We start from the raw sequence: 205592 nt of genomic DNA on the forward strand, positions 1-205592 counted from the left end.
CGCTTACGCGACGAGGCGGAGACCTCTGTAGATCTCCGCCTCGCTGCGTTTAGGGTTTTAGCGCTGTGTTGGAACTTCGCGCTGAGCTTCACCGTGGTATGCACTCAGCGGACGGATCAGCGCGTTGTTTGCGTGCTGTTCCATGATGTGTGCGGTCCAACCGGTGATACGGCTCATCACGAAGATGGGCGTGAACTGTGGAGTGTCGAAGCCCATGAGGTGGTAAGCAGGACCCGATGGGTAGTCGAGGTTCGGGTAGATACCCTTGCGTCCCACGAAGTCCTCTTCGAACGTGTTGTACAGGTCCAGAAGGTCGTTTGCGCCCTTGACCTTGACCATGTCTTCGAAGGCTGCGCGCATGGTTGGAACGCGCGAGTCACCGTTCTTGTAGACGCGGTGTCCGAAGCCCATGATCTTTTCTTTGTTAGCAAGAGCGTTGTCGATCCAGGCGGACGCCTTGTCTGCGGTTCCGACTTCTTCGAGCATCGCCATAACTGCTTCGTTGGCACCACCGTGCAGGGGTCCCTTGAGGGCGCCCACGGCGCCGGCAACTGCAGAGTGCAGGTCCGAGGTGGTGGAAGCGATCACGCGAGCAGTAAAGGTGGATGCGTTGAAGGAGTGCTCTGCGTACAGGATCATCGAGATGTCAAAGCAGCGCACAACTTCGTCAGCTGGAACTTCGTCAAACACCATCTTGAAGAAGTTAGCCGCGTAGCTCAGGTCGCTGGTAGGTGCAACTGGGTCCAGGCCGTGACGACGACGGTGGTCGATTGCCACGATGGTTGGCAGCTGAGCGTACAGGCGCTCTGCCTTTGCCTGGTTAGCTTCTGGCGAGTTGTCTTCAGCCTGTTCGTCAACGGCACCCAGGTATGACACGGCCGTCTGAACAACGTGCATTGGGTGGGTGTCCTTGGGCAGGCCCAAGATGATGTCAACGAGCTTCTGGTCGATTGCGCGCTGGCCGCGTTCACGGGCAACGAACTCTTCGAGCTGCTCAGCGTTAGGAAGTTCACCGTTCCAGATCAGGTAGGCAACTTCTTCAAACGAGCAGTTCGCTGCGAGTTCCTGAACCGGGTAGCCACGGTAGGTCAGCGAGTTGGTTTCCTGAACAACTTTCGAAACAGCGGTGCTGTCGACGACAACGCCGGCGAGCCCCTTCTTAATGTCTTCTGTCATGAGTGGTTCTCCTGTGAAAAGTTGAATACGGCGGCGTCAAATTCGTTGTAAGCAGCGTAGTCAATCGTGTCGTAGAGGTCGGCACGTGTCTGCATGCCGTCGACCAACGACTCCTGTGTGCCTTCACGACGGATCACTTCGAGGCCACGTTTAATGGCGCCCATAGCGATACGCAACGTGGTCACCGGGTAGATCACCAGCTTCACGCCAGCGTTTGCGAGCTGTTCGGTGGTGAACAGTTCGCTCTTCCCGAATTCAGTCATGTTCGCAAGGATCGGAACGTCCAAAGCGTTTGCCATGGCTTCAAACTCGCCGAGGTCCTTCATCGCTTCAGGGAAGATGAGGTCAGCGCCAGCGTCGACGTAGGCCTTCGCACGGTCAATTGCCGCGTCCAAACCTTCCTTTGCGCGCGAATCGGTGCGCGCGCAAAGGACGAAGTTGGAGTCACGGCGACCCTTGACCGCAGCGGAGATACGCTTGACCATCTCGGCGGTGGAAACAACTTCCTTACCGTCTAAGTGGCCACAACGCTTGGGGTTGACCTGGTCTTCCAAGTGCATTCCTGCAACGCCTGCATCTTCAAATTCCTGAACGGTGCGAGCGACGTTCATCGCTTCGCCCCATCCGGTGTCAGCGTCGATGAAGGTGGGCAGGTTGGTCACCCGCGAGATGTTACGCCCGTGGTCAACGACCTCGGTCAGCGTAGTCAACCCAATGTCAGGCAGACCCTGGGCTGCCGAGAACGCGCCACCGGAAATGTAGACGCCTTCAAAGCCAGCCTGCTCAATGAGCTGCGCGTTGATGGGGTTGATTGCGCCGGGGAACTGGACCAGTTTGTCACCGGCCAGCAGCTCCCGGAACTTCTCACGACGAACGTGAGCGGGAGTCTGTGCACCTAGCATTAGAAAATACCCTTCGATGTAATTTCTTCTGCACCGTCAACCACGAAGTTGAGCTGGCGAACTTCGTCGGCACTGAGGTTTGGCAGGTTTTCGGCGAGTTCGATGAAGCGGTTCTGCTCTGCTTCCGAAACGATGCCTTCTGCAAGCGTGCGGAACTTCTGAACGTAGTTTTCGCGGACGAACGGACGTGCACCGTGCGGGTGAGCGTCAGCCACAGCGATTTCGTCTACCTTGGTAGAGCCGTCCTTGAACAGGATTTCTACGCGGCCACCGAATGCCAGTTCGTCTGGGTCGGTGGAGTGGTAGCGGCGAGTCCACTCTGGGTCTTCGCGGGTTTCGATCTTGTGCCACAGTTCCACGGTTTCTGGGCGTCCAGCACGTTCAGGTGCGTAGGACTTTTCGTGGTGCCAGCCCTGGTCTTCCATGGCCACAGCGAAGATGTACATGATCGAGTGGTCAAGGGTTTCACGCGATGCCTTGGGGTCCATCTTCTGCGGGTCGTTCGCACCGGTACCAATCACGTTGTGCGTGTGGTGTGAGGTGTGGATGGTGATCTTTTCGATCTGGGACAGGTCGTCGATTTCACGGCCCATCTTGCGAGCCAAGTCGATGAGTGCCTGAGCCTGGTATTCCGCGGAGTGTTCCTTGGTGTAGGTATCCAGGATTGCGCGCTTTGCTTCGCCTGCGCCTGGCAGCGGAACGGTGTAGCGGGCTTCAGGACCAGAAAGGATCCATGCGATGAAGCCGTCTTCACCTTCGTAGATTGGGCTTGGAGCGCCTTCGCCACGCATAGCGCGGTCAACAGCTTCAACAGCCATCTTGCCGGCGAACGCAGGAGCGTGAGCCTTCCAGGAGGAAATTTCACCCTTACGCGACTGGCGGGTTGCGGTGGTGACGTGCAGAGCCTGACCAACTGCCTGGTAGATGACATCAGTTGGGAGGTGGAGCAGTGCACCGATTCCAGCTGCTGCAGATGGGCCCAAGTGAGCGACGTGGTCAATCTTGTGCTCGTGCAGGCAGATGCCCTTCACCAGGTCAACCTGGATTTCGTAACCGGTGGCAATACCGTTGACCAGGTCCTTACCGCCGATTCCCTTGTGCTGAGCAACAGCCAAGATGGCAGGAATGTTGTCACCTGGGTGGGAGTAGTCCTTAGCCAGGAACGTGTCGTGGAAGTCGAGTTCGCGAACGGCAACACCGTTTGCCCATGCTGCCCATTCAGGTGAAATGTGGGTGTCGTTGGAAACACCGAACACGGTGGCGCCTGGTTCCAGCTTGTGAGCCAGGGACTGTTCACGTGCGTGCTTAGGGGCCGAACGGAACACGGATGCGGCGGCAACAGCAGCGTTGTCGATAACGCGGTTGATCACCATGTCAGTGACATCGGCGTCAACTTCTACCGGGTCAGCAGCAACCTGAGCGATTTTGTATGCCAGCTGCTCTTCACGTGGCAGGTTTTCTGAGGATTTGTACGTACGAACTTCGTGATTGATCATGCGAGGTCTCCTTCGCGCGGGGTTTGTCCGCATTCGTATGTGGTGTCTACCACTCTATTACCTATGAGAAGCGCCTGAGCACTCGGCCCCGGATTGCGACCCCGAAGCCAGTGAGACACTTCACAAGTATCTCGATATCAAGATAAACGACGTGATCGGCGTTTCCCAAATGCAGGTTGAAGGTGGGGTACTACTTGCAGCCCCGGTTGGATGGGTCAGTGAGCGTGAAGCTGTCGAGCGTTCCGCGCTTCCCCGTCGTTGCCACTTCATACGCAGTCACGCGCAATGAGCAACGCTGAGCCTTCACGCCCACATAGCCAGGCACTTTGTTGCCTTTGGCCACAGCAGCCCAGTCAGCACTTTCCTTGTTGTTGTAGAACTTAGAACCGCTGGACGACGTCGCGGTCACGTAGATCGTTTCGCCCTTCTTCTTCACCTGCTTGCTACCACCGCGGGCACCAGCGACCTTTTGGCCGTCCCCGTTTGTCAAGTAGCTCCGGGTGTACACGTGATCGTGTCCGTTCATCACCAAGTCGACATCGGCCTCGGCGATGTACTTCGGAAGCTCTTTGCGCAACCGCTTCACGTCAGCGTCGTCACGGTGAGGTCCAGACGAATACGGCGCGTGGTGGAAGGCGAGCACTGTCCAGTTTGCGTCGCGTCCTTGGTCAGCTTTGACGTCCTTGATGAACTGGCCGTGTTTCTTCCAGTTGGGGTTGTTGCTGTCCAGGACAATAAACAGCACACCTGCGTCCTTGTACCAGTAGTTGCCTGTGCCCTTTTGGTTGGGCTGACGGAAATGCTGATTGTGGCTGACGGGGTTCAGCATTTCGTGGTTGCCCTTGATCGTCATGTGCGGGAGTGTGCGCATGACCTCTGCGGCGAAGAAAGCGTCGTATTGCTTGCCCGCGCCAGTGTCGATCTGGTCGCCTAGGCTCAAGAGGAAGCGCGCGTTCGGGTGTGCCTTTGCGGCCGAGGTGACGGTCCGGTTCCAGCCTTCTGCATCGTTGGGTTCACCGTTGCCTGATCCGATCTGAGGGTCGCCCACGGCTAGGAACTCACCGCTGTTCGTGGAGAAAGACTTGGGGGTTGAGAACGTGTACACGTCCGACCAGCCGTTTTTATCGGAACCCACTTGATATGCGTACGTGGTGTTTTCTTTCAGTCCGGTCACGTGCGCTTGGTGGAAGAGGCGGGCACGGTCAATCGACACACCCGATTTTTCTTCATTGACCCGGCGCGCGTCTTCCGGAAGCTTGCCACGCACGAGGTCTTTTGCCGGCGCGATCTTGACGCTCTGCTTACCGACCTTCTTGGTGTACCACGTGAATGCGCGGTCGGTATTGCGGTCGCCTACCTGCAGGCCGAGATTGTAGATGTCAGCCTTTTTCGTCACCTCGGCGTCCGTACCCAGGGCGGGGCTCAGACCACCGGCAGACAGTAGTGCAACGAGTCCGAGCGTGGTGGCAAGCGACGTGATCTTCATTCGACAACTCCTCTGGGCAGGCGTATGTACGACGGCAAACATGGTGACTTTTCTGGGTTAACTGCGTTTAGCCTGCGGGTTACCCTCGCATGGACTTCTTCGGTTAAGGCCACGTGAGGCCATTACGCTGTGAGCGAAATCTGTGCGAAAATCGCTTTATGACGCGCACCGCTTTGGACTACGACGAAAACTGGCTCGAACCCGAAGAGCTCAACAACCTCCGGCGCAAATTGCCGCTTACATATGTGCACGGAGTGCCCGTTCAAGTGAGCGACAGTGGCGAGGTTGAACGGATTGGGCTCCTCCTGCGCACCCTTCCAGACCAGACCTTAGGGCGAGAAATCGTTGGTGGCCGAGTCCGCTTCCACGAAACCTTGCGGAACGCGCTCGCCCGTCACTGCGAACAGGACTTAGGTCCCCTCGCACTTCCGGTTTTTCCCACCTCGCTCACCCCGTTCCACGTGGCCGAATACTTCCCCACGCAAGGCGTGAGCAAGTACTACGACCCCCGCCAGCACGCAGTGGCCCTGTGCTACATCCTGCAGGTGCGCGGTGAATGCACGCCCCGTCAAGACGCGTTGAGCTTTGACTGGTTCGCACCCCAAGAGCTTCTGCGCGACGACATCATCGCCGATATGTGCCACGGCCAGCACCACATCGTGAAGGCAGCCCTTGCGCACCTGGGGATCCTGCCGTAGAAAGCCGAGGCACACCTCGGGCGGTTCTGTAGCCGGTTTCTTCTCAGGGTTTCTTCCCTCCTCTTTTATGTGTAATGTGTGATCCGCGACAGGGGAGCGCCAGAAGGGGCGCTGAGAGTGCTGATGCAGACCCTCGAACCTGATGCGGTTAGGACCGCCGAAGGGAGTCGAGTTTCTCTTTACCCCTCCTGAATCCTTGGGAGGATACATGTCATCGACGACAGAAGCAGTAAAGACTCACACAAACACGTGGCGAGTTGTTGACATTGTTGTGTGCGCCGTAATCGCGGTTGCGGTTGGCCTTTTGTTTGCCTTGTGGGCAGCTCTGTGGAGTGGCTTTGAGTTGCTGTTTGCCACGACTTTCCCGCCTGCCGTGGCGCTGTTTGGTGGCGTGTGGGTGCTCGCGGGCCCGCTGGCCGCAATGATCATCCGCAAGCCGGGTGCCGCGCTGTTCTGTGAGCTGCTGGCCGCGATTTTCGAGGCTGTTTTGGGCTCCCACTTTGGTGTGGTTGCGGTGTTCTCTGGGTTCCTGCAGGGACTGGGTGCGGAGCTCGTGTTTGCCGCGTTCAGGTACCGCAAGTTCACGCTCCCCGTGAGCATTCTGGCAGCCATGCTTGCGGGACTGTTCATGGGTGTTCACGAATCGATCATTTACCTTGCGGAATGGTCGTTGGGCTTCCGGGTTGCTTACACCGGTCTTGCCGTGCTGTCATCAGCCGTTTTAGCTGGGGTGATCCCATGGTTGCTCACACGCATGCTCGCTTCAGCTGGGGCGCTCAACGCGTTTGCTTCTGGTAACACCGGGCACGAGGTGTGAGCCACCTCCGCGCGACCGATTTTGGGTGGAAGCATGCCGGCCGTAAGCGACCTGCCCTCACCGGAATTTCGCTGGACATTGCGGCTGGCGAGCGCGTCCTGATTGCGGGCGCGTCTGGGGCTGGCAAGTCCACGTTCTTGCACGCTGTGGCCGGGGTTTTGCCCAGTGAGTCGGGGACTCAATTTGGGCAGTTGCTCATCGACGGCACGGCCCCGGACCCTACCCGAGGTCGTACCGGCTTGGTTTTGCAGGACCCGGATTCGCAGGCGGTGTTGTCACGAATTGGCCCTGACATTGCGTTTGGGGCTGAGAATCTGCGGGTGCCAGTTGAGGAGATCGCTGAGCGTGTCCAGTGGGCTATGGAGACGGTGGGGTTACCATTTCCGCCAGAGTGGCCCACAGCCAAGCTGTCGGGTGGGCAGAAGCAGCGGGTTGCTCTTGCTGGGGTTTTAGCGATGCGTCCGTCGATTATTTTGCTGGACGAACCCACGGCAAACATTGACCCACAGTCGGCTCCTGGGTTGCGGGATGCTGTGATCCGGTCTGCGGATGAGACCGGTGCGACGTTGCTGGTTGTTGAGCACCGTTTGGATCTGTGGGCCCAACATGTGGACCGCATGGTGGTCCTCTCCCCCACCGGGGTCATTGCGGACGGCCCGCCACACCACATCATGGAGACGCACCGGCAGGAGTTGGAAGACGCCGGCTTGTGGTTGAGCCACGTACGGCCCAAGCGTCGGGAGCTGCGTGGGGCCACTGGCCCGCAGCTGCTCCAGGTCGACGCCACAGTGGGTCGCCAGGCAGACGTCAACCACGTGGCGTTTTCCCTGGCACAAGGTCAAGCGTTGGCAATCACGGGAGCCAACGGGGCCGGAAAGTCCACGGCGGCGCTGACGGCAGCGGGGCTTTTACGACCTCGGGCGGGGCAGGTCACAGCCAGCCCGGAACTACAAGCCTGGGCGCCGGAGTTTCCTGTGCGTAGCGCCAGCCCGCATAAGTGGAAGGCCCGGGCGTTGGCGCGCAGGATTGGGAAGGTGTTTCAGACTCCTGAGCACCAGTTCGTCACTCGCACGGTGCGTGACGAGCTGGTTTTGGGCGGGGTGGATCCGGACTCGGTTTTGGAGCGGTTGCGGCTTGACCATGTGGCGTTGGCGCACCCGTCCACGCTCAGCGGTGGCGAAAAGCGGCGGTTGAGTGTCGCGTGCATGCTGGCCGCGCCAGTTCTCATTGTGGACGAGCCCACGTTTGGTCAAGATGCGCACAGCTGGCGAGAGCTGGCACGGTTACTCAACGAGGCGGTTGATAGCGGGGCGGCACTGCTCACAGTGACGCACGACCAAGATTTTATTCACGCAGTGGGGGCTGACGAGTATGGGATTTGAGGTTCGTTCTACTCCGCTCACCCGCACTAACCCACTCACCAAGATCGCCATTATGTTGCTGATTACGGTGGGGGTTGTCCTGTCGATTGACGTGGTCAGCGCGTCACTCATGATGGTTTTTGTGATTGTGTTTTTCCCGCTGACTGGGTTTCCTGTGAAGCGGTTGTTTACCCACTTGTGGTTTATTCCGCTGGCCGCGTTTGCTACGGGGTGGGCGACTGTTCTGTTGGCGGAAGGGGCTGGCCCGGTCTTGTTCACCTTTGGTCCGTATGAGGTGACGGCCAGGTCGGTTGAGGTGGGGTTTGCACTGTTTTTGCGCTCGCTCGCGATGTCTCTGCCGTGCGTGGTTTTGGCGTTTTCGATCGATTCGACTGAGCTGGCTGATTCTCTGGTCCAGCTTTTGAAGATGCCCGAACGGTTCGTTTTGGGGGCTTTGGGGGCCGCGCGTTTGGCGGGGCTCTTGTCAGAACAGTTGGAGACGATCCGGTTTGCCCGCCGCGCACGAGGTGTTGCCCACGAAGGTTTCTTTGGGGGCCTTCTCGACTTTTTTCCTATCGCGTTCGCGTTGCTGACCGAGGCGATCCGGCGAGCTGTGCGCTTAGCGATGGCGATGGAGGGGCGCGCGTTTGGCACCAAGGGCCGCACGTGGACTCGTCGGGTGAGCCTGGGCGCTGGTGACTGGGTGGCGATGGGGTGTGCAGGCGCGCTGGCCGCAACCTGCATCACCGCATCGGTGGCCACCGGGAATTGGAACTTTATTTTGAGTTAGATCTGGTGACAGCCCGGTCAGGGTGTCGTTAGATCTTCAGTTCGCCCATATCTTCGAACCCGTTGCCTTCGACCTGGCGGGAAACGATCTGCGGGGTCGAAAGTAGGTGCGGGCGCATAGCTTCGAGACCCTTGGCAAAGTGGTCACTGGTGACGTGAGGTTCAGCACCTTCGTCGGTGAACCCTTCAACCAGCACGTACTGGTTGTCTTTTTCGAGGCTCTTGGACCATTCGAAGAACAAGTTTCCTTCTTCAGCACGGGTGGCTTCGGTGAATTCGCGAACGATTTCAGGCCACTGGTCGACGGATTCTGGTTTGACGTCATATTTCACAACAATGAAGTACATGGTCCCAGTGTAGGTGTCATGGGAACATAGATCTATGGCGTACACGTGTAGCGAATGTGGATCTTCAACCCCTAAGTGGATGGGCAAGTGCCCCAAGTGCCAGTCGTGGGGAACCCTTGAAGAAAGCGCCGGCCCAGGCGTGTCCGTCAAAACTCAAGCTACTTTTTCTGGCAAACGCGCCACCCCGGTCACACAGGTGGACGCAACCACCGCCTCGGCGACGTCCACCGGAGTCAGCGAACTTGACCGCGTGCTGGGAGGCGGGCTGGTGCCAGGTGCCGTGATCCTGCTGGCCGGCGAACCGGGGGTGGGTAAGTCTACGTTGTTGCTCGATGTGTCTGCGAAAGCCGCGAAGGCTGGCAGGCGTGTTTTGTATGTCACGGGTGAGGAATCGCAGGGGCAGGTGCGCCTGCGAGCTGAACGGACGGGGGCGCTGTCGGACAATCTGTTCTTGGCAAACGAAACTGACTTGGCGGCGGTGCTGGGGCTCATCGAGGTGGAGGACCCGGAGCTGCTCATTGTGGATTCGGTGCAGACCTTGGCGTCTGACCGGGTGGAAGGTGTGCCAGGTGGGGTCACACAGGTGCGGGAAGTTGCGTCCGCGGTGATCCGGGCAGCAAAAGCGCGCAATCTGCCCACCGTGCTGGTGGGGCACATTACCAAGGACGGGACGGTCGCGGGGCCCAGGTTGCTGGAGCACTTGGTCGATGTGGTGTGTTCGTTCGAAGGCGATAAGCACACACGTTTGCGCATGTTGCGGGCGATTAAGAACCGTTTTGGTCCCACAGATGAGGTGGGGTGCTTCGCGATGACGGAAGAAGGGATCACTAGTGAATCCGACCCGTCTGGGTTGTTCTTGTCGCGGTCGCAAATTAACGCTCCGGGCACGTGTTTGACGGTGACGCTGGACGGGAAGCGCCCGTTGGTCATTGAGGTGCAGGCGCTCACCATGGAGGCGGCCGGTGGGAATCCTCGGCGAACCGTGAGTGGAATGGATTCTAACCGTGTGGCCATGCTCATTGCGGTGGCCTCGAAGAGCATGAACCTGGCACGGTCTGATGTTTTTGTGTCGACTGTGGGCGGGGCAAAGATTCAAGAACCGGCAGCTGACCTGGCGGTGGCGTTGGCGTTGGCGTCGGCTGCGGCGGACAAGCCTCAGTATTCGCGGTTGGTGGCGATTGGCGAGTTGAGCTTGTCTGGTGAGATTAGGCGCGTGCCAAATGTGGGGCAACGGCTAGCAGAGGCTGCGCGGATGGGGATCGACACTGCCGTGGTTGCCAGCGGGTCGCTGGCAGATGTGACTTTGCCTCAGGGTATTCGGGTGAAAGAAGTGAGCAATCTGGCTCAAGCAATTGAGCTGACGCTGAAACGGTAGGCGGGCAGGCTCAAACGGCGCCAAGCGAGCGGGACGGCGCGTTATATTGCTCAGTTTTGCTCGCTTTGGGTGGTTTCGTCTGGTTGGGGCTGTTTCTTGTCCGGGCGCCCAGCTTGCCTAGCCGCCAAGCGCAATCTCGCGCCAATTAAGTGACGCCAATTAAGTGACGCCGCCAAGGCCTACGTTGGCGCGTGAAGTAGAACTCCGTGCTGCACCACTTAAGCACCGTCACCTCTGCGTAGGAGCGGACCGCAGTCTTTATAACTAGACACCTTTACCCTCACTCGTCCGTCCTGATCGTGCGTGCGAAACAGCCCGGTCCTACCCTCTCACTGGAAGCCCATTCTTTGCGTGTGCGACTGAACGCTCGTTCGAAAATAAATAGAAAAAGATCAGGCCAAAGCCTTGACTAACGTAATCGAACGCAAATAGAATAGGAGTACACGAGGAGGTGACCCCACATGACCACGACCCACACGCGCAACGACTTATATGACGGGCCGGCTGTGGAACTGTTTGAAACAGTCAAAGACACCACGCGCATCATGGATGAAGCACAGGTGAAACAAGCCGAAGCCGTCGCAGCAGTCGTCAGCGCCCACATTGTGCCGTTGGATGACTTCACTCATGGTCTACACGCAGTGTTTACTTCCAACTCAGGCGCTGGCCCACTCGTCACAGGCGGTGCAACGAACGAGGCTGTGGGGGCATGCTCAAACGTGGGAGCAGTTGCTGGCTCTTCCTTTGATGCGGCTTCTTCTCATACGGCTTCTTTTTCCACGGCTCGTGTTTCGGGGTCTGTGGGTGTGGATGATGTGGTGGCGTGTGTGGTGTTGCCTACGGGGGAGGTGGCCACAGTGGCCAGTGTTGAACGCGTGGTTGATGAGTTGCCGACGCCGACTGAGGGAGTGTTGGCGAAGCTTTTAGATTGCACACGGTCACAACTTATAACCCGGTTACGCAAGATCATGACAGCGGTCGTGCTTATGCCCAAGTTGTGGTCGTTGGCTAAGCAGGGTGTGATCAGCTTCGACCGGGTCTTGTATACGGCTGGCAGGGTTGTTCGTGCTGGGGTGTGTATCCCGGTGTTTGATGACATGCTCACCAACAAACCCGTGAACGTGCCCTGGAAAACCTACAGACGCCACGTCAACGAAATCCTCGCCATGCTCACCACCCCAGAAACCCAGGTCGAGAACGCGAAACGTAACCGGGGAGTGTCGTATTGGGTCAACGATGACGGGACAGCCACACTGTCGCTGACTGGTCCTGTGTTGGAGATGGAAGCGTTTTACCAACGTGTGCGTGGAACTGCCAGGGCAATCCTCGCGAACCACATAGAACCGTTTACTGCCACGTTGACGGATGAACAACAATCCCTGTTCATCACTGAGAAGAATGGGGACACGACTGAAGTGCGTGTAGGGGACCTGGGTCGGGTTGAGGTTGATGATGACCGGCTCATGGACCAACTCACCCTGGATCTGATCACCGGGGCAAAACCCTCAACCACACTACGTATCCGAGTGACCCCGACGGGTAAACAAGCACCCATCAAAGTCACCTACACCAAACCAGATAGCCCGAGCACGGAAGATGCCAGTGGTGTTGGTGGTTCTGTGTGGGCTGAGAAGTGTGAAGCCAGGCAAGCTGAAGACGTGTACGAGCTTGAGTTGTGCGTATCCATGCCTGAAAAAGACGAATGGTTAAAAGCCCAAGCCAGCATCACCGTCACAGTCCCAGTCCTGCACTTCCTCACGCACCTACCACCACCAGGCACGGAGAGAAGACCCGAGGAACAAAGACCTGAGAGACAACGCCCTGGAAAAGACCCCGGGCCAAACAAACACAGACCCGGATCAGATCAAGACTTCAGAAGAAACCAAACCGACGAACGAATATACGAGGACCAAGGGAGAACTGGGTCATCTCCACCGCGGACTGATGCGCCGCCTGGGACTGATGCGCCACAGGGTAGTGGGCTTGATTTTGGGTTGCCGATCACGGTGGATCCAGGTGCGCGGGTTCCGGTGATGATGAATGGCCGGGTGCCGTTAGACGCTAAGACTGCTGATGAGCTGATTGCTCAGGCGAAGTGGGTGTATCGGATGTTCACCGACCCCGAAACCGGGGTAGTCCTGGAATCCACACCGACGAAGTATTACATCCCAGCAGCGTTGAAACGCATGGTTGAAGCCAGGCATCCTGATTGCAGTGTCCCGTGGTGTGCCACACCTGCCAGGGTGTGCGAAAAAGACCATATCGAACCGTTTAACCATCAGGATCCTGAAAATGGTGGGTTGACGGTGATGGAGAATCTGCACCCGTTGTGTAAGCGGCATCATCAAGAGAAAACCCAGAAACGGCTCCGCGTCGACAAGATGGATGATGGTTCTCTTGCGTGGATGTTGCCCAGGATTGGTGCCATGCTGGTCTACCCGCCAGAATCACGGATTAACCAACTCCAGTACGAACGGTTACTCGAGTACTTCGACACTGGTGATCAAGACATCAGCGGCACCATTAATGAGTACCTAGCAACAGAACACGAAACCACGCACCGCTCTCAATCCGGGACTGGTCATGGTGCAGAACCCACGGAGGCAGGCAGCCCTGAGTCCACGGCCGCGAACCGCCTTGAACCAGGGACTGCTGATAATCCTGGGAGGACCCACGAGTATCTCTGCGAGTACCCTCGCGCGGTCGCTGACGAGTACGCAATCGCAGGGGAGGTGTTCAACGGGGACACCCGCCCCTGGGAACCAAGCGAAGAACCACCACCGTTCTGATCTGCTACGACCATTCTGATGTGAGCGGTGGCAGTTAGTTAACCTGAAAGCGGACGGTCTGATAGGGAGTTCTAACCAAAACTGTTCGATCCATCGCCCCCTCTGACTACGGGTAGCGCGAAACAGAGCCACCCTAACCAGAACTGCTCTGACCAGGTTCGCCTTTCCCAAGACCGAGCAAACCAAATCCGTACTGACGACCCTTACAAACAACCCCTACAAACAGTCGCACTGATATACCGTTGAAACCATTCACCCAGGCCATACCTACGGCAGGAGCGCAATGACACTTAACTACTGCACCCACCCAACACCTCTGGGCGAGCTACTACTTGTCACGCGCAACGGTGCGCTCGTCAACGTCGGGCTGCCAGGGCAAAACATCGAACCGCCCCGCCACGCAATCGTCGGAAAGCAAGACACAGGGGAACACCTCGGCGCCATCACCCAGCAACTCGACGAATACTTTAGCGGCAAGCGCACCACATTCAACGTCAACACAGACCTCAGCGCCACAACCGAATTCAGGCGGACCGTTCTGGAACACCTGCTGACAATCCCATACGGGCACACACAAACCTACGCCCAAGTTGCCCAAGCAATAGGCCGACCCCGTGCCGTGCGCGCAGTAGGCTCGGCATGCGCCACCAACCCGATACCCATCGTCATTCCGTGCCACCGGGTACTCCGATCCGACGGGTCACTCGGCGGCTACGCCGGTGGTCTGGACATGAAACGCGCACTCTTGGAACTCGAGCAGTGACCGCTCGAACAGTGACCGAACGAACCACGCCACTAAGCCACGCAGAGGCCACCGCCCGCGGGCTAGTCCTCGGCGAAGACGGTCTAGCCCGTCCAGAGTGGGCGTCCCACGATCCGCTCCTCCGTAACTACTACGACCACGAATGGGGCGTACCCGTCACCGACGAAACCGGCCTCTTCGAACGGCTATCACTGGAAGCATTCCAATCGGGACTCTCGTGGGCAACGATCCTCAAAAAGAGGCCCGCATTCCGAGAAGCATTCGCAAACTTCAACCCCGAAGTCGTCGCCAACTTCGACGACACCGACCGGCACCGCCTCCTGGCAGACACCCGCATCGTGCGCAACCGAGCAAAAATCAACGCCTCCATCAACAACGCACAAGCAACACTGCAACTGCGCGACAGTGGGGGACTCGCCACACTTGTGTGGTCATTCCAACCAGGCTCGTGGACACCTCCGAAGTCAGTAAGCGAAATCCCAACCACATCGCCGGAATCCCACGCACTAGCCAAAGCCCTGCAGAAAAAAGGCTTCAAGTTCGTAGGACCCACAACCATGTTCGCGCTCATGGAAGCCGTCGGAATCGTGGACACACGCGTGGAAGGAGCGCACCGGCCAGACAACACTTAGAAACAGAAACACTAAGGGCCACACCCATGGCAGGTGTGGCCCTTGTTCGTGTATCTGGCTTATCCGAAACGACCAGAAATGTAGTTCTGAGTTTCTTCGTGAGTCGGGTTCGAGAAGATGACCGAGGTGTCATCGTACTCGATCAGGTGACCCGGCTTACCGGTTCCAGCAATGTTGAAGAACGCGGTCTTGTCAGCTACACGCGCAGCCTGCTGCATGTTGTGCGTAACAATCACAACCGTGTACTGCTCCTTAAGGTCGTTGATCAGGTCCTCAACAGCCAAGGTCGAAATCGGGTCAAGAGCTGAACACGGCTCGTCCATGAGGATCACATCTGGCTCAACAGCAATCGTGCGAGCAATGCACAGACGCTGCTGCTGACCACCAGACAAACCTGAACCTGGACGGTCCAAACGGTCCTTCACTTCGTTCCACAGGTTCGCACCCGTGAGCGAACGCTCAACAATCTCATTCGCACGCTTCGTGCTCAGGCGAGTTCCGTTGAGTTTGTAACCTGCCAGAACGTTTTCGCGAATCGACATCGTTGGGAACGGGTTAGGGCGCTGGAACACCATACCCACCATGGTGCGAACCACAACAGGGTCTACGCCAGGTCCGTAAATGTCTTCGTTATCCAGCAGAATCTGACCCTCAGCACGAGCACCCGGAAGCACTTCGTGCATACGGTTGATAGTGCGGAGGAACGTGGTCTTACCGCAACCGGAAGGACCGATGAATGCGGTGACGCTACGAGGTGCAATGTCGATGTTGACCTTCTCTACCGCAAGGAAGTTGCCGTAGTAGACGTCTAGGTCAATGGCTTGGATGCGCTTTGACATAAGTGTTTCCTTCTTCTTTGCGGCCTTAGCGACCGGTCTTCTTAGGTGCGAACGCTTTAGCGATAATACGAGCGACGAGGTTCAGAAGCATCACGATGACGATCAGAACCAGAGCCGCTGCCCACGCACGTGCGATCGATGGGTCCGGTGCTGCCGGCGCAGTTGGGTTGACGAGTTGACGGTAAATGTACACCGGCAGAGCAGTCATCCATCCGTTGAACACATTCCAGTTGGTCGTTGCAATGTAACCGGCGGTCACCAGGATCGGTGCGGTTTCACCGGTGACACGTGCAATAGCCAGCGTCACACCAGAAGCGATACCGGAGATCGAGGTAGGAAGAACAACCTTCATAATGGTGCGCCACTTACGAACACCCAGCGCGTAGGACGCTTCGCGCAGTTCGTTCGGAACAACACGCAACATTTCTTCAGTCGAACGCACCACAACCGGAATCATCAGAATGGACAGAGCAATCGCAGCAGTGAAACCCATCTTGACCAGCTGCAACTTAGCCGGGCTCGTGCCAATGAACGTCGTGATGAACAGCTGGAACACGGCAAACGCGAACAGACCCGCAACAATTGACGGAATACCGGTCATAACGTCCACGAAGAACGTGATCGCACGCGAGAAAAACTTTCCTTTACCGTACTCAACCAGGTAGATAGAGGTCATCAGTCCCACAGGGACCGAAATGATCGTCGCCAGCAGGGTAATCATGAGCGTACCTACCAGACCGTGTGCAAAACCACCCATGAGTGGTCCGCCTTGTGCAGTCTTCTGGTCGGTCGCACCAGTGACGCCAGCCATGTCTTGGAAGAGCATCGCTGGGTTTCGGATCAAGCTAGGAAGGCCGTTCCCGACCACTGTCCAAATGACAGAGATCAGCGGGAGGAGGGCGATGATGAACGTCGCCCACACAAGGTTCTTCCAGAGTCCGTCTGCTGCGCGACGACGATTCTCCAGAGCGAACGTTGCGACATACATACCGATGATGTACGCAATCGCAGTGATGATAGCGAAGCCCACAAGCGAGAACGTGTGCTGAACCAAGAACGTCCATGCAAGCCCTACAACAATGGCTCCAGCCAGAACGGCAATCCAGATCCATGACGGCTTCTGACCAGCGGTCAAGGAGTTCTTCTGCTTGCCCTTACGCGCAAGCGTCTTTGGTGCTTCAGCTTTGGTGTCAGTGTTTGTCTCAGCGTTTTTCGACATTAGTTAGCCCCCGAGAATTCTTTGTGGCGGCTGACAATCCAGCGCGCAAGCATGTTGACGACCAGAGTGATGATGAACAGCATCAAACCTGCCGCAATCAGTTCGTTCTGGCGCATTCCGAATGCTTCTGGGAAGTTCAGTGCAATTTCTGACGGAATGGTTGCGTTGTGTCCGGACGAAATGAGGCTGAGCGAGAAAATACCGGGCGAAAGCACCAGGGTCACAGCCATGGTCTCACCGAGAGCGCGCCCCAGCCCAAGCATGATGGACGAAATGATACCCGCGCGAGCAAATGGGAAAACTGTCATACGGATCATTTCCCAACGTGTTGCACCAAGCGCAAGCGCTGCTTCTTCATGCAACTTCGGTGTCTGGACGAAGATCTCACGACACAGAGACGTAATGATGGGCAGAATCATGACGGAAAGAACGATTCCGGACGTGAGGATCGTACGGCCCGTGTTCGAAGCTTCGCCACTAAAGAATGGGATCCAGCCCAAGTTCTTGTTGAGCCACGCATACGCAGGGACCAGCGATGAGGCGAGAAATGTCATACCCCACGCACCGTAGACAACAGAAGGAATCGCAGCGAGGAGGTCGATGACGTACCCAACCGGAGTTGCGATTTGACGAGGAGCATAGTGCGAAATGAAGAGAGCAACTCCCACCGCGATCGGGGTGGCAATGAGCAGTGCAATAGCCGATGCAATGAGCGTTCCAGCCATAAGTGGCCAGACGTACTGGAAGAAGCTGTCCGCACTAACGATGCTGTCTTGATTTGAAAAGACCTTTGGCCACAGTGCTGGAAGGGACTCGACTACCAGGAAGATAGCAACAAACGCGAGGACCAGAAGAATAATGGCACCGGCAGCCAGTGCAAGACCAGAGAACACCTTGTCTCCAGCCGCGCCGCCACGTGCCGCCTTGGCGACCGAAGGAGCCTTCTTGTCCTGTGGCTCCGCAGTAGTATGGCTCACAATAAATCCCTAAATTGAACGGAAAGCGGGTGTGTCCCGCTAGCGGATATGTGTGAAAGTCATGTGCACAGAACAGCCACCAGACCCAGACTGCGGGTCCGGTGGCTGCCCTTTCAGCACAAGCTATCTATGTTCAAGCAATTAGCCCTGAGCAGTGATAGCGTCGATTTCCTTCATCGCAGCGTCGCGAGTGGTCTGCGAGATAGGAGCGTTACCAGCTGCAGCTTCTGCGTCCTTCTGACCCTTTTCGGATACTACGTAGGAAGCGAATGCCTTTGCGAGGTCAGCGGTTTCCTGGTCCTGGTACTGCTTGCAGTAGATGTGGTAGGAAACCAGAACGATTGGGTAAACGCCCGATTCTTCGCTCTTACGGTCAAGTTCGATAGCACCAGCTTCACCAGGCTTGGAAGCGTCGACCATCTTTGCAGCAGCTTCTGCTGAGTAAGGAACGTATTCTTCACCGACCTTGACGGAAACGGTTCCGAGTTCACCAACCTGGGAAGCGTCAGCGTAGGTGATCGCACCTTCCTTCTGCTGGGTCAGCGAAACAACACCGGAGGTCTGCTGAGCAGATTCGCCACCGAGTTCCTTTGGCCAGGTTTCGATTTCGCCTGGCTTCCAAGCGTCACCAGCAGCTTCAGCGAGGTAAGCGGTGAAGTTTTCGGTGGTACCGGAGTCGTCTGCACGGTGGACAGGAACGATGTCCATGTCAGGCAGTTCGGTGCCTTCGTTCTGCTTTGCGATTGCGTCGTCGTTCCACTTCTTGATTTCGCCAGCGAAGATCTTAGCGATGGTTTCTGCATCGAGCTTGACTTCGTCTACGCCAGGAAGGTTGTAAGCAACTGCGATTGGGGAGATGTATGCAGGAACGTGGAAAGCGCCACCGTCGCCACAAACCTTCTTTGCTTCTTCGAGCTCTTCGTCCTTCAGAGCTGCGTCGGAACCAGCGAAGGAGTACTGGCTACCCAGGAAACCTTTACGTCCGGAACCGGAGCCTACTGGGTCGTAGTTGACGGAGAGTGCAGGGTTGTCAGCCTTAACGCCTTCGGCCCATGCGGTCATAGCAGCTTCCTGCGAGGAAGCGCCACCGCCAATCAGGGTGCCGGATACGGCCTTGTCGCCGCCGTTTTCGCCGCCCTTGTCGCCACCTTCGGAGGAGCCACCACAAGCGGACAGGGTCAGAGCACCAGCAGCCAGAATTGCTGCGGCAGGAGCGAAACGCTTGAGCTTCACGAGGATACCTTTCGGTCTGTTCTGTCTGGGGAAGTTCCCCACGTGCATCTCAACGTTAAAAGTCGATGGTTTACGCAAGTGTCTGAACAGGTTAACGGGGGGTTAAATCGCTTGGAAAAAGTTGAGATTTTGGTTACTTTTTCATCACAGTGAGGCCCGCCTAGTAGGTAACCGTGACGCTGATCACTCGTTAAGTATCAATCGGCCGGTACCGCTCAACCTCAACAATCCGCGGTACTGGTCCCGGCCGGAAATAGGCGATCAAGATCTCGCCGGGGTTCATATACGGGTCTTCGCTGGGAAGCTTTTCCGCCAAGCCTGTAGGTGCAAAAGACGCGAGAGTACGGAACACCGTCGGAAGAACAGGTCGGTGCGTACACACGGCAACCGCTTGCTCTTTCGCGATGAGTTTTTCCAGCGCCTGGACGGTCTTTTCAGGCTTGTTTGCGTTGTTCTTTTCGCTCAGCCACTTAATCGTCTTGATGTTTTTGCCCGTGGAAGCGGAGTACGGCTTGAGCGTGGCAACGCAACGTTTCCAGGGACTCGAAACCAACCGCTTAGGCTCCCACGCGTCAAGCAGTCCGATCAGCGCCAATGACTGCCGCGTTCCCAAGCCCAATAACGGTCGGACCTGCTCTGTTTCGTGCCATTTAGAACGCGGAAACGCCTTACCGTGGCGCACGATGATGACGGGAAATCCATACAAACTCCCCGTCTGGTGCGCCTGCTCCAACCGGTCTAACTGTTCACGGTCAGAAAAGCGGGTGAGCTTGTTGCGCGCGTCTTCGATTGGTAACCACACAGCCTTGTCAATCTCTTTGGGATTAGAAGGCCGAGGTGGTGCTTCGGTTGCGACGCGTGCCGCCCAGTATTCGACGTGCTTGGAAAGTTTTTTCCCAACCGTGTACCGCGCCGATGGCAGGGGGAGGCCCAAAACCACGCGGTATCCGGTTTCTTCTTCAATCTCCCGAATTGCACATTCGGGGAGCGTTTCGCCTTTCTCGACTTTTCCTTTGGGCCACGCCCAGTCGTCGTATTTGGGTCGGTGGACAAGAAGGACTTCGAGGCGTCCGCCAGCCTTGCGCCACAGTACGGCACCAGCCGCGAGGACATCGGCGTTGAGTCGGGCGGATTCGCCAGCGTTGGAAACGGGGGTGGGGCTCACGTGTGGTCCTGCGGTGCATAGCTGATGTGGCGAATTTCGTTCACAAATCCGAGCTTCTTATACACATGCAATGCTGCGTCATTGTCAGATTCGACGTACAGCTCAATCGCGTCCACACCACTGTCGATGAGGTGCCGCATACCAGCGTTCATGAGCACCGTGCCTAGGCCCCGGGAGTGGACGTGCGGGTCAACTCCAATGACGTACACCTCGCCCATGGTGAGCCCGCTGGGGTGGTCTGTGTGAATCTTGGTGTGGTGGAATCCCACAATGTCACCGTTGTGGACCGCAAAGAAAACAGATGCAGGGTCAAAGCTGTGATCTTCCACGATGCGCGCATAGTCTTGCGCGCTCTGGTTGCCCTGTTCCGGGTGCCAGCTAAAAGCTGCGTTGTTGATTTCGCGCCACCGGACTTCGTCGCCAGGCTGATACGTGTGAATTTCGACCCCTTCGGGGGCGTTCACCTCCGGAACAGCAAGCTCCTCTTCCACCGTCTTCGTTGACAGCTGCAAAAGAACTCGCTCACGCGCAAACCCGAACGATTCAGCTAGTGCACTGGCTGCAGGATGATCTCCGTGAGACCACGCCCACGTGCGTGAAGCAACCCCCGCCTCACGGGCGCGCACAAGGAGGTTTTCAGCCAAAAGGCGACCACCACCTCGGCCGCGGAATTCCGGTACCACGCACATTTCCAAGGCACCACGTTCACCTTGGTCCACAACAGCGCCAAAACCCGCCAATTGGTCATCAACCACCAGCCCAAGCGAAATAGGCTCGTGCGATGCAGATTCGGCCCCTTGCGCAAGTGCGTCAAGCACGCCGTCAGACAAGGGTGCGACGTGGTCGTGAGCGGTCACGTGGCGCAGGAGTTCACGGACGTTGTCGTCCACGTTCAGCTGGCAGGTGTGTGACACGCAGGTCCTTCCTCAGTCGACTTCTGGCCGTTGAGCTGTTGGCTCGTCTGAGCTAAACATATAGCCCACGTTTCTTACTGTACTAATTGTGTGTGCGAACTCTGGTCCGAGCTTGGCTCGTAACCTCCGCACGTGCACGTCGACGGTGCGGGTCCCACCCAAGTACGCGTCGCCCCACACGTGTGTGACCAATTGAGCGCGCGTAAAGGCGCGGTTGGGGTGGGTGACCAGGTGGTAGAGCAGTTCGAACTCTCGGTAAGTGAGGTTGATGTTCCGGCCGCCCACGGTCACGGTGAAGCTTTCGTGGTTGACCGTCAGTCTCCCGTACCGCGTGATGGGTTCCGTCGCCGAGGTGGCCGCCACCGGGTCTGTTTCGTCGAGTGCGGAGGGTGTGGCTGCCCGCGCGTGAGCCAAGCGGAGGCGGGCCTCGATTTCAGCGGGTTGCGCGTTCGTGCTCACGATGTCGGTCACGTTCCACGATTCTTGGGCAGCGGTAAAACCGCCATCGGTAAGCACAACAATCGTGGGGCCGTTAAAACCCACATTTTCTAAGCGGGTGGAAATAATGGGAGCGATCTGCAGTTCGGTAGTCGCGTCGACGACAGCAATGTCGAAGGAGCTGGGGTCGATTGCGATGAGGTCAGACATTGAGGGTGTAACCGTCGTGATGGTGTGCGGTAGTACGTGCAGGGCCGGAAGGGCCGTGCTGTCTGAGGCCGCAATCACGAGGATTCGCACTTTTCCCCTTTGCTCGTGTGGATAGTGAAAAGTATATGTGTGCACAGCGGTTGTGATTTGCCGGTTGCCATTCGCGCGCCTGGTCATGGCAACATGGGGCGTATGGAACGGTGGATCAGCGTGCTTGTTGCTCTGGGACTGGGCGTGACCTTAGCGGTGACGTCGTCCTTGGGTTACGGTCCTATCGCTTTTGCCTCCGGCCTGTTGGTTTTTGCTTTTGCATTCGGGTGGCCCAGGCTCACGGACTCGCCTCAACCGTGGGTCACAAGTTTCACGCTGGGCGGCTTTGGTTTCGCTGGCATGTTGGCGACGTGGTTGGCGGTCGCGCCCCCGTATTTGGAGTGGCTGCCGGTTCTAGCTGGGCTTGGTTTGCTGTGGTCGTTTGTTCAGCATTTGGCCCGGGGGATTGAGGCATCGCACGCTGTTGCGAACGTCTCAGCGCAGGTGGCCGGGATTGTGATCACGCTGTCGGCGTGTACATGGATTGCGAGTTTGCGTCTGCCGGGGAACCATTCGGCGATTTACATTGGGCTCGCCGCGATCTTCTTCGCCCAGTGCGCAACCGCGTTGCCGTGGCCAGCCCGCTACACCTCGCCCTTGGCAGTGGTCGCTGGGGTTGTGGGAGCTGGAATCGCGCACGTGTTTCACCCTCTGCCTACCGTGAGTCTTGTTGTCGCCTTGGTGTTCGGAATGGTGCTGGGTGGGATTGTGGCCGCAACTGACCGGATTTTAGGGTTGATTGCGCGCGCTCGCTTCCAAGCGACCTCGCTCAATGAAGCCCGAGGTGTCACAAAGGCACGCACGTGGGGCGTCCAGTTGGCGCTGGGAGCGGCTCCGATTGCGCTTTCTGGGGTTGCGGTTTATGCCTTGCACCGCTTGCCCGCGTGGGCGTTCATTTGGTTCGGGTGAGAACCAGTATCTGGAGGGGCTGAGAGTCGCCAGATGCAAAGCGGTACACTATAACCATGGATAACTTTGTCGTTCTTGAAACTGTCTTCACTGTTCTGGTCGCACTGGCCGGGCTTGGCACTTTGGGCATTGCCGCTAAGGTCATCGCGAACCTGTTCAAGTCGCGTCGTTAAGCCTCTGTATGCCAGTCGAAATTCCAACTGATCTCAAACCCGAACTTGTGCCACTCGCGTGGCTCATCGGTTCGTGGGAAGGAGTGGGCGTCGTCGGTTATGGCGACACCCCAGACACGCAGTTCGGGCAACGTATCGACTTTGTTGCCCCCACCTCGGCGCCGTACTTGCTGTACACAGCCCAGTCATGGCTTCTGGGCGAGGACGGAAAGATCGCTGACACCCTCAGCGTAGAAACCGGAATCTGGCAGCTGGTACGTGAACGGGACAACGCCGATGTGGGTCCGGGGCTCATCCCTCCCAGTGAAGAGTCAAAGTACACCAGCGCAGAAGCTGTTGACACGTTGCGCAACAGCGACGGCGACTTTGATCTTGAGGTTTCGCTTGTCCACCCACACGGTCTGACCGAACTGTATGCGGGGCGCATCAACGGGCCACGTATCGATCTGTCCACTGACGTGGTTGCACGTACCCGCACGTCCAAGGACTACAAGGCTTCTACCCGCATGTACGGTCTGGTAGAAGGCGACCTGTTGTGGGCGTGGGACATGGCGGCGAACGGGCACGAACTCGCTTCGCACGCATCTGCACGGTTGAAAAAAGTCACCTGAACCGCGTGACAGCCCAGACCAAGGTCTACCAACCTCAAAAGAAATCAGGCCCCCAGAAAAAATCGGGCCTGCGAGGTTTCGCGTTTGTTATTGTCGTCATTCTGTTGGCGATCATCGCGTTCGTCGTCTTACTCACGGCCCGCGTCAACGCCGTCACACGCCATGCCGACGCCGCCTCGGAAGCGGGCAACGCGTTCCTTGAATCACTGTCCAACGACCCACAGAATGCACAGGGACACTTAGACAAAGCGCGCGACGAACTGGGGCAGGCACAATCCAATCTGCACAGTATCCCGCTTGCGCAGATGTACTCGATCCCGTGGGTGAAGCGCAATGTGGACGCCTCCGACACGCTCATCACGCACATGGAAAACGTGCTCAACGAGGCCGGTCCGGTGATGATTTCGCTGTCCGGGGTGGTGGACTTCAACTCCGGTTCGCTCAAAAGCAACCCGGACCTGTCTAGTTTGAATCCGTCGATGTGGGACGACGCGCAGGACGCCGCAAAAGTGATCAAGGAAGCACGGGAAGCTATCCACGGTATTGACACGGCGGGACTGTTGCCGGATGTGCATAACGCAGTCAAAGACGCGCGCGAAATGTTGGATGAGGTGTACCGAAAAATTGCACCTCTCGAATCAGTCGCAGAAGATGTCAAGAAATACCTGCCGCCTGGAATTGCCAAGCGACTGGAAGAACTCGGCAATCTACTTGGAGGATAGGCTCAATGAGTGCGGTATACGGCACCGGCTACCGATCGTCTGAAATTGCACACCTGGGTTCACCGTTACGTGAACAGCGCGCGCTCGCTGACGGCAAAGCGGTTGCGGATCTCTCATCCATGTCGATCCTGACGCTCACTGGCCCGGACTCTTTGACATGGCTCAATTCGCTGACCACCCAGAAACTCGATGCGGCACAGCCAGGAACTTCCACGGAAACGCTGGTTCTTTCGCCCACCGGTCACATTGAACACTGGGCGTACGTGTATGTGGCAGATGACTGCGTGTGGTTGCTCGTAGACGGCGACGGCAAACCGCTACGGGAGTTTCTCGAATCCATGAAATTCATGATGCGGGTCGACATTCGCGACGTCAGCGACGAATACACGGTTGTGGGTTCAAACGGTCCAGTGGAAAACCTTGAACCAGTTGTCCAATGGGTTGACCCGTGGCCCAATATCACCCCTGGTGGTGCCAGCTACGCAGCGGTTGAGGACCACCCAGGTAGTGCGTTCGACTTCCGCCTCAACGTGTGCCGTGACCGTGAAGGCCTCAACGTTGTGGGGCGTGACGCGTGGGAGGCTCTGCGCATCGAAGCGTGGCGTCCGGCAATGGCCGACTGCGACCACAAGACTCTTGTGGGCGAAATTGATGTCCTGCGCACCGGCGTCCACCTGGCCAAAGGCTGCTACCGGGGGCAAGAAGCCGTGGCCCGCGTGCACAACCTGGGCCAAGTGCCGCGGCGCATAGTCTTCTTGTACCTGGACGGTTCGGACCACGCTGTCGTGTCCCCAGGGGACCCCATCCTGGGGCCCGCCCGAGGTGCCGAACGGCAAGTGGGGACCGTCACCTCGGCCGCGATCCACTACGAACTGGGTCCCATTGCGCTGGGACTGGTCAAACGGACGGTCGATCCGGAAGCAGAACTGGCCGTTTTGACCGACGATGGGAACACGCGCGTGAGCGCCACACAGGAACTCATCGTGGGCACCCAGAAGGAAACAGTTACGGTTCAGAGAAATCCTCAGCTCAGGCGATAAATTTTCCTCAACATGTGGTGTGTTCGTGCGTTATCTTTGACGTATGACTTCATTGGAAAAGGGCGGCCCATCGTTGCCGCAAGAACGCAAGATTGTCACCGAAATTCCTGGGCCAAAATCAAAGGAGATTGAAGCCAGGCGCAACAAGGCCGTTGCGCAGGGTGTCGCTTCTGGTTACCCCGCATACATCGTCGCTGCGGGTGGCGGAATCCTCAAGGACATCGACGGCAACCAGATCATCGACCTGGCTGCAGGAATCGCGGTTACCAACGTAGGTAACGCGAACGAAAACGTTGTCAAGCGTGTGACCGAACAGGTGGAAGCTTTCACCCACACATGCTTCATGGTCAACCCATACGAAAACTATGTTGAACTTGCTGAAAAGCTCAACCAGCTGACCCCAGGGTCCTTCGACAAGCGCACGGTACTTCTTAACTCGGGTGCTGAAGCAGTTGAAAATGCGGTCAAGATCGCTCGCACCTACACCAAGCGCAACGCCGTGGTTGTGTTTGACCACGCGTACCACGGCCGCACCAACCTGACTATGGCTATGACCGCCAAGGTTGCGCCGTACAAACACGGCTTTGGGCCGTTTGCTGGCGAGGTATACCGCGCGCCCATGTCGTACCCGTTCCGCGACAACGACGCCGCTGGCACCAAGCTCTCAGGTGAAGACGCTGCAAAGCGTGTCATCACCATGATCGAAAAGCAGGTGGGGGCCGACCAGGTTGCCGCGATCGTGATCGAACCCATTCAGGGTGAAGGTGGTTTCATCGTTCCTGCAGAAGGTTTCTTGCCAACCTTGGTGGACTACGCGCGTGAAAATGGCATTGTTTTTGTTGCAGATGAAGTGCAGGCAGGCTTTGGTCGTACCGGAAAGATGTTCGCATCTGAATGGGAAGGCATTGAGCCTGACCTGGTCACCACCGCAAAGGGTATTGCCGGTGGTCTGCCTCTGTCCGCAGTCACCGGGCGTGCAGAAATCATGGACGCTGTAGGTGCCGGTGGACTGGGTGGAACCTATGGAGGTAACCCATCCGCTGTTGCGGCCGCTCTGGGTGCGATCGAATCATACGAAAACGAAGGTCTGCTGGAACGCGCCAGCGCGCTTGGCGACATCATGCGCTCCCGTATGGAAGCGCTCCAGTCCAAGTTCCCAGAAGTTGCCGACGTCCGTGGACGCGGTGCGATGCAGGCGTGCGAACTGGTGCAGCGTGACTCGATCGAGCCTAACCCTGACCTGGCTAAAGCAGTTGCAAAGCACTGCGCAGACAACGCGGTTCTGGTTTTGGTGACCGGTACGTTCGGAAACGTTCTGCGCTTCCTGCCACCACTGACCATGTCAGATGAACTGCTCAACGAAGCATTCGATGTTCTCGAAGAAGCGTTTGAAAAAGCGCTGAGCTAAGCGTTTTCTGAAACGAGCGAAGGCCCTGCGGTAGTGATACCGCAGGGCCTTCGTTGCGTCTAGCACAGAATCACGGTTATTAACAACATAAGGTCATATTGTAATTAGGTTAGGTATGCCTTAATCTGTCTGTTGTGTTGAAGACGCTGAACAAAACGAGAGCATCTGGGCTTACGGCGGTAGGTATATGCGCTGGCTACTCGAACGACATGGTCGTCCATGGCGTCGATTTGCGTTTGAATGCCGGTGAAGTAACTGCGCTCGTAGGGCCTAACGGGTCGGGGAAGTCAACTCTGTTGCGGACCCTCTCGGGCCTCCTGCCAGCGAGTTCTGGACACGTACGCTTTGATGACGGCGCAACAGTAGGCGGTTTGTCACGTAAGCAATTAGCGCGACGGTTGACAATGCTCACGCAGATGCGAGCGACTCCACATGGTATGCGTGTCCGTTCTGCTGTAGCGTTGGGCCGCCACCCGTTCACTGGGTTGTGGGGCAAAGGAGATGCAGTAGGCGCCCAAAAGATTCAAGAAGCTATGAGGCTCGCGGACGTTGAAGACCTTGCAGACACACCGCTCGAACAGCTTTCAGGCGGGCAGTTACAACGTGTGTGATTGGCCAGCTGTTTGGCCCAAGATACCGAAGTTCTTCTGCTTGACGAGCCTACTAACCACCTTGACCTGAAGTATCAAGTTGAACTGCTTGAACTTCTCTTCGATCTAGCGCATAAGCACGGTGTGTGCGTGGGCGTAGTTCTGCACGACCTCAACCACGCAGCAGCGATCGCTGACACGGTCGCAGTGCTGTCAAAGGGCCACGTTGTTGGTATTGGAGCGCCGCATGACGTGTTGCGCTCTGATCTCCTCAGCGACGTGTACGGGACGGAGATCACGTGTGAACACGACAGTGACGGAGTTCGGGTGACTACTCGAAGCCCCCGGATTCGCGCTTCTCGCAGTACGGATTAATCTCATCGACGCCTGAGTACTAAGTGGCGTCACCTCAAACGAAAGGAACCCTATGGGTCTACGTAAAATGCTCGCGATCGCGGTGGTCGGTCTTCTCTCGCTTAGTGGTTGTGGCACAAAATATGAAGCGCAAGATACGAAGGCTGATAAAGGCGGTTCCTCAGTCTCGATTACAGACAGCCGCGGAAAGACCGTAACTCTTGACGGTCCTGCCGAAAAGGTTGTGACCTTGGAATGGTCGGTCACCGAATATGCTGTGGCGCTTGGTGTCAATCCGGTTGGTGTCGCCGACCCCAAGGGGTATGCCGAATGGGACACAGCTGTTCCACTGCAAAATGACCCCAAGGACGTGGGCATCCGAACTGAGCCGAGCGTTGACGCTATTGCCGCGTTAGAACCTGATCTCATTCTGGCTGACAAATCTTCAATTCCCGATAAGCAGATGGCGACCATTGAAAAGATCGCGCCGGTCGCCGTATTTAACAGTGCAACTACCGACGGACTCATCGACCTTCTCAAAGAGAACCAGAAGAAAGTCGGGACGCTTACTGGAAAAGACGCTGAAGCAAAGAAGCTTGCTGAGGACTACGATGCCACCGTTGAGGAGTGTAAGCGCAAAATCGCTGATGCCAACAAAGAAGGTACCCCCGTCGTCTACACATACCCCACACAAACTGCTAACACGATTGACTTCCGCATGCATGGTCCTGGATCTGGTCCGGGCGTTGTAGCCAAAGACGTGGGATTGTCCAACGCGTGGAGTGACAATGGTGACAAGGACTACGGCATTAGCAATAGCGATGTGGAAGGGTTGACGTCTCTGACTGAGGACGCCCATGTGTTCTACTACGCGGAAAAAGGGGGAGAGGACCCGATCGCGGCGTTGAACTCCAATGGCATCTGGAAAGGCCTTGGAATCGTTAAAAACAATCGAGTTCACAAGATTTCTGACAGCGTATGGCTATACGGCGGCACCAAGTCGCTCGAACAAATGGCCAAGCTCTACGTTGACACAGTGACTGGTTGATTCTTCCAACCATTACGTCGCAAAACCCATGACACATTCACTCAAAGCAACTCGCACGCGTAACGATGTGCCTACCGACTCGCACGAGGCTAGACGCTGGACACGCACACTTCCGTCCTTTGCGCCCCTGCTCGTTGCGGTATTGAGCCTGGTGCTGGTTCTGTCGGTGATACACCTTACGCAGGGGACATCAAACGTCACTCCCGGCGCTGTCCTTCAGTGGGCAACGGGGCGCGGATCAGACTTTGACACAACTGTCATTTTGAATTCTCGACTCCCGAGGTTGCTTGCAGGCATCGTAGTGGGAGTTGCCCTGGGTGGAGCTGGTGCGCTTATGCAGTTACTCACCCGAAATGCTTTGGCATCACCTGACACTCTCGCGGTCAATGCTGGAGCGTACTTGTCTTTGACCGTGGTCGCCGTTAGCGGCGTGACGCTGTCATTTGTTTCAGGAACAGCAGTCGCGTTCATAGGTGGGCTCATCGCCGCAGGCGTAGTAGTCGCGCTTTCGCGAGGATCTTCGCCCGTTCGTTTGGTACTGGCAGGCAGCGTGATAGCAATGGGCTTGTCGGCGCTCACGACGGTGTTCCTGTTGTTCTATTCGTTCGAGACGCAGAGCCTGGTGGCGTGGGGTTCAGGATCGCTGGGACAAATTGGTATGGGAGGTGTCCTTCAGCTTGCCGTAGTCGTTGGTGCGGTGCTTGTTGCGGTCTTTATGACAGGCCACAAACTCGACGTGATGCATCTAGGCGATGATGCGGCGTCGAGCCTAGGTATCAACGTTGTAGTTTGGCGAACAACCTTCGTTGTCCTGTCAGTACTCCTTGCGGCAAGCGCTGTTACAGTGGCCGGGCCGATTGCCTTTGTTGGGCTGTGTGCTCCCGCGCTCACACGTATTGCTGCGCGCTGGGTCGCGGAGCTGAGCCACGCTCGCAGTATGTTCCTCATGTCCATGATTGTTGGTGTCATCCTGGTGGTTGGCTCCGACGTGATACTCAGAGCGGTGATCCCCGGAAGCGACTCTGTATCGATTCCCACTGGCATTGTGACATCGATTATTGGGGCGATTTTCCTCATCGTGTTGGCGCAAGGAGTCAAGTCTGGATTTGATTCCGACTCCCTGGTGACAATGAAGAACGGCACAAAGCTGGGGTTCGATCGACCGCGTGTCATTATCGGCGCTTCTGCCATTGTGTTAGCCCTGTGTGTGGGTGGTGCGATCCTCGTAGGCGACACCGTTCTGTTCACCGGCGACGTGGTGAACTACCTCAACAACATCGCCCCTCCACAGGTGGAGATCGTGTTGGAATCACGCATTCCACGGGTTTTCGTCGCATGTCTCGCCGGTGCATGCCTTGCTCTTGCGGGTGTCGTTTTGCAGGGGACGACACGAAATCCGCTTGCCGATCCGGGCGTTTTGGGCGTTTCCGGTGGAGCAGGTTTGGGTGCTGTATTCGCACTGACAGTGCTCCACAAGAGCGACTTTGCGACCTTATTAGTCTGGGCGGGGCTGAGTGCGCTGGTGGTGGGGTTACTGCTTTTCGGTTTAGCGGGCCGAGGTGGTTTCGACCAGGCGCGCATGGTTGTTACAGGTATTGGAATCGCTACAGCGACCCAGGCGCTCACCACCTGTCTGATCGTCGTCTCCGATCCGTGGAACCGCACAATGGCGATGACATGGTTGTCCGGATCCACGTCAGGGGTCACTCTGGCGCAGGTCCTGCCTATGGTGGTGTGCCTGGTGCTAGGAAGCGCGGCGTGTATGTATGTGGTTCGCGATCTAGATGTTATTCAGATCGACGACAGTACTCCTCGAATCCTGGGGGTAAACGTCGTTCGGCACCGTGTCATTCTTGTACTCATTGCGCTGATACTCGTCACCGTGACCACCGTAACGATCGGAGTGATCGCTTTTGTTGGTCTGGTGGCTCCACATGTTGCCCGTCTCATTGTGGGCGCTCGCCATGCTGTTCTGCTGCCTCTTGCATCGCTGACTGGCGCTGTTCTCGTTGTGTGTGCCGATGCCCTGGGGCGAACAATTGTGGCTCCCGGTCAGATTCCTGCAGGTCTGGCCACAGCGATCATCGGTTGCCCGTACTTCTTGTGGCTACTTGTTCGAATGCGAAAGGAATCCTAGTTATGCCTCAGTCTTATACGCCGTTTCTCGTTCATCTGTCCGCTCGTACTCAGGTGTCAGAGAATCTTGTACGGCTGACATTCACAGGCCCCAAACTCGACCAGTTCGGAACAACGTGCCTGGACCAACGCATCAAGCTTGTTTTGGGTTCGCGTGAGTGCGTTGAGGAGCTGGTGGAACGCGATGATTGGCTCGCCTGGGCACGTTCGCTACCCGAAGACGTGCGGCCTCGCTTGCGCACGTACACCGTCAAAGCAGTACGTCCGATGTCCAAAGAGCTTGACGTTGACTTCGTGGTTCACGGAACTGAGGGGCCCGCGAGTGCATTCGCAGTGGAAGCTCCTATAGGAACGCACATTGCAATTGTGGGGCCTGTCGAAGGCGCCCCTGGTTCTTCTTCAGAGGGGGTTGCATGGGCGCCTGGCAGTGCGTCACAGGTACTCATCGCCGGAGATGAAACTGCGGTTCCCGCTATTAGCAACATCGTTGAAAGCCTAGACCCTGAGATGCGTGGAGCGGTTTTCCTGGAAGTGCCTTCGTCTGGAGACATTCAGGGCTTCACCGCGCCGCATGGTGTCACCGTGAGCTGGCTACCGCGGGAGTCGCACACCGGTACGACGCGTGGTGATTTGCTCTACCGCGCCGTTCAAGAATGGTGTGACCAAAACGGTATCGCATCTTCCGAAAAACAGGTTGATCCTGACGACTCATATGACAGCTCCGTACTTTTGTGGGACGAAGCTAGGCGCGGTAACACGGACGCGTTATATACGTGGGTTGCTGCCGACGCCGACACCGTTGCGCGACTCCGTCACGAGATGCGTAAGAAGCGGGGGCTACCCAAAGACAGCTCCTCGTTTATGGGGTATTGGCGAATGGGTGTGAGCCTCTAGGCCTCAGGCGCCGTTTCTGCTGTTTTCTTTTCACATGGAGCGTTGTCTATTGGCTGGCGGGCGAAGATCGCTGCCAGGATCGCACCAGACACGTTGTGCCATACGCTAAACACTGCGCCGGGCAGAGCGGCCAAAGGCGAGATGTAGGTCGTAGCCAAGGTCGCCGCCAACCCGGAGTTCTGGAGCCCCACCTCAAACGTGAGCGCTCGACGCTGAGCCGCGGACAGGCCAACCGCCAGACCAGTCGCGAAACCTAGCGCCAAACCGATCGAATTGTGCAATACGACAGCCAGCAAGACGGTCGCGCCCGCAGACACCAGTTTGTCCGCAGAACCGCCCACAACGATCGCCACAATGAGCGCAATCGTCAAGGCCGAAAGCCACGGCAGAACAGGGCTGATTTTCTGGATGAACTTGTCCGCAAAAATACGAATAACAACACCTGCAATGACTGGAACCAGCACGGTTTTCACGATCGACATCATCATCGTCGAAAAACTCACGTCCATGTACTGACCAGCAAACATGAGCGTAAGAGCTGGAGTGGCCAACGGTGCAATCAGAGTAGACAGAGTGGTCACCGACACCGAAAGTGCAACGTCACCACGAGCCAAATACGTGACCACATTTGAGGCCGTTCCACCCGGAGCACACCCCACCAAGATGACACCCGCAGCAAGCTCAGGAGGCAAGCCCAAAAGAACCGCAACAAGCCATCCAGCCAAAGGCATGAACAAGTACTGAGCCACAACACCCACAATCGCAATCCACGGTTTCTTCGCGATCTGCGTGAAGTCCGGCACGGTGAGCGTCAGGCCCATAAAGAACATGACCCCACCCAGGAGCCAGGTGACGGAAGGAGCCATGGGCGTGACGACCTCGGGCATCAAAAACCCGAAGACGCCAGCCGCAACAACCATGGCCGGAAAAATCGTGACAGCAACGCGGGCACTACGCTGCTCTTGAGGATTCATGCTTGAGGTGCTCATGACAGCTTAGTTAAGCGTAGTGTCGCGTATGTCACAGAAGCGTCCGCACTGTGGGCGCTCTGAGTTCAAAATGTCACAGAGACGCTTGGGCTCTCTGCACTCGGACTGCGCGGTGCGTGTCATCGCCTAATTCGGTCACGAGCCGGCGCAAAGCCGCAGGAGCAGTGCCGTGCTCGCGCAGCCACGCGTCAGTCCGCTGGGCAACATACTCACGGCGGGTCGACCACGACGGGTACAGTCCCAACACCAAACGTTTCGCGATCTCGTTTGACCGGGTAGTCCAGAACGATTCGAGCTGCGCAAAGTATGCGTCCACAAACGGCTCAAGAATCGGGGTGGCAACAGGCGCCGTAAACCCAGCGATCGTCGCGGATAGCGAATTGTTTGACAGCGATGTATCGGTAGTGACTGCTTCAAACGCCCGCATCTTAGCTACCGGAAGCGACCGGGCCGCACGCGCCGTCCGAGCCTGCATGACTCCCGAATCCGTGCGGTCGCGGGACTCCTGGGCGGCAATATCTTCTTCATCAGCCCAGCCCAGAACAACCAGCGAAATGAGCGCCTTCCACTTCAGCGCGTTGTCTACCTTGAGACCGTATCCCTCAAACGTGGGCCCGGACGCCAGAATACGCGAGGCGAAATCGCGGGCCGCAACGACCTCGGGACCGGGAACCACAACAGTTGCCGAATGTGCGACAAAAATGAGCACGATTTCTGCCAAATTGAGCTGCGTGTCAGAGCCAGGCTCAGCGGTTTCAAACGCGTCCAGCGCCGAACCTAAGATCGTGCCCAGCGTCTCTTCGACATCCGTGGTCCACAACTTGATCGCCGTGAGCGCCTGCATGCGCAGACCCGCGTTGATGCCAGCGTGCCGTTCACGACCCAGCGAACGAGCGTACGCGTCAACGAAGGAACTTACACTCAACGAACCGTCGCGCATTGCGTTCGTCAGGGCAGACCACACGACCGCCCGGTCCAGGGAATCCTGGAGCTTAGTCACACTGAGCAAAGCGTGCGACGTTGAGGTCTCATCCAGGCGCATTTTGGCAAAGTCGTCGTCGCCGTGGCCCGGCAGAAGGAGGTCCGGCCGCTGGGTGCCCACCAGCTGGGGAAGAGGGGCCGAGGCGGCATCAAAGTCGATCTTCCACGTTCCGGTTGGGTGCATGGCGCTGCGTTGGCGGTTGAATCCGGCCAGCGTAAACGTGTGGGGCCGATCCACATGGGGCCCGGTGTTGTTCTGTGACACGGTGGCCGCGGTGATGATTCCCGCGTCATCGGTTTCAACGTCGACACTGATTTCGCTCACGCCCGTGGTGGTGAGCCATGCGTCGGCCCAGGCGCGCACGTCACGGCCCTCAGTGCGTGCTTCGAGAGCGTCGAGGAAGTCCACCAGAGTGGTGTTGCCAAACGCGTGCTTGGCGAAGTAGTCCCGGGACCCGGCCATGAACGCGTCCAGTCCCACAAACGCGACCAGTTGCTTGAGGACGGAGGCTCCCTTGGCGTAGGTGATCCCGTCGAAGTTCAAACGAGCGGCTTCGACGTCAGGGATGTCGGCCACGATGGGGTGGGTGGTGGGGTACTGGTCTTGGCGGTACGCCCAGTCTTTGCGGCGCAGAGCGAACGTCACCCAACCGTCGGTGAACTCGGTTGCCGTGGTCAGGGCGAGCGACGCCATGTAGTCGGCGAACGACTCCTTCAACCACAGGTCGTCCCACCACTTCATGGTGACCAGGTCGCCGAACCACATGTGCGCCATTTCGTGCAGGATCACGTTTGCGCGCGATTCGTACTCAGTGCGCGTGACGGCATCACGGTAGATGAACGAGTCGACGAACGTTACCAGCCCCGGGTTCTCCATGGCACCCAAGTTGTATTCGGGAACAAAAATCTGGTCGTACTTGCCCCATGGGTACGGGAATTCGAAGTTGTCGTGGTAGAAGTCCAGGCCCTGTTTGGTGACCGTGAAGATGTTGTCGGCGTCCATGCTTTCGGCCAGGGAAGCGCGGACGTACACGCTCATTGGGATGGTGAGGTCGCCTCGGGTGTAGGTGTCGTGCGCGCCCACGTAGTGCCCTGCGCACACGCATGTGATGTATGTGGACATGCGTTCCGTGGTGGCAAATTCGTGGGTGACCGCCGAGGTCGTGGCAGCTTCCGAGGTGGAAGTCTGGGACTCCGTGGGGGCGGTGTTGTTGAGGACGAGGAAATCGTGAGGAGCGGTTACTGAGAACGTGAACGTCGCTTTGAGGTCAGGCTGGTCGAAGTTCGCGAACACTCGCCGTGCGTCAGTGGGCTCGTACTGCGTGTATAGGTAAATCTTGTCGTCAGCCGGGTCCACGAACCGGTGCATACCTTCACCACTGGTGGAGTAGACGGCTTGCCCTGTGACAGTGAGGGTGTTGGAGCCTGCTGTGGCAGGGAAGATGACGCGTGCTCCGTCGAAGTGGTCTGCCGGGTCCAGCGACTGCCCGTTGATGGTGATATCGCTGACGGAGTCTGCGATGAAGTCGATGAATGTTTCTGCTTCGTGGTGCGCATCAAAAACGACTGTCGACGTTGATGTGAACGTTTTTTGCGCAAGGTCCGGTGCCGAGGTGATATCGAGGTGCACCGTATAACTGTGGGTCGTAAGAAGTTCCGAACGCGTGGCGGCTTCACTTCGTTTGAGATTTGTGGTCATATGTCCTCCGTTATCAGCTTTCCTCACCTTGTCATATTTTTCCTAGCGTGTGTTGAGGGCTCGATTAAACTTGAGTGAGGAAGGGGTGAAAATGACGCAGGCCAGTAAGAAGAAACCCCTTTATAGGCGTCTCAGCAGTGCTCTTGGAGTGCGCGTCCGGTTGGGTGGGCGTCGCGCAATTGAGAATTCCAGCCAGATCCTGCAGGTGGTGATTGGCGCCACCAGTGGCTACGCGTTCTGTCACTACGTTCTTGGCCACCCTGCACCGTTCCTCGCCGCGGTTGCTGCTGTTATTGGGACCGGTGTTACGGCTGATAAGCGTTTGCGCCGGTCAATTGAGATCGGTTTGGGGGCCACCCTGGGCGTTCTCGTGGGCGAAATCCTGGTTCACGTGTTCGGCATTGGGATCTGGCAGATCGCGGTCGTCATTTTCGCGGGCTTGGTTGTGGGGAACATCCTGAACTCCGGTGCCCTGTTCGTGAACCAAATTGCGATCCAAGCGGTGTATGTGGTGGCCGTCCCCATGTCGATTGCCACGAAACCGTTCGACCGCACGATTGACGCGATTGTAGGGGCCGTGATCGCGATCCTCATGGCGCTGATCGTGCCATCAGATGCGCGAAAACGGCCGCGTAACCGGGCGGCGAATCTTCTGTACGAAATTTCGGTTCTGCTTAAAGGGACAGCAAAAGCCCTGCGCACAGCCGACACCGATTTAGCTGAACGAGTTCTTGAACGGGCACGCGAAAGCCAAGAGTTCGTCGACTCGTGGCGGTCATCGATCAGCGTGTCCCAAGAAGCGACCCGAATCAACGCACGTTCACGCAGGTACGCTGCTGAAGTCACCCGTTTGGCCAGAGCATGCGAATACGCGGACCGTGCGATGCGTCTGGTACGGGTGATTGCCCGCCGAGTGGTCGCGATGGCCGCGACCGGTGTTGAACGGCCAGGGGTAGCACATCCCATTGAACAGTTGGGTGAAGGCGCTGCCATGTTGCGGATTGCTCTGCGACGCGGGACATCGCGCGTGCCTGCTGAAATGTTCCTCGCCCAGGTCGCCCGCACGTTGAGTCCAAAAGCTGACTTTGTGACCGACCGGCACGATGAGACTCTCGTTTTGTTGTTGCGTCCTCTTTCGAACGATCTCATGTCTGCAGCAGGTATGACCGAAGACGCGGCCAATGATGTACTGCCCGAGCTCGACGAGTAAAAGGGTAAACTGGCAAGCATGCTTGAGGCATTCGGCAATCTTCAGTCGTTCATTTTTATGCTCCTGAACGTCGCAGCGTTCGTTTTTCAGCTGTTCGCGTTCATTGACTCTTTGCGGTACTCCCAAGAGGTCTACGACGCTGCCGGTAAGCGCTCCCGCGTGTTCTGGTCAGCAATTCTGGGGGTTGCGTCAGCCTTGGCTTTTGTTGCTCTGCCACCCATGCACTTTCGCGTCCCCTTTGTCACTCTTTTGGGGATCGTGGCCGCCGGTGTGTACTTTGCCGATGTCCGTAAAGCTCTACGTGCAGTGGACCCTCGATACCGAGGACGCTGACACCCGGCCAGATACACTTCAAGCGTGCGCGTTGCTATCCTCTCTCTTCACACGTCCCCACTTGCTCAGCCCGGCCAGGGTGATGCAGGGGGTCTCAACGTCTACGTGACGAACACCGCCCGAGTCTTAAACGACCTCGGCCACCAGGTGACAATCTTCACCGCCGACCCCGCATGGGCCGGACCAGACAGCGTCACGCAGGACAACATTGAGGTGCGTCACTTGCGCGTGAATGCAACAGGTAAGGACGATCTTCCGCAATACATGGATGAGCTGGCGTCACGACTGGTGCATATCCCGGAGTACCGCGACGCTGACGTTGTGTGGGCTCACTACTGGATTTCAGTAAAAACGGCTCTGATCAGCAATGATAATGACAGTTTGCGTAGGCCGGTCGTGGTGAGCTTTCACACGATAGGGGCTGTGAAAGACCGTGACACAGGGACGTCCCTTGAACCTGTTGAGCGTTTGGAAGCTGAAAAACAGATCGCTCGTGATGCGCACCTGCTGGTGGCAAACACGCCGCTTGAAGCTGTTGCTATGCGTGAACTGTTGGACCCGCGTGCGCGCGTTGTCGTGGCGCAGCCTGGGGTGAACCACCGGATTTTCACGCAGGGCGACGCCAGCGACCCCGGGGCGGGGGAGCCGGCTACCCCCTACACCTTGGTGTGTGTGGGCCGCATGCAGTACATCAAAGGCACTGACGTCATGATGCGCGCGCTCGCCGAGTTGCGGAGGGCCGGCATGAATGTGCGCGTGGAGTTCCTGGGCGGCGGCTCCGGGGGACCAGACACCCAAGACTTTGAGCACCTCGCCACCCAGCTGGGCGTGGCTGAATGTGTCGACATCACCCCACCGGTCCCACCGCATGAACTCGTCGAGTGGTACCGCCGGGCTGATCTGGTGATCGTGCCGTCGCGTTCGGAGTCGTTTGGATTCGTAGCGGCCGAGGCGGCAGCCAGTGGGGCGTGCGTGGTGGCCTCCCGGGTGGGCGGGTTACCTAGTGTGGTGATCGACGGGGAAACCGGAGCCCTCTGCGAACCTGGCGATCACGTTGGGTTGGCACACACAATCACTGAACTGCTCAAGGACCCGGCTCAACGCAAACGCATGGGCCACGCAGGGGTTGCACACGCTCAGAACTTTACGTGGGATACGTGCGTGCGTAACGTGTTAAACCAGCTGTGAGAGGAGACCAATGACAGCCCTAGACATACTTCACACGTGGGCCACAAACAGTGACGTTGAGATCGACGTGGTGAACGACCACCACTCTGTTGTGGTCCTGCCGGGCGAAAAGAAACTCAAAACAGCGGTGTCGGTCAAAGAAAGCCACCACAGCCTCGACTGCCAAGCCTTCATCATTCGCCGCCCCGACGAAAACCACCTCACCTTCGCCACGTACCTCCTGCGGAAGAACCTGGAACTGTCCATGACAGCGTTCGCCGTCGACCACCTCGGCGACGTCTACCTGCGCGCAGCCATTCCCCGCGAAGCGGTCACCGAAGACCTCATTGACCGGCTCATGGGGGAGTTTCTCACTGTCGCAGACTCCTCTTTTAACGAGCTGCTGGTCCGCGGGTTCATCACGTCCATGAAGAAGGAGTGGGAATGGCGGGTATCACGTGGCGAATCCACCCGCAACCTCGAAGCGTTTAGGAAAATCCTGGATCCAGACTCTCAGAAGAGCGACACCCACATGTCAGAATGACGTCTGCATGACAGAATAGAAGCATGACGTACAATCTTGTGCTCCTGCGCCACGGCCAGAGCGAATGGAACCAGAAAAACCTCTTCACCGGATGGGTCGACGTCCCTCTCACCGAACAAGGACGCACTGAAGCGGCACGGGCGGGAGAACTGCTCACAGAAGCCGGTCTTCTCCCAGACGTCCTCCACACCTCGCGCCTGCGCAGGGCGATCGTCACCGCTAACCTCGCACTCAACGCGGCTGACCGCCACTGGATTGACGTGAAGCGTTCATGGCGCCTCAACGAACGCCATTACGGCGCGCTGCAGGGCAAGAACAAAAAAGAAATCCGCGACGAATACGGCGAAGAACAGTTCATGACGTGGCGTCGTTCCTTTGACACGCCACCACCTGAGCTAGATGACGCCAGCGAATGGTCGCAGGCAGGCGACGCCCGTTACGCCAACCTAGGTGACTCGATTCCACGCACCGAATGCCTCAAAGACGTGATCGCGCGTCTGTTGCCGTACTGGTATGACTCCGTAATCCCTGACCTGCGTGACGGCAAGACTGTTCTGATCACAGCGCACGGCAACTCGCTGCGCGCGCTGGTGAAGCACCTCGACGGAATCAGCGACGAAGACATTGCCGGGTTGAACATTCCAACAGGAATCCCACTGCACTACGAACTGGACGAACACTTCGCGCCAGTCAAGCGCGGCGGCACATACCTTGACCCGGAAGCTGCACAGGAAGCGGCTGCAGCGGTCGCGAACCAAGGGAAGTAAACCGAAAGCAAGCCGAAAACAACGATGGCCCGCCAGTTTCATCATGGCGGGCCATCGTTGTTTTCAGTGCACGTTTTCAGTGCAGCTACGGAGTGTTGTTACTCCGCTGAAGTAGCGTCAGAGTCCAGGTTTCCAGACAGCATGTAGTCAACGCGCTGAGCAACGTTGACAGCCTGGTCACCGAAGCGCTCGTAGTAGCGGGCCAGCAGAGTCACGTCAGCGATCTGGCTGGGGGTGATCTGGTCGGCGCTCAGTGAAGCGATCACGGTGAATACTTCCAGGTGCAGTGTGTCAAGCTCTTCGTCCAAGGCTGAAATCATTGGAACGGCTGCAAGACCTGGTGTTGAAAGAAGCTCGACCATTCCTTCACCAATGCGCTCAGCAACCGATCCCATGCGGGTGAAAATGCGTTCAAAAGCTTCTGGAACAGCGTGTTCTGGGTAGCGGATGCGAACCAGCGCGGAAATGTGGCGAGCCAGGTCACCCATGCGTTCAAGCGCGACGCTCATCTTCAGGGCTGCAACAACAATGCGGAGGTCGGCGGCAACAGGTGCCTGGAGTGCCAGAATCTCGACTGCGCGACGGTCGATCTCGACCTGGTTTGCGTTGACCTGCGCGTCGTCAGTGATGACCTGTTCAGCGAGCTGGAGGTCATTGGTAGTAAGGGCCTTGTTGGACTGTTTGATAGCTTCAACAGCCAGGTTTCCGAGGTCAACTAGACCATCAGCAAGTGCTTCAAGTTCTTTGGTAAAGACTTCGCGCATTGCGGTCCTTTCAGAGTAAGTCGCGGGCATGCCAGAGGGCATGGACTGTTTTACGTTCCCACCTGTCAGTAAACGACCACTGACACCGAGGTGAATTCATGCTGACAAGTGTGCACAATTTCGGTGCCGGTGCGATACCAAGGTAAACGTACTACTAGGCTAACAACGTGGACGTGTTGATTATTTCCCTTTTGACCGGTGTTGTGGGTCTGGGGCTAGGTATTTCCGGGATTTTGGCGTTCCGCCTGTCGGAAAAAAGCCGCAATAGTGCTGATCTTCACTCCGATGAAGAGCTTCCTGAAGGTATTGCAGAAGTACTTGCGGTTCTGCCTTCTGCGGCCATCGTTGTTGACGCTGGTGACGATGTTGTCAAGGCGTCTCCTGCCGCGTACACGTATGGTCTTGTGCGCGGTCACTCCTTGTCTTCGCCTGAGCTTCTCGAAGTCGTTGTTCGAGTGCGTGCTCGCGGGCTGATCGAAGAAGTGAACTTCAAGAAGGAGCGTGGGGGCGATCGCGCTTTTGTGCGTCATCTTCACGCGAGAGTGGCACCGTTGGGGTCTGCGTATGTTTTAGTGCTGGCAGATGACCAGACTGAAGCTAAGCGGGTTCACGAGGTGCGCCGTGATTTCGTTGCGAATGTGTCCCACGAATTGAAAACTCCCGTGGGTGCCTTGTCGTTGCTGGCTGAGGCGGTTACGGACTGTGCGGATGACCCCGAGGCGGTTGCCCGATTTGGGGGTCGCATTCAGAAGGAGTCCAAGCGGCTCACTCAGTTGGTTCAGGAAATCATTGACCTTTCACGCGTCCAAGATCACGAAGCCCCAGGTGCTACCGAAGACGTGAGTATTGCCAAGGTGATCGAGGAGGCTGTTGACCGGGCAAAGACTCGCGCTGAAGCCAAAAACATTTCGATTGACATGGTCCCAATTGGCGACTGGACTGTTTTGGGAAGCCACGACTTGCTAGTCAACGCTGTGCGCAACCTCATCGACAACGCCATTAGCTACTCCAACGACGGCACGAAAGTGGGTGTGGGGGCAAAAGAAGACGGTGGAAATGTCACGATATCGGTGACCGACCAGGGGATAGGGCTGTCAACCGAAGACACTCAGCGTGTTTTTGAGCGTTTCTATCGGGTGGACCCGGCGCGTTCACGTATGACCGGTGGAACAGGGCTGGGCTTGAGCATTGTGAAGCACATCGTGGCTACGCACGGCGGTGAAGTTCGCGTATGGTCGAAATTGGATCAAGGTTCCACGTTTACTATTGTTTTACCTCTTGCTCACCCTGAGGTCGATTTATCTCAGGCACAGCAGGAAGGGATCTTGCTGAGCGACTCCAGCGGTCAGCCGTTGACGGTCGCTCAGGCACAAACGGAGACACAGAAGGAGAAGTCGTGACGCGGATTCTGCTCGTCGAAGACGAAGAGTCAATTTCGGACCCACTTGCGTACCTGTTGGGTAAAGAGGGTTATGACGTGACAGTCGCCGCGGACGGTCTGCAGGCTCTTGCGGAGTTTGATTCTCACGGTGCTGATCTGGTTCTTCTGGATCTCATGTTGCCTGGGGCCTCCGGGACCGAGGTGTGCCGCCTGTTGCGCGCTAAGTCCAAGGTTCCGATCATCATGTTGACGGCAAAGGACTCAGAGATCGACAAGGTTGTGGGTCTGGAGCTCGGGGCAGATGACTATGTGACTAAGCCGTACTCGTCACGTGAGTTGCTTGCTCGTATTCGGGCTGTCATGCGTCGCAATACTGAGTCTTCCGATATTGACGACGGCGTTCTTGAAGCTGGGGGAGTGCGGATTGACGTTGAGCGTCACGTGGCAAGTGTTCGTGGTAAGGAACTTGCGTTGCCACTCAAAGAATTTGAGCTCCTTGAAATGCTGGTACGGAACGCTGGGCGTGTGATGACGCGTGGTCAGCTTATTGACCGTATCTGGGGCCAAGACTACGTGGGTGACACCAAGACTTTGGATGTTCACGTCAAGCGTCTGCGCGCCAAGATCGAAGAGACACCCTCTGAGCCTAAGCTTCTGGTGACAGTGCGTGGCTTGGGGTATAAGTTCGAGGCATAAAACACTGGTGGCCTAGGTGAGGCAATTATTGCCTCGGCCTAGGCCATCTGTAGTGTAAGTCTTTTATACTCCGTTGGAGCGGAACTTACTGTCGCTTACTGCCCTTCGGTTTCTTCAGGTGAAGGGGTTGCTTCGTCTTCGGTAGCGTCCTCAGTAGGTGCTTCACTTGCGCTTTCGGTAGGTGCACCGGTTGAGCTTCCCTTAGGCTGTGCGTCTTCGTAGTACCAGTGGTCTGCGTTGAGCAACTGTGCACGCACGGTCTTGTCCATGTCGTTTGCGGTCACTTCAACGTCGACCTGTTCGCCAACCTGTGCGTTGAGGCCTTTGACGAGAGCTTCTTCACCGTCGAAGTCGGGCGACTGTGGGTTCTGAACGATCTTCTCGCCTTTCGCGAGCTTGATCTGCTTCTGGTAGTCGCCAACCTTGAGCGTGACCGTTGCTGGGCCCTGGGAGTTGTTAACGATTGTGTAGAACAGCTGGGCTTCCGTGTTGTCCTCGTTGGCAATCAGCAGAATGCCACGGAAGTCGACTCCGCCAAGGGACGCCCATGCGCCGTCTCCGCCGTGGTAAACGTAATTGTGAGTCTGCTGGTTCGACAACAGAGCCGCGCAACCGCTGACAGGGACAATAAGGGCAATCGCTGCGACTGCGACAGCTGCGCGGGTTAGCCGTTTCACGTTCACATACTCCTCAAAGTGGTACGCAACAAAATCTTAAGGAACACCGTGTATGTTACCTGCTTTTCTTCGCGCGTAGAAACTGTGGTCCTACTTTTGAACCGCTGCAGGGCTCAGTTGCCTGCGAAGCACATATCACAGGAGTGGGTCTTTGTCGCGTATTTCGGACGCTGCTTCACGGTTGTGTTGCGGAGCATGCTAGACTGGGAGTCCGCGAAAGGGGAAAAAATAAGATGAGTTTTCAGGTCGGCGACACTGTTGTTTATCCGCACCACGGAGCGGCGACAATCCAAGAAATTAAAACTCGCACGATCAAGGGCGAAGACAAACTTTACTTGAAACTGCAGGTCTCACACGGCGACCTAACGATTGAAGTCCCCGCTGAAAATTGTGACCTTGTGGGTGTCCGCGATGTTGTGGGCGAAGAAGGTTTGGAAAAGGTTTTCCAGGTTTTGCGCGCTGAAGTGACAGAAGAGCCAACCAACTGGTCGCGTCGCTACAAGGCGAACCTGGAGAAGTTCCAGTCCGGTGACGTAATCAAGGTTGCCGAGGTCGTACGCGACCTGTGGCGTCGGGAACAGGACCGAGGTCTTTCCACCGGTGAGAAGCGCATGCTGGCAAAGGCACGCCAGGTGCTTGTTTCAGAACTTGCTTTGGCAGAAGAAAAAGAAGAAACCGAAGCAGAGGCAATGCTGGAGAAGGTTCTCGCTTCATAGTTTTGAAGAAGCAAGTGGGGGTGACTGATGTCGCCCCCATTTTTGTGTGCCCACGTGGACTAGAGTTGCTGGTATGGAAACGGTGGCGATCATTCCAGCGGCAGGAGCTGGGACACGGTTGGGATTAAAAACCCCCAAGGCATTTGTCCCGTTGGAAGGACACACTCTCCTCGAACGCGCAGTCGCCGGAGTTCTTGACGCAGGCATCGAACTGGTCATCATTGCCGTGCCGCGTGACCTCGAGGCCCGTGCACAAGATCTGTTCCGTGCCCAGCCAAACGTTCGCACCGTAGTAGGGGGTGCTGAACGTACGGAGTCAGTCCGGAACGCACTCGCCTCCATCGAGGTCAACCCCAGCTACGCCCTGGTGCATGACGCTGCCAGGCCGCTGACACCTCGGCGAGTGTTTGACCGCGTGCTTACAGCACTCCGTGCCGGGCATCAGAACGTGGTCCCAGTTCTCCCTGTTTCTGACACTGTGCGAACGCTTTCGTCGCAACAGCCAGAGGACGCGGTCGGCCTAAGCGCCCCAGTTGAGCGAGCTCGGTTGCGGGCCGTGCAGACCCCGCAAGGTTTCGCGTTTAAAGATCTTGCGGATGCACATGAACGCTTCGAACGTGACGCGTCAACGAACGTGACCGACGACGCCAGCCTGCTTGAGGCTATGGGTATCCCCGCAGTGGGTGTCGAGGGATCTCACGAGGCGTTCAAGATCACCCATCCGCTGGATCTTGAACTTGCGCGGATGCTGTGCCAACGGAAGGAAAACTCGTGTTTGTGCCCCAGGTAGGAATCGGTGTAGACGTCCACGCAATAAGCGACAACCCAGACCGGCCCATGTGGTTGGCGGGACTCCTGTGGGAAGGCGTCGTGGGGCTGGAAGGGCACTCTGATTCCGATGCGGTCGCCCACGCATGCTGTGACGCCATTTTTTCTGCAGCAGGTGTTGGCGACCTGGGGGCGCATTTCGGAACAGACCGCCCGGAATTTGCAGGAGCCAGCGGATGTGCGCTTTTGCGTGAAGCCGCGCGAATTGTGCGCCAGGCTGGTTTTGAGATCGGCAACATCAGCGTTCAGGCAGTGTGTAACCGACCCAAAATCGGTACGCGGAGGGACGAAGCGCAACGTGTGCTCAGCGAAGCCGCAGGGGCCACCGTTCATGTTTCTGGGACAACAACCGACCGTTTGGGTTTAACTGGCCGAGGTGAAGGCGTGGCTGCCATTGCCACCGCCCTGGTGTACCGGACGCAGTAGCTTTTTCTATTGATTCCTGCAGGGCAACGTTGCTCCAAGGAACACCGTATTAAAAGCACGTAAAAAATTCTGTGCGGGGTGTAAAGAAACCGTAAGGACCCGCAGTGCCCGGTCCACGGGCGCGTTTTGATATTCACTGTCACTCAACTGAGTGGCTTCGCGCCAGGGAAACGACGCGAATTCTGAAATCACTCAGAAAGCTGAATCGTGTTAGACATCCTCTTCATTGCACTTACCGTGGCGTATTTCGCCGTCGTTGGAGTGTTCGGTTGGGCGGTGAACAAACTATGAGCCTCGTAGACATCGTGTGGTTAGCGTTTTGTTCCGTCACAACGGCTTACGTTTTTTACTCGCTCATCCATCCTGAAAGGTTCGACTGACAGTGGAACTTTTACAACTTCCGTTGATGGTCGCCCTGCTTGCCGTTGTGCACGTACCCATGGGCAACTACATGGCGCACACTTTTACGAGCGCTAAACACTTGAAGATTGAACGCTTCATATACCGCCTTGCAGGCGTGAACCCGGAAGCACAACACACGTGGAAGATGTACCTGCGTAATATCCTGGTGCTCTCTGCACTTTCCGTGTTGGGAATGTACATCCTCCAGCGGATTCAGCAGTGGCTTCCCATGAACATGGGACTGGGGCCAGTACCTGCGGACCAAGCATGGAACACTGCCACGTCATTCGTGACAAACACCAACTGGCAGTCCTACGGTGGCGAAACTACTATGAGTCACCTGACCCAGATGCTGGCACAGAACTTCCAGAACTTCATTTCGGCAGCCGTTGGAATCGTCGTGGCTATTGTGCTTATTCGTGCAATCGCATACCGCGAAACCGACAAACTGGGGAACTTCTGGGTCGACCTCGTTCGCTGTTGCCTCCGTATTCTTTTGCCCATCGCTTTTATAGGTGCAGTGCTTTTGATTCTGGGTGGAGCGATCCAAAACTTCAACGGCCCGCAAGTCGTGCAGACATTGGCAGGTGGCCAACAAACCATTCCAGGAGGACCGGTCGCGAGCCAAGAAGCCATTAAAGAATTGGGAACCAACGGTGGTGGTTTCTTCAACGCGAACTCCGCCCACCCCTTTGAGAACCCTAACGGTTGGACCAACCTCCTTGAAGTGTTCCTCATTTTGTTGATCCCATTTGCGCTCCCACGCACCTACGGCGTCATGGTCGGTGACAAGCGTCAGGGCTATACGGTCCTCGGTGCAATGGCAATTCTGGCAATCGGTTCGCTTGTGAGCCTCACTGCCCTTCAGATGAGCTTCGCAGACAACAACCTCGCTGCAATGGAAGGAAAAGAAACCCGTTTTGGCATTCTTGGATCCACGCTTTTCGCTACAGCCACCACCCTGACGTCAACCGGCGCAGTGAACTCCATGCACTCGTCATACGAACCGCTCTCCGGTGGTCTTTTGATCTTCAACATGCTCTTGGGCGAAATTTCCCCCGGCGGTGTGGGATCGGGCCTGTATGGAATGCTTGTTGTCGCAATCATCGGAGTCTTCATCAGCGGACTCATGGTGGGCCGTAGCCCCGAATACATGGGCAAACGAATTGGGCCCACCGAAGTCAAACTCATCAGCATGTACGCACTCGTCGTGCCGGTTGTTGTACTGCTTGGTACGGGCCTTGCAATTGCGCTTCCATCAACGCGTGACTCTCTTGCTAATTTTGGTCCGCACGGTTTGAGCGAAGTGCTCTATGCGTTTACGTCGGCAGGTAATAACAACGGATCAGCCTTCGCTGGTCTCAATGCGAATACTCCGTTCTTGAACGTATCGCTTGGTTTTGCAATGCTGTTGGGGCGCTTCGTCCCAATTGCGTTGGTGCTATGTCTTGCCGGACGCTTGTCTGTCCAAACCCCAGTGGCAAAGACCAAGGGAACACTCCCCACAGACACACCTCTTTTCTCGGTTGTCATGGCCGGTACTGCTCTTCTCATCACCGGTCTGTCCTTCCTTCCGACACTTGCTCTCGGACCTCTTGCTGAAAGGTTCATGTCATGACCACTCAGATTCAGGAAACTGAAACTGAAGCCCAGAATGCCACCGCGACGCAATCTGGAATCAGCGGAAAACTGATTCTGGCATCGTTGCCCCAGGCGCTCCGGAAACTCAACCCTGCAACCATGGTGCGAACTCCTGTAATGTTCATCGTGGAAATTGGGGCTGCGATTACGTTTGTCCTCGGGGTCATCCACCCCAGCCTGTTTACGTTTACGTTGGCAATCTGGCTGTTCCTGACCGTAGTTTTCGCCAACTTAGCCGAGGCGGTTGCCGAGGGCCGCGGTAAAGCTCAAGCTGACGCGCTTCGAAAGACCCAGACGGCGTCGACAGGGCGTGTGCGACGCCCCAATGGAGAAGTGGAAGAAGTTCCGTCTTCGTCGTTGCGACCCGGCGACGTTGTCATTGTGTCTGCGGGTGAAACTATCCCGGGTGACGGTGATGTGATCGTAGGGGCGGCGACCGTTGACGAATCAGCGGTCACAGGTGAATCGGCTCCGGTGATTCGCGAATCCGGCGGTGACCGCTCAGCCGTTACAGGTGGAACCCGCGTACTGTCCGACACCATCGAGGTGCGTATCACCTCGGAACCAGGAAACACTTTCATCGACCGCATGATTGGTCTGGTGGAAGGTGCTAGCCGCCAGAAGACACCAAACGAACTTGCTTTGAGTGCCTTCTTGTCTGTGCTGACGTTGATCTTCGTGTTGGTTGTTCTCACCTTGGTTCCAATGGCGAACTACTCGAACGCTCAGCAACCGATCACCGTGTTGATTGCGCTCTTGGTCTGTTTGATCCCTACGACGATTGGTGCGTTGCTTTCCGCAATTGGTATTGCAGGCATGGACCGTCTTATTAAGCGCAATGTCCTTGCCACCTCGGGAAAGGCAGTGGAAGCTGCCGGCGACGTGACAACTTTGCTTTTGGACAAAACTGGAACCATCACGGTGGGTAACCGCAAAGCCACAGCGTTTGTTGCGGCAGAAGGAATTTCGGAAATCGAGTTGGCGCGCAAAGCTCAGCTGTCGTCACTCGCTGACGAAACCCCTGAAGGTCGCTCGATTGTGGTACTGGCCCAGGATGGTCTTGGGCTGGGAGAAGTTCCCGAAGCTGATTACGCTCAAGCGGAGTTCATCCCGTTCAGCGCAGAAACTCGAATGAGTGGCGTCAAACTTTCTGAAAACCACCAAGTCGTCAAGGGCGCCGCCACTGAAATGGTCAAGTGGGTCGAGAAGTCTGGCGTGCAGGTTGGTGACGATGTCAAACACACGATTGAGCGCATCTCGAATGACGGTGGTACGGCGCTCGTCGTAGCAGAAGAAGACAAAGGGAAACGCCAAGTTCTGGGGACCATACACCTGAAAGACATCATCAAAGAGGGCATGGTCGAACGCTTCAAAACCTTGCGCTCGATGGGTATTCGCACCGTGATGATTACAGGTGACAACGAACTGACAGCTCAAGCAATTGCGCGTGAAGCTGGTGTCGACGACTACCTTGCTCAAGCGAAACCGGAAGACAAGCTCGCACTGATTCGCCGTGAACAAAAAGGCGGAAATATGGTGGCAATGACCGGTGACGGAACGAACGACGCTCCCGCGCTGGCTCAAGCTGACGTGGGTGTAGCGATGAACACCGGTACTCAGGCTGCTAAGGAAGCCGGGAACATGGTTGATCTGGACTCCGACCCCACCAAGCTCATCGAGATCGTGGAGATCGGTAAACAGCTCTTGATTACCCGCGGTGCGCTTACGACGTTTTCGATTGCCAACGACATCGCAAAATATTTTGCGATCGTACCGGCAATGTTCGTGGTGGCCTTTCCTGGCCTCGATGTTCTGAACATCATGCGCTTGTCGTCACCTGAGTCAGCAATCACATCTGCGGTGATCTTCAATGCGATCATCATCGTGCTACTGATTCCTCTAGCACTACGCGGTGTGAAGTACGTTCCTGGAACATCGCACCAGCTTTTACGTCGCAACCTTGTTGTGTACGGACTAGGCGGGTTTGTCGTTCCCTTTATTGGCATCAAGATCATCGACATGATCGTTTCGCTTCTACCTGGTTTCTAAGGAAAATTTCATGGCACAGAAAACCGCAGGAGTAGTTTCGGCTACCGTGCAAGCTACCCGTACACTATTGATCTTGCTGGTCATTTTGGGGCTCATCTACCCCTGTGTGACGTGGCTAGCAGGACGACTGAACGCCAACGGTGCGGACGGTTCTTTCTTGGAGCACAACGGCCAGGTCGTTGGTTCAAAACTTATTGGGCAAGACACCTCGAAAGACCCAAGCTTGTTTCACCCGCGTCTTTCATCCGGTGACTACGACGGGATGTCTTCCGGAGGCTCCAACCTCAGCCCAGTAGGCGACGAATTTCAGAAGACTATCGAAGACGCCAAGAAGTCGATTGCTGAGGAAAACAGTGTCGATCCAGCTGATGTTCCTGCTGACGCCGTAACAGCAAGCAGCTCGGGTCTAGACCCGCATATCAGCAAGGAGTATGCTCACATTCAGGTTGAACGTGTTGCAAAGAACTCGGGACTATCGGTTGAAAAAGTCGAAGAACTCGTTGAGAAAAACTCGTACGGTTCGATCCTCGGATTCATTGGCAGTCCGCGAGTGAACGTCAACACCCTCAACCTTGACGTGGTCAAGGCAAAGGGCTGAAATGAACGAACGTCGCGGATCACTCAAGGTTTACTTGGGTGCCGCTCCGGGAGTGGGCAAAACCTACGCAATGCTAGAAGAAGCCCACTCCCTGACGAAATCTGGAACCGACGTGGTTGTTGGCGTTGTGCACACGCACGGTCGCGCTGGGACAGCTGCCAAGGTTGAAGGCTTGGAACTTATCCCAACAAAGAAGGTTCTCTATCGAGGATCTGAGTATGACGAGCTCGACGTCGACGCGATTCTAGAACGACGACCGGAAGTGGTGCTCGTCGATGAACTTGCACACACGATCGTGGGAGCCGAAAGCTCACGCAAGCGCTGGCAGGATGTGGAAAGGATTCTCAACGCCGGAATCGACGTGATTTCGACGGTAAACATCCAGCACGTCGAATCGCTTAACGACGTTGTCGCCGACATTACGGGACATGTCCAGAATGAAACCATTCCTGACGCTGTTTTGCGCGATGCCGACGACATTGAACTCATCGATTTAAGTCCGGATGCTCTTCGCATCCGTCTGCGCCGTGGCCAGATATACAAGCCAGCTGCTGCTGATGCGGCCCTTTCACGGTTCTTCCGCAAAGGGAACCTCACTGCGCTTCGTGAACTCGCGCTGTTGTGGCTCGCTGACCAGGTCGATGAAGGCCTAGCGAAATACCGAAATGAAGAAGGTATCCACTCCACCTGGCCTGCTCGCGAGCGCATCCTAGTCGCGGTTGCTGGAGGACCGCACGTACCCACTTTGATTCGCCGAGGTATGCGAATCGTGGGACGTATGGCCGGGCGTGAACTCGTGGTTGTTCACATCGTTCCCACGGACGGTGCGCCTCTCATGACTGATGCTGAAATTCAGCAAGCTAGAACTCTCACCGAATCGTTGGGAGGCGCATGGCACACGCTGTCAGGTGAAGACTACGCAGAAACTCTTTTAGAGTTTGCCAATACTATCAACGCCACTCAGTTGGTGATCGGATCATCCCGAACGCCGTGGTACAAGAAACTACTTTCACGACCAACGAGCTCACGCATTATCGACGGTGCGGGAGACATCGACGTCCATATCGTGACGAACCACGGGACCAGCGAACCACAACCATCCCAACGACGACCTCGGCGAAATCTGTCCCTTGCACGCACGGTGAGCGCGTGGGTTTTGGCCGGTGTGTGCGTCGCTGGCATTACCGCCATGGGGATCTCCGAAGCTCATGAAGTGGTCGCGTTTTCCACCTTGAGCATGGCCTATGTCCTGGTGGTTGTGGTCGTTGCTCTTGTCGGGGGACTGTGGCCGGCTCTCGCATCCGCTGTTGTGGGTACTGGATTACTCAACTGGTTCTTTACCGAGCCTTTACACACCATGTCGATCGCTGAACCTGAAAACATCTTCTTGTTGTTCGTGTTCATTGTGGTTGCGGCTCTCGTGGCACGTGTTGTTGACGGGGCCGCTAGAAGAACGCAAGAAGCGCGAACCGCACGGGCTAACGCGCAGCTCATGACCGAACTGGCAGGTTCTGTGATTCGTGAAGGTGTTGGTATCCAGGCGATTTTGGACAAAATCTCACAAGCGTTTGGTCAAGATAGCGTCACCCTGGGGTATTTTGACGACAGCAAAAACCTCGTAACGGAATACCGTTCGGGGAAAGAGCTGAAGTCGGGGAGCGAAGCCGATGAGACGTTTACGCTGGATGACCATCACGTACTGTTGTTGGCTGGGCGCCCTCTCAACGCAAATGAACAGAGAGTGCTGGACGCGTACACGGGACGCCTGGTTGGTCTCATGACGCAGACACAGCTGACGGAGGCTCGTTTGCAGGCGCGGCAGTTGGAGGCCGCGAACGCGATTCGCACGGCATTGCTCAGTGCCGTTTCGCACGATCTGCGAACTCCGCTGGCAACAATCAAAACCTCAGTTTCCGGCCTGCTTCTGGATGATGTCGACCTGCCAAAAGACCTACAAACTGAGCTGTTGCGTTCGATTGAGGCGTCCTCGGATCGACTCGACCGGATCGTGGCTGACCTTTTGGACATGTCACGTGTGCAAACGAATACGCTCAGCATCAACGAGTCCGTCATTGAGCCCAGCGAACTGGTCGCACGTACGGTCGACCACATGGACCCCACGCTGAAACCTGGACCACTTGAAATTGCGATCCCCCGCGATCTGCCACTGATCAAAACTGACGCAAGCTTGGTGGAACGTATTTTGGAGAACCTGTTGTCGAACGCTGCAAAACATACAGGCAACGGAGTGAAAATTGATGCAGCGCTAGAGGGAGACCGAGTAGCAATTCGTGTCATTGACTTTGGCCCAGGGCTGAGCGATGAAGCAAAACAACAGCTCTTCACACCCTTCACCCGTTTGGGCGACACCACCAACTCGCGGGGACTGGGACTTGGCGCAGCAGTGGCAAAGGGACTAGCTGAAGGTATCGGTGGTGAGCTTTCCGCCGATGACACCCCAGGTGGTGGACTCACGATGGTTCTGACTCTGCCTATTGGAAAAGCCACCCACAAACCGTTCGTATCTGATCACATGACGACAAGGAGCACGCTGTGATTCTCATTGTTGAGGACGATCCGACCCTGTCTCGTGCAATGGCGGTCAACCTCATTGCACGCGGCTATAAGGTTCTCACTGCAAACACGGGGGAGCAGGCGCTCACTATGGCTTCGGACCACCCAATTGAAGCCGTTTTGCTTGACCTTGGACTTCCGAACATGAGCGGTTTAGATGTCATTGACGGAATCCGCGGTTGGTCACAGGTTCCCATTATTGTGGTGACCGCGCGACATGAAACGCAGTCAAAAATCGAAGCCTTAGATCGCGGTGCCGACGACTATGTGACCAAACCTTTTGCACTGGGGGAGCTTTTGGCGCGTTTGCGGGCGAACCTGCGTCGTATTCCGCAAGAAACGGCTGAGCCGGTCATCGTCACCTCCGACGGCAGGTTGTCGATTGACCTAGCCCGCAACATCGTGGCGGTGTCGGGTGAACAAGTGAGTCTTACGCCCCAAGAATGGAAGATTGTGAGCTATTTAGTGCGTCACCCTAACCGCCTGGTACGCCGGGAAGAACTCCTGGCAAACGTATGGGGTAAAGGCTATGAAAACGAAAACAACTACGCGCGCGTGTACATGTCACAAATTAGGCAGAAACTCGAAGTCGATTCGGCGGCGCCCAAGTACTTTATTACCGAACCAGGTATGGGGTATCGCTTCGTTCAAGGCGATGACTGACCGGGGTTACCGGACGCAGTAACGCCGAGGCGGGGTTGATCTGCGATCAGCCCCGCCTCGATTTATATTGGCTTTTAGTTCTTGCGGCGTGCAACCACCGTGATCACGGCACCTGCTGCAAGGAGAGCAACTCCTGCGCCCAGTGCCACACCGATCTGCGCACCTGTGCGTGGCAGCGGGTTCGAGGAATCCTTGCCAGCTTCGTTATCTGAACCGTCCGAGCTGTCTGAACCGTCAGAGTCGTCACCTGGCTTCTGGGAAGGCGCGTCCTCGGAAGGCTTTTCCGTTGGTGCGTCTTCAGTTGGCTCTTCGCCTGGAGCTTCTTCACCGGGTGCTTCCTCACCAGGAGCCTCTTCACCCGGTTCTTCCTCACCCGGAGCTTCTTCGACCGGACGGGTGGAAGACGTCAACCACCAGCTTTCGACGAAGAAGTCCTTGGGGTCGATAACCTTGTTCTCCACCGTCCAGTCAACGATCGCTTCGCGGATCGCAATCTGGTCGTTGTACACCTCGGGCAGGTCACTCACGGGGTAGCCCGAACCACCGGACGCACGGTAGTTGTTGATCGCCATGATGAACTCGTCGGAGTCCTTGAGCTCAGAACCGTCTTCCAAACGCAAGTTCTCAATGCGCTCGCCAACTGGCTTGGAGATGTTGATGTCGTACTTCACGCCGGTAACAGCGTCATACGAGTAGTCCGGGATGTCACGTCCGCGCTCAGTGTCAGGCGCGTTGGTGACTTCCTCCGGGTTGAAGTCAGCGCCTTCGTCTACCTGCTTGAAGTAGCGAGCCGACCACTCGAGGTACTCACGCAGCTGCTTACCGTTGATCTTCACACCCGAAAGCGTGTTGTCGTACACGTACAGTCCGGCAACGTCGCGGATCGTGACATCGCCCTTCTTGAACTCTGCGGTACGGCTAAATGGTGACGCCTGCGAAATGACCGGCAGGTCCTTGTATTCGCTGTCCTTGAGGGCCTTGCGAACAGTGTCAGCCTGCACGTGGGAAATGAAGTCCACAATCGCGGTGTCTTCGTAGCGCGAGGTCTTCGCACTCATGGTTTCAGTTGCCTGACCAACCACCTTGTTCACGTGCTTGATGGTCTTTTCGTGCGGAACCTTGAGCGCGTCCTTGAGTTCCTGGTCTTCAGGCACTTCTCCCGAGTAGTGTGGGGTGACTTTTGGCTTGTTGTCTTCCGACCAGTCGACCTCGAAGCCACCCTTATCGTTTGGCACCAGGGAGAGGCCCACCTCGGACACGGAACGCGCCCAGAACTTAGGCTGTGTCACCAGCGCCTGCGTGCCGTCTACCTGCTCGACGTACTCTTCAGGCTCATCCTGGTGAGAGTGTCCTGCGATCACAATGTCAATGTCAGGAACCTCGCGGGCGACCGAGGTGGCAAGGTCGTCGGTCTTGTTTTTAGGGTTCCATGTGGAACCTTCAGGGTCCTTACCAGAGTGCGCAAGGGCGACCACAACGTCAGCGCCGGCTTCTTTTGCCTTGGGAGCCCACTTCTTTGCAGAGGACACAATGTCATCGAAGTGTGCTTTGCCGTCGAGGTGCTGCTTGTCCCACACTGCAGAGCCGGGAGGGGTTACACCAACGACACCAACCTTGACGGTTTTTCCGTCAATTTCACGTTCGACGATGGTGTAGGGGTCGAACATCGGTTCGCCGGTAGCGTCGTCGATGACGTTCGCGCCCACGAGTGGGAAGTCGACCTGGTTCTGGTAGCGCTCCAGGAATTCGAGTCCGTAGTTAAATTCGTGGTTACCAACAACCTGAGCGTCGTAGCCAATCATGTTGTTTGCGGTAGCCATGGGATGCTCTTCGCCGGTCTTCAGGATGTTTTCCTGGTTGGCGTAGTAGCTGGTGAGGGGGCTTCCCTGAATATTGTCTCCGTTGTCGAAGACGAAGACTTTGTCTTCTCCGCGGTCAGCGCGAACCTTCTTGACGATCGAGTTCACGCGGGTAAGGCCCAGTGAATCGTCTTCAGGGTACGGCTGGTCGGTGAAGTAGTCGAAGTCGTAAATGTGACCGTGTACGTCCGATGTTGCAAGGAAGCTCAGGTCGAGGTTTTCTGGTGCCGGCTGCGCCAGTGCAACGACCGGGCTACCAGTGATAGCGCAGGCTGTAATAGCCGCGGCTAAGGTGCGAATTCGCATCTCACAGGCTCATTTCTTAGGGAATTTTGGGGACCCTCTGAGTCTAGAATGTGAAAGAAGTGATTCTGGTTACGCACGGTTTAACCCGCGGTTAAGTATCCCTTCACTCGCACACCTAGCCACTGGCTGTTATTCGTAGAATCCTGCTCAGTAACGGAACAGTGCTGCCACGTTCTCTACACTGCCGTCGGACATGATGATGAGCTTGCCCGAATTCTGCAGAGTGGCCAGAATGGCCTCGTTCACGGCATCAGCATTCCGCGTCACACTGGGGTTAATGAACAGCGTGTCCACTCGCCCTTCAACAGCTGCTTCGCGAATACTGTCACTCTGAGTAGAGGCCGAACCGGTTCCGAGCTTCGCCGAAAATCGTTCAAACACGGCGTCGTCTTGCGCTTTGAATGTGGGAAGCAGAGCCTCCCACGCGGCAGCGTGAAGTTCCTTGGGGGAGCGGTCGTCTGGGTTCCCCTTGACCATCGCGTCTTGCAGTGCGGGGTACGTGCAGAACTGCTTAAACGCCGGGTGTGCTTCAGCAACTGCAGCCAAAACCATGGGCTGTGACCGGGCCTTACCCAGCAAGTCGCCAACTCCCTGGCCCACAGCTTTGAGGAACTTGTCGACAAACACTGCGTCAACTTCATCTCCTGCTCCGTGACCGTGGAACATGGCGCGATCTCCACCGACTGAACGGGACTGGAGCTGGCGTTGGCGCTCATCCGGGCTCACAACATCGTCAAGCGAGGATGGAACTGTGTCACCCAAGTCCAGCTGCGTAAGTGAGTCGCGGGTAGCGTCAAACAAACGCACCTTGGCACGTGAGAGAGCCAGAATGTAGAACTTGGAAGATTCGGCCAACGCCGTTGCCAGCGGGCGCAACGCGAACTGTTCGCCCACGTGGACGCGCTCAGCCAGCGGGACACCCACGCGGAAAACAAAGTGGACATTGTCAGCGGAATACAGTGCGAGGCCGTCGCCTTGGTTACGCCAAAAAGGACCGTCGTTGATCAGTGCAGTGAACGGCTCTAAGCGCGCGTCAATGTCGCTACTTGAAAGTCCTGCCTCTGCAAGCTGCCGTTGTGCTTCACCAAGAAGCGATTTGAGGCGCGTAGAAGATTCGCGCGACTGTTGATCGGTGCGATCAACGGGCATGAGCACCGAAAGATGAGCTCCGGTAGCCTGTGCCATCTGGTCGAGGTGGGTTTTTTCGATCTGGTCAAAACTACTGTGTCCCATGCATGGATCTTACCCGGAATGTATGTGGCGCGCATCTCATTATGTGTATGTCACAGCAACGTAGCGTTAAACGCTTTAACCTCTTTATCGCCTTTTCCACACGTCGCCGGGCGCGGGGGTAGATCACTGACTGTGTGCTCAACTTCTACCGCGTGCGTGTCCCCGTTTGCGCACTTCACCTGAAACACGGTGTCGCTTGTGGCTTCCACTCCAACGACATCGGCAACCCCGGTGAGGAGGTAGTGGGACCGGACTGCCACCTCGGCGGCCTGCTCTGGTTTCGAAAACGCACTGCGCCCACGCAACAGATCCAGGTGAACCTGATTATCGACAGCCAAGTCCCAGATCTGGCGCGCCGCTTGCGCGCCGGCCCGCCCGTACGTGAACCCCCATGGGAGGACGATCACAGCGGGTGCGAACCGGTGGCCACCCGTGTGGCTGGTTTCCCACACCCGCGCCGAGGTGGTTTCCTCGTGAGCGTCAGCGTCCTGTGGCTCGCTGGCATGCTGCGACAAAAGCGCTGCAACCGGGCGACCTTTGAGAGCACAGCAGACATCGCGCTTGCCATGCGTGCAGATGAGTGCCAAAGGCGATTCGACGGCGGTAGCGCCGGGTATCGTCGCAGGGTTAGATACGTCCAAATCAAGGAGATCGGACACGCTTTTGATGGTGAGGGTGTACAGAGCTTCCTTGCCTGGCGTTGACTCTGCAACAAACACGCGGTGACCATTTGCGTCTTGACCCTCCCGGCCAGGCTCGCGAATGAACTGGAACCGCGCATTGTGCGCATTCATGTGGGCTTTGATTTGGGATGCTAGTTCCTCACCCAGGGCAAAGCCGTCCAAAGCGTCATGGCCCCATCCGTGGCTGAACTCCACGCACACCCACCGGGTCGCTTCAAGAGCAGTCCCAAGAAGAGGCTCGTCAAAAAAGTCAGAACACGCCGTCATGCACAGGTCCTTTATGTAAAACTACGCGTTGTTTGCTTCGGTTGCCATGGGTTCATCATCAAGTTCGAACCCGTGAATCTTCTCCAGGCGGGTCCAACGCCACACTCCGGCGAGGACCAATCCAGTAAGCACCACCAGAGTGACGATCATGCCCACCCACACCTGGTGAGTGATGGCCACGGAGATGTAACCAACCAAAGCGGCAACGGCAGTAGCCAAAGAGTATGGCAACTGCGTCTGTACGTGAGTGACAACTTCACACCCTGCACCAGTCGACGACAAGATAGTGGTGTCGGAAATAGGTGAGCAGTGGTCGCCCATCACCGCACCTGCAAGAACTGCACCCAGAGCAGGCAGCACCATGTCGGTCGCACCTACTGCCAACAGGATGTCCCCGGCAAGCGGGATCAGCAGGCCGAATGAGCCCCACGAGGTTCCCGTGGCAAATGCCATAGCCGCTGCAACCACGAACATGAGCGGGACCAACCACTGGGTGGGGATGCCTGCATTTTCAACGAGTCCACCTAGGTATTCGCCGGTGCCCAAAGCTTCGACCACGGTTCCCAGCATCCACGCGAGGATCAAAATGTAGATGGCTGGAAGCATGGACTTAGTGCCTTCGGCAACCCCCTTAAACAGGGTGCCTGCATTGAACTTGGAGTGACTACTTGTGTAACGGAAGTAGTAGAACACGGCGGCGATAAGACCGGCGATGCCTCCGTACAAGAGTGAGTTGGGCACCAAGGTAGAGGCGAGCATGTCCATGGGGTTAGCACTTCCGCTTTCCATGTAACCGGTGATGAACATGGCGCCAATAACACCGACAACCAAGAACACGAACGGAACGATCAACGAGCGGAGTGCGCCGGGACGGTAAACAGGGAGGTCTTCGGAAAGCTCGCCGGGGATTTCGGCGTCTTTTGCAAACATTTCGCCTTCGGCTAGGGCCCTGCGTTCTTCCCGCCGCATGGGTCCAGCTTCCAGACTGAAAATGATGACCATGAAGACCACGACGATCGCACCGATCGCGTAATAGTTCGCAGCCGCTGCTCCCAAAAAGCCCATGACCCCATTAGGAGCGACCGCGGCTGCCACAATGATGGGGGCCATAAGACCAATGATCGAAGCGCCCCAACTTGAAAACGGTGCGAGAACAGAAACAGGAGCAGCAGTTGAGTCGATGATATACGCGAGTTTCGCACGCGAAACTTTGAACCGGTCAGACACCGGACGTGCGACCTGCCCCACCGCCAAAGCGTTGAAATAGTCATCAATGAAGATGGCAATTCCCAAAAACGCGGCAAGCAGCTTTGCTCCACGGCGTGACTTGATGTGTTTAACTGCCCAATCCGAAAATGCTTCTGTTCCCCCAGCCATGAGCACGAGCGCGGTAATGACTCCCAGGATCACCAGGAAGATCAGGTTGAACACCTGGTCAGTGTTCACTCGCCCAGCTTCAGAGTCCCAGAAGATTACCGCGAACGCTGACCAGATTTGAGACAGCGTACCCAGAGGGTTGAAGTTTTCAACGAGAAGAGCTGCGAGAACCACGCCCAACCCCAGGCTGAGAACCACCCGCCGGGTGACGATCGCACTGATAATCGCGATGAAAGGCGGAAGGATTGTGAGGATTGGATACTGGTCAACCACGGACACTAACTCCCTTGTCTTGAAGGTTGGTACAGACAGTTTAACGGGGTTTAGTGACCGCGGGCGATCCATTCGTCCAGTTGAGGACGTTCAGCGCCAATTGTTGTGGCGTCACCGTGCCCAGTGAGAACCACGGTTGAATCTGGGAGCTCAAACAGTGTGGAGCGAATCGAATCAATGATGGTGTCAAAGGACGAATACGACCGTCCAGTGGCGCCCGGACCACCAGAAAACAGAGTGTCGCCGGACAGCAAAACGGGAACGCCGGCGTTTTCGCCTAGTTCGTCGCGCAACTGGTCTACAGCCTGCCCGAGGTCGTTTGGCAACTGGGCGAGCGTGAGTCCGCTTTCGATGTAGAAGCATGTGGAACCGGGGGAGTGGCCCGGCGTGTGCAAGGCTTTTAACTGAAGTCCCGCGATGCTGAACGTGTTTCCATCCTGGATGTTTTCATCCGGTTTAACGTCTGGGAATACGGCGTCCCACAGCATCGCGTCCTCTGCATTGAGGCACACGGGGATACCGCCCAGCGAGTCCTTCGTTTCAAGTGCGTAGCGAATGTGGTCGTCGTGACCGTGTGTGAGCAGGATACGTTCGCAAAAACGTGTTCCCACCTGATCTGCCACGCGTTCAGGGTCGTGGGCAGGGTCAACGACAACGACCTCGGCGTCATCCCCAACTATCCACACGTTGTTGTCCACGTCCCACGTTCCGCCGTCAAGCGAAAAAGTGCCGGACGTGATGAGTCGTTCAATTCGCGCTGTCATTGATAACCACCGATCGTAGAACTTCACCGCGTCCCATTTTGGCAAACGCGTCTTCAACTTGGTCAATTGTGATGCGTTCAGAAACGAATTTGTCCAGAGGCAGGCGACCTTGTTTGAACAGGTCGATGAACATGGGGAAGTCGCGTTCGGGCAAGCAGTCGCCGTACCAGCTGGACTTCAACGAGCCACCGCGGCCAAAAACGTCGAGGAGCGGAACGGACAGCTCCATTTCAGGGGTAGGTACTCCCACGAGCACCACAGTTCCGGCGAGATCGCGGGCGTAGAAGGCCTGGCGCCACGTTTCAGGAACCCCAACCGCGTCGATCACGACGTCAGCACCAAAACCACCGGTGAGTTCCTGCACAGCGGTGACAACGTCATCCTCGCCGAGGTCGCGCGAGTTGATGGTGTGCGTGGCGCCAAGGTCTGTTGCCCACTGAAGCTTCCGGTCGTCAAAGTCGATCGCAATGATGCGGGAGGCGCCTGCCAGGCGTGCTCCAGCAACGGCTGCCGCTCCCACTCCACCACAGCCGATGACAGCGACGGATTGACCGCGCGTGACTTGACCGGTGTTGATGGCTGCACCCAGACCGGCCATGACACCGCACCCCAACAGGCCAGCGACCGCCGGGTCGGTTTCTTCGACTTTGGTGCACTGCCCGGCAGCCACCAGGGTCTTGTCTGCGAAGCTACCGATTCCAAGGGCCGCTTCGAGTTCCGTGCCGTCGGTGAGAGTCATCTTCTGAGTCGCGTTGTGGGTGTCGAAGCAGTACCACGGTTCGCCTCGTTTACAGGCGCGGCACTCACCACAGATGGCGCGCCAGTTGAGAATCACGAAGTCGCCAGGCTCCACATTTGTGACACCTTCGCCTACCTGGGAAACGACTCCCGCGGATTCGTGACCCAGCAGGTACGGGTAGTTGTCTCCGATTCCGCCTTCGCGGTAGTGAAAGTCCGTGTGGCACACACCGCATGACTGCACGTCGACCACGACCTCGCCTGGGCCGGGATCTGGAATGACGATGTCGACGAGTTCGACCGGCTGTCCTTTAGCTTTGGCAACGATGCCTTTAACTGTTGTGGGCACGTCAACTCCTATGCGTGATCGACTAGGTGTATAAATCCCAGTCTATGTAGGAACCGCGTTCAGCTTCTATAGCTGAACGCGGTTCCTACATGGTTACTTAGCTCTAACAGACTCAGCCTTCGACGTCTGAGTGCTTCTTCAAGTGCACGATCGCGGCTCCCAATCCACCCCATACGGTGATAATGGACAGCAGCATCATGATGATTGCCGATGTGGTCATGCGTGTTCTCCTTGAACGTCTTGAGCGTGAATTGCTTCTTGTGTCTCGTCGTGGTCCGTACGCGCTGCGTCAATGACGTTCTTGCGCCACGGAACCAGTGACAGGATCACCGCGAATACCACTAGTGCGGCGACCATGCCCCATCCGAATACGCCCACGAACCAGCCGGGGTATTCGCCGTATCCGTTTTTGACCAAGTCATATGTGGATGTAATGAACATGTAGCCCAACACGGCAGGGGTGACGACGCCCAAGAAGGCAATCCAGGCCCAGCCCACCTTGAAACTGCTGACCTTGTTGAGGTGGTCACGCAGGGTTGGCAGTGCGCGGATCACCCACGCCAAGCAGATGAGAGCGATCAGAGCAATTCCCACAATGGCCAGGTTGTTCACGAAGGCATCGACCACGTCGAGCACGCTCAGTCCCGTGATCGTGGGGTAGATGACACAGGAGACAACTGCCATGAATCCACCGAAGACGATCGTTGAGGTCTTCTGCGAGATGCCCAGTTTATCTGCAACGGCCGCTGTCACAACCTGTACCAGCGAAATGAGTGATGTCAGGCCTGCGAACACCAGGCTCAAAAAGAACAGGACACCAAAAATGGATCCACCTGGCATTTCCGAAATGAGAGCAGGGAAGGCAACGAACGCGAGCCCTGGTCCACCTGCCACAGTTTCACTCACAGCGACACCACTCTGGTGAGCCATGAAGCCAAGAGCGGCGAACACACCAATACCGGCCAGGATTTCGAAGCTGGAGTTAGCGAAACCAACGACCAGGCCAGAACCAGTAAGGTTGGTGCGTGGCTTGAGGTAGGCCGAGTACGTGATCATGATTCCGAAAGCAACGGACAGGGAGAAGAAGATCTGACCGTAGGCGGCAATCCAGACCTTGGGGTCAGCAAGCGCGCTGAAGTTAGGGGTGAAGAACGCGTTAAGTCCTTCAGCAGCGCCCGGAAGGGTGAGCGAGCGAATAACCAACCCCACAAACAGCACCAGCAGAATAGGCAAGAAGATCTTGCTGACGCGCGCAATTCCGTTCTGCACACCGCCCACAAGAATCAGTAGGGTAGCGACCCACACCGCGATGAGAGGTAGCAGTACTCCGACGACCGGTTGCACGCTAAACGTGACATCCCCAGACTGTTGGAGGAACGTTCCGCCAAAGAAGCCTTCTGCGTCGTCTCCCCATGACAGGTTGAGTGAGAAGAACGTATAACAAATCGCCCACGCGATGATGACCGCGTAATAAATGGGAATTACGAACGCGATTCCCACGTGTACCCAGCCGATGGGTTCAGTGCCACGGTTCAGCAGGCGGAAGTTCAGTGGTGATGACGAGCGGAATTTGTGGCCGATCGAATAGTCCAAGAACAGAAAAGGGATACCCACCGTGATGAGTGCAATCAAATAGGGGAGGATAAACGCTCCTCCACCGTTTTCAAACGCAACATAAGGGAAACGCCAAATGTTGCCCAGCCCCACGGCCGAACCAATTGCAGCCATAATGAACGCCGTCTGTGTACTAAAGACCTGGCGTGGCTGAGAGGAAGTAACTTGTTTCATCAACTGTCCTTTAAACCTGCACAGATAATCTGTGTTGCCCGTTAACCAGCCCAGCGACCTTTGCGGGGCTGATCGAACGAGAAATATATAGCATGAATCACATCTTCGTCATGCAGTCCCATATCGTAGACAAGCTCAGCATTTAAGTACACTTGATGCGTGACGATTCAGCTGTATAACTCGAAAACCCGCAAGCTAGAGCCTTTCGCGCCCGTGACGCCGGGGTGTGTGAGCATCTACGTGTGTGGTGCCACGGTCCAAGGTGCACCTCATATTGGGCACATGCGTTCGGCGGTTGTTTTCGACCAGTTGCGCCGGTGGATGACATACCGGAACTTCGACGTCACCCTGGTCCGGAACGTCACTGACATCGACGACAAGATCCTCTCCAAGTCAGTTGATGAAGGCCGACCGTGGTGGGCGCACGCTTTCCTCTATGAGCAAGTCTTTACCGAGGCATATGAGCGGATCGGAGTCGCGCCCCCAACTTATGAACCGCGGGCTACCGGGCACATTCCAGAAATGATTGAGCTGATCGCTCGTCTCATCGAAGCTGGCCATGCGTATCCAGCACAGGACGGATCAGGCGATGTGTACTTCGACACTGCCTCGTGGCCGGAATACGGATCGCTGACCCGCCAGGACCGCGACAGCATGGAAGACGCCGCCGACGCCCCCGTGCGTGGCAAACGCGACCCGCGTGACTTCGCGGTGTGGAAGGGCCACAAGGACGCTGACCCGGTAACGGCGTCGTGGGACACCCCATGGGGCCGAGGTCGTCCCGGCTGGCATATTGAATGTTCGGCAATGAGCACCAAGTACTTGGGTGCGCAGTTTGACATCCACGGAGGAGGACGAGACCTGCGGTTCCCCCACCACGAAAACGAGATGGCACAGTCCAACGCGGCGGGCGACCCCTTCGCAAACCTGTGGATGCATTCGGGGCTGGTGAGTGTGGACGGCAACAAAATGTCCAAGTCCTTGGGGAACTCGATTTTCGCCCACGATCTTTTTGACGAATACTCGCCGTTGCTCGTGCGCTTCTTCCTCACCTCGGGCCACTACCGATCCCAACTCGAATTCACCCGGGACAACGTGGCTCAGCAACAGGCAGCGGCCACGCGCATCACCAACTTCCTCACGCGGGCCCGAACCGCACTCGGGGACGCAGCACCTGCCGTTGTGTCCTTCGAAACTGGCTACGAAGGCGGCCACGTGGCACCGGAGTTTGCGCAGGCCATGGACGATGACTTGAGTACACCTCGGGCGCTCGCGGTTGTTTTTGACTACGTGAGCAAGGGATACAAACTGCTCGAAGCCGGAAGCTCCACAAGCCACGAAGAGCTCGCACACACCCTGGTTGCTGTCGAAACCATGCTTGACACACTGGGAATCAATCCCACAAGTCTCCAGTGGGCAGAAACCGCAAGCGGCTCAGACGCCGCCACCCAGGCCCTGGACGTACTCGTGTCTGAACTTGCAACCCGCAGATTAGAAGCGAAAAAAGCCAAGGACTTCGCCACCGCTGATGCGATTCGCGATCAACTCACCCAAGCAGGCATCGTCATTGAAGACACCGCGGACGGATTCCGCTACCACCTAAAGGATTAAGTATGTCGAAACCAGGATCACGCGCCCGAAAAGGAACCGGCGGGCACGGTCGCCGCGCGCTCGCCGGTAAAGGCCCCACGCCAAAAGCCGAAGATCGCGTCTACCACAAGGCGTACAAAGCCAAACAGGAACGACTCAAACGAGCGGCACAACAACAGGCTCGCAAAAAGAAAAAGGAACACGGTTCCGACATCGTGGCTGGGCGCAACTCCGTGCTTGAATCCCTGCGCGAAGGAATCCCCGCAACCACCCTGTATATGGCGCGCCGGATCGACACCGACGAACGTGTTCGCGCTATCATCGAAGCCGCATCAGACCGGGGCATCCCCATGCTCGAAGCCGGGAAACCTGACCTTGACCGGATCACCGACGGGGCCATTCACCAGGGCGTTGCCCTTCAAGTGCCACCCTATGAATATGCCCATCCCGACGATCTGCTCTCCCTGGCTCGCGACCGTGCGGAACACCCGCTCCTCGTAGCTCTCGACGGAATCACCGACCCACGTAACCTGGGCGCCATCGTCCGCTCAACAGCAGCGTTCGGCGGGCACGGCGTCATCATCACCGAACGACGCGCAGCCTCCATGACAGCGGCGGCGTGGAAGACCTCGGCGGGGGCAGCCTCCCGTATTCCGGTGGCCCAGGTCGTGAACTTGGCCCGAGCCATCGACGACCTCAAGAAGAACGGCGTATTCGTTCTGGGGCTGGACATGGACGGCGACGTAGAACTGCCCAAACTAGAACTCGCTCGCGAACCCGTGTGCCTTGTAGTGGGGTCAGAAGGCAAAGGGCTTTCACGCTTAATACGTGAAAAATGCGACCAAATCGTGTCGATCCCCATCAGCGCAAGCACCGAATCGCTCAACGCGGGAGTCGCGGCAGGAGTCGCCCTGTACGAGGTGGCACGTACACGCATGCTTTAAGGCGCCTCGCCTTTCCCAGGGGGAAAACCGAGGCGCCCCTGCGAGCGCGCTTTGCAACTAGACGCGTGGCGAGAAACGTCCGTCGTGGGCCATCCATCCACCGTCGACAAGTAGCGGTGTGCCCGTCACATACGAGGACGCATCGGAAGCGAGGAACAGAACAGGGCCCGCCATTTCATGCAGGTGACCCCAACGACCCACCGCAGTCTTCTTGGCGTACGCGTCCCACCACTGAGTATCAGATTTAATTTGCGCCGTCAGTGGCGTGTCGAACGGGCCAGGCAGAATCGTATTCACGCGGACCCCTGAACCACCCAGCTCACTCGCAAGCGTCTTAGTCAACTGCACAACCCCAGCCTTCGCAGCCGCATACAGGCCCTGCCCGGGTTCAACGACCTCGGCACGGAACGACGCGAACGTGACGATCGAACCCCGCCCGCGCTCGCGCATATTGTCTCCGAATGCGCGCATCAGGCGGTACGTGCCTTTGAGGTTGATGTCGATCACGCGGTCGAACTCTTCATCCGTGGTGTCCAACAGGCGTTTACGGACGTTCGCCCCCGGAGTGATCACCAGAGCGTGAGCATCAGAAAAGGACTGAGCGAGCGAGTCGACACTGCCTGAGTCGGTGATATCCACGGTAAAGGCTTCAGCAGAACCGCCACGTTCAGCAATGATCTGCGCAGTGGTTTCAGCAGCTTCAGTGTTGAGATCCGCGCAAACAACGTGCGCACCCGAATCCGCCAACCCCAGGGCTGAAACCTGACCCAAACCGGAACCGCTACCAACAACAACTGCTGTGCGGTCGGACATGCTGAAAAGGTTCGGAATGTTAGGGACGTCTGTCATAGCCAGGCCTTTCGTGTGTGGTACTGATGTCAAGCAAATGATGTAGGTAAAGTTACACTACGTTTAGTGACTCGGCTCACGGAAAAGTGTCCACATGTCGTTCTCTTAGTGCTGGTCAGAGCAGGTGCATGACCGGGTAGGCAACGATCTCGTAGACTACGCGTATGACAGTGCGCATCCATGACGTAGCCCAGGCTGCAGGCGTTTCTGTCACCACTGTTTCTCGTGTGTTGTCTGACCGCGGTTCGGTGGCGGAAGCAACAAGGCAGAAGGTGCTTAGTGCCGCTCAACAAGTGGGGTACACGCGGTCAACGTTTCTTCCCCGCAACGATGTGCGTTTCATCGCTGTTGCCATGCCACAAGACCCTGAACACTGGCAACTTGAAGTGAGCCGGCTCGTCAACGCAGAACTGCAGTCACAGGGAATCTTGACCATGACCCCGCTCATCGACACCAACCTCGCGTCACTGAAAACTTCGATTCAGGCAGGTGCGGGACTCGTTGTAACCCCAACCTTCACACACGTGGATGTGGATGTACCGGTAGTGAGGTTCGACGAATCTTCTTTTGCTGGCGCACACACGTCTCTGAACGAAACCATTGCCGCCAAACTCGACTTGGCCACGAGCCTGAGCTTGGCGTTTGAACACTTAACCGACCTTGGGCACCGCAAAATCGGCCTGGTGTGTAAAGACTCCGGAGAACTTGCGGATCTCCTTGCTTCCCGATTCCTCGCCGAACACCCCATGCGTAATTTGGGTAGTGCTGAAGACTGGATTGTCCGAGTATCCAAGTCGTATTCCGGCGGTATCCACGCTGCTATGCGCCTCAAAGACGCAGGAGGCACAGCAGTGATCGTGCAGGGACAACTCCAGCTTTTTGGCGTTCTTGATGCGATCCGGAAGCGCGGTCTGACCGTGCCACGAGATATGTCTGTTGTGGGGATTGGCGACAGTCTGACCACGCAGTACACGGGCCCACCGGCAACCGTTCTGGCACTGGACTCTGCGGCAATGGCCCAAACGCTCGCAGCCGCCACACGCAGTGTTTTGCACATTCCTGGCGAACAGATGAAAACCGTGCCACCGAACTTCCGCCCCAAACTCATCGCCCGCGGCTCTACTTCGGCAGGTCGGGCATGAGCCGCCCAACCCTCAAACAGATCGCCGAACTTTCTGGCTTGTCTGTTGCTACCGTGAGTCGCGTTTTGCGTGGCAAACCATCCGTGAGTGAGTCCGCGGTTCGTGCAGTTGAAACCGCTGTGCGGACCCTGGGGTACGGAACGGCTCCCGGTGGGCGTTCCGCAATCGCGGTGGTGCAAGCAGTGCCGGTGGGAAGCGATGTGGACCCGTACGAATCGCTGTTTCTACACGTGTCCGAACGCCTGTTTGAAGTGGGCCGGGCTGCCGTCCGGGTTCTCACCGGCCCTGGGATTCCTCCTGCAACTCCTATGCTCGCCAGTTCCGGAATCCGTGGGGCTCTGGTTTTGGGTGGTAGCTCCGCAGGGCCCGAGGCGGTCCGCATGCAAGAAGAAGGCATCCGGGTTTTGCGTATCGCCCAGTCCACATACGCGGAAACTGCGCAGATTGTTTTGGACCCGACGACCTCGCTGAACACGGCCTTGAGCCACTTGGTGAACCTGGGACACACCAGGATTGGCTTGGCGGTTCCCCGCAACAGTGCTGCGGCTGCCCGTATCTCGACTTTCCGCAAACGTCTCGCTGAGCTTTTGCATATTTCGGCGACCCGCGACCAGGCCCCGGTTGCGATAGCTGAACCTGGCCTGCCCGCAGGTATTCATGCGGCGCAGAAACTTTTAACAGCCAACTGCACTGCCGTGATTGCGACGTCACCGTCGTTGACGTTTGGGTTGCTTGAAGCTGCTCGGCGCGAACGGCTGAGTGTGCCTGAACACGTGTCGCTTCTGACGGTGGGCGACATTTCTGACGCCGACGTTCTCAGCCCACCCATTTCCCAGGTGACGTACGATTGGCAGGCGGTTGCTGAGACTGCGGTTGGCATGCTCGAAACCATGCTCAGCCGCCCCGGTTACATGCCGACATACTCCATGTCACCTGAGCTTGTTTTGCGCAGTTCGGAAAAGCCGATTCGCAGACGTTGAACCCCCTGGACGGAACCTGCTGGGTAATCTGCGGGGCTTGCGATTACTGCGCTTGGTGTTGTTCGCGGGCTACTCGCAGGTGGAACAACAGGTCGGTGACATCGGCTGGTGAGTTCACGCGGTAAGTTGCGCGGGTTTCGCCTTCGCCCACCTTGACGGTGACCGCGTTGGGGTTCTGCGCAAGTGCGGCAAACGCGTCTTCGTCCGTGATGTCGTCTCCTACGTAGAGGATTTCCGGGGCCGAGGTCGTTAATTCGTTGACAGCGTCCCCTTTGGTGACGTGGCGGACAGTCAGTTCCAGAATGTCGTGACCGCTGACTTGCCGTACGTGGTTGAAGCGGTTTTGGGTCTGCTGGATGTGTGCGAGAACTTCTTCGCGGAACTCCGGTTTGACGGTTCGCCAGTGGAATGTGCGACCTAAAGGTTTGCGTTCAATCCACGCGCCGGAGTCAGCGAATCTGGTCTCAAATTCCTCGACGCAGTTTTCGAGTTCCTCAAGCGTGGTTTCTTCTGAGTCCGTGAGGTTCACTTGGGTGGCTTCCAGTCCACGTTTACCGGGCAGAACGTGGGCGGTTTCTGAACCGTGTGAGCCGTACATGAGAGTTCCCGCAGGGGGCTCATACACGTTGAACAGGTTGTCCAGATTCCTTCCCGACACGAGCGCTACCCGCGTGTGTTTCAACGCGGACAGAGCTCGCACCTCGGCGGCGGAACCTGGCAGGGGAGCGGACGTGTACGGGTCGTCGACAAGCGGGGCTAGAACACCGTCAAAATCTAACGCGACGGTGAGCCTGGAAGCCTGAGCCAAACGTTCAATAGCCGTTTTCAGGTCTTGAGGAAGGCCACGGGAGTGGTGCGTAGCAGCGTCTTCAAGAGCGTCGAGGAAGTTGCGCGACCACACGTGCACAGTGTCCTTTTCTAAGCGTTTACGCATGAGGCGCATGCGGTGGCGTTGCTCTTTAGGCGGTAGTTCGCACGCCCGCACGATGGTGTTTTTCATGTTGTCGATGTCGTGCGGGTTGACCTTGAGCGCCTGCGTCAGTTGATCGGCAGCGCCGGTGAATTCGCTTAAGACGAGCGCGCCCGTGTCGTCGAGCCTGCACGCGACATACTCTTTTGCAACCAGGTTCATGCCGTCGCGCAGCGCGGTGACAAGGCATACATCGGCGGCGAGGAAAAGAGCCACCATTTGGTCGCGGGGGTATGAGTGGTGCAGATAGTGAACCACCTGGTTGTTCAGGTCTGAAAATTCGCCGTTGATCCGCCCCACGGCGAGTTCAACGTCGTGCCGAATTTGTTTGTACTGCTCGACGCGTTCTCGGCTGGGGGTGGCCACCTGGACCAGAGTCACCGACTCTGGGTTGAGTCGCTTGTCGCGGAGGAGTTCTTCAAACGCTTTTATACGGTGCCTGATGCCTTTTGTGTAGTCCAGGCGGTCCACGCCCAGCATGACGATGTCTGGGTTGCCCAGATCGCGCCTAATTTGGGCCGCGCGCTCAATGATGGCGGGGTCGGCGACCAGTTCTTGGAGAGACTCTGTGTCGACTGAGATAGGGAAGTGCCGCGCAATCGAGGTGTGCCCTGGAACGCCGAGGTCGTCCTGGGCAGGTACGGTGAGTCGCTCGCCGCGGGTGGAAGTGCCGCAGAGGTTCCGGACTGCTGAGCGGAAGTTCGCAGCATCGCTTGGGCGTTGAAAACCGATCAGATCAGCACCTTGGATACCTGTCAGAATTTCTTTCCGCCACGGCAACTGGGAAAACAGTTCCCACGCGGGAAACGGAATGTGGTTGAAGAAACCGATTTTGAGGTCCGGGCGTTTGGCTCTTAAAAGCAGTGGGACGAGTAAGAGCTGATAGTCGTTGACCCATACGGTTGCGTCTGTGGCTGCGACTTCAGCAGCGCGGTGAGCAAAGCGTTCGTTGACATCGCGGTACGCATCCCACCACGTGCGGTGGTATTCGGGAGGCACAATCACGTCGTGAAACAAGGGCCACAACGTCGCGTTGGAGAACCCTTCGTAATAGCGGCGTACCTCAGTTGCTGTGAGAGTCACGGGCACAATGTGGATGCCGTCCTTGTCGAAGGGGTCGAGGTCTTCATCTGGTTGACCAGCCCACCCGACCCACGCGCCGTCAGTGCGTGACATGACGGGGTCTAGTGCTGTGACAAGTCCGCCAGGGGACGTGCGCCACGCAGGCGGATCGACCGAGGTGTCTCGATCGACCGGAAGACGGTTGGCAATGACGACAAAATCGGGGCCCGACTGTGGCGGATCGATCCGCTTCGATTGATACTTACCTTCACCTAACCGTTTCATGTGTCCCTTTCGGAAAGTACGCTCATAACATATTTTAAGGTGTTGGCATAGGCTGGTACGGATGGCTGTTGAACAGTTGGGCAATTATCGCCTCATAGAAGAACTTGGTTCAGGCGGCATGGGTGTGGTCTACCTGGCGGTGGACCCGAACAACAAACCCGTAGCCGTCAAGGTGTTGCACCCTTCTATCGCCAATGATCAAACAGCGCGGATGCGCCTAGCGCGTGAGGTGCGAACCCTTCGACGCATTCAACACCCACGCATTGCCGCAGTCCTCGATGCGGAACTCGAAACCGATACCCCGTATGTGGTGACCGAATTCGTCGATGGCCTCACGCTTTCCGATGACGTACGTGAAAACGGTCCGTTTGCAGAAGACGAACTCGTCCACTTTGGCCACGCACTTTTGGACGCCCTGACCGCGGTCCACAACGCCGGTGTGGTGCACCGTGACCTCAAGCCAGCAAATGTCATGATCATGGACGGCGAACCCATGGTGATCGACTTCGGTATCGCCCAAGCAGCCGACGAAGTCAAGGTGACAGTCACCGGCTTGGTCATGGGAACACCGGGGTACTTGAGCCCTGAAATTGTGGACGGAAAACAGTCCAACGAAAAGACTGACTGGTGGGGATGGGCTGCCACCATGGCGTTTGCCGCAACCGGACACAACCCGTACGGTTCCGGCGGGATCGAAGCCGTAATTGCTCGTGTCGCCTCAGGGCGAGCCAATCTGCAAGGTGTTCCCGAACGCTTCGTTCCCCTTCTGAGGGCATGCCTGGACCCTAAGCCTGAACGACGTCCTTCTGGCCAAATGATCTTGGAAGCACTTGTCGAGATCGAGTCTGGCCAGATGCCAAGTCTGGGCGGTGCCGTTCCAGCACCCCCACCTGCCCCCAACCTCGGCGACACCATGGTGGGTGGGCCCGCAATTCCAGCGCCACCGGACGGAAACGCGGCTTTTGCCGGACAACCAGCGTTCGACAACGGGCCCGCGTTCCCAAACAACGACCTCGGCGCACACAGCCAGGACCGTCATTCTGCCATGGGACTCATGGGGAGCCCACGGCCGGGAGGCCACCCGGTTCAGCAACACGTACCGCCGGCCAACATTCAGCCACCCCCGCAGGATTTCACTCAGCAACCGGCCTACGCGTCTGCGCCGGTTGGGACCCCGCACCCCCAATACAGTTCGCAAAACCACTACGAACAGCCGACGGTGCTGGGACCCCCTGCCTGGGCGTCGAAGCTGTCGGCCTTGACTGTGCTTGCGCTCGTATTGTTGTCGATCGCGCTCACCGCACTGGCACCGATGATCACTTTGGGTGTGGTAATTGTGTGGCAAGTTCTTGCGCGGACGGTAGGAACCATGGTGAAAAGTCACCGCGATCGAATCATGGCAACCGGAAAGGCGAGCGCATCCGGCACTGTGGCACGCACGCCTGTTGCACTTCTGACTGCGGGGCTTTTGACGGCCGTGGGGCTCATTTTGCCGCTCATTGCGGCATGCGCCGTGGCGCTCATGATGTGGTTGGACGTCGCCGGGATCGTGCCACGAGGGTACGCCGAGGAGACCGCGCTTATCGCTGCCGCGAGCGCTGGCGCGGTTGTCATGTGGTTTGGCCCCACTTCGTCGAATCTGCGCCGAGGTTCGCGCCAGATTGCGGCAGTGGCAGTTGGTAAGTCGGCAGTGGGGCATTGGTGTGCAATCGGCTTGGCGAGCGTGCTCGCGATACTGGCGTTGCTGACGGTTGCCAGTGGGGTCGGAGTGACCTGGTGGCCGGTGCAAGACAGCCCGTTTGAGCTTTTGCCGGTAAATGACGCATAGGGAAGTTGTGTCTTCAACCGTTGTGATAATGTGCCCAAGAGCAAGCGAGTGCTCTTGGGTGAAACCGTAGAAGAGGAAAAATGGCCAAAGACCAAGTTGAACGCAGGCAAGCTGCGCGTGAAAAAGCTCGTCAGATTGCGCAAGCTCAGGCCAACAGAGAAAAGCGTGCCAAGACCATCCTGTGGTCGGGGATCGGCATCGTCGTTATCGCTGTTATTGCAGTGATTGTTGTGCTGATCGTTCAGTCATCGCGTCCTGCGGTTGGTCCGGTCTCCATGGTCAATGGTGGAATTACTTTGGCGAAGGGCGACAACGGCGACGTCGCCGTTGCTCACCCGTCGGATAAAGAAAACGTCCCCGAGGGACTGCCGGCATATGACACCGGTAAACAGAAGGACGACGCTGCACATGTCGACGTGTATTTGGACTTCCAGTGCCCTGCGTGCAAGAACTTTGAAGACGCCAACGGTGCCAGCCTCGCGAAACTCATAGAAAGTGGCGACATCACTGTTACGTACCACCCGGTTTCGATCCTCGACGGAGCTTCGGGCGGAAACAAGTTCTCGACCCGCGCTGCCAACGCGTTCATGTGCGCTGCGGATGCGAAGAACGACGACAAACTGGTAGGTGTTCTGCAAGGATTCTTCGCGCAGCAGCCCGAAGAAGGCGGAAACGGCATGGAAGACGACCAGATTCTCGACATTCTCAAGAAAGCCGAAGTCGATCTGGACGCTAAGACTACCGCGCTTGACGAACAGCCAAGTGTGCGCGACTGCGTGACGAACACAGCGTTTGAGAAGTACGTTCAACAGGCCACCAAGACTGCACAAGACCGCGACCTGCAGGGAACTCCGCGCGTTCAGGTCAACGGCGAGGACGTAGAACCCAAGGTGTGGGCGAACCCGCAAGCGTTTGGACGGACCTTGCTTGAAGCGTCCGGCCAGATCGGTGGCGAAAAGAAGAACTAAGCCGGGTAAGCAACCAAATGTGACTTTGGTGCCGGTATTCGGCTAGACTGAATTGGCTTCAGATCAGCTAGGTCTGAAGCAGTGCCTCCTTAGCTCAGTTGGCCAGAGCATCCGCCTTGTAAGCGGAGGGTCGTCGGTTCGAATCCGACAGGGGGCTCACATCGCCCTTCACCAGAAACACCCTCCCTGGTGAAGGGCTTCTGTGTTCCTGAAATGAACGCGTGGCCTTATAACCCGTGCGTGAGCCGTTGAGTCGTTACAGAACCGGCACATGGTTAATCCCTAGATCAGAGGGCTGAATCGTTAGGATAAGTAGAAGAATCACACAAACACGAAAGGCCCGACTCACATGGGATTGCTTGAAGGATTGGGGACAGCACTCGTTGTCTTCGTAATTTTCATCATCGTTATTGCGGTTCTTCTTTTTGGTGGTCTTCGCACTAGCATTTTCTTTACCGTGCGTACTCAGGAAGCCGTCATCGTTGAACGCTTTGGGCGGTTCAAGAAGGTGTGCAACGCAGGGTTAAACACTAAGATGCCGTTCATTGAAACCACAACAAAACCCGTTTCATTGCGCGTCCAGCAGCTGGAAGTCAACATTGAAACGAAAACCCAAGACAACGTGTTCGTTATGGTGCCAGTGGCTGTGCAATACGTGGTGAGCCCCGAATCGGTGCGTGAAGCCTACTACAGCCTGGCCAACCCAGAAGAGCAGATTCGGTCGTACGTGTTCGACACCGTGCGCTCAGCGCTTTCAACTCTGACCCTGGACTCCGCATTCGAATCCAAAGATGACATTGCCTACAGCGTCGAACAGCGTCTGTCCGAATCCATGGCCCGTTACGGATTCCGCATCGTGAACACGCTGGTCACGGACATCTCGCCAGACTCCCGTGTGCGTGACTCGATGAACTCCATTAACGCGGCACAGCGTGACCGTGAAGCAGCCCAGGCCCTCGCCGAAGCTGACAAGATCAAGCTCGTCACACAGGCAGAAGCCGAAGCTGAGTCCAAGCGCCTCCAAGGTGTGGGTATCGCAGCTCAGCGTAAAGCGATCGCAACTGGTATTGCTGAACAGTACGAACTTCTGCGCGAGGTGGGTATTGAAGAGACCGCAGAACAACTTCTGCTCATGACCCAGTACTTCGACACCATGCAGGACGTGGCACGCAACGGGCGCTCCAACGTGCTCCTCCTCCCTAACAACCCAGGGCAGTTGGGCAACCTGAGCGAAGAAATCCGCACCACGCTCCTGCAGGTCAACGCAGTACGCGAAGCCAACGAAAACGCTGAGAAGGCCGCACCTCGGACGCGGAAGGAAGCCCGCCAAAAGTGGGAGAACTACTCTGACAACCTTCCCGACCTCCCTCCGTACAACCCAGAGTCGTAGATCACATTAAACTGATCCAGTGACTGTTTCACTGGACTCTAGGAGGGACGTTGGCCCGCGAAGCGCTTGACCGATTTTTTGAGATCTCTGCTCGCGGGTCAACGGTAGGTCGCGAAGTGCGTGGAGGACTCTCCACGTTCTTTGCAATGAGCTACATTGTTGTGCTCAACCCGCTTATTATTGGAGCCGCCGCCGATTCCACCGGCAAGTTCCTGGGCGGGGGAACCGAACCAAACTTCGCAGCGATCGCGGCTGCCACCTCGCTCATATCCGGTGTTCTGACAATCCTCATGGGGCTGATCGGTAACTTCCCCATGGCGGTGTCGTCATCACTGGGTATGAGCGCTTTTATTACCTTTGGAATTGTCGTGATTCCGGGGATGACCTGGGCCGACGCAATGGGGCTCGTGGTCATTGAAGGCATTATTCTTCTGATCCTGGTTCTCACAGGATTCCGGCAAGCGATCTTCAACGCCGTTCCAGACCAACTGAAAACTTCTATTTCGGTTGGTATTGGAATGTTCATCGCGCTGATCGGAATGATCAATGCTGGTTTTATCGCCAACGCCGGCGGCAACGCACTGCAACTGGGCAACAACGGCTACCTCGTGGGCTGGCCCATGCTGGTGTTCATCGTCACGCTCTTCGTGCTGTTTGTGTTGCACAGCAAAAAAGTGCGTTCGGCGATCCTTGTGTCGATTCTGGGTGCCACCGTGCTCGCGCTCATTGTCGAGGCCATCTTTAAGCCCGGCCCCAAAGTATCCGGTGGCGAAGTCGTCAACCCGAACGGGTGGCAACTCACCGTCCCCACGCTTGACCAAGAGTGGCTGAGCCTCCCAGACCTTTCGACTCTGGGTCACTTCAACCTGCTGGGCTCCTTCAGCTCCGTGGGCATCATTACGGGAGTGCTCATCGTTTTCACGCTGCTCCTCACCAACTTCTTTGACCTCCTGGGCACCATGATGGCCGTGGCAAACACAAGTGGCCTTGCGAATGAACACGGGCAGATCCCGCACTCCAAACGGATCATGGTCGCCGATGCGATAGGCGCGATCGGCGGTGGGCTGGGGGCTACCTCGGCGAACTCCGGATTCATCGAGTCAACCGTGGGTGCCGGGGACGGTGCCCGCACCGGGCTGGCAAATGTGGTGACCGGTGTGCTTTTCTTAGCGACCATCGTGCTGTCACCACTGGCCTCAGTGATCCCGTCCGAGGCGGCCGCACCCACCCTGGTGCTCGTGGGCTTCCTCATGATGCAACAAGTGGTCAAGATCGACTGGGCCAATCCCGAAATCGCAATCCCGGCGTTCCTCACGATCGTTCTCATGCCGTTTTCGTATTCCATCACGAACGGCATTGGGGCGGGATTCGTCACCTTCGTGGTGATGAAGGTGGCGCGCGGAAAGTACCGGGACGTTCACCCACTCATGTACCTGACAGCCGGTATGTTCGTGCTGTACTTTGTCTCCGGGCCACTGCAAGACGCCCTCGGTGGCGCGTAGGGGCGTCCCGAGCGCGTCGCTTTTGCGCCTACCGGATCTGGGAAACCGGAACGTAGTCAGGGTATTTAGGAGTGACTGAGTCTCCAGAGCTCACGCCCTGAATCCGCCTACCAACCCACGGCACAAAGTGCTCGCGAACCCACAAGGCTTCGTGTGCGATCCTTTCACGCACGGGTTTTGCTGGCTGTTTAGGAATTTTGAAACCGCTCTTCTCAGCGGAACGATTCAGCAGGGTCGACAACGCTTTTTCCGCTACCACAGCGTGCCCTTCGCTGCTCAAGTGAATTCGATCTTCGGCCCACATCTGGGGTCGGTAGAGCCTTCGCGTTCCCCACAGGTCTAACATGTAGCACCCGTGACGCTGGGAAATGGTCCACAGATGCGAGTTGTAGATGGCAACGCGGGACCGCAAGGCGCGTAAAAGAGGTGACGCTGCCGAGGTGTCATACCCGTTGCCCATGAGAACCTGGATACCCTCCCTGCGGAGGGCGACGATCGAGTTCTCAATAACCGACGCGAGCTCATCAACCTTGGCGCCTGGCCGCATACAGTCGTTACCACCGGCGACAAATGACACCAGATCAGGTTTAGTGTCAAGCGCAAACGTCAGCTGCACGTCTACGACTTGGTGGAGCACTTTTCCCCGTACCGCCAAATTCGCGTACCGCAATTCCGGAGTCGACAGCGGGCTGTCGCTTAACGCGATTGCGAAACGGTCGGCCCACCCTTTAAATGCATCGCCCTCACCGTCCATGAGGCCTTCTGTAAATGAATCCCCCAAGGCCGCATAGCGGTGGATGAGATCGGCTTGCGGTTCTACTTCGTGTGATGCAGGGTCACGGGTGGGATCTGACATGTTTCCTTCGACCTGTTGGGGTGCGTTCCGTGCCCTCATAATACGACTTTTCAGCCATACCGAGCTTCCCTTGCCCTCCTCACAGGCGACCCTCACGCGATGCCCACCAGGTGTGTAGGCCTCGCTCAGTTAGCGAGTAACGTAGGAGTGTACGATCTGAGACGAAGACGCTCACACACCCCGCCAATCCACGAAAGGAGCACAGTGAACGCGCACCGTCTGCAACTTATGAGACTCACGCATTCATTGCGTTCCTCGGGTGCAGAAAGTGTGGCGTGGGCGTGAGCGAGCAGAAGCCAACAACTCAACCAACAACGCGTGGAGCGGCTCTTCCGCAGTCAGCGTTGAAAACCCAGCCTGTTCCGCAACCCGAACGTAAGTCGCGGGCCCGGAAACTCCTGGCAACCACCTCGGCGCCTCTACGTAAATCCACCCGCAAACGTGCAGAGGACATAGCCCGCCGCACGGTTGAAAAGATCGTCTCCGACCCTTCGCCGCCCACCCAGCCGGTCCCCATTGTTGCCATGCTCAAAGGGACGCCCTACCAGGAGCCCGTCGAAGCTCGCGCTAAAACCGAAGCTGAGGCTCGTCTCATTTTGGATCTCGCGGTAGACCTGGGTGCGATCATGTTGCGCGCAGGGGCGTCGAGTGCTGAAACTGAGCTCGCTGTTATTGCGACCTGTTCAGCCATGGGACTACCCAACGCTGAAGTTGACCTCACAGCTACTTCGCTGACGGTTCACTACTCCGACCCCGACGGCAAACTCCTCACAGTCATGCGCGTGGTGCGGGCGCTGTCCTTGCACTTTGCCAAACTGTCCTCGGTGCATTCGCTCGTCGCTGAAATGGCCAACGGGAAGATCGACTACGAAGAAGCACGTTCCCGGATCGACGCAATCCGAAACCAGAAACGGCCGTACGCCGAATGGGTCGTGACGCTTGCGTGGGGCGTGCTGGTCATGTGCTTCATCAACCTCGTGGGTGGCAACGGTGTCGCCTCAATTCTGGGTTTTGCGATTGCTGTCGCTTCTGACTGGTTCGGAAAAGTTCTCTATCGCGTTAACGTTCCGCCCTTTTTCGTCATCATGGCGCAGTCCACAGTGGCGACTCTCGTGGCGATGGTGACCTACTCATTTGGCCTGATCGCAAGTCCGCAGTACATGGTCGCCGGGGGAATCGTCCTGTTGCTCCCCACGGTGAGCCTGATTTCTGCTGTCCAGGACGCACTGACGGACTTCCCGCTCACGGCAGCGGGAAGGTCAGTCACACTGTTCATGTCATTTGCGGGAATCGTGTCTGGAATTGCCGCAGGTCTGTACATTGGGCGCTTGCTCCAACTGCGTGAAATTGACGTCATCGTCCGCTCCGGTGGGATCGACGCTCTCACAACAATCGTTGCCCTCTTCGCTGCTTTTCTCGTTGCCGCGTGTGGCGCGATTGGCTATCAAGCTGCCAAACGAACCGTTGTGGTTGCCGGGGTTATTGGGCTGATCGGATTCGTGATCCTCGTTGGGCTCATGGTGCTGGGCGTGGGAAACATTCTGGCGTGTTTCGTCGCATCAACAGTGGTCGGATTCCTGTGCCGCCCAGCCGCTTTTAAGCGCGGTGCGCCAGTCATTGTGCTGATGATCCCTACAATTTTCCCGCTGCTCCAGGGCCTGTCGATCTTCTCATCGGTGTACAAAATTGTGGAACCAGAAGAAGCTGTGAGCCTCGCAAACGGTTTGTCCGCTCTGTTTGCGGCGTTGACAGCAAATGCTGCGATAGGCGTGGGGGCGATTCTGGGCGACTTTATTGTGCGCCCGTTTATGAAGCGTCGGGTAAACGCCAAACAACAGGCTCAGAACCCTGATCTCGCAGAATCTGGTTCGCACGACTAAACGGCTTCGACCCAAAAAAACCGCGAGAAGCTGACAAGGGCGACGGATGTGCTGACTCAATCCTGGGAACATCGCCAAGCTCTCGCGCCAACGCCTGCGCTTGCCTGCCCCACAGAATCGCAACCAGCGGACCACCTCGGCGGGCTAAAACCCGGATCGCGTGATCCGTGATGTCCTCCCAACCCGCGCCCCTGTGCGACCCAGGGCTACCCGGCGACACCGTAAGAACCCGGTTGAGAAGCATCACCCCCTGGCGCTGCCACGCCCGCAAGTCACCGTGCGGGGCAGGTTCAACGCCGAGGTCGTCGGATAGTTCGCGGTAAATGTTGGCAAGCGAACGGGGGAGTGGGCGCACGTCAGGGTTCACAGCGAACGACAACCCAATGGGATGGCCCACTGTGGGGTATGGGTCTTGTCCCACAATAAGGACCTTGACATTGGCCAAAGGCTCTTCAAACGCGCGGAAAACAGCGTTGCCTGCAGGAAGGTATCCGCGACCTTGGGCAATCTCAGCGCGCAAAAAGTCGCCCATGTGCGCAATCTTGTCTGCAACAGGTTCCATCGCGTGGGCCCAGTCGGGGGCCATGATGTCAGTCAGAGCCATAACCTCGAGCCTAGTGCAGGGCGCACAGTCGATGTGCGATTTTTGCATGTGACAGACCATGGACTGATGTGTCGAGCGTCACGCAGTATCGCTATGCTGGCTGGGAGGTGTATCCAACGAAAGGATCGACATGGCTGATTTCCCTCAGGCGCAAGACTGGAAGATGTTCATCGGTGGCGAATGGGTTGACGCGGTTGACGGAAGCCGCGCAAACGTCATCACCCCAATCGACCGCAACCAGGTCATCGCAACTGTTCCTAACGGAAAAGCTGAAGACGCTGACGTGGCCGTCAAAGCAGCCCGCGCTGCCTTCCCAGCATGGTCGCAGCTGCACTTCAAAGAACGCCAGAAGCTACTCACCCAGTGCGCCGATGCACTGGCAGAAGCATCTGAAGACCTTGCTCAGCTCACTGCCCTGGACACCGGGAACGCAGTCCGTACCCAAGCGCGCCCAGAAACCAACATTCTGGTCGACCTGTTCCGCTACTTTGGTGGAGTCGCAGGTGAAGTGAAAGGCAACACCCTGCCAACCGGGCCAGACCAGCTGCAGTTCACCAAGCGTGTGCCTCTCGGCGTGGTGGCAGGTATTCTGCCGTGGAACTCACCGCTCATGATCGCAGCGTTTAAGACCCCTGCTGCCCTGGCCGCAGGAAACACCATCGTTCTAAAGTGTGCCGAAGACGCACCGCTCACCATTCTGCGGATGGCCCAGATTATTGGCGACATCCTTCCTGCCGGAGCTCTCAACGTTGTGACCGGTAAGGGATCGGTGATCGGTGAAGCCCTGACCCAGCACCCAGACGTTGACAAGGTGTCGTTTACAGGCTCCACTGGCGTTGGTCGCCACGTGGCCGAGGTGGCAGGCGCCCGGCTCGCTCACTCCTCCATGGAGTTGGGCGGTAAGAGCCCCAACATTGTGTTCCCGGACGCAATGTCTGATGAGGTTCTGGACCAAGTGCTTCTGTCTACCCGGTTTGCACGTCAGGGGCAGTCCTGCACCATGGGGTCGCGTCTGTTCATCCACGCTGACATTTACGACGAATTCTTGGGCAAGCTCGTCGAGCGCATCAAGGGCATGAAGGTCGGTGACCCGCGCGATGAGTCGTCCGACATCGGCTGTGTCATCAACGAAAAGCAGTACAACCAGATTGCACAGTACATTGAAATCGGGCGCTCCATGGAAGGTGTGGACGTCGCATATGACGGCAGCGACTCCCTGGAAGTCGGGGAACCTGGTTTCTACCACGCACCTGTTGTGTTCGCTAATGCGAAGAACGACTGGCAAACCAGCCGCGAAGAAATCTTTGGTCCAGTTCTTTCGGTGATCCGTTTCGAAACCGAAGAAGAAGTCGTCGCCATGGCAAACGACTCCGACTACGGCCTTGCCGCATACGTGTTCACCAAGGACATCGACCGCGCACTGCGGGTGGCCAACGCGATCGAATCCGGCTGGGTCCAGGTCAACCAAGGCGGTGGCCAGCAGGTCGGACAGTCCTACGGTGGCATGAAGACCTCCGGTTTTGGGCGTGAGGCCTCACTGGAAGGCATGCTCGAAGGTTTCACCCAGATCAAGCAGATCAACGTAGCGATTCGCTGAACCTGACCCGCGGACACCTGCCCTCTGAGAGGCGGGTGGGAACGACCTCGGCGTGATAGAAACGGGAGTGCACAGCGCTCCCGTTTCTGCTTCCCTCGAAGTGTCTGAAACGCTGGGAGGGTAATGGTGGGTAGAATAGCGCGCAGTGAAGGAAGGTGACATGGAATCTGAACAGCTAAGCGAACTCGAGCAGAAGGTGCTCGAATTTGAGCGGCAGTGGCACACCCTTGGCGGTGTTAAAGAACACGCGATTCGTGAACAGTTCAACCTGAGTTCGACCGGATACTTTCAGATTCTCAACTCGCTTTTAGACAACCCGCATGCCTATGCGCAAGACCCTATTTTGATCAAACGTCTCCGTCGGATCCGCGATGGACGCCAACGTGATCGAGCACAGAGGATGGCCCGTTAAAACATGACCAAGTACCCACCAGACGAATTCGACTCCATCGTTCCGTCGGGACGTAAAGGAGCGCACCGTCGCCAATCGAGTGGTATGAGTCAGACAGCGGCGATTTCGCTGATCGCCGTTCTGGCGGTCGTCGCTGTTGTTTTGGTGATCGGGGCGGTGCGGATCATTGGATCTTCTGCGGTTGACCCAGAGGAACAGGTCGCTGGTCCTGGCAATAGCGAAACCGCAACCCCAGAGCCGTCGGAGACTTCGGTCAATGTGAAGGAGCGTTCGGGAACCGTGCAGGTTCTCAACGCTTCAGGCGTGACCGGAGCGGATAAGACGGTTGCAAAGAAGATCGAAGACGCCGGTTGGTCGGATGTGAAGACGGAACGTGGGCGGTCTTCGTCATCTACTTCAGTTGTGTACTACGCGGACGGTTTTAAAGACGAAGCTCAAGCTCTCGCCGAGGTCGTTGGTGCAGAGGACGTGAAGTCTAGTTCCAAGTACAGCACTGACATCACGCTGTTGCTGAACTCTGATATTGCAAAGGGTTTGGCGTCAGATGAGCCCAGTGCCGAGGCGACTGACGGAGCCAGTGAAAACAGCGAGGAAGTTGGCGCCGACGAATAATCGCTGTGGTTGTGTACTGCTGATGTACACGCCGTGCTGAAAAAATTTTCCTGTGCATTTTCATACGATGATCGGCATTTATCGTTGTGATTGCGTCGAAAATCTCGGTTTTATTGTTGTTTTGCGTCTCTGGTCTCATGTTTTCTGAGTGCACGCTTATGAGTGCGTGAACTGGCGCAACATAAATACGCTGCGACCTGCAAAAACATGCGTTAAAGCTCGGTAGGATCGGGAGTGCTACACACGTACGCAACGATGCAATACACAACTGGAGAAGATAATGACGCAGGGAACGGTCAAGTGGTTCAACGCTGAAAAGGGCTACGGATTTATCACCGTTGACGGCAGTGACCAGGACATCTTCGTGCACTACTCGGAGATCCAAATGGATGGGTACCGTTCGTTGCAAGAAGGCCAGCAGGTTGAATTCAATGTGGGCCAGGGCGACAAAGGGCCACAGGCTGAAGGTGTTACACCACTCTAAAGAGAATTTCAGGCACCTAAAGCACTCTGCATTTGCACTCGATGGTGGAGAGTGCTAAATCTAGACGTGGCAAGCACTGAGTGCAGATGAGGGTTTGTTGAACCGAAGAAAGGAATCGGTTGAGTAAACCCCGCCGTCGCGGGCTCTGTACAACGTGAACACAAGCCACCCGCACAGGGAGGATGCTCGCCACTATGGCAAAGCTCATTGCATTTGACGAAGAAGCTCGTCGTGGCCTCGAGACTGGTTTGAACACCCTGGCTGACGCAGTCAAGGTGACGCTGGGACCTCGCGGTCGCAACGTTGTGCTGGAAAAGAAGTGGGGCGCACCGACGATCACCAACGACGGTGTCTCCATTGCTAAAGAAATCGAGCTCGAAGACGCGTACGAAAAGATCGGCGCCGAGCTGGTTAAGGAAGTAGCTAAGAAGACTGACGACATCGCCGGTGACGGAACTACTACCGCTACCGTTCTCGCTCAGGCTCTGGTACGCGAAGGTCTGCGCAACGTCGCAGCCGGTGCTGACCCGCTGAGCCTCAAGCGCGGAATCGAAAAGGCTGTCGACGCAGTTACCTCGGTTCTTCTTGAAAACGCTAAGGACGTCGAAACCAAGGAGCAGATCGCTGCTACCGCTGGTATTTCGGCTGGTGACCCTGCAATCGGTGAACTGATCGCTGAAGCTATCGACAAGGTCGGTAAAGAAGGCGTTGTTACCGTTGAAGAATCCAACACCTTTGGTCTTGAGCTCGAACTCACTGAAGGTATGCGCTTCGACAAGGGCTACATCTCCGGATACTTCGTCACTGACGCTGAACGTCAGGAAACGGTCTTGGAAGACCCTTACATCCTGATCGTCAACTCCAAGATCTCGAACGTGAAGGACCTTCTGCCGGTTCTCGAGAAGATCCAGCAGTCTGGTAAGCCACTGCTGATCATCGCCGAGGACGTTGAAGGTGAAGCACTTGCAGTTCTGGTTGTGAACAAGATCCGCGGAACCTTCAAGTCGGTTGCTGTTAAGGCTCCTGGCTTTGGTGACCGTCGTAAGGCTCAGCTGGCTGACATTGCGATCCTCACCGGTGGTCAGGTCATCGCAGAAGAAGTGGGCCTCAAGCTCGAAAACGCGACCCTTGACCTCCTGGGTACCGCACGCAAGGTCGTTGTCACCAAGGACGAAACCACCATTGTGGAAGGTGCCGGAGACTCCGACGAAATTGCTGGTCGCGTAGCTCAGATCCGCCAGGAGATCGAAAACTCGGACTCCGACTACGACCGCGAGAAGCTGCAGGAACGTCTGGCGAAGCTCGCTGGCGGTGTTGCAGTTATCAAGGCTGGCGCTGCTACCGAGGTTGAGCTCAAGGAACGTAAGCACCGCATTGAGGACGCTGTCCGCAACGCAAAGGCTGCCGTTGACGAAGGTATCGTCGCCGGTGGTGGTGTTGCTCTGATCCAGGCCGGCAAGAAGGCGTTTGACTCGCTCTCACTGGAAGGTGACGAAGCAACTGGTGCGAACATTGTGAAGGTTGCTATTGACGCACCTCTCAAGCAGATCGCAACCAACGCAGGTCTGGAACCAGGCGTTGTAGCTGAAAAGGTCCGCGGTCTGGAAGACGGCCACGGCCTCAACGCAGCAACCGGCGAATACGTCGACTTGCTTGCTGAAGGAATTAACGACCCTGTCAAGGTGACGCGTTCGGCACTGCAGAACGCTGCATCGATTGCAGGTCTGTTCCTCACCACCGAAGCAGTTGTGGCTGACAAGCCTGAACCAGCTCCTGCGGTTCCGGCTGACCCAACCGGTGGCATGGGCGGCATGGACTTCTAATCTAGTCGCTTAGCTCAAATGTGGCCCTCTGCCGTACGGCAGAGGGCCACATTGGGTTACAGTGGGCAAATGACTCTCGCCATATTTGTGATCTGCACTACCGCTTTTGTGGGCGCTCTTTTACAGCGGATGGCAGGTATGGGATTTGCGCTGGTTTCTGGACCGTTTATTGTTCTTGTCTTGGCCCCGATTCCCGGTGTTGTCCTGGTGAATATTCTGGGCGCGGTGTCGTCCGTGATTGTTTTTTCCCGTACGTGGCGCAATGTGCATTGGAAGCAGTCGGGTGTGCTCATCGCTGGGGCTTTAGCGGGCACGTTTCCGGGTGCTCTGCTGGCCAATAGTATGCCGACGTCGTGGCTCAACGTTTTCATTGGCGTGTTGATTGTGGGGTCGCTTGCGACGTCCCTATATTTGAGTCGGATCTTTGACCCCATCAAGTTTTGTTCACGCAACGCGTTCCTGTTTGGGCTGGGCTCGGGTGTCATGAATGCGTCGGCCGGCATGGGCGGGCCGTTCTTGAGTTCGTACGCAGTTCTCACCAGGTGGCAACAGGTGGCGTTTGCCGCATCAATCCAGCCGGTTTTCATCACGATTGGCGCAGCTTCGGTTGCGAGCAAACTGGTTTTGGAAGAGGCGGCGTGGCCGCAATTGGCGCCCGAGGTGTGGGTTGCGGTGGCTGTGTCTTTGCTGGCTGGTCAGGTGGCAGGTGATTTCGGTGCGCGTAAGGTTCCGGTGCAGCTTTCTCGTGTGGTCATGTTGTCATTGGCGATGCTGGGCGGAATTCTCACGATCATTAAGGGCGTGAGCGAGTTAGTGGGCTAGGCGGCGCAGTCAGCTACTAGGCGAGACTTCCGGTGAGACTCAGCTGGTATTCAGAGTGATTCGCGATAATGTTGGCACTCAACAAGGGTTTTACCCCGTGAAAGGTTTTGAATGCTTTTCGTGTTTCTTATCGTGCTTGCTGTGACTTTTGCAGGCGCGTTTATGATCCAAAAATCCAATAGACAGCAGGAACAGGCTCGTGCGCAGGCAGCTTTAGAAGCAGTAAAGAAAACAGCTCACGAAGATGTGACTGAGTTTGGTGAAGAAGTCGCGTACTTGGACACTATTACTGCTGGTGTTGAGCTCGATGAAGGCGGTCGTCAGGACTACCAACGCGCTTTGAACGCGTATGAGACGGCAAAAGAAACATTGGACCGGGTGAAGGATCCGGACGCGATTAAACATGTCACGGAAGCACTCGAAGACGGCCGGTACGCGGCTAGTTGCGTGCGGGCGCGCGTTGATGGGAAGCCTCTCCCTACCCGCACCCCACCATGTTTTTTCAACCCCCAACATGGCCCCAGTGTCGAAAACGTCGATTGGGCACCCGTAGGAGGGCAACCTCGGCCGGTTCCGGTGTGCGCCGCTGATGCAGAACGTGTTGCGGTGGGCGCGGAGCCTGCAGCTCGCAAGGTCACAACGGCAGATGGCTACACGCGGCGGAACTACTGGGAAGCTGGTCCGTCTTATGCCGCGTATAACCGGGGGTACTTCAATTCTTATGCGGGTTCCGGGTTGCTTCCGGGAATGCTCTTGGGTGCCATGATGTTTGGTGGCGCTCATAATTTTGACGGTTCGTACGCGGACGGTTTCAACGACGCGATGAATGGTGACGCCGGTGGCGCAGATGCCGGTAGCGACTTCGGGGGTGGCGACTTCGGAGGAGACTTTGGTGGCGGCGACTTCGGAGGCTTTGACTTCTGATGGAGAAGCTAGAGATTCGCGACGACACCATCAAACTTGGTCAAGCCCTCAAACTGCACGGGGTCGCTGAGGACGGCTTTATGGCCAAAGAGATGATCCAGGGTGGGGACGTGACGGTGAACGGTCAGGTTGATACCCGCCGAGGTGCCACCCTGAGAATCGGCGATGTAGTGAGTGTCGCTGGGGTTGAGTTCGAGATCTCGGGTCGCGGTTAACTGTCTGTCATCCCGGGAGCGTCCCACAGGGGCGACCATTTGGACGTGTCGTTTTCCATGGGAAGATCAGAACCGATTGCCGCTTTGAGGTTGAACTCTACAGCCGTGTCTCGAACGTTTTTGCCCGTTTGGACGAACGGGTAGAAGGTTCCTCGTTTATACAAATACACGATTGCGGCGTTCTGGCCGTTTGAGTCGCGGAAGTACGTGGAAGAGCACAGTAGCATTGGCCCGAACCCTTGGTTTTCGAGTGCTGAGTTGATGGCGTGCACGTTTGTCATAAGCCGCGACATGTCACGGTCTTCATCGCGTACCACTTGCCACGTGTACCCGAATTCGTCTGCTTCTTGCCGAACGCTGGTGGCGTTGTCCATTTTGATGAGGTCGACACTTTCGCGTTCTGCTTGCGCAATTGCGGCACCCTCCATGGCGCGGAATGCGACAGCTGCGACGCCAGTGGGCCTGAAGTCGGTTGACACTTCGAGTGTGAGTGCTGCGCCTGGAACTGCGAAGAGGTTGTCGAGCTGTGGCTTTTTGGGCTTGCTACGGCCCATGAGAGCGTCAAAGAATCCCATATGTTGCCCTTACTTGGTTGCGATCGAGCGTGTGCTGTGTGCGCTGTTCATGCGGAGCGTGTGCCCGTTTATTGAGGACGTGACAGCTGTGTCGAAATTTTGCTCAGCTGTTCAAGGCGCTGTTCAAGTGACGGGTGGGTGGAGAACAGTTGCTTCACCGATTTACCGTTGACCGCCGGCAGGAAGGCCAAGTGGTTCGCAGCTCCTTGCGCACGGAGGTCCTGTGTTGGCACGGTGGTCATTTGTCCGCTGAGTTTTGTCAGGGCCGAGGCGAGGGTCGACGGGGCGCCGGTGAGAAGAGCGGCCGCGCGGTCGGCTGCGAGTTCGCGGTGGCGGGAAAGAACCCGAATGAGAAAGAAACTGAGCACGTACACGATGGCACCTACTGCCATCAGGCCCAAGAGCACCAAAGCGCTGTTGTTGTTACTTGAACCGCGGTAGCGTGTGTAGAAGCCCATGCGGACCAAGAGCCCTGCGACGACACCTGACACACCTGCGATTGTCATGACGGTGACGTCGCGGTGAGCGACGTGTGACAGTTCGTGAGCGAGAACGACTTCGACTTCTTTGGGTTCAAGTGTTTGTAGCAACCCTTGCGTGACACAGACTACGGAGCGTTGCGGGGAGCGCCCTGTAGCGAAGGCGTTAGGCACCGGCGAGTTCGAATATGCGACGCGTGGTTTAGGGGAGTCGGCCAGCTGGCACAGCCGGTCCACGATCGCGTGCAGTTCTGGTGCTTCCTGTTCTGAGACGACCCGTGCGCGCATGGCGCGGAGCGCGATCGAGTCAGAAAAGTACCACTGGAAAAAGAAGGCTCCCACACTGATGACAAGAGCGATGACAACACCGGCTGGGCTACGTCCCAGGACGTACCAGATGCCTAAAATCAGAATGACGTAGATCAGCCCGTTGAGGAACAGTGCCGTGCCCATTCTGAAGTTCAGACCACGGTCTTTGACAAAGCGCCCACGCGCAGACACGGGAGCCTCCTTTATGTGGTTTTAGGACAGGTCGGGGATGAACCCTTCGCCTGTCAGTAGTTCATCGATGTCTTCGAGATTTGCGTCGGCGTAAGGAATCACGATGTCAGACGGCCCCAGATAGTCCTCGTCTACAGGGGTGGCGTGTTCCAAAACGAACTCACGCAAGCGTGTGAGCGCGTCCTGGACGTGCGCGAGGTCCTTGTCGGCGACTGCTTTTTCCACTTCGTTGTCATAGGTTTGAAGCTGCTCTTCGTCGACGTCGGCCACATTGAACTGGCCTTCGCCCATCACGCGAATAATCACTTCTGTTCTCCCTTAACGTCGTCGACCTGAGCATCCTGTGCTTCTTCCAACTGCGGGCGCGCTGAGTTGTTGGAAGCTGGCAACGAGTCACGCATCCGAGCGAGTTCAGTTTCGACATCCGAGTCACTCGACAGTTGAGCAAGCTGACGGTCAATGTCGTCGTTCGGTCCTGCGGTCACGTCGTCGAGGGCACCGCTGGCGATGAGTTCGTCAACGGCTCCAGCCCGCGCCTGCAGTGCTGCCGTCTTGTCTTCAGCGCGCTGAACAGCGAGTCCAACGTCACCGAACTCTTCGGAGATTCCGCTGAATGCTTCACCGATCTTGCTTTGAGCTTCAGCCGCGTTGTAGTTGGCCTTGATGGTTTCTTTGCGGGTACGGAAGGACTCCACCTTGCTCTGTAGGCGCTGCGATGCGTTGACGAGCTTCTGTTCTTCAGCCTGGAGGTTCTGGTGCTGAGACTGGAGGTCGGCAATTTGCTGGTTGAGGCCAGACTTGCGAGTCAACGCCTCACGAGCCAAGTCTTCACGACCCATTTCCATCGCCTTCTGCGCCTGGCCCTGCAATTTGTCCTGCTGCTGTTCGAGCTGGCCAATCTGCAGTTCCAAACGCTTACGGCTTGTTGCAACATCGGCTACTCCGCGACGAACCTTTTGGAGCAGTTCGAGCTGTTTTTGGTATGAGTAGTCAAGTGTTTCGTTAGGGTTTTCGGCCTTGTCCAAAGCCTTGTTGGCTTTAGCGCCGAAAATCATCGCGATGCGCTTAAAGATGCTCATGAGTGGATGTCTCCTTGGTCACCAGTTTGACCGTTAATATGGTCGATTCGTCCATCTCTAACCCTACTTGGTTCGGCTGTGAATTTCTTTAGTGAGATGACCAAGAAGACATGCCATTTGTGCGCATGTCACGCACTATGCGCTAAACATTCTCATATTGGAATTTTCGACATCTGAGTACTGGGTTCCTGCCGTTTGGAGTGCATCCCGGATCTTCCCAAGAGATTCGTGGACGCGCCGTTGGACACCTTCCCACTCTTTTGCGACCGTCTGAAAGTTCTGGGCAGCGCCACCCTTCCAGCTGTCTGCAAGAGAGTTCAAATGAGCCATCAGGGCGTCAGTTTCAGTGCTGAGGGTCTCTACACTTTTGTTCGCCATGCCGGCAGCAGAGATGACCCGTTCTGAATCGACTTCGAAGTATGACATTGTGTTCCTTTCTGGAGTTCACGCCTTTGTGAAACCGGCGTCTTTTCACAATGAACCACAATCGACACAAAAGAAACGGGGGAGAGGAGGCGTGTGGATAAGCGCAAAGCGTCCACAGAACTGTAACCACTCAGTGACGAGGGTTATCCACAGCGCTCCTGTACCTATTTCGCGGCGAGGGTGACGTTGATGTCTGTGGGGTGACCGCCTCGGATGATGGTGAGTTTGACCGTGTCACCCTCCTTTTTTGAACGTGTGAGGGCCTGGAGGCTCACGGCTCCGTTGACCGGGGTGTCGTCGAAAGCGACGATGTGATCGCCCTTGTTGAGCCCACCTTGATCAGCCGGGGACCCGCTGTCCACATCGTCAACGACAGCTGAACCGACCGTCACTCCGCTCCTGGACACCTCGCCGGAGGTAATTTTGACGCCCAAGAACGCGTGTTGTGCATGACCCGACTCAATGAGTTGGTCAGCGATCCAGGTCGCCTGGGCAATCGGAATGGCGAATCCAATGCCGATCGAACCTGCCTGACCGCTTTCGGCAGTGCCCGGCAAGGCGGCTGCGGAACTGTTGACGCCGATGACTTTTCCGGCTCCGTTGACCAGCGGACCGCCCGAGTTTCCTGGGTTGATCGCCGCGTCGGTTTGGATCGCGTTCGTGATTGTGGCGACTTCAGGTTGGTCGCTCTTGCCTGGGTTGGAGGTGGCTACCGGCCGGTTGAGGGCGGAAACAATCCCTGTTGTCACGGTGTCGGCCAACCCTAGCGGATTTCCCAAGGCCATAACAGGTTCGCCTACTTTGAGGGCATCCGAATTGCCCACAGGTAGCGCGTCTACACCTTGGGGGACATCTTTCATTTTCAGAACGGCCACGTCGGTTTCTGGGTCGCGACCAACAATGCTTGTGGCGACGGTAGCTCCGCTACGGAACACTGCTTTGACTTCGCCACCTGCGGAGTCTCCGCTTGCAACAACGTGGTTGTTGGTGATGATGAACAGGTCGTCGCTGTCCTTGTGTTTGTACACGAACCCGGAACCAAGCTCGCCAATCTGTCCATCGCGACCCACCTGAATGGCCACGACGCTCTTCGCTGCGTCGGCAGCGATCGTTGCCCAGTCGGGAACCTCGGTAGTCTTGATTTTTTCGTCTGCGGTGGAGGTCTCTTGTGCCGAAGACGAGCTCTGCAGCGACTGGAGGGCGTACGTGGCGCCGGCGCCCAGACCACCAGCAAGAAGGGCCGCTACTGTCGCGATCGCAATGACGCCGCCCCATGAGGGTCCCTTGCGCTGTTTGTTGGCCGGGGTAGGGGCCGAGGTGGCCCAAGGCTGAGGTGTGGCGGCTGTTGGTGCGGGGGTGGGTCCAGAAGCTATGCCGTAGGAGTTCTGGTGGCCGTAGGTGTCATAACCGGAACTCTGTTGAGCCGTTGGGGCCTGCTGGGATTGCGGCTCCGTGGGTTGGGGCTGTTGCTGAGGTGCCGTGGGCTGATGAGGCTGCGGTCCCGCCGGCGGGAACGTGCGTGGGAAGGAAGGGTCATCAGAGCCTGAACCGAACTGGTTGTTACTCACTGTTGTTCCTTTCTGGGTTCTTCCGGCGGGATGGGGAGGTCGACGCGGAAAGTTGCGCCGCCACCTGGTGTGGGCTGAACCGAAATTTTTCCGTGGTGTGATTCGACGATTGCTTTGACGATCGAGAGTCCTAAGCCGGACCCTCCCGTGTCGCGGGTGCGAGAGGCGTCGAGACGGTAGAACCGTTCAAAGATGCGTGGAACGTCTTCGGGGTCGATTCCGTCGCCGTGGTCGCGGACTTCAAAGCGCACGCGTCCGGCTGGGAAGCCTTTGAGATTGTCTGACACCTGAACACCCATTGTGTTGACGTCAGGGGTGATGGCGTGGTCGGACTGGTCGGTGAGTGGTTCGCGTTTAAGGATGCGGTTGGTGAGCGCTTTTGTGCGAGCGAGTTGCGAGCCCTTTTCCTTGTTGCTCTTGTCCTTCCCGGCTTTTTCTTTTCCTGCTTTGTCCTTGTTGCCTTTACTGCCCTTGTCCTTGCTACCTTTGTCGACGACGTGTTCGGGGCTGGGCACGGGAATGCCCACGATTCCTACAGCGAATTCGATCGCAGTGCCGGGTGGCGTGTGACGGACCGCGTTTCCTGCGAGGTTGACGATGACTTGACGCAGTTTTGATTCCGCGCCGTAGATTTTGGGAACGGGTTTTGCGTCGGTGCCGTCCAGAGCGATGAAACTGATGTCGCGGTCGGGTGCTTGCGCGGCTGCGTCGGCAGCCGCGTCCCGCACAATACCGCCGAGGTCGACCCAGCCGGTCTCGACCGGCCGCCTTTCGTCGAGGCGGGCCAGCGTGACCAGGTCTTCGACGAGAACCCCCATGCGCTTGGCTTCAGCTTCAATTCGGCTCATGGCCTGGCCAATCATCTCGGGATCTGTCACGGCACCTTGTCGGTACAGTTCGGCATATCCACGAATGGTGACGAGCGGGGTGCGTAGTTCGTGTGACGCGTCAGAGACGAATTGGCGGATTCGGTTTTCGCTCCGGCGACGACTGTCGAACGAGTCTTCGATGTGCCCCAGCATGGTGTTGAGGGCAGCGGAGAGGCGTCCCACCTCGGTGTTGCGAGGATACTCGGGAACACGTTGGGAGAGATCCCCGTCAGCGATGCGTGAAGCTGTTTTCTCGATTTCTTTAAGAGGCCGGAACGTGTTGGTGATGGCGAAATAGCCCACGCCTGCCACGATTGCTAACGCCAGCATGCCGATTCCCACGATCGTGTTCTGGGTGTATTCGCTAATGCCGTCAATGTCGCGGTCAAAGGGCACAGCAATTGCTACGACGATGTCGGAGTCTTGGACGTGAAGAGCCAACACGCGCCACTGTGATTTGGTGCCCGGAACGCTGAACGGCTGGCCCTGCATTTCGCTGACTTTTTGTTGATCGATGGTAGGCAGGATGGGCACGTTGGTTTCGGACGGCGCTAGGGGTGATCCGATTTCTTGACCGTCGTGGGTAAAGAACTGCACGTAGTAGCTGCCCGGCAAGAGTCTGCGAACTGATTCGCTGGTTTCTGACCGAGGTTTGATGGGAGACGGCGTCAACACCTGTTCGGCTGCCTGGATGGCGAGTGCCTGCGAGGCGTTGACGAGCCTCTCATCTGTGCGTTCAATAAGGCTGGCGCGCAGGTTCTCTAGGGTCCACGCCCCTGTTCCTGTAAGGACCAGGGTCATGAGTGTCATCATGATGGTGAGCAGTTTGGTCGTGAGTGACCAACTGTCCCAGAAGGGCGCTTTGCCCGAGTTGCTGTGGCGTGCCGTGGGAGACGGGGCCACGTTTACTTAGATTCGGGTGTACGAAGCATGTAGCCGACCCCACGTTTGGTCTGGATCATGGGAGTCCATTCCATGTCGATAGGGTTGCCAGCTTCGTCGGTTTCTGGCGCGACGTCGATCTTGCGACGCAGGTACGAAATGTAGGATTCGACGATTCCGGTGTCTCCGCCAAAGTCGTACTCCCATACGTGGTCCAGAATCTGTGACTTGGAAAGCACGCGGTTGGCGTTGAGCATGAGGTAGCGCAGGAGCTTGAATTCGGTGGGGGAGAGGTCGATGTAGATGCCTGCGCGTCGAACTTCGTGCGTGTCGTCGTCGAGTTCGAGGTCCCCAGCGTTGAGAACCGCGTCATCTTCTTCGTCGAGTGCGTGGGTGCGGCGCAGCACAGCACGGATTCGTGCCACGACCTCTTCGAGGCTGAACGGTTTGGTGACGTAGTCGTCGCCACCTACCGTGAGCCCGGTGATTTTGTCCGAGGTGTCATCGCGTGCGGTGAGGAAAACAACCGGCATGTGCTTGCCGGCTTGGCGTAAGCGCCGTGTGACGGTGAATCCGTCCATGTCGGGGAGCATGACGTCGAGAACCAGAAGGTCTGGGTCGTTTTGTTCAGCCAGGCGCAGCGCGTCTGCACCGTTGGCGGCTGAAACAACATCGAAGCCTGCAAAACGCAGGCTGGTGGAAAGAAGTTCGCGAATGTTTGGTTCGTCGTCAACGACGAGCAAGGTAGCTTCGACGTCGGAGGTGTCATGCTGAGTAGTCATGTATCCAGTGTGCGCTTCGATTCTGGATGTTTCCTGGATTTAACCTGCATGTGAAAGTGGCCTTCATCACACTTAGCAATTGCGCTTGCGAGACGCTCTTGACCTTATAAATAGCGGTCTGCTCCAATATCGCTAAGCTTTCGCTTTCTTTTACACGTGAGGGGGTATGCGATGACGACACGACCAACGCTGTGGGGTTTTATTCTCACTCTTATTTCTGTTGTGGCCTTTGCCTTGGCGGCACCAATTGCTAAGACCATGTATGCGTCTGATTGGTCGGCTGGTGGTGTGACGTTTGCGCGTCTGACCGGGTGTTCGGTCCTCCTCACGGTCCCCGCTCTGTGGGCTATGCGCGGAAAGTGGCATAACCTCAAGGGCAATTACATGCGCGTCATCATGTACGGCGTGATCACCATGGCAGGTGTGCAACTGTTGTTCTTCCTGGCGGTTGAGCGTCTCAAGCCGTCCATTGCCCTGCTCTTAGAGATGACTGCCCCCATTCTGATCGTGCTCTTTTTGTGGGTTCGAACTCGCGTGAACCCTGCCATCGCCACTCTGGTGGGAATGGTGGTGGCCATGGCAGGTGTGGTCATTGTTTTGGACCCCCGAGGTGCCACCTTGGACATGCTGGGTGTTCTGTATGCGCTGGCTGCAGCAGGGTGTTTGGCAACGTTCTTTGTAATGTCCGCCCGTTCCGATATGGGTATTTCTCCTGTCCCGCTCCTGGCGTTCGGAATGGGAGTAGGCGCGATCGTCGTTGGGATTGTGTGCGCGGTGGGTCTCGTGCCGTTCAAGGTTGCCTATGACCCGGTGACGGTCGCGCATTTCACGATTCCGTGGTGGGCAGGCGTTCTTGCAATTGTGGCCGTGACCATTCTTGCGTATGTGACTGGTGTGATTGGGTTGCAACTGATCGGTGCCACGGTGGGTAGCTTCTTGAACCTGCTGGAAGTTCCAGCGTCAGTTGTGGCTTCGTGGTGGATGCTGGGCGACCTGCCCACATATGTGCAGCTGTGCGGTGGAATTGTTGTTTTGGCTGGAGTCGTGTTCGTTAAGTTGGGCGAAAACCAGCAAACGAAACGCGAACGTGTACGGATCGAAGACATCGACCCTGCGACCGGTCAAATCCCGGTGATCGTGGAAGAGCCAGACGAGGACGAACCGGAACCAGACGAGGAACAGTCGCGCACTTCTGCCGCCACCTCCCCTTCGCAGGCCAACCCTGCTGACACCTCGGCCGAGGTGGCTTGTAAGAGTCCGTGCACCGAAAGTTAGTCCCGGGACGAGTTAGTCCTGGGGGAAGTTTTCGATCGTGTAGGAATACCCCTGTTCGGTGAGGAAGCGCCGGCGGTGTTGGGCGAAGTCTTCGTCAACGGTGTTCGCCGTGACGATCGTGTAGAAGGTTGCGGGGAGCGCGTTTTCTTTTGGTCGCAGGATCCTGCCTAAGCGCTGGGCTTCTTCTTGCCGGGAGCCAAAGGAGCCGGACACCTGAACGGCGACGGAGGCCTGCGGAAGGTCAACGGAAAAGTTAGCGACCTTTGACACGACAAGAACACGAACCTCCCCGTTGCGGAAGTCCTCGTACAGACGTTCACGCTCAGACTCGGGAGTTTTTCCGGTCAGAACGGGAGCGTTGAGGGCTTCGCCCAGCTCCTCGAGTTGGTCCAGGTACTGCCCAATCACCAGAATCTGGGCGTCTGGGTGTTCCTTGACGATGTGCTTCGTGGCCCGCACTTTAGCTTCACAGCTGGCAGCTAAGCGGTAACGGTTTTCGCCTTCTGCGCTCGCGTATGTGGAACGCAAGTCCCGGTCGAGTTTGACGCGTACTTCGTGGCACGTCGCAGTGGCGATGTGGCCGGCCGCTTCGATTTCTTTCCATGGAACGTCGAACTGTTTGGGGCCAATGAGGGAGAACACTTCTTCTTCTCGCCCGTCTTCGCGCACCAGGGTGGCGGTGAGCCCTAACCTGCGTCTCGCTTGGAGGCCCGCCGTGAGTCGGAAAATGGGGGCGGGCAGCAGGTGGACCTCGTCGTAAATCACCAGTCCCCAGTTGCGCGCATCCAGGAGTTCTAAGTGTAAATAGGACCCTTTTCTGCGGGTGGTGAGCACTTGGTAGGTGGCGATTGTGACGGGGCGAATCTGTTTGAGGTTCCCGGAGTATTCCCCGATCTCTTCTGGTGTCAAACTGGTTCTGCGCAACAGCTCAGCTTTCCACTGTTTAGCAGAAACTGAGTTTGTCACCAGGATCAGAGTTGTCGTTTGCACGCGGGACATGGTTGCTGCACCCACCACAGTTTTGCCCGCCCCGCACGGAAGCACGACAACCCCTGATTCGCCTTGCACAAACGCGTCGACTGCGCGCTCTTGATAGTCGCGCAGGTTCCACGAATCTGTGAGTCCAATGGTGTGGGCTTCGCCGCTGATATAACCGGCCCGGTCGGCCACGGGGTGCCCCAACCTGAGGAGACGGTGCTTGAGTTCACCTCGTTCTGACGGGTACACCTCGGTAGACTCGTCGTCGATCTTTTGACCCAGAATGCCTTGCATGTCCGGGTGCGCTCGCAGTTTCTCAAGCAGCGCGGTGTCCGTGGACTGGAGGGTTAATCCGTGCGTGGGGTGGTCGATCAGGGTGAGGACTCCAAAGCGGTCCATCGTGTCAACAATGTCGACCAACAGTTCATGTGGCACGGGAAACTTGGCGAACTCGATAAGCGTGTTGACCACGGATTCCGCGTCATAACCACTCGCGCGAGCATTCCACAGTCCCAACGGGGTGATGGTGTAGGTGTGAATGTACTCAGGAGTCTTCGACAGTTGGGCGAACGGCGCAATAGCCACGGCAGCGACTTGCGAATCTGGGTGCCCGGACTCTAAAAGAAGCGTGCGGTCCGACTGAACAATAAGTGGCCCGGTCATGACACCTCCTTGCTTGGTTGTGCTGCGATCACTCTTACCAGTGGAACGGTCACTTCTCCGGAACCGCGACGACCTCGGACCAGGCCACCGGCTACCGCGATGGGGGTGAGCGTGACTGCTTGGCGGCCACCGGTTGCGGTTGCAACGGTGAGCGTGAGAGGGGTGCGTGAGTCGATAGCTTCGCGGATTGTGTCCGCAATTGTGATGGGTGCGCCCTGGGCGTCGCCGGTGTGGGATGTGAGCATGTGATAGAACGCGCCGAGGTCGTTCATCCGGGTGGTTCGAGTGCGGACAGTGCGCGTGTTGGTGGGTACGCGGGCTCGTGCTGGGGCTGGAGGTGAGGATTTCATGACGTCGATTCCGTGGGTAGACAGGAGCACGCCCAAACGTTCAGGACCCACGCTGGAAATGGCCACGGTGGGTGCGACTCGGGTGAGTTTCGCGGCTGCGAACAGGGGGTCGGCGATGAGCGGGTCGAGTTCTTCGGGGTCGTTTACCACGATGACGCCGCGTGCTGCTGACACGGTGACGCGACCAAGTTTCGCTGCCGTGTCACGGATGAGGAAGTCCAGGGGGCCGGGCACCTCGGTTGAGGACACGCGTTCGATGAGCTCAAGGATCGCTGCTGTTGAAAGGCCCGATTCTAGTGCGCGGGTGATCGACGCCGCGGTGAACCGGTACACGGTTCCTTGGCCCCTGGTTTCAACGGTCGCCACTTGATCCAGGGCCGCTGCGGTCTCTGGGTGCAGGGGGCCGGTGGCAATCGCGGTGAGATCGGATTGGGTGATGACCGTGCGTTCGAGTTCAGGCAGTAGCGGGGGGACTAGGTGGGCGAATTCGTCCGGAGCGTCTAGGCGGTCGCGGTCGAAGCACAGAGGGCTGAGTTCAGCGGTCATGCGCGTCTGCATGTGTTCAGCGAGTGCTGCGCCCAAGTGGGTGAGCCCGGACGAGTCGGTTGCGTGAAATGGGGTGAATGTGAGCCCTAAGTGTTCTGCTTCAGTGAGTATCTGCCGAACTGTGGGCTCATCGAACCCGAGTGTGAGCGGGTGGCGGAACTGAGCGTGAGCCACGAGGTCGGCGGTGGCGATCGCGTGCTGATCTGGGGCGAGTTCGTTGAGTAGGGTCAGCACCCGGTAGCGCGCAAACGGCATGACTGGTCGAGGCGCAGGAGGTGGTTGATGCGTGCCTAGAACGTGTGTTTTTTGGTCGTTCCACGTGGTTCCGGTACCCACATGAAGCGTGTTGGGTGTAAGGGTGAGCCAGCTGCCCACGGCTGACACGTACGCGTGTGCACGGTCGTCGTGAAACGCGTCCCATGCGACCGTGGGCATCCACTGCGGGTCATCGTGGGAGTCGCTCACGCCAATGAGTCCCAGCGCGCGGGCAAGTTCCAGCAAGAACACCACTGTGGAAACGTCCGCCGAGGTGCGCGCCGCCAAGGTGGACACGTCCCTTTTGCCTATCCCACCTCGGACTAATTGGGAAGGCTTCAGAGCTGCGAGCGCTTCTGCGACGGCACCCAGATCAGTGAGCACCTGGTTGACTGCCGCTGCGGCAGCGTTTGTGGGCACGGAGTGTGGAACGGTATGTGTTTCCGGTGAGTCCGGGGTGTCCAGAGTGGTCCAGCGAGGCGGTGTCGCTACCGCGGACGCTGTTGTGGGTAGGAGCGCAATGGCTTCTGACTGGATGCGGTGGCCGTCGCCGGAGGGCCATGCGAGGGCAGCGTCGATAAGTGCGTTGAGGTCGGGACTTTCTGGTAGGCCGGTGATGAGCGGGCCGGTGCGTGCACTGCGGGCCATCTTCCACGCCAGTTGGAGTTGTTGTGCGTTGAGTGACTCCAGGCCTACGGCTACCGCGGCGCGGGAAGACGCGAGTCCAGCTAAGCGTTGAAATGAAGCGGTGTCGGAGCGGACTAGGTCACGGCGACACTCCAGGATCGCTATGAGCGTTTCCTTGGGGGCGGAACTGATCCATGACGCAAATGACACAGTAGACATCTCGAACCAGTGTAGTACCCGGAGTTGTGCCTGAAGGCGTGCCCGAGGTGTGGCTGGAGTCAGGGCTGAAGATAGTTTCCGAGGTGGGGAGGTATCCAGAGTGAGAGAAGCCCTGTATAATATTCGAACAATACACGTATTTGCGGGTTCGCCTGTGGGCGCTCGCCACTGCGTTTAACACCGGCCCCCAATGTGGGCCATTGTTTTTGTTGAAAGGAGGAAGCCGTATGACCGGGGAAAGACCAGACCGCGTACCGCAGCGCGCGTCGACCATGTCGGGAACGGACTTCCTTCTGGCTGTGCTAGCGCTTTTATTTTCAGTTGTGGGGGCGCTTTCGGTGGCCGCTGTCGTGTTCATGGGAGTACGTGACCACACGCCGCCCACATTTCTGATGGCCTGTGCGTATATTGCCTCACCAGTTGCAATTCTTTTGCTGGGTGTGCTGTGGGTTCGCATGGTCATCAAACGTCGTAAAGCATAAGTTTTTTTCTTCCTTATCGCTCTAGTTTTTTATCTCATCTCCGAAAGGAAACAATCATGCCTGTTGGTCGTGTTAAGTGGTTTGATCAAGAAAAAGGGTTCGGCTTTGTCACAAGCGATGAAGGCGACATGTTTTTGCACCAGTCTGCTCTTCCCGACGGTGTCAAGGTAGCGCCGGGAACACGGCTAGAGTTCGACGTAGTTGACGGGCGCCGCGGAAAGCAGGTTCTCAAGGCTCGTCTCATCGATGCGGTCAAGCGCAACCGTGACCCCAAAAAGACTGCGGATATGATCGATGATGTCATTACACTGCTTGAAGATACTTCGGCGGGACTTCGCCAGGGCCGGTTCCCTGACCCTGTGTTCTCGAACAAGGTCGCTGAAGTGCTCAGGCACATCGCAGACGACCTGGAGGTCTAATGAGCGGGCTCTTTACCGCATGGCTCGAATCGGTGGACCCCGGTTCTACCTTGGAGCTGGACCCAGTTCTTGAAAACGCTGTCGACATTGCACGGCGGGCGCTTCTTGATGTTGTTCCCGCCGAGGTCGTGGGGAGACACCTCGGTGTTTCGTGCGAAGCGCGGTGCAGTGCCACCCATACTTTTGAGTGCCTGGACCCGGCGTACCCCGGTTGGGCGTGGACGGCCGTGATTGCACGTGCCCCGGAAGATGACGCTCCTGTCACCGTGTGTGAAACTGCTTTGCTTCCTGGTGAGGAAGCTCTGACAGCGCCCAAGTGGGTTCCCTGGCAAGACCGTATTCAGCCAGGTGACCTGGGTACCCGCGATGTCTTGCCAAAGAAAGACTTTGACGACAACTTAGAAGGTGGCTTCGAGCAGGTCGAGGTTGTCGCTGGTGACAACGTGGACCAGATCCCTAACTATGAACTGGGTCTTGGGCGGGTGCGCGTTTTGTCGTCTACTGGCTTGTCGCGTGCGGCGACGCGGTGGGAGCGTTCGGAATCTGGGTCCGACGGAGAGTACTCGCGCCACGCATCTGCGCACTGCTCCACATGTGGTTACCTGCTACCGATTGCAGGTTCACTGCGCATGCAGTTTGGAGTATGTGCGAACGAATGGTCACCCTTTGACGGTCGCGTGGTGTCACTCGATTCGGGATGTGGCGCACACTCGGAAACCGATGTGCGTAAACGTCGCGAAGAAACCCCGCAGGCAGTCATTGATGACAAAGTCGAACATTTCGACATGGTGGATACAACAGAATCAGAAGACACCGGTGGTTCACATGACACCACCGAACACAACAAGTCAGAACACTGACGTAGAGTACATTCGTAAACGGTTGTGTACGACCGCTTAAAGGTGAGCGGGTAGGAGGACACGCACAATGGGGGCGGGCACATGAGCTCGACATTCCGCTCATTGAGCGAACCCAATTACCGGAACTGGTTCGTTGCAGCACTCACGTCCAACACCGGCATGTGGATGCAGCGAACGGCCCAAGACTGGCTGGTGCTCACTGAACTGACTGACCACAACGCTACTGCCTTGGGAATCGGCATGGCGTTGCAGCTGGGTCCGCAACTTCTCTTATTTCCTTTTGCTGGAGCGATTGCTGACCGCTTTAGTAAGCGCGGGGTACTCATGATCACTCAAGCGCTTCAAGGTGCCAGTGGTTTTGTTTTATTGACCCTGTATTTAACAGGCGCGCTGAACATCTGGTGGGTATACGGCATGTCCCTCTTCTTGGGACTTGTCATGTGTCTTGACGCGCCCACGCGCCAATCCTTTGTTTCAGAGTTGGTAGGTGACCGGCTCTTACCCAACGCAGTCTCGCTCAACTCGGCATCCTTTAACGGGGCGCGTCTCTTAGGGCCCGGAATTGCGGGTCTCCTGACCGCCTCGGTAGGGGCTGCGGTGGTCTTCGCGATCAGCGGACTGGGATACATTGCCACCCTGGCAGTGCTGATTGGTTTGGACAAGTCTCGCCTGCATCCTTCGCCAAGGTCCAAGGCTCACGGTTTGAAATCGGTCCTGGGTGGTTTCACATACATCAAAACACGCCCAGACATTGTGGTGGTCCTGTCGATTCTGTTTGTTATCTCCACCCTGGGTTTCAACTTCAACATCTTTACGGCCACCATGGCGCGCGTCGAGTTCGGAAAAGATGCGGCAGGCTTCGGGCTACTGTCCTCAATTATCGCGATTGGATCAGTCGCTGGTGCTTTGCGTTCGGCCAGCCGTGAAAAGCCCAGACTCCGTTACGTTTTCTGGGCCGCTGGAGGGTTTGGCTTCGTGGGAATTCTGGCTGCAGTTGCGCCCACGTATGAACTGTTCGCGATCACGCTTGTAGGCGTGGGCTTTGCCACCATCACCATGCTCACGGCAGCAAACGGTTTTGTTCAGACCACTATTCCCGCGCATGTGCGTGGCCGTGTCATGTCCATGTACACAGCAGTCCTCATGGGTGGGGGAGCAGTGGGTGCTCCGATCTCAGGCTTTATTGCCAACACCTATGGTCCACGTATTGCGTTGCTGGTAGCTGGGACGTCCGGGATCATTGGGATAGCCATTGGTACTTTGTGGATGATGACCGCCAAGAATCTTCGAGTCCACCGGGCCCGTTCGCGCAGATTAGTGTTCTTCACGTACGACGGGAAAACTCCACGCAAATAGGCCGGCACACACACCGTAGACTGTGTGCGACGAAAGGACCCAGATGACCACGATCATTGTTGTGACCGTACTGTGCGCATTGGCCATATGCGTGGGGCTGTTAGGGATTGTGATCCCGGTGTTGCCCGGTTCGATCCTCATATGGATTAGCAGTTTGGTGTGGGCAATTTTTGCGAACTCCACGCCAACCTGGATCGTCTTTGCAGTCATCACAGTGTGTGTCGCAGCCGGAATGGCTTCATCATGGGTCCTCACCGGTCGCAAACTATCAACCATGAAGATCCCCAAGTCCACCCTGTTGGTTTCGGGTGCGCTTGCTTTGGTGGGCTTCTTCTTAATCCCAGTCGTGGGGCTTCTTTTGGGCTTTGTTGTGGGTCTGTTCGTGATGGAATACCAACGGTTAAAAGACGCATCAACAGCCTGGGCATCTTCCTGGGCGATCATCAAAACAGCGGCACTGGGCATTGTGGTTGAGCTCAGCTTCGCCTCAATTGCGGCATTGGCGTTCGCCGTTGGGTGTTTCGTTTACTTCACATAAACGCGCGGCCGGTTCGCTTAAGCGCGGCCGGTTCGCTTAAGCACAGGGCCACGCGTCTGTCAGCTAACGGTTGTCCAGCACGTAATCGATGCACGCAAGAAGTGCCTTGACGTCTTCCGGTGGCACCGACACGAACGTGGCAATCCGCAACTGGTTACGCCCCAGCTTGCGGTACGGTTCAACATCGACAACTCCGGAAGCGCGCAAGGTCTTTGCCACCTCGGCGGCGTCCACCGAGTCATCGAAATCCACGGTGCACACAACGGCGGAACGGTCCTGCACCTCGGTCACAAACGGGGTAGTTTCAGGGCGCTTTTCTGCCCAGTCGTACACCAGTTGCGAGGATGCGCGGGTGCGTTCGGTAGCCCAGGCCAGGCCACCCTGGGCGTTGATCCATTCGATCTGTTCGGCCAAGAGCAACAGGGTGGCAACCGCGGGAGTGTTGTAGGTCTGGTTCTTGCGCGAATTGTCGATGGCTGTCACCAGGTCCAGGGAGGCGGGAATCCAGCGGCCGGACTCCTTGATTTCTTGTGCGCGTTGCAAGGCACGCGGGCTCATGATGGCTACCCACAGGCCACCGTCGGAACCCATGTTTTTTTGCGGTGCGAAGTAGTAGACATCAGTCTGGGAGATATCTACTGGGAGGCCACCGGCGGCCGAGGTCGCGTCGATGACGACCAGAGCGTCGTCGGCAATGCCTTGCGGGCGGGTGATGGTGGTTGCGACACCCGTCGAGGTTTCGTTGTGAGGCCATGCGTACACGTCTGCCCCGTCGGTTGCCTGCGGGATAGTTGCAGTGCCTGGCTGGGCATCATAAATGACCGAGTCTTCAAGGAACGGGGCTTGTGCGGTGGCTTTTGCGAACTTGGAACCGAACTCGCCAAACTGCGCGTGAGCTGCACGTGAACGCACCAGGGAGAATGTAGCGACGTCCCAAAAACACGTGGACCCGCCGTTGCCCAAGACCACTTCGTAGCCTTCGGGGAGTGAAAACAGTTGCTGGAGGCCCTCACGGACGCGCTTGACCAGGTTCTTCACGGGGGCTTGGCGGTGCGAGGTTCCTAGGACGGTACGTCCGGCTTGCATGAGCGCGGTGACCTGTTCGTCTCGGATACGAGCAGGGCCGGCACCAAAGCGGCCATCGCGGGGAAGCAGTTCAGACGGAATGGGTGCGTAAGTAGTCTCAGTCACATGTGCAAGTGTAGGGAATGAGCGTAGAGAGAGTGCGGGCGGGTCAAGATGTGTACTTCTTGCCGGCGGTACTATTGGCCTATGAGCCATCTTGAATCGCTTGCTACGACGCGAACCGAGTACCAGGGAAACTCATCTGATTTGGTGGGTGAGAACCCGTTTGAACAGTTCAGTCGGTGGTATGAGGAAGTGGCTGAACACGTGCATGAACCCAATGCGATGGTGGTGTCGACTGTCGATGAGGACGGTCCGGATTCGCGCATTGTTCTGCTCAAGGAGTTCAGCCCGGAAGGGTTCGTGTTTTTCACTAATTACGACTCGACGAAGGGTCGTCAGATCGCTGAGAACCCACACGTGGCGTTGGTTTTTCCGTGGCATGCGGCGCACCGTCAGGTGCGTGTGCGTGGTGTCGCTGAGCGGGTTCCCGCCCAGCAGTCCGACGCGTATTTTGCGGTGAGGCCACGGGGATCGCAGATCGGAGCGATTGCGTCCCGGCAGTCTCAGCCGGTGGGTAGCCGCGAAGAGTTAGATGAGGCGTATGCCCGCGCCGAGGCGGCAGCCGGTGACCCTGTAGTGCGACCTGACAACTGGGGTGGGTATGTGGTGCGCGCTCACACGTTGGAGTTTTGGCACGGGAGTGAAAGTCGCATGCATGACCGTTTTCAGGTGAAGGCTTCTCAGGTGTCGCGTTTGGATGATGCGGCGGCGTGGACGGTGCAACGGCTGTTCCCGTGAGTCGCCCAGTAGTTTGGCAAATGAAAGATGCCTAGCCATTTATTGGATTGTTAATAGAATGATGACTGGGCCACTGGCCAACTGGACGTCATGAGCTGAGGGGTAATGTGAAGGACCTGATCGACACCACCGAAATGTACCTCAAGACCATTGTGGAGCTTGAGGAGCAAGGGGTCAGGCCGTTGCGTGCACGCATTGCAGAACGCCTCGAGCATTCTGGTCCTACTGTGTCTCAAACAGTTGCGCGTATGGAACGCGACGAACTCTTGATCGTGGATTCGGACAGGAGTCTTGAACTCACAGAATCGGGGCGTGAGTTGGCTACGTCGGTGATGCGTAAGCACCGGTTGGCTGAGAGGCTCCTGTCTGATGTGATCGGGCTGGATTGGGAACTGGTTCACGATGAAGCGTGTAGGTGGGAACACGTGATGAGCCAGCAGGTCGAAGAACGCTTGGTGAAAATCCTTCCCACAACGAGCACCAGTCCATATGGCAACCCCATTCCGGGGTTGGAAGAACTGGGGCTTGAACCTGAAACTGGGCCACAAGCACGGGCGCTGACCGATGTCGCTACCACTGACAAAGACCTCACGGTGAAGATCCAGTGGTTGGGTGAGCCACTTCAGGTGGACACGTTTTTGCTGGGGCAGTTCAAGCGCACGGGCGTAGTACCGGATGCCGTGGCTTCTCTGCGGGTCAACGGAGAGTACTTGACCTTGACCGTTGAAGGTGAGCCGGAAGTTTTGGACCTGCCGCCTGAGACCGCGGACAACGTGTTTGTCACTGTGGTGTGATGAGTGAGGCGATCCATTCGCGCGTGTGCACTGGGTCAATCACATCGTCGATATCAAAAACTTCAGCGGCTGAAAGCGCTCTGCCTTGAGCGTACAGTTCGTCAAGGAGCCGCGAATAGAGTTGTTCGCGTTCTTCGCCTTCTACTTGCGCAAGCTCTTTTGCGTACCCCAGTCGCACAGCACCCTCTAAGCCCATGGGTCCCATTTCACCTGCAGGCCATGCGATGCAGAAATCGGTAGCGTGCAGGTATCCCATGGTCATTGCCATGGCTCCAAGACCGTACGCCTTACGGATGATCACTGCACCTGTGCTGCCTGTGAAATGTGCGCCTGCGACGAATAAGTCACCAAAAGCGCGCATGCCAGGTTCTTTTTCTGCCTCCGGTCCCACAATAAAACCAGGGGTGTCGACAAAGCTGATGAGGGGTAGGCCCAGGTTCTCAACACACGCAATGTGCTGAGTAAAAGACCTGGCTGCATCAACATCGATCGCCCCGCCTAAATGGTGGTTGTTGTTGGCGATAAAACCGAAGCTGTGCCCGTGTACCCGCATGAACCCAACAATTGCACCAGAAGCGTAGTCAGTGCGCAGTTCAAGGAACGTGCCGTCGTCGGCCACGCTTGTGATCACGTCACGCATATCAAAGGCGCGAAGGCGATCAGCAGGAACAGTGTTTTGTGGTTCACCAGTGTGTTCGTACTCAGTGACATTCTGCGACAGTCCCAGGACCTTTTGAACGGCTTTCACGGCCGCTTGATCGTCTGGAACAACAATGTCAACGGCCCCTGAACGGCGGTGCACCGCCGTGGGACCTACTTCGCTGACGTCAAAGGTGCCCAGTCCACCTCCTGCGATCATCTGAGGACCGCCCATCCCAATGTTCGCGTCTTCGTGCGCAATGATGATGTCGCACACTCCTGCGAGAGCCGCGTTGCCGGCGAATGTGCGGCCGGCTGCGACCGCAATAAGCGGGACCACACCTCGGAGGCGTGCCAGGGCGGCAAACGTGGAAACGTTGAGCTGGGTTCCTGGTGCAATATCGGTGTCACCGGGCCTGCCGCCGCCACCTTCGACGAAGAACACAACGGGGAGTTTCTTCCGGTGAGCCAGGTCAAGAAGCCGGTCAGTTTTGGCGTGGTTGCGCGCTCCCTGGGTTCCAGCAAGCACCATGTACTCATAGCTCATGATGACAGCGCTGACCGGGCCCGAGGTCGTTTTTACCTGTCCGATTCCGCCCACGAGTCCGTCGGCGGGCGTCTTGGTAATCAATTCTTCGAGGCTTCGTCGCTTACGCTGTGCTGCGATTGCCAGTGCTCCGTATTCGACAAATGTTCCTGGAACTATCAGATCGGCCAGGTTTTCGCGGGCAGTGCGACGGTTCTGACCGTGACGTTTGGCGACCGCTTCTGGGCGGGCTTCGTCGTGTGTGACAGCGTGGCGGTCATTCACCTCTTGAATACCGGGGTGCGGTTGGCTGGTCGCTTGTGTGGCATTTTCATGCGCCCCGTTTGCACCCTGAACAATCCACAGTGCTTGCCCCTTCACGACCGTATCTCCCACGTTCACAAGTGGGCGGGCGTTGACGTGCGGGGGTGCCACAATGGGGTGGTGCATTTTGAGGGCTTCAATGAGCCCAAGTTCGCCCTCATTGGGTTCAAGCGAAACCACAGTTCCGGAAACCGGGGCGAGCACAGCTTCTTCACCGTCTGCAAGATCCGTAGGAACGCTGTGTTCGTCGGCTTCGACTAGGGCTTCTGGGGCAGATTCGACGATGCGTGCAAACTGGGTGTCGATTGTCGATGTCGTGGCGTCTACGGCGTAGGGGAGAAGGGCCTGTAAGAAGCTCACGTTGGTGTTGACTCCGCGAACCTGTGTGCGTGCGAGTGCTCGTTCACAGTTATTGAGCGCGGAGTCAAGATCGTGGCCTGTGCAGATGACCTTTGCTACAAGCGAGTCATAGGCTGTGCCAATTTCTGTGCCTGAACGAATCCACGTGTCGACGCGGACTCCAGCGTCGTGCGGTGCGTCAAAGGCTTCGACAGTTCCCGTCATGGGAACGACATCTCCACTTTCTGTAAACCGTTCCGCACATACTCGCGCCTGCACAGCAACTTTCTTGGTTGGAATAGGCGAGATTTCTCCACCAGTGCCCATTGCTTCGCGCAGCTGAAGTTCAACCAGGTCGAGTCCTGTTACACACTCTGTGACAGTGTGCTCAACTTGGATACGGGGGTTGACCTCCATGAGATACCAGCCGGATTCCGTGACCAGAAATTCGACGGTTGCAAGGGATGTGTAATTGACGTGTTCGAGAAGAGTGCGGGTAGCGTCGTGGAGTTCTTCGCGCACGTTCTCTGCGAGCAGTGCTGGGGCAAGCTCGATGACTTTTTGGCGTCGACGCTGCAGGGAACAGTCCCTGTCGCCCAGAATGTGTACGCCTGTAGACGCGCCAAGAGCCTGCACCTCAACGTGGCGTGCATTCTGAACCCACTGTTCAGCAAAAACTCTGTCGTCACCGAACCCCACGCGAGCTTCATGCGCGCATTGCGAAAGGGCTTGAGCCACGTCATCGTCGTTCGTCACGACTCGAATGCCACGGCCCCCACCGCCAGCTACGGCCTTAATCGCTATTCCATCTGGCGATTCTTCGAGGAGCTGAACCGCTTGGGCAACCCCGGCATCACCACTCAATAGACCCGTGGACTGGGTGACTGAGATGCCCAGTGTGTTCGCCAGCGACTTCGTTCGTTCCTTGTCTCCGACAGCTTCAAGCGCCTGCGGTGTTGGTCCAACAAAAGTTAGGCCGCGATCACGTACCGTGCGGGCGAAGTCAGCGGATTCGGCAAAGAAGCCATACCCCGGGTGAACAAGGGTTGCTCCGTTATTCACTCCTGCATCCAGGACAGCGTCAGAGTCCAAGTAGCTAGGAATCTCCACAGCGGTATCGCACGTGTCGACATGCAAACTAGTGGCGTCATCGGGGGTGTACACACCCACCGTAGGTATCCCCATGAGCCGAGCAGTAGACGCGATTCGCACCGCAATTTCGCCACGGTTAGCAATGAGCAGAGTGTGTGTCATCAGTCCTCTTGGTTAAGTGCGGCTACAAGGTCGACTTTTCTGATCTTGCCGGTCGCGGTCATCGGCATCGCTTCTACGAAGGTGATTTCTGGAATCTTGTATTCCGCGATGTTTGTGCGTGCCCACTCCGTAAGTTCATCTGCTGTGATCTGCGAGCCTTCTGCGCGCACAATGAATGCGACGGGAACCTGTCCGCGTTTGTTGTCATCGCGCGGTGCAACTGCAACACTGCCGACCTCGGGGTGTTGCTTAAAGAACGACTCCAGTTCAGCAGGGAACACACTCATTCCGTTGACCTTGATCATTTCTTTTGTGCGAGCAAGGTAAGTCAGCCCACCGTGATCATCAAAACGACCCGTGTCTCCAGTGAGCAACCACCCTTCAATAAGACTGTCTTCAGTTGCTTCGGGGCGGTTGAAATACCTGGTGAGAACCGAAGGCGAATTGACCAAAATCTGACCGATTTCGCCGGGTCCAACCGGTTTGAGATCGTGATCGACAACAACGATCTGGGTTCCCGGCACGGGGTAGCCCGTGTAGATCGGTTCGGCCTGGAGATCTTGGTTGTTTTCTTGAAGTCCAAACGTGGACGTGTCCATCGTGTGGGTTTCGGTCATTCCGTATGAAGCCTCACACAATAGTGAACCAGTAGCTTTCATCCACTGTTCGCGTAGATCAACCGTGAGCTTGCGGACGAACGACACCGCTAGCACCTGGTCAAGGACGAGTGAACGTGATGCGACGTCTTTAGCGAGCAACTCATAGTAGACATCTGCCGGAGCCACCATGAACGTGACTTTCTGATCTTCGAGCAGTTCCAGCACAGCATCAGGGTGATACCGAGTCAGCAGGACAACGGTCGACCCGTCGACCAGCGGGTTAAGGATGCCGGCGTTTTCTCCAGCGATCCAAAAGATGGGTAGGAAACAGAGGTAGACCTCGGGCTTATCACCCGGGCGCATTCCACGCACAGCCAGTGTACTCAGTGCGGTATACACCATGTGTTCGTGAGTGTGCTCGCACCCTTTGGGCAACCCAGTGGTGCCACCCGTGTAGTTGAGAGCGGCCAGAGAAGCCGGGTCGACCTCGGGACGCTGGGCAAGCGGGGCAGTGTTCGTGATCTCCTGCCAGTCCGCGCTCACTTCTTCACGCTCAAATGGGGCGCGAGGCTGAGGCGTCGCCGTTAGCGTGTCACTCAACCGGGTGTAGGCAACATGAGGAACAGAATCGAGGTCGGCGCGGCTCGCTTCGACAACCTCGCGCAGTTCCTCTTGGGCAACAACAACCTTGGGTGACGAATCGTTGATTTCGTACGTGAAATCGTTGGCGCGGAACATGGGGTTCACTGGGACTAGCACCGCACCCAGGCGCATGATCGCAACAAAAAGAATGAGGTACTGAGGGCAGTTGCCCATGTACAGGGCAACCCGGTCACCCGTGTTGACCCCGTGTAAGCGCAACCATTCAGCAGCACGGTCAGCTAGATTGTCCAGTTCCGAGTATGTAATGTCGCGGCCGTAAAAATGCACCGCTGTGGTTTCGGGGCGTGTGAGTGCCCAATGCGCTACCCAGGTTGCAACGGTTCCGTCAACAGAATCGATCTGCGACAGAGTTTCAGCGGGGCGGTTACGGAGCTCCTCAAGTTCACGAGCAGCCGATTCCCACAGCGGTGCATACGACATGATTTCCTCTACTTCCGGTACTTCTTGAGTTCGTGGCGGGCAATGGTCATCTTGTGAACCTCGTCTGGTCCATCAGCAAGGCGCAGGGTACGCATGTGCGCGTACATCGAAGCCAGCGGGAAGTCGTTCGTGACACCGCCACCTCCGTGCACCTGAATCGCACGGTCAATCACCTTCAGCGCCATGACAGGGGCTGCGACCTTAATTTCTGAAATGAGCGTGCGCGCCACCTTGTTGCCCACGGTGTCCATGAGGTGAGCCGCGTGCAAGGTCAGCAGGCGAGCCTGGTCGATCTCAATACGCGACTCAGCGATCCAGTCCTGAATGTTCGCGCGCTGCGACAGCTTCTGACCAAAGGTCACGCGCTCTTCTGCACGCTTACACATGAGTTCCAGCGCGCGTTCGGCACATCCAATCGCACGCATGCAGTGGTGGATACGGCCTGGACCAAGGCGGGCCTGACTGATCGCGAACCCTTCGCCCTCGCCCTTGAGAACATCCTTAGCCGGCACGCGCACCTGGTCGAAAATGACCTCGGCGTGGCCCTCACGGTCGTCATACCCAAACACGGGCAGATTGCGCACAATGGTGACGCCGGGAGCGTCAGCTGGCACCACCATCATGGACTGCTGGCGGTGAGTGTCAGCGTTAGGGTCGGTCTTTCCCATCACGATGAACACGCCCAGGTTGGGGTGCATTGCGTTAGACGCGAACCACTTGCGCCCGTCCAGAATGTACTCGTCGCCGTCCTTCTTCATGAGCAACTCGATGTTGGTCGCATCCGAGCTGGCCACGGCAGGCTCAGTCATCGCGAAAGCCGAAGCCATGGTCCCGTCAAGCAGGGGCTTGAGGTACTTTTCCTTGTGCTCATCGGTTCCGAACAGCGTGAACACTTCCATGTTCCCGGTGTCAGGAGCGTTACAGTTGATCGCTTCAGGCGCGATCTCAATTGAACGGCCGGTGATTTCGGCCAGCGGCGCGTACTCTGAGTTGGTTAAGCCCGGGCCCCACTCTGGGTGTGGGTGGAACAGGTTCCACAGGCCCTGCGACTTTGCTTCTGCCTTGAGGTCCTCCAGTACCTGCGGCATGCCGTGCGGGCCCACTTCGCGCATCTGTTCGTGGTACACCGGTTCGGCCGGGTACACGAATTCGTCCATAAACGCGTTGAGGCGTCCTTCGTAGTCTTTTCCACGTTCCGTCTGTTCAAACATGTTTACTCCTTGTGTTGGTTGGTGAGGGTGGTTTGGTAACGCTGCATTCCGGAAATCCAACGCTGGTAGTCAGACCCCTTCATGCGATACATATCGAGAACTTCAGGGTGGGGGAGCACTAAGAATTCGTTGTTCTCGACCCCGTCGAGCACAATCTGTGCCACGTGCTGCGGTTCGTGGACCGGCCCGGCTTGTGTCACGGCCGCGGCTGCGACTTTTTCCGTGACGTTCTGCGCAGTTGTGCCTGCTTGCAACATTGCGGTGTTGACGCCCATGGGGCACACGCATGTGACGTTGATGCCGTCACCGCCGTAAGTGATGGCCAGCCATTCGGCGAATCCCACCGCGGCGTGCTTGGTAACGGAGTATTCCGCCTGCCCCAGTTGGGTGAGAAGGCCCGCCGCCGAGGCCGTCGACACGAAGTGCCCCCGTCCCCTTTCCTGCCAGCCAGGTATCAGAAGCTTGGCCGCGCGGATGTGCGCTCGCAGGTTCACATCGATTGCTGTGTCCCACGTTTCCTCGTCGCCCAGCCCAGACTGCCCCATGATCCCTGCGTTTGCGAAGAACAGGTCGACGGGGCCGTATTCTTTTTCGGTTTCAGCGATGAGCGCTTCGATTCCGGCGACTGTTGACACGTCGCCCTGCCAACCGTGGCAGCCTAGCTTTTCTGCCACCTCGGCCACCGCCTCGGCGGCATCCGCCACAACCACGCGGGCACCTCGGTTGACGAGCTCCGCTGCCAGGGCCTGCCCAATTCCGCCGGCGCCCCCGGTGACGACTGCTACGTTTCCGTTCACTTCCATGTGATCTCCTCTTCGAGCCCAATGAAGTTTATAAAACATCTTCACCGATCGATCGCTCGGGAGCAAATGTTGTTTTAGTATGTGAGTACGTAGCCGCCATGTTTCAAAGGAGAATCGTGGAATTTTCACCGCTGAATCTTGCAACGCCGGTTTTCGACTTCGCGCGTAAAGACCCTGATCGCATGCAACTGCGCGGGCCCCTGACAGAGCCGCGAGTTGAAATCACCCGTGGACAGTTGGCCAGCCTGGTTGCGCGTCGCGCGCAACAGTTAGCGCCCCAGGTGAGCGAGGGGGACCGGATGCTCCTCATCGCCCCCACCACACCGGAATTTGTGGTCGAATTCTTTGCCGCCCAAGCAATCGGGCTCACAGTCGTGGCCATCAACCCGCTGGCCACCACGCGTGAAATCGACTATTTCCTTGAAGACTCCGGAGCTAGTCGCATTGTGGCGCACCCGGCCGTGGCCCAAGCTGGCCAAGAGTCCGCCCAGAAAGCCGGCGTGACGTTCGAAACATGCCAACTGATCACCCCGGCTGACCTGGCTGACCTTCCCCCGTTTGACGACTTCACCCCGGTCGAACGCAAAGGTGAGGACGTCGCGGTACTGTTGTACACCTCGGGCACCACGGGCCGCCCAAAGGGCGCCATGCTCACGGTCAGCAACCTCACCAACGCTGCCCGGATCGGTGGCATCGACTCGAAGATGACAGAAGACGACCGAGGTGGCACCTCCCTCCCGCTTTTCCACGTGTTTGGGCTGTCGTCAATTCTCATGGTGGCGGTCGCGCACGGCACGCAGCTGACGCTGTTGCCCCGGTTTGACCCGGTTGAACAGCTGAAAGTCATGAGCCATGACAAGCTCACGGTAGTGTCCGGAGTTCCAACGATGTGGAACGCGATCGTGCACGCGCCAGAAGGTGACTACGACTTCTCCCACATGCGGTTCGCGCTGTCAGGTGGGGCGTCAGCAGCAGTTGAGCTCATTCGCAAGTTCGAAGAACGCTTTGGCGCTGTGCTCACGGAAGGGTATGGGCTGACGGAAACCTCGGCGATGGTGAGTATGAACCCGCTGGACGGTGTGCGTAAACCAGGGTCGGTGGGAGTGCCGCTGCCGGAACTGGAATTCTGCATTAAGGACCTCACCGGCGCCGAGGTGCCAGTAGGTGAGGTCGGTGAAGTATGTTCGCGTGGCCCGGTGAACATGCCCGGTTATTGGAAGCGGGAAGACGCAACGGCCCAAGTGATTGACGAAGACGGCTGGTTCCACACCGGTGACCTGGGCCGGGTTGATGAGGACGGATACCTATATATCGTGGACCGGCTCAAAGACCTGATCATTCACGGTGGCTACAACGTGTACCCGCGTGAGATCGAAGAAGCGATGTACGAACACCCTGGCGTTCTTGAGGCGGCCGTGCTGGGAACGGACGACGAACACTACGGGCAGATCGTTACGGCTGTTATTACTCCTATGCCAGGGGTGACGCTGACGGAAGAAGAAATTGAGGCGTTTGCTAGGGAACGGCTTTCGGCGTACAAGATTCCTCGGATCATTAAGTTCGTAGAGGCGTTGCCTAAGGGGCCAAGCGGGAAGATCCTCAAGCGCGCGATCGATGTGTCTCAGTTGTAAAGTTCGGATGTTTACAACATAAAGGTGGCCGGTAGCAGTGTTGCTAACGGCCACCTTTAATTACAGCCCTGTTGCGAACAAGGACTGTGTGACGAGGTTACGCGACAGGTTCTGGGTCCTCTTCGGAAGCTTTCTGGAAACTAGCTGACTGAACTGCCTTCTGTTCGTAAAGGAACTCACCAGGAACCGCGTGAGGGTCTTCCCGGACCCATTTGGGGTTCGTTTCTTTCAACAGCAAAGCACTGACAACCGTGATGACACCCATGATCATGACCATGATGGTCACGCCGTGTGTGTTACCCGAAGACGCGATGAGTGAGGTCATGAGGATCGGTGTTGCGCCTGAGATCAAAATAGCTGCCAGCTGGTAGGCAAGTGAAGCGCCAGAGAACCGAACTTCAGGTTCGAACAGCTCACCCAAGTACGCTGCCAGTGGAGCGTAGACCGCGCACTGAAACACCGACGAAACGCACACTGCTACGCCGAACAGGAAAATGTTTCCGGTGTTGATCAGCATGAAGTAAATCGGGACAAACAGGAAGATTCCTGCTCCACCAACGATGACGACGGGTCGGCGGCCGATTCGGTCTGACCACAGGGCTAGTAGGGGTGTGGTCACAATACCTATGACGCACGCCAACGCTCCTGCGATCAGCATGTGGGTGCGGTCCAAGCCCAGGTAGTTTGCGCCGTAGCTAAGTACACCTGCGATGGAGATGTAGAAGATGCAGTTGGTCGAAGCGAGAAGTCCGCAACCCAGAAGGATGGTCTTCCAATGCTTCTTCACCGCGACCCACAGAGGTGCTTTGACGATTTGCGACTGAGTTTCAGACGTCTTCTTTTCAAGTTCGCGGAACTCTGGGCTGTCTTCAACTTTGTGGTGGATAAACAACACAACAGGGAAAAGGACTGCAGTGAACCAGAACGGAATGCGCCAGCCCCATGAGATGAACTGTTCTTGTGTGAGGGCATAGGTTGCGGTGATGAACACGACGTTACCTAGGAATGCTCCTGCTGGAACACCGATCTGGTTAAACGAACCGGAGTATGCGCGGTTCTTAGGGCCAGCTGATTCAGTAAGAAGGAGCGCAAGCCCGCCCCACTGGCCACCTGCTGCAAGACCTTGGGCAAAGCGACAAAGGCCAAGGGCAATAGGTGCCACTAAGCCAATGCTCGCCGCGCCTGGAAGGCACCCGATGACAAACGTTGCTATGCCCATAACGATGAGAGAAACAACGACGACGGGTTTGCGACCAAGCTTGTCGCCGTAGTGACCGGCAATCACGCCACCCAGAGGGCGGGCAATGAACCCTGCCCAGAACGTAGCGAAACTCAAAAGGGTCGCAACCAGTGGTCCTTCCGATGGGAAAAACACGTGTGGGAACACCAACGCGGCTGCCGTGCCGTAGAGGAAAAAGTCGTACCACTCAATTGAGGACCCGACGACACCGGATGCCAAGAGCTTTCGGTGTTTCAGATGGTGGTGGGCCTGTGTGGGGTCAATTGCTGATGATGCGGTCATGAAAGCTCCTATCGCCATTGATGAAAGCTTGAACCGATCGTTTGATCGGTTCGAATAAGTGTGTCGTACACCACTGCGTGAGTCAAGAGTTGTTCAGGTTGTGGCGTGAGGAAAATGTGTGGCTATACGCAGTGGGCCTGACGGAGGAGTGTCGAAGTGGGCTTGTGAAGGGCAAAAATAGGGCCTGGATCACGCAAATATAACCGAGAATCAAAATTCGTTATAAACTTTTTTATGCCTGCTGACCTGGGGTGATGCAGTAAAACATGCCTAATGCGTGCCTGGGTTGTAACTGAAATGTGACATTGGGATTTCGTTCGGTTACAGTTTTCACTGTTGGATTTTGAACTGATCCACTCACGGGTTGCTACCGCTAGTCACACAACCCAGTGAGAGTACCGATGAACGTGGCGGCCGCAGGCTGGTAGATGGAGGAATCTCGTGGCTGGAAAGAAGATGGGGCGTCACGCGTCTGACGCACGTGTCAAGACACCACTGACTGAACTCACTGAAGCGCTGAACGCTAACTCTGGTGCAATGGGTAAGCGCGCTGCTGTTGTTGCAGCTGCCGGTGGTCTGCTTGTGACTGCAACCCTTCCGTCAACTGCTGACGCTAAGGACGACGCAACCGTCTCCGCGGATGCACCAAAGGCTGACGAAGCTGAAACTTTCACCGCTCAGAAGGCAACTGCAGTTGCAGAAGCTGATGTCGCTGACATTGCAACTGGTGTGGCTGCAAACGTCACCGCTAAGAAAGCTCCTGAGCCAGTTGCGGAGCCAGCTTCAGAAGATTCAGAAGCTAACGCCTCCACCTCGAACAGCCGCTCCGGAGCTCCAGCTGCATCTTCGTCCAGCTCATCATCTTCATCCAAGAAGAGCTCCAAGTCTGAAGCTAACGAAGACGTCGCGCTGCCAAGCGGATCCAAGGCTCAGCAGGTTCTCGCAATTGCTCGTCAGTACGTCGGAACCCCTTATGTATCCGGTGGAACCTCCCCAAGTGGTTGGGACTGCTCCGGCTACACCTCATACGTGTACGGCAAGGTGGGCGTGAAGTTGCCTCGCACCTCGGGTGCTCAGCGTGGCGCTGGAAAGACCGTGTCGCGTGCACAAGCTCAGCCTGGTGACATCATCTGGTCGCCCGGACACGTTGGTATCTACGCTGGTAACGGCATGATGTACGACGCAGGTAACCCACGCGTTGACACCTCTTACCGCTCCATCGACTGGATGGTCCGTTCAGGAGCCAAGTTCATCCGCGTTCTGTAAGACTCTTAAACTTAAGAACACTTAAGTCGAGACCCCCGCGCAAATCGGTACAGCGCGGGGGTCTCGTGGATTCATAGGCCTGCATGGTGAACATTTGACAAACAGTGCATAATTCTCGCTAAAACCGGCCTATGTGCGGGTGAATCAATGGATGCGCCCGGTAATCTTGACTGTATTGACATTGCTCACTGCTCACGATGTAAGGAGACCAGCATGCGCAACAGCAGTGGTGAACTTATATCGTTTGCAGAACCCATACATTCGATAGGTGTGGAGTCCGTGAGTGGCTCATGTCTGTCTTTAACGAGGCGTCGCGCTTATGCGCGGCGCCTCGCGCGTTTTCCCACTCGCCTCAGGAGAAAAAAGTGAAAACACTGGTTCTAAACGCTGGCTATGAGCCCATGTCGATCGTGACATTTAGGCGTGCGATCGCCCTGGTTTTGGCGGGCAAAGCTACAGTCTTAGCAAGCGAGGACTTGCTGATCCGTAGCGCACACTTTTCTATGGACCAGCCTTCGGTTATTTTGCTCAACCGGTACGTGCAACCACCTCGGGGGCGGACGACAGCGCTTTCCCGCAGGGGAGTATTGCGACGCGACAAGCACTTGTGTGCGTACTGCGGCGAAGGCGCAAACACTGTGGACCACGTGCTTCCTCGTAGCCGGGGCGGGCAGAACACATGGACAAACCTGGTGGCATGTTGCCGGTCATGCAACAACGTGAAAGGGAACCGCACGCCAGACGAGATGGGATGGAAGTTGCTGTTCACTCCCGTTGCCCCACAGACGGGCCACTGGTGGTTGCGTGACATCGAAAATCCTGCCAAGCGTTGGTTGCCTTTTCTTCAGATGGCACGCTCGCCCGAGGTTGCGAAATCCGCGTAGGACTCACTTCTGAGCGCATCGCTCGTGCGATGGAGCACATGCGATGCGGCTCGCAGTGTGAAGGCCGGTTTATCGGTGTGCAACACAAGCGCAACAGTCGCCGGTTAACCGTTGCCGTTTCGTAGCGGGCCAAATGCTGTGGCAAAAAGGGGCAGGAGTAAACTGAAAGATAAGCAGTTTCGATCTGTAAGGAGTACCCGTGGCAGAGGAACAGATGGCCACCGAAGTTGCCGACCCTGAAGCAATCATCGTTGGAATTGACGGTTCAAGTGCCAGCCGTAATGCGCTTATGTGGGCGATTGAAGAGGCTCGCGCGCAGAAGAAGTCCATTCGTCTTGTTGGCGCTTACACGGTGCCTAGCGTTGCGTCTGCAACGGTAGACGTGTCATATGTTCCTATCGATGACAGCGCAGTGCGCGCGGCCGTTTCGGATTCGCTCAGGGAAGCTGCGTCGCTGGTGAAGGAAGCGGGCGTCGAAGTCGAGGCGATTATCGAGATTGGTGATGCTGCCGGGGTTTTGGTTGAAGAGTCCAAGCAAGGGTCATTGGCCGTTGTTGGGTCCCGTGGCCGAGGTGGTTTCGCTGGCCGTCTTTTGGGGACTGTGTCTTCGGCCCTTCCGGCTCACAGCCACTGCCCCACAGTGGTGATTCCCGTTGGGTGGTCGAACGATTCGGAGCGTACTCCTGAGCAGACGGCCTCACGCCCAATCCGTAATGCCGGTGGTGACTCGTTTGAGGACACTATTGAAGCTGACACGGTTACCGGGCCTGACTACACGGGTCAGGTTGTTGTAGGAATCGACGCTTTGGGTGCTGATTCTCAAGCTCTGTGGCAAGCTGCGGAACTCGCGAACCGCCGAGGCAGCTCCCTGGTGCTTCTGGGCGTTATCACCACCACGGTTGTAGGGCCTGAATGGTTGCCTTCAACGGGTGACATGAAGCGTTACGTTGATAAAGGTGCGGACAAGCTCGCGATTGCTGCGCAGGCAGTGCGTGAGAAGTACCCTGACCTGGACGTGAGCTGGTCGCTGTATGACGGGCAACCTGCAGAAGCGCTAGTGCGTGCCTCTGACACTGCGTCTGTATTGGTTATTGGCTCCCGAGGTCGTGGCGGGTTTGCGGGCCTCCTTTTGGGATCGACTTCGCAGTCTGTTTTGCCGTACTCCAAGTGCCCCACCATGGTGGTTCGCGTTAAGCGCGAATCCTGATCAATTTTGGTGGCCGGAGCTACGGTCGCGTCTTCGGTTTAAGCCGAGTAGCTTAATGATCATTTTGTCTCTATTCGTCGCCTTTTGGCGGGGAAGGTGTTTGTGTTGTTCAAAAAAATGATGGCGTCGACAGCACTTGTTGCGACTGTCGTTGCTGGTGGTGTCGCTTGTTCCTCCAATGTCAACGATGAAGAACGTGGCGACCGGGGTGTCGCTACTTCTTTTGACGGGGTTCCAGCCAGCGTTAAGGACCGCTTGCAGCGTTTAGCAATTGTGAAAAACAAAGCGGGCGTTTCGATCGACGCTCAGCTGGTGGCGCTTCAAGGTGCCACGTCGCTGAACGAAATGGTTGAAGAGTTTGCGCTCGATCAACTTGGCGAAGGCGGAGCGTTCGAAGGCAAAAAAGGATTTACGCCAGTGCCTACGCCAGTGAGCAAGCAGGCTGAACTTGACACGTTCATTCGCGAACCCGACTCTAAACCCCACGGTTCGGACGATTCCACAGCGCAAGCTGGGGGTCTTACGGAGTCAAACTCCACCTCGGGACCCGAGGAAACTGGTTCCTCCTCGGAAGAGGCGCCCACCTCGGACGCAACCGCTTCGCCGGAAGCCCAAGAAACAGCGGGGGCGGATGACACCTCGGCGGCGGGGGACGCTGACATCACCCTGCGCAACGAGGTTGTCTTTGCAGGCGGCAAATATGTGGTGAGTCGCGTGGAGGCGCTGGTCAAGGGCGAAAAATCAGTCAAGCTGTTGGTTACGGATCTCGAAGCTGACAAAACGGTGCCGGCCAAAGACATGTTCACGGGTGAAACGCTGCCAAGTGACGACGACCTTGATGACCTGACTTTCGGCAAGGATGCTCTGCCGTCGTATAAGGGTCAGAAGAAGACATACGACGAGCTTTCTGACCTGGGCAAAGAGGTCGCGGACAACGGGTCGAAAGACGTAGTGAAACTCGACGAGGACAGTGAAGAAGGCTCAGGGTTTTCTTGTGCGCTGGCCGCCTGCGTGGCTTTGACGTATGACGATGGTCCCGGCGGGAATGACCTGACTGATCGCCTGATTAAGTCGTATAAGAAGCACAATGCGCACGCCACGTTCTTTGTGATTGGTAAGAATGTTAAGGCGTACCCCGAGGAAGTCAAGAAAATGGTTGACGCGGGGCATGAAGTGGGCAATCACTCGTACACGCACCCGATACTGAGCAAGGTTGGTGCAAAGAAGGCCGAAAAGGAGATCGCTGACACCGACAAGGCGATTGAAGATGCTGGGCTAGAGAAGCCCACGCTACTGCGGCCACCGTACGGTGCGACCAATCGCAAGGTCGATGATGTTGCAGGTGAGCATGACAAGCGAGTGATTATGTGGGATGTAGACACTCTCGACTGGAAGACCAAGTCAAAGCCAAAGACAGTCGATGCCGTTAAGCAGAGCGTGCAGCCTGGTTCGATTGTTCTTATGCACTCGATTCACCAGCCGACCGTTGATGCGACAGATGACATTTTGCAGTACCTGGAGGACCAGGGCTACTCGATGGTGACAATCTCTGAATTGTATCGGGGCGCGAAGTTTGATGTGGGTAAAGAATACTTCTGCAAGGGCTCCCACATGGAGATGTGCTCAACTCCGGAGCACCCTTACGTTACGAAGAACTCCTAGGCGTTAGGTTTGCGAAGCGTCTGAAGATTTCCGAGCGCTTACGTGTGACGCGAATTATATTGACAAGGTGCCTTTAGGGTTCATGGCGTGCTTAGTGGGCGAGTTGGTGGTAACGTTGAGCGCTCCTACAAGGAAAGGACAACAGTGGGAATTCTTTGGGCAATTATTTCGTGGATTATTATTGGTGGTCTGATTGGGCTTATCGCTCGCGCTATCATGCCAGGTAAGCAGGGCATGGGCTTCATGATGACTGTGATTTTGGGTGTTGTTGGTGCCATCGTGGGTGGCTTCATCGGTGGCCTGCTCGGTGGTGATGGCGTCCAGGGAATCATGAGCAACCCGTGGAGCCTGGGAACCATCCTGTTGGCGGTTATTGGTGCGCTGATCGTGATGGTTATTTACGGTTTCTTGGCGCGTAAGGCTAACAAGTAATTTCTTAGCTCACGCGCAAAGCGGCCCCGGCATTCAGTTGCGGGGGCCACTTTTGTGTTTGTTTTCTGGTGCGCCCCCGGCGTTGTCCTGGGTCAGGACTTAGTTGACACTTCCACCCTGCGGTTTTGTCCAAGACAGTTGACACATCAGTCAGGACATCGTTGACACTTCCACCTCACCCCCGTACCAGTGGTGATAGTTGACACATCAGTCGCGACATCGTTGACACACGCGGCCAGCGACAATGAGCCATGAGCTACAACAACCCCAACCTCGCAATCGTCAAAGCCGTGACCGAACAACACATGAGCATCAGTCAAGCAGCCCGCCACTTCAACCGCTCCCGACAATGGATCTACACCCTCCTCAAGCGCTACCACGCCGGAGGACCCGAAGCGGTACTACCACAATCCACCGCACCCCGATCCACACCCAACAAAACCACTGACACGACCATCAAAAACATCATCGCAATCCGCCGAGAACTCACCGCCAAAGGCGCAGACAACGGCCCAGAAACAATCGCCTGGGCCCTCACCCAACGCGGACTCCACGCCCCCGCCGAATCCACCATCCGCCGCATCCTGACTCAACAAGGAATGGTCACCCCACAACCAGCCAAACGACCTAAAGCATCCCTACGACGCTTCGAAGCGACCTTGCCAAACGAATGCTGGCAAGCCGATGTCACCTACATCCGACTCCGCAACGGCAAAGCCATCGACGTCCTCGACTTCATCGACGACCACTCCCGCTACCTGCTCTACCTCGTCGCCCACCCCAGGGTGTACGGACCCACCGTCGCCACCGCCATGCACACCATCACCGATACCTACGGCCTACCCCAATCCACCCTCACCGACAACGGCCTCATATTCACCGCGCGGCTAGCAGGCGCCAAAGGAGGAAAAACCGCCTTCGAAAAATTCCTTGAACACCACAGCATCAAACAGAAAAACGGTCGAGTCGCCCACCCACAAACCCAAGGAAAAATAGAACGCTTCCACCAAACCCTCAAAAAATGGATCCGCGCACAAACCCCCGCAGAAACCATCCCTGAACTGCAACAACAACTCGACACATTCCGCCACTGGTACAACACCGAACGCCCCCACCGAGCACTAGGACGCCGCACCCCACAACAAGCCTACGAAGCCCTACCCAAAGCATCACCCCAGCCCCTCGTCACCGAAGACAACCGAGTACGCAACGACAAAGTCGACAAAGCAGGCCGCATCACACTTCGATTCGCCGGACAAATGAGATACCTCGGCATCGGCCGCGCCCACACAGGAACACGCACACTCACCGTCATCACCGGCACTCACGCACTAACAACCAACACAGAAACCGGAGAAATCATCGCCGAACACAACATCGACACAGGCCGTCGTTACCAACCCAACCTGATCAAGAACACCCGCCCCACCCAAACACAAACGCCACAAAGCTAGAACACTGCTCTAACCCTGCGGCGTAAAGTGTCAACCATGTCGCGACTGACAATGTCAACGATGTCCCGACTGATCACAAAGTGGGCCCCGTGGGGATCGAACCCACGACCCACGGATTAAAAGTCCGTTGCTCTACCAACTGAGCTAGAGGCCCACGCGTTTTAAACGCTCCTATAGTGTACGGGTTTTGCCTCTCCTTGCCAAAAATCGCCAAAACTCTTGCCAAACCCCCACCAAAACGTTCACCCGGTGGCACTGAACCAGCACCACCGGGCGAACAACAGCGTGATTCACCATCACACAAAACCTGCCTACTTACGGGCCGTAACTTCCTTCACGCGACCACCCAGAGACATCATCAAGCTCACCAGACCGAACGTCAGCAAGATGTGGCCCAGCCCCGCGATTCCAGCCGTCATGCCGTTACTGCTTGAACCGCCCACAGCCATGATGCCGTGCACCACCATCATGGTGATCGTCACTGCCATGCCCGCGTTGTACGTCCAGAAGAAAGCAGAAAACGACGTCGTAGATGAAAGATCAAACGCCTTGTCCAACAGCAGAACAATCAGCATCGCAAAGAAACCCAACATCAACAGGTGGGTGTGCAAAGTGCTCAACTGGGTGTACTGTCCCTGCTCAAACCCAACAATCTTGGTGTATTCGCGATAAAACACCCCGGAAGCCAGTCCAAGAATTAAGTACGTCAGAGCCGCGTAATACAACTTCCTCATTTTCTCCCCCACTCACTAGAGATAATTTCCGTTATCTCTATTCAGCCAGAAACCGGCCCCATAAACAGCGCCCAATCGGTTGAACCGGGCATCAACCTTTCGATTGATTACGTGGTCGTGTGCGGAAACTGCTCAAAAAGTACACGCGCCTTGTTCTTACGCGCCTCAGACATGACTCCAAAAGGTTCAAGCACCAACGACCGTTTGCTCTTCTGCCCCTTGCGACGCCAATAACCAACCACCTGGCTTCCAGCCACAACTGCTGACCGGAAAACACCGTTATTTCCAGGCACCAATGTTGCGTGGTGTTCAGTCGGAACGATGTACGTGCGATCGGGATACCCCAAGATCATTTCGTCAAACGGTGGCAACAGCTGTGGACGGTCTGCCACGCGCCCCACCTGGGCAACCACCTCGGGAAGGCCCGGAGCACACACAAGCGCCTCCCCCAATTCGTCAGTCCCCCACTCCTCAACGAACGACTCAATATCCCGCGCAGCCGCACGGATCAGCGTCAACGGGAGCTTGGTCCACCACTGAAAATCGCGCAATGTCACCGGCCCACGCGACAACACATACCGACGCAGAAGCTCGGCCGTCGCAGCCTGCCGGTCGTCATTAAACGCAACCGCCAATTGACTGCTCTGCGGCAACCACTCACGCGACAAAACCACGCGATTCTCCACCGGACTGTCCTCGGTCAACGGCCCGTACGTGACAACCATCGTTGACAAAAAATGTTTGAGCAAGTGATACGAACAGCCGCCCTCCGTAGGCACGCCCGCAGCCGCCCACGCCTCAAAAACTTGTGCGCGCGTCGCACCCTCACGCCCCACGCACAAACGTTCTAGAACGTCTCGCGCCACAAAAAAGTGCTCGTCGTCAATCCCTAGGCGCGGACTGTTCTTCCGTGCCTGCTTCACAGCTGGTCCCGCGCACAGCTCGGTCATCCACCACAAATCCTCAGCGGAGGTCACGAAGACTGTCCCCCGCATGGGGTAGCCGCGCACCAACTGGCCGCGAGCAAACGCTTCGCGCGTCCGCTCAAGCGCAACGCTCGCCCCAGCGCCAGGCTCGGCATGCATCACGCGCAACGCAACTGAGGACAAAGCCCCCGGCAAATCCTGCCCCTGGAGGGCACCGAGCTCAGCCGCTACCGCCTCGGGACTTGCAAACGCCGAACGCCCGCCCGGCACAGGGCACATGCCCTGCGCCACCAGGCGGGCGCGCACCAACGGCTTATCAACCACGGTGACTACAACCGAGCGTCCGGGCGGTACGTGCGCGGAGTGTCAGCGTGCACCTGCGGTTCGTCATCAGACGAAGACGAAGAAGCAGACCGTTCCACAACTTCACCTTCAATAACATAGTCGCTACCGCCACGACGTTTCTTCTTGGTGGCCTTCAACAGTTGCTTCAAGCCACCCATGATGTCAGTGTCACGTTTTTGAGTGCTCACTTTTGGCTCCAATTCAGGTTCAAAAACAGCTGGCGCAGGCCCAAACGCATGCTGGGCGTTTTCAATCACGATCTTCGCCATCTTCCGGTTAACCGCAGCCCCCACCACGGCACCAATTCCAAACGGCAGAATCCGCCCAATCAGCGATCCAGCAGACCTCCGTGCATACCGCTTAAACATCGCCTTACGCATCTGCTTAGTAAGCATGTCCACCATCTGCGTAGGAATCTGCTTGGTGATCATGGCACCCCAAGCCGCGTCACGGCGAGGCACGTCTTCACCCTGCGCTTGAGCTGCGACCTTCTTGACCATGTCCTTGCCGTCGTTCCCCAGCATGAGGCCCATAATCAGCGCATTCGCGCGAGCTGGATCCTCCACCGGCAGGTTGTGGATCTCCGCAATCGACTGGGCATACAGCGCGGAGCCTTCCAAAAACGCGCCCGTTTCAATAGCCGCGACACCTAGTGCCGCCCCTGTTCCCAGCCCCGGGATCACAGCAGTTGCACCTGTTGCGGCACCCCCACCTGTCACCAGGTTCTTGTAGTGGTCAGCCAAAATGTCGGCCATCTGAGCGGGGGTTGCGTGTGGGTGACGGCGACGGACGCTTCGGACGTAGGCCAAAACAATTGGGCGCTGAACGCTTAACAACTTGCTGATGGCTTTGGCGGCCATGGGGTTGACCGTTCCATCCTTTTGAACGAGTTTGTCGGCGAGCTTGCCTGCACCGTGAGTGACGCGCGAGTTTGCCATTCCATTCCTTCCCGCGAATGCGTGTTCGTTAAGAAGCTTACGGATCGTTGGTGAATGTGTCCTGAACATCCAGGTCACCAATTGAGGCAACCATGACAAAACACGCGCACTTTCACTTTTATTCCGCACCCGCCCAAAGCCACACCAGCCACGTCCTACACTGGGCACGTGGGAGATTTTCACAAGCCAGTCATGCGCCCGGACCTTGACGGATACTCTGAGGCCCCGGGCCCTGCCCAGAAGGCCGAAGCCGCGCACGACCTCGCCCATCTACTCATCCACGACCCGTCCGTGCCCCGCGATCAAGCCGCCACTGAACGCTTCATCGCGTTAGAGCAGGAGTTCGGGTTGGAAACGCTCGCCGAGCTGTGGAGTAGCGCCCCCGCGGTGTCACTGCCGGGCGCGTTGTATCGCCTGTACGCGTTGCACAGTTGGATTACGCGCCGGCCAGATGAAGCGTCAGGCTGGTTTTCAGCTGGCCGGTCAACGTCCCCCTCCGAGGTCGTCGCCGGTGTCGCTGACCCGCCGGGTCCGCGTGAGGTTGAGTCCATGGCCCGGGAGATCCTCTCTGGTGCATTCCGCGGTGATTTTGCCCACGCGTGTGACCGGGCTGCCGCGTTTGTTTTTGTCGCTGCCCGAGGTCGTGCCACCGAGGACAGCCCCGGACTTGCCGAGTTCCACCGGATGGGTGAGGACCTGCGTGCAGCCGGGCGCCTGTACCGTGAGGGAAACCTGACGTAACGGGTACTGCCTGCCCAACCCCACCAAAACCACACCCGCACCCCACGTTCGTTACAATGGTCGCGGATGCCGATCCGCTGAAGCCCCGGGCTCCAACATTTGCCGCTACGAGCGGCCTTCCGCCGAGAGGCGCTCTCGGATCGGCATCCGTCATATCGGTTTGAACCAGAGGTCGCTATGAGTCTTCGTCGTTTATCAAATGATGATGCTATTTACGAACTGCTACACAAGATAGCGGTCACGGTACGCGACGGAAATCTGGTGCTGGCTGAGCTTTCGGGCATCCCTGTGGGTAAGCGTCGCGAGGCCTTAAGCCGGATTCATGAAATCACTCAGGCTGCTGACGATCACGCCGGAGCCATTAAACGTCAGCTCCGCGAAAACTACCTGACGCGCTTTGACCGGCGCCTCATTTATCGCCTGTCTGAGGCGATGCGTGACGTTGTTCACCGGCAGGACGCGGTTGGTTTCGCTATGACGTCTTCGGCTTTCGACGAACTGCCCGTGGGCGTGCTTGAAATGCTGGCCCTGCTGTCCAACCAGGCTGACAACACATTGCGCATGACCCAACGCCTGCGTGCCAAACCCGATCAGTGGGAGTACGTCGACACCATCGAAACACTGCACCTGCGCGCGGTCACTCTGCAACAGCAGGTGACGGACGTTGTACCGGGTGCGCGCATGGGCCTGACATTCTTGGCCGCCGCCACTTCGCTAGGCGCGGCGTTTATTCGCGCCTCCGACGGCTATCAGTCCGTCGCTGCGGTGGTCGCAGAAATCGCATTGGACGAATCTTGACGGCTCCCATGAGCACACCCAGCCTGTCAAACCCGTCCGCAAGTGAGGTCCCGTGGAACTAGCAACTCTGTGTGTTCTGCTCTTGGGCCTCGCGTTCGCGTTTTTTAACGGTTTTCACGACGCCGGTATCACGGTGGGCAATATCGTGGCCACGCACGGTTTGAGCCCACGGGTTGCCCTCGCCCTGGCCACGGGTTTTAACTTTGTAGGAGCTCTCTTAGGGCAGGGAATCGCCACGGTTGTTGCCACCGAGGTCGCGAGTTTCCCTCATTCCAGCAACCAACTTTTAGCGGTGTTAGGTGGCGGAATTGCCGGCGCACTGTTAGTGAACGTGGTGACGTATTTCATGGCCGTTCCGATCGCGTCCACGCACGTCCTGATGGGTGGTTTGGTTGGCGCGTGGCTGGTGGTCGGGTGGGAAGACCGGCCTTCCATCATGTTCGATGAAACCATCATTTCGATCTTCATCATGCCGTTTTTGGCGCTTTTCGTTTCGATCGTGCTCACGCGCGTGGTCTTTCGCGTGGTGGCGAGTTATCCGCCCAAGCCTCTGTTTAAGCGTTGCCGTCAGGTCAACAGTGTCATGGTGGCTGGCTTGTCGTTGGCTCACGGGTCGCAGGATGCTCAGAAGATTGGCGCTGTTATGGGGCTTGTGTGGGTGTCGGGTGTGCATCCCGGCGCCGAGGTCGTTATGGATGGCCGTCCGTGGATCCTTATCGTGTTAACGGCTGTGGCTTTGGCCGCGGGCACGTGGTTCTCTGGTTGGAGGGTAGCTCGCACGGTCTCGGTTTCAATGGTGCGGCTGGACCCGGTCACCTCGGTCATTTCGAACACCACTTCAACAGTTTTTCTAAGTTTGGCGGCGTTTGTTTTTCGCTTGCCAGCGTCGATGAGTTTTGTGGTTGTCGCTTCTAACTTAGGGACTGCCCGGAGACGCCAGGATATTCGTCTCCGCCCGTTGATGAAGGTTTTAGCGGCCTGGATTTTAGGGATTCCCGCGGCGTCCTGTGTTGCAGCGTTGTTCACGCTGCCGCTTCTCATGCTGACGTAGTTCAATAACCCATGTAGCGCCCTGGCCGGTGGTTAAACGCCAGGACCAGGTTGAGGATGACGGCACCTCCGGCTGAAAGTAAAACGATGTACCAGGGTGTGACAAAAAGCGACGCCAAAACGATGAGAACGTCAAAGGACATTTGGAAGTAGCCGGCGCTGATGCCTGCACGTTCTTGCACGATGAGCGCCAAGATGTTGACACCACCCAAGCTGGCTTTGTGCCTAAACAGGATCAACAGCCCCACTCCTGCCAGAAGGTTTCCGCAGATGACACCGTAAACGGGGTGGACGTGCACGTTCATCATCAACAGGTGGAAGTCGGTAAGGACGCCCACGGCCACGACGCACAGGATGGTGCGGATTGTGAAGCTCCACCCCTTTTTCCAAATGGCCAAGATAAAGAAAGGAACGTTGACCAGCGGAAAAAGCCAGGCGACAGGAAGCGGAACAAGGTAGCTGACAAGGAGGGACAACCCTGCTGTCCCGCCTGTCACGGCACCCGCGGTTTTCAAGAAGAAAAGACCCAAGGATGCAACGAAGCACCCCGTGATGAGCCCCATGAGGTCTTCTGCCCACGAGTGTTTGAGATTGAGTTTTTCGGCTTCTTTTTGTACCGCTGATTCTGCCACCGTTACCTCCGCGAACGATCTTCTCACACAGTGAGCGCACAGCTAAAAGAAAACGAGAAAGCTTCGCTAACCGCAAGGGAACTGGGCGTTCAACGTATAAAGTGGACTCATGCGTATTGCACTGTTTGCCACGTGTATTGTCGACGCGATGTACCCCGAAGTCGCGCGCGACACCGTCGAAATTTTGGAGCGTTTGGGCCACACTGTGACGTTCCCTCAGGGGCAGGCGTGTTGTGGTCAAATGCATATCAACTCGGGAAAATTTGACCAGGCCGCCCCCGTTGTACGCAATCACGTCAACGCTTTTGAGGACGCGAATTTTGACTACGCAGTAGCTCCATCAGGTTCATGCGTTGCGTCTTTGTCTCACCAGCACGGCATGATCGCACAGCACATTGGGGACCACGATCTTGAGGAGCGCGCCGCTCAGGTTGCCTCCCGCACGTTTGAGCTGGCCCAGTTTTTGACCGATATCGCCAAGATCGACAACGCAGCCGAACAGCTGGGAAGCTATTTCCCCCACACTGTCGCGTACCACCCGTCGTGTCACGGAATGCGACTTTTGCGACTGGGCGACCGTCAGAAGAAGCTCTTGGAAACGGTTGAGGGCACCACCGTCATTTCGCCAACTCATGAAGATACGTGCTGTGGTTTTGGTGGAACTTTTTCAGTGAAGAATCCTCAAGTCAGTTCTGCGATGCTCGGCGACAAGGTCGATGCGCTCATCAACACTGGCGCTGACGTGTGTACCGGCGGTGACGCCAGTTGCCTCATGCACATCGGCGGTGGCCTATCCCGTACGCGTGAACTGAAACCGCAGGATACGCACATTCCGCCTACTGTTCACTTGGCTCGTATTTTGGCATCCACAAAAGAACGGCCCCTCACTCTGACGGGAGGATCAGTCCGATGACCACGTTTTTGGGAATTCCGCGCCGTCGAACCACCAACCCGCGACTAGCGCGAGCCGTCCCCGGCACGGGAAACATTGTGGAGGAAACTCCGTTCCCCACGCTGGCCGAACACGAAATGAATAACGTCCAGCTTCGGTCGAACCTGTCCAAGGCCACCACCACGATCCGCACCAAGCGGGCTCAGCGGGTCGCAGAAATGCCTCACTGGGAGGACCTGCGAACTACTGGTCATGACGTTAAAGCGTATGTCATGGAGCACCTGCCGGAACTGCTCATGCAGTTTGAGGAAGCGGTGAAACAGCGCGGCGGTCACGTCCACTGGGCAGCTGACGCAGGCGAAGCCAACGCCATTGTTGAAAAACTTGCCCGCGAACATGCCCCTGTGCTTCCGTCTGGCAGGCGTGAAGTCATCAAGGTGAAATCCATGGCCACGCAAGAAATCGGGCTGAACGAACACCTTGAGGCCCGTGGCATTGACGCGATTGAAACTGACCTCGCAGAACTGATTGTGCAGTTGGGCAATGACCGCCCCAGCCACATTCTGGTTCCAGCCATTCACCGCAACCGCAACGAGATCCGCGACATTTTCATTCGCGGCATGGAGTCAGCAGACGAAAGCCTGACCAACGACCCCACTGATCTCACTCGCGCAGCACGCGTCCACCTGCGAAAGAAGTTCCTCAGCACCAAGGTCGCAGTTTCCGGGGCCAACTTTGGTATCGCGGAAACAGGAACACTGTCGATCATCGAATCCGAAGGCAACGGTCGCATGTGCGTGACCTTGCCCGAAACTCTCATTTCTGTCATGGGAATCGAGAAGATCCTGCCTCGCTTTTCTGACCTGGGAACCTTTATGCAGCTCCTCCCCCGGTCCTCTACCGGCGAGCGCATGAACCCGTACTCCTCATTGTGGACAGGTGTCACGGAAGGTGACGGGCCACAGAACTTCCACGTGGTGCTCCTAGACAATGGTCGCACCCGGGCGTTAGCCGATGAGCACGGCAAACAGGCACTGCACTGCATTCGCTGTTCAGCGTGCATGAACGTGTGCCCCGTGTATGAACGTACGGGTGGCCACGCGTACGGATCGGTGTACCCCGGCCCCATTGGCGCGATCTTGTCCCCATTGCTCACTGGCGTAGAAGAAGGCGAAAACGGTTCCCTGCCTTATGCGTCCAGTCTGTGTGGCGCGTGCTACGACGCGTGCCCCGTCAAGATCAACATCCCTGAAATGCTTGTTCGTTTGCGCGCACAGGATTCTGAAAAGAACTCCTCACCGTCCCAGCTCAACGCGGCTCTGAAAGTCGCGTCCTGGGTCATGTCTGACGGCCGTCGCATGAGTGCGGCCGAATCAGCGCTTCCACTCGCTGCGCTTTTGGGCCGTGACGGCTTTAAGTCCCTCCCCGGAATCGCAGGAAAATGGACACACACCCGCACTATCCCCGCCCCTCCACGCGAATCGTTCCGTTCATGGTGGCGCAAAAACCGAGGTGACGCATGAGTCGCGATCTTATTCTCAACCGCATCTACGACGCCCTTAGCCGCTCGCCACAGGTAGCACCCCCAGCTTCTCCCACACTCCCACCAGCGGTCCCTACAGACCCGCTGAAAGCCCAGACGACCTCGGCGCTGGTGGACCTTCTCACTGACCGCCTGGTGGACTACAACGCAACCGTCACGCACGCCACCCCGGACACGGTTGGCAAGGTAGTGGCAGAGCTTTTAGGGGACGCGCACAGCGTTGTGATCCCGCACGACCTCCCGTCAGACTGGACGGCCGCCTCACAGGCGCAGTTCCACGTGGATTCGGCAGACGAGCCACTCAGTGTGGACCAGTTGGACACGGTTGATGCAGTTGTCACTGGCTCAACAGTTTCGATTGCAGACACCGGCACGATCTGCCTAGCTGGAGCTACTACTGGACGCCGGGCAATCACGCTGGTTCCGGATCACCACGTGGTCGTCGTCAGGCTGTCCGACGTTGTCGAAAGTGTGCCCCAAGCAGTCGAAACCTTAATTGAGCGCAAACTCGACACGGCAGTGCAGACGTGGGTTTCCGGCCCCTCAGCAACCGTGGACATTGAGCTGGAACGCGTCAAAGGTGTGCACGGGCCACGCACGCTCAACGTTGTGCTCCTGGAAGACTGACGACACATACTTCATAAAAACTTCATAACGACCGCAAAATGTGAGCCAGAGCACTGTATGCTTTTTTGCATTGTGATCTAGAACATAGATACAACAATGCGCGGTGTTCAGTTGAACGCAGCGCCTCACTTCAGGAGGACCTGTGAAACGCTTCTTTTCCACGATCGCTGTTGTTGCGTCGTCCGCTCTGGCCCTGGCCGCATGTTCCGGTGGTGGCGGCGGTGGCACCACTGAAAGCGGAGTCGAGCTTGTCAAGGAAGGCAAGCTCACTTTGTGTTCTGACATCCCATACGAGCCGTTTGAGTACGTCAATGACCAGAACGAAACCGTTGGGTTCGACATCGACTTGTCGAAGAAGCTTGCTGAGCGCCTGGGCGTGGAACTGGACGTGAAGACCACACCGTTTGAAGGCATTCAGTCAGGTTCGTCGCTGGACACTGGTCAGTGCGACATCGCGCTTTCCGGGATGGGTATCACGGATGAGCGGAAGACCAAGATGGACTTCTCCATGATGTACCTCAAGGACAATCTGGCTCTCATGGCAGCCAAGGACTCCGGCTACAAGTCAATCGACGATGTCAAGGACAAGAAGGTCGGCGCCCAGGCAGCTACCACCGGTGAAAAGTACGCGAAGGAAAAGGGCATCTCCCCCACCCAGTTTGAAACCGGCGGTCTGCTCACTCAGGCAATGCAGACTCGCAAGATCGATGCTGCGATCGCCAACGTCTCCACCATCTACGCTGCTACACAGGCTGACGACTCACTCACCCTGGTTCAGGACTTCGAAACTGGTGAAGTTGTTGGAGCGGCTGTGAAGAAGGGCAATTCCAAACTGCTCGACGAGTTCAACGGAATGCTTGAAGGCATGTTCGAAGACGGTTCATACGACAAGCTGGTCGACGAATGGTTTGGCCCGGTCGCCGATGCCGCTCGCGTTGACCAAGAAGAAGCCAAAGCAAGCAAATAAACACTAGACATGCGACCGCGTCACAGAACTGTGGCGCGGTCGCACTGAGTGCGGTCGCAACCGCCCGGGCAACACCCCCAACTTTCAGGAGCTTCTATGGCCCTCACAATGCAACAGCGCGCCAAGATGTCACTGGGAATCCAGTACGGCATCCTCGTCGTGGTCGTGCTCGCCCTTGCAATCTTTATCGACTGGGGAAACATTGTTGACAAGTTCTTCAACCTCAAAATCATCGCGCAACAGTTCCCCCTCGTTATTACGACAGCGCTGAAGAACACCATCATCTATACGGCGCTTGGGTTCGTCTTCGCGATGCTCCTGGGGAACATCCTGGCGCTCATGAAGATTTCCTCGGTGGCACCGTACCGGTGGATTGCCACCGCTTACATTGAGTTCTTCCGAGGTGTTCCCGCCCTTCTGGTGTTCATCGCCTTTGGCTTCGGTATCCCGGCCGCTTTCTCGATCAACCTCAACACATACGTCACGGTGATGTTGGCCCTGGGAATTGTGGAGTCGGCCTATATTGCTGAAACTCTGCGAGCTGGTCTGCAGGCGGTTCCAAAGGGCCAGTACGAGGCCGCCCGGTCGCTGGGCATGAGCCACTCACGGGCCATGTTCACGATCGTGGTTCCGCAGGCCATGCGTATTATTCTGCCTCCGCTGACTAACGAAATCATCATCATGACCAAGGACTCGTCCCTGATCTACCTGTTGGGCTTGTCCGCTGTTCAGTTCGAACTTGCCCTGTTCGGGAAGAACGCTATTGCGGCCCCATCAGCCGGACTGACCCCGCTGGTTGTGGCCGGTGCTTGCTACCTGGTGATCACACTCCCACTGGGATGGCTTGCGCGGAAGTTCGAATCACGCCAGGCAAAGGAGAGGAAAGCATGACTCACGCAGACTCCACAGCCCCTAACACCTCGGGCAACAACGCCTCACACAACCCTGACAACTCTGGTAGCACCGCCGCCACTGACGTTGCTGACACCAAGCACGTCAAGGGCGTCAAAATCACTGACCTCCACAAGAGCTACGGCAACGTTGAAGTCCTCAAGGGCATCAACCTTGAAGTGAAGCCCGGCGAGGTTGTGTGCCTGATTGGCCCGTCAGGATCCGGTAAGTCCACCCTGTTGCGCTGTATCAGTGTGTTGGAAACGTCGAATTCGGGGACCATCGAAGTGGCCGGTTTTGTTGCCACTGACCCTGAAACTGATCTCAACAAGATGCGTCGCCACGTGGGCATGGTGTTCCAAAGCTTCAACCTCTTCCCGCAGATGACAGCACTTGAAAACTGTGTGGTTGGGCAGGTGAAAGTTCTCAAACGCGACCAGGCAAAGGCCAAAGAAGTCGCCATGCGCAACCTCAAGCACGTGCGTCTGGACCACTTGGCGGACCGTCACCCCGACCAACTTTCTGGTGGTCAGCAACAGCGCGTGGCGATTGCCAGGTCCCTTTCCATGGACCCTGACCTGATCCTCTTTGACGAACCCACCTCGGCGCTGGACCCGGAAACCGTGGGTGGCGTTTTGCGCGTGATGCGCGAACTCGCCGCGGCAGGTATGACCATGGTTGTGGTCACGCACGAAATGGAGTTTGCGCGCGAGGTCGCTGACAAGGTGGTCTTCATGGACGGTGGGGTTGTGGTTGAGCAAGGTCCCCCGTCCGAGGTGTTGGCCAACCCCCAGCACGAACGCACCAAGTCGTTCCTGGCTCGCGTGTCCGACCACGGGGAAATCGACAACGACTGAGCATGCTACTGGTGTGACTGTTGTGGCCCTCGCCCACATGGGCGGGGGCCACACGCCTTCTTGTGCGGGAGTATGGTTAGTTCGTCAGCGCAATAGCTAGGAGGACGCTCATGGTTGATTCGACAACGCCCCGCCTGTCACCAATCTCCCTCCTGCTCATTGGCGCGTTCACCGGCTTGATGTCCGGCCTCTTTGGGGTGGGTGGCGGTTTCATTATTGTGCCTCTTCTGCTGTTACTGGGCATGAAGCAAAAACTGGCGGCAGGGACCTCGGTCATTGCGATTCTTCCCACGGCGATCGTGGGCGCTATTGGATATATGACGCTGGGGCAAGTTGACTGGCTGGCAGCGATTTTGCTGGCCGTGGGCATGATTGTGGGAACCCAAGTGGGTGGGCGACTCCTGCAGATTTTGCCTGAGTCTGTTCTGTTCTGGATGTTCCTCACAGCACTTCTGCTCATCATTCCGAGCTTGTTTCTAGTGGTTCCCACACGTGATGCGCACATCGACATTACGGTTGTTGTGGGGATTCTCCTGGTGATCACCGGGGTGATCGTGGGGATTCTTTCGGCACTTTTGGGTGTGGGTGGCGGTATCGTCATGGTGCCCGTGCTCGTGCTGTTGTTTGGGGCCAATGACCTTGTTGCCAAGGGAACGTCCTTGCTCATGATGATCCCGGGCTCAATTTCTGCCACGACCGTGAACTACCGGAACAAGAACGTGGATCTGAAGGCTGCCGCGATTTTGGGAATCACCGCCTCGGTGGTGTCGCCCCTGGGCATTTGGTTGGCTGAGTTCATTACGCCCAAACAGTCAAACTACGCGTTTTCGCTGCTGTTGATCTTTACAGCGGTCCAGCTGATTGCCCGGAGGTATCCGCACTGGGTGAGGTTTGGGAAAAAAGAAAAATAGGCCCGCGTCTGTTGATCGCGGTCGAAGGTTTCAAAGCGTAGGCTAGGTTCTGACCAACTTGCAATGACGCCAGAGGTGAAAAATGAAACTTGACGCCCTGATCACGAACGCATCCGTGAAGACCCTGGACCCGCGCCACCCGCAGGCTACAACGGTTGGGATTTACGACGGCAAAATTGTGGGCCTTGACGACGAGATTGCAGGCCTGACTGCCCACGAAACCATTGATGCGCAGGGCGCGTGTGTCACCCCCGGGTTCAACGACGTTCACTGCCATACCACGTGGTACGGCCTGACACTTGCCAGCCTGGACGTCGAAAAGCTGGGAAGTATGGACGAACTCTACGCGCGGGTTGAACAAGCCGCGCAGAACACACCAGAAGGCGAATGGATTAACGCAACCGGGTTCGCCCAGCAGGACTACAACGACGAATACCCCAGCCGTGAGGTGCTGGACCGGATCACTAACGGGCGTCCGCTTTTTATGCGCAAGGCTTCAGGTCACGCCGCGATCGCCAACACGCGCGCGCTCGAGTTGGCTGGGATTTTGGACCCAGACTTCCAGGTGCCTGCAGGTGGAAAAGTTGTTCGTGACGCCGACGGCAACCCCACTGGTTTGGTTGAGGAGACGGCCCAGTCGCTCATCCAGGACCTCATCCGCCCGTACAGCCAAGACGCGATCGTTAAAGCCCTTGACCTGGCCACCGCACAGTACGCAAAGGAGGGCATCACCAGCTTTGGCGAAGCCGGTATCGCGGCCGGGTGGATCGGGCACTCCCCTGTTGAAGTCACTGCGTACATGCGCGCCCGCCGTGAAGGCCAACTGCGCGCCCGCGCTCAACTCATGCCCATGATCGAGGCACTTCACACCATCAACGCGCACCCATCAGACGACTACGGTGTTGGACTCGACCTCGGCGTGGTCACTGGCTTTGGTGACGACTGGGTCAACATTGGCCCCACCAAAGTGTTCATGGACGGTGCGATGAGCGGGGAAACCGCGGCACTGACCAAGAACTACCACGGCAAGGACCACCCTGGTTACCTGCAAGAAGATCCCGAGGTGTTACGGCAACAGATCCTCACCGCATACCAATCCGGGTGGTCGCTGGCAGTCCACGCGATTGGCGACCTGGCGTGCAATGAAGCCACCCGCTTCATCACCGAGGCCGTCGACAAGTTTGGGGCACCCGCCTCGGGCATTCCCAACCGGATCGAACACGCCGGCATGGTTGCCGACGAACTCATCCCCACCCTTGCGAAGTACAACATCGCGGTCACCCCGCAGGCGGCGTTTGCAGATGCCATCGGGGACTCCATGAACGTCTCCCTGGGCGATGAGCGCGTGCGTTTGCTCTACCGCGCCAAATCCTTCCTTGACGCCGGCGTTCTTGTGCCGGGTACTTCAGACCGGCCGTGTGCAGATGGAAACGTGATGCGCGGAATCCAGGCGTTTGTTGACCGTCGCACCAGGTCAGGTGGCGTGTTTGGGTCTGAAGACGAATGCATCACGCCACAGCAGGCGCTTGAGGCGTACACCTCGATAGCGGCGGAAGCTTCTGGTCACGGGGCCATCAAGGGCACGGTCACGCCGGGCAAACTTGCCGACCTGGTGTTCTTAGATGCTGACCCCACTGCCGTTGATCCATCCACCATTGCGCAGATTCCGGTGCGCGCCACCATGGTGGGTGGAGAGTTCACGCACCGGGAAATCTAAACCATGACTGGCCACTACCGCCCATTGCCTTCACCGTTCGTCCCTGACCCGCTCGCCCGTATTACGCGCACTACTCACGCAAAGGAGCCCACTATGGACCAGCAGTTTCTTGATGACTTCGACACCATGTCGTCGTTCGGCCAGACCCCTGCCGGAGGTGTGGACCGTGAAGCGATGACCGGCCCCGATGTTGAACAACGCAACTGGTTGGGCACGTGGATGCGTGAACGTGGTTTCACGGTGACCACCGACCGAATTGGCAACCAGTTTGGACTGGTCGAATGGACGCCGGGCGCACCTTATGTCCTAGTGGGTTCGCACATGGACTCACAGCCCCTTGGCGGGAAGTTCGACGGGGCGTACGGGGTTCTGGCAGGTGCTCACGCCGTGTGGCGGATCCAGCAGCAGGTGGAGCAGAGCGGACGCACGCCTAAGTTCAACCTGGGCGTTGTCAACTGGTTCAACGAAGAAGGCTCACGGTTCCAGCCCTCCATGATGGGTTCGTCTGTTTTCACCGGAAAGATGGATGCTGACACCGCGTTGAAGGTCACCGACAGCGAAGGCGTATCCGTACATGAGGCTCTTGAAGCCGGCGGTTACCTGGGAAGTGGCGAAGGGCCGACCCCTGCCGCATACGCGGAAATCCACATTGAACAGGGTCGCATCCTCGACGAAGAAGGCATCAACATCGGCTTGGTTGATGCCACGTGGGCGGCGCAGAAATACCACTTCATTGTGCACGGCGAACAGGCACACACCGGCTCAACCATCATTGCTGACCGGCAGGATGCGCTTTTGGGCGCGGCCCACTTGGTGGTGGCCGCACGCGAAATCGCTGATGAGTTCGGCATCCACACTTCCGTGGGCCAGCTGAACGTGCTACCCAACTCCCCCGTTGTTGTGCCCCGTGAAGTCCGGTTGCACATGGACATGCGCTCGCCTGACTCCGATCTTGTGAAGCGTGCTGACGAAAAACTGCACCAAAAGATCACGCAGATCGAAGAACTTGCGCACGTCAAAATCGAGAAAGACACGGCGCACTCATGGGATCTGTTGCCGTATGACGAACGCGGGGTGGAATTGGCCCGAGGTGTCGCAGAGGAAATGGGGTTGAGTCACCGCAACATCATGACGGTTGCCGGCCACGACTCCACGAACATGAAGGACATGGTGCCCACCGTGATGCTGTTCGTTCCCAGTGTTGACGGGATCAGCCACAATGAAGGTGAGTACACAAAACCAGACGACATGGTCGCCGGTGTCACCATGCTCACCGGGGTTCTGGACAAGCTCATTGAGGGCGCGTTGGACGCGCCCTCGCTCTAGAACCGCGCGTTCGTGATGACGTCCTCAAGAACGTCGAGCCCCTGGTTAAGTTCGTCCTCACTGATGTTGAGCGGTGGAACAACGTGAATCCGGTTGAAGTTGACGAAAGGCAACACTCCTCCGGACTTAATCCCGCTCACGATCTGGTTCATTTCAGGTGATGACCCGCCATATGGCGCTAGAGGTTCGCGCGTCTTTTGGTCCTTGACCAACTCGATGGCCCAGAACATGCCCGTTCCACGCACATCTCCTACGTGAGCGGAGTTCGCCATGATCTTTTCTAGACGCGGACGCACAACTTCTTCGCCCATGGCACGTGCGTGTTCGAGCATCTGCTCATCACGCATAGCGTTGATAGTGGCAACGGCGGCGGCACACGCAAGCGGGTGCCCGGAGTAAGTGAGTCCACCCGGATATGCGCGTTGACTGAAGGTGTCGTAAATGTCGTCACTCATGGCCACGCCTCCCAGTGGCACATACCCGGAGTTCACACCCTTAGCGAAGGTCACAAGGTCAGGCGTGATGTCGTAACGGTTGAATGCGAACCATTCGCCTGCACGTCCGAACCCGGCCATCACTTCGTCAGCGATGTACATGATGTCGAACTCATCGCACAGTGCACGCACACCCTGCATGTACTCAACAGATGGAACCATGATGCCCGCCGTTCCGGGAATGGATTCCAGAATGATCGCCGCGATTGTCGAGGGTCCTTCCAGCTCAATCGTGCGACGCAGGTGCTGAAGCGCCCTTTGCGTTTCTTCTTCTTCGGTCTGAGCGTAGAACTCGGAGCGGTACAGGAACGGCCCAAAGAAGTGGATTGTGCCTTGGGCAGGCGCATCGTTAGGGACCCGCCTAGGGTCACCGGTGACGTTGATCGCAAGGTTTGTGCCGCCGTGGTAGCTGCGATAGCGCGACAGCACTTTGTGCTTGCCCGTGTGTAGCCGAGCCATGCGGATCGCGTGTTCATTGGCGTCCGCGCCTCCATTGGTGAAGAACACGTGGTTGAGGGATTCGGGAAGCAGTTCAGCGATCAGCCGTGCCGCTTCTGAACGGGCAGCGTTGACGTGCGCGGGGTTAATGGTAGTGAGCAGGTCTGCTTGATCCTTGATCGCCTGAACCACAGCAGGGTGTTGGTGACCAATATTCGTGTTGACTAGTTGGGAAGAGAAGTCTAGGAAAGAGTTGCCTTCCCCGTCCCACACGCGCGATCCGGCAGCCCGTGAAATCACCATGGGTTTAAGGGTTTGCTGAGCTGACCAGCTGTGGAAAACGTGCGCGCGATCCAGTTCATACGCACGTGCCGATTCCGCTTTTAACGCCGTGAGTTCTTCATCATTGAAGTTCATGGAGCTTCCTTTCATCCGTCGCACCTTTTAACAGGAATGGAGCCAGATTACGGGAGAGTTGTCACGCACCTCGGCCGTGCCCACACTGTGACCACACTATGAGAAACTGGCACGTATGGACTTCGACGCTGACCTATTAGACGGTTTCCCCGTTACGTCATACACCACGGTGAAAGGTGATGCGACCGCAGAAATCGAGATCAAGAAGTCACGCTTCATTGGCCGTGTGGCGCACGTCGAGAACGAGCAAGCCGCCCGCGACATCATTGAGCAAGAAAGGTCGAAGCACCCGAAGGCTCGGCACTGGTGTACGGCGTTCGTTCTGGACCCGGATTCGCGCACGCAACGATGCAATGACGACGGGGAGCCCTCGGGTACGGCAGGGATTCCCATGCTCGATGTCCTCACGGGCAATCAGCTCACCTTCGTGGTTGCGGTGGTGACCCGGTATTTCGGTGGCACCCTGCTGGGAGCGGGAGGTTTGGTGCGCGCGTACGGGGCGGCGACCTCGGCGGCGTTGGAAGGACTCACCCGGGTGACCCGCCAGTTGGTCGTGCCGGTCACGGTGACCTTGGATTACGCCCAGGCCGAGGTGGCAAAGGCTAAGTGCGAGCAGCACGGCTGGGCGGTGATTGACGCGCAGTATGCGCAAGCAGTGACGCTGACGTTGGGGGTTGCGCCTGCTCACATCGATGAGATGGACGCGGTGCTAGCCGACATTTCTGCCGGTCAGGCGCATGCCATGGCAGGCGAACCGATGTACGCGTAGGCGGAGATTCGTAGCTGTGTGGGTGATTAGTCGAGGGTAATTAGTCAAGGGCTGCGATCCGGTCGACGCGAGCGTCGGTGATCATGATGAGGTCGGTGGGGCGGATTTCGATTTCCAAACCACGCTTACCTGCGGACACGAAGATCGTTTCGTGGTCGTTGGCCGAGTGGTCGATAACAACTGGGCACGAATTGCGTTGCCCAAACGGACTGATACCGCCTGTTGGGTATCCGGTGCGACGCTCGCTGGTAGCGATTCCTGCCAGTTGCGCCTTCTTGCCACCGGTGGCCTGCGCCAGAAGTTTCAGATCCAGCTGACCTGAGACTGGGACCAGGGCTGAAAAAGGTTCACCATCGACCATGATGATGAGCGTTTTGAAAACGCGCCCGGATTCCACGCCCAGTTTCTGCGCCGCTTCAGTTCCGTAACGCCGCACATGTGGGTCGTGTTCAAATTCGTGCACTCGGTACTCAACGCCAGCGAGGTTGAGCACTCGAAGTGCCGGAGTGGCGGTCGTGTGCGATCGAGATGCAATCGACATGTGCGCTGGTACGCCTCCCTGCTCACCGATTCGAACGCGAAGTTCGTAATTAAAGCTATCCAAGCAACCATAAACGAACGAGTCGGTAAGGGGCCAATTGTAAAGCCCGGATCACGTATTTTTGCAGGTTGGGCAGATTTATTTTTTAGGCCGCCTGAGAGCGCTTGGGGACTTTAGCCCCACCCCAGTTCATGCAGGCGCTCGTCGTCGATTCCGTAGTGGTGCGCGATTTCGTGGACGATCGTGATGTAGATCTGTTCACGCAAGTCTTCTTCGTTGAGCGCGAAGTCCACCAGCTGTTTTTTGAACAGAGTGACGGTGTCCGGCGGGACAAACCCATAGTCAGCGCCACGTTCAGTCAGCGCGATCCCGTCGTAGACACCCAGCATGGGTGGCTCCCCTTCAGGAGAGGAGTCCTCGACAAAGATGACCACGTTGTCCATGTGTGCCTTCAACTCTTGAGGCATGAGTTCGAGCGCTTCTTCTACGAGCGCATCGAAGTCCTCATCAGCGATCTGGTCCACATGTGCATCTTACGGAGTTTCACGGTCGAAAAGGCCGGTTTTTTCGCGCTCGCGTCGTTGTTTTGCACAGGGTGTTTCAGATCACTCCCTGCTCGTTTTGCATTCCACACTAGTTTCAAGCTAAGCTATCCAAGGTCCGAAAGACACCAGGTCGCAATCACGGTTGCGCAAGGTCGAATCGGCAGGCCCCCATCGTCTAGCGGCCTAGGACACCGCCCTTTCACGGCGGCGGCACGGGTTCAAATCCCGTTGGGGGTACGCAGTGGAAATTCTCCACGCACACCAGGCCCTGTGGCGCAGTTGGTTAGCGCGCCGCCCTGTCACGGCGGAGGTCGCGGGTTCGAGTCCCGTCAGGGTCGCGGAGCACCTGGCTCTTCTGAAAAGAAGAGCCTTTGTTCTATGGTTAGCTAAGCGACCATGGCTCTGTAGCTCAGTTGGTAGAGCGTTCGACTGAAAATCGAAAGGTCACCGGATCGACGCCGGTCGGAGCCACAACATGAAGAGGCCCTGTCACCCAGTCTGAACTGGGAAAGCAGGGCCTCTTAACTTTTGTTGCCCCCACCCGGTCTGCCGCACCCTCACACGGAACCACTCACAGAACATAGCCAAGCCTTTCCTCGCTAGAACACCCACACCTCGGGCGCCTAAAGTAAACATATGGCAGAGATCAAGGACAACGGGCCCAACCCGTACGCAGTCAACATTGAAGAACTCACCCTAGAAAACGAAAACTTCCGCACCGCCCTGTGGACCGGCGAAGAATTTCAGGTCACTCTCATGGAAATCCCCGTCGGTGGCGACGTAGGACTGGAAGTCCACACCGAAAACGACCAGTTCCTGCGCCTCGAACAGGGCAAGGGACTCGCAAAAATGGGCCCCGCCAAGGACAACTTCACCTTTGAGCAGGAAGTTTCCACTGACTGGGCCGTCATCGTCCCCAAGGGCGTGTGGCACAACATCGTCAACATTGGCGACGAACCCATGAAGCTCTACAGCATCTACGCTCCTGCCCACCACCCACACGGCACGGTGCACAAGACTCAGGCAGAAGCAGAAGAAGCTGAGGCCCACGAACACTGAGTTACGCCTGGCACTCAGGTAACCGGTTTCTAACCCGCCGAGGTCGTTCCCACCTTGCGCTGTCAAGGAAGGAACGACCTCGGGCATGCTTTCTGCCACCACCAACCACCCCCGTAGGACAACCACTGTGAGCACAACCGACAAACTGTATTCAGCACTCATGAAACGTGAGGCCGAATCTGACATGCCTGAGCAAACCCGCTCACAGGTCGCATCCAACGGGCTCAAACTCATCACGGCCAACGCCTTGCAGTCCTCTGGGGACCAAACGGTGAACGCGTCGACCGTGTTGCCGTGGCTGTTCTCAGCCTTGGGCGTACCGCCGGCGCTGGCCGGACTTCTGGTTCCGATTCGCGAATCCGGTTCGATGCTTCCGCAAGCGGCACTCACTCCCCTGGTGGTGAAGGCGCGCTACCGCAAACACGTGTTCGTAGCCGGCGCACTCACGCAGGCGGCCTCGGTTGCGGTAATGACAGGGGCCGCTGTTTTCGCATCTGGGCTTGCAGCCGGGCTCATCATCATTGCGGCACTTGCAGTATTCTCTTTTGGTCGGTGCCTGTGCTCTATTGCATCTAAGGACGTGCAAGGTCGCACGATCCCCAAAGGCGAGCGCGGCCAGATCAACGGGCTTGCCACAACGGTTGCCGGGTTCGTGGCGATCACCTTGGGGCTAGCGATTCGCGTGTGGGGTGGCGACGATCTCACACCCCAAACACTTGCGTGGATTCTGGGCTTAGGGGCAGTGCTGTGGGTGGCCGTGGCCGCCGTGTACATCAGCATTGACGAACCCAGCGATGCAGAGTCTTCGAAGTCCGCTTCTGCAAAATCTGCTCCCGCAAAGTCCGCGCAGGATGCAAAGGCGTCCAACTGGTTCAAAGACACCATCGACCTGTTGCGAACGGACCAGCTGTTCCGTCATTTCGTCACGGTGCGCTCACTGCTTTTGGTGTCCTCGCTGAGTCCGCCGTTTATTGTCATGCTTTCGGTGCAGTCGGGCGCCTCGGGACTGGCTGGCCTAGGCGGATTCGTGATCGCCTCTGGGCTGGCGTCACTCTTGGGCGGTCGGATCTTTGGCCGATTTGCTGACAAATCAAGTAAACGGCTCATGAGCGTCGGCGCAGGAATTGCTTCCGCGATTATCCTGGCCACGATCCTCATCGCGTCGATTCCTGCTCTGACGGACCAGCACACGCTCATCAGCGTGGTGTTCGTGGTGGCATATTTCCTCATCACCCTCATGCACACAGGCGTCCGCGTGGGACGTAAAACATATGTAGTGGATATGGCTGAAGGCGACATGCGCACAACTTACGTGGCGGTGTCCAACTCAGCCATGGGATTCATGCTGCTGATTGTGGGTGGAATCAGCTCTGCATTGGCCACAATCCACGTGTTCTACGCGCTGGGTTTCCTCGCGGTCATGGGTCTGGTGGGCGTCTTTACCGGTGCCAAACTGCCCGATGTTTCGCGCAAACAATAGGCCCACAAGACTCCGCCCTGCACTCCCTCGGCCGTACGCGTTTCTCGCTGCGACACACTATTGCATCACCCCAGCGTGTGACTTATATTACAAACAGGTCAGTAAACAGTGACTAACTGAAACAACACTCACGCGTTGCACGCAAAGGAGCGCCAATGACGTCGGCCCAACTCTCCTACTCCTCCGGACCTTCATCAGCACCCCTCTTAGGTGACACGATCGACGGGCACTTCCAAAAACTGGTCGCATCCGACCCACAAGCCATCGCCCTGATCGACCACCCAACGGGACGCACATACACATATGAACAGCTCAACGAACAAGCCAACTTCTTGGCGTATGGGCTGATCGAACGTGGCATCAAGAAGGGCGACCGCGTAGGAATCTGGGCCCAGAACCTCCCCGAATGGGTCATCGTCATGTACGCATGCGCCAAACTGGGCGCAATTCTGGTCAACATCAACCCTGCATACCGTGCCCACGAACTTGAATACGTGGTCAAACAGTCCGGCATGACCATGCTCATCAGCCAAATCTCGGCACCCCCACACTCCGACTTCGTGGCCATTGCCCGGGAAGTCAACACCCAGGTGCCCAGCCTCCAACTCGTCTACATCGACACGCCAAACCCCAACCACAACCCGGAAGCCACCTCGAAACTCACCCCACACACCCACACCGAACACACCCTCAACCCCACGGAACTCCTTTCCACCTTGTTGACGCGAGGCAATGAACTCGCGCAGACCTCGGGCGCCAAAATGGCCCAGCGCCTCGAAGCGATCTCCCACGAACTCAACGCCGACGACCCCATCAACCTGCAGTACACCTCGGGAACCACCGGATTCCCCAAAGGCGTGACCCTGACCCACCACAACCTGCTCAACAACGGGTACTTCATTGGCGAACTACTCAGCTACACGCCGGCCGACCGCGTGTGCCTCCCCGTGCCGTTCTTCCACTGCTTTGGCATGGTGATTGGGATCCTCGCGGCCTACTCGCACGGCTCCAGCGCCATCATCCCCAACCCCGGGTTCAACCCGCAGAAGACCCTGGAGGCCGTCACCGCCCACAAGGCAACTTCGCTGTACGGCGTGCCCACCATGTTCATCGCGGAACTGGAGTTGGCGAACTTTGGCCAGTACGACCTCGGTACCCTACGCACGGGCGTCATGGCCGGCTCCACGTGCCCAGTGGAGGTCATGAACAAGGTCATTGATCGGATGAATATGGCCGAGGTGGCAATCTGTTACGGAATGACCGAAACTTCCCCTGTATCCACCATGACGCGTGCAGACGATTCGATTGAGCGTCGCACGCAGACCGTTGGCCGGGTGATGCCACACGTCGAGGTGAAGGTCGCCGACCCTGTCACCGGACTCCCGCTGCCTCGTGGGCAAAAAGGTGAGCTGTGTACACGTGGCTACTCCGTGATGCGCGGTTACTGGAACGAGCCAGACAAGACCGCGGAAGCCATTGACGACGCAGGGTGGATGCACACAGGTGACCTGGCGATCATGGACGAAGACGGTTATCTAGACATCTCCGGTCGCATTAAGGACATCGTGATTCGCGGTGGCGAAAACATCTACCCGCGGGAGATCGAAGAGTTCCTCTACACGCACCCCGCAATTCGAGATGTTCAGGTGGTGGGGGTTCCCGACTCAACCTACGGCGAAGAGCTCCTGGCATGGGTGATCTTGCGCGACCCCAATGACACGCTCACCGCCGAGGACGTCAAGGCTTTCGCTCAAGGCAAGCTCGCGCACTACAAGATTCCGCGGTATGTGGAAGTGCGGACAGACTTCCCGATGACGGTGTCCGGGAAGATCCGCAAGGTAGAGCTCCGCGAAGAGGGCGCACAACTCATTGAGGGCAAGTAACGGCGAGCAGCGCCGCTATTGCGGTCGTTAGCAGAATTCTTAGCGACGCTGCCCGTTGTTGTTAGCCGGGACGGTCGCTGGGGCCGGTGCTGGGGCTGGCGATGTCACGCGCGCAATGTTGTTCGCGGTTGCGAAGACCTTTTGCACATAGTCATCCGAGTCGTTGTATGCGCGAATTGCTTTATCCCAGCCGACTGACGATCCCATGTTTCCTGATTTGCACAGGTACGCGACTGCGGTAACGGTAGCGTCGTCGATGTTGTTGGGGTTGGTACGGCCATCCCCGTTTCCGTCTTTGGCCATGCTCTGCCAGGTCTGCGGCAAGAACTGCATGGGCCCTACAGCACGGTCAAATTCGGTATCGCCGTCCAGTCGCCCTTTGTCGGTGTCGTTGATGCGCTTGAAGCCTTGACCGTTGAGCTGAGGGCCCAGAATGTCCTTGTCAGCGTTGCCGTCATCTTTAATCTTGGCTCCACCCAGGCGACCGTGGTTCGACTCAACTGCCCCGATCGCTGCCAGGGTGTTCCAGTTGAGGTTGCACGAAGGGTGTTCGCGCACACCCCACAGGGTAGCCCCCACATAGGCCTGGAGGACGCGACGCGGAATGTTGGTCTTTTTCGACGTGTCGTCGAGCCAGTCCAGTGACAGATCAGCTTTGGCAACGGCGGCGGGGTCCGCGGTAGGTGTTGCTGTTGGGTCGTCATCTGCGCCGCCCAACGAATCTGGTGTGGGCAGTGGCGCTGGGTCTGGCGTCTGTGGTCCCGCCGCTTGGCTACTGTCAGGCTGGAGGGACAGTTTGGTGATCACAACACCGGATCCCACCAAGAGGCCCAGCGCCAAGAGTCCTGCGATCGCAACGAACACTTTAGAGCCGGTGCCCATCAGTACCTCCTGCTGTTCAGTACGACCATGACAATGAAACCAATGAGAATCGCGGCGAGAACGATTCCGGCGATGGAAATGGTCCACCATTCGTCGCCCAGCTGTCCTTTAGCCTGGTCGATGTTCTTGTCTAGGGGTTTCGCTTCAGGTTTTTCTGGTTCGTCGTCTTGGGGCTGCAACAGGTTCTGTTGCACGGCACTTCCTGCGCACGTACTCAGGATGTTCGACGTAACCAGCGAACGAGCAGTGTCGACCGTGTCACCTACCGCGAACTTCATGGTGTAGCCCTTCGAGCCCACCTTGAGTTCAACTTCGTATTCGCCCACTTTGTTGAAACCGAATGTGAGCGCACCGCTTTCACCTGCGGGGAGTTTTCCGGTGTCGCCGTCGCTGAGTCCAGCCCCATCTGATTCGGGGCCAAATACGATTGCGTCACCCGTGCCACTGATCTGGCGCATGCTGATCTCGACTTCGTCGTTGCTTCCCGAGGTGTTCCATTCGAAGGATGGGGCACTTGCCCCAGCGCCACCGGTTGCCCAGTAGCTTCCCTGCGGGTCTACGAAGTCGGTGATTCCAGCTTGCGCGGTACGGGTTGCGGACTGCGAGATCACCGAGGTCGAACCGGCTGGCACCGTACGGGTGCCTTTGCGGTTGCTCACCTTGATGTTGCCTGCTGTGTGGAAGACGAAGTTTCCGGAGCGCAGTTGCTGTTCGTCTTCAACATTGACGGGGCACAGTTTCACGCCGGATGGTGCGCGCACGATCTTGATATTGGGGTCGGCTGTTGGGGTCGCCGAGGCCCCTTCCGTAGCGCCGTCCGTGGCTTCGTCTGTGGGTTCGCCCTGGGCTTCAACCGTTGACGACGCTGTGGGTTCAGGGGTTTCGGTTGCCTCAGTTGGGGTTGAGGTTACCGTCGGCGTGACGCTTGGTGACGCTGTGGCGCTCGGTGTCGCCGAGGTCGTTGGAGTTCCCGTTGGCCCTGGAGTGGGCTCTTCGTCCTTCACATAAGGCCTGGTGATGGGGAACCGAAGCCCAGAGTTGTTAAACAGCGCGGACTGCTTACAGTCGACCGATGCTGGGTCTGCTCCGCCTACTGCGAATTTGAGGATCCTGTCGAAGTCGGCCCATTCGTCTGGTGCGCCGTCTTTGGTCATGGATCGGGTTCCGTACCCTACGCAGTACACGCCTGGTTTGCTGAACTTCCAGGTGGCGAACAGGTCACGCGAGGCGTTCGAGCGGTGGCGCACTTTGCTGACCGTGTTGCGGCGCAGCTCGAGCGATCCGGCCCATTCTTTGGGTTCAGACGATTCAATGGCAGGTTTCTTCCCTGGTTTAGGTTCGTCTTTAACCGGCTTCTTGGTGTGAGGGTTAACCGTACCGTTGCGGTAGTGGGCGGTTGCACCTTCAGGCGCGTCGATGAGGTTAAACTGGAACTGTTGCAGGGGCGCATCGCCGCTGAAGGAGAACCCGAGGTCACTGGTGTCCTTGTTGACCTCGTAGTACGGTTCTTTGGTCGTGGAGTCGGCTTGACCTGCTGGGTCCAGTGGCAACATGTGCGCGCCGGATTGGCTTGCCCGTGGAGTGTTTTGGGCGTCGCAGTCCGCGGTGATGTTTTGGGCTGCTTGCTTCCAGTCTTTTCCGACTGCAATGGTCAGGTTGGTGGTTTTTTGAGTGAGCGTGGGGGCGGTTGCTGGGAACGAGTTACCCAACTGGAACGTTTCACGCAGATGCGAAACCGTCACCGCCACACAGAACACGGAAACCTCTGGTTCTTCCTTCTCCGGCGCTTCCGGATCCTGTGGCTCAGGTGTGGGCTCCGAGTCTGACGTAGGTTCTGGATCAGAGGTTGGTTCTGCAGTTGTCGTTTCCTCTGGGGTCGCTGTTTCTTCTGGCGTGGGTTCGCTGTCTACCAGGTCATTCGGCGTTTCAGCAGGAGTGGCCTGCTCCTCGTTAGAAACGCTAGTTCCGCCGGGAACCGGGTTGAGCGAAGGGTTGATAAGGGGGTCTTCGCTGGGTTGCTCACTTTGGGTGGGGGTTTGTTCGGGTGTGGCCGAGGTCGTTGGGGTTGGTTCGATCCCGGGAGTTTCTGCGAGGTCTTCTACTTCAGTGAGTTCCCATGTAAGTGGGTACTTGTGGTCGACATCGAACGCGCGGGAGGCATTTGAGCTGATAGGCGAGTAGGTAGACACCTTACGCTCGGTTGCACTCGAGGTGATGTCGACGCGCGCACCGGCTTTCTTCTCACCGTTAGGCTTCACGACTTTGGCGCCTGTGACGGACACACTCACTGGCTGGTCCTGGGGTTTGAGGTCGTGGGGGCGAATGGACGAGTCGAAGATCCCGTCCTCGGATCCAATAATGACGTCTTGTGCAGGCAGAACCTTGCCGTCACTGCGCGGGTCATCGATAGTAAGGCCGTCCTCGCCGACCCTCAACGAGGGTCGGTCGAGGAGCTTGCGGTCTGCTGCACCGGTACCCGGTTGCGCGTCCGACCGTTCGTTAGAAACGATCGTGGGCGCCGCCTCGACAAAGTGTCCAGGCATGATGACAAGTGCAAGCACCGCGGCCACTACTGTGGGGATTGCGCCGGGCACTCGCGGACTAGGTAACATCCGCACGAGTATTCTCCTGAGGGGGTGTGCCTTTATTTGGCCAAGAACGAGTAGACCACACAAAAGTTAACACACAGGAAACTCGCCGTTACACCTAAACGTCCGTTAAGCTTCCCACCAGGAGTAATACGAAATCTGAAGTACTTGCCCCTTAGAGAATGCCCTCTACGACTCCATGAGTCGCGAACGAATAAGGAAACGCTTTCCAGTAGGTGACTCAACCGAAAAACCCGAGCCACGCCCCGTCACCACATCGACGGTGATGTGAGTATGTTTCCAGTACTCGAATTGGGCTTTAGACATCCAAAACTCGCACTGCGCGGCTGCTTCTTCCACCTCGGGCAAGGTGAAAACTCCTAACAGCACGTCACTGTCCCCCGTGATGAACTCCCCTGCCGGGTAGCACATGGGAGCCGAACCGTCACAACATCCGCCGGACTGGTGAAACATCAGTTGACCGTGAACGCCCACCAGTTCGACCAACAGGTCCACAGCTTCCTGGGTGAGAGCCACCCTGGAGTGACTTTCACCCGGGGGCGCCGGCGCCTCTAGTACCGGCGCCCCCGCTTGTGCGTTGCTCATTAGAACAGTCCAGTGGGCTGCTCGGAGTAGCTGACCAGCATGTTCTTGGTCTGCTGGTAGTGGCTGAGCATCATGAGGTGGTTCTCACGGCCGATACCAGAGTTCTTGTACCCACCGAACGCTGCGTGCGCTGGATACGTGTGGTAGTTGTTCACCCACACGCGCCCAGCCTGGATTTCGCGACCAGCTCGGTAAGCCGTGTTGGTGTTACGGCTCCACACACCTGACCCAAGACCGTACAGCGTGTCATTGGCAATGCTCAGCGCTTCGTCGTAGTCCTTGAACGAAGTCAGCGCGAGCACAGGACCAAAGATTTCCTCTTGGAAGATGCGCATGCTGTTGTTCCCGCGGAACACGGTGGGCTGAACGTAGAAGCCACCGGCCAGATCGCCGTCAAGGTGAGCTTGCTCGCCACCGATGAGCACCTCGGCCCCTTCTTCCTTACCAATAGCCAGATACGACAGGATCTTTTCCAGCTGATCGTTGGACGCCTGCGCACCCACCATGGTGTTCGTATCCAGCGGGTTGCCTTGCACGAACTTCTTCACACGCTCAATACCTGCTTCGACGAATTCGTCGAAAATGCTTTCCTGCACCAGAGCGCGCGAAGGGCACGTACACACTTCACCCTGGTTGAGCCCGAACATGGCAAGACCTTCCACCGCCTTGTTGTAGAAGTCGTCTTTTTGCTGGGCCACGTCTTCGAAGAAGATGTTGGGGCTCTTACCACCCAGCTCCAGAGTGATAGGGATGAGGTTTTGGGAGGCGTACTGCATGATGAGGCGCCCCGTGGTGGTTTCACCAGTGAACGCGACCTTAGCAATGCGCGGGTTGGAGGCCAGCGGCTTACCGCATTCGACACCGAATCCGTTAACCACGTTGACAACGCCAGGTGGCAATAGGTCTCCCAAAATCTCCATGAGAACCATGATGGAGGCTGGGGTTTGTTCAGCCGGCTTGAGCACGACTGCGTTGCCGGCGGCCAACGCTGGGGCGAGTTTCCAGATGGCCATGAGGATCGGAAAGTTCCACGGGATGATCTGGCCTACAACGCCCAAGGGTTCGTGGAAGTGGTAGGCGACGGTGTCTTCGTCGAGCTGGGACAGGTGGCCTTCTTGCGTACGGATCGCCGAGGCGAAGTAACGCAAGTGATCAGCGGCTAGCGGGATGTCGGCGGCGAGGGTTTCGCGGATTGGCTTGCCGTTGTCCCAGGTTTCAGCAACAGCGATTTTTTCGAGATTTTCATCGATGCGGTCGGCCATTGCATGCAAGATTGCCGCGCGTTCTGCCGGGCTGGTTTTGCCCCACGCGGGCGCTGCTTTGTGAGCCGCATCGAGGGCGAGCTCAATGTCGTCAGCATTTGATTGAGCAGCTTCGCAAAAGACTTTTCCGGTGACGGGAGTGACGTTTTCGAAGTATTTTCCAGATTTTGGGGTGACCCATTCGCCACCAATGTAGTTGTCATAGCGAGAGCGGAATTCGACTTTCGCTCCATCGGTTCCTGGCTGAGCGTAAACGGTCATGATACTCCTCGTTGAGTGTGTTTCCGCCTCCGTTTCTGGGGGCTTGTACGCACTCTAAGGGCAGACCAATGACTGATCAATCGTTAAGTTTTTGTGATCTAGGGTGCTACCGTACGCGAACTGGCTTTCGTCAGCCTAACGCCCCAATCACTATGATCACCAGCGTTCCGATGATGAGGTATGGCCCCAGAGCGATCGCAGTTTTCATGGTTGCTTTGCGCATGATCATGAGCACGACCCCCACAGCAAAGCCCAAGAGCATTCCGATGAACGGCCCCAAGAGCAGTGCGAACCAACTATAGGTTCCCAGCACGGCCCCCATCGACAGACCAAGCTTCACGTCACCGAACCCGAACGCTCCCCCAGCAAAGATGAACATGACGAAGAACGCGGCGAACAAGATGACCATGCCGGCACCACCTCGCAAGGCGGGCCCCCAGTCACCAGACGTCAGTCCCCCAGCGACCAGCGCAATCACGCTCGCGCCTGCCGCCGGCAGCGTCACCACGTCGGGCAACCTGCGCTCAGCAAAGTCAATCGCAGCCAGGATCGGAGAAACCGCAACAAACACGGCTGCCACGTACGCACTCGGGTGGTTCCACCCGTACGCAACCAGAGTGGCCACGGCCAGCACGCCACCGGCACCGAACAGCGCAACGAGCACCCACCTCGGCGGGTCCCACGTCTCTAACAGGCGGTAACCGCGGTCAGCGGGTTCCACCTCGGCGGGGTTCTGGGCAGGTTCGCCGGAACCCAGGTCGTCATGATGCTCGTTCACGGCGCCACCTCCTCTTTTTTAGGTTTGCTGACCATGGAGGCGGCTGTGATGATTGCCCCCACGAAGAGCGCGTCGATGAGCAGCTCAACGAGTGCCAGTGAGTCACTGGACAGGGTGGCGATCAAAGCGAAAGGGATGAGCGGGATAACCGCGCCTAACATGCCGGCTGGCACCAGGTTGAAGAGGATACGGCGCAGTGGGGCGTCGAGTTCCCACATACGCTCAGCCGTCATTCTGGTGAGCCCAAAGCGCCACAACAGCACTAGTGCGACGAAAAGCAGACGCGTGAAGCCTGTTCCTAGGTTGAGTGCGAGCATGGGCCCCAGAATCACGGCTGCCACGAACGCGATAACGCTCACAGCGGCGTTCATCAGCAGGGATGCGTAAAATCCTTTTGCGTAAAACATCAGGACTCCGTCTCACAGCTGACGAACGGTTCGAACTGTGCGTGTGGAAGGGCCAAGTCAGCGGCGTTGACTTCGCGGGCTTCCAGTCCGGCTGTGGATTCGTGCATGAGGGCGTGCTTGGTGAAGGCTTCGGACAGGCTTTCTACGTCGAGGTCCGCCGAGGTGGCAAAGGTCGTTTCTGTGACCACAGCGGTGTCTCGTGCACGGTCGCGCATGGCTGAGTACGGGTTTGTGGATGCTTTACCTTCTGCCACAGCTTTGTCGAAAAGGCCGGTTTTTAGGGTGTCGACTTTGGCACCTTGGACGATTTTTTGGTCCACGAGTGCTTTATAGGCTTCGCGGTTCGTGGTTTGTTTGAGGTCGAGCGTGTAGGACCGGACAACAAAGTTACCGCCGTCGGTTTTGACCGTGGAGTCGAGAGTGGCCCTGTTAAATTGTGAGGCCTTGATGACGCTGAGGTTCCATGCTTCTGAAGCGGGCCCAGAAATTGTAAGTGAGTAGGGTATTCCGTCTGGGGCTTTCCGCACGTCGGTTTTTATAACACCTGTGATGCCCAGAGTTGCGGCTAAGCGGTTCATTGAGGGGGTGTCGTTTACGGGGAGTTGAGTCACCAAGGTTTGGGTGGTGTGTTGGTCGCGTACGTTCTGGCTGATAACTCCTTCGGAGTTTTCCCCGGCGGCAAATCTGGTGCCTTCTGCCCAAGGTTCGGCGGAGTCTTTGGACACGAGACCAATTTTGGCCATGAGTTTGGTGAAGCCCTTGTACGTCCCGTCGGTGGTGGGGCCCACCCCGGCGTCGATCGCGCGGGGAAGCGAAGTGGATTCGTCGTACACGAACCGTTTGGCTTGCTCTTGGTCGGAAAACGAGTAGATGTCCACTCCCCCGTGTTGCGCGGGGGTGGCGATTTTCACGGCCCCGTTGACCACCCCGGCCAGGTGCATGGGCTGTTGTGCGGGCGCGGTGGTGGAAAACGATGTGAGGCTTGACGAAAGTGCTTTGTCGCGTCCCACACCTGAGCACTGTGGCATCTGCCCTACGCTGGTCGAGCAACCTTCGCCAGAACATAGGCCGTCTGCCAGGGAGTAGCCCAGGGGGCGGGCTATTGGTGTGGCGATGATTGCGAGGCCCGTGAGCACCGACAGCATGACGGTTCGTTGTTTGCGCAGGCGACGCGGGTCACGCGCTTTGGGTTTGCGATTCTGCTTACGCGTGGGCAGTTTCAGTTTCATTGCTTTCGCACTCTGTAAGGGGATTCTGGGGTACGGGGGCTATGTTTCTTCTGCCAGGATAATACGAACACCCTGGTGGATGCCCCACTGCTCCAAAAGTCCGGGGTTGGCCTCCAGAACGGCGTAAGCGTTGCGGACAGGCATGTGCATGGTCCACGGTTTGAGGTTTTTCACTGTCAGCACCTGACCGTCTTTGTCGATGTACGCCACTTCGAGTGGGCGGTTAAACCCAATAGAGTGCACGGAGCTACACGGCACGATCATGAGGGCTTCAGCGTCGCTGAAGAACAGGCCGCGGAGGCGCCGAAGTGCGGTCCCAGCGAGTTGGACCGTGAAGTGGGTGCCTTGCGGGGTTGTGAGGCAAACTTCGCGGGCTTTTTTGTTGAGGTTTTTCATACGCGTTTCTAGCCTTGTGCGGTAGTTGACGGCCGAGGTGTCGAAGAGCTGGGTGCGCCTGCGGACTGGGTGCGGTTCACTTTGATCTGCGCAGTGTCGGCCACGCGGATAATGAGTTCATCTGACTCCATGCTTGCTTTGGGGAAGAAAGCAAACATTTCGATCGGCTCACCACGAGCAACCGTGTAGTCAACCGGGCTCATCGTTTGCGAGCACAGACAGTTACCAGGCCCTGCCGTCACCGTTGTCGCCATCATATTTGTTGTCTTATCCCACAGTGCCAGGTTGCTGAGCGATGGAGTGGCAGGGTACTCAGCGGTGAAGTTTTGTCCAAATGGCATTGTCTCCACTTTTGAGTCCTGCTGATCAAACGCAGATTTGTCGTCTTGCCCTGATACCGTACTCACAGCAACAGTCAGTTTCAGAAAGTCCCCCTGCTCCTCCAGTGCTTTGACATCAAAATTTAGCTCAGGGGTGTCCCCGCCTTTCGGAGTAGGGAGAACACCTGCTGTAATGCCACCGTTCGACGTTGCTGCTTTCATTTCAGGAAGGTCTTTAACCTTTTTGCCAGTGTCAACGTTTGCATCGATCTGGCCCTGGGGCTTGTAGTTAAACGAAACTCGACGGTTCTTTGCTTGATTCTTTTTGATGGGGTTTCCCTTACCATCGCGATTTGGCACGATTGGTTTAGTCTCACCGAATCCTTTGGTCTCCAGCTGGATACCCGCCCCAGAAAGCTTGGATTCAATAGCTTTTTTAACCGATTCCGCACGACGCTCGGATAGGTCTTGGTTATAGCTTTCATCGCCTTCGTCATCAGTGTGGCCTTCGACTACAACCTTCTGGCCCTTCGCTGTTTTCTTCAGCTCTTCGACAACGGAGGAAATCGCTTTTTCCGCGTCCTTGTCGAGTTTGTCCGAGTCGAACTCAAACAACACGTCCGAACTCACATTGAGCGCTGAGGTTTCGCCTCGGTCAGACACGGAGGCATCCGTCACTGACTCTGTATTTACATCCAAAGGAATCCGTCGCTGCCCTACAGCACCAGAACCGTAGACATCAGGGATGGCGTTTTGACCATTCTTGATAAACGAGAAATCGACAAGTTCTGGAACGTCAAACTTTTTATCCTGGCTCACCGCAACGCCTTCAAGAACTGCCGCGTTATCACCAAAAAAGACCGAAACCTTGTCATCCTCAGGCGCAGGGAAATCCGCATAAAACAACCTCAGTGACTCGGGCGCAGTTGAGGTGTCGTCTATTTCCTCGGGACCATACGAACATACGCAGTCGGTATTTCGACTCACTTCATCCGTGGCCGGTAAGTCCTTGGCCTGAGGGGCGTCCTTAAACGAACCGTCCCCAGACTGTGAAGTCCCCTGGTACGGTTCGATAAATTGTTTTGTCTCAAAGTCAGCAAGACGAGTCCACGGAACACGCTGCGAGCGCCCTTTCTGACTCCGCAGTTCATCTGGTGATAAATGTTTACCGTCAACGGGCGGCAACCATGCAGCGACCATGCGTGCAGACGTGCCGTCAGAGTCTAACGACAACACTTCCAAGCGCGCTTTAGCCAAACCGTCGTCAGTCGGGCGCTCCACCACAGTCTGCGCAACGGGCTCACCCAAAGTATTCGGACGCCAAAAACCATCACTCTCCACCACCTCGGGAGCCGGAGGCTGCTGACCACCACCGCCACCGTCACCATTTCTCCCTATGCCAGGGATGCAACCAGAAAGAACCACAGTGGCAAGGATCACTGTGGCTAGAACATTCAGGCGGGGACGATATAAAGAGGGGACTTTGAGGGGTTTCATACAGGCAAACTATAGCGACGAAGTTGCAACGAGTGCGCAAACCGCACATGTCAACAAAGTTAAATCTGCGCCTAGTCCACCCTTACCGCGTTTCACAAAGTCAGGGCGTGTATTCGAGAGAATCACGAATACCATCAATCATTGCCGGTGCTACGCTCGTGCCAATAATTTCGACGCCTGCAACCTTCTCAGACTTACGATTCGACACAAACATCCACGTACCATTGACTGTCGCTTCCTCCTGCGTGGTTGTAAAGGAGGCTTCTACCCCAACATCGGCGTTCTTGACCTCAAGCTTTGACACCTTTTCAGAAGAAAAGTCTTCACCATACGGTCCACCAAACATCGCTTCAGTTTGGATAACGCCCAGTGTCGAGTCAGCTTCCGCAGTACGGCCAAGATCGTCGCTCACGCGAATAACAACCGTAGGGTCAGACGGGTTGTCCGTGAACGACTTCGTCCAACCATCGGTCGGTTCATAGTCAGTCACCTCACTCACCCCATCTGGGAGTTCAAACGTAATCGTGGACCCACCAGCACGGTTGGATGTGCTGTCCTCAGGGAGACCTTTGCCTCCGCCCAGCCCACAGGCTGATACGAGAAGTACTGCTGTAACAATGGCAACGAATGGTTTAAAGGCACTCATGGTTTTAAGAGGTGGAAGTCGGTTCAGGGGCGGACTGGGAAGGTTCACCACTTGGAGCGCCCGTCTGCCCGGCCGAACCGTTGCGGTTAAATTCCAGTTGCGACGTATCGCCGACGCGAAGTGTGAGAGTGTCGGACGTGATGCCCTTCTTAGGGAAGAACGCAAACATTTCTACAGCTTCGCCACGAGCTTTGTCCTTATCCGTTGGTCGCACAGACCGCGAGCACAGGCAGTCCAGTGGGCCGGCTGTCACCGAGTGAGCCAGCAGGTTGCTCGATTTGTCCCACAGCTGCATGTCGATCGTGGTGGGAGTGTCCCTGTAGTGAGTGACCGGGTTGTTTCCAAAGGCCATTTTTTCTTCAATGTTGGCGCCCTGGGTAAAAGCTCGTTCAATGTCTTGCCCAGATGCCGTTCGCAGGTCGAAGGTCACTCTCAAGAACTCGCCGTACTCCTCAATTTCTTTGATATCTAGTTGCATTTCAGGAGCATCGGTATCTTTCGGTGAAGGAACAATCCCACTAGCCAGGGCATCAGTAGAATCGCCTGGCTTCATCTTTTTCAGGTCGGAGATTTTCTTACCAGTATCCACGTTGGGGTCGATGTCGCCTTGGGGCTTGTAGCTAAACGAAACCCTGCGGTTCTTCGCTTGGTTCTTCTTAATAGCGTCACCGCTGGCTGTGCGGTTCGGAAGAATGGGCTGTGATTCTCCAAAGCCTTTCGTCTCAAATGAAATGCCTGAACCGCCAACCTTGGGCTCTAGGACTTTTTTGACTGATTCTGCACGTCGATTCGACAGGTCGACATTGTATTTCTCATCGCCTTCATCGTCAGTGTGACCTTCAATGGTTACTTTCTGACCAGCAGCTGATTTCTTCAGCTCATTAGCGATACCGTCGATCAACTTTGAATCAGAGTTCTTCACTTTGTCCGAGTCAAAATCAAACAAAACATCTGCGCTCACGTTCAATGCCGACAAATCACCCCGGTCAGACACTGAGGTGTCCATCACCGATTCGGTAACAAGACTCATGGGGAAGCGCCTCTCATAAATAGCGCCACCACCGTAAGGGTTAGATAGGTCTTCTTGGTGGGCCCAGCGGTAGTCGATGTCCGTCAGTTTTGGCACTTCATAACGTTCATTTTCGCTGAGCTTCACATCAGTGAGCACGGCAGCGTTGTCGCCAAAAGCAATTCCAACTGAGTCCGAGAACGGTGCTGGAAAATCAGCATAGAAGAGCGGAACGTTTTCCGGTTTTTCCCCTTGGTACTTTTCAGTCTTGGGAATATTTGAGCACGTGCAGTTCGAGTACGCTCTTTGGAATTCGTCCGGTCCAGTTGGCTGAGGGCTGGGCTCATTTTGGAAATTGTCGGAGTACTGCAACTTTTCGCCCTCATAGGACGTTAGAAGCTCCTGACTTTTAAAGTCGAGTAGTCGAACAAACGGCATATCTGAGACTGTGGCAAGCTCAGTTTGCAGCTCGGAACCCTCAAGGAAGATGCCCTTAACGGGTGGTAACCATGCCGCAACCATGCGCGCAGATTTTCCATCAGAATCTAGCGACACCACTTCCAATCGTGCTTTCGCAGGACCGTCATCAGTAGGACGCTCGACTACCTTTTTCGCAAGAGGCTCGCCCAAGGTGTTCGGACGCCAAAAACCGTCGCTCTCTACCATCTCAGGGGCAGGCGGTTGTTGCTCACCACCCCCACTATCGTCATCGCTCTTACTCTGACCAGGGATACAACCAGTCAGAACCAACGCGCATATAGCCAAAACAGCGGCGCCTCCCACGCGCGACCTGGGTTCGTAGGGGAAAGTCATAAACTTCATATAAGCAAACCGTAGTGAGACAATGACGTGAAACGCGAAAACCACACGTGTACACATCGTTAAATCTGCGCGTTCAGGGTAACTCCGCGCTCATCACGAAGGCTTCACTGTCGGCAGGTTAGACTCTCCAGGCGTTGGCCGTGGCGCCACCGTGTTTCGGTCGAACGTGATCTGAGCCGTATCGGCTACCCGAAGAGTAAGGGAGTCCGATTCAATACCCTTCTTAGGTAGGTAGGCGTACATCTCGATCGGCTCGCCAGGAGCATCCACGGAGCCTTTCGTCGACAAAGCCTGCGAGCAAATGCAGTGAGGTTCACCAGCGGTCACCGTTGTCGCCATGAGGTTAGTTTTTTTATCCCATATTTGAACGTTTGCAAGGGTAGGTATGTGCGCCACACCAGTTGCCGCGTTGGGACCAAACTGCATTGTTTCAGGACGTGCAATCACTTCCGCAAAAGCTGACCCCACACTATCTCCGGTCGTTGTGCTTACTGCAACCTTCAGCTTGAGAAATTCTTTGTACTCATCAAGAGAAAGTATTTCGAAATTAAGATCGGGCGCTTTACCACCTTTACGTGCTGGCAAGATCCCGGCAGCCAGTCCCGTAGTCACATGCCCTGCCTTCATTTCAGGAAGGTCCTTGACTTTTTTTCCTGTGTCAACGTTTGCATCGATCTGGCCCTGAGGCTTGTAGTTAAACGAAACCCGACGGTTCTTTGCCTGATTCTTCTTAATGGAGTTTCCGCTACCATCACGGTTCGGCACGATCGGTTTCTTTTCACCAAAACCTTTCGTTTCAAGCTGGATACCCGCCCCAGAAAGCTTGGGCTCAACTGCCCTTTTGACCGATTCTGCACGACGCTCGGATAAGCCCTGGTTGTAGCCTTCATCGCCTTCGTCATCAGTGTGACCTTCGACTACAACCTTCTGGCCTTTCGCTGATTTCTTTAGCTCTTTGACAACAGAGTCAATCGCTTTTTCTGCGTCCTTGTTGAGTTTGTCTGAATCGAACTCAAACAACACGTCTGAGCTGACATTGAGCGCTGAGGTTTCACCTCGGTCGGACACCGAGGCTTCTGTCACAGATTCCGTATTGATATCCAGGGGAATTCGACGTTCCTTGATTGCACCTTGTCCGTAGATGTCATGTAGCTGTTCCTGGAATGTCGACTTGAGTTTGAGCTCAGCCAACTCAGGAATCGAAAACTTCTCACCCTGAGTAACCGGAATATCTTCAAAGAATGCGGCATTGTCTCCGAAACTCATACCCACAGAAGTAGATTCTGGCGCCGGAAAATCAGCATAGAAAACCCTCACGTTTTCAGGGGCATTGCTGGTGTCCACATCTGATGGTGGTCCGTCCGAACATACACAGTACGTCTCGCGCGATGAGTCAGTTTTTACCTCCCCTGCCTCGACCTGAGGATGACCAGTGGGGTGCTCCACACCAGTTCCCGTTTTAGTTTCGTATGGCTCTAATAAATCACCGGTTTCAAAGTCCACTAAGCGGGTCCATGGGATGGTTCCTGGTGACCCCAAGGCATTCTGTAGTTCGCGCGGATCGAGATACGGCCGGTCAACAGGCGGCAACCAGGTCGCAAACATACGAGCCGATGTGCCATCGGAGTCCAACGAGAGCACTTGCAGTTTCGCAAAAGCTTCGCCGTCTTCACCGGGACGCGTGACGACCGTTTCCGCCACAGGGTCCGGGAACGTATTCGGACGCCAAAAACCGTCACTCTCTACCACCTCGGGAGCGGGAGGCTGCTCACCACCTTTGCCATCATCATTGCCACCTGAACCGCCTTTAGGTGCGAGCGGATTACAGGCAGCCACAACCACGCACAAAAAGAGCGCAAGAGCCGACACCGCAATCTTGCGAACAAGGGATGTAAAGGAATGGGGAAAGTGAGGGGATAAAGTCATATCACCATAATAATTGCGCAGGCCAGAAGGTCCAGGGCCAGATTTTGGCTCAACAGATGTACGTTTGGTGAACTCTCAAAATATGAGTTACCACGCCTAGACACCTCGGCCAAGACTTATTATTCTCGTTGGTAGCACTACCCATGCACTCCCTCCGAAGAACTGAACACATGATTCAATCCCCAAAGACGTCCCGCGTTTTCGCCGGGAACGCAGAGATCGATTTTGCGCTCCAGTGCGTAAGCAACGAAGATCGCGCAATCTTTGTTGTCGACAAAAAACGTTCGCTAGATTCAATTCGAGTCATCAACCACGCGCGAGCATCTACGTTAGCGAACGAAGTCCTCATCCACGTTTCTCGACTATCCCCGCTCGGGCTTTCCACTCTCGTCGAAATGCTCGACTCCCTCAAAACCTCCTTGTCGAGTGCTCAGCTATTCGCTTTGGCACATGACCTAGAGGAACACATCCACTGCCAAGCCCTTTTGAAGTCGGTCTCAAAACTACAGGTTGCAACCCCGAGTTTGATTCAGCATTTTATGGGTTGGTGGCCATCTACTAAATTCATTGCTGAGGCGCACGGACCTGTCGTGTCTGCGGCAAAGATGCAGGTCGATGATGACATACTCGCATTTGATGAGCCGCAGGTTTTGGTCATACAAGAAGACCCGCCCGAGTCAAGTCAACAATTTCTGAGCGATCTCATTGACGTTGCCCAACCATCTACGGTCATTTATCGCTCGCTCGCAAAGACTGAGTACTGGGGAAACTCACCAGAACTTCAGTGGTGTTTCGCTCCTGCAAATTTGCATGCGTTCACAGACTCCATTGAACGCACTTCCGAACGTTGCAGGTGGTGCCATGAAGATTTTGTGCCGCCAGTTTGCCCAGTATGTAGCTCATTCGCCCCTAACGGAGAACAAGCATGAACCCGAAACAACGACGTGGACTAATCTTTCTGATTGCCGCGACACTGCTAGCGGTCCTAGTATTCATTGGTGTCATTGCGTACGTGCAGAACGTGAACTCACAGGTTGGACCAAGCACAGAGGTGTTTGTAGCCAAAGAGGACATAAAGGCGTTTGAACCAATTGAGCAAGACAAACTTGAAACCCAACGGGTGCCAAACCGCTACATTACCCCTCAGATGGTCACTAGTGCCGAACAGGTTTCGGGACAAAAGGCCGCGACCAGCATCTCAGCCGGTTCCTTCATCCAAACCGATCTGATTGAACCGACTTCTTCGATCGCAGACGGGCAGCGTGAGATCTCTGTCAGCTTTGATGCAACAGCAGGTGTAAGTGGCCGAGTAGCACCCGGTGATGTTGTAGATGTAGTCGCCTCTTTTGCCAAGCAGCGAGAAAATGATCAGGGCGAGACAGCCTACAAACGCGCCGATATTCCCTACAACATCTCCGGCACAATCGTGCGTAACGCTCACGTCGTTTCTGTTGGACAACCCGTTGACCCGAACGCGGTGGTTGGAGCCGCCGACGAAACAGGCGCACAAGCTGGATCTGTACCAGTAACATTTGCGGTCACCGTCGAGGAAGCCGGACGCTTATCATACGCTGAGTCCTTTGCTATCAGCATGCGACTCATGAGGATCGGCAATAACGAAACCGACACGAAAGTTCGAGACGAAGACCGCTCGTTCGACGACCGCGATCTTCAAGAAACGCTTTCTTCGGGCAAGGACAAGTAAAGTGAAATCAGCAATTCTCATCAGTGCGGACGAAACTCGAAGTTTCGAAATTCGCTCCTCCATCATTGACGCTGGGCTCGATGTGTACCGTCAGTACTCGTCGTCGTCAGCCCTTTTGGCTGCGCTCCCTACAGTGAATGCTGATGTCGACTTGATCGTCGTCGACCAAGTAGTTGAGCCGATGAACGTCTGGGACTTGACACGTGAGATTTCGGGACGCTACCCCGCCCTGGCAACAATCGCCGTTATCAATTCACCGCAACCCGAGGATTACTCCAGCGCCATGGAGTCCAATGTGCGGAGCATTGTTTCCTACCCCCTTCAATACGAAGACGTTAGCCAAAAAGTTAAGTCGGCCCTTTCTTGGGTAGCTACCGTACGCTCCGTTGTAGGTGACCGTTCATCATTGGACTCATCAACGGGCAACCAAGGAAAGATGGTCACAATCAGCGGGTCCAAAGGTGGCGTTGGTACAACCACAATTGCCACGCACCTTGCAATTGAAGCTCAGAAATCAGCACCTGATATGTCGGTTGTGTTAGTTGATTTGGACGTTCAAAAACCGGACCTATCAATCGTTCTGAACACTCCGCAATACCGGACAATCACCGATTTGCTGGCTGTAGTGGACGAACTGAACCCACGGCAACTCGAAGAAGTGCTTTTCAAGTCACCTGCGGGCTTCTCCGTGCTATTCGGGCCAGTAAACGGCGAAGACTCGGAGCTAATCACCGAACCAATCGCCAAACGAATAATGGGGATGCTGAGGTCCCGCTTCGATATGGTGATCGTGGATACCGGGTCGACAGTTGGTGAGGCAAACTCCGTAGCAATCGAAATGGCTGATGAAGCCTACATCGTAGCAACAAGCGACGTGCTCAGTCTTCGTGGCGCTAGACGACTAGGCCAGCTGTGGAAACGGCTTGGAATCAGACCCACCGAAAACTCAAAGGTCATCCTGAACAAGGTGGACAAGAAGCAAGACCTGCAACCGGAGTCTTCAAAAAAGATTGTTGGCATGCCGATTGTCCCCGAATACATTCCAGAATCCATTCGATCGATCGAACTTGCGATGAACCAGCGCGACCCATCGCAAGTAACACCAGCTTGGTCAGCCCGTATCATGCGATTGGGAGTTGAAATGGGTATTGCGCGCCAAACATCACTCAGTATGCCCGAAAAATCTCGAAGCAGGCGTCCGCCAAGGAACCGCAAGAAAAAGAAGTTAGAGAAGGGTTCAAGCGCTATTGAATTCCTGGGAGTAACCATCTTCTTTTGCTTCATTGCAGTTCTTGGGTTTCAAGCCATCATGTTGGGAATGACCTGGATCTACGCCTCAGGTGCTGCCAATGAAGGAGCTCGAGCAGCTTCCGTAGGACATTCTGCAACCGCTGCCGCGAATGAGCACACGCCAGTTACCTGGCGCAAGAACATGCACGTCGTCACAACTCCCACCGAAGTAAAAGTATCCATTAAATCACCCACGGTAGTTCCACAAGCAAAAATTTTTCAGTACACCATCAATACAAGCGCTGGAATTGTGAGTGAGAAATAACATGAAACTGTTTAAGAGATCTCGCGACAAGGGCTCCATTACTCTCGAATTCGTTGGCACATTTGCTATTTACCTGTTCTTAGTAGCACTAGCATTCCAGGCCATGTTAGCTATGTTCTCAGTGTCACAAGCGAACACTGCAGCCCGCAACGCCGCACGGGCCGAGGTACTACAGGCCGGCTCAGGGCAACACGCCGCTTACCAAGCCGTTTCCCCCGGTCTCAGAAAAACCGGGGTTGATACCTCGTGCAGTGGTTCTCGCAACCCCAACGGCGAGATCAAATGTGAAGTATCTCTTGGAATGCCGCTTTTCAATTTCAAAGATGCTCCCGACTGGGCACCCAAGCTACGGGTGTCACGCTCGAACACGCAACCAATGACGGAAGCCCATTAGAGCATGTCCCTCCTCAAACGAGCAGAGCAACAACGATTACTGCGTGGGAATGAAAACGACGCGTCCCCAGAATCACGCAAAAATCAGTCCTTCAACGATCAGGTCCAGACGTACCGCCGCCTGTTGCTTGAAGAGGTTGATCTTGAAGAGCTTTCAAAACTAGAGCGATCCCAGCGTAGGGTACGGCTGGAACGAATCCTCAGTCATATCCTCTCGCAACAGGGTCCGGTCCTTTCTTCAAAAGACCGATCAAAACTGGTTCAGCGCGTAGTTGATGAAGCGCTTGGCCTCGGTATTCTTGAGCCCCTATTGGCCGATGAATCCGTTACCGAAATCATGGTCAACGGCCCTAAGACAATCTTCGTCGAACGTGCTGGACGTCTGGAAAAACTTGATCTCCAGTTTGCCAACAATGAACAGCTGATGCAGGTCATCGACCGCATCGTTGCCGAAGTCAACCGACGCGTTGACGAATCATCACCCATGGTGGACGCGCGTCTACTCACCGGCGAACGTGTGAACGTGATCGTTCCGCCTCTCGCAATGGACGGCCCAACCCTCACCATTCGACGATTTCCAAAGCCATTTTCGCTTGAGGACCTGCAAGCAAAAGGAAGCTTTGACGAGCTCACTCGCGAGTTCCTTATGGCGTGCGTGAAGGCCCGCTTCAACATCGTGGTGTCCGGTGGTACTGGTACCGGTAAAACCACCATGCTCAATGCACTGTCCGGAATGATTCCAGACGGCGACCGCATTGTGACCATTGAGGACTCGGCGGAACTGCAGCTCCAGCAGCCACACGTTATTCGCCTTGAATCACGCCCGCCAAACGTTGAAGGTAAGGGCCAGGTCACGATCCGTGACTTGGTTAAGAACTCTCTTCGTATGCGCCCCGACCGCATTATTGTTGGTGAGGTCCGTGGTGGTGAAACCCTCGACATGCTTCAAGCGATGAACACTGGTCACGATGGATCTTTGGTGACCGTTCACGCAAACAACCCGTTGGATGCGGTATCACGCTTGGAAACGCTGGCGAGCATGAGTGAGGTACGAATTCCGTTTGAAGCACTTAAAGACCAAATCAATAGTGCTGTCGATTTGATTGTGCAGTTGGGCCGTGGCGCTGACGGATCTCGCCGAATGACAGAAGTCGCCGCGGTGACATCCGAAAGTCGCGAAGAGTTCGAACTCACCACGCTTATGAAGTTTGAAGCAGAGCCACTTACAGCGGATCGCGTTGTGCGAGGTAACCACATCATGCGTCAGGTTCCCGCAAATATCGCCGATCGCCTGTGGATCAGCGGAAACGGGCTTTCTGACCGATTCCAGATCCACCCGGATGCAATGTGTGTTAAGGCCAACGCATGATTCTCGGAATAATATTAGGCACATTTGTTGTTCTCGCTCTCGCTACCATTGGGTCAGTCGTCTTCGCCATGGGGACAGCAGAACAATCCGACTTGGTAAGAACAGAACGTGGCCGGGGCAATATACCCTTTAGGCAAGAGTACGTCCGTCCTGTCGACCGTGCTTTCCAAAAGACACGGCTCGGAAGATACCTGTCAACAGCCCTCGTTCAAGCGAATTTGCGAAGCATTTATTCGGTTGAATACCTCGCGATTACAGTGGCTCTGTGCATCCTCACAATCGTGTTTACCAACCAGTTCATCGCTGTTTTCTATGCGTTCGCGCTTGGCGCTTTAGTTCTATTTTTCTCCTGGCGACTCGTTGAAACTCTCAAAGAACGCCAGCGCGAAAAGTTCATTCAGCAGCTTCCAGAATTTGCTCGCATTATGGCCAACTCAACCGGTGCGGGCCTTTCCATTCAGACCGCACTTGGCGTCGCCGCGTCTGAATTACCAGACCCAGCAGGACGCGAATTTGAAGCTCTCAAGCGTGAGCTTGAAATCGGGACACCCTTGGACCTTGCCCTTGAACGGATGTCAGCACGCATCCCTGGACGCGACCTGGATGTATTGGTGAGCACCCTAGTCATTGCACAACGCTCCGGGGGCTCATTAATCTCCTCGCTAAGAGGAATGAGCGACACTCTAGAATTTCGCAAAGAAACGAAGCGAGAGGTTAAAACGCTGGTGTCTCAGTCAAGCTATACGGGATACCTTGTGGCTGCATTCGGAGTAGGGTTCGTACTTCTGCTCTCTTCAATGACTGACGGACTGCTGTACGACCTTACGTCGACGTTAATTGGTCAGGTCGCACTCGTTATATCAGGAGTCCTCTATGCAGTCGGCATTTTCGCCATCCAGAGGCTGGTGAGAATCAAGCTATGATCGTCGCACTCCTGTTTGGGCTCTTAGCTGTATCAGTCATTGTGCTGATGTTCGTAGGTGTAAAAAGCTTGCGCGCCGATCCTCTCGATGTACTCACAGCTGAAGACCGCGCGCTTATCAAGGATGAATCCCGACTACGTAAACGGCGTAGTGGCTTTGTGACCAAAGCAGGCGAGCGAATTGGCCCGTCGCTTGGACGCCTATTCGGTGGGAACTATCGTGGCTGGGTTGAGAGCCAAATTACCTACGAAGGGCGAAACCAATACAGTAGTTATGCGACATTCCTCGCGTTCAAGGGCTCTGTCCTGCTTTTGTGCACACTGGGTGGTGTGGCACTACTAATCTTCCTCAAGATGCCGTTTTTCTTCCTTCTACTCTTCTTGATGGGATTAGTCTTACCCGACTTTCAGCTGTATTCGGCCGCTAAGAAAAGACAAGAACAGATCGACGATCAGCTCCCTGATTTCTTAGATACTTTGGCTATCACAGTTACGGCAGGACTTTCGTTCCGCTCAGCACTTTCGAAAGTTACCGAGCGCACCGACGGCCCATTAGCGCAAGAAATGCGAACTGTACTACACCAGCTCGATATGGGTGAGACTGTTTATGAGGCATTCGATGCACTCCGCAAACGCACAACGTCTGAACCTCTCGAATCCTTTGTCACGTCGTTGCTTCAAGCTGAAGAACTCGGTGCACCACTTGCCGAGACATTGGAAACAATCTCGCTCGATATGCGCCAAACAACAGCTCAAAAAGCTCGACAAACAGCAGCGAAGGCTTCTCCAAAAATCGCTGCGGTCGTGACCATGATCATGGTGCCTGGAACAATGGTACTTATCCTCGTCAGCATGTTCTTTGTCGCCGACCTTGACCAGATCGATCTTGGAAATGCCGGCAACTAAAGATGCATGGACCAAGCGCGCTAGAAGCAAGTCCGTGACGTCTAACAAAAGCGTGGTAGAGCCTCTCGCAAAGACCGTCATCATCATGCGGATGCTGTTCGTTTATCCGGTCATCGCCTCATGGGCGAATATTGGCATTGGTGTGCTGGAACCGGGCGTTCTAGTCTTGTTGGCCACCGAATCACTTGTTGCTCTCAGGTACTGGGAACAGATTCAGGGGTTTGTATCACGACACCCACTAGTACCTTCGCTCGATATTTTGTTGTCTGTATTAGTCATGGGCTCTTCACGTGGCTCCTCGCCCTATTTCCTCTATTTGGGTGCGACTGCGGTTCTCATTGGCCTCCTGTATACAGGTAGAAACCGAATGTTGCTGACGTTCATTTTGCTGGGAGCATTCATTCTGATACCGCTTATTCTCCAGTCACGCAACAACCGACCGGATCCACTCACCTCAGTGGTTGAAGTAATTGCCTCCTCTTTAGTCCTCGTGGTGCTTGTGCACTTAGGTAGCCGGTTGAACACACTTCAAGATCGCGTAAATACCGCGATCACACTCGCTTCTCAAAACGCACGAGAAGGTGCACTTGGTGAGGAGCGTTCACGAATAGCGCGTGAACTTCATGATTCAACTGTCAAGTCACTTGTCGGAATTAGTCTTCTCAGCGCATCGATTAGAAACAAGCCAGAGTCAGCCCTTAGAACTGCGCAACTCATTGAACAAGCGGCAACAACAGCGATCGACGAATCGCGGTCGATCCTGCGCTCTCTAAGACAGGGCAATACTGGTGACTTTGAAACTGTTCTCGAAAAGTCAATGAACGAACTAGAAGTTGTTCACAACGTTCCTGTGACACTCACATTTGAGGGCGACGGCGTGTCACCGGAACACCACTTTAACTTGCGAAAGATTCTAGAGGAAGCAGTTACAAACGCTGCAGTACATTCTGGAACGGACAGGATAGATGTGGCAGTTCACACTGCTAAAGAGGATGTTATCGCGCGCGTCACTGATTACGGGCGCGGGTTTCGGCACCGTTCGGGCGCTAGCGGTCATATCGGCCTTGCCAGCATGCGCGAACGCGCAGAAGAAATGGGAGGGACTCTCACAATCTCCTCCATCATGAATAGGGGAACGACCGTAACGGTCCATGTTCCCGGAGAGGTCAGGGGCGCATATGAATGATCAGATTCGTGTACTGATTGCTGACGACAACAGCATCGTGCGAATGGGCCTTGAGCATCTGTTGAGCACAGTCGACTTTGTCCAAATCATCGGCTCGGTAGAGAACGGGGCTTTGGCAGTCGAGGTCGCCAACGCTCAGAAACCAGACCTATGTCTGCTTGATGTACGCATGCCTGTCATGAACGGCATTGAAGCTGCGCATGAGATTTCTCAAGTGTGTAAGGTCCTTATGCTTACCCACAGCGAAGACGCTGAGAACGTCACAGCCGCAATGGCCGGTGGCGCGAGCGGTTACGTCATCTATGACGAACTCGAAACAGAATACCTTCAGCACACGCTTCGTTCCGTCATGGCCGGAGCGATGATTGTGTCTCCTTCAGCCTCGAGTGCTCTCTTACCTCAACACAGTGAGCAGAATTCGAATCGATCACTGCCCTCCCGGCCTGAAACCACAGGGAACCCCACGGCCAACGACAACTTTGGCTTAAGCAAACGCGAAGTCGAAGTCATGGGCTTAGTTGCTGATGGACTGAGCAATCGGCAAATTGCGGACGCCTTCTTTTTAAGCGAAAAGACCGTGAAGAACCACATCAACAGAATCTTCAGCAAGATGGACGTCTCTTCCAGGGCCGAGGCCGTCAGCGTGTGGCTCAAAAGAACCTAGTCCCCAAGACCCAATTGTGCTTTGGGCCCAGGATTGGGCCTCTGTGCCCTCGCAACACGGCCTCGAACACGGAATAGTTAAACATGTCAGACAGAACGTCAGGCACACCCTCAACCCGGACACATCTCGAAAGGTTAATCATGAACAAGCTTGAACTCATGGCTCACAAGGTAGACGTTAACGCTCGCGCATTCTTCGCAGAACTTCAGGAACGTCGCGAAGCTGGTCAGGGCTCCATCGAATACATCGGTATCGCCGTTATCGCAGCAATCGTTATCGCTGGTATCATCTTCTTCTTCAACAACAAGGGTACCGAGCAGATCCAGAAGGGCCTTGAAAACGTCATCAAAGGCATCTTCCAGGGTAATGAAAAATACACCCCAGGACAGTAATAAACTGAACCAAGGAAGCTAGAGATCAGGCCTATGCTTCACTCAAGGTTTAGACGGGATGACGGTCAGGTATCACTGGCCGTCATCCTGTTGTCCATAGCAATCATTGCGGCTGCAGTCGGGGTCTTCATTTTCGGCGAAGCTAACGACTCTCGAGGACGGGCGCAAAAAGCAGCCGATGCCGCAGCCCTGGCTGCCGCGCGCGACGTTCGCGAAAAGTTCATTCCGGCGTTTGCGTTAGCGCACACTCCTCCTCCACCTAAGGTTGGACCTGCGGTTCCCGCAAACCCACTTTTTGTTCTCTCTCCGTTGGGCGAATTCGGACGTCACGGCGCATACCAGTTTGCGAACAAGAACGAATCGCAGCTGTCGAGTTACAAGGCGAACGGAAACCGTTTTACAGCGAATGTCCAGTCGAACCAAAAGAAGGTTCACTCCCCTGTTGGCTCGAAGGCTCGTCAGAAAATAAGTGCACCCGGCGATGCGGTGGCAAAAATCAAGACTGACACCGTACACTGCCATTCGACTAACGTTAAGCGCGACCCAAAGTCAGGAATTGTTATTTCCTGGTCAATGGTTTGCACTGGAAATGGCCATTCAGCACGAGTCAATTATTTTACAGCGTTGACTGCAATGAATGACATCGATTCGCGAATGGACGAATGGCGACGTCTTTTTGAAGTCCGACTAGAAAAGTAAACCTCAAAACGCACCAAGTGTGGGACGGAGCAAGCCGTCCCACACTTGTTTTTGTCACTACCCAATAGCAAGCGTTACAAACACAGCACCCAGCATGGTGATGGCAAACAAGTACCACCCCAGCTTGGGCACATTGACCGGCTTCCGTTCACGCTTCTTCTTGCGCTGAGTACGTCGCCGCTTCGCCCTCTTAGGTTTCGATGCCTTACCAGCTTCGCCTTCCTCAGATGAGCGACGCGCTTTCGGGTTCAGCCACGGGTTATCGGCATCAGCCTGCGCCACCGGGGGTTTTTGGGGCTTGGGCGGGGCTGCCGGTTTTGGAGGAATTTGTGGGGAGTTCACGCCACCGATTCTACCGGTCTAGCTACTCTGCGCGAACAAGGAGCGCATCTCCCACTCCTCGGTAAACGTGTCAAAAGCAATCCGCGCCGACTCCATGTCGTCAGAATCCAACGCGTCCAGCCAGTCGAGCACCAGTTCCGCCCCGGTGTGTGGCCACTGCACGTCGCTCATCCCGCCTAAGTCCAGTTCCAGAATGGATCCCATGTCAAAACTGTCCAGCCATTCCAGGAAGTCGGACACTGATTCCATGAAAAATTCTGCTTGGGACTTGTTGCGCAGAATGTCCAGCGCCCATTCCGTTCGGGCCGAGGCCGTCAACAGCTCCGTTCGGATCCTCACCCGCACGGCACCGTCGGGTTGCTCTTCTTCCACTATCGTGTCCGTGTCCGGGTCCACGGCCAGCCACCAGATTGGCGGCACATCCCACGCCGAGGTGCGGGTAAAGACGCGGTCGTCCACCTCGGAGTTCATCCAGTCGACCCGGCGAGCGTGCGCCCGCCTCCGTGCCACTTTTGGCACCATCGCGTCGAGTTCATCCCGAGGTGTTGTTTCCATGAGAATGTCCAATGCTTGCCACCCACGGACGTCGTCCTGCACCGGGCACACTCGGTCTCGGTTGTCACCCGCGTCTTCACCAGACAGCACCATTGGGGCGTCTCGAAATCTGGAAGGCACGGGGTCTGGCGGCATCGAAATGAGCCGACGATCTGCGTCAGCGCAGACCAGATCTTCTAAACCTGCCCTGTGAGGAATGGCTCCGTGATGCGCGTGTGAATAGACTTCTACAGGCTCAAACACGCGCAAATGAATTAGGTAGTCACGCTGATAGGGCATACGTGCATGCTATCGACAAGTGGTGTTTTTGCACACCGCGGGCCCCGCATGTGTGTCTCAATTTTTCCTTGGAATGCTCTTTGCCAAATGGCCTTTATCGTTGCTTGACGCTAGACTTTTGTCGAATACTAACAAGAGATCTGCCAGGGCATAGCCACCTCAAAGCTCTGGAACACAAAGATAAGGGGGTCGACGTCTGTGGGTCGCGGCCGCGCAAAGGCAAAACAGATCAAGGTAGCCCGGAAGCTCAAATATTACAGTCCGGAAACTGACTTGAACGCACTCCAGCGTGAACTCGGTGCAGGATCTGTAAGCTCAGACAACGACTACGACGAGTACGACGAGGACCCGGATTACGCCGAGTACGCAGACAAGTATGCGCACTACGACGAAGAAGAGGAAGATTCCGAAGTCAACAACTGGCGTTAAACATGACGCATCACGTGTGTGGGCCCAGCCGTTCTGGCTGGGCCCACACACGTTTTCACGCAATGATGTCAGGCACGCGCCCGCTCCCGGGCCCGCCCGACTTAGTCAATGAGAATGGCTGCTCCGCCGTCTACCCCTTTTGCGCCCTGTACGTAGTCGGGGTTCTCGCGGTACTCACCGGTGTCACTGATAACCTCACCCAGGTGCCATGCTCCCGGGTAGGCGGCAACGACCTCGGCAGCACGGGCGCCATCCACCACCAGAACCATGCCAACGCCTAAGTTCCATGTTCGTTCGCGATCAGCACGTGGCACGTTCCCCAGATCACCCAGCACGTTAAACACGGCAGGGACGTCCCACGTGTCACGTTTCATGACCGCCACCGTGCCTGCTGGCAGAACACGCGCAACGTTTGCAGACAGCCCTCCCCCGGTCACGTGCGACACGGAGTGGACCGCACCGGGTACGCGTTCATACAGGCTCAGAAGTTCACCCGTGTACACCTTGGTTGGCTCCAAAAGTTCTTCACCCAACGTGCGGCCAAAGTCGGCAACGTCACGGCTGAGATCCCAACCTGCGTCCGCAATGATGCGGCGCACCAGCGAATAGCCGTTGGAGTGGATACCAGAGGACGGCAGACCAATAATGACATCGCCAGCGTTGACCTTGTGCGCGCCCAGAAGATCGTCCGCTTCAATGGCACCGGTGGCAGCACCGGCCACATCGTACTCATCCGGACCCAAAAGCCCGGGGTGCTCAGCGGTTTCGCCACCCACCAAAGCAACGTCGGCTTCTTTACAGGCTTCTGCAATACCACGCACAATCCCGGCAATGCGTTCAGGAATGACTTTTCCGCACGCGATGTAGTCAGTCATGAACAAAGGCTTGGCACCTGAGACCACAATGTCGTCAACGACCATGCCCACCAGGTCATAACCAATCGTGTGGTGAATGTCCAAGGCTTGCGCGATCGCCACTTTGGTTCCCACACCGTCGGTGGAAGTGGCCAATAGTGGACGTGTGTAGTCCTTGAGGAAACTGACGTCGAACATGCCAGCGAAGCCACCCACTTGGCCAAACACGTGTTCGTTGTGTGTTGCGGCAACCGCTGATTTCATGAGTTCAACAGCTCGGTCACCGGCTTCAACGTCGACACCGGCTGTTGCGTAAGTGGTCTGTTTCTGAGTCATGTCAGCACTCCTTTTATGTGTTGTCTGGGAGCGGAATTGGGTAGGTTCCAGAAAAACACGCGGTACACAGCTCGGCTGGGTTCTGCTGGGTGGCTTTGATCATGCCGTCCAAGCTGATGTAGCCCAGTGAGTCAGCGCCTAGGGACTGACAGATTTCGTCAGTGTTGAGCCCGTTGGCAATGAGTTCGGCACGCGATGCAAAATCGATGCCGTAGAAGCACGGCCACTTAACCGGTGGGGCTGAAATCCGGATGTGGATTTCCCTGGCCCCAGCTTCCCGCAACATCCTCACCAGAGCGCGTTGGGTGTTTCCGCGCACAATGGAATCGTCCACAACCACCAAACGCTTTCCTTCAATGTTTTCGCGTAGCGGGTTGAGTTTGAGTCGGATTCCCAGTTGCCGAATGGTCTGTGTGGGTTGGATAAATGTACGTCCCACATACGCGTTCTTCATGAGGCCCTGACCATAGGGGATCCCGGATTCTTCCGCATATCCCACAGCGGCTGGGGTTCCGGATTCGGGAGTAGCGATCACTAAATCAGCGTCAACGGGGTATTCGCGAGCCAGTTCGCGTCCCATTTCGGTGCGTGCCGCGTGTACCGTTTTGCCTTCGAGCACGCTATCCGGGCGTGACAAGTACACGTACTCAAACACGCAGCGGGCAGGCGTGGGTTCGGCGAAGCGGTGTGACCTTAAGCCTTCTTCGTCGATGACGATGAGTTCACCGGGCTCCACATCGCGCACAAACGAGGCACCCACAATGTCCAGTGCCGCGGTTTCCGAGGCGACGACCCAGCCGTGTTCAAGACGACCCAAGGACAGTGGTCGCACACCCCATGGGTCACGTGCTGCGTACAACCGGTTTTCTTCCATGAACACCAGGCTGAACGCGCCGGTCAGTTTAGGGAAGAGTTCAAGGGCGGCCTCGGTGAGGTTGTCGCCTTCAGTCGTTGCAAGAAGTTCGGTGACCAGTGAGGTGTCGTTTGAGGAGTCACGGAACTGGCGTGTGCGTTTTTCTTTTTGGGTGGCTTCACGCACGGTTTCTTGGTGCATGTGGCGACGGTCGTCGGCCAGTGCCTCCAGCTCAGCAAAGTTGGTGAGGTTTCCGTTGTGCGCAAGCGCCACGGTGCCAAATGGGGTGGGTCCCAGGGTTGGTTGTGCGTTCGCCCACGTGGATGAGCCGGTTGTTGAGTAGCGGGTGTGCCCGACCGCCAAGTGCCCGGGCAGGGTTTCTAGGTCACTTTCGCTAAAGACCTGGGATACCAGTCCCATGTCGCGGTAGACCAGAATTTGTGACCCGTTGCTTGCTGCGATACCGGCGGACTCTTGCCCGCGGTGTTGCAAAGCGTAGAGCCCAAAGTACACGAGTTTGGCGACTTCTTCGCCGGGCGCAAACACTCCGAATACGCCACATTCGTCTTGGGCCTTTTCGGAAGGGTCTATTTGATCTGTGAGGAGTCCATCTGCGCGTGCCACGTGACTATTGTTCCACAGGTGGCGTGCCGGGTTGATCGCCCGAGGTGTCAGAGCCTGCGTCAGCGTCCTCCGGTCCCGAGGTGTCAGAGACTTCCGTAGCCTCAGGAGCGTCCGTGGTGTTCTGGGGTTCGGCCACCTTTTCGTATTTCGCGCTTACCGTGTACGTTTTTGCGTTTTTGACGGACGAACGGTCAATGATGAGGGCCACGAGAGCCCCTAAGAATCCACCTACGATACCCAGGAACGCCATGAGGATGCCCAAGATTGAGGCCTGTGAGTACTCTTGCGTGAGTGTGCTGGTATCTACGGGTAAGAACGCCAGAATACCGGCGATGATGAAACCGACGATGACCCCTAGACCTACGAAAACTGAGTAGCGGGGGCTACGGCGAACGGTGACGTCTACTGTGTCCTTCATTCACTTCCTCACTGAGATGACCACACAAGTCTACCTGGAGTGAAAAACTCGCACATCGACGGTGCACCCGCCGTTTCGCCCCGTCGCGCTATACCTTCATCACCACGGTCTTTGTCTGGGTGTATTCGTCTAGAGCTTCGATGGATTTCTCGCGCCCGTAACCGGACTTCTTGAATCCACCAAACGGCAGTTCCACTCCCCCGCCGGCACCGTAGGTGTTGACAAAAACCTGGCCTGCGTCAATGTTGTTAACCATGTGGTGTGCGCGTGAGAGATTCTGAGTCCACACGGCACTCACCAGGCCGTATGCCGTTCCATTGGCGAGCGCAAGCGCTTCTTCGTCGCTGTCAAAGGACATGACAGCGACAACCGGCCCGAATACTTCTTCCTGCGCGATTTCACTTGCCGGGTCTACCCCGTCGACAATCGTGGGGGCGAAGAAAGCGCCACCCTTCACATCGTCGCTGAGGCCTTCTGGCGCAGATCCTCCGCACACCACGGTTCCACCTTCGAGTCGGTTGAGGAACCCGTTGACTCGTTCAAGTTGTTTGGCAGAAATCAGTGGCCCCAGATCAGGGTCGTCGGTTCCGCGCCCTATGGTCAGCGTGCTCATGGTTGTAGCCATTGCGTCTACGACCTGGTCATGCACGTCGCGGTGCACCAAAAGCCGTGACCCCGCTGAGCACGTCTGTCCCGCGTTCTGCACAATCGAGCGCACCAGGCTGGGGATCGCTGCGTCAATATCGGCGTCTGGGAACACGATGTTGGCACTCTTGCCACCCAGCTCCAAAACAGTGGGCACAACACGGTCAGCCGCCGCGTGCGCAATGAGCGACCCTGTCTGAGTGGAGCCCACAAACCCTAAATGCGCAACCCCTGGGTGAGCCGCCAAAGCTGCTCCCGCCTCGGCACCTAAACCTGTCACCGCGTTAAACGCACCTACCGGGAACCCTGCTTGGGCAACCAACTCAGCGAGCAGCACGGTTGAACGCGGAGTCTCATCAGCAGGTTTTGCAACTGCGCAGTTCCCCGTCGCCAGGCTGGTGGCAACCGCACGGCCCACCAACTGCAGCGGGTAGTTCCACGCGACGATGTGCCCAGTGACACCGTAGGGTTCGCGGCGCGTGTACGCGTGCATGCCGTCGCCTAAGGGGATCGTGTGACCGTAATACGATTCGATTGCGTGGGCGTAGAACTCGAAGTAGCGAGCGCACACGTCAACATCCGCATACGCCTGCGTGAGTGGCTTGCCGGTGTCTTCACTTTCGATGCGCGCCAGTTTTTCGCGGTTTTCTTGAATGAGCTGCCCAACGGCGACCAGCAGTTTTGCGCGCTGTTCAGGTGAGCTGATTTTCCATTCCTTTTGGGCCCGAGCTGCGGCCGCAACCGCCTGGTCGACTTCGTCAGCGGTGCTGCGCCCCACTTCTCCCAGTTCCCGCCCCGTTGCGGGATCGATGTTGGCATATGTGTTGATCGAAGGGACGTGCCGGCCGACAATAAACGATGTTGTGTGATGGGTCATACCGGCCATTGTGGCACTCACGCGCTGAGTGCGCTTGTGTGTTTCACAGTGTGTTCACGGCCACAGGGGCAGATGTTCGCCGAGGTCGGAGCGGGTTCCCGTAGCACTCACCCGGGCTTGGTCCACGGCTTGGGCCCAGGTGAGTGCGCCGGTCACCAGCGCGAGCCAGGTGTCGGCGTCGGTTTCGACGACATTGGGTGGCGTGCCACGTGTGTGGGTGGGGCCTGCGATGCACTGGGTGACGCCAAACGGCGGGACGCGCACTTCCACGGTGTTTCCGGGCGCGCGGGTTGCCAGTTCTTCCAAGGCGTAGCGCACGGCCGTTGCAAGGGCGGTGCGGTCTGGGGTGTCGGTTGCTTGCCAGTCGTTTACAGCTTTGCGCCCGGCTTCAACTTTGATGCGCCTGCGGATGCTCATGCGCGCCCCTGCAACACCGCGTAGAGGTCTGCACCTGCGCTGATGCTTCCCACAGTTCTGGTGGTGCCGTCGGGGTTTGTTCCACCTGTGATGGCTGGCGTGACATGGGGTAAAACGTTGAGCACGTCCCGGGCGTCCAACGCGCCAATGTGCGCCAGAAGCTCCAGTGCCACAAAGGTTGTCGCACGGCCTGAACCGTCAAGTGCTTTGACTGCCGCACAGTAGCCTTCGCGGGTTCCCATGACCAGCACACCTTCAGCGCCGAACTTAGCGAACACACCCAGTTGTTCAATCGCAACCGTGTTCGCCTTCCCCTGACCTTGTATAGCCCAGGGGTTGTCCAACACGGCTTGTACCAACTTTTTACCCGGAATGGTGCGGCCGGCGGTGACTTTTGAGATACCTCGGGCGAGGCCGGTCAGGGACACCGCGTGAACGGGAGCCCCGCACCCATCCACGCCGGTGAAGGCGGGTGCTTCGCCACAGTATTCGGTGACGGTTTCGCGGACTCGCTGTTGGATGAAGGAGTCCGGGTCGAGGTACGCCTCGGTTGGTTCGCCCGCGTGGACTTGTGCTGCCATGAACGCTGCGTGTTTTCCAGAACAGTTGAAGAACACCGGCGAAGGGGTCTCGCCAACGCGATGGCGATTGGCCGGATCAGCAGGGAGAACGCTGGGGCACTGAAGGTCAGTAGCGCTGAGACCGGCTTCGCGAAGCATTCGTTCAACCACGTCGATGTGGCGTGATTCGGCCCGGTGAGAGGCACTTGCCAACACGAGCTCAGGGCCGTTGAGGGCAACCCCTGCTTCTAATACCGCGATTGCCTGGAGCGGCTTGAGGCAACTGCGGGTTAAGACCGGGGCGGTGGGGTCGCCCAAGCTCAGAACTTCCGCCCCGTCTGGGTCAACGACCACGGCGACTCCCGCGTGACGTGACTCGATGAAGCCACTGCGCTCCACGATCGCGAGTTCGGCCGCGTGGTCCAGTGTCAGTGTCGCGTGTGCAGATGACGGTTGAGAATCAGAGTGTGTAGTCACGCTCCTACTCTAACCACTCGGCGTCGCGTACTCCTTCTAATCGCGTGGGGCCAGACGATAGGCTTAGAGCGTGAAGGTTTTAGTTATTGGTTCTGGTGCCCGTGAACACGCTCTAGTGGCTGCTTTGTCGCGCGACCCCATGGTGCACACCGTGATCGCCGCCCCGGGTAACCCGGGAATCGACGTGATGTGCGAAACCCGCCCTGTTGACGCGACCGACCCACAAGCGGTGACTTCTCTTGCTCAGGAATGCGACGCGTCGCTTGTGGTCATTGGGCCAGAGGCTCCTCTGGTTGCAGGAGTATCCGACGCTTTGCGGGCAGCTGGAATCGCCGTGTTTGGCCCGTCTCAGGCTGCGGCTGCGCTAGAAGGTTCGAAAGCCTTCGCTAAAGAAGTCATGGACGCAGCCAAGGTGCCAACAGCAGCGTCGGTGGCGGCGACCTCGGCGCAGGAAGCCCGGGAAGCCCTCACCCGCTTTGGTGCCCCACACGTGGTGAAAGCTGATGGCTTAGCCGCGGGGAAGGGCGTTGTTGTCACCCGGGATTTCGACGAGGCCCTCAACCACGCGGTTGCGTGTTTGGAAGAGTCTGACCGGGTGGTGATCGAAGACTTCCTTGACGGGCCCGAGGTGTCCCTCTTTGTAGTCTGTGACGGCACCACGGCCGTGCCACTGGCTCCCGCGCAGGATTTCAAGCGAGCACTGGATGGCGACCAGGGGCCCAACACGGGTGGCATGGGCGCGTATTCGCCGCTGCCGTGGGCGCCCGGTCACCTGGTTGACGACATTGTGGAGCAGGTGGCGCAGCCGGTTGTCGATGAGATGGCTCGGCGTGGGACCCCGTTCGTGGGGTTGCTGTACTGCGGGCTGGCGTTGACCAAGAACGGCATTGAGGTCGTTGAGTTCAATGTGCGTTTTGGAGATCCAGAAACACAGTCAGTGCTGTCGTGTTTAGAGACTCCGCTGGGAGCGCTCTTGCTTGCGGCGGCACAAGGGCGATTGAGTGAGTACTCGCGTCTGGAGTGGAGTACAGATGCTTCCGTCACCTTGGTTCTTGCTGCTGAGGGTTACCCTGCGTCGCCACGCAAAGGTGACCCCATTGCCGGTTTGGAAGAGGCTGGCGCTGTTGACGGTGTCATGGTGTTGCACGCGGGAACTGCGGTGAACGAGCAGGGCGAGGTAGTGACCAATGGTGGTCGTGTCCTGTCAGTCGTGGCTAACGCGCCTTCGTTGCAGGAGGCACGCGAACTGGCGTACCGCGCTGGTGACCTGATCACGTGGGAAGGCAAAACGTACCGCAACGACATTGCCTCGGCTGCCGTGCAGGGTGCTATTCGCGTGCCGGTAGCGGCTGGTTCCGGCGAGGTTGAAAGCGTTGCTGAAAACGCAGCGGAAGGTGCGCAGGCTCCCCGTAGCTCTGTTGCGTGGTGGGCCTCGCAAGCGCCGCAGGTTCCTGGCTGGACGCACGTGTACTCAGGCAAGGTGCGCGATCTGTACATCGCTGTTGAGGCGAAAAACATGGATGACGCGGACCGCTTGCTCATGGTTGCGTCTGACCGGATTTCTGCGTATGACCACGTGATTCCCACGCCTATTCCAGACAAAGGAAAGGTGCTCACTGGCCTGACCGCGTGGTGGTTTGATCAGGTGTCTGATCTGGTTGGTAACCACGTGTTGACGGTTGATGTTCCGGCCGAGGTGGCCGGCCGTGGAATGATCGTCAAACCCCTGCGTATGTTCCCGGTTGAGTGCGTGGCACGCGGCCACCTCACCGGGTCTGGGCTCAAGGACTACCAGAAGACTGGGGCCGTGTGTGGTAACGAGTTGCCCGAAGGTTTGGGCGAGGCGTCTAAGTTAGAGCCCGCGATCTTCACCCCTGCGACTAAAGCGGAGTTGGGTGATCACGATGAGAACATCACGTTTGACCAAACAGTTGAGCTTCTTGGTGACAGCGATGCGGAGGCGTTGAAGTCGCTGACGCTGGCTCTCTTTGAGCGCGCGCGATCGATTGCGGCCGAGCGTGGGATCATTTTGGCTGACACCAAGTTTGAGTTCGGCCGTGATTTCACGGGCCAGATTGTGTTGGGAGATGAGGTTCTGACACCTGACTCGTCACGTTTTTGGGATGCGGAAGGTTTCGTTGAGGGGCAGTCACAGCCCAGCTTTGACAAGCAGTTCGTGCGTGACTGGCTGACCAGTGAAGAGTCTGGGTGGGATAAAGATTCTGGTGTAGCACCGCCGCAACTTCCTACCCAGGTGGTCGAGGCAACTCGCGCCCGTTATATTGAGGCGTTTGAGAGGCTGACGGGACGAAAGTTCCCTGAGTAGCCTTCGATAGGTCCCAGCAGAAACCTGCTATCAAGCTGCTACACAGGGGCACGAGTTAAGACTTTCTAGTGTTTACTCTTTGTTCTTGTCGTATGTAGCGTTTGCGATGAGGTCCTTTGCATCATCCTGTGAAAAGCCTTCTCCACGAAAGCTGATCAGCTCCATCGTCGAAACGTTACCGGTTTCGCGGTTACCGGCGGACATGAACAATCCGTTCCAGTAGTCACCGTCAGCATCTTTAACTTCGAAATAGGCAACCTGAGCCTCATCGGCACCTTTGACGTCTACGTTCTCCACCCCTTTTGGACTGATTTCGGCGGAATTTCCTAGCACATTGCCGTACAGCACAGCTTGATTTGTAGCGTCTACATGTGGACTCTCACCAGTGTTTTTCGTGAGCCTAAGTTGGGTCGTCATTTCTGTATCACTGTCGCGCGCCCCCACGACCCAAGGGTCTTTGATGCTTTCAGGGTCACTTGTCTTGTCAAACTTTACCCAGTCTTTGGGCACCGTAACGGTGAGTGGCCCCGAGCTCACTTCTAACACGTCTGTTTGGTCTTGTTTGTCTTGAGAGTCATCGACAGCACCAGGGTCTTCGCTCGCACATCCTGCGACACTCAAGGACATGAGAGTGGCCACCAAAACGGAAGCAACCAGCGTAGTAAACGTCTTCATCTTTTTCACGGTTAGTACCTCTTTAGCCGACTTACTGACATGAAGTCCCAGCGCCAAAACGAAAAACTTTCGCCCCAAGGCTAACACCGTCAGGTTGTGATGAAGCATCGCCCGCTTTTGCGCATGCACACTGTTGCTGGTACTGGTTCATGTAACCAGTACCTATAGTAGTTTTCCTTCATTTGCCGAATAGCGTCCTGTTGTTCGAGGGAGTCTGCACTGTTGATTTTGGGTTCAAACTGATTGATCACGTGGCCACCGTTTGCGAAAACTTGCACCCGAACTTGGCGAGGCACCCAATTGGTGTCCTCGCCCCAACCGTCGACAATCATCTCGCCTGACTTCAACCTGGCAACTACTCGCGTATTCAGAGGCGAGAAATCACCTTTAAGTCGCGCGTTTTTGGTGACACTGATATCGACGGCAACGATGTGTCCATCTTCTTGCCAGGCCTTCTTGTCCCACAGGTTACGGATTCGGTGGCCAAAGAACCTCCACCCGAAGAAGATCGCTGCAACCGCGGGCAGAGCTACTTTCCACCAGTCAACTATGGAGTCCATGTATGTTCCTGTTCATTCGTGGGCTAACCGATATGCGCGGTCCATGCACACTTTGGGCGAATCTTAGGCCCCTGTGCCCAAGACTTTTGCGTTGGTGGTCACTACCATTGAATGTGGTTTCCCTCGCTATCCCCACGTACATCACAGGTGAGAACACGATGCACACTGTCACAGCAGCGCACAAGCGTCAAGACACAAGCGAAGACGGCTTCGGAACAGTTGAATTCATCGGTATTACTGTCGTCGTAGCTATCATTATCGCGGGCATATTCGCTTTCCCATGGGCAAAAGAACTCGTTCCTGGAACACAGGCATCTGTTTGTAAAGTGACAACTGGGAACAGCGCTCACCACGCTGACGGCACGTGTGCGAAGGATAACAAGACTTTTGTTCAGGCCAGCGAAGCCCAACCATTACCCGATGATCAGCCTAAACCTGATGCAGCAGGCACAAAAGACCGCCAGGAGATCATCAAGCGCGCCAATTCGTGGGTAGAACGAGGCGTTCCATACTCGATGGAGGCCTACACAAACGGCCCCGACGGCAAGCCGTACCGCACAGACTGCTCAGGTTTCGTCTCCATGGCATGGGGGTTGGATCACAGCTACAGCACGGTAACGCTCCCGCAGGTAGCACACCCGATTTCTAAAGACGAGCTTCAGCCAGGAGACATTCTGCTGAAGGGTGGCCCAGGCACTGAGGGCGCCAACGGTCACGTGGTCATCTTCAACGGGTGGACAGACGAATCACGCACTTCGTACTACGTCCTTGAACAGGCCGGTGGAACCGGCGCAATCGCACGCACGGTCCCATACCCTTACGCTGGCGACAACTCATACCGACCATACCGCAAGAACGGCTTGTAACCCCCCGCTCCTTCTCAGCTCTTACCCCTTTAACTTCTCAACTCAATAAATACCCACCCACGAGTACTCAAGGATCCCCGCCATGAGCACGCTACATTTGCGCGTAAAAAAGCTGGCCCAAAAGGGCCAAGGAAGCATTGAATACATTGGCATCGCAGTCATCGCGGCCATTGTTATAGCTGGCATCGTCGCCACACCTATTAAGAGCCTCATTTCAGACGGGATGGCCAAGGTAATTTGCCAGGTCACCCATGGAGTCGACCATTACTCTGCGGAGGGTACGTCGCCAACTCCCCCGCTTGTAGCCACCGTCTCAACACCTGCATCAGCCGAGGTGCTTGCCGGAGAATGCCCATTGGTGTCAGGCAAAACCGACAGCAAATCCACAGCAGAAGCCAAGAGCGCCCAGGGCAAAAGCTCTGACTCCAAGAAGTCTGACAAGAACTCCGAAAAGAGCTCAAACAAGAACTCTGGTAAGAGCAAAGACTCAGGAAAGTCGAGTGGCTCCAAGAGCGACTCTCAGAAGGACGGCAAAGACAGTTCAAAGTCAGGCAAAAAGGAAAACCCAGTCAAGGGTGAGCCCGCTGATGTGAGCCCGCAGGGCTTTGACGGTCCTTTTGTCAAAGGTAAGGACGGCTACGTCTATGACGGTGAAGGAAACCGAGTCCCTTACTCGAATTCGAAGAGAAGGCCTAGTTACGCTGACGGCCAGGTCGAAGAAGTCTGGAAGCAGTCACGCGACAAGCAGCTGGAAGAAATCAAGAACGGCAAACTAAAGCCTGATGAAAACGGTTTCGTCCCTAAAAAGCTCGAGAAAGACGAGATCTATGTCAAAGACATCGATGACAACTGGAGATCAGTCAAATGGAAGCCTGGTCAGAATCGTGGGGGCAAGTGGGACATGGGCCACAAAACAGGACACGAGTTCCGCAAGACGCACAGTGACTACATGAACGGAAATATCAGTAAAGACGAGTTCCTCAAGGAATATACGGATCCCAACAACTATAAAGTTGAGGACCCCAAACGCAACCAGTCCCACATTGACGAGGACAAATCCGACCAATAGCAACGACCAGGAAACGTGGGAGGGTATGCACTGCGCGCGCATACCCTCCCACACCTTTAGGCGCGTAATCGCTTACAACGCTCAGTAACCTTTAGTCTTCAAGAATTCATCAAGAACATCGTGCTTTCCAGATGCCGCGTCCACGCACATTCTGAGCCATTTGCCAACCGTGTTGACCGGGTTTCGTTTACTTGATGGAAGCTCCAGATCAAGTGCATCTGCCCCAAACAAGGCTTCATACACAGGGCGACGTTCTTCATCGCCGTCAGCATCGATCTCCACCGCTAATCGCAGTACCAAAGCGCCTTGTCCGTTGCGGAAGTTGACGTCCGCGCCACCGTCCACCAGGCGCTTAACCAGTTCACAGTCACCTTCACTCAAGTGGTCATGTCCACCCAAAAGAAGTGACAGAGTGTTCTGCCCTTCTTCTACCGCACACGGGTCAGCACCTTTGTCCAACATGTCACTACTGATTCGAAAACGCGCATCTGCGTCACGGTTGATTAAACCACCCAAAAGCATGTCAGTGACATCATTGTTCTCAGCATCAAAAACTTCACAAAACTCTTCGTATGAACCGTTCCGGGCAACATATAACGGGCTCGCCATTGTGACTCCTTAGGGATATAGGGGGTATGCATTCTCAACTATAGGGGGCGCCCGCGCTCACTGCTGCCACCAAGCACCGCCGGTTGATAGACTTCACATGAACTGTGGCGGGTTTCCCGCCTCCCACCTGCATCCAAGGAGCACCATGGGACGTGTAGTCGTCGAGGTCATGCCAAAGCCTGAAATTCTTGACCCCCAGGGCAAAGCAATTTCGCAAAGCCTGGAACGTTCAGGCGTGAGCGGTTTCGATGTTCGTCAGGGAAAGCGCTTCGAACTCACCATCCATGAAGAAATCACCCCCCAAGTTCTTGAGCAGGTCAAGCAGGTCGCTCAGGACCTCCTTTCCAACCCAGTCATCGAAGACGTGGTGGGCGTTTACGAAGTCACCGGTGATGCCCAGTGACCACCGATCAGCTCATTGGCGCACCGGTCTCAACGACCTCGGCACCTGAAGCCCAGGGCCTTCGAGTGGGTGTTGTGACGTTCCCCGGGTCCCTTGACGACCGTGACGCCGCCCGCGCTATCGCGCTTTCCGGTCCCGAGGTCGTCCCACTCTGGCACGCCGACACCACCTTGGCATCGGTCGACGCGGTAGTCCTGCCAGGCGGGTTTTCCTACGGCGACTATCTGCGTTGCGGTGCAATCGCTGCACGTTCGCCCATCATGGAAGCGATCGTTGACGCCGCTAAAGGTGGCCTGCCAGTTCTGGGTATTTGCAACGGGTTCCAGATCCTGTGCGAATCGGGCTTGCTCCCCGGTGCGCTGGTGCGTAATGACCACCAGCAGTTCATTTGCCGTGACCAGAAACTGCGGGTAGAAAACGCGAACACCGCGTGGACCAGTTCATATGAGCAGGGCCAGGTCATCACTGTTCCACTCAAGAACGGTGAGGGAAGCTACCAAGCTGACCAGCACACGCTTGACGAACTTGAAGCTGAAGGCCGGGTTGTTTTCCGCTACGAGGGCTACAACCCCAACGGTTCCCAGCGCGACATCGCCGGCATCACCAACACTCAAGGTAATGTCGTTGGCCTTATGCCACACCCCGAACACGCTGTTGAGGCTGGGTTCGGTTCAGCCGTTGGGAGCGACATGGGTGCTGGTGTCGACGGCCAGGGGTTCTTCACCTCGGTCATTGCGCACCTGACCCGGGCGTAAGCCCGCGTACCGCACGCAAACGTAAGCCAGGCGCCCAGCACTGTCACAAACCCACATTCTTCCCCCCGAGCGTCAACCAGGAAGGACACCATGAAAGAAAGTCCAGCACTCACCGACCTTGTCGTCTCAGGCGTGTTCATCTCAACAGAAGCTCAGTGGGTTTTTGAACGCACCACCGCCAACTCCGATTACGACTGGAATGTGGACTTTTCCGACGCTCCACTCATTGAACTGTCCGGTGAGCACGGGTTTACTGGCCGCCCCCACATGATTGGGTCCACCGATTCCAACTACGACACTTTCCGCTGGGGTTGGTCGCCGGATAACGACTGGAAAGAACCCGCGATCGCGCTTTCCCGCAAAGTGCGCGAATACGGGGCTGAACACCAGATCCCAGAGTTCACCGACCCCGAATTCGACACGCACGACGACCAAGCCCTGCGCATGGTCATCGCTGCAAAGGTCATCACCGGCCACCTGTTCCACGTCCCACTTCCCGTGGGACCCGCGACCGCGTGGCTCATTGTGGATGCCCCGCAGCTGCAGTTGGGTGAGCCTGAAATCCGGCCGGTTGTGAAGGCTTTGGCCGCTGGCTTGTCTGTCACCGACATCCCCAACCACCGCACGGCCATCCAAGAGTACGGACGTCTGCGTGGCTTCCACGTCGTTGAGAACGGCGACGGCTTGCGCATGCTGCTAAAAGACGGTTCAGCCGACCTCACGTTCGACTCTCTCAACCGTCTCACCAACTGTCAGGTGACCCAGCCGCTCAGTGACGAGGCTGCGGAGCAGCTCAGTGCCGCTGGGGTCGCTGAACCCCAGTTGGTCCGCGTTGAGGTTGAGGACGCACCGCCGGTTGAGGAGTCGCAGGCCCCCACCGCCGAGGTGGTTGCCGAGCCAGAGCCGAGTGTCACCTCGGGCGCGGAAGACTCCGCCGAACAGGTGCTCCCACAGACGGCTGCCGTGGAAGACGAAACCGTTGCGGACGTGCCCGTCCAGGAACCCGCCGCCGAGGTCGTCGAAGAGCCAGTCGCATCTGTGCCAACCGAGCCCGAACCTGTTGCTCCGCGTGAAGCTGAACCCGTTGAACAGCCCTCGGTTAAAGAAGAGCCTGCACCGGAACCTACACCTGAAGCAGAGAAGCCGAAGAAGAAAAAGAAGGGCTTCTTTGGTCGCTTGTTCGGGCGTTAGTTCTAGCCCAACTTTTCGACGAACCACACTCGGCTTGTGTCGTGTGGCAGGTACTTCACGGGGTGAACTTGACCTTCTGCGAATTCGTTTTGGTTCCACGCCGCAAAGTCGATGAGCGCTTCAGCATATGACTGGAATGTGAAGCCGTCTGGTGTTCTCACGACAACGGTGAACGTGCACAGTCGTCGTGTGCCCCGCGCAATGGTTCCCCCGAAAGTCTGATACACCGTGAGTCTGCGTTCAACGATTGTGGCCATGCCTTGAGGGGCAGTCAGGAGTTGTTGGCGCAACTGTGGATCCGGTTTGCCTCGCCGGTTCGCTGTGCGCACCATGACGATGACCCAGATGATCTCCGGTGTCAACACAACAGCGCATATGAAAAGCACAATCATCGCGGTCTTCATGATCGTCTCCTTTGCAGAACCGGACCGCTCACCGGACCAGTTGCCTCAGTTTGGTTACTGGGTGGCCGAGGTGGCTAGGTCCGCCTGCTCGCATGAATCGCAGTTCGGGTGTTCGTTGCGTTCCGTGCAGTCTTCGCACCGCAAGAACTGTTTGCGGCAACTCAAGTTTGCGCAGTTCACGAAGATGGGCGTGTGGGTGCCACAGGAAACGCATGTGCCCAACGACTCAGCCCCGTCACCAAACTCCATGTGCATACGCTTGTCGAACACATACAGCGAGCCGTCCCACAGGCCGGAGTTGCCGTAGGTCTCGCCGTAGCGCACGATTCCGCCTTCGAGCTGGTACACCTCTTCAAAGCCACGGTTCTTCATGAGAACGCTGAGCACTTCGCAACGGATTCCGCCGGTGCAGTACGTGACGACTGGCTTGTTTTTCAGGTCGTCGTATTTGCCGGATTCGATTTCGGCAATGAAGTCACGCGTCGTTTCTGTGTCTGGCACAATCGCATTCTTGAACTTCCCGATCTGCGCTTCCATCGCGTTGCGCCCGTCGAAGAACACCACGTCGTCGCCGCGTTCTTCGACAAGTTTGTGGAGCTCACCGGGTTTGAGGTGCACTCCCCCACCTTCAACGCCTTTATCTGTGACCTTGATTTCTTCCGGCCGGGTGAACGTGACCAGTTCGGGGCGCACCTTTACTGACAGACGGGGGAAGTCGTCACCTTGGCCGTTCGACCATTTGATGTCTGCCTTTTTAAATGGCGCGTAGCTCTTGGTGGTCCGCACGTACCGCTTAACGTCGTCGATGTCTCCACCCAGAGTCGCGTTGATGCCGTCTGGTGAAATGATCACGCGACCCTTAAGGTTGCAGTTTTCAGCCAGGGCAAGTTGCCACAGTTTGACCGCTTCGGGGTCGGCTAGCGGAGTAAAAACATAGAACAGAACAATCTTCGTGACGGACATGCCACCAATTTTATCGCCTATGGGTGGTGCAACACGGACCGCAAGGTTTTGGGCCCTATTTTGAACCCATGGACCCCATCGCAAGGTCGGCATGCAAAGTAAAGTGAGGGTATCCCCTTGAGAATCTGATTTGAGTCCCCACCCCTGGAGTTATAGTTGCCATGAAACTAAAAACCCTGCGCCAACGCGGTCAAGGAACAATCGAGTACATTGGCATCGCAGTAGTAGCCGCGATCGTCATCGCCGGGCTTATCGCAACACCCATGGCACCTAAGATGGCGGAGACTATTGACAAAGCTATCTGCACAGTCTTTAGCGGTGCACAATGGAACGAAGCATCGTGTGGTGAAGCCCCTGAGGACAAAGTCGTTTGTGAAGTATCGACGCACGAATATGGTCGAGTTGCCGACGTCAGCGTCGACGTCAAGGCTGGCAAGGGCAGTGCACGAAAGGGAGCAACCGTTCAACTCGTCGAAACCAACGACGGCTGGGAAGTCGTGATCAGTTCGGATTACGGAGCTAGCGTAGGAAAAGGACTCGGCAAGGACAAAGGTAAAGACAAGGGCGGAGACAGTTCCGACAAAGGTGACGACCAAGACGGTGGCGTCGAAATTAAGCCTGAGGTTAACGCCGAAGGTGAGATAAACGGTGACTACTCCTACAGCAAGGTTTACAAATTTGACAAGGATAACGAAGAAGGCGCTAGGGAAGCTTTCGAAAGAGCCAAGAAGAACGTTGACCACGGAGACGCTCTCAATCCTTTCAAACCCACACAACCTTTTAACGGCTTTGAGGAACCTTCGGAGGAAATGCACAAGTTTCGTCTGAACGGCCAAGTAAACGCTGATTTCGATATATCGGTTTCTGATAAGGGTGACGACGCGCAAAAGCCGAACTCCAGCAACAGCGACGGAAACGACAGCGATGGGAAAGACAGCAGCGGGGAAGACAGCAGCGGGGAAGACAGCGGTAGCATCAAGATTTTGGAGAAGCTCAAAGCCGGTGTAAGTGGGAATGCAGAGCTTGGCGCAGAAGGCGCGGTCTCTCACAATCACGACGAGGGAACTAAGACCATTTACGTTCAAGTCGACGGTGGACTTGAAGGTAAAGCAAACCAGGAATTCCTTGGTACTGCAGGCGCTAACGCTCATGGCGCTACCCTACTGGCGGTCACTATGAAAGAAGATACGGACGAAATCGTCAACATCACATCGCGCACGGCTTATAACGCAGATGCCGGCGTGAACGGCGCGGAGGACATCGTAAACCAGTCGGTTGTCACCGCGTCAATTAACACCGACACCCCTGAAAAGCGCAAGCAAGCGCTGGAAGCCATCAAAAACCTCGATAACCCAATGAACCGCTATCACAACGGTGGCAAGGACGAAAACCCAAGCAAGTACACCATGTCTGACCTTTTCTATGACCATGGCAAACTCACTAAGCAGGAACGCCGAATAACGTCTGAAGAAGCCGAACAGGAAATGGATTGGTTCCGCGAAGGCACGAACTTCCTCACGAGTACTTTCGCTGATCAAGAAGTGTTTGGTCAATCTGAGTCCACAACAGACGCCTCGACTACTAGCTTCCAAGTCATGGACGAGAATGGTAACTGGGTAGCCATGCCTGAATGCGTCGCTGGTGGGTAACATGTCAATGGATCGTCAGACTTTCATCGCACTTAGGAAAGAGATCAAATGAAGACTCAGGCGTTCAAGCTTATAGCTCTATCCGCTATCGTCGCCCTTCTCAGCTCATGCGGAATAGGTAATGCGGGTGTGACAAATGAACCCGACAACTCCAATGAACAGCGGATTTCCGAGGGACGTATTTCAGTTGTCGTCCCCAAAGAATGGTCCAAAAATCCAGACTTTAAACCGACCTTCACTGGTTTCACAACCTCTTGGGCAAATTCTCACGAAGATCCCACTGACATCGTCCGGATGAGTTCGGATCAGGGTCAGGGGCCCAATGCAGAGGCCAATATGGGGTACTTTGAAGCGAACGCAATGTTCAAATCTACACACGGACCAGATTTCAAATTGGGCAATTCAAAAGACCTAGACATCAAGAACGCCACCCAAGCGAAACTCACCACCTGGACAACCATTGACAAGTCTGGTCGCACTGTAAATGGCGCGTGGGTGTTTGTGTCCGCTGACGATGATCCGGCTGTGGGAGGCGTCGAAATCATGGCACTAACACTGACTAAAGACGAAATCAATGACATGATTGATTCGATCCAGTTCGACCCGAGTAAATAATTATGCTGTCGTTTGCCAAATCCTTTCTCGGCGGACTTTTTGCCTTTATCGTTTCCAACCTCGCGCTGATGATCGTTTTTAAGCTAGTTGAAAGCTGGTGGTTTGCGGTTCCTCCGGTGCTATCCGGAGCGGTCGCTGCGTTTGTGGCATTCTGGACTGACCTGGAATCACGCACCAGCACCTGGCTTGCTGTGGCTTTGCCCTCCGCGCTCATGGCCTGTTTTACAATCATCATGGGCGTTGTGAATGGGATAGAGTACCCGCTATGGCAGATGGCTTACATGGTCGTTGCCAACGCTTTAACTGCCGCCATAGCTGGTGGGCTTGTCTTTTTGGTAGTTCATTTGATTTACGGCGGGTCGGAGCATATAGAGGAACCTGTCTGAACCGGACCAGACACCGTTACAGTGAAGCCATGGACTCATACTTCAAGCGCACCGGCACGCACCAATACACGGCCACCCAGCTCACCTCGGGAGCATGGAATGTCGAAGAACAACACATCTCCCCCACCCTGGGGCTCGCCACCCACATCATCGAAACCGACCTTCACGCCCGGCGTGATGACCCCATGGTGATCGGCAATCTCAAATTCGACATCCTGGGTGTCGTACCCATTGGCGCATACGACGTCGACGTCCGCGTGATCCGCCCCGGACGCACAATCGAACTCGTCGAAGCCACCCTCAATCACGGCGAGCGTACCATCGTCATCGCCCGCGCCTGGCTCATGAAACCAGGCGACTCCTCCTCCGTAGCCGGGACAGCACTCAGCCAGCTACCACCTCGGGAACATATGGAACCTTACGCCCCGCACATTGACTGGCAGGGCGACTACCTCAAAACTTACGAAGGTTTCCGCACCCAGCAAGAGCCCGGCCGGGCACAGGTGTGGCAGCGCACCCACGCCGACCTCGTAGACGAGTCCTACAGTGCCCTCGCCCGCTCAGCCGGGATGCTCGACGTCGCCAACGGGCTATCCGTACGCCAAGACCCAACCCAGGTCGCTTTCCCCAACGTGGACCTCGACATCCACTACTTCCGCGTCCCGGACTTCGCCCACCAACCCGGGCAGCCTTCAGACTGGCAAGGCTACGACGTGACCGTGAGCTTTGGCGACGGCGCGCTGGGCCTCACCCACACGTGGGTCCACGACCAACACGGCCCGTTCGCCGCCGTCACGCAGTGCCTGACCGTCCGGCCGTAGTTGCCCTTACCCAACCACACCCGCAACGACCTCGGCCGTGGTCCCTCAAAGCGCCCCTCACCTCCTGCAACAGGTAGACTTCGCAGTAAGACGTATGGACGTGCCATCAGAAAGGGATCCCTATGGCAAGCGCTGCTGACAAGCGTGTGAAAGAAACAGTTGAGTACGCCGCTGCACACCCCGAGGTCGAGCAACCATACGCGGAACTTGGACTGAAAGAAAACGAATACGAAGAGATCAAGAAGATCCTGGGCCGCCGCCCCACCAGCGCGGAACTGGCCATGTATTCGGTCATGTGGTCAGAGCACTGCTCATACAAGTCCTCCAAGGTGCACCTGCGCAAGTTTGGCGAGCAGGTCACTGACGAAATGAAGAAGAACCTGCTCGTAGGCATGGGTGAAAATGCTGGTGTTGTGGACATCGGTGAAGGCTGGGCTGTAACGTTCAAGGTCGAATCGCACAACCACCCGTCCTACGTTGAGCCCTACCAGGGTGCCGCCACGGGTGTTGGCGGTATCGTTCGCGACATCATCTCAATGGGTGCCCGCCCCGTTGCCGTCATGGACCAGTTGCGTTTTGGCCGGATCGACCACCCGGACACGGCACGCATGGTTCACGGCGTAGTCAGCGGAATCGGCGGTTACGGCAACTGCTTGGGCCTGCCCAACATTGGTGGCGAAACCATCTTCGACCCGGTCTACCAGGGAAACCCACTGGTCAACGCACTGGCCGTGGGTGTCATGAAGCACGAAGACATTCGCCTGGCCAACGCTTCTGGTAAAGGCAACAAGGTTGTGCTGTTTGGTGCCCGCACGGGTGGTGACGGAATCGGTGGCGCTTCGATCCTAGCGTCTGAGTCCTTTGACGACACCAAACCGTCCAAGCGACCTGCCGTCCAGGTGGGTGACCCGTTTGCTGAAAAGGTTCTCATCGAGTGCTGCCTGGAACTGTTCCAGGCCCAGGTAGTCGAAGGTATCCAGGACCTTGGCGCGGCCGGTATTTCCTGTGCCACGTCTGAGCTTGCCTCCAACGGTGACGGTGGAATGCACATTGCCCTGGACGACGTTCTGTTGCGCGACCCCACGCTCACCCCTGAAGAGATCCTCATGAGCGAATCGCAGGAACGCATGATGGCGGTTGTCACGCCTGAAAACCTGCAGCGCTTCGAAGAAATCGCGCAGAAGTGGGAAGTCGAGTATTCGATCCTGGGTGAGGTCACGGACACTGGCCGTTTGGTGATCGAATGGCACGGCGACGTGATCGTGGATGTGCCACCCCGCTCTGTCGCTCACGACGGGCCGGTGTATGACCGCCCGTATCAGGAGCCTTCATGGACCGCCGAGGTGCGTGCCAACACCGTACGTTCCGCCGGCTTGTCGTACCCAACAGGTGGCTCCGAGCTGGGCAACACGGTCATCGAGATGGCCAAGTCGCCTAACCTGTCCAGCCGCGACTGGATCACTAAGCAGTACGACAAGTACGTGCAGGGGAACACGGCCATGGCCTTCCCTGACGACGCTGGCGTGATCCGCGTGAACGAAGAAACCGGTTTGGGTATTGCCCTGGCAACGGATGCCAACGGCCGGTACTGTTTCCTTGACCCCGCCCGAGGTGCTGCCCTGGCGCTCGCGGAAGCGCACCGTAACGTGTCGACGGCAGGCGCCCAGCCTTTGGCTGTGACTGACTGTCTGAACTTTGGGTCACCTGAGGACCCTGAGATCATGTGGCAGTTTGTGCAGGCCGTCGATGGGCTTGCGGCTGCGTGTAAGGACCTAGGTATCCCTGTCACCGGCGGTAACGTCAGCCTGTACAACCAGACTGGTTCCGCAGCGATCCACCCAACGCCTGTTGTAGGTGTATTGGGTGTGTTTGACGATGTTTCACGACGCACCCCGTCTGGATTCCGCGAGGCTGGTCAGACCATTTACTTGCTGGGCACCACGTACGACGAACTCGACGGTTCCGCGTGGGCCGATGTCATGCATAACCACTTGGGTGGTGTCCCACCGGAGTACCGCCCGGAGCAAGAGAAGGAACTGGCTCAGATCCTCATCAACGCCTCCCGCGACGGCATGATCGACACTGCTCATGACCTGTCTGAAGGTGGCCTGTCGCAGGCGCTTGTCGAAGCATGTGTGCGCTTTGGCATGGGTGCTCGCGTGTGGCTTGACGAGGTGTGTGAACGTGACGGTATCGACCTGTTCACTGCGCTTTTCTCCGAGTCGACAGCACGCGCTATCGTGGCAGTTCCACGCTCCGAAGAGGTCCGTTTCAAGGACATGTGCACCGCGCGCGGTTTTGCGTTTGCACGTATCGGAATGACTGATGCGGGCCCGTCCGACTCAGCTTCGCTGGAGCTGGTGGACCACTTCTCCTTGCCGCTGGATGAACTTGCCAGTGCGCACGGCGGAACCTTGCCACGCCTGTTCGACTAGAAGAGAGTTAGCTAGCCCCGCCGACACTGGCCCTGTGTGGCTACCATCCGATCCTGTCGGACGCGGAGAATCCTGACCCACCGTCTGTGTTGGACGCTCCAGCTGTCATGTAGCGCCCAACCAGAACAACACCGGTAAAGATCACGATTTTCACCAACGCCGGCAGCACGACGCTCGCAGCTAAAGCGCCTGATGACGCTTGAAGAGCGGCCGCTGCGCCGCTTACTCCGAAGCTCACCACTGCAGACAGCACGGTGTTGACGATCGTTGCAACAAGCGCCACGGCGAACATCCACGGCGCGTGGGACGCTGCAACCACCCACGCGCTGAGAAGGAGAAAGAATCTCACTGCTGAAAGAACGTGGGAAAACGCCACGACAAGCATGATGTTGCCACTCGAAGACATAGCGTTGAGCAGAACAACTGCTAGCGGCCAGCTTATAACCGACACAGCAACCAGCAGCGCGGCAACTGCTTGTCGCGCGGGCTTACCCCATGCCAGCAATAGCACTGCTGCGACCCCCGCAACCAGGGATACCAAGCCGGTCACGAGACCTGCTGGGCTGATCCCGCCCAAGCTTTCCTGCTGTGGAACAACGTGAAACACCGTAAGCAACGGCTCTACTACGCCTGCAATGAAAATGACCAGGAAAAGCAGGTACGGGACCACAAACGGCACAGGCGAGCGCATTTTACTTAACCTCGGTTAACCCCAGCGTGTCCAGGACCCACGCATATTCGAATGCCCGGTCTTTCCACGTGCTGTACCGGCCAGAGGCTCCACCGTGGCCGGCCACCATCTCTGTTTTCATGATGACATCGGCCCCCACTTCACGCAGGCGCGCAACCCATTTAGCCGGTTCGACATAGAGCACACGAGTGTCGTTCAAACTGGTGATAGCCAGGATCTTGGGATACGGGTGTTCTCCCACGTTTTCGTATGGCGCGTACGACTTCATGTACGCGTACACCTCGGGATCGTGCAACGGGTCACCCCACTCTTCCCACTCGATCACGGTCAGCGGCAGTTCCGGCATCAGAACCGAGGTGAGCGGGTCCACGAACGGCACCAGCGCACAGATCCCGGCGTACTGGTCAGGAGCTTCGTTCGCAATGACTCCCATGAGCAGCCCTCCAGCCGAGCCACCCAGCGCCACGGTTGTTTCCGGAGCGCTCACACCTGTTGCGTGCAAATGTTTGGTTGCCGCGATGAAGTCGCTAAACGTGTTCTTCTTGGTAAGCACTTTGCCGTTGTCGTACCAGTGGCGGCCCATTTCGCCGCCACCGCGCACGTGCGCAACAGCCCACACCACGCCGCGTTCCATCACGCTGAGGCGGCTGACAAAGAAGTTCGGGTCAGCTGAGACTTCGTAGCTTCCGTATCCGTAGATCACCATGGGGGCCGAGGTCGTCCCCACCCCGTCCGTCCCCGGGGCCCAGCCTGTGGGTACCTTCAGCGCATTCCACGCGAGAGACACCGGGATCTTTTCGCCATCTTCGGCCGTCGCCCACACGAGTGCCTGGCGGTACTGACTGAAGTCGATTCCACCCAGAACTTCCTGCTGTTTCAGAACGGTTTTCTCACCTGTCCGGGTGTCCAGCTGGAACAGGGTGGGTGGAGTGATGAACGATTCGTAGCTCAAGCGCAAGGTCGGCTGCGCGAATTCGGGATTGGCCCCGGTTTCCATGGTGCCGATGGGTTCGTCCACTTTGACTTCTTTCAGCGGACCTACGCCAGGGATGGGGCCCTGCCCGGTATCTGCCGCAGCCTCTGCCACCTCGGCGATTTCCATGACCCCCACCCGTGCGAACCCGCCGGACCGGTACGTCACCGCCAAGAAGTCTTCGAACGCCTCCACGTGTTCGACCCGCATGCCGTCCGTGGGCGGGATGAGGGGTTCCGAGGCAGCAAGCACCGACTGCGTGTCAGACGCATTCAGGTCGACCGGCACCACGATGGCTTCCGAGTCCGGGGTGTTGCGGTCGTGCACAATGACGAACCGGTCCTTGCCTGCGATCACCGCGTGGTCGACCGCGTAGGACACGCCGTCTTCGCGGTCCCACACGGGGCGTGGCTGGGCCTGCAAGTTGGACACGGGGATCATCCACGCACTGGATGTGAGTTTCGAACCGGCAACGATCATCAAGTATTCGTGCGAGCGTGTGAAACCGGCGCCTACGAAGAAACGTTCGTCGGGTTCGTGGAAGATCTTCTGTGGCTCGGTCTCAGCACCAATCTGGTAGCGCCACACGGTGTCGGGCCGCCACGCTTCGTCGACCGTGGTGTAGAAGATGTAGTTGCCGGTGGGGTCGATGAACGCGCCGGCGAACGTGTTCTCAATCGTGTCGTCGAGGTCTTCACCGGTGTGTACGTCGCGGACCTTGACGGTGTAGCGTTCGTCCCCGGTGTAGTCGGCAGACCACACCAAAAGTTTGCCCGCTTCGTCCAGGCTGAACGCGCCCAGGGAGAAGAATTCGTGACCGTCAGCCTCAGCGTTGAGGTCCAAAATAACTTCTTCGTTTTCGCCCGGTTCGTCATCAACCCGAGGTGGCACCCACGCGTCCGGGTGGTCCAGTGGCAGGGCGGGCACCCGGCTCATGACTGGGTAGTCTTTGCCTTCAAATGTGCGGGTGAGCATCCAGAAGTTGCCCCGGCGCACCGGCACCGACATGTCGGATTCCTTGGTGCGCGTCTTGATTTCGTTAAAGATGTCGTCGCGCAGGCCGTCCAGGTGCGCGGTTCGTGCTTGGGTGTACGCGTTTTCGGCCTCGATGTGGGCGATGACGTCTGGGTTGTCTTTGTCGCGCATCCATTCGTATGGGTCAACGAATGTGTCGCCGTGGTGGGTGCGTTCAGAGGGGACTTTTTTCGCTACGGGCGGTGTCATTTCTGAGGTCATGGCACCACACTACCCGCGTCACCGCCTCTGTGAAGTGAAACACGGTCTTAACGGTGTCCGAGTTTAGCGATGACCGGGGGTTACCGGTGACCGGTTTTAGCGGTGTCCGGGTTTCAGCGCGACCCACAGACCTTCGACGGTTGTACACACGGTGTCTTCCCACACGAGTTCGCCGCGCACATAGATTTTGCGGCCGTCCACTTTTTCGATCCACCCGCGCATGGTGAGGTCCACGTCGACGGGTGTTGGTGCACGGAACTCGGTCTTAATGTATGCGGTCCGGCAATAGGGCTGGTCACTAGCCATAATCATGTAGCCCAGGCCTTCGTCGAACGCCAGGGCTTGCGCACCTCCGTGAACCACCCGGTTCGCACCCAGGTAGAACGCGCCAAACCTCAAGTGAACGCTAAAGACACCGTCGTCATCCTTGTGTGCCTGCGTGAACTTTGGCAAGAGCGCTTGGCCGCGCTGTTTGTCTGACCGGCTCACTCGCCACAGGCGGTGCAGTTCATCGGCCTCGTACTGTTCTGCACTCTGGTTGATGGCGCGCAAGTGTTCGGTGATCTGGCGAATCTCATCCACCGGCGGGTTCGCCCGCGCAATCAGGTCCTGGGTGCGCACGAACTCGTGGATCATGTCTGACCACGCTGCCACTTGTTCAGGATCGCGTTTCACCTTTTTCAGCGCTTCGAGTGCTTCAAACGCGTCCATTTCAGACAGTGCCATCGTGTTCCCTTCACAATCACGCCAATGTGGAGCCACCGGCAAACACCCTCATGTGGGGTGAGTCACACCGGTGGCTGTACAGCGATCCTAGTCGAGAAGTTCGTGTCGAACGATCGATTGTTCGCGATCCGGACCTACTCCAATCACGCTCATGCGGCACCCGGACATCTTTTCCAGCGCCAGCACGTAGTTCTGCGCGTTTTCCGGCAGGTCCTCAAACTTACGCACACCCGAAATATCTTCTTTCCATCCAGGGAAGGTTTCAAAAATGGGCTTCGCGTGGTGAAAGTCGGACTGGTTGTCAGGCATTTCGTCAAAGCGTTCGCCGTCCACGTCGTAGGCCACGCACACCGGGATTTCGTCCAACCCGTCAAGCACGTCCAGTTTGGTGAGAACGTAGTCGGTGAATCCGTTGACGCGTGCTGCGTAGCGGGCAATGACGGCGTCGTACCACCCACACCGCCGAGGTCGTCCCGTGTTGACCCCGAACTCGCCTCCCGTTTTCTGGAGGTAGATTCCCATATCGTCAAAAAGTTCCGTGGGGAACGGCCCGGCACCCACGCGGGTGGTGTATGCCTTCACAATTCCGATCACGCGAGAGATGCGGGTGGGTCCTACGCCAGCGCCCACGACAGCGCCTCCGGCACTGGGGTTTGAGGAGGTGACAAACGGGTAGGTTCCGTGGTCAACGTCGAGCATGGTGGCTTGGCCACCTTCCATGACGACCACTTTGCCTTCGTCAAGTGCCTGGTTGAGAAGCAGCGATGTGTCGCACACGTACGGGCGCAAGCGTTGCGCGTAACTGAGGAAGTATTCGACTGTTTCCTCTACTTCGACTGCGCGGCGGTTATACACCTTGACCAGCAGTTCGTTCTTCTGGTCAAGTGCGCCTTCGATCTTTTGGCGCAAAATCGATTCGTCGAAAATGTCTTGAACGCGAATGCCCAAGCGGGCGACTTTGTCGGAGTACGTGGGGCCGATCCCACGCCCTGTCGTACCAATTGCACGCTTGCCCAGGAAGCGTTCTGTTACCCGGTCGAGCACTTGGTGGTAAGGCGCTACCAGGTGGGCGTTGGACGAGATTTTCAGCTTCGACGTGTCCGCTCCACGGCTTTCGAGCATGTCGATTTCTTGGAACAGTGCTTCCAAGTTCACGACAACCCCGTTACCAATCACGGGCACGACGTTGGGTGAGAGGATCCCTGCGGGCAGCAGCTTAAGTTCGTACTTTTCGCCTCCGACCACTACCGTGTGGCCCGCGTTGTTTCCTCCGTTTGGTTTTACCACGTAGTCAACGCGGGTTCCCAGAATATCTGTGGTCTTTCCTTTACCTTCGTCGCCCCATTGAGCGCCTACGACCACGAGTGCTGGCATGAGTGTTCCTCCACACGAGAAAATATGTCCGGGTTAAGTGTATCGGCCCGGGTGAAAACCTAGTTTTCGGCCTCGATCTCAGCCAGGGCCTCAGGGTCTGATTCCCGCAAGAATTTCTCTACGCGCTGTGCTTCTTCAGCTTCGCCGATCCCCGCTGCTGCGCGTCCCAAGGCGTAGAGCGAGCGCAAGAATCCGCGGTTGGTTTCGTGGCTCCATGGGATTGGGCCTGCACCCCGCCAACCGGCGGCACGTAAAGCGTCGAGTCCACGGTGGTAGCCCACGCGCGCATATGCGTAGGAGTCCACCAGGCGTCCTTCGTCAAAAGCTTCGTTGGCTAGGAGCGCCCACGCAAGGCAGCTCGCCGGGTGATCCTTTGCAATGTCCAAGGGTTCGTGCCCAGCTTCTGCCAGCCTCGCCACTTCCGTGTCTGGGTGGTCTGCTGGGAGGAAGGTAGGCTGTGGTCCCAGTTGCTGTGCGTCTAGGTTGCCAATGCGTACGGGTTTTCCAATGGGCTGGTTCATTGTGCCTCCTCAGTCGGTTTTGACCGACGACGGTTGAATACTGAATGGGTTGCCAGAAAATGCTCCGTAGAAACCTTGTGTGGCCAGTTCAGACAGGTGGTTGGGGTCGTTCACCCCGTGTGCCCAGACCTTGAGTCCGGCTTCCACATATGGTTGCGGGTCGGTGTCAGCGTCAATCTCCACCATGTCCGCACCCGTTTGTTTGAGCTCTTCGGGTGAGCCTTGTGGCTTGGATACGAGTGATGCGATGTTTTCATCCTGCGCCACTTTGAGGACGTCAGAGTTTTCTGAACGGAAGATCACGGATTCGATTTGTGAGTGCTTCTTCACCAGTTCGGTTACGTCGCGGGCGTCGTTCTCTGCCTCGAGCGTGAAAACAAAAACGGTTGCTTTTCCGTACTCTGTCAGCGCCTTTTCAATGGTGAGCGGAGAACTGGGCTTCCCGTTTTCCCCAGGTGGGGTGATTTGCGCGTTCAGGAATTCCTCTGACGTGACTTCGCTTATGGGCTTTTCGATTCCCATGCGTTCAGAAAGAAGACTGTCCGTGGCAGCAACCAGCACTCCATCGGACGTGCGAGCCACAGGAAGTTCCGGCAAGTATCCAAACTTCGCCATTTCTTCTACCGCAAACTCCGAGGTGGGAGGATAGAGATCTTCCCCGGCTGCGTACCCGGCTACGACCGGGGTTTTGAGCATGTCCACGGTGAGCGGCGGGACGGGTTTGAGCCAGTTGAAAATAACAACGGCGAGCACTGCAACAACAACAATTGCACCGGCGATAAGCGGGGCGAGCGTTCGCCGTTCAGAATTGCTTTCAGGTGAGCTTGGCACACTGGTCCTTTCTCTGCTCTACCCATGGTATTGGGTGGCACACTGAAGCCAAACAGCCTACCGGCTACGGTCGACGTTGTCTTTGTTTGCTCCAGTGACAAGGCCCCTCAGGAATCCCGAACCCCACGCGATGTGCATGGTGGGTAAAACCAGCGCAAACCATGCTTTCTCGCGCACTCCTGCGTCCTTTTGGCGCAAAGCGTTCGCAACGATTGCGCCCACGTACGCGCAACTAGGGATGTGCACAAGTGAAGTGAAACGAGCCAACCACGTGGGCCAGCGTTTGGTTGTCCCAGTCAGTTGCGCCACCGTCTCAAGAACAGCCGCGCTGAGCCCAATGACCAGAATGGGTGGCATGAAATACCGGATGCCGTTCTTAGAACCGTGGCGACGCACAATTTCGGCCCGCCAAATACCGGTCGCATAAAACTGTTGGACCAGTTTCTTCCACGTGGTCCGGGGCCAGTACGTGACCTCCATGCGCGGGTTAAACCAGACCTTTCCACCCGCTTCTCGGATCCGCAGGTTCAACTCCCAGTCCTGCCCTCTACGCAGGGTGGAGTCGAAACCGCCTAAGGTGTCGAACACCTCGGCCCGGAACGCCCCTAAATACGCCGACTCAGATTCCTGCGCTTCGTCACCCGAATGATACGCAGGTCCACCCAGACCCAAACGGGACATGTAGGCGCGGGCAACAGCCTTCTGAAAGGCCGTCTTCCCTTGGGCCTGCATGAGTCCTCCACAGTTCGCGGCCCCGGTTGTCCGCAGGGTTTCAACCGCTTCACGCGTGTACGTGGCACTCAGCTGCGAGTGTGCATCCACACGAATGATGACCGGGTACTGCGCTTTGGCCACTGCGAGGTTCAACCCAGTTGGTGTGTCCCCGGATGGGTTATCAACCACGGTCAGGCGAGGGTCGCGGATGCTGGCGGCGACCTCGGCGGTGTTATCCGTGCACGGCCCCATTGCCACGATCAGCTCCTTGGGCCCCGGATAGTCCTGGTCGAGGACCGCGACGACGGCCCCACGCAGGCTGTCTTCCTCGTTGAGCACAGGCATGATGTACGTGATGCCCGGGGTCTGCTCTAAAGGCGGGAGAGCTTCTGGGCTGAGCGCGTGTTTCTGCGACCTCACTTGTTGGCGTGACCTCACTTGTTCGCTTCGTATTCGCGGATGACCGAATCGGCGTCTCCGTCGGCGCGCAGATCGCCTTTTTCAATCCAAATGGCGCGGTTGCATGTGTCGCGGATCGAACGCATCGAGTGCGAAACGAGGAACACCGTACCAGCGTTTTCGCGGATCTCACGGATCCGGTCTTCTGACTTCTTTCGGAACTTCCGGTCACCAACGGACAGTGCTTCGTCCACGATGAGGATTTCGTAGTCTTTTGCGGTCGCAATTGCGAACTTCAAGCGCGCGGACATTCCAGATGAGTACGTGCGCATGGGCATGTCAATGAATTCGCGGATGCCAGCGAAGTCGACAATGTCGTCATATCTCTCTTCGACTTCTTCACGCGTGAGCCCCATGGCCAGCCCACCCAGGATGACGTTTTGCCCTCCGCTGAGGTCTGGAATGAGCGCAGCACCCACACCCAGAAGGTTGGGGCGGCTTTTGGCGTACACAGCACCTCGGGTGGCGGGGATCAGCCCGGTGATGGCGCGCATGAGCGTGGATTTACCTGAGCCGTTTGACCCGATGATTCCAATGGATTCGTTGGCGTTGGCCACAAAGGACACGCCTTTGAGTGCGTGAACGATTTTGAACTTGCGGTTGCGTTCGAGGAACCCTTTAGTGCCACCTCTTTTGATGCGTTTACCCGTGGCCATGGTTTTGTACTCGATGTGCAAATCGTCAACGATGACCACCGGGTTGTCAGCAGCGAGCGACCCCGTGTTGTTTTCTGCGAGGACGCTTTCCGGTTGCGTTTCCGGGTTAGTCTTCTCGTCCATAACGCTCCTCCGCCTTCCAGAAGAACCACGTGGCGATTGAGATGACGACAGTCGCCCAGATGCCGAACCTCCACCAGTAGTCCCACGGGATTGAGTACTCCTCCAGGATAATTCCGCGAGCCAGTGACAGCATTTCGTACATGGGGTGCCAGTCGAAGATTGCGCTGAGCACGGGGCGTCCCTCAAGGCGTGGTTGCGGGTCAAAGAACACGCCCGAGGTGTAAAAGACCATGCGTGAAATGTAGGGGGTGATCTGGCTTAAGTCCCGAAAGTGGACGGTGAGGCGCGCGAAGATGAACGCAACGCCCTGGTTGAACACCCAGAAGATCCCCACCAGGGGGATCAGCAGCAGCCAGGTCACGTGCGGGCGAGCGCCACCAAAGATCGCAATGATGATCATCAGCGCCAGCGTGGGGGTGAAGTTGATGAGGTTTTGCATCACCGTGGCGATAGGCAGGACTGCGCGTGGGAACGGCAGGGACTGCACCAGGGACATGTTGTGGATGATGGATTTTCCGCCCACGTTCATGGAGGAGTTGAAAAACTCCATGCTGAACACGCCGATCACCAGGTAGGGGACGAAGTTGTCGGGTCGTGACCCAGCCAAAATGAATCCGAATACCAGGCCGTAGATGAGGGCCGAGAAAATGGGGCGCAACAGCACCCACAGCATGCCCAAACGGTTTCTCTGGTTTTCCGAACGGATACGGTAGAGCGCCAATGAAAATGTGAAATCGCGTCGGCGCCACACTTCCCGGAGGTATTCCCACAGTGACGGCCGCGCCCCGACTCGTTCGAGCCCGTGAGCGGCAGCCAGCTCAGCAGCATTCATTGACGATTAACTTTCATAAGCGAATAACGACAACCCGATTCTAAAGCAACAGCCCAGTTTAACGGCTCGCCCAGGTCCGCATGTCAAAAGACTGATCAGCATCACTTCTGTGTGGTAGGTCCTGGCTGGCTAAAACGCGCTTGGCCGCGTTATGTGCGCCGGGGTTGTTCAGAGTTTCAACGCGCGCAAGGGTGTTGTCAGGGGTGAAGAACAGCCATTGGGCACGGTGGGTTGGGTCGCCCAGCAGTACCGGCTCACCGTTGGTTGCGCTCAAGCTTTGGCCGGCGGTGAAGATGCGTAACGGTCCTTGGAACGACCAGTGCCAGGGGACGTCGGTCCAGGTGGCGCCTTGAGTGGAAGCCCTTTCGCCTGTGGCCTGCTCGCCCAACACCGCGCCCAGCCAGCGTCCCATGGAAGTGGCGGCCGCCTCGGCGGGTTCGATCCCCTTCATAGGACCTTCCTCTATGCGCGCGCAGTCCCCTATTGCGTACACCCCGGGGAATCCCGCGACCTGCAAGTCGGGGCCCACCGGGTAGCCAGCATGGGTGGTAGCCAGGTTGCCGGAATGTACGGACTCCAAGTTGCGCCCCGCGTTAGGCAAGGCGGGCCCGGCCGAGGTCGCCCCCACTGCCGCGAACCAAAGTGGGTGTTGCGTTGGGTCGGGTTCAGGGGTGTGGGGCACGAATGTAACGGGTTCATGCAGAGCCATAACAGCTTGAGCGAGCTGAGCGCTGACTTTAGGGAGGGGCCGGTCGCCACGCAGGTAGACGTGTGGTCGGTGTCCGGCATCAGCGAGTCCGCGCGCAATCTCCAGAGCCAGGAACCCTGAGCCCAGAACCCCCACCGAGGTGCCCGGCTCCAACGCGTGAATGGCCTGGTGAGCGCGGGTGGCGGAGGCACGGTCGTGCACGGTAACCGCGTCAAAGGTTGGTGTACGAGGGGTCAAGCCGGTGGCGTAGACAACGGCGTCGGCGGGTAGCTCCCCGGCTGAGGTTTCCACGATGTAGCGAGCGCGGACACTGGGTTCTGCGGGGCGGGCTTCGCTGGTTTCACTTGCTTCGCGCACTTCGCTCACGGTCGCTTGCACACGAACCACGTTTTCGCCCGTCATGTGCGGCACTAGAGAAAGCTCTTCGGCCGCTAGGGACTTCGACAACGGCGGGAGCTCTACTGGCTGTTCAAGCGGATCAACTACCGTGACACTGCATTCAGCGGGGAGATCAGGGTGGGTCGAGGCAACAGTTTGGACGAACGAACGGGCGCAGGCCGTGCCCGCAGCTCCGCCTCCAATAATGACGACGCGCATACTTCATGCTTACACCGCAACCGCTACGCCGCATAAATCTTCAGGAACTTTCAAGCGGAATTTGACGCAGATCACACTTTGGGGGTTTTATAGTGACGTCTCGCACATTCTCAAGCTTGCGATACACACTTTTCTTTTACCGAACCTGTCCAAGGAGTTTCTATGGATGCGGTCGTTACCGCCATTAACGACGTAGTGTGGTCGCCTGCGCTCGTTTACTTATGTTTGCTTGCTGGCCTGTACTTCACGATCCGTTCCCGGGTTGTGCAGTTGCGCAAGATCGGCGCGATTTTCACGTACATGTTCAGTGGCAAGGGAAGCGACTCTGGAGTTTCCAGCTTCCAAGCGCTCGCCATGTCGCTGGCTGGGCGTGTGGGAACGGGTAACATCGCCGGTGTTGCTACCGCCATTGCCTTCGGTGGCCCCGGCGCCGTGTTCTGGATGTGGATCGTTGCGTTCTTTGGTGCCTCAACGTCGTTCGTCGAATCGACGCTGGGTCAGATTTATAAGGAACGTGACCGCGACACCGGTGAATACCGAGGTGGTCCCGCGTTCTTCATCGAACGCGCCTACCGTCACACCAAGGCTTCGGGCCTATTTAGTGTGTACGCGATGGTGTTCGCGTTCGTCACCGTCGTGGCAATGAGCTTCCTGCTTCCGGGAGTTCAGGCGAACGGTATTTCCTCAGCAGCCGAAGCGGCATGGGGCTGGCCCAAGTGGATTCCAGCCGTCATCATCACGATTCTTCTGGCCTTCATTATTGTTGGTGGAATTAAGCGCATCGCTACCTTCGCATCTCTGGTTGTTCCGTTCATGGCAGTGATCTACATCGTGGGCGCGATCGTGGTTGTGTTCGTCAACGCTTCCCAGATTCCTGCTGTTATCACACTCATTGTGCAGTCTGCCCTTGGTGTGGACTCCACATTTGGCGCCATGTTGGGTGTTGCAGTTTCGTGGGGTGTTAAGCGTGGTATTTACTCCAACGAAGCTGGTCAGGGAACCGGTCCTCACGCAGCTGCCGCGGCCGAAGTTTCACACCCGGCTAAGCAGGGTCTGGTGCAGGCAGGTTCGGTGTACATCGACACCTTGTTCGTGTGTTCAGCGACTGCGTTCATGATCCTGTCCACGGGAATGTACAACGTATTCTCGGACTCGGCGGGCGAGGAACTGTTCCACGCAGGTCCCGGAAACCTCCCGGTAGATACCGAGGTGGGGCCGGCCTTCGCGCAGAACGGGTTCGACACTGTGATTCCTGGCCTTGGTTCGTCGTTCATCGCAATCTCACTTGGCTTCTTCGCGTTCACCACCATCGTGGCCTACTACTACATGGCCGAAACCAACTTGGCGTTCTTCCTGCGTAATGTTGAAAACGTGCGTGTTCGCCAGGTGGGCTTCCGATTCCTGCAGCTGTTCATTCTGGTTGCGTGCGTTGTTGGTGCAACGACCAGCTCAGGTTCCGCTTGGGCCCTGGGTGACGTGGGTGTGGGCCTCATGGCGTGGCTTAACATCATCGCGATTCTGATTCTGCAGCAGCCTGCGTTCAAGATTCTGCGTGACTTTGAGCGTCAGCGGAAGGAAGGGAAAGACCCAATCTTCCGCCCGTCCGAGGTGGGAATCGCCAACGCTGACCTGTGGGAAGAGATCGCGGATAACTGGGAGCGTGGCACGCCCGGAAAGAACCCGGCTGAAGAAGCTCAGCTTCCCGACTCAAAGTAAATAGCCTGTGAAGTCTCGGGACATCGTTCACTCGATGTCCCGAGATTTTTTTGTGTAAACGACCTATGCGGTTATAGCTCCGGGTGGTTTAGCTTTGCGCCATTTCGTCTGGGGCGGCTACCCTTCCCGAGGTGGGTCCTAGCTACCCCGCAACTCTCTACCACCTCGGGCAGGGGGTTGGCTCACATGCGCTGTCTACCACCTCGGGGAGGGGAGTCGCCTGTGGGTCCGGCGCTGCCTGGGGTCGGGGAGTCGCCGTAATGCGTCGTTTGGCTACAGTCGAGTTCGATTTTGACGCTCGAGTGTATCCAAAAGAGCCCAAAACTGTGTCGCACATCACTATTTGCGGGTGCTTTGGGGTTGTTTGGCTACAGTCCACAAATTGGACTGTAGCCAAACGCGTTCTTAGGACCTAGGTGGGGATGCCTTGCGTGTTAGTGCGACTATCGCGAGTTACCCACCACAAGAGAGATGTTTTTCGTGCGCTGTGTTGGGTAACTAGGCGATTTTGGGCCGAAAACGTGAACAAAACGAACAAAAGGGGCGTGTAGTCAACACACCGTTTTGAGCTGTGGTGGGTAAATGAGGTCGGAGCATGTGGTGGCGCGGCACCTGCTTGGTGGGTCATGTCTGCCTGGTGCATCGCATCTGTTTCGCAGAGCAGTCCAAGTGAGGTGCCCCGGGTGGTTTAGCTGTGACCAGACAGCGCAAAGCGAGCGAGACTACGCATTAT

191 protein-coding genes, 5 tRNA genes and 1 riboswitch are annotated in these 205592 nt (G+C 56.8%); of the genes, 109 read left to right on the plus strand and 87 right to left on the minus strand.

Translation table 11 applies throughout. The annotated features are described in order from the left end of the window. Positions 1-57: 57 nt before the first annotated feature. The 4 genes from QP868_RS00290 to QP868_RS00305 all read right to left on the minus strand — a co-directional run bounded on the left by QP868_RS00290 (position 58) and on the right by QP868_RS00305 (position 5060). The gene (locus QP868_RS00290) at positions 58-1176 is read right to left on the minus strand and encodes a bifunctional 2-methylcitrate synthase/citrate synthase (protein ID WP_005884050.1); all 1119 of its coding nucleotides are present in this window, start codon (positions 1174-1176) and stop codon (positions 58-60) included. Continuing rightward, positions 1173-2078 carry a methylisocitrate lyase gene (gene prpB / locus QP868_RS00295; protein WP_284924511.1) on the minus strand — a complete coding sequence of 302 codons (906 nt, stop codon included), beginning with the start codon at positions 2076-2078 and terminating at the stop codon, positions 1173-1175. Before prpB ends, QP868_RS00290 begins: the two co-directional genes overlap by 4 nt. Further along, positions 2078-3574, minus strand: a complete 1497-nt coding sequence (locus QP868_RS00300; protein ID WP_284924512.1) for an MmgE/PrpD family protein — start codon at positions 3572-3574, stop codon at positions 2078-2080. Before QP868_RS00300 ends, prpB begins: the two co-directional genes overlap by 1 nt. 190 nt (positions 3575-3764) lie before the next feature. Next, positions 3765-5060, minus strand: a complete 1296-nt coding sequence (locus QP868_RS00305) for a purple acid phosphatase family protein (RefSeq protein WP_284924513.1) — start codon at positions 5058-5060, stop codon at positions 3765-3767. A 158-nt stretch (positions 5061-5218) separates the two neighbouring features. On the opposite strand from QP868_RS00305, the gene QP868_RS00310 reads away from it, so the two are divergent. The 4 genes from QP868_RS00310 to QP868_RS00325 all read left to right on the plus strand — a co-directional run bounded on the left by QP868_RS00310 (position 5219) and on the right by QP868_RS00325 (position 8726). Beyond that, entirely contained in the window at positions 5219-5758 is a 540-nt protein-coding gene (locus QP868_RS00310; RefSeq protein WP_284924514.1) for a DUF4916 domain-containing protein, read from the plus strand. A gap of 80 nt (positions 5759-5838) precedes the next feature. Then, positions 5839-5941, plus strand: a riboswitch (TPP riboswitch). Between the two features lie 25 nt (positions 5942-5966). Beyond that, positions 5967-6575, plus strand: coding sequence for an ECF transporter S component (locus QP868_RS00315; RefSeq protein WP_284924515.1), 609 nt, complete (start codon positions 5967-5969; stop codon positions 6573-6575). Then, entirely contained in the window at positions 6572-7957 is a 1386-nt protein-coding gene (locus QP868_RS00320) for an ABC transporter ATP-binding protein (RefSeq protein ID WP_284924516.1), read from the plus strand. The genes QP868_RS00315 and QP868_RS00320 overlap by 4 nt, the downstream gene beginning before the upstream one ends. Further along, positions 7947-8726, plus strand: coding sequence for an energy-coupling factor transporter transmembrane component T family protein (locus QP868_RS00325; RefSeq protein WP_284924517.1), 780 nt, complete (start codon positions 7947-7949; stop codon positions 8724-8726). Before QP868_RS00320 ends, QP868_RS00325 begins: the two co-directional genes overlap by 11 nt. Positions 8727-8754: 28 nt before the next feature. Here QP868_RS00325 and QP868_RS00330 read toward each other — a convergent pair whose 3' ends face one another. Further along, a complete protein-coding gene (locus QP868_RS00330) occupies positions 8755-9072 on the minus strand; it encodes a putative quinol monooxygenase (RefSeq protein ID WP_284924518.1) in 318 nt (105 codons plus the stop codon). A gap of 34 nt (positions 9073-9106) precedes the next feature. Here QP868_RS00330 and radA point away from each other — a divergent pair, with 34 nt between their 5' ends. From radA to QP868_RS00350, 4 genes are all read left to right on the plus strand, one after another. Beyond that, positions 9107-10447, plus strand: a complete 1341-nt coding sequence (gene radA / locus QP868_RS00335; protein ID WP_284924519.1) for a DNA repair protein RadA — start codon at positions 9107-9109, stop codon at positions 10445-10447. A gap of 461 nt (positions 10448-10908) precedes the next feature. Then, complete coding sequence (locus QP868_RS00340) at positions 10909-13236, plus strand: HNH endonuclease signature motif containing protein (protein ID WP_284924520.1); 2328 nt, start codon at positions 10909-10911, stop codon at positions 13234-13236. A 283-nt stretch (positions 13237-13519) separates the two neighbouring features. After that, a complete protein-coding gene (locus QP868_RS00345; RefSeq protein ID WP_284924521.1) occupies positions 13520-13999 on the plus strand; it encodes a methylated-DNA--[protein]-cysteine S-methyltransferase in 480 nt (159 codons plus the stop codon). Positions 14000-14010: 11 nt separating this feature from the next. Continuing rightward, a complete protein-coding gene (locus QP868_RS00350; protein WP_284924716.1) occupies positions 14011-14631 on the plus strand; it encodes a DNA-3-methyladenine glycosylase I in 621 nt (206 codons plus the stop codon). A 59-nt stretch (positions 14632-14690) separates the two neighbouring features. Here QP868_RS00350 and pstB read toward each other — a convergent pair whose 3' ends face one another. The 7 genes from pstB to QP868_RS00385 form a co-directional block, all read right to left on the minus strand. Next, positions 14691-15470, minus strand: coding sequence for a phosphate ABC transporter ATP-binding protein PstB (pstB, locus tag QP868_RS00355; protein WP_005881734.1), 780 nt, complete (start codon positions 15468-15470; stop codon positions 14691-14693). A gap of 25 nt (positions 15471-15495) precedes the next feature. Next, the gene (gene pstA, locus QP868_RS00360; protein ID WP_284924522.1) at positions 15496-16689 is read right to left on the minus strand and encodes a phosphate ABC transporter permease PstA; all 1194 of its coding nucleotides are present in this window, start codon (positions 16687-16689) and stop codon (positions 15496-15498) included. Then, positions 16689-17582: a phosphate ABC transporter permease subunit PstC gene (gene pstC / locus QP868_RS00365; RefSeq protein WP_473964617.1), complete on the minus strand. Its 894-nt coding sequence runs from the start codon at positions 17580-17582 to the stop codon at positions 16689-16691. The genes pstA and pstC overlap by 1 nt, the downstream gene beginning before the upstream one ends. Before the next feature lie 225 nt (positions 17583-17807). Beyond that, entirely contained in the window at positions 17808-18899 is a 1092-nt protein-coding gene (locus tag QP868_RS00370) for a phosphate ABC transporter substrate-binding protein PstS (protein WP_284924524.1), read from the minus strand. Between the two features lie 190 nt (positions 18900-19089). Further along, positions 19090-20064 (minus strand): NUDIX hydrolase, encoded by a 975-nt coding sequence (locus QP868_RS00375; protein WP_284924525.1) that lies wholly within the window; start codon positions 20062-20064, stop codon positions 19090-19092. Next, complete coding sequence (gene mshD / locus QP868_RS00380) at positions 20061-20978, minus strand: mycothiol synthase (protein WP_284924526.1); 918 nt, start codon at positions 20976-20978, stop codon at positions 20061-20063. Before mshD ends, QP868_RS00375 begins: the two co-directional genes overlap by 4 nt. Before the next feature lie 12 nt (positions 20979-20990). After that, positions 20991-21716 (minus strand): winged helix-turn-helix domain-containing protein, encoded by a 726-nt coding sequence (locus QP868_RS00385; protein ID WP_284924527.1) that lies wholly within the window; start codon positions 21714-21716, stop codon positions 20991-20993. A gap of 102 nt (positions 21717-21818) precedes the next feature. On the opposite strand from QP868_RS00385, the gene QP868_RS00390 reads away from it, so the two are divergent. From QP868_RS00390 to QP868_RS00435, 10 genes are all read left to right on the plus strand, one after another. Next, positions 21819-22625, plus strand: coding sequence for an ammonia permease (locus QP868_RS00390; protein ID WP_284924528.1), 807 nt, complete (start codon positions 21819-21821; stop codon positions 22623-22625). Positions 22626-22806: 181 nt separating this feature from the next. Further along, a complete protein-coding gene (locus QP868_RS00395) occupies positions 22807-23409 on the plus strand; it encodes a heme-binding beta-barrel domain-containing protein (protein ID WP_284924529.1) in 603 nt (200 codons plus the stop codon). Between the two features lie 5 nt (positions 23410-23414). Further along, on the plus strand, positions 23415-24131 hold the full coding sequence (locus tag QP868_RS00400; protein ID WP_284924530.1) for a hypothetical protein: 717 nt from the start codon (positions 23415-23417) through the stop codon (positions 24129-24131). Positions 24132-24136: 5 nt separating this feature from the next. Beyond that, positions 24137-25171 (plus strand): CAF17-like 4Fe-4S cluster assembly/insertion protein YgfZ, encoded by a 1035-nt coding sequence (gene ygfZ, locus QP868_RS00405; RefSeq protein ID WP_284924531.1) that lies wholly within the window; start codon positions 24137-24139, stop codon positions 25169-25171. A gap of 43 nt (positions 25172-25214) precedes the next feature. Continuing rightward, positions 25215-26579 (plus strand): 4-aminobutyrate--2-oxoglutarate transaminase, encoded by a 1365-nt coding sequence (gene gabT / locus QP868_RS00410; RefSeq protein WP_284924532.1) that lies wholly within the window; start codon positions 25215-25217, stop codon positions 26577-26579. Between the two features lie 134 nt (positions 26580-26713). Beyond that, the gene (locus QP868_RS00415; protein WP_284924533.1) at positions 26714-27190 is read left to right on the plus strand and encodes an ABC transporter ATP-binding protein; all 477 of its coding nucleotides are present in this window, start codon (positions 26714-26716) and stop codon (positions 27188-27190) included. Then, the gene (locus tag QP868_RS00420) at positions 27191-27544 is read left to right on the plus strand and encodes an ATP-binding cassette domain-containing protein (protein WP_284924534.1); all 354 of its coding nucleotides are present in this window, start codon (positions 27191-27193) and stop codon (positions 27542-27544) included. Between the two features lie 52 nt (positions 27545-27596). Continuing rightward, positions 27597-28571, plus strand: a complete 975-nt coding sequence (locus QP868_RS00425; protein ID WP_284924535.1) for an ABC transporter substrate-binding protein — start codon at positions 27597-27599, stop codon at positions 28569-28571. 28 nt (positions 28572-28599) lie between these two features. Then, complete coding sequence (locus QP868_RS00430) at positions 28600-30708, plus strand: iron ABC transporter permease (protein ID WP_284924536.1); 2109 nt, start codon at positions 28600-28602, stop codon at positions 30706-30708. A gap of 2 nt (positions 30709-30710) precedes the next feature. Beyond that, complete coding sequence (locus QP868_RS00435) at positions 30711-31601, plus strand: siderophore-interacting protein (protein WP_284924537.1); 891 nt, start codon at positions 30711-30713, stop codon at positions 31599-31601. On the opposite strand, the gene QP868_RS00440 is transcribed toward QP868_RS00435, so the two are convergent. Beyond that, positions 31598-32590: a bile acid:sodium symporter family protein gene (locus tag QP868_RS00440; RefSeq protein ID WP_284924538.1), complete on the minus strand. Its 993-nt coding sequence runs from the start codon at positions 32588-32590 to the stop codon at positions 31598-31600. The genes QP868_RS00435 and QP868_RS00440 overlap by 4 nt on opposite strands. A gap of 73 nt (positions 32591-32663) precedes the next feature. Beyond that, positions 32664-35270 carry an aminopeptidase N gene (gene pepN / locus QP868_RS00445; RefSeq protein WP_284924539.1) on the minus strand — a complete coding sequence of 869 codons (2607 nt, stop codon included), beginning with the start codon at positions 35268-35270 and terminating at the stop codon, positions 32664-32666. A gap of 91 nt (positions 35271-35361) precedes the next feature. Here pepN and QP868_RS00450 point away from each other — a divergent pair, with 91 nt between their 5' ends. From QP868_RS00450 to QP868_RS00470, 5 genes are read left to right on the plus strand one after another with little or no spacing between them, the layout of a single operon-like run. Continuing rightward, positions 35362-36480, plus strand: a complete 1119-nt coding sequence (locus tag QP868_RS00450; RefSeq protein ID WP_284924540.1) for an FUSC family protein — start codon at positions 35362-35364, stop codon at positions 36478-36480. 18 nt (positions 36481-36498) lie between these two features. After that, positions 36499-36813 carry a DUF2516 family protein gene (locus QP868_RS00455; protein WP_284924541.1) on the plus strand — a complete coding sequence of 105 codons (315 nt, stop codon included), beginning with the start codon at positions 36499-36501 and terminating at the stop codon, positions 36811-36813. A gap of 24 nt (positions 36814-36837) precedes the next feature. Next, a complete protein-coding gene (locus QP868_RS00460; RefSeq protein ID WP_284924542.1) occupies positions 36838-38001 on the plus strand; it encodes a glycosyltransferase in 1164 nt (387 codons plus the stop codon). A gap of 10 nt (positions 38002-38011) precedes the next feature. Then, a complete protein-coding gene (locus QP868_RS00465) occupies positions 38012-38524 on the plus strand; it encodes a type III secretion system chaperone family protein (RefSeq protein WP_284924543.1) in 513 nt (170 codons plus the stop codon). A gap of 23 nt (positions 38525-38547) precedes the next feature. After that, positions 38548-39291 (plus strand): phosphoglyceromutase, encoded by a 744-nt coding sequence (locus QP868_RS00470; RefSeq protein ID WP_284924544.1) that lies wholly within the window; start codon positions 38548-38550, stop codon positions 39289-39291. A 98-nt stretch (positions 39292-39389) separates the two neighbouring features. On the opposite strand, the gene phoU is transcribed toward QP868_RS00470, so the two are convergent. Then, positions 39390-40055 (minus strand): phosphate signaling complex protein PhoU, encoded by a 666-nt coding sequence (phoU, locus tag QP868_RS00475; RefSeq protein ID WP_284924545.1) that lies wholly within the window; start codon positions 40053-40055, stop codon positions 39390-39392. Positions 40056-40222: 167 nt separating this feature from the next. Here phoU and QP868_RS00480 point away from each other — a divergent pair, with 167 nt between their 5' ends. Next, positions 40223-41455, plus strand: coding sequence for a sensor histidine kinase (locus QP868_RS00480; protein ID WP_284924546.1), 1233 nt, complete (start codon positions 40223-40225; stop codon positions 41453-41455). Then, on the plus strand, positions 41452-42132 hold the full coding sequence (locus QP868_RS00485) for a response regulator transcription factor (protein ID WP_284924547.1): 681 nt from the start codon (positions 41452-41454) through the stop codon (positions 42130-42132). The genes QP868_RS00480 and QP868_RS00485 overlap by 4 nt, the downstream gene beginning before the upstream one ends. Before the next feature lie 95 nt (positions 42133-42227). Here the strand turns inward: QP868_RS00485 and QP868_RS00490 are convergent, their stop codons facing one another. Continuing rightward, positions 42228-42809: a hypothetical protein gene (locus tag QP868_RS00490; RefSeq protein WP_284924548.1), complete on the minus strand. Its 582-nt coding sequence runs from the start codon at positions 42807-42809 to the stop codon at positions 42228-42230. A 233-nt stretch (positions 42810-43042) separates the two neighbouring features. Between QP868_RS00490 and QP868_RS00495 the strand changes: the two genes are divergently transcribed. From QP868_RS00495 to QP868_RS00530, 8 genes are all read left to right on the plus strand, one after another. Beyond that, a complete protein-coding gene (locus QP868_RS00495) occupies positions 43043-43525 on the plus strand; it encodes a CarD family transcriptional regulator (RefSeq protein ID WP_102239043.1) in 483 nt (160 codons plus the stop codon). 73 nt (positions 43526-43598) lie between these two features. Then, positions 43599-44315 (plus strand): 2-C-methyl-D-erythritol 4-phosphate cytidylyltransferase, encoded by a 717-nt coding sequence (gene ispD / locus QP868_RS00500; protein ID WP_284924549.1) that lies wholly within the window; start codon positions 43599-43601, stop codon positions 44313-44315. Beyond that, positions 44297-44779 (plus strand): 2-C-methyl-D-erythritol 2,4-cyclodiphosphate synthase, encoded by a 483-nt coding sequence (gene ispF / locus QP868_RS00505; protein WP_284924550.1) that lies wholly within the window; start codon positions 44297-44299, stop codon positions 44777-44779. Before ispD ends, ispF begins: the two co-directional genes overlap by 19 nt. Before the next feature lie 406 nt (positions 44780-45185). Continuing rightward, a complete protein-coding gene (gene kdpA, locus QP868_RS00510; protein ID WP_473964618.1) occupies positions 45186-46799 on the plus strand; it encodes a potassium-transporting ATPase subunit KdpA in 1614 nt (537 codons plus the stop codon). Further along, positions 46796-48871, plus strand: a complete 2076-nt coding sequence (gene kdpB, locus QP868_RS00515) for a potassium-transporting ATPase subunit KdpB (protein WP_284924552.1) — start codon at positions 46796-46798, stop codon at positions 48869-48871. Before kdpA ends, kdpB begins: the two co-directional genes overlap by 4 nt. Before the next feature lie 10 nt (positions 48872-48881). Next, positions 48882-49469 carry a potassium-transporting ATPase subunit C gene (locus QP868_RS00520; RefSeq protein ID WP_284924553.1) on the plus strand — a complete coding sequence of 196 codons (588 nt, stop codon included), beginning with the start codon at positions 48882-48884 and terminating at the stop codon, positions 49467-49469. A gap of 1 nt (position 49470) precedes the next feature. Continuing rightward, positions 49471-52026 (plus strand): DUF4118 domain-containing protein, encoded by a 2556-nt coding sequence (locus tag QP868_RS00525; RefSeq protein WP_284924554.1) that lies wholly within the window; start codon positions 49471-49473, stop codon positions 52024-52026. Then, positions 52023-52706 (plus strand): response regulator transcription factor, encoded by a 684-nt coding sequence (locus QP868_RS00530; RefSeq protein ID WP_284924555.1) that lies wholly within the window; start codon positions 52023-52025, stop codon positions 52704-52706. Before QP868_RS00525 ends, QP868_RS00530 begins: the two co-directional genes overlap by 4 nt. A gap of 74 nt (positions 52707-52780) precedes the next feature. Here QP868_RS00530 and QP868_RS00535 read toward each other — a convergent pair whose 3' ends face one another. The 8 genes from QP868_RS00535 to QP868_RS00570 all read right to left on the minus strand — a co-directional run bounded on the left by QP868_RS00535 (position 52781) and on the right by QP868_RS00570 (position 62343). Next, positions 52781-54871, minus strand: a complete 2091-nt coding sequence (locus QP868_RS00535) for a bifunctional metallophosphatase/5'-nucleotidase (RefSeq protein WP_284924556.1) — start codon at positions 54869-54871, stop codon at positions 52781-52783. Between the two features lie 147 nt (positions 54872-55018). Next, positions 55019-56104 carry a baeRF3 domain-containing protein gene (locus QP868_RS00540; RefSeq protein ID WP_284924557.1) on the minus strand — a complete coding sequence of 362 codons (1086 nt, stop codon included), beginning with the start codon at positions 56102-56104 and terminating at the stop codon, positions 55019-55021. A gap of 50 nt (positions 56105-56154) precedes the next feature. Continuing rightward, on the minus strand, positions 56155-57054 hold the full coding sequence (locus QP868_RS00545; RefSeq protein ID WP_284924558.1) for a sucrase ferredoxin: 900 nt from the start codon (positions 57052-57054) through the stop codon (positions 56155-56157). A gap of 21 nt (positions 57055-57075) precedes the next feature. Further along, entirely contained in the window at positions 57076-58704 is a 1629-nt protein-coding gene (locus tag QP868_RS00550) for a Na+/H+ antiporter NhaC family protein (RefSeq protein ID WP_284924559.1), read from the minus strand. A gap of 50 nt (positions 58705-58754) precedes the next feature. Continuing rightward, positions 58755-59468, minus strand: coding sequence for an MBL fold metallo-hydrolase (locus QP868_RS00555; RefSeq protein ID WP_284924560.1), 714 nt, complete (start codon positions 59466-59468; stop codon positions 58755-58757). Then, positions 59452-60555: an S-(hydroxymethyl)mycothiol dehydrogenase gene (locus tag QP868_RS00560; RefSeq protein ID WP_284924561.1), complete on the minus strand. Its 1104-nt coding sequence runs from the start codon at positions 60553-60555 to the stop codon at positions 59452-59454. The genes QP868_RS00555 and QP868_RS00560 overlap by 17 nt, the downstream gene beginning before the upstream one ends. Before the next feature lie 112 nt (positions 60556-60667). After that, positions 60668-60775 carry a methionine/alanine import family NSS transporter small subunit gene (locus QP868_RS00565; protein ID WP_284924562.1) on the minus strand — a complete coding sequence of 36 codons (108 nt, stop codon included), beginning with the start codon at positions 60773-60775 and terminating at the stop codon, positions 60668-60670. Then, positions 60772-62343, minus strand: coding sequence for a sodium-dependent transporter (locus tag QP868_RS00570; RefSeq protein ID WP_284924563.1), 1572 nt, complete (start codon positions 62341-62343; stop codon positions 60772-60774). The genes QP868_RS00565 and QP868_RS00570 overlap by 4 nt, the downstream gene beginning before the upstream one ends. 159 nt (positions 62344-62502) lie before the next feature. Here QP868_RS00570 and cysS point away from each other — a divergent pair, with 159 nt between their 5' ends. Further along, positions 62503-63954, plus strand: a complete 1452-nt coding sequence (gene cysS / locus QP868_RS00575; RefSeq protein ID WP_284924564.1) for a cysteine--tRNA ligase — start codon at positions 62503-62505, stop codon at positions 63952-63954. Positions 63955-63956: 2 nt separating this feature from the next. Then, entirely contained in the window at positions 63957-64877 is a 921-nt protein-coding gene (gene rlmB, locus QP868_RS00580; RefSeq protein ID WP_284924565.1) for a 23S rRNA (guanosine(2251)-2'-O)-methyltransferase RlmB, read from the plus strand. 57 nt (positions 64878-64934) lie between these two features. On the opposite strand, the gene QP868_RS00585 is transcribed toward rlmB, so the two are convergent. Beyond that, positions 64935-65726 carry an SDR family NAD(P)-dependent oxidoreductase gene (locus tag QP868_RS00585; RefSeq protein ID WP_284924566.1) on the minus strand — a complete coding sequence of 264 codons (792 nt, stop codon included), beginning with the start codon at positions 65724-65726 and terminating at the stop codon, positions 64935-64937. 164 nt (positions 65727-65890) lie between these two features. On the opposite strand from QP868_RS00585, the gene QP868_RS00590 reads away from it, so the two are divergent. After that, a complete protein-coding gene (locus QP868_RS00590) occupies positions 65891-66868 on the plus strand; it encodes a LacI family DNA-binding transcriptional regulator (RefSeq protein ID WP_284924567.1) in 978 nt (325 codons plus the stop codon). Continuing rightward, the gene (locus tag QP868_RS00595; protein WP_284924568.1) at positions 66865-67848 is read left to right on the plus strand and encodes a LacI family DNA-binding transcriptional regulator; all 984 of its coding nucleotides are present in this window, start codon (positions 66865-66867) and stop codon (positions 67846-67848) included. The genes QP868_RS00590 and QP868_RS00595 overlap by 4 nt, the downstream gene beginning before the upstream one ends. 43 nt (positions 67849-67891) lie before the next feature. Here the strand turns inward: QP868_RS00595 and QP868_RS00600 are convergent, their stop codons facing one another. Continuing rightward, positions 67892-70165 (minus strand): bifunctional alpha,alpha-trehalose-phosphate synthase (UDP-forming)/trehalose-phosphatase, encoded by a 2274-nt coding sequence (locus QP868_RS00600; protein ID WP_284924569.1) that lies wholly within the window; start codon positions 70163-70165, stop codon positions 67892-67894. Between the two features lie 61 nt (positions 70166-70226). On the opposite strand from QP868_RS00600, the gene QP868_RS00605 reads away from it, so the two are divergent. From QP868_RS00605 to QP868_RS00625, 5 genes are all read left to right on the plus strand, one after another. Beyond that, on the plus strand, positions 70227-71993 hold the full coding sequence (locus QP868_RS00605) for a serine/threonine protein kinase (protein ID WP_284924570.1): 1767 nt from the start codon (positions 70227-70229) through the stop codon (positions 71991-71993). Positions 71994-72073: 80 nt separating this feature from the next. Continuing rightward, a complete protein-coding gene (locus tag QP868_RS00610) occupies positions 72074-72961 on the plus strand; it encodes a DsbA family protein (protein ID WP_284924571.1) in 888 nt (295 codons plus the stop codon). A gap of 83 nt (positions 72962-73044) precedes the next feature. Then, positions 73045-73118 (plus strand) — tRNA-Thr (locus QP868_RS00615). Positions 73119-73310: 192 nt separating this feature from the next. Next, positions 73311-74351, plus strand: coding sequence for an SPFH domain-containing protein (locus tag QP868_RS00620; protein WP_284924572.1), 1041 nt, complete (start codon positions 73311-73313; stop codon positions 74349-74351). A 50-nt stretch (positions 74352-74401) separates the two neighbouring features. After that, positions 74402-75853, plus strand: coding sequence for an NCS2 family permease (locus QP868_RS00625; RefSeq protein WP_284924573.1), 1452 nt, complete (start codon positions 74402-74404; stop codon positions 75851-75853). Between the two features lie 28 nt (positions 75854-75881). Here the strand turns inward: QP868_RS00625 and QP868_RS00630 are convergent, their stop codons facing one another. Continuing rightward, on the minus strand, positions 75882-76709 hold the full coding sequence (locus tag QP868_RS00630) for an SGNH/GDSL hydrolase family protein (protein WP_284924574.1): 828 nt from the start codon (positions 76707-76709) through the stop codon (positions 75882-75884). Positions 76710-76990: 281 nt separating this feature from the next. Here QP868_RS00630 and QP868_RS00635 point away from each other — a divergent pair, with 281 nt between their 5' ends. Further along, on the plus strand, positions 76991-78589 hold the full coding sequence (locus tag QP868_RS00635) for a threonine/serine exporter family protein (RefSeq protein WP_284924575.1): 1599 nt from the start codon (positions 76991-76993) through the stop codon (positions 78587-78589). Here the strand turns inward: QP868_RS00635 and QP868_RS00640 are convergent. Beyond that, positions 78516-79193, minus strand: coding sequence for a uracil-DNA glycosylase (locus tag QP868_RS00640; protein WP_284924576.1), 678 nt, complete (start codon positions 79191-79193; stop codon positions 78516-78518). The genes QP868_RS00635 and QP868_RS00640 overlap by 74 nt on opposite strands. A 130-nt stretch (positions 79194-79323) precedes the next feature. Here QP868_RS00640 and QP868_RS00645 point away from each other — a divergent pair, with 130 nt between their 5' ends. From QP868_RS00645 to QP868_RS00680, 8 genes are all read left to right on the plus strand, one after another. After that, on the plus strand, positions 79324-80790 hold the full coding sequence (locus QP868_RS00645) for an aldehyde dehydrogenase family protein (RefSeq protein WP_284924577.1): 1467 nt from the start codon (positions 79324-79326) through the stop codon (positions 80788-80790). A gap of 160 nt (positions 80791-80950) precedes the next feature. Continuing rightward, positions 80951-81202 carry a DUF3263 domain-containing protein gene (locus tag QP868_RS00650; RefSeq protein WP_005881847.1) on the plus strand — a complete coding sequence of 84 codons (252 nt, stop codon included), beginning with the start codon at positions 80951-80953 and terminating at the stop codon, positions 81200-81202. Between the two features lie 3 nt (positions 81203-81205). Next, positions 81206-81814, plus strand: a complete 609-nt coding sequence (locus QP868_RS00655; RefSeq protein WP_284924578.1) for a LytR C-terminal domain-containing protein — start codon at positions 81206-81208, stop codon at positions 81812-81814. Between the two features lie 280 nt (positions 81815-82094). Next, positions 82095-82298 carry a cold-shock protein gene (locus tag QP868_RS00660; protein ID WP_005881851.1) on the plus strand — a complete coding sequence of 68 codons (204 nt, stop codon included), beginning with the start codon at positions 82095-82097 and terminating at the stop codon, positions 82296-82298. Between the two features lie 194 nt (positions 82299-82492). Further along, the gene (gene groL, locus QP868_RS00665; protein WP_040347628.1) at positions 82493-84121 is read left to right on the plus strand and encodes a chaperonin GroEL; all 1629 of its coding nucleotides are present in this window, start codon (positions 82493-82495) and stop codon (positions 84119-84121) included. A 69-nt stretch (positions 84122-84190) separates the two neighbouring features. Beyond that, a complete protein-coding gene (locus QP868_RS00670) occupies positions 84191-84943 on the plus strand; it encodes a sulfite exporter TauE/SafE family protein (RefSeq protein ID WP_284924579.1) in 753 nt (250 codons plus the stop codon). A 111-nt stretch (positions 84944-85054) separates the two neighbouring features. Continuing rightward, on the plus strand, positions 85055-85867 hold the full coding sequence (locus QP868_RS00675; RefSeq protein ID WP_284924580.1) for a hypothetical protein: 813 nt from the start codon (positions 85055-85057) through the stop codon (positions 85865-85867). Further along, a complete protein-coding gene (locus tag QP868_RS00680) occupies positions 85867-86082 on the plus strand; it encodes an RNA-binding S4 domain-containing protein (RefSeq protein ID WP_005881860.1) in 216 nt (71 codons plus the stop codon). Before QP868_RS00675 ends, QP868_RS00680 begins: the two co-directional genes overlap by 1 nt. On the opposite strand, the gene pspAB is transcribed toward QP868_RS00680, so the two are convergent. The 8 genes from pspAB to QP868_RS00720 form a co-directional block, all read right to left on the minus strand. Continuing rightward, positions 86079-86657, minus strand: coding sequence for a PspA-associated protein PspAB (pspAB, locus tag QP868_RS00685; protein WP_284924581.1), 579 nt, complete (start codon positions 86655-86657; stop codon positions 86079-86081). The two genes, QP868_RS00680 and pspAB, sit on opposite strands and share 4 nt — an antisense overlap. 68 nt (positions 86658-86725) lie before the next feature. Next, positions 86726-87637, minus strand: coding sequence for a zinc metalloprotease HtpX (gene htpX / locus QP868_RS00690; RefSeq protein ID WP_284924582.1), 912 nt, complete (start codon positions 87635-87637; stop codon positions 86726-86728). A gap of 21 nt (positions 87638-87658) precedes the next feature. After that, positions 87659-87943: a PspA-associated protein PspAA gene (pspAA, locus tag QP868_RS00695; protein ID WP_005881866.1), complete on the minus strand. Its 285-nt coding sequence runs from the start codon at positions 87941-87943 to the stop codon at positions 87659-87661. Next, positions 87940-88716: a PspA/IM30 family protein gene (locus QP868_RS00700; protein ID WP_284924583.1), complete on the minus strand. Its 777-nt coding sequence runs from the start codon at positions 88714-88716 to the stop codon at positions 87940-87942. The genes pspAA and QP868_RS00700 overlap by 4 nt, the downstream gene beginning before the upstream one ends. 135 nt (positions 88717-88851) lie before the next feature. Further along, positions 88852-89142 (minus strand): WXG100 family type VII secretion target, encoded by a 291-nt coding sequence (locus tag QP868_RS00705; protein ID WP_284924584.1) that lies wholly within the window; start codon positions 89140-89142, stop codon positions 88852-88854. Positions 89143-89306: 164 nt separating this feature from the next. After that, positions 89307-90710: a S1C family serine protease gene (locus QP868_RS00710; protein WP_284924585.1), complete on the minus strand. Its 1404-nt coding sequence runs from the start codon at positions 90708-90710 to the stop codon at positions 89307-89309. Next, the gene (locus QP868_RS00715; protein WP_284924718.1) at positions 90707-92389 is read right to left on the minus strand and encodes a sensor histidine kinase; all 1683 of its coding nucleotides are present in this window, start codon (positions 92387-92389) and stop codon (positions 90707-90709) included. The genes QP868_RS00710 and QP868_RS00715 overlap by 4 nt, the downstream gene beginning before the upstream one ends. 95 nt (positions 92390-92484) lie before the next feature. Continuing rightward, positions 92485-93243 carry a response regulator transcription factor gene (locus tag QP868_RS00720; protein WP_284924586.1) on the minus strand — a complete coding sequence of 253 codons (759 nt, stop codon included), beginning with the start codon at positions 93241-93243 and terminating at the stop codon, positions 92485-92487. Between the two features lie 171 nt (positions 93244-93414). Between QP868_RS00720 and QP868_RS00725 the strand changes: the two genes are divergently transcribed. Beyond that, positions 93415-94518 (plus strand): EamA family transporter, encoded by a 1104-nt coding sequence (locus QP868_RS00725; RefSeq protein WP_284924587.1) that lies wholly within the window; start codon positions 93415-93417, stop codon positions 94516-94518. Between the two features lie 12 nt (positions 94519-94530). On the opposite strand, the gene QP868_RS00730 is transcribed toward QP868_RS00725, so the two are convergent. Both QP868_RS00730 and QP868_RS00735 read right to left on the minus strand, forming a co-directional pair. Then, on the minus strand, positions 94531-96159 hold the full coding sequence (locus QP868_RS00730) for a DNA repair helicase XPB (protein ID WP_284924588.1): 1629 nt from the start codon (positions 96157-96159) through the stop codon (positions 94531-94533). After that, positions 96156-98156, minus strand: a complete 2001-nt coding sequence (locus QP868_RS00735) for a helicase-associated domain-containing protein (RefSeq protein ID WP_284924589.1) — start codon at positions 98154-98156, stop codon at positions 96156-96158. The genes QP868_RS00730 and QP868_RS00735 overlap by 4 nt, the downstream gene beginning before the upstream one ends. 227 nt (positions 98157-98383) lie before the next feature. Here QP868_RS00735 and QP868_RS00740 point away from each other — a divergent pair, with 227 nt between their 5' ends. From QP868_RS00740 to QP868_RS00760, 5 genes are all read left to right on the plus strand, one after another. Then, positions 98384-98638, plus strand: a complete 255-nt coding sequence (locus tag QP868_RS00740; protein ID WP_005881882.1) for a hypothetical protein — start codon at positions 98384-98386, stop codon at positions 98636-98638. A 56-nt stretch (positions 98639-98694) separates the two neighbouring features. Continuing rightward, positions 98695-99057 (plus strand): cold-shock protein, encoded by a 363-nt coding sequence (locus tag QP868_RS00745; RefSeq protein WP_284924590.1) that lies wholly within the window; start codon positions 98695-98697, stop codon positions 99055-99057. Further along, positions 99057-99917: a DUF3027 domain-containing protein gene (locus tag QP868_RS00750; protein ID WP_284924591.1), complete on the plus strand. Its 861-nt coding sequence runs from the start codon at positions 99057-99059 to the stop codon at positions 99915-99917. The genes QP868_RS00745 and QP868_RS00750 overlap by 1 nt, the downstream gene beginning before the upstream one ends. Positions 99918-99998: 81 nt before the next feature. Continuing rightward, positions 99999-101273 carry an MFS transporter gene (locus tag QP868_RS00755; protein WP_284924592.1) on the plus strand — a complete coding sequence of 425 codons (1275 nt, stop codon included), beginning with the start codon at positions 99999-100001 and terminating at the stop codon, positions 101271-101273. 43 nt (positions 101274-101316) lie between these two features. Further along, complete coding sequence (locus tag QP868_RS00760; RefSeq protein ID WP_284924593.1) at positions 101317-101811, plus strand: DUF456 domain-containing protein; 495 nt, start codon at positions 101317-101319, stop codon at positions 101809-101811. A gap of 63 nt (positions 101812-101874) precedes the next feature. On the opposite strand, the gene serC is transcribed toward QP868_RS00760, so the two are convergent. Next, positions 101875-103002, minus strand: a complete 1128-nt coding sequence (serC, locus tag QP868_RS00765; protein WP_284924594.1) for a phosphoserine transaminase — start codon at positions 103000-103002, stop codon at positions 101875-101877. 81 nt (positions 103003-103083) lie between these two features. Here serC and pdxH point away from each other — a divergent pair, with 81 nt between their 5' ends. After that, a complete protein-coding gene (pdxH, locus tag QP868_RS00770) occupies positions 103084-103737 on the plus strand; it encodes a pyridoxamine 5'-phosphate oxidase (protein ID WP_284924595.1) in 654 nt (217 codons plus the stop codon). A 107-nt stretch (positions 103738-103844) separates the two neighbouring features. Beyond that, positions 103845-104531, plus strand: a complete 687-nt coding sequence (locus QP868_RS00775) for an iron-dependent transcriptional repressor DtxR (RefSeq protein WP_284924596.1) — start codon at positions 103845-103847, stop codon at positions 104529-104531. Here QP868_RS00775 and QP868_RS00780 read toward each other — a convergent pair. From QP868_RS00780 to QP868_RS00795, 4 genes are read right to left on the minus strand one after another with little or no spacing between them, the layout of a single operon-like run. Continuing rightward, positions 104518-107613 (minus strand): acetyl-CoA carboxylase family protein, encoded by a 3096-nt coding sequence (locus QP868_RS00780; RefSeq protein ID WP_284924597.1) that lies wholly within the window; start codon positions 107611-107613, stop codon positions 104518-104520. The genes QP868_RS00775 and QP868_RS00780 overlap by 14 nt on opposite strands. Then, positions 107613-109295, minus strand: coding sequence for an AMP-binding protein (locus QP868_RS00785; RefSeq protein ID WP_284924598.1), 1683 nt, complete (start codon positions 109293-109295; stop codon positions 107613-107615). Before QP868_RS00785 ends, QP868_RS00780 begins: the two co-directional genes overlap by 1 nt. Positions 109296-109303: 8 nt before the next feature. Further along, the gene (locus QP868_RS00790) at positions 109304-110506 is read right to left on the minus strand and encodes an acyl-CoA dehydrogenase family protein (protein WP_005881900.1); all 1203 of its coding nucleotides are present in this window, start codon (positions 110504-110506) and stop codon (positions 109304-109306) included. 2 nt (positions 110507-110508) lie between these two features. Beyond that, on the minus strand, positions 110509-111309 hold the full coding sequence (locus tag QP868_RS00795) for an SDR family oxidoreductase (RefSeq protein WP_284924599.1): 801 nt from the start codon (positions 111307-111309) through the stop codon (positions 110509-110511). Between the two features lie 116 nt (positions 111310-111425). Here QP868_RS00795 and QP868_RS00800 point away from each other — a divergent pair, with 116 nt between their 5' ends. Beyond that, positions 111426-112940 (plus strand): AMP-binding protein, encoded by a 1515-nt coding sequence (locus QP868_RS00800; protein WP_284924600.1) that lies wholly within the window; start codon positions 111426-111428, stop codon positions 112938-112940. Between the two features lie 97 nt (positions 112941-113037). Here the strand turns inward: QP868_RS00800 and QP868_RS00805 are convergent, their stop codons facing one another. Continuing rightward, positions 113038-114462 carry an MFS transporter gene (locus tag QP868_RS00805; protein ID WP_284924601.1) on the minus strand — a complete coding sequence of 475 codons (1425 nt, stop codon included), beginning with the start codon at positions 114460-114462 and terminating at the stop codon, positions 113038-113040. Positions 114463-114903: 441 nt separating this feature from the next. Here QP868_RS00805 and QP868_RS00810 point away from each other — a divergent pair, with 441 nt between their 5' ends. From QP868_RS00810 to QP868_RS00835, 6 genes are all read left to right on the plus strand, one after another. Then, entirely contained in the window at positions 114904-115728 is an 825-nt protein-coding gene (locus QP868_RS00810) for a C40 family peptidase (protein ID WP_284924602.1), read from the plus strand. Positions 115729-116093: 365 nt separating this feature from the next. Continuing rightward, positions 116094-116612: an HNH endonuclease gene (locus QP868_RS00815; RefSeq protein ID WP_284924603.1), complete on the plus strand. Its 519-nt coding sequence runs from the start codon at positions 116094-116096 to the stop codon at positions 116610-116612. Positions 116613-116826: 214 nt separating this feature from the next. Continuing rightward, on the plus strand, positions 116827-117819 hold the full coding sequence (locus QP868_RS00820; protein WP_473964619.1) for a universal stress protein: 993 nt from the start codon (positions 116827-116829) through the stop codon (positions 117817-117819). A 102-nt stretch (positions 117820-117921) separates the two neighbouring features. After that, a complete protein-coding gene (locus tag QP868_RS00825) occupies positions 117922-119481 on the plus strand; it encodes a polysaccharide deacetylase family protein (RefSeq protein ID WP_284924605.1) in 1560 nt (519 codons plus the stop codon). Positions 119482-119625: 144 nt separating this feature from the next. Further along, positions 119626-119913 carry a GlsB/YeaQ/YmgE family stress response membrane protein gene (locus tag QP868_RS00830; protein ID WP_284924607.1) on the plus strand — a complete coding sequence of 96 codons (288 nt, stop codon included), beginning with the start codon at positions 119626-119628 and terminating at the stop codon, positions 119911-119913. Between the two features lie 251 nt (positions 119914-120164). After that, positions 120165-121367, plus strand: coding sequence for an IS481 family transposase (locus QP868_RS00835; RefSeq protein ID WP_284924608.1), 1203 nt, complete (start codon positions 120165-120167; stop codon positions 121365-121367). Between the two features lie 81 nt (positions 121368-121448). On the opposite strand, the gene QP868_RS00840 is transcribed toward QP868_RS00835, so the two are convergent. The 4 genes from QP868_RS00840 to QP868_RS00855 all read right to left on the minus strand — a co-directional run bounded on the left by QP868_RS00840 (position 121449) and on the right by QP868_RS00855 (position 124310). Continuing rightward, positions 121449-121521: transfer RNA gene (locus QP868_RS00840), tRNA-Lys, on the minus strand. A 157-nt stretch (positions 121522-121678) separates the two neighbouring features. Next, positions 121679-122101: a DUF2871 domain-containing protein gene (locus tag QP868_RS00845; RefSeq protein ID WP_284924609.1), complete on the minus strand. Its 423-nt coding sequence runs from the start codon at positions 122099-122101 to the stop codon at positions 121679-121681. A 107-nt stretch (positions 122102-122208) separates the two neighbouring features. Then, the gene (locus QP868_RS00850; protein ID WP_284924610.1) at positions 122209-123351 is read right to left on the minus strand and encodes a winged helix DNA-binding domain-containing protein; all 1143 of its coding nucleotides are present in this window, start codon (positions 123349-123351) and stop codon (positions 122209-122211) included. A gap of 5 nt (positions 123352-123356) precedes the next feature. Then, positions 123357-124310 (minus strand): hypothetical protein, encoded by a 954-nt coding sequence (locus QP868_RS00855; protein ID WP_284924611.1) that lies wholly within the window; start codon positions 124308-124310, stop codon positions 123357-123359. A 168-nt stretch (positions 124311-124478) separates the two neighbouring features. Here QP868_RS00855 and QP868_RS00860 point away from each other — a divergent pair, with 168 nt between their 5' ends. The 3 genes from QP868_RS00860 to QP868_RS00870 all read left to right on the plus strand — a co-directional run bounded on the left by QP868_RS00860 (position 124479) and on the right by QP868_RS00870 (position 126900). Continuing rightward, entirely contained in the window at positions 124479-125051 is a 573-nt protein-coding gene (locus QP868_RS00860; protein WP_284924612.1) for a hypothetical protein, read from the plus strand. Between the two features lie 177 nt (positions 125052-125228). Next, positions 125229-125849: a hypothetical protein gene (locus QP868_RS00865; protein ID WP_005884126.1), complete on the plus strand. Its 621-nt coding sequence runs from the start codon at positions 125229-125231 to the stop codon at positions 125847-125849. A gap of 52 nt (positions 125850-125901) precedes the next feature. Then, a complete protein-coding gene (locus QP868_RS00870) occupies positions 125902-126900 on the plus strand; it encodes an inorganic phosphate transporter (protein WP_284924613.1) in 999 nt (332 codons plus the stop codon). A 1-nt stretch (position 126901) separates the two neighbouring features. Here the strand turns inward: QP868_RS00870 and QP868_RS00875 are convergent, their stop codons facing one another. Continuing rightward, the gene (locus QP868_RS00875) at positions 126902-127558 is read right to left on the minus strand and encodes a YitT family protein (RefSeq protein WP_005884130.1); all 657 of its coding nucleotides are present in this window, start codon (positions 127556-127558) and stop codon (positions 126902-126904) included. A gap of 82 nt (positions 127559-127640) precedes the next feature. Here QP868_RS00875 and QP868_RS00880 point away from each other — a divergent pair, with 82 nt between their 5' ends. The 9 genes from QP868_RS00880 to QP868_RS00920 all read left to right on the plus strand — a co-directional run bounded on the left by QP868_RS00880 (position 127641) and on the right by QP868_RS00920 (position 137262). Beyond that, positions 127641-128444: a (Fe-S)-binding protein gene (locus tag QP868_RS00880; protein ID WP_284924614.1), complete on the plus strand. Its 804-nt coding sequence runs from the start codon at positions 127641-127643 to the stop codon at positions 128442-128444. Further along, entirely contained in the window at positions 128441-129946 is a 1506-nt protein-coding gene (locus QP868_RS00885) for a LutB/LldF family L-lactate oxidation iron-sulfur protein (protein WP_284924615.1), read from the plus strand. Before QP868_RS00880 ends, QP868_RS00885 begins: the two co-directional genes overlap by 4 nt. After that, positions 129943-130593 carry a LutC/YkgG family protein gene (locus QP868_RS00890; RefSeq protein WP_284924616.1) on the plus strand — a complete coding sequence of 217 codons (651 nt, stop codon included), beginning with the start codon at positions 129943-129945 and terminating at the stop codon, positions 130591-130593. The genes QP868_RS00885 and QP868_RS00890 overlap by 4 nt, the downstream gene beginning before the upstream one ends. 142 nt (positions 130594-130735) lie before the next feature. Beyond that, positions 130736-131560 (plus strand): transporter substrate-binding domain-containing protein, encoded by an 825-nt coding sequence (locus tag QP868_RS00895; protein ID WP_284924617.1) that lies wholly within the window; start codon positions 130736-130738, stop codon positions 131558-131560. A gap of 96 nt (positions 131561-131656) precedes the next feature. After that, positions 131657-132451 carry an amino acid ABC transporter permease gene (locus QP868_RS00900; protein ID WP_284924618.1) on the plus strand — a complete coding sequence of 265 codons (795 nt, stop codon included), beginning with the start codon at positions 131657-131659 and terminating at the stop codon, positions 132449-132451. Next, positions 132448-133308 (plus strand): amino acid ABC transporter ATP-binding protein, encoded by an 861-nt coding sequence (locus QP868_RS00905; protein WP_284924619.1) that lies wholly within the window; start codon positions 132448-132450, stop codon positions 133306-133308. Before QP868_RS00900 ends, QP868_RS00905 begins: the two co-directional genes overlap by 4 nt. Positions 133309-133418: 110 nt before the next feature. Beyond that, the gene (locus QP868_RS00910; protein ID WP_284924620.1) at positions 133419-134219 is read left to right on the plus strand and encodes a sulfite exporter TauE/SafE family protein; all 801 of its coding nucleotides are present in this window, start codon (positions 133419-133421) and stop codon (positions 134217-134219) included. Between the two features lie 82 nt (positions 134220-134301). Then, positions 134302-135936 (plus strand): amidohydrolase, encoded by a 1635-nt coding sequence (locus QP868_RS00915; protein WP_284924622.1) that lies wholly within the window; start codon positions 134302-134304, stop codon positions 135934-135936. A gap of 93 nt (positions 135937-136029) precedes the next feature. After that, positions 136030-137262, plus strand: a complete 1233-nt coding sequence (locus QP868_RS00920) for a M20 family metallo-hydrolase (RefSeq protein WP_284924623.1) — start codon at positions 136030-136032, stop codon at positions 137260-137262. Here the strand turns inward: QP868_RS00920 and QP868_RS00925 are convergent. Next, complete coding sequence (locus QP868_RS00925; RefSeq protein WP_284924624.1) at positions 137259-138611, minus strand: aspartate aminotransferase family protein; 1353 nt, start codon at positions 138609-138611, stop codon at positions 137259-137261. The two genes, QP868_RS00920 and QP868_RS00925, sit on opposite strands and share 4 nt — an antisense overlap. Positions 138612-138726: 115 nt before the next feature. Between QP868_RS00925 and QP868_RS00930 the strand changes: the two genes are divergently transcribed. Beyond that, positions 138727-139380: a YigZ family protein gene (locus tag QP868_RS00930; protein ID WP_284924625.1), complete on the plus strand. Its 654-nt coding sequence runs from the start codon at positions 138727-138729 to the stop codon at positions 139378-139380. A 40-nt stretch (positions 139381-139420) separates the two neighbouring features. Here QP868_RS00930 and ybaK read toward each other — a convergent pair whose 3' ends face one another. Together ybaK and QP868_RS00940 are read right to left on the minus strand one after the other, a co-directional pair. Next, a complete protein-coding gene (gene ybaK, locus QP868_RS00935) occupies positions 139421-139921 on the minus strand; it encodes a Cys-tRNA(Pro) deacylase (protein ID WP_284924627.1) in 501 nt (166 codons plus the stop codon). A 173-nt stretch (positions 139922-140094) separates the two neighbouring features. Further along, positions 140095-140445: a metallopeptidase family protein gene (locus tag QP868_RS00940; protein ID WP_284924628.1), complete on the minus strand. Its 351-nt coding sequence runs from the start codon at positions 140443-140445 to the stop codon at positions 140095-140097. Between the two features lie 185 nt (positions 140446-140630). Here QP868_RS00940 and QP868_RS00945 point away from each other — a divergent pair. The 6 genes from QP868_RS00945 (at position 140631) to QP868_RS00970 (ending at position 144888) form a co-directional block, all read left to right on the plus strand. Then, positions 140631-140703, plus strand: a tRNA-Glu gene (locus QP868_RS00945). A gap of 27 nt (positions 140704-140730) precedes the next feature. After that, positions 140731-140804, plus strand: a tRNA-Asp gene (locus QP868_RS00950). Between the two features lie 60 nt (positions 140805-140864). Then, positions 140865-140937: transfer RNA gene (locus QP868_RS00955), tRNA-Phe, on the plus strand. Positions 140938-141102: 165 nt separating this feature from the next. After that, the gene (locus tag QP868_RS00960) at positions 141103-141525 is read left to right on the plus strand and encodes a cupin domain-containing protein (protein WP_284924629.1); all 423 of its coding nucleotides are present in this window, start codon (positions 141103-141105) and stop codon (positions 141523-141525) included. Positions 141526-141652: 127 nt separating this feature from the next. Then, positions 141653-143005: an MFS transporter gene (locus QP868_RS00965; RefSeq protein ID WP_284924631.1), complete on the plus strand. Its 1353-nt coding sequence runs from the start codon at positions 141653-141655 to the stop codon at positions 143003-143005. A gap of 155 nt (positions 143006-143160) precedes the next feature. Further along, positions 143161-144888 (plus strand): AMP-binding protein, encoded by a 1728-nt coding sequence (locus tag QP868_RS00970; protein WP_284924632.1) that lies wholly within the window; start codon positions 143161-143163, stop codon positions 144886-144888. A gap of 39 nt (positions 144889-144927) precedes the next feature. Here the strand turns inward: QP868_RS00970 and QP868_RS00975 are convergent, their stop codons facing one another. The 12 genes from QP868_RS00975 to QP868_RS01030 all read right to left on the minus strand — a co-directional run bounded on the left by QP868_RS00975 (position 144928) and on the right by QP868_RS01030 (position 159094). Further along, a complete protein-coding gene (locus QP868_RS00975) occupies positions 144928-145770 on the minus strand; it encodes a lytic transglycosylase domain-containing protein (RefSeq protein WP_284924633.1) in 843 nt (280 codons plus the stop codon). Further along, entirely contained in the window at positions 145770-148388 is a 2619-nt protein-coding gene (locus tag QP868_RS00980; RefSeq protein WP_284924634.1) for a hypothetical protein, read from the minus strand. Before QP868_RS00980 ends, QP868_RS00975 begins: the two co-directional genes overlap by 1 nt. Before the next feature lie 159 nt (positions 148389-148547). Then, the gene (locus tag QP868_RS00985) at positions 148548-148964 is read right to left on the minus strand and encodes a DUF779 domain-containing protein (RefSeq protein WP_284924635.1); all 417 of its coding nucleotides are present in this window, start codon (positions 148962-148964) and stop codon (positions 148548-148550) included. Next, entirely contained in the window at positions 148964-150487 is a 1524-nt protein-coding gene (gene exaC / locus QP868_RS00990) for an acetaldehyde dehydrogenase ExaC (protein ID WP_284924636.1), read from the minus strand. The genes QP868_RS00985 and exaC overlap by 1 nt, the downstream gene beginning before the upstream one ends. Positions 150488-150617: 130 nt before the next feature. Further along, on the minus strand, positions 150618-151265 hold the full coding sequence (locus tag QP868_RS00995) for a prepilin peptidase (RefSeq protein ID WP_284924637.1): 648 nt from the start codon (positions 151263-151265) through the stop codon (positions 150618-150620). Continuing rightward, positions 151262-151672: a hypothetical protein gene (locus tag QP868_RS01000; RefSeq protein ID WP_284924639.1), complete on the minus strand. Its 411-nt coding sequence runs from the start codon at positions 151670-151672 to the stop codon at positions 151262-151264. Before QP868_RS01000 ends, QP868_RS00995 begins: the two co-directional genes overlap by 4 nt. Further along, positions 151672-152901 (minus strand): hypothetical protein, encoded by a 1230-nt coding sequence (locus QP868_RS01005; protein ID WP_284924640.1) that lies wholly within the window; start codon positions 152899-152901, stop codon positions 151672-151674. The genes QP868_RS01000 and QP868_RS01005 overlap by 1 nt, the downstream gene beginning before the upstream one ends. Positions 152902-152940: 39 nt before the next feature. Next, the gene (locus QP868_RS01010; RefSeq protein ID WP_284924642.1) at positions 152941-153297 is read right to left on the minus strand and encodes a DUF192 domain-containing protein; all 357 of its coding nucleotides are present in this window, start codon (positions 153295-153297) and stop codon (positions 152941-152943) included. A gap of 8 nt (positions 153298-153305) precedes the next feature. Further along, positions 153306-155114 carry an OmpA family protein gene (locus tag QP868_RS01015; RefSeq protein WP_284924643.1) on the minus strand — a complete coding sequence of 603 codons (1809 nt, stop codon included), beginning with the start codon at positions 155112-155114 and terminating at the stop codon, positions 153306-153308. A 100-nt stretch (positions 155115-155214) separates the two neighbouring features. After that, a complete protein-coding gene (locus QP868_RS01020; RefSeq protein WP_284924644.1) occupies positions 155215-155760 on the minus strand; it encodes a lipoprotein in 546 nt (181 codons plus the stop codon). A gap of 4 nt (positions 155761-155764) precedes the next feature. After that, entirely contained in the window at positions 155765-157591 is a 1827-nt protein-coding gene (locus QP868_RS01025; protein WP_284924645.1) for an OmpA family protein, read from the minus strand. A 93-nt stretch (positions 157592-157684) separates the two neighbouring features. Further along, on the minus strand, positions 157685-159094 hold the full coding sequence (locus QP868_RS01030) for an OmpA family protein (protein WP_284924646.1): 1410 nt from the start codon (positions 159092-159094) through the stop codon (positions 157685-157687). 818 nt (positions 159095-159912) lie between these two features. Here QP868_RS01030 and QP868_RS01035 point away from each other — a divergent pair. From QP868_RS01035 to QP868_RS01085, 11 genes are all read left to right on the plus strand, one after another. Further along, positions 159913-160446 carry a hypothetical protein gene (locus QP868_RS01035; protein ID WP_284924648.1) on the plus strand — a complete coding sequence of 178 codons (534 nt, stop codon included), beginning with the start codon at positions 159913-159915 and terminating at the stop codon, positions 160444-160446. Further along, positions 160443-161222, plus strand: a complete 780-nt coding sequence (cpaB, locus tag QP868_RS01040) for a Flp pilus assembly protein CpaB (RefSeq protein WP_102238974.1) — start codon at positions 160443-160445, stop codon at positions 161220-161222. The genes QP868_RS01035 and cpaB overlap by 4 nt, the downstream gene beginning before the upstream one ends. 1 nt (position 161223) lies before the next feature. After that, on the plus strand, positions 161224-162777 hold the full coding sequence (locus QP868_RS01045) for an AAA family ATPase (protein WP_284924650.1): 1554 nt from the start codon (positions 161224-161226) through the stop codon (positions 162775-162777). 1 nt (position 162778) lies between these two features. After that, complete coding sequence (locus tag QP868_RS01050; protein ID WP_284924652.1) at positions 162779-163171, plus strand: TadE/TadG family type IV pilus assembly protein; 393 nt, start codon at positions 162779-162781, stop codon at positions 163169-163171. A 3-nt stretch (positions 163172-163174) separates the two neighbouring features. Next, positions 163175-164539, plus strand: coding sequence for a TadA family conjugal transfer-associated ATPase (locus QP868_RS01055; RefSeq protein ID WP_284924653.1), 1365 nt, complete (start codon positions 163175-163177; stop codon positions 164537-164539). A gap of 281 nt (positions 164540-164820) precedes the next feature. Further along, positions 164821-165462 carry a type II secretion system F family protein gene (locus QP868_RS01060; protein WP_284924655.1) on the plus strand — a complete coding sequence of 214 codons (642 nt, stop codon included), beginning with the start codon at positions 164821-164823 and terminating at the stop codon, positions 165460-165462. Next, on the plus strand, positions 165459-166367 hold the full coding sequence (locus QP868_RS01065; RefSeq protein ID WP_284924656.1) for a type II secretion system F family protein: 909 nt from the start codon (positions 165459-165461) through the stop codon (positions 166365-166367). Before QP868_RS01060 ends, QP868_RS01065 begins: the two co-directional genes overlap by 4 nt. 34 nt (positions 166368-166401) lie before the next feature. After that, a complete protein-coding gene (locus tag QP868_RS01070; protein ID WP_284924657.1) occupies positions 166402-167553 on the plus strand; it encodes a sensor histidine kinase in 1152 nt (383 codons plus the stop codon). Continuing rightward, positions 167546-168217, plus strand: coding sequence for a LuxR C-terminal-related transcriptional regulator (locus tag QP868_RS01075; RefSeq protein WP_284924658.1), 672 nt, complete (start codon positions 167546-167548; stop codon positions 168215-168217). Before QP868_RS01070 ends, QP868_RS01075 begins: the two co-directional genes overlap by 8 nt. A gap of 140 nt (positions 168218-168357) precedes the next feature. Beyond that, positions 168358-168609, plus strand: a complete 252-nt coding sequence (locus QP868_RS01080; protein WP_284924659.1) for a hypothetical protein — start codon at positions 168358-168360, stop codon at positions 168607-168609. A gap of 33 nt (positions 168610-168642) precedes the next feature. Beyond that, positions 168643-169308 carry a pilus assembly protein TadG-related protein gene (locus QP868_RS01085; RefSeq protein WP_284924661.1) on the plus strand — a complete coding sequence of 222 codons (666 nt, stop codon included), beginning with the start codon at positions 168643-168645 and terminating at the stop codon, positions 169306-169308. Between the two features lie 57 nt (positions 169309-169365). Here QP868_RS01085 and QP868_RS01090 read toward each other — a convergent pair whose 3' ends face one another. Both QP868_RS01090 and QP868_RS01095 read right to left on the minus strand, forming a co-directional pair. Further along, positions 169366-169650: a hypothetical protein gene (locus QP868_RS01090; RefSeq protein WP_284924663.1), complete on the minus strand. Its 285-nt coding sequence runs from the start codon at positions 169648-169650 to the stop codon at positions 169366-169368. Between the two features lie 18 nt (positions 169651-169668). Beyond that, positions 169669-170484, minus strand: a complete 816-nt coding sequence (locus QP868_RS01095) for a DUF8083 family protein (protein ID WP_284924665.1) — start codon at positions 170482-170484, stop codon at positions 169669-169671. 198 nt (positions 170485-170682) lie between these two features. On the opposite strand from QP868_RS01095, the gene QP868_RS01100 reads away from it, so the two are divergent. Next, on the plus strand, positions 170683-170913 hold the full coding sequence (locus tag QP868_RS01100) for a DUF3073 domain-containing protein (RefSeq protein WP_005884218.1): 231 nt from the start codon (positions 170683-170685) through the stop codon (positions 170911-170913). A gap of 101 nt (positions 170914-171014) precedes the next feature. Here the strand turns inward: QP868_RS01100 and purM are convergent, their stop codons facing one another. The 6 genes from purM to QP868_RS01130 form a co-directional block, all read right to left on the minus strand. Then, positions 171015-172103 carry a phosphoribosylformylglycinamidine cyclo-ligase gene (gene purM / locus QP868_RS01105; protein ID WP_284924667.1) on the minus strand — a complete coding sequence of 363 codons (1089 nt, stop codon included), beginning with the start codon at positions 172101-172103 and terminating at the stop codon, positions 171015-171017. 13 nt (positions 172104-172116) lie between these two features. Further along, positions 172117-173580, minus strand: a complete 1464-nt coding sequence (purF, locus tag QP868_RS01110; RefSeq protein WP_284924668.1) for an amidophosphoribosyltransferase — start codon at positions 173578-173580, stop codon at positions 172117-172119. Positions 173581-173584: 4 nt separating this feature from the next. Continuing rightward, the gene (locus tag QP868_RS01115; protein ID WP_284924669.1) at positions 173585-173998 is read right to left on the minus strand and encodes a hypothetical protein; all 414 of its coding nucleotides are present in this window, start codon (positions 173996-173998) and stop codon (positions 173585-173587) included. 88 nt (positions 173999-174086) lie between these two features. Continuing rightward, on the minus strand, positions 174087-175529 hold the full coding sequence (locus QP868_RS01120) for an aldehyde dehydrogenase family protein (RefSeq protein ID WP_284924719.1): 1443 nt from the start codon (positions 175527-175529) through the stop codon (positions 174087-174089). 45 nt (positions 175530-175574) lie between these two features. Further along, positions 175575-175937, minus strand: a complete 363-nt coding sequence (locus QP868_RS01125) for a sterol carrier family protein (protein WP_284924671.1) — start codon at positions 175935-175937, stop codon at positions 175575-175577. Continuing rightward, positions 175934-176974 (minus strand): asparaginase, encoded by a 1041-nt coding sequence (locus QP868_RS01130; RefSeq protein ID WP_284924672.1) that lies wholly within the window; start codon positions 176972-176974, stop codon positions 175934-175936. The genes QP868_RS01125 and QP868_RS01130 overlap by 4 nt, the downstream gene beginning before the upstream one ends. Before the next feature lie 70 nt (positions 176975-177044). On the opposite strand from QP868_RS01130, the gene purD reads away from it, so the two are divergent. Next, positions 177045-179300, plus strand: coding sequence for a phosphoribosylamine--glycine ligase (gene purD / locus QP868_RS01135; RefSeq protein ID WP_284924674.1), 2256 nt, complete (start codon positions 177045-177047; stop codon positions 179298-179300). Between the two features lie 72 nt (positions 179301-179372). On the opposite strand, the gene QP868_RS01140 is transcribed toward purD, so the two are convergent. Together QP868_RS01140 and QP868_RS01145 are read right to left on the minus strand one after the other, a co-directional pair. Continuing rightward, a complete protein-coding gene (locus QP868_RS01140; protein WP_284924675.1) occupies positions 179373-179975 on the minus strand; it encodes a hypothetical protein in 603 nt (200 codons plus the stop codon). An 89-nt stretch (positions 179976-180064) separates the two neighbouring features. Beyond that, complete coding sequence (locus tag QP868_RS01145) at positions 180065-180535, minus strand: hypothetical protein (protein ID WP_284924676.1); 471 nt, start codon at positions 180533-180535, stop codon at positions 180065-180067. 158 nt (positions 180536-180693) lie between these two features. Here QP868_RS01145 and QP868_RS01150 point away from each other — a divergent pair, with 158 nt between their 5' ends. Beyond that, positions 180694-181401: an NlpC/P60 family protein gene (locus QP868_RS01150; protein ID WP_284924677.1), complete on the plus strand. Its 708-nt coding sequence runs from the start codon at positions 180694-180696 to the stop codon at positions 181399-181401. A gap of 82 nt (positions 181402-181483) precedes the next feature. Next, entirely contained in the window at positions 181484-182470 is a 987-nt protein-coding gene (locus QP868_RS01155; RefSeq protein WP_284924679.1) for an HNH/ENDO VII family nuclease, read from the plus strand. A gap of 81 nt (positions 182471-182551) precedes the next feature. Here the strand turns inward: QP868_RS01155 and QP868_RS01160 are convergent, their stop codons facing one another. Further along, on the minus strand, positions 182552-183079 hold the full coding sequence (locus tag QP868_RS01160) for a hypothetical protein (protein WP_284924680.1): 528 nt from the start codon (positions 183077-183079) through the stop codon (positions 182552-182554). Positions 183080-183224: 145 nt separating this feature from the next. On the opposite strand from QP868_RS01160, the gene purS reads away from it, so the two are divergent. The 3 genes from purS to QP868_RS01175 all read left to right on the plus strand — a co-directional run bounded on the left by purS (position 183225) and on the right by QP868_RS01175 (position 185428). Continuing rightward, positions 183225-183482: a phosphoribosylformylglycinamidine synthase subunit PurS gene (gene purS / locus QP868_RS01165; RefSeq protein WP_284924681.1), complete on the plus strand. Its 258-nt coding sequence runs from the start codon at positions 183225-183227 to the stop codon at positions 183480-183482. Continuing rightward, positions 183479-184237 carry a phosphoribosylformylglycinamidine synthase subunit PurQ gene (gene purQ / locus QP868_RS01170; protein WP_284924682.1) on the plus strand — a complete coding sequence of 253 codons (759 nt, stop codon included), beginning with the start codon at positions 183479-183481 and terminating at the stop codon, positions 184235-184237. The genes purS and purQ overlap by 4 nt, the downstream gene beginning before the upstream one ends. A gap of 90 nt (positions 184238-184327) precedes the next feature. Then, the gene (locus QP868_RS01175; RefSeq protein WP_284924684.1) at positions 184328-185428 is read left to right on the plus strand and encodes a DUF6882 domain-containing protein; all 1101 of its coding nucleotides are present in this window, start codon (positions 184328-184330) and stop codon (positions 185426-185428) included. A 2-nt stretch (positions 185429-185430) separates the two neighbouring features. Here QP868_RS01175 and QP868_RS01180 read toward each other — a convergent pair whose 3' ends face one another. Further along, positions 185431-185832: a hypothetical protein gene (locus QP868_RS01180; RefSeq protein ID WP_284924685.1), complete on the minus strand. Its 402-nt coding sequence runs from the start codon at positions 185830-185832 to the stop codon at positions 185431-185433. Between the two features lie 54 nt (positions 185833-185886). Further along, positions 185887-186795: an oxygen-dependent tRNA uridine(34) hydroxylase TrhO gene (gene trhO, locus QP868_RS01185; RefSeq protein WP_284924687.1), complete on the minus strand. Its 909-nt coding sequence runs from the start codon at positions 186793-186795 to the stop codon at positions 185887-185889. Positions 186796-186956: 161 nt separating this feature from the next. Between trhO and QP868_RS01190 the strand changes: the two genes are divergently transcribed. From QP868_RS01190 to purL, 5 genes are all read left to right on the plus strand, one after another. Continuing rightward, a complete protein-coding gene (locus tag QP868_RS01190) occupies positions 186957-188444 on the plus strand; it encodes a hypothetical protein (protein ID WP_284924689.1) in 1488 nt (495 codons plus the stop codon). Between the two features lie 48 nt (positions 188445-188492). Then, positions 188493-189059 carry a hypothetical protein gene (locus QP868_RS01195; protein WP_284924691.1) on the plus strand — a complete coding sequence of 189 codons (567 nt, stop codon included), beginning with the start codon at positions 188493-188495 and terminating at the stop codon, positions 189057-189059. Between the two features lie 2 nt (positions 189060-189061). Beyond that, a complete protein-coding gene (locus QP868_RS01200) occupies positions 189062-189445 on the plus strand; it encodes a hypothetical protein (protein WP_284924692.1) in 384 nt (127 codons plus the stop codon). A gap of 29 nt (positions 189446-189474) precedes the next feature. Then, positions 189475-190266, plus strand: a complete 792-nt coding sequence (locus tag QP868_RS01205; protein ID WP_284924693.1) for a thioesterase family protein — start codon at positions 189475-189477, stop codon at positions 190264-190266. A gap of 122 nt (positions 190267-190388) precedes the next feature. Then, the gene (gene purL / locus QP868_RS01210; RefSeq protein WP_284924694.1) at positions 190389-192701 is read left to right on the plus strand and encodes a phosphoribosylformylglycinamidine synthase subunit PurL; all 2313 of its coding nucleotides are present in this window, start codon (positions 190389-190391) and stop codon (positions 192699-192701) included. A 40-nt stretch (positions 192702-192741) separates the two neighbouring features. On the opposite strand, the gene QP868_RS01215 is transcribed toward purL, so the two are convergent. From QP868_RS01215 to QP868_RS01260, 10 genes are all read right to left on the minus strand, one after another. Continuing rightward, positions 192742-193392 carry a hypothetical protein gene (locus QP868_RS01215; RefSeq protein WP_284924695.1) on the minus strand — a complete coding sequence of 217 codons (651 nt, stop codon included), beginning with the start codon at positions 193390-193392 and terminating at the stop codon, positions 192742-192744. 1 nt (position 193393) lies between these two features. Beyond that, entirely contained in the window at positions 193394-195601 is a 2208-nt protein-coding gene (locus QP868_RS01220; protein ID WP_284924696.1) for a S9 family peptidase, read from the minus strand. Between the two features lie 96 nt (positions 195602-195697). Next, a complete protein-coding gene (locus tag QP868_RS01225) occupies positions 195698-196327 on the minus strand; it encodes a PaaI family thioesterase (RefSeq protein ID WP_284924698.1) in 630 nt (209 codons plus the stop codon). 87 nt (positions 196328-196414) lie between these two features. Then, positions 196415-197701 carry an adenylosuccinate synthase gene (locus QP868_RS01230; RefSeq protein ID WP_284924699.1) on the minus strand — a complete coding sequence of 429 codons (1287 nt, stop codon included), beginning with the start codon at positions 197699-197701 and terminating at the stop codon, positions 196415-196417. Between the two features lie 59 nt (positions 197702-197760). Next, complete coding sequence (locus QP868_RS01235; RefSeq protein ID WP_284924701.1) at positions 197761-198222, minus strand: DUF3151 domain-containing protein; 462 nt, start codon at positions 198220-198222, stop codon at positions 197761-197763. 9 nt (positions 198223-198231) lie between these two features. Then, positions 198232-199053 (minus strand): PI-PLC domain-containing protein, encoded by an 822-nt coding sequence (locus QP868_RS01240; protein WP_284924703.1) that lies wholly within the window; start codon positions 199051-199053, stop codon positions 198232-198234. 57 nt (positions 199054-199110) lie between these two features. Further along, positions 199111-200187 (minus strand): glycosyltransferase family 2 protein, encoded by a 1077-nt coding sequence (locus QP868_RS01245; RefSeq protein WP_284924705.1) that lies wholly within the window; start codon positions 200185-200187, stop codon positions 199111-199113. Between the two features lie 14 nt (positions 200188-200201). Beyond that, positions 200202-201005: an ABC transporter ATP-binding protein gene (locus tag QP868_RS01250; protein ID WP_284924707.1), complete on the minus strand. Its 804-nt coding sequence runs from the start codon at positions 201003-201005 to the stop codon at positions 200202-200204. After that, a complete protein-coding gene (locus QP868_RS01255; protein WP_284924708.1) occupies positions 200989-201837 on the minus strand; it encodes an ABC transporter permease in 849 nt (282 codons plus the stop codon). Before QP868_RS01255 ends, QP868_RS01250 begins: the two co-directional genes overlap by 17 nt. 58 nt (positions 201838-201895) lie before the next feature. Next, positions 201896-203143 carry an FAD-dependent oxidoreductase gene (locus tag QP868_RS01260; RefSeq protein ID WP_284924710.1) on the minus strand — a complete coding sequence of 416 codons (1248 nt, stop codon included), beginning with the start codon at positions 203141-203143 and terminating at the stop codon, positions 201896-201898. A gap of 162 nt (positions 203144-203305) precedes the next feature. Here QP868_RS01260 and QP868_RS01265 point away from each other — a divergent pair, with 162 nt between their 5' ends. Beyond that, positions 203306-204859 carry an alanine/glycine:cation symporter family protein gene (locus tag QP868_RS01265; protein ID WP_284924711.1) on the plus strand — a complete coding sequence of 518 codons (1554 nt, stop codon included), beginning with the start codon at positions 203306-203308 and terminating at the stop codon, positions 204857-204859. The last annotated feature ends 733 nt before the right edge of the window (positions 204860-205592 follow it).

Origin of the sequence: Brevibacterium sp. UMB1308A (genome assembly GCF_030230605.1) — a bacterium.
GTDB lineage: Bacteria > Actinomycetota > Actinomycetes > Actinomycetales > Brevibacteriaceae > Brevibacterium.

Bases quoted from the DNA above. Each gene is read 5' to 3' on its own strand.
- QP868_RS01250 (WP_284924707.1), bottom strand. From the start codon at position 201,005: ATGGACGAGAAGACTAACCCGGAAACGCAACCGGAAAGCGTCCTCGCA.
- exaC (WP_284924636.1), bottom strand. From the start codon at position 150,487: ATGACCGTTTACGCTCAGCCAGGAACCGATGGAGCGAAAGTCGAATTC.
- QP868_RS00805 (WP_284924601.1), bottom strand. From the start codon at position 114,462: ATGACCGCATCATCAGCAATTGACCCCACACAGGCCCACCACCATCTG.
- QP868_RS01160 (WP_284924680.1), bottom strand. From the start codon at position 183,079: ATGGCGAGCCCGTTATATGTTGCCCGGAACGGTTCATACGAAGAGTTT.
- QP868_RS01260 (WP_284924710.1), bottom strand. From the start codon at position 203,143: ATGCGCGTCGTCATTATTGGAGGCGGAGCTGCGGGCACGGCCTGCGCC.
- QP868_RS01025 (WP_284924645.1), bottom strand. From the start codon at position 157,591: ATGAAGTTTATGACTTTCCCCTACGAACCCAGGTCGCGCGTGGGAGGC.
- QP868_RS00855 (WP_284924611.1), bottom strand. From the start codon at position 124,310: ATGGCAAACTCGCGCGTCACTCACGGTGCAGGCAAGCTCGCCGACAAA.
- QP868_RS00715 (WP_284924718.1), bottom strand. From the start codon at position 92,389: ATGACACTCATGACCCTGGTCCTTACAGGAACAGGGGCGTGGACCCTA.
- pepN (WP_284924539.1), bottom strand. From the start codon at position 35,270: ATGACCACAAATCTCAAACGAAGTGAAGCCGCCACGCGTTCGGAACTT.
- QP868_RS01020 (WP_284924644.1), bottom strand. From the start codon at position 155,760: ATGAGTGCCTTTAAACCATTCGTTGCCATTGTTACAGCAGTACTTCTC.
- QP868_RS01115 (WP_284924669.1), bottom strand. From the start codon at position 173,998: ATGAAGGACACAGTAGACGTCACCGTTCGCCGTAGCCCCCGCTACTCA.
- QP868_RS00915 (WP_284924622.1), top strand. From the start codon at position 134,302: ATGAAACTTGACGCCCTGATCACGAACGCATCCGTGAAGACCCTGGAC.
- QP868_RS00705 (WP_284924584.1), bottom strand. From the start codon at position 89,142: ATGTCATACTTCGAAGTCGATTCAGAACGGGTCATCTCTGCTGCCGGC.
- cpaB (WP_102238974.1), top strand. From the start codon at position 160,443: ATGAACCCGAAACAACGACGTGGACTAATCTTTCTGATTGCCGCGACA.
- QP868_RS00620 (WP_284924572.1), top strand. From the start codon at position 73,311: ATGGGATTGCTTGAAGGATTGGGGACAGCACTCGTTGTCTTCGTAATT.
- QP868_RS01000 (WP_284924639.1), bottom strand. From the start codon at position 151,672: ATGTTTTACGCAAAAGGATTTTACGCATCCCTGCTGATGAACGCCGCT.
- QP868_RS01215 (WP_284924695.1), bottom strand. From the start codon at position 193,392: ATGCGCTCGCCTGTGCCGTTTGTGGTCCCGTACCTGCTTTTCCTGGTC.
- QP868_RS00610 (WP_284924571.1), top strand. From the start codon at position 72,074: ATGGCCAAAGACCAAGTTGAACGCAGGCAAGCTGCGCGTGAAAAAGCT.
- QP868_RS00910 (WP_284924620.1), top strand. From the start codon at position 133,419: ATGGTTGATTCGACAACGCCCCGCCTGTCACCAATCTCCCTCCTGCTC.
- QP868_RS00820 (WP_473964619.1), top strand. From the start codon at position 116,827: ATGGCCACCGAAGTTGCCGACCCTGAAGCAATCATCGTTGGAATTGAC.
- QP868_RS00920 (WP_284924623.1), top strand. From the start codon at position 136,030: ATGGACCAGCAGTTTCTTGATGACTTCGACACCATGTCGTCGTTCGGC.
- QP868_RS00755 (WP_284924592.1), top strand. From the start codon at position 99,999: ATGAGCTCGACATTCCGCTCATTGAGCGAACCCAATTACCGGAACTGG.
- ybaK (WP_284924627.1), bottom strand. From the start codon at position 139,921: ATGTCGATTGCATCTCGATCGCACACGACCGCCACTCCGGCACTTCGA.
- QP868_RS00330 (WP_284924518.1), bottom strand. From the start codon at position 9,072: ATGTACTTCATTGTTGTGAAATATGACGTCAAACCAGAATCCGTCGAC.
- QP868_RS00975 (WP_284924633.1), bottom strand. From the start codon at position 145,770: ATGGGCACCGGCTCTAAAGTGTTCGTTGCGATCGCAGGACTCTTGGCG.
- QP868_RS00745 (WP_284924590.1), top strand. From the start codon at position 98,695: ATGCCTGTTGGTCGTGTTAAGTGGTTTGATCAAGAAAAAGGGTTCGGC.
- QP868_RS00785 (WP_284924598.1), bottom strand. From the start codon at position 109,295: ATGTCGTATGCACCGCTGTGGGAATCGGCTGCTCGTGAACTTGAGGAG.
- QP868_RS01205 (WP_284924693.1), top strand. From the start codon at position 189,475: ATGGACTCATACTTCAAGCGCACCGGCACGCACCAATACACGGCCACC.
- QP868_RS00495 (WP_102239043.1), top strand. From the start codon at position 43,043: ATGAGTTTTCAGGTCGGCGACACTGTTGTTTATCCGCACCACGGAGCG.
- QP868_RS01235 (WP_284924701.1), bottom strand. From the start codon at position 198,222: ATGAACCAGCCCATTGGAAAACCCGTACGCATTGGCAACCTAGACGCA.
- QP868_RS00750 (WP_284924591.1), top strand. From the start codon at position 99,057: ATGAGCGGGCTCTTTACCGCATGGCTCGAATCGGTGGACCCCGGTTCT.
- QP868_RS00455 (WP_284924541.1), top strand. From the start codon at position 36,499: ATGCTTGAGGCATTCGGCAATCTTCAGTCGTTCATTTTTATGCTCCTG.
- QP868_RS00845 (WP_284924609.1), bottom strand. From the start codon at position 122,101: ATGAGGAAGTTGTATTACGCGGCTCTGACGTACTTAATTCTTGGACTG.
- QP868_RS00925 (WP_284924624.1), bottom strand. From the start codon at position 138,611: ATGAACTTCAATGATGAAGAACTCACGGCGTTAAAAGCGGAATCGGCA.
- prpB (WP_284924511.1), bottom strand. From the start codon at position 2,078: ATGCTAGGTGCACAGACTCCCGCTCACGTTCGTCGTGAGAAGTTCCGG.
- QP868_RS00345 (WP_284924521.1), top strand. From the start codon at position 13,520: ATGACACTTAACTACTGCACCCACCCAACACCTCTGGGCGAGCTACTA.
- QP868_RS00310 (WP_284924514.1), top strand. From the start codon at position 5,219: ATGACGCGCACCGCTTTGGACTACGACGAAAACTGGCTCGAACCCGAA.
- ispD (WP_284924549.1), top strand. From the start codon at position 43,599: ATGGAAACGGTGGCGATCATTCCAGCGGCAGGAGCTGGGACACGGTTG.
- QP868_RS00440 (WP_284924538.1), bottom strand. From the start codon at position 32,590: ATGAGCACCTCAAGCATGAATCCTCAAGAGCAGCGTAGTGCCCGCGTT.
- QP868_RS00305 (WP_284924513.1), bottom strand. From the start codon at position 5,060: ATGAAGATCACGTCGCTTGCCACCACGCTCGGACTCGTTGCACTACTG.
- QP868_RS00865 (WP_005884126.1), top strand. From the start codon at position 125,229: ATGAGTCTTCGTCGTTTATCAAATGATGATGCTATTTACGAACTGCTA.
- QP868_RS01230 (WP_284924699.1), bottom strand. From the start codon at position 197,701: ATGCCAGCACTCGTGGTCGTAGGCGCTCAATGGGGCGACGAAGGTAAA.
- pspAB (WP_284924581.1), bottom strand. From the start codon at position 86,657: ATGGGATTCTTTGACGCTCTCATGGGCCGTAGCAAGCCCAAAAAGCCA.
- QP868_RS00960 (WP_284924629.1), top strand. From the start codon at position 141,103: ATGGCAGAGATCAAGGACAACGGGCCCAACCCGTACGCAGTCAACATT.
- QP868_RS01055 (WP_284924653.1), top strand. From the start codon at position 163,175: ATGTCCCTCCTCAAACGAGCAGAGCAACAACGATTACTGCGTGGGAAT.
- QP868_RS00600 (WP_284924569.1), bottom strand. From the start codon at position 70,165: ATGAAACGGTTAGGTGAAGGTAAGTATCAATCGAAGCGGATCGATCCG.
- QP868_RS00725 (WP_284924587.1), top strand. From the start codon at position 93,415: ATGACGACACGACCAACGCTGTGGGGTTTTATTCTCACTCTTATTTCT.
- QP868_RS00670 (WP_284924579.1), top strand. From the start codon at position 84,191: ATGACTCTCGCCATATTTGTGATCTGCACTACCGCTTTTGTGGGCGCT.
- phoU (WP_284924545.1), bottom strand. From the start codon at position 40,055: ATGCGCGAAGTCTTTACCAAAGAACTTGAAGCACTTGCTGATGGTCTA.
- QP868_RS01150 (WP_284924677.1), top strand. From the start codon at position 180,694: ATGCACACTGTCACAGCAGCGCACAAGCGTCAAGACACAAGCGAAGAC.
- QP868_RS00540 (WP_284924557.1), bottom strand. From the start codon at position 56,104: ATGGGACACAGTAGTTTTGACCAGATCGAAAAAACCCACCTCGACCAG.
- QP868_RS00890 (WP_284924616.1), top strand. From the start codon at position 129,943: ATGAGTCGCGATCTTATTCTCAACCGCATCTACGACGCCCTTAGCCGC.
- purM (WP_284924667.1), bottom strand. From the start codon at position 172,103: ATGACTCAGAAACAGACCACTTACGCAACAGCCGGTGTCGACGTTGAA.
- QP868_RS00525 (WP_284924554.1), top strand. From the start codon at position 49,471: ATGAACGAACGTCGCGGATCACTCAAGGTTTACTTGGGTGCCGCTCCG.
- QP868_RS00700 (WP_284924583.1), bottom strand. From the start codon at position 88,716: ATGAGCATCTTTAAGCGCATCGCGATGATTTTCGGCGCTAAAGCCAAC.
- QP868_RS00290 (WP_005884050.1), bottom strand. From the start codon at position 1,176: ATGACAGAAGACATTAAGAAGGGGCTCGCCGGCGTTGTCGTCGACAGC.
- QP868_RS01200 (WP_284924692.1), top strand. From the start codon at position 189,062: ATGCTGTCGTTTGCCAAATCCTTTCTCGGCGGACTTTTTGCCTTTATC.
- purL (WP_284924694.1), top strand. From the start codon at position 190,389: ATGGCAAGCGCTGCTGACAAGCGTGTGAAAGAAACAGTTGAGTACGCC.
- pstB (WP_005881734.1), bottom strand. From the start codon at position 15,470: ATGTCAAAGCGCATCCAAGCCATTGACCTAGACGTCTACTACGGCAAC.
- rlmB (WP_284924565.1), top strand. From the start codon at position 63,957: ATGTCGAAACCAGGATCACGCGCCCGAAAAGGAACCGGCGGGCACGGT.
- groL (WP_040347628.1), top strand. From the start codon at position 82,493: ATGGCAAAGCTCATTGCATTTGACGAAGAAGCTCGTCGTGGCCTCGAG.
- QP868_RS00395 (WP_284924529.1), top strand. From the start codon at position 22,807: ATGCCAGTCGAAATTCCAACTGATCTCAAACCCGAACTTGTGCCACTC.
- QP868_RS00520 (WP_284924553.1), top strand. From the start codon at position 48,882: ATGGCACAGAAAACCGCAGGAGTAGTTTCGGCTACCGTGCAAGCTACC.
- QP868_RS00325 (WP_284924517.1), top strand. From the start codon at position 7,947: ATGGGATTTGAGGTTCGTTCTACTCCGCTCACCCGCACTAACCCACTC.
- QP868_RS01265 (WP_284924711.1), top strand. From the start codon at position 203,306: ATGGATGCGGTCGTTACCGCCATTAACGACGTAGTGTGGTCGCCTGCG.
- QP868_RS00760 (WP_284924593.1), top strand. From the start codon at position 101,317: ATGACCACGATCATTGTTGTGACCGTACTGTGCGCATTGGCCATATGC.
- QP868_RS01195 (WP_284924691.1), top strand. From the start codon at position 188,493: ATGAAGACTCAGGCGTTCAAGCTTATAGCTCTATCCGCTATCGTCGCC.
- QP868_RS00545 (WP_284924558.1), bottom strand. From the start codon at position 57,054: ATGACGGCGTGTTCTGACTTTTTTGACGAGCCTCTTCTTGGGACTGCT.
- QP868_RS00900 (WP_284924618.1), top strand. From the start codon at position 131,657: ATGGCCCTCACAATGCAACAGCGCGCCAAGATGTCACTGGGAATCCAG.
- QP868_RS00720 (WP_284924586.1), bottom strand. From the start codon at position 93,243: ATGACTACTCAGCATGACACCTCCGACGTCGAAGCTACCTTGCTCGTC.
- QP868_RS00590 (WP_284924567.1), top strand. From the start codon at position 65,891: ATGACAGTGCGCATCCATGACGTAGCCCAGGCTGCAGGCGTTTCTGTC.
- ygfZ (WP_284924531.1), top strand. From the start codon at position 24,137: ATGAGTGCGGTATACGGCACCGGCTACCGATCGTCTGAAATTGCACAC.
- QP868_RS00905 (WP_284924619.1), top strand. From the start codon at position 132,448: ATGACTCACGCAGACTCCACAGCCCCTAACACCTCGGGCAACAACGCC.
- QP868_RS00735 (WP_284924589.1), bottom strand. From the start codon at position 98,156: ATGTCTACTGTGTCATTTGCGTCATGGATCAGTTCCGCCCCCAAGGAA.
- QP868_RS01010 (WP_284924642.1), bottom strand. From the start codon at position 153,297: ATGAAAAACCTCAACAAAAAAGCCCGCGAAGTTTGCCTCACAACCCCG.
- kdpB (WP_284924552.1), top strand. From the start codon at position 46,796: ATGACCACTCAGATTCAGGAAACTGAAACTGAAGCCCAGAATGCCACC.
- QP868_RS01125 (WP_284924671.1), bottom strand. From the start codon at position 175,937: ATGAGCATCCGCAGGCGCATCAAAGTTGAAGCCGGGCGCAAAGCTGTA.
- QP868_RS00450 (WP_284924540.1), top strand. From the start codon at position 35,362: ATGACGCAGGCCAGTAAGAAGAAACCCCTTTATAGGCGTCTCAGCAGT.
- QP868_RS00675 (WP_284924580.1), top strand. From the start codon at position 85,055: ATGCTTTTCGTGTTTCTTATCGTGCTTGCTGTGACTTTTGCAGGCGCG.
- QP868_RS01005 (WP_284924640.1), bottom strand. From the start codon at position 152,901: ATGAAACTGAAACTGCCCACGCGTAAGCAGAATCGCAAACCCAAAGCG.
- QP868_RS00390 (WP_284924528.1), top strand. From the start codon at position 21,819: ATGGAACGGTGGATCAGCGTGCTTGTTGCTCTGGGACTGGGCGTGACC.
- QP868_RS00315 (WP_284924515.1), top strand. From the start codon at position 5,967: ATGTCATCGACGACAGAAGCAGTAAAGACTCACACAAACACGTGGCGA.
- QP868_RS01220 (WP_284924696.1), bottom strand. From the start codon at position 195,601: ATGACCTCAGAAATGACACCGCCCGTAGCGAAAAAAGTCCCCTCTGAA.
- QP868_RS01085 (WP_284924661.1), top strand. From the start codon at position 168,643: ATGCTTCACTCAAGGTTTAGACGGGATGACGGTCAGGTATCACTGGCC.
- pdxH (WP_284924595.1), top strand. From the start codon at position 103,084: ATGAGCCATCTTGAATCGCTTGCTACGACGCGAACCGAGTACCAGGGA.
- QP868_RS00565 (WP_284924562.1), bottom strand. From the start codon at position 60,775: ATGACCACATCGGCAATCATCATGATGCTGCTGTCCATTATCACCGTA.
- QP868_RS00585 (WP_284924566.1), bottom strand. From the start codon at position 65,726: ATGACAGACGTCCCTAACATTCCGAACCTTTTCAGCATGTCCGACCGC.
- QP868_RS00555 (WP_284924560.1), bottom strand. From the start codon at position 59,468: ATGACAGCGCGAATTGAACGACTCATCACGTCCGGCACTTTTTCGCTT.
- trhO (WP_284924687.1), bottom strand. From the start codon at position 186,795: ATGTCCGTCACGAAGATTGTTCTGTTCTATGTTTTTACTCCGCTAGCC.
- QP868_RS00630 (WP_284924574.1), bottom strand. From the start codon at position 76,709: ATGTCAGATCCCACCCGTGACCCTGCATCACACGAAGTAGAACCGCAA.
- QP868_RS00985 (WP_284924635.1), bottom strand. From the start codon at position 148,964: ATGAGCAACGCACAAGCGGGGGCGCCGGTACTAGAGGCGCCGGCGCCC.
- QP868_RS01015 (WP_284924643.1), bottom strand. From the start codon at position 155,114: ATGAAACCCCTCAAAGTCCCCTCTTTATATCGTCCCCGCCTGAATGTT.
- kdpA (WP_473964618.1), top strand. From the start codon at position 45,186: ATGGTCGCCCTGCTTGCCGTTGTGCACGTACCCATGGGCAACTACATG.
- QP868_RS00465 (WP_284924543.1), top strand. From the start codon at position 38,012: ATGACAGCCCTAGACATACTTCACACGTGGGCCACAAACAGTGACGTT.
- QP868_RS00835 (WP_284924608.1), top strand. From the start codon at position 120,165: ATGAGCTACAACAACCCCAACCTCGCAATCGTCAAAGCCGTGACCGAA.
- QP868_RS00645 (WP_284924577.1), top strand. From the start codon at position 79,324: ATGGCTGATTTCCCTCAGGCGCAAGACTGGAAGATGTTCATCGGTGGC.
- radA (WP_284924519.1), top strand. From the start codon at position 9,107: ATGGCGTACACGTGTAGCGAATGTGGATCTTCAACCCCTAAGTGGATG.
- QP868_RS00300 (WP_284924512.1), bottom strand. From the start codon at position 3,574: ATGATCAATCACGAAGTTCGTACGTACAAATCCTCAGAAAACCTGCCA.
- gabT (WP_284924532.1), top strand. From the start codon at position 25,215: ATGACTTCATTGGAAAAGGGCGGCCCATCGTTGCCGCAAGAACGCAAG.
- QP868_RS00740 (WP_005881882.1), top strand. From the start codon at position 98,384: ATGACCGGGGAAAGACCAGACCGCGTACCGCAGCGCGCGTCGACCATG.
- QP868_RS00790 (WP_005881900.1), bottom strand. From the start codon at position 110,506: ATGTTTGAACAGACGGAACGTGGAAAAGACTACGAAGGACGCCTCAAC.
- pstA (WP_284924522.1), bottom strand. From the start codon at position 16,689: ATGTCGAAAAACGCTGAGACAAACACTGACACCAAAGCTGAAGCACCA.
- QP868_RS01155 (WP_284924679.1), top strand. From the start codon at position 181,484: ATGAGCACGCTACATTTGCGCGTAAAAAAGCTGGCCCAAAAGGGCCAA.
- QP868_RS00340 (WP_284924520.1), top strand. From the start codon at position 10,909: ATGACCACGACCCACACGCGCAACGACTTATATGACGGGCCGGCTGTG.
- QP868_RS01175 (WP_284924684.1), top strand. From the start codon at position 184,328: ATGAAAGAAAGTCCAGCACTCACCGACCTTGTCGTCTCAGGCGTGTTC.
- QP868_RS00730 (WP_284924588.1), bottom strand. From the start codon at position 96,159: ATGACCGGGCCACTTATTGTTCAGTCGGACCGCACGCTTCTTTTAGAG.
- QP868_RS01255 (WP_284924708.1), bottom strand. From the start codon at position 201,837: ATGAATGCTGCTGAGCTGGCTGCCGCTCACGGGCTCGAACGAGTCGGG.
- QP868_RS00605 (WP_284924570.1), top strand. From the start codon at position 70,227: ATGGCTGTTGAACAGTTGGGCAATTATCGCCTCATAGAAGAACTTGGT.
- QP868_RS01075 (WP_284924658.1), top strand. From the start codon at position 167,546: ATGAATGATCAGATTCGTGTACTGATTGCTGACGACAACAGCATCGTG.
- QP868_RS01145 (WP_284924676.1), bottom strand. From the start codon at position 180,535: ATGGACTCCATAGTTGACTGGTGGAAAGTAGCTCTGCCCGCGGTTGCA.
- QP868_RS00595 (WP_284924568.1), top strand. From the start codon at position 66,865: ATGAGCCGCCCAACCCTCAAACAGATCGCCGAACTTTCTGGCTTGTCT.
- QP868_RS00650 (WP_005881847.1), top strand. From the start codon at position 80,951: ATGGAATCTGAACAGCTAAGCGAACTCGAGCAGAAGGTGCTCGAATTT.
- QP868_RS00655 (WP_284924578.1), top strand. From the start codon at position 81,206: ATGACCAAGTACCCACCAGACGAATTCGACTCCATCGTTCCGTCGGGA.
- QP868_RS00680 (WP_005881860.1), top strand. From the start codon at position 85,867: ATGGAGAAGCTAGAGATTCGCGACGACACCATCAAACTTGGTCAAGCC.
- QP868_RS00930 (WP_284924625.1), top strand. From the start codon at position 138,727: ATGGACTTCGACGCTGACCTATTAGACGGTTTCCCCGTTACGTCATAC.
- QP868_RS00640 (WP_284924576.1), bottom strand. From the start codon at position 79,193: ATGGCTCTGACTGACATCATGGCCCCCGACTGGGCCCACGCGATGGAA.
- QP868_RS01190 (WP_284924689.1), top strand. From the start codon at position 186,957: ATGAAACTAAAAACCCTGCGCCAACGCGGTCAAGGAACAATCGAGTAC.
- purS (WP_284924681.1), top strand. From the start codon at position 183,225: ATGGGACGTGTAGTCGTCGAGGTCATGCCAAAGCCTGAAATTCTTGAC.
- QP868_RS00780 (WP_284924597.1), bottom strand. From the start codon at position 107,613: ATGACACACACTCTGCTCATTGCTAACCGTGGCGAAATTGCGGTGCGA.
- QP868_RS01120 (WP_284924719.1), bottom strand. From the start codon at position 175,529: ATGGCCGGTATGACCCATCACACAACATCGTTTATTGTCGGCCGGCAC.
- QP868_RS00570 (WP_284924563.1), bottom strand. From the start codon at position 62,343: ATGAAACAAGTTACTTCCTCTCAGCCACGCCAGGTCTTTAGTACACAG.
- QP868_RS01050 (WP_284924652.1), top strand. From the start codon at position 162,779: ATGAAACTGTTTAAGAGATCTCGCGACAAGGGCTCCATTACTCTCGAA.
- QP868_RS00660 (WP_005881851.1), top strand. From the start codon at position 82,095: ATGACGCAGGGAACGGTCAAGTGGTTCAACGCTGAAAAGGGCTACGGA.
- QP868_RS00885 (WP_284924615.1), top strand. From the start codon at position 128,441: ATGACCACGTTTTTGGGAATTCCGCGCCGTCGAACCACCAACCCGCGA.
- QP868_RS01225 (WP_284924698.1), bottom strand. From the start codon at position 196,327: ATGGCACTGTCTGAAATGGACGCGTTTGAAGCACTCGAAGCGCTGAAA.
- QP868_RS01035 (WP_284924648.1), top strand. From the start codon at position 159,913: ATGCTCGACTCCCTCAAAACCTCCTTGTCGAGTGCTCAGCTATTCGCT.
- QP868_RS00970 (WP_284924632.1), top strand. From the start codon at position 143,161: ATGACGTCGGCCCAACTCTCCTACTCCTCCGGACCTTCATCAGCACCC.
- QP868_RS00430 (WP_284924536.1), top strand. From the start codon at position 28,600: ATGACACATTCACTCAAAGCAACTCGCACGCGTAACGATGTGCCTACC.
- QP868_RS00425 (WP_284924535.1), top strand. From the start codon at position 27,597: ATGGGTCTACGTAAAATGCTCGCGATCGCGGTGGTCGGTCTTCTCTCG.
- QP868_RS01180 (WP_284924685.1), bottom strand. From the start codon at position 185,832: ATGAAGACCGCGATGATTGTGCTTTTCATATGCGCTGTTGTGTTGACA.
- QP868_RS01140 (WP_284924675.1), bottom strand. From the start codon at position 179,975: ATGAAGACGTTTACTACGCTGGTTGCTTCCGTTTTGGTGGCCACTCTC.
- QP868_RS00880 (WP_284924614.1), top strand. From the start codon at position 127,641: ATGCGTATTGCACTGTTTGCCACGTGTATTGTCGACGCGATGTACCCC.
- QP868_RS00535 (WP_284924556.1), bottom strand. From the start codon at position 54,871: ATGCGAATTCGCACCTTAGCCGCGGCTATTACAGCCTGCGCTATCACT.
- QP868_RS00470 (WP_284924544.1), top strand. From the start codon at position 38,548: ATGACGTACAATCTTGTGCTCCTGCGCCACGGCCAGAGCGAATGGAAC.
- QP868_RS00435 (WP_284924537.1), top strand. From the start codon at position 30,711: ATGCCTCAGTCTTATACGCCGTTTCTCGTTCATCTGTCCGCTCGTACT.
- QP868_RS01080 (WP_284924659.1), top strand. From the start codon at position 168,358: ATGAACAAGCTTGAACTCATGGCTCACAAGGTAGACGTTAACGCTCGC.
- QP868_RS01095 (WP_284924665.1), bottom strand. From the start codon at position 170,484: ATGCCCTATCAGCGTGACTACCTAATTCATTTGCGCGTGTTTGAGCCT.
- QP868_RS01065 (WP_284924656.1), top strand. From the start codon at position 165,459: ATGATCGTCGCACTCCTGTTTGGGCTCTTAGCTGTATCAGTCATTGTG.
- QP868_RS00795 (WP_284924599.1), bottom strand. From the start codon at position 111,309: ATGGAAGTGAACGGAAACGTAGCAGTCGTCACCGGGGGCGCCGGCGGA.